Source organism: Microbispora triticiradicis, from assembly GCF_005864065.1.
GTDB lineage: Bacteria > Actinomycetota > Actinomycetes > Streptosporangiales > Streptosporangiaceae > Microbispora > Microbispora triticiradicis.
In genome coordinates this window covers 55975-286660 of sequence record NZ_VANP01000007.1, presented here as the reverse complement: position 1 = coordinate 286660, position 230686 = coordinate 55975, and the positions used below count along the sequence as shown (strand labels likewise).

The window sequence follows — 230686 nt, the reverse complement described above, 5'->3', positions numbered from 1 at the left end:
GTCCTGTGAACGCGGAACCCCCCGAAGCTATGGCAGCTTTTTTACCGCCGTCAAGAGCATGCCGAACGTCGGTCACTCGTCAAGAGCAGACCGGGCGAGCGGCGATGCTGGGGCGCGTGCTGATCCAGGCCCCGGGTGCCGGGTTGCCGAAGCGGCCCAGTGCGTCGATGAACGCCGACATGGGTGCGGGTCGCCTGGCCGGGCATACATATTCACCCAGAAGTGTGATCAACAGTCCCCGGACGCCACCTGTGCCCGCGGCATAGTGGAGACTCACGTCCTCAGCTTCCCCACGGCAACGTCCTCGCCGAACGACGGTTGGGCGGTGGACGTTGCCGTCGGGGTTGCCGTCTGCGACCTCGGATTCTTCGGCGAACCCGAATCCGCCGCTCCACACCCGGGGGCGTCTCCCCTGGGGTGCAGCGGTCTCAGAGTTTGTACAGCCGCTTGAACGGAGCCGTGATCCGTTCCTGCTGCGATCGGAAGTCGACGAACACGGCTACGCCGTCCTCTACACCGATGACCACACCGAGGCCGTACCGATCGTGGGTCACCTGGTCGTTCACGCTGAACCGCTCGAGCGGCGCGGCGGGGGGCGGGGGTTTGAAGGGACTTGTGGACAGGTGACGGCGATGCTCGCCGCTGGCTGGCTTCATCCTCTCCAGTATGTGCCGCCGACGAGACCGCTCGCGACGTATTGCCCTAGTTGCCTGCGCCCCGTTTCAGGCTTCGGCCCTCGCCCGCCGGGCCTCCCGTCTCTCCTCGAAGCGGGCAGCGGCCGCGTCGAGCTGAGCCAGGAAGGCCGACAGCTCCTCGCGAGCCTGCTCCCCTTCGGCGTCGAGCCCTTCGATGTCGAATGCCTTCCAGTGCCGCAGCACCGGGAGCAGGACCTCATCAGAGTGCTGTCGCAGGTCGTAGATACCCGCCATGGCGATCGTCACCGACTTGCGGGGGAAACCCTCCATGCCCTGGCCCGGCATCTGGAACGACGTCACGACATCGGTGACGGCTCGCATGGTCTGCGAAGGGGCCAGCTCGAACGCGGCCGCGAGCAGGTTCCGGTAGAAGAGCATGTGGAGGTTCTCGTCAGCGGCGACTCTCGACAGCAGCCTCTCGCAGACCCCGTCCCCCGATACCCTCCCGGTGTTCCGGTGGGCGATACGGGTGGCCAGCTCCTGGAACGATACGTATGCCAACTGCCGGAGCATGCCGTCGTACTGGGTGGCGAAGCCGTTCTCCATGTGGCTCATCCTGGCCCGCTCCAGGGTGACCGGGTCGACGGCCCGGGTGACGGTGAGGTAGTCACGGATGGCGATCCCGTGCCGCCCCTCCTCCGCCGTCCACCGGTGCACCCACGTGCCCCAGGCGCCGTCCCTGCCGAAAGTGGTGGCGATCTCGTGGTGGTAGCTCGGAAGGTTGTCCTCGGTCAGGAGGTTGACGACGAGAGAGACACGGGCGGCCTCGGAGATCGAGGAGTCCTCCGGCGACCAGGCCTCACCCTCCAGGACACCGTCGAACGTCCGGCCCTCGCTCCATGGAACGTACTCGTGCGGGAACCACTCCCTGGCCACCGCGAGATGCCGATCCAGCTCCCGCCCGACCACGGGTTCGAGCTCCAGGAGAAGCTCCGTCTGTGTGAGCGGACGAGACGTGATCGACATGGACAACCCCCGGACGTAGAGAACTCCGACTAAGTGATCTAGCCGGCGTAAGTACGCTATCCAGGGCGGCGCGTCCCCGCGTCGGATCTCTGCGCTCGACTTCTCAGTCTTGACTATGTAGTGGATGAGGAGTTCCGCTGACGCTGCCGCGGAGGACGCGGCACTCCATCATGCAGCTGTCTGGGTGCCCCGCTGCTGTCGGTGCCGTCTGGCAGACTGCCGCCATGCTTGATCACTTTTCGATTCAGTGCGGAGACCTCGTCAAGAGCGCGGCCTTCTACGACGCCGTTCTGGCGCCGCTCGGCGGCAGACGGATCATGGAGTTCGGTCCGGTCATCGGATACGGCGTCGACCGCCCCACGTTCTGGATCGGCCGGCAGTCGACCGGCGACGGTTTCCGCGAGTCGCACATCGCTTTCACGGCAACCGACCGCCAGTTGGTCGACGCCTTCTTCGCCGCGGCCGTCGGCGCCGGCGCGGAGGTCCTGCACGAGCCGCGAGTCTGGCCGGAGTACCACCCGGACTACTACGGCTCCTTCGTACGCGATCCCGATGGCAACAACGTCGAGGCGGTCTGCCACCAGTCGCGCTGAACCCACCACTTCGTCCGCGCTCCGGAGCACGGGACCTCGTCACGGCGACGCGGTGCCAGGTCATTTCAGGGGCTGTCCGAGATCGACCCCAATGGTCCGCATCTGGGTGAGGAGTCCCTGCCCCGGCTGCTCCATTCCCCGCTGCCCGATCAGCCGGTGGTTCTGGTACTGCTCCCAGTCCAGGAACTCACCCTGATAGGCCACCACCATCGTGTCCGGTTGCGGGAGTCGTTTCTCGACCCCGGTGCCGCCGAGCTTCCAGATGATGCCGCGTTGCCGGTTGTCGGGATCGTCGTAGATGGTCGTGTAGTCGACGAAGGCCACGACGACGCAGAGGGGGAACACGTTCGCGGAGATCAGCCGGACGAGGTCGCGGCCCATCTCTCTGTAGGCGACGTTGCACCCGGTCAGGATCACGGCGGGGCAGTCGGCGAAGCCGCCTTGGTAACCCAGGCCCAGTGCTTGCGCCTGCTTGCGCAGACCGTTCGTGACGGCGTACGACCGCTGCCCCGGAGTCACGACCGAGGCGGAGAACGCCTTGTCCGTGTTGTCATACTTGGTGGTTGGATTGGTGCCGCCGCCCACCCACAGATAGCCCGACTGCCCGTGTCCCTGAATGACGAGCCGGTCGAGCGTCGTCCACGTCTCCTTCAGGTCCGCCATCACCTGGGCTATGTCGTAGATCGAGCCCACCGGATGGATCTCGGTCCAGCGGGAGCGGTACGGGCCTTTCCTGGTCTCCTTGGTCAAGCGGTCGACCGAGGGGCCCGCGCTCTTGTCGAAGACGATGAGCGTCCTGCGTTGTGGCACCTGTGCGCGCATCCGGGCAATGGCGGTGTTGATCGTCATGACCGTCTCCGGCACTTCGACGGGCTTTGCCTGTAGCTTCGCGCGCACCGTCGTCACCACCTCACGCAGCAGACTGAGCGGCATGATCATTCCGTACAGATCATGCAGGACCGACGCCTCTGCCTGCGCGATCGCGGCGTCTACCCGGTTCATACGGTCGTTCAGCTGGGAATCCAACGCATCCCCGGTCGCCACCGATTGGGGGATGAGGGGGATGTCGAGCCACGACACCTGCACCGGGACCGCCGGTGGCGCCTGGCGCGGGGCGGACGCCGTCAGCGCTCTCGTCGCGTTGCGGGTCGCGTCGGGACGGAGGACGCGGGCCTGCGGAGTGATCTCGCTTTCCTCACCCAGCGCCTTCGTCCCCAGTGCTTCCTGCTCCTCGAACGGCATCATCGCGGCCGTGCCGGGTCAGTTCGCCGAGGCCGGCTGGGACACCGGCCCGTTGTCCGGGAGGGAGTTCACCGCCGCGTGATCGATCTGGTTGACGATCTGCGGCCGGACGAACAGCTGCTGGTAGAGCGCGGCGCGCTCGCTGTCGTTGTCCGCGACGATCTTGAGGGCCAGCTCGAGCCGTTCGGCCTCGATCCGGCGCAGTCGGCTGTCGGCCTCGCCGGCACTGTTCTCGACCTGCCGCGCCCGTACGGCCTGGGTCTGCAGCCCGATCGAGTAGTCGTCCAACGCGTTGCCCTCGCCGAGGAAGGCGTCCACGACGATGCCGTCCGTCCGCAGGATATGCCGGCCGGCGGCGACGAGGACCCCGGGGACGGTGTACTCCACACTGTTGGGTCCCGCGTGGGAGGAACTGCAATCGGGGTCGACGAAGAGAGCGGCTGCCGGGTCGTCCTCGGCACCGGAGACCGTCTGGACGAAGTCCGGACGAGCCCGTCCGTCGAGGTCGCGGATCGCCCTCACCTCTCGGTGGATGCCGTCGCGGACTTCGGCGATTCGATCGGGCCGCAGGCAGTCGCCCAGCAGCCGGTCGAGTTCGGTCAGCGGGACCTCGTCGCGAGACTCGGCGTGACCGTTGAAGAAGGCCACACGCACGTCCACGAGGTGCAGCAGCGTGATGAACTCCTGGTTCATCTGGCGGAAGACGAAGTTGAGCGTGCGGCTGACGTTGATGTTCTCCAGCGTTCGCTCGACCGCCTGCTCCTCCCCCTCCTCCAGCTTCACGTCCAGGCTGGTGTCGACCTGCACCTCCCGGCGCGAGGAGGCGCGGGCGACGTTCCGGCTGACCGCGTTGGTGAGGTTCTTGCTGAGCTCCTGCCTGGCACTGTTGGAGCTTCCGGACACCCCGCCGGCGACCTTGGCGCTGGCGCTGCCCCAGCCCCAGTTGGCCTGCCCCTCGGCCTCGGTCTCGACCCGGTATTCGAAACTCCTGCTCGCGTTGTCCTGGTTGGACTGTTCGGAGTTGACGGTGCGGGCGAACTCGCTTTCGGTGTCGCTGTTGCTCGCGTCCAGGATGGACGCGGTCTTCTGCAGACTCTCGGTCGAGCGCTTGTACGTGCTGACGCGGATGGTGGTCTTCTCCCCGGGCAGCAGCGAGAACGTCTTGATCGTGCGTCCAGGGCCGTACCGGGCGGGGAACGAGGTCAGCCGGTAGTACTCCACCAGCACCAGCCCGGGACGGCAGTGCGAGGGGGCGGGCAGGAAGCGGTAGGTGTAGGACCCGGTCTCGGTCCGGCGGATCACCAGGCGGGCGCCGGAAGACAACTGCTGTACCACGGTCGCCTCGTCGAGGTCGGCGACCGTCCGGATCAGGCCGGCGCGGGTGGCCTGGTCCTGGTCGCCCGGCACGTTGGGGAACACCGTGGGGTCGAAGTAGCCGGTGGTCTTGGCGGTCTGCCAGGCGGCGGCGATGCGCTCGTGGGTCAGGGCGATCGGCGGCAGGCGTGTTCCGATGGTCTCGGCACCGGTGTCGGGGTCCTCGTAGCCATGCAGGTAGATCAGCGGGCTGGCGGACGGGAGCCGGTCCCGGTCCCGCTGCGCCAGGAGGGTCGAGGTCGCCGGCTGGCTCTTCAGGCGGAAGCACAGCCTACGCCGGTCGAGAAGCTGCACGACCGGAGCCCCGAGCTCCAGCGGGAGGACCACGTCCGGCACCTCGCGGCTGCCGGTGTAGTTGAAGCGGAAGGTGAGTGAGTTGCCGCGCACCCGTTCGGTCCAGACGGGCTCGTCGGCCTTGGTGCCGGGGTTCGGCTCCCCCTCCCGCAGGACGATGAGGAGCGATCGGGCGTCGGGGTTCCGCGGGTCGGCGAAGTTGTCCGCGAGCGGTACTTCCCGTCCGGCTTCGTCGTAGACGGCGCAGGTGAGCTCCAACCCGTCATCCGAGATCAGAGATATGCCGCAAGTACCCTCCTGACCGTCGACGATGGGGTCCAGCCAGTAGCTGAGCCCGTGATAGGCGAGCCAGGCGTCGGAAGGGACCTCCAGCGGGATGACGTGCTGCCCGCGGTAGCTGGTCGGTTCCGGCAGATCGTGATCCATCAACGCCGCGGATGTGAGCGCTGTACCCACTCGGTTGTCTCCCCTGAACGGAGTCCGTTGACGATGTCAACAATGGGACTGCAAGATCGCGGCCACTGTATCGAAGTGTCGCGTTTCAGGAGGCGATCCGGGAGTTTATCCCCAACATTATCGAAATGCGATCGATTGATCTGTATTAGGTGAGTCTGGGCGTGCTGGGATGCCCGGCCGACGAGCGCAAGTCACGGCGTCGGGCAAGGCGCCTCGGTCGATCCAGATCGATCCGTGTCGACTGTGCAGGTCCATGAGCGAAGCGACACCCAAGGCCAGATCACCTCGACATCACGGTTACGCCGTAGCCCTGGAAGATGGAAAGAATGTCGTAACAGGTTGACCTGTCCGGCTCCTCAAAGGAAGTCGCCGGCCACTCCATAGCGATCTGGAAATTGACTCGGGGCGTTTGGGCTGTTCAAGGGTGGTGGTCAGGGGCAGGGTCGAACTGCCGACCTTCCGCTTTCAGGCGCTACGGTGTGGTGAATCGATTGGGGCCCTTGCTCATCCTGGGACATGCGTAAGGGGATGTCGCTGTGCGGGACCTGTCCAGCGCCCGCACGCCACTGTCGGCCCCAGGCTTGTCGATCATCACACACACCCGGGGAAACGCACCTCTTTCAGGTCTTCCGGGACCAGAGCGGGCAGAGGCTCTGCTTCCCCGGTCTCGATGTCGATCCGGTAGTAGTGGCTGGGCCCGTAGCCGTAAGTACTGATCACGAAGGTGTCGGCACTGGTCCAACACTTGACCTTTTCGAGCCTCGCGGTCGCGGGCAGTCGCATGCTCCGGCGACCTGTGCGCCGACCGTACCGCGTGAAGCGATTCTCGTCAGAGCCGACGCCGATCCACGTCTTCCCGTCGGGCAACGGGCCCACGTGGTCCGAGTCCTCTGTGCTGAACAGGACGGTGCCATTGAGATCGACCGCCCGGACGCCCTCCGAGTCATCAATCAGCAGGGCCCGCCCGCCCGTTAACCAGCCGTTCAGTGTCGACTCCGCCCCGAACCCCGGGACACGCCGCCGCTTGCCGTCCCAGACAAACAGCTTGTCCTCGGAAGCGAACGCGAGGCGGCGACCGTCTGGAGAAAAATACAGTTCGTAGTCCGACGCATCGGCTTTCGATATCGTGCTGATCCTCCCCGACGGAAGGTCATGCACGACGACCTCGCGCTTGCTCCGGCTGTGGTAGGCCAGCCTCCGGCCGTTCGGGCTGATCTCGAGGTCGCTTGGAGTGGCGTCCTCGACAAGCAGCCGTTGGTCCGACTCAGTGATGACGACCCAGTAGCTTCCATCGGTGAGCCCGGTTACCGGCGCATCGACGCGGTAGGCGTACCGGATCGTGGCCTGCATAGGACCGCGCAATGGATTGAGCTCCGAAAAGGCAAGGGCGACGAAGGGAGCGCGGCCTGCGTGCTGTCCGAGCGAAGCATCCAGGGCCGAGCAATAGGCCACCATGAGGACAAAGGCGATAAGGCAGACAATCAAGGCACCGCACCCGGTGCGATTCCGCCCGGGCTCCCGCTCGGCGACCGCAGGAAGATCCTTCGTCATTGCCCGTAGCGTGCCGGCGAGAGCCGTGCCATCGGTGCCCAGAGCACGAAGCCCTTTCTCGCCCGCCCGCCGCACGGCTCTTCTACTTCGCCCACACAAATAGGCGGTCTCCTGCTCGGTCCAGCCGTCATGGTGCAACGCAACCAGGACGGCACGCTCCAGATTGGAGAGTTCCGTCCCCCAGCCCGGATCGGGCCAGGCGCGGAAGGGGCTGAGATAGGACCGATAGAGCGAGAAGAAGGCGTCCTTCGTGCCTTCCCTGTCGCGCAGTGCCTTCTCCGCCATGTGCCGGGCATACGGCGTGCGTCCGCCCAACAGCGACGCCGTACGGCGGACCTGCTCGTACCAGTCCGACATCAACGGACCTTGCCGAAGACGATTGAGTCGGAGTATGGGATGCCAATCGAGATGAGCTCGCCCGTTCTCGCGTCGATGGCTATGTAGTCGTCCCCGTCCTCGATATCCGCGTCTCGTGCGACCAGGGTGTCGGCGCCCGCCCACTGGAATTCGCTGAGTTCAGAGGGCAGGACCCGCACCCGCCGCCCGGTTGCGGTCTCGTACACCGAAGTCGGCTCCCCGAAGTCGATGTACCACCGCAGGTCTGCGGACAAGTCACGGGGGCGCTCCTCCTCCGACCGGAAGCGGGCCGCCGTACCGTCGAAGCGGATGGCGTCGATCGAGACGTCCTGACCGTCGCAGCCCGCGCTGCCCATCAGGCTGTCGCCGGTCAGCCCGTAGGCCCAGCACACCTGGTTGAGTGTCCTCGTCCGGCCCGTCTCGAAGTCCGTGACGAATGTCCGACGGTTCTCCCTGGTGGACACGGCGAAGTGGCGGCTGTCGGCGGAACTGACCACCGAGGTGATTGCGACGATCTCCTCAGGGGTGAGGCGTGGTGTGATCGGGCGGGTGAAGCCGGAGCGGAGATCCTTGGCGAGGTAGCGGAGCTCCCTCACGTCCAAGTAGGCGACGCGGTGTCCGTCCGGGGTGATCTCGATGGGGACAGGGTCGGTGTCGAACATCGACACAGAGCCGGCATGGCTCGCGGCCGTACTGAGTTCGATATCCATGCCGAATGGCACGTGCAGTGTCCACCCCACGCAATCGATCACCATCCCGGCCGCGGGCCCGGACTCGGATAAATCGCTGGGACACGATGTGGGCTCGCCGTACGTGACCGCCTGTATGTTGCGCCCGAACGCCCCCTGACAGGCGGCCAGACCCACGAAGACCGTGGCGATGCCTGTCCATCTACGGATTCGTCTCCACCGCGAGAGCCTCGCCCACGAATGTGCCACAGCAAACAGTGATACACAGACGCGATCACAAACGAATCAATGGCCGACCTCGGACGTCTGCGGACAGGCGTCGACGCCCGGATCTGGCGCTCATCCGCCATCAGGCTTAGGTTCGGGAGCTTGTGGAAGTGCCCAACGGCCTGCTGTGTAGCGTGCGCGAGCGTCCGTCAACGTCCGTGATTGCATCTTGCCGTTGTCACGCAATTAGTCACTTACGCCTGTTCTCAACGCCCTGGCAGAAGACGCTTCGCGCGCCTCTCTTGGTGCTTCGCATCGGGGACGCCTCGCGTCAAAAGCGGCTGAGAACCTCTCGAGCGGGATGTACCGCGCACACTCTCGTTCCGTCCACTCGCCGGCGAGCCCAACCCGTATGGCGAGCTGCCACCGGATCCCGGCCGAGGTGCCCGGCCCGGCGGCCGGGCACCGGTCGTCGGGTCACTTCACGATGATCTGATGGGTGGCCTGGGCCGGGCCGGTCCCGCCGTCCCCCGCATAGCTCGCGAGGTAGCTGTACCTGCCGGCGTTGGCGGGCGTGTCGGTGAACGTGTACGTGCCGTCGGCGTTCACCCTCACCGGCGGGAGCTTGACGGTCTTACCGCTGGTGCCCTTGACGTACAGGGTGCGCTGCACGGTGAGCGTGGACCCCGGAGAGGGCGGCCTGCCGCCCGACGTCAGGACGCCGCTCAGCTCCATGGCCGTGCCGGCGACGCCGGACTGTGGCCCTGTCAGGGTGAGCGTGGCTTCACGCTTGACCGTCACGATGACGGAGGCGCTGCTGCGGCGATGGCCGTCGTCGCCGTCCCAGAACACCCAGTAGATCACCTCGCCCACGTACGGCGGCAGCTCGAAGACGGGCGTGTCCTGGAAGGTGAACGTGCCGTCCTGCCGCGTCGTCACCCCGGTGATCGGCAGTTTCGTCCAGCCGGGCAGGTACTGGATCACCGTGAGCGGCTTGAGCCCGAGCGCCTCGCCGTCGGCGCGGGTGAGCCGCCCCTCGACAGTGATCGGCGAGCCGGCGTACGCGTCCGCGGGGGCCGTCACCGTGAGCTTGGTGGCCGGTAGCGCGACGCCCGTCACCCGCCACAGCAGCAGCCGGTCCGTGGAGCTGCGCAGCAGCGCGAAGACGTCCGTGCCGGAGAACGCGACGCTGTCCGGGAGCAGTTCGGCGTCCGGCTGGTCGGCCGCGAACAGCTCCGCGCCCGTCGCGGCGTCGTAGAGGGTGAGGTCGGTGCTGCCCCACTGGCGTCCGGCTGCGACGTACGCGCCGTCCGAGCCGAGCGCCACGGCGGACGGGTACCCGTCCCAGCCGTCGCCGTAGGTGCCGGTCGCCGCCAGGGTCCTGGTGTCGTACCTGGTGAAGTGACCGGGGGTGTCGGCCGCGCTGATCAGGGTGCCGCCGTCGGAACTCAGGGTGAGGTCGCGCAGGTAGTCGATGCGCCACTCCTCGCCGTCGATTGTGCCGCGCAGCGCGGGGGCGCCGTCGCCGAGGTCGTAGACCAGTATGTCGGCGTGGTGCAGGGCGGTCTGGCCGACCACGAGCGTGTCGCCGGCGGCCGCGAGCACGGGAGGCCGCAGGTGCTCGCCCCCGACCGCCACGGGCGCCGGGGCGCTCGCGCTGAGATCCAGGCCGACGACGCCGCCGGGGCCGTTGTCGCATCCGTGCCCCACCCACAGCCGCTCGCCCAGCAATGCCAGGGTGGACGGGCAAGGGTAGGCCGACAGGTCGATCCGGCGGGTGACGGCGAGGCTCGCGGTGTCGATCTCGGCGACCTCGTTCGAGCCGGTGAGAGCCGCGTACAGGCGGGTGCCGTCCGCGTTCACGGCCAGCTCTTGGACGCCGGGCAGTCCGGTGACGACGCCGCCGGTGAGGTTTCCGTCAGTGTCGGCCACGATGATGCGGTCGCTGGCGGGAACGAACACCCGGCCGCCGCCGACGGCCAGATCGGCAGTGTAGGAGTCAGTGACCCCGAGGTCGGTGGTCGTGCCGGCCGCCGAGGCGGCGGGGGCAGTGACGGTGAGCAGGCCTGTGATCAGGCCGGCGGTGCCGCAGTAAGCGGCTAATCGGCGAACCAGGGACGGGGACACGAGAGCCTCCTGCCGGTATGTGAACGCGTGTTCTAATAACCTCCCATGGGTGCTCCCACGTCAAGATCATCCGGTCGCGCGACACCAAACCGTGATCAAGGGACAGCGCAGCCCCGGCCGCGTCCCTCAATCCCCTCCACGTTTCCGCAGGTCAATCATGGTTCAGGGACACGAGGGACACACGTCGTGTCCTCCCCCGCCTCCTCGATCACCATCGGCTGACTGTGTCCCTTGGTTGCGGGCGCTCGGATGTGGTGCGTCCCACCACCGACGACCGCGAACAATTCACCATGGACGCGCTTCGCGTCGATGACCCTCGTTTTAGTCATCCGTGATTGCGGCGTCTCGATGGAAGGAGCAGGCGAGACCGGCGTCGGCGGGTGCGGGCGGGACTGCGCCGGCGGGCCAGGGGCGGGCGTTCAGGGCCTCGAGGGCCTGGCGGGCCATGGCCAGCTTCTCGTAGACGAACAGGACCGGGTGGCCGGCGGCCAGCGTGACCGCGATGCGCAGGGCGGCCTGCGGTCCTTCGGCGGTGGCGAGGCCGATGCCGGGCCGGGCCCGGCGCATGGCCGCGGTGATCAGGCCGGTCATCTCGCCGGGCCGGCGGCCGCGCTTGTCGGCGTCCTCGTAGACGACGACCCGGCCGAACCACGCGGCGACGGCCTCGGCCGAGCAGGCCACCAGGTCGTCGCGGCGGTCGGCGGGCAGCGTGATCGCGGCCACGGGCTCGCCGCCCCAGACGTCGTTGATCATGCGGCCGGTCGCGTCGAGCGCGGCGGCGTTGTGGCCGTAGTCCAATATCACCGGGCCGCCGCCGGCCAGGTAGACGTGGCCGCGCCCCGGGTTCGACTCGGCCGGCGTGAACGTTCCCAGTGCGCGCCGGATGTCCTTGGCGCTGACCCCGAGCCCGCGGCAGGCCGCCACCGCGGCCAGCGCGTTCGCGATCACGTGCGGGGCGAGCCCGCCGAACGCGCCGGGCAGCTCGGCCACGCTGAGCAGCGCCCGCTCCCGGTCCGCATCGAACTCGACCAGTTCGCCGTTGCGAAGCTCGTAGGCCAGGCCGCCCGCCTGCCGGTGCCGTTCGATGACCGGGTTGCCGTTCACCAGGCTGAAATACCTGATCACGGACGCACGCCTGCGCACCCGTGGCCGGTCGGCGAGCGCGGCGACCATCGGGTCGTCGGCGTTCAGCACCACGGTCCCGCCCTCGCGAACCTCCTCGGCGACCAGCGCCTTCACCTCGACCAGGTCGTCGAGATCCTCCACGCCGTCCGCGCCCAGGTGGTCGGCGGTGATGTTGGTGACCACGGCCACGTCGGCCTGGTCGTAGCCGAGCCCACCGCGGATGATCCCGCCGCGCGCCGTCTCCAGCACCGCGGCCTCGATGCTGGTGTCGTCGAGCACCATGTCCGCGGACCGCGGGCCCGAGGCGTCGGCGTCGTAGACCAGCCGGCCGCCCGAGTAGACCCCGTCCGTGGTGGACATCCCCACCCGCATCCCGGCCTTGCTCAGGATGTGGCCGATCATGCGGACCGTCGTGGTCTTCCCGTTGGTCCCGGTGACCGCGACGACCGGGACCCGAGATGGGGCGCCGGGCGGATACAGGCTGTCGATCACCGCGCCGGCCACGTCCCGCGGCGCCCCCTCGGCCGGGGACAGGTGCATCCGCAGCCCCGGGCACGCGTTGATCTCGATCACGGCCCCGGGCTCAGCCCCGCCGTGACCGGCCCCGCCGCACCGCATCGGTGCCGAGATGTCGGCCAGCCGCACGTCGATGCCGCAGACGTCCAGGCCGACCACGGCGGCGGCCCGGCGGCACATGTCGGCCACGTCCTCGTGCACCAGGTCGGTCACGTCGCGGCTGGTTCCGCCGGTGGACAGGTTCGCGTTCCGGCGCAGGGTCACGAGCCGGCCGCGGGCCGGGACCGACGCCGGGCCCAAGCCCTGGGCCTCCAGGTGCGCGAGCGCGCGCTCGTCCAGTTCGATCTTGGTCAGCTCTCGGGAGTGGCACTCGCCCCGGCGCGGGTCGGCATTCACCACATCGACGAGTCGGGCGATGTCGGAGACACCATCGCCGGTCACCGAGGCCGGCCGCAGCTCGGCCGCGGCCACCACCTGGCCGTCGACCACCAGCACCCGGTAGTCGGTGCCGGGCACGAACTTCTCCACGATCGCGCCCTCGCCGTCGGCCGCCGCCTGGGCGTACGCGGCGGCCGCGGCCGCGGCGGTGGTCACGCCGACGGTCACGTCGGCACCGTGGTTGCCGTGGAGCGGCTTGATCACGACCGGCCCGCCGAGCCGGCCCAGCGCCCCGGCGGCGTCGGCCGCGCTCCAGGCCACCACCCCGTCGGGCACCGGGATGCCCGCGCCGGTCAGCAACTGCTTGGCCAGCATCTTGTCGGCCGCGATGTCCGCACCGATCACCGACGTCCGCTCGGTCAGCGCGGCCCACACCAGCCGGCGATAGCGCCCGTAGCCGAGCCGCAGCATGCTCAGCTGACCGACCCGGCGGACCGGTATCCCCCGGCTGCGGGCCGCGCCCGCGAGCGCGGCCGTACTCACGCCGAGGCGCTCCCGCTCCACGATCCGTGCGATCCTGGCCAGTTCGAGCGGCAGGTCGGGCACGCGTTCGAGAAGAACGTGCTTGACCGTGGTGATGGCCAGTTCCAGCAGCTCGGCCGGCACCGAGGACTGCGCTGGCTCGTCCAGCGGGCACTCGGTCATCACGTCGTAGCGGCCGTCGGCGCCGGCCCACATGGTCCGGCCCAGGTACACGTCGCGGCCCACCAGGCTGGACAGCTCCAGCGTCACGTGCTCGGTGACGTGGCCGAAGTAGGTGCCCCTGGCCATGGCCTCCAGGAAGCCGCCCGGACGCCCGGACGCGCAGTGGTGCTCGGCCAGCCCGGGCAGGGCCGCGGTCAGCCGGCCGGCGAAGCCCGGATACTCGGTGGTCTTCCGGCCGGTCAGCTCCTCGAGCTCAAGCCGCGCGACGGTGACCGGACGGGTGCTGAAGGAGTTGGGTCCGCTCAGGTGACGCAGGTCGTCGAGACGCACGTGACACTCCCCCAAGGGTTGGGCGGATGGGCGGGCCGGCGGTGATCAGTACCGGTCGTGCGCGGGCCCGATGGCGGCCTCTCGGGTCGCGATGTCGAAGACGCACCCGGCGGGCAGCAGGTGCAACCGGACGCCGAACAGGGTGATCGGGTCTTCGTCCCCGGCGGCGTGGATGACCGTGGCGTTCCGCCCGTCAGCCACCGTGGCCACGCCGGTGCCGAGCACCTCGAAGCGGGTGCCGTCGACCAGGATCCCGGTGTTCTCGCCGATGCCGACGCCCAGGCACTCCAGGTCGAGCACCATGGCGCTGAGCAGCCGGGGGAGCCGGCCGCGCTCGCTGAAGTGCGTGTCGATGACGAGCGCCTTCGGGAGCAGGCCGAGTCCGGGGCCGGTGCGGACCGTGGCAACGGACACGCCGGGGCCTTCGCCGCCGAGGATCATCGTGCGGCCCATGGCGGTGGCGCCGGCGCTGGTCCCGGCGATGACCGCGCCGCCTGCACGCAGCCGCTCGCGGAGGATCTCGTTGGCCCGCGAGCCGACCAGGGCGCGCAGCCGCGACTGGTCGCCGCCGGAGAAGAACACACCCGTGGCGTCGTCAAGGAGCTTGGCCGCGTTGTCGCCGTCGGCGTCGGAGCGCCCGCGCAGCCGCAGTTCCCTGGTGTGGTCCACGCCGAGCTTGCGGAAGGCCCGCTCGTAGTCGGCGCGCACCTCCTCGGGCGCCTCGGTGGCCGTAGTGACCAGCACGATCCGGGCCGCCTCGCCGCCAGACAGCTCCACGAACCGCTCGAGCAGGCCAGAACCACGACACTCGGCGCCCCCGATGGCAAGCAGGCGGCCCGCGTCACCAGGTTTGTCCCCTTCGTCCGCGTCCATGCTCCCCCCTCGGCCAGTTGTTACCCTCCGGGGTCGAATATCATCCGAGAGCACCTATCGGCGCATATTGTCCGGTTTGAGAGCGGGGTGCTCGCGTTACTCGGAGCACAGGGCGCCGCGGAGGCGCCCCGGGCCCGGAGCGCTGCCTGGACGACTCCTCGGGCAGTTGCAGCCCACCATGCCCGCGCAACGCTTCGCCGCGATCTCGACGGGTTTACGGCGTGCCGGGTCCTGGAGGCCGATGACGGCGCCGAGGGCTGGTGCCGACGCTGTGGGTGTGCAGGAAGACCCCGGGACACCGTCACGCGGGAGCTGGCGCACGAGCCGCTGGGCAAGCTCGGCCGCACCCTGAGCAAGCGAGCCGCTGACGTACTGGCCTACTTCAACCGGCGACCAGTGATCTTGAGTTGAACATGCCACAGGTGAGGTGCTGGGGCGGAACGGCGTCGGCTGCCCGATCGGGGACAGCGATGCGCGAACGCGGCCGGAGGCCCCGATCTTGTGTCGCCGTTCGCGGTGGGCTTGTTCGCGTACCCGCTCAGATCGGTCAATGGCGCACCCGATAGCGCAGGTGAAGTACCCGGTTGCCCTGAATCACCACGTCAGGGTCCTCCAACAGGTGCTGCGCGTGGACCGACCCGAAGTAGCGCTTGCCGGACCCGAACACGACGGGTACGACGTCCATGCGCACCTCGTCGACCAGGCCCGCGGCGAGCACCTGGCCGCCGACGTCACCGGCGGCGACCTCGACCAAGCGGTCACCCGCGAGCTCCCGCGCCTTGGCCACGGCCGCCTCGACGCCGTCGACGAAGTGAAACGGCGCCTCGGGGTCCCAGCCCTCGGGCATCGGCCGGTGCGACACGACGACCACGTGGTCGACGCCACCCGGCGGCTTGCCGCCCCAGCCGTCCGTCAGGTCGAAGACGTGGCGGCCGACGATCGTGACTGCGATCTGGTCCCAGTACGCCCGGGTGTGGTCGTAGGACGTCTGCGACACCTTCAGCTCGCCGCTCTCGTCCAACGGGACGTCACCGCTGCACAACCAGTCGAACAGCGGCCCGGGCTGGTCATTGTCGTCCGCGACGAAGCCGTCCACCGACACCGAGCTGTACATGACCACCTTGCCCACGGGGGCTCTCCTCTGCTTCGGGGTGCCCCAAGCTAGCGGGTCGTGAGCTGTCGCTCTTGTAAGAAATCAATCGGCCGGCAGCGGCCAGCCGTCCAGCACGTGGCCGGGATGTTCGCGCAGGAACCGCCTCCGGACTTCGACGTACCGGGTCGGCGTGAGCCCGGTGAACGCCCGGAACTCGTGGCCGAAGTGCGCCTGGTCGAAGTAGCCCGCGCCACCGGCGAGGTCACCCCAGTCGATCGGTCCGGCGGGGTCGATCGCGAACACGGTGGCGGCGAAGCGGTAGGTGCGGGCCAGCCGCTTCGGCGTGACGCCGATGAGCTCCTTGAACCGCTGCGTCAGATGAGTGCTGCTGACACCGGCTGCCACACGCAGGTCGCCGATCGCCACCGCCCCGCCGGTCGCCGCGATGACGCTGCTCGTATGGCGGACCAGCCCCAGGCCGGCGGTCTCGCACAGCCGTCGCATCAGCTCCTCCTCGAGCAGCGTCAGCATCTCGTGCGGCCCGCCCGCCGTGGCCAGCCGGTCTCGCAGCTCGGCAACGGCGGGCCGGCCCCAGACCTGCTCCACCGTCACCGGCCGGTCACACAGCTCGGCCGCGGGCATCGGCAGGAACGGCGCCAGCCCCCACGGCTTGACGTGCACGCCCACGGACCGGGTCCGGAGTGGGTAGCCGAACTCCACCGCGCGGGTGGGCATGGTGACCACGCAGCCGTCGGCGTACTCGGCCGTCTCGATGTCGGCGCCGGCGCGGATGCGGAACGGCGCCCCGAGATTGACGATGAGCAACGCCGCCGGCATCGGCGGCAGCGTCAGCCGGGCGTACGGCGGCGCACCCTCCAGGTAGTAGAGGTCGTCGATCAGCCCGTCCAGCGGCGGTCGCGGCACTCTGGACACGTACTCCACGCCCACAGCATCGCCGTCACCGTGTTCGCGATCAACCCCACCGGCATCGCGCGCCGGAATGGTCCAGCCGCGTTGCCGCCGGCATCGAGTCGGCGCCGATCCCGGACGAGCGCCCAGCCTCGGACATTCGCGTGGGGTACGCGCGTTGCGTGAGCGATGGAGGATTCTCGGCCCACGAATTGTCGCCCTGCATGGGGGAGGCGCTGAACCACGCTCTGCTGCGTCACCGTGCCCTGCTACGCGGCTGCGGGTTGATCGCCGCCAATGTCGGAGCGGCGCCCAGGAGAGAGAGCTTGTCGAGAGCAACCTATTTCAGTGCCAATCAGAGAATATGGCACCCGTCTCTTCTACCTATGGGACGGCAACCACCCTTGGACCGAGCACGAATTCCAACATGGTCGCCAAGCTGGATACCGTCTGTCGACCTTCACCTAATTTTCTTCAACGTGGACAGCTCTCGTCTTGAGCAGAACCGGCACCGCCCGCGGCTGTCACGTGGGCAGAAGGCCGTCAACCGAGCACACGCGCGCATCCGGACCCTCGGCGAACGTGCCGTCGCGACCCTGAAAGCGTGCTGCTGTCAAAGCTCCGCTGCTGGCCGCACCACGCTCAAGCGCAGCCACTTCCGTGTCGCCAGTTTCGGCACCTGAAGCCACGTTGCTGTCACTGGAGATCAAAAACGCCCCGGAGCGTGATCGCTCGGGGCGTTTGGGCTGTTCAATGGTGGTGGTCAGGGGCAGGGTCGAACTGCCGACCTTCCGCTTTTCAGGCGGACGCTCGTACCAACTGAGCTACCTGACCTCGGCGGCTGCCGCCGTACGCGGTCCTGACGGGACTTGAACCCGCGACCTCCACCTTGACAGGGTGGCGAGCACTCCAAACTGCTCTACAGGACCTCTATGTTCGGGAGATTTTCGCTCCCGTGTTGTTCGGCTCGCCTAGCTTACCAGCTTCCGGGAGGTCTTCCGACCTTCCGTCTTCCGGTGCGCTCGACGCGCTCCACGTGCCCCCAACGGGATTCGAACCCGTGCCGCCGCCTTGAAAGGGCGGTGTCCTAGGCCGCTAGACGATGGGGGCTCAAGGCTTTCGCCCTGTTCCGTGACGCCTTCCGTCGGAGACCTCTGAAGCATAGGGGACGTTTGCCCCCGATGCCAAAGCGGTTGGCGACGGGGAGCCGCCGCCGCTTGCCGTCGGGGACGGCGCCTGCTGCGACTCCGGGAAAATTGTACGGCCCGGGTCCGGCTCGATACGACGCTGGCACTGGATCCACTGCTCGCCGAGGCCGCCGACGGTGATGTCGTCCCAGGCCTCCAGCCGGTGGCTCTTCTTGTTGAAGTAGAGCACCGAGGCGGTGAGCGGCGTCGGTTCGTCGTGCTCCAGGCCGCGCAGGCCGGCGCCGCCCGTGGAGCCCTGGATCATCAGCCGGGTTCCCGTGGGCATCAGCTGGGTGGACCGCGCGTGGACGTGCCCGGTCAGCACCAGGGGGACGTACCCGGAGAAACCGCGGCCCACGGTGGGGTCGTGGACGGCCACGATGTCGGCGGGGATCCGGTCGGGGGCGGAGGTGGACTTCGACCGCGACCAGTCGCGGGGCGCCAGCTTCAGGGCGTTGGTCCGGCCGAGGTCGAGGAGACTCTCGCTGGAGTCGCCGTCCACCTGGACGGCCTTGTCGGGGGTGAACCTCGGGTCGCCGAGGCCGTAGACGGTCAGCCCGTTGACCGTGACGGCGTTGCCGTCGAGCACGATCGCGTTCTTCTGCTTGGCGACCGCGTCCTGGGTGCTCTTGGAGTCGTGGTTGCCCCGCACGTAGACGTACGGCACCCCGAGCGAGCCGATCTCCTTGACGAACTCGTTCTCCGGCTTGGTGCCGTGGTCGCTGATGTCGCCGGTGTCGACGACGAACTGCACCTTGAACTGGTCCTTCAGCGACTTGATGACGTTCCAGCCGATCGGATTGATGTGCAGGTCGGAGACGTGCAGCACCCTGATCGTGTCCGGGTCGGGGTCGAAGATCGGCAGGTTCGACCCGGCCTCGTACAGCTGGGAGACGTTGGTCACCAGCTTGGCGAGCTGGCCGCGATACTCGGAGAACTTGGTCACGATCGACCGGGCGTCGCCGACCAGGGACGGCACGCCGGTGAGCAGCCCGGTGTACCGGGGCTCGGCGATCGAGCGGGGGTTGAACGTCAGCGCCGACACGCCCCCGAGGACCGCCACCATGACCAGGGAGCCACCCGCGGTCCAGGCCGCCCGGGACAGGCGCCGGAAGACGACCAGGCCCGTGACGAACCCCGCGGCGACGGCGAACAGAGCCGCCCGTACGGCGAGCCGGCGCAGTCCCTCGATCACGTCGGTCTCGATGGTCGTCGGGAGCCGGTCGGCCCACCGGGGGTTCTTGATGATGTCCTCGGCCACGTCGGGGTGGACCGCCTCGATCGTCAGGCCGAGCCGTACCGGGCCGTCGTGGGTGTTGAATTTCAGCGTCCCGAGAGGCCGCACGTCGACGACGGTCTCCCCGCGCAGCGACGGGGAGATGGACATGCCGATGTCGGCGGGGCCGACCGGCGTGTCCACCTTGGCACCGAGCGCCAGCCCGAGCCAGCCGCCGACCACCGCCGCCAGCACGACCGCGAGAACGGCGGCGGTCCGGCTGCCGGCCGCCTTCCGGGCAAAGGCCCTCACCCTAGAGATCTCCATCGTTTTTGTGCATACCCCGCGTCGCCTCGATACGCGTCCTCATCCCGGCCAGAATCAACGCCAGGCCGTGCTCGAAGGCCGCGTCGCTCTGCGGCGCGCCGGTGTCGGCCATCACCGCACGCAGGTGGGGGTACGGCGCGAGCGCCTCGAGCGCCTCCTCGAACTTATCCTGTCCGACCAGGCCTCTCTCCTGGTCGGCCTGCTCCTCCAGCACGAACCCGCCGAGGAAGTTCCCGAGCGTGCCGATCCCCCACATCGCGTCCCTGGGCGTGAATCCGGCCCGCACCAGCGACTCCAGAATCGTCTCGGCGGTGCGCAGGGTCTCGGCGCCGGGGTGGGTGCCCGCGGTGAGGCGGACGGTGTCGCGGTGCGACCTGAAGACGCGGCGCCGGCCGCGGAACCACTCCGCCAGCCACTCCTCCCACGACTCGCCCTCCGCGAGCGGCCGCAGTGAGGGCGCCTCCTGTACGGCGATGGCGTCGGCCATCTCGTCCAGAAGCTCCTGCTTGCTCCGGAAGTGCCAGTAGAGCGCGGGGGCCTGTACGCCCAGCTCGGCGGCCAGCCTGCGCAGGGTCAGCTTCTCCAGCCCCACCTCGTCCAGCAACCGCAGCGCGGTGCTGACGATCGTGCCGCGTTCGAGTGCCACGGTTGACAGCTTAACGACGTTCGATTCATGCTTAACGTTGTTAAATTTAACGGCGTTAAGGAGGCGGCTGTGATCCATGCGGAAGGACTGCGCAAGAGGTACGGGCCCGCCGAGGCGTTGCGGGGCGTCGACCTCGACGTGCCGCGCGGCTCGGTCTGCGGGCTGCTGGGACCCAACGGCGCGGGCAAGACGACCCTCGTGCGCATCCTCACGACCCTGCTGCGCCCGGACGGCGGCTCGGCCCGGGTGGCCGGATGCGACGTGGTCCGGGACGCCGATCGGCTCCGCTACCGCATCGGCCTGGCCGGGCAGCACGCGGCCGTGGACGAGCTGCTCACCGGGCGCGGCAACCTGGAGCTGTTCGGCCGGCTCCGCCACCTGCCCCGCCGTACGGCCCGGAGCAGGGCCGGGGAACTGCTGGAACGCTTCGGCCTGGCCGAGGCGGCGGACCGGCCGGCCGGGACGTACTCCGGCGGCATGCGGCGCCGGCTCGACCTGGCCGCGAGCCTCGTCGTCGAGCCGCCCGTGCTCTTCCTCGACGAGCCGACCACCGGCCTCGACCCCAGGAGCCGGCTGGCCCTGTGGGACCTGCTGCGCGAACTGGCGGACGAGGGCACGACGCTGCTGCTCACGACCCAGTATCTGGACGAGGCCGACCGGCTGGCCGACCGGATCGCGGTCCTCGACGCCGGGCGGGTCGTCGCGTCCGGCTCACCGGCCGCGCTCAAGGCGAGGGTGGGCGGAGACCGGCTGTACGTGGCCTTCCGCGAGGCGGCGGACCTCACGCGCGGGGCCGAGGTGATCCGCGGGACGCTCCCCGGCAGCCCCGGAGCAGGCCCCGGAGCGGGCCCGGGAACAGGTCCCGGAGCGAACCCCTCGGCGGCCTCCTTGGCCGGCTCTTTCGCCGGCTCCGGGAACGGCGCCGGAGTTCGCGCCGCGGGCGACATGGAGATCGACCCCGGCGAGCGGCGGCTCGCCGTACCCGTTCCGGACGGGGCCGCCTCGCTGGTCGCGGTGGCCTCCGCCCTGAACGCCGCCGGCATCGCCGTGGAGGACCTGGGCCTGCGCCGCCCGACGCTCGACGAGGTGTTCCTGCGGCTGACGGGAGCGGACGCGGCATGACCGTCCCCATGGATCCCCCGGCCACCGCTCTCGGACGGCTGCGCTCGGGCCTCACCGACACGCTCGTGCTCGCCGGGCGAAGCTACTCCCGGTTGCGCGCCCAGCCCGCCGAACTCGCGAGCGTGCTGGTCTTCCCGGTCATCATGACCGTCCTGTTCGGGTACGTCTTCGGCAGCGCGATCACGCTGCCCGGCGGGGGCGACTACCGGAACTACCTGATGCCCGGCATCTTCATGCAGGTCATGGCGATGGGCACGGTGTCGGCCGCGACGGCGGTCGCCGAGGACATGGCGCGCGGCGTCATCGACCGCCTCCGCACCCAGCCGATCGCGCGCGGCGCCGTACTGGCCGGGCGCGGGCTCGCCGACCTGTCCCGCGCCATGCTGTCGCTCGCCATGATGGCGGTCACCGGCCTGGTCATCGCCGGATGGCGTCCGCACGGGAACCCGTTCCGGGTGCTGGCCGGGTTCGCGCTGCTCGCCCTGTTCGGGTTCGCGATGATGTGGGTGGGCACGTACCTCGGGCTGTTCGCGAGGAGCGGGGCGCAGGCGGACGGGCTGACCTTCTCCTGGGTGCTTCCGATGACCTTCCTGGCCAACGCGTTCGTGCCGCTGGAGGGGCTGCCGGGCTGGCTGCGGGCCGTCGCGGACTGGAACCCGATGAGCGCGGTCGTCTCGGCCGCCCGCGAGCTGTTCGGCAACCCGGGCTCGGCCGCCGCGTCCTGGCCGCTCCGGCATCCGGTGACGGCCGCCGTCTGCTGGTCGGTGCTGATCATCGCGGTGTTCGCACCGCTCGCCGTACGCCGCTACCGCACGGCCACCGCGCGGTGAAACGATGGGACGGTGATCGACGTCCCGCTGAGAAGGTTCGAGGAACTCGTGGCCGAGGCGCTGGACACCATCCCCGCGGACCTGGCGAAGGTGATGGACAACGTCGTGGTCGTGGTGGTCGACGACCCGCCCGAGCCGGGGCTCCTCGGGCTCTACACCGGCATTCCGCTGACCGAGCGGGGCGACTGGTACTCGGGGGTGCTCCCGGACCGGATCGAGATCTACCGCAACCCGACCCTGGAGATCTGCGAGACCGAGGACGACGTGGTCGAGGAGGTCCGGGTCACCGTCGTCCACGAGATCGCCCACCACTTCGGCATCGACGACGACCGGTTGCACGAACTCGGGTGGTGACCCCAGGCTCCTGGCCTGGGGATGACCTATCGCTTGCAAAAGGCGTGCTCGCCGGGCACTGTAAGTGACATGGCGACCACGCACTGTCAGATTCTCCGGCCGCGGCGAGCACCGGCGGCCGTCGCCGGCGGGGCGATTCCCGCGGAGTGAAATGGCGGCCACCGAACCCGGCAGGCTGTCCGGCCGGCACCGCCGTCCTCCCGCGACCCGCGTCACCTACCGCGAGGTCGCCGCGATCCCCGAGTTCCGGTCCCTGTGGCTCGGTCAGGGCATGTCGCTGCTGGGTGACCAGCTCGCCCAGGTGGCGCTCGCCGTGCTCGTCTACAGCCGTACGGCGTCGCCTCTGGCCACGGCGTCGGTCTACGCGCTGACCTATCTGCCGCCCATCCTGGGCGGTCCCCTGCTGGCCGGGCTCGCCGACCGGTATCCGCGCAGGCGGGTGATGCTCTGGTGCGATCTGCTGCGTGCCCTGACGATGGCCGCGATGGCCGTTCCGGCGACGCCGTTCCCCGTGCTGTGCGCGCTGGTCTTCTGCGTCGTCCTGCTCGGCGCGCCGTTCTCCGCCGCCCGCGCGGCGCTGCTGCCCGAGGTGCTGGAGGGCGACCGGTACGTCGTGGGGTCGGCGCTGCAGAACATGACGAACCAGGCCGTGCAGATGCTCGGGTTCGCCGCCGGGGGCGCCGCGATCGCCGTGCTGGGGCCGTACCGCGCGCTGGCGCTGGACTGCGCGACGTTCCTCGGGTCGGCGCTGGTGATCTTCGCGGGGGTGCGCCGCCGTCCGGCGCCCGAGCGGGAGGACGGCGAGCGGCCGTCCGTGTGGCGGATGACGCGGGCCGGCGCCCGGCTGGTCTTCAGGGAGCGGCGGCTGCGTACGCTCGTGCTGTTCGCCCTGCTGTGCGGGTTCTACGTGCTGCCGGAGGGGATCGCCGCGCCGTACGCCGCGACCCTGGCCGACGGGCGGCTGCCGGTGGCGGTGATCACGGGCCTGCTGATGGCGGCGATGCCGACGGGGACCGTGCTCGGGGCCTTCGTCTTCGGGCGGTTCGTCACGCCGGTGGGCCGGCTGCGGGGGATGGGCTGGCTGGCCATGCTGACCTGCGCGCCGCTCGTGGTGTGCGTCGTACGGCCGCCGCTGGAGGGCGTGCTGGCCCTGTGGGTGCTGTCCGGCGTCGGCGGGGCGTACCAGCTCGCGGCCAATGCGGCCTTCGTGCAGTGCGTGCCGCCGTCCGGGCGGGCCGCCGCGTTCGGGCTGGTGCAGTCGGGGCTGATGGCCGCCCAGGGCACCGGCATCCTCATCGGGGGCGCCGCGGCCCAGCGGCTCGGTCCAGAGCCGGTCGTGACGCTGGCGGGGATCGCCGGGCTGTGCGCCGCGGCGGTGCTCGCCGTGCTCTGGACCGAGTCGCGTACGGAGATCATCGCCAAGGTCCGGGCCGCCGCCTGAGGATCAGGCCTGCGGCGTGCCCTGGCCGCCCTGGTTCTGCGGACCGTCGGTGGACGGCCGGCCGTACGGGTGCTGCTCGTAGCTCCCGGTGCCGGTGTAGGTGGGCTGGGACTGCTTCTGCTGCCAGCCCTGCTGGACGGTGTCCCACTTGGCCTTGGCGTCGTGCCAGACGTGGCCGTCCTTGTTCTTGTTGATCAGGTCCTGGACGATGGAGGTGGGCTTGCCCTCCTCGGGGAGCAGGAGCCACGCGACGGCGTAGACGCCGAAGCCGAGGCCGCCGAAGAAGCTCGCCACGGCGAGGGCGAGGCGCAGGATGTTGGCGTCGATGCCGGTGTACTCGGACACGCCCGAGCACACGCCGGCGACGATCCTGCCGTTTCGAGTGCGGTGGAGCTGCTTGACCGAACCGTTGGTGTTCATCTCGTTCATGCCTCCACAATGCCTTTTGGGGGTGCGAGCGCACATCGGGATTCCCCCTGGCCCTACCCCGAAGCGGCCCCTATAGCCTGACCGTCATGGACGACCTCCTGGACCTCGACGACCAGCTCGACCCCGAGCATCGCCTGATCAGGGACGCTGTCAGGGACGTGGTCTCCGACAAGGTCCTCCCGTACGTCGGCGAGTGGTTCGAGCGGGGCGTCTTCCCCGCCCGCGAACTCGCACCAGCCCTGGGCTCCCTCGGCCTGCTCGGGATGCACCTGGAGGGGTACGGCTGCGCCGGGCTCGACGCGGTCTCGTACGGCGTGGCCTGCCGGGAGCTGGAGGCGGGCGACTCCGGCCTGCGGTCGTTCGTGTCCGTGCAGGGGTCGCTGGCCATGTTCCCCATCTGGAAGTACGGCTCGGAGGAGCAGAAGGAGGAGTGGCTGCCCCGGCTGGCGTCCGGGGAGGCGATCGGCTGCTTCGGCCTCACCGAGCCCGACCACGGCTCCGACCCGGCCGGCATGCGGACCACGGCCAGGCAGGACCCGTCCGGCGACTGGATCCTGAACGGCGCCAAGATGTGGATCACGAACGGCTCGGTCGCCGACGTGGCGGTGGTCTGGGCCCGCACCGACCAGGGCATCCGCGGCTTCGTCGTGCCCACCTCGGCACCCGGGTTCTCCGCCGCCGAGATCCACCGCAAGCTCTCGCTGCGCGCCTCGGTCACGTCCTCGCTGTACTTCGACGACGTACGGCTGCCCGCGTCCGCGGTCCTGCCGGACGTGACGGGCCTGAAGGGCCCGCTCTCGTGCCTCACCGAGGCGAGGTACGGCATCCTGTGGGGCGTCGTCGGCGCGGGCCGGGCCTGCCTGGAGGCGGCCGTGGACTACGCGACCACCCGCGTGCAGTTCGGCAAGCCGATCGGCGGCTTCCAGCTCACCCAGGAGAAACTCGCCTGGATGGCCGTCGCGCTCGGCCAGGCCGGGCTCACCGCCCTCCACCTGGGCCGTCTCAAGGACGCGGGTTCGTTGAAGCCGCACCAGGTGAGCTTCGGCAAGCTGGCCAACGTCAGGGCCGCCCTGGACATCGCCCGCGAGGCGCGTACGGTGCTCGGGGCCAACGGCATCACGCTGGAGTATCCGGTCATCCGGCACATGACGAACCTGGAGTCCGTGCTGACGTACGAGGGCACCCAGGAGGTGCATCTGCTGACGCTGGGCAAGGCGCTCACCGGCCTCGACGCCTTCCGCTGACCCGGCCGCGATCCCTGATGGGGCGATCAGGGACAATGACGTCGCCATGTACGCGGTACTGTCTGTACCCTGCATCTTGGGGAGTGTCCTGCCGGATCACACCGCGACGCGGGAGTCCGAGGGGCATGACCAAGGGGTGCTAGCTCAATGGCAGAGCTGCGGACTTTTAATCCGTCGGTTCAGGGTTCGAGTCCCTGGCGCCCCACCACTCCACACCCCACCTGACCTGGGATTTCTCGGTCAAGGTGTGCCTCGCGGCGAGTAGTTGATCTCGTTTGGTTGCTCGTTGTTCGCTCGCGGGCATGGACCGGGCACACGGTAGATCGTTCAGGCGCCCTTCGTCAGGCCGGACCCCACAGACGATCAACAGAAGACCACAACCGAAGACTCCCCAGTGCCCCAGCGTCAAGTGAGGGCATGCGGATGGCCAGAGATCGTCTCTCCGCACTCTGCCGAGTCGACAGGCATCCAGGACCGGCGGACGAAAACGTCACGACCGTGAGGCCAGGGCGTGAGCTTCCCCTCGTAGCGTGGAGACCGTGCAGCGTGTACTCGTTGTGGGGCAGGCCGGTGTTGCGGAAGGAGTTGTTCGCCGGACCGGCCGCGCAGTCGTACCTGCCCAGGGAGGGGCCGCTGGGGAAGGTGTACTCGGTGTAGGTCTCGGCGGCGGTGTTCGTGCCGGTGCAGTACGGCCAGCCGTAGTTGCCCGCCGCGGTGATCCGGTCGAACTCGACCTGGCCGCTCGGGCCCCGTCTGGAGCTGGTCACGCCCGCGTCCGGGCCGTAGTCGCCCAGGTAGACGACGCCGGTGGCCTTGTCGACGCTCATCCGGAACGGGTTGCGCAGGCCCATCGCGTAGATCTCCGGCCTGGTCCTCGCCGTGCCCGCCGGGAAGAGGTTGCCGCTCGGGATCGTGTACGTGCCGTCCGCCCGGGGCTTGATCCGCAGCAGCTTGCCGCGCAGGTCGTTGGTGTTGCCGGCGGTGCGCTGCGCGTCGTACTGGGGGTTGCGGCCGGTGCGCTCGTCGAGGGGGGCGTACCCGCTCGACTCGAACGGATTGCTGTCGTCGCCGGTCGTGAGGTAGAGGTTGCCCGCCGCGTCGAAGTCGATGTCGCCGCCCACGTGGCAGCACATCCCCCGGTCGTTGGGCACCTCCAGCACGACCTTCTCGCTCGCCAGGTCGAGCGTGTCGTCGGGCTTCAGGGTGAACCTCGACAGGTTCAGATGCCCCTTCCACTGGTCGAACTGCGCCTGGGTGCCGCTGCTCGGCGCGTCGCCGGTCGGAGTGCTGAGCCGGGGCGAGTAGTACAGCCAGACGTACCGGTTCGTCGCGAAGTCGGGATCGACCCCGACGCCCTGCAGACCCTCCTCGTCGTGGGTGTAGACGTTGAGTCTGGCGGCGACCTTCGTGGCGCCGGCGGCGTCGGTGACGCGCAGCGTGCCGTCGCGGGCGGTGTGCAGGACCGAACGGTTCGGCAGGACGGCCAGCGACATGGCCTCGCCGAGCTCCGCGCCGCCGGTGGCCAGGGCGATCTGCTGGTAGTCGGAGGCCGGGATGGTCAGCGCGCTCGCCGGAGGGGCGGTCAGCGCCAGCGCCCCGGGGACGACCAGCGCCGTCACGGTCAGCGCCGTCAGCCACGGATGTCGGGACATGGGAGTGCTCCTTCCTGACGTGAACAGTTCAGTCAGGGCAAGGCGCGCGCCGACGCGCTGTTGCCAGTACCGCTCTCCGGTCCCGGAGGGGTGCCGCCTCCGCCGGGATCCTCACCAGGCCTCCGCTGTCGCCGGCGCTGATTAGTTTTTGGCCCATTTCTGTGAGTTGCCCCCGTCGCAGTTGCGGAGGATGACCGCGGTGCCGTTGCCGGTGGCGTCGTTGTTCAGGTCGAGACAGAGCCCGCTGCCGCTGCCGCTGGTGATGGTGCCGTCGGCGTTGATGTTCCATTGCTGGTTGCTGCCGCCGGAACAGCTCCAGAGCTGCACCCTGGTCCCGTGTGTCGCGCCCGTGGGTTCGTCCAGGCATTTGCCGACGAGCAGCAACTGCCTGCCGGTGCGGGTGAACTGCTGGTTGACGAGGCTGTTGCAGTCCCAGATCTGCAGCAGGGTGCCGTTGGCGCTGGCGCCGTTCGGGCTGTCGATGCACCGGTTGGCGAACTGGCTGCGCAGTCGGATGGTCCCGGGCTGCGGTGTCGTGTCGCCGTCGAAGGTGATGCCCGAGACGTAGGCGTTGATGTTCCAGCTCGCGTCCGGATCGGTTCGGCTGGTGATCGGCTTCCCCTGGACGGTGAAGTTCTTGAAGTGCACGCCGGCGATGTTCACGGACGACGAACGCCCATGCAGGTTGATGACCTTCTTCACGTCCGAGGAGACGTTCGTGAAGTAGGCGTCCCGGATCGTCGAGGTGTTCTTCGCCGTTCTCCATGTCGGCGGACGGTCCTCGTTGAGGTCGATCAGGCTGTCGGTGTTCTCCACTCTGACGTCTTCCCACCTGGCGTTCGAGACGACGGCCGTGTCGTACGCGTCGATCACCATCGCGCGTCCCGCCCTCACCACATCGATGTCACGGAAAACGACGCCGTCCATCGAGGTTCCCTGGGTCTTGGTCCCGATCTTCGCGCAGGCCGAGTTGCTGTAGCAGACGACATGCTCGTGGACGATGTTCCTGGTGTTGATCAAGCTACCGTTGTCGAACTCGTTCTTGGTCGCCATGTTGTCGTCGCCCGTGTAGAGGAAGGCATTGGACAGCAGGCCGTTGGTCGGCTCGTCGAAATCCACCCCGTCGGTGTTGTTCCACGTCGTCGTGGTGGGCCGAACGTTGATCACCTTGTAGTTCTTCAGGGTGACCTTGTCGCTGCGGTAGATGAGCGTGTTCCAGTAGCTGGGGTCCCGGACGATGATGCCGTCGACCAGGATGTCGGAGCTCTGCTCGATTTTCAGCAGGTTCAGGTTGCTGCCCTGCGCCCGCAGGGACTTCCCGTTTCCGTCGATGACACCGCGGCCCAGCAGCTTCGCGTTGTGCACCTGGTACACCCGGACGGTCGCGTGCTGGGTGCCTTCGATGTTCACACCACCGCTGCCGGTGTTGAAGTCTCCCGGCCTGTTCGAGCCGTAGAGGATCGCGCCGGCCGCCAGATACAGGGTCATGTCGCTCTTCATCCAGAGCTCACCGACCTGATACCTGCCGGGCGGGACGTACAGGATGTTCTGGGTCGCTCCGGACGCGGCGTTGATCGCGTTCTGGATCTTGGAGGTGACGAGCGTCGCCCCCGTGTTGTCGACCCCGTAATCGGCCAGGTTCTTGACGTTGGCGTCCCCCAGCTGGGGCGGATTCGACTCGGGCGCGTCGATGAGAATGAACAGCAGTTCCTTGGAGTCGAACTGGACGATCAAGTAGTTGGGGCCGCTGTCGAAAGTGATCGTGTTGCCGCTTCTGGTGACCGCCAGCTTCCGGCTCTTCGGGCTGACGGTGTACGAGCTGAAGCTCTGAGCGACGGTGACCGAGAATGTGGCCGTGCCCGCCTCCGCCATCGAGCAGTGCGCGTAATGCACCTGCATCTCGGGGGCGAACTTGGTCATCTTCTCGACGAACAGCGGCGCGCCGTCCGCCGTCACGGTGTAGAGGGGGCTTGTCGTGGCGCCGGGGAGGGTGGGATCCGCGACGCAGCCGCCGGCTGCCTGACCGGCCGAGCTGCTCCCGGCCGCGCCGGTCGCCGCGGTCGCGCCGTACGCCGGCGCCACCAGGGCGTTCGTCCCGATGCCGCCGCCGAGGGCGAGGAGTAGCGCGATGGCTGCCAACTTCGCGAGTAACTTCGCAAGAGGTGTGATTCTCATGGGGGTCCGTCCTGTCGGAATCCCTTGCGGGGGCGGTACCAGCGGCAGTGATCGTGATGGTGGATACGCGGTGGGATCCCGAATCGCGCCGTGGCTAATCTTCGGTGGTGGGCGGAACAGTGGTGTAACGGGCTGCGGCTACCTGCCCCTATATGTGGGACGGAGACCGGCTGATTCCCGTACGACGAGCTGCATGGGTACGACTCTGCGGGAGCTGCCGGGCCGTTCGCGGTCGTTGAGGAGGTTGATCAGAAGTTCGTCACCGGCCCGGCGCATTGGTCCTTCGGCTGGCTGGCGATGATTATCGGAGGACTCACCATGTCCGCTCGGAGATATGGCGAGCAGGACACCGGCGACGGCGACGCCACCCATGATGGTGGAAGACACGCTACCGGCTTCGACCAGCTCAAGGGCCGGCCGTCCACAGGTCGTGGACCGTCGTCGCCATCGTCCGCGGATGCCTCTGACGTGGGAGGATGCGTGTCCCATTGCGGCTTGCCTCCTTGAGGGATGGCTAGGGAGATGCCGGAGAAAGAAACGCAACTGAAATCGGTTCCAAACATCGGCCGAGGTCCGCACAGTGTCAAGACCCAAAGTTTGAGGACTGTCCGCCAGGCGTTCAGCCATTGCTTGACAGGGAATGGAAATCGGTTCCAGAATCCGGTGTGGCATGCGGCGTGCTGGCGATACCGGAGGAACCGTCGTGACGGATGAACCTGTCGTGACGGTGACCATCAAGGATGTGGCGCGGCTGGCGGGTGTGTCACCCGCCTCGGTGTCCCGGGCGCTGGCTGATCCCGGCCAGGTGCGCCCCGGCACGCGTGAGCGCGTCCATCGGGCCGCGGCGGCCCTGGGCTACCACCCCAACCAGGCCGCGCACGCCCTGACCACGGGCCGGACCCGGATGATCGGGCTCGTGGTGCCCGACATCACCAACCCGATCTTCTCCACCATTTTCCAGGCCGTGCAAGGACGGGCACGGGAAGGCGGCTACTCCGTCCTGCTGGTCGACACCGGGGAAGACCCCGCAACCGAGGTCGACCTCGTGCGCACCCTGGCCAGGCAGGTTGACGGGTTCCTGCTGTGCTCGCCCCGCGCCGCCCAGGAGTACCTGGATCCCTTCCTACGGGCAACCGCGGTGGTCACGATCAACCATAGGGGCAGGCGGGTCCCCTGCGTCACCTCCGACAACGCCGACGGCGCCCGGCAGGTGGCCGAGCATCTCCTGGCCCTCGGCCACCGGCGGCTCGCCTACGTCGCCGGTCCCGCCGCCTCCTCCGACAACCGCGAACGGCTCCGCGGCCTGCGCGCCGCCGTCGCCGCCGCGGGCGCCGAGCTGACCGACTTCACCGCCGTGTCCCCCACCTACGACGGCGGCACCGCCGCGGCCGATCTGGTGCTCGCCACCTCGGCGACCGCTGTGATCGCCTTCAACGACGTCATCGCACTTGGACTGCTCAACCGTTTCACCGCCCGCGGCATAGGCGTTCCCCAGCAGATCAGCCTCGTCGGTTTCGACGACATCCCCTTCGCCGCCATGACCAACCCGCCGCTGACCAGCGTCGCCATCGCCAAGCAGCAGATCGGGCGGACCGCGGTCGACTTCTTGCTGGATCTACTCGACGGACGTCAGCGCCCTGGCGGGTCCCGGCTGATGCTGCCCACCCACCTCATCGTGCGCGGCTCGACCGGCCCATCGGTCCTGACCAGGTAGGAGTAGGTCGTGTTGGCCGTCTGCACGCCGTTGGTCCGGCCGGGCAGCTAGACGCCTGTGGTGCGGCCGAGCCCGTCGTAGGTGTCAATCCCCTGAAAGCGTGGAGACGGTCCTATGCCACAACGGCCCTCAGCAGGGCCGTTGATGCTTGCCTCTTCTCGATCATCTGACGCTCGAATGTGCGGGACTGGGTGGACTCCACTAATTGATCATCGATGCCGGCGGCAGTCTGGTGTGGCGGGCGACGCGCCACCACCCGGCGGACTCGGGATGAAAGTTTCACTAAATCTCATCGGAACGGCTCGACTCGTCAAGGTAAAGCCCAGGTGGCGGGCCGATGGCGACCGGGCTTCCTGAGAGATGTGATCCACGTACTTGACGGCGAGACCTTCATTGATTTGACTCCGCACTATCCCGTTCCCCGTCGAATCGATATCCCGACGCTCACTGATGTTAGCGCTAACACGCTCGCAAGGCCTGCCGCATCGGTGCCGTCCGGTCGTGATTCCTGATCGAGAGAAGAAGGCATGATGCTTTCAGGGTACCTGAGAAGGGCGCTCGCGGCCGGGGCGAGCGCGTTGCTCGCCACCGCCTGCCTGGTCGGCGGTGGTACAGCCCAGGCCGCGACGTCGCAGCCGTGTGACATCTACGCCGCAGGCGGGACGCCGTGTGTGGCGGCGCACAGCACCACCCGCGCCCTGTACGGCAACTACAACGGCCCGCTGTACCAGGTGCGGCGATCCTCGGACAACACCACCCGGGACATCGGGGTGCTGAGCCCGGGCGGGGTGGCCAACGCGGCCGCCCAGGACTCGTTCTGCGCCGGCACGAACTGTGTGATCACGATCATCTATGACCAGTCCGGCCGGAACAACCGGCTCACCCAGGCACCGCCCGGCTACTGGAAGGGTCCGGCCGCGGGCGGGTACGACAACCTCGCCGACGCGAAGGCGGCCCCGATCACCATCGGCGGCCAGAAGGCGTACGGCGTCCGGGTGGAGCCCGGCACCGGCTACCGCAACAACCACACCAACGGTGTGGCGACCGGCGACCAGCCTGAGGGCATCTACGCCGTCGTCGACGGCACGCACTACAACCAGTGGTGCTGCTTCGACTACGGCAACGCGCAGACGGATGGGATCGCCGACTCCCCCGCCATCATGGAGACCGTCTACTTCGGCGCCGACAAGCAGTGGGGCTACGGGGCCGGAGCCGGTCCCTGGATCATGGCCGACCTGGAGTGGGGACTGTTCTCCGGCGTGAACGCGGGCTACAACAACCTCGCCCCCATCAACCACCGTTTCGTCACGGCCATGGTGAAGGGCGAGCCGAATCACTGGGCGATCCGGGGCGGGGATGCGCAGTCGGGCGGCCTGACGAACTATTTCGACGGACGGCGCCCCAACGGCTACAACCCGATGAAGAAGGAAGGCGCCATCCTGCTCGGCATCGGCGGTGACAACAGCGTCTCCGGCCGCGGCACCTTCTTCGAGGGCGTGTTGACCTCCGGCTATCCGAGCGCCGCCACCGAGGACGCTGTACAGGCCAACATCGCCGCCGCCGGGTACGCGCCGGCCGGCGGCACCCCGCAGCAGGGCGTCGAGATCGTGGGCGGCCAGTCCGGCCGGTGCGTGGACGTTCCGAACTCCAGCACCGCCAACGGCACCCAGCTGCAGTTGTGGGACTGCTGGAGCGGCACCAACCAGCGGTTCACCTACACCTCGGGCAAGCAGTTGCAGGTGTACGGCAACAAGTGCCTGGACGCCTACGGGCAGGGCACCGCCAACGGCACCCAGGTGATCATCTGGGACTGCAACGGCCAGGCCAACCAGCAGTGGAACGTCAACTCCAACGGCACCATCACCGGCGTGCAGTCGGGCAAGTGCATGGAGGCGAGCAACTTCGGCACCGCCAACGGCACGAAGGTGCAGCTGTGGTCCTGCACCGGCACGACCAGCCAGAAGTGGACCCTGCGCAGCTGATGTCTGGCCTTCTGGTTCGGCGCATGAGGGCGATCGGATGAAACACCGGTGGGTGGAGGTTTAGACACCCGGGTGGGGCTACGGCTCCCCCTGACCGTGCTTCTGCCCACAAGGCGCGAAACGGTCGTAGCGCTGCCACTGAGGCCCTACAGTACGCCGCCCGACCGACAGTTTCCCCTTCCTCGGCCAGGCGGAGGGCGGAGCAGTGATCACCGGTTGTTGTCGCGGATTTGGTAGACGCGCGAGCGATGCAGGCCCAGGCACTCGGTGATGATCTCGGCCGACAAGCCGCCGGCGAGCATGCTGCGCAGGCGGCGCGGGGTGTCCTCGGCATCCAAGACCACGGCGGTGCCGTGGGCCGTTCAGTTCGCCACCTGAACCTCGGCCTGGACCACGTCGCTGGGAAGGTGCCAGCGGATGGCGAACCACTAACGAATCGACTCGCTGACCGGGAGGAAACCGCCAGAGTGACAGCGGATGGCACGCGTGTTAGAAACCGGGGATTCTAGCAGTGAACGCCATCGCTTCAGCCGAGGGAACCGGAGGCGGCACCCCTCCCGAGACCTCGTCCACCGGCAGCAGCGCGGCGGCGCGCGCCTTTGCCCGACTGCATGTCCCATGTCAGGAAGGAACCCCCCTTATGTCCCGACGTCCGTGGCCGGTGATGCTGGCCACGCTGGCGCTGCTGGCTCCTCTGCCGATGGCGCTCAATGTCCCGGCGGCGAATGCGCTGACGATCCCGGCCTCCGACTACCAGCAGGTCGCCCTCGCGACCGGTGGCGGGGAACTGGGTGAGGCGATGTCGCTGGCGGTGTTGCCGAACCGGTCGGTGCTGCACACCGCTCGTGACGGCACGCTGCGGATCACCGATGTCAACGGCACCACGAAGGTGGCCGCCAAGCTGAACGTCTACACCCACGACGAGGAGGGGTTGCAGGGGGTCGCGGTCGACCCGAACTTCGCGACCAACCGCTACGTCTGGCTGTACTACTCGCCGCGGCTGAGCACCCCGTCCGGCGACGCCCCCTCCAGCGGCTCCCAGTCGCAGTTCGACCAGTGGAAGGGGCATCTGAACCTTTCCCGCTTCACGCTCAAGTCCGACAACACGCTGGACCTGAGCAGTGAGAAGGTCGTGCTGGAGGTGCCGAACGACCGGGGCATGTGCTGCCACGTCGGCGGTGACATCGACTTCGACGCGGCCGGGAACCTCTACCTGACCACGGGCGACGACAGCAACCCGTTCGAGTCGGGCGGGTACTCGCCGCTGGACGAGCGCACGGACCGCAACCCGCAGTACGACGTGCAGCGCACGGCGGCCAACACCAACGACCTGCGGGGCAAGCTGCTGCGGATCAAGCCGCAGCCGGACGGGTCGTACACGATCCCGAGCGGGAACCTGTTCGCGCCGGGGACGGCGAAGACGCGGCCGGAGATCTACGCGATGGGGTTGCGCAACCCGTTCCGGATGAGTGTCGACAAGGCCACCGGGGTGGTCTACCTGGGCGACTACGGACCGGACGCGGGGTCGACCAACTCCAACCGCGGGCCGCAAGGGCAGGTGGAGTTCAACCGCATCACCAGCGCGGGGAACTTCGGGTGGCCGTACTGCACCGGGTCCAACAGCACGAACGAGACCTACAACGAGTGGAACTTCGCCACCAACAGCACCGGCCCCAAGTACAACTGCGCGGGCGGCCCGACCAACAACTCCTTCCGCAACACCGGGCTCACCACGCTCCCGGCGGCCAAGCCGGCCTGGATCCGGTACGGAGGGGACGCCGGTTCACCGCCGGAGTTCGGCGGCGGGTCCGAGTCGCCGATGGGCGGGCCGGTCTACCGGTACGACCCGAACCTCAACTCGTCGGTGAAGTTCCCCCAGGCGCTGGACGGGCGGTTCTTCGCGGGTGAGTACGGCCGCAAGTGGATCAAGGCGATCGAGGTCCGCTCCGACGGCGGGTACGGCGAGATCAGCGCGTTCCCCTGGTCGGGCACGCAGGTGATGGACATGGCCTTCGGCCCGGACGGGGCGCTGTACGTCCTGGACTACGGCACCGGGTCCAACAACCAGGCGCTGTACCGGGTCGAGTACATCGGCAAGGCCAACCGCAACCCGATCGCCAAAGCCAGCGCGGACAAGACCTCCGGCGCGGCGCCGCTGACGGTGAACTTCTCCTCCGCGGGCAGCTCCGACCCCGAGGGCGGCACGCTGAGCTACTCCTGGGCGTTCGGGGACGGGACCACCTCCACGTCGGCCAACCCGGCCAAGACCTACACCACCAACGGCACCTACACCGCGACGCTCACCGTCCGTGACCCGCAGGGGCTGACCGGCACGGCGAGTGTGACCGTGAACGTGGGCAACACCGCGCCGTCGGTGGCCCTCACTTCGCCGGTGGAGGGGCAGTTGTTCTCCTTCGGCGACACGGTGCCCTTCCAGGTCAGCGTGTCCGATCCGGAGGACGGGACGATCGACTGCTCGGAGGTGACGGTCACCTACTTCCTGGGACACGACAGCCACGCCCACCAGATCACCTCCAAGTCGGGGTGTTCCGGGTCGATCGCGGTGCCGGTCGACGGTGAGCACGACTCGGCGGCCAACATCTACGGGGTGCTGCAGGCGTCCTACACCGACAAGGGTGGCCTGACCACCACCGTCGTCCGGACGCTGCAGCCGCGGCACCGCCAGGCCGAGCACTTCGGCGCCCAGCAGGGCGTGCAGACGGCCGACCACACCACCGCCGAGGGCGGCAAGACCGTCGGCTACACCGACGACGGCGACTGGATCTCCTTCACCCCCTACAACGTCTCCAACGCCACGCGCATCACCGCGCGGGTGTCGTCCGGTGGCGTCGGCGGCCGGCTGGAGGTGCGGGCGGGCTCCGCGACCGGCACGCTGCTGGGCACGGTGAACGTGTCGCCCACCGGCGGCTGGGAGACCTTCACCGACGTCTCGGCGAACCTCAGCGGAGCGCCGGCCGGGACCACCACGCTGTATCTGGTGTTCCGCGGGGCGACCGGGCAGGGATACCTGTTCGACCTGGACGCCTTCACCCTCGACACCGGCACCCCCACCTCTCCGTCCGCTTCCCCATCCGCGTCGCCGACCCCGCCCACGGGGACCACCAGCGCGATCAAGGGCGTGCCGTCGGGCCGGTGCCTGGACGTCAAGGACGTGTCGCAGACCAACGGTGCGACGCTGCAGATCTGGGCATGCAGCGGCGGCAGCAACCAGAAGTGGACCTCCACCAGCGCGAGCGAGCTGCGCGTCTACGGCAACAAGTGCCTCGATGTGATCGGCGCCGGCACCGCCGACGGCACCGCGGTCGTCATCTGGGACTGCAACGGCCAGAACAACCAGAAGTGGCGCTTCAACTCCGACGGCACGATCACCGCGGTCGGGGCGAACAAGTGCCTGGACGTGTCCGCCTACGGCACCGCCAATGGCACCAAGGTCCAGATCTGGTCCTGCACCGGCCAGACCAACCAGAAGTGGACCCGCGTCTGAAGCTGTCCCGCAGACCACTCCCCACCATCCGACCGACCACCTGATGCGACGCCCGGCACGGCCCCGCCCTCGACCACGAGACAACGGGAACCGCGCCGGGCGCCGCGACGAAAGGACACCCATGCGGAAAGCCGCGAAGGTCTTACTGAGCGCGTCGGCGGCCGCCGCCGCGCTGGTCGCGAGCGTGTCGCTCCCGACCGCCGTCTACGCCGCCGACCCGGCTTACAAGGTGCTCGTGTTCTCCAAGACGGCCGCGTTCCGGCACGACTCCATCCCCGCCGGCGTCCAGGCTATCCGTGACCTGGGCGCCGCGAACAACTTCACCGTGGACGCCACGGAGGACGCGAACGCGTTCACGTCGGGCAACCTCGCGCAGTACAAGGCCGTGGTCTTCCTCAGCACCACCGGGGACGTCCTCAACGCCACCCAGCAGACCGCTTTCCAGTCGTACGTCGACGGGGGCGGCGGATACGTCGGCGTCCACTCCGCGGCCGACACCGAGTACGACTGGCCCTACTACGGGCAGCTGGTGGGCGCCTGGTTCAACAACCACCCGACGATCCAGCAGGCGACCGTCAGGACCGAGGACAGCACGCATCCGGCGACCGCGGGCCTCGCGGCGGCGTGGTCGCGGACCGACGAGTGGTACAACTACCGCACCAACCCGCGGTCCACGACCCACGTGCTGCAGACCCTTGACGAGACCAGCTACAGCGGCGGGAACATGGGCGACCACCCGATCACCTGGTGCCACCCACAGGCGTCCGGGCGGTCGTTCTACACGGGCATGGGTCACTCGATCCAGTCTTACTCCGAGCAGGGCCTCCGCAATCTGCTGCTCGGCGGCATCAGGTACGCCGCCGGCATGGTGCAGGCCGACTGCGCCCCGCCCGGCAACAGCAACGGCACGACGATCGAGGCCGAGTCCTACACCTCGCAGTCGGGAGTCCAGCAGACCACCCAGAGCACGGCCGGCGGCGGCAAAGCGGTCGGCTTCATCGAGAAGGGCGACTGGACGGGTTACTCCTCGGTGAGCACGGCGGGCGCGACCCGGTTCACCGCGCGCGTCTCCTCGGCCGGCTCGGGCGGCACCATTCAGATCCGCTCCGGCTCGCAGACGGGCACCCTGCTCGGCCAGGTCGCGGTCTCGTCCACCGGAAGCTGGGACACCTTCAGGACCGTGTCCGCGACCCTGAACGGCTCGGGGTCGGGGCCGCTCTTCCTGGCCTTCACCGGAGGATCCGGCTACCTGTTTAACGTGGACTCGTTCTCCCTCACTAAGTCCGGCTCCAGCCCGAGTCCGAGTCCCAGTCCGAGCGCCAGCCCCACGCCCAGCAGCCAAACGGTCGAGGGTGAGGCGTACACCGCGCAGTCGGGCCTGCAGCAGGCGAACCACTCCACCGCCAGCGGCGGCAGGACCGCCGGATACATCAACAACGGCGACTGGGCGGCGTACTCGCAGGTGAACACGCAGGGCGCGAAGACGTTCTCGGCGCGGGTGTCCTCCGGCGGCTCGGGCGGGACGATCCAGATCCGGTCCGGGTCGCAGAACGGGACGGTGCTCGGCCAGGTCGCGGTCTCGTCCACCGGAAGCTGGGACACCTTCACGACCGTCTCGACCGCCCTGACCGGCTCGGCGTCCGGTCCGCTGTACCTCGTCCTCACCGGTAACGGCACCGGCTACCTGTACGACCTCGACACCATCACCGTCACCCGATGACGGCAGCCCGGCGGCGAGACGTCCTCGCCGCCGGGCCGTCTCACGGCCGTCTCCGCTCCGACGGCCCGCCGGCCACCGGAACGGCGCCTGCTGCAGGGCGGGGATGACCGTCGTGGTGTGACGGCTGGGTAGCGCGACCATGGTCAGGTAGCGGGACTTGCGGTCGACCAGCGTCGCGACCTGGCTGTTCTTGGCTCGCATCCACGGCCCGGGCCCAGCTCGATGTCCCCCCGCATGCTCGCGACCGGTTTCGTTTACTCGTACGACCTTCGTGTCAGGTATCTGGGGGCCCGATGGCTAGGGTCAGTTACTGAGGGCCGTGAGCCACGATGGAGCTGTGCGGAGGCAACTCCATGTGGCAGTCCCAGCACGTCACTGTTAGCTCGGACCGCGCGAACGGCTGGCCGGAGACCCCGTTGGCCCCGTCGATCCTGTAGTACCCGCACGTGGGGCATGGGTGCGGCGTGAAGGAGTAACCGCATCTTTCACAGAGCCAATGCTCGGACGCCGCCCTGGCCCAGCTGCGCCTGGACAGTTTCGACGTCCGGGAGGACAACGCGGCCCGGCTGTCGCCGTTCGTCCGCCAGATAAGAACCTGCTGGGTCGCTACTCCTTCTCGCTCCCCGAACTGCCCGGAGGCTGTGCCCTCTGCGCGAGCCCAACACTCGTGGCAAGCAAACACCGGCTCACCCGGTGGCCTGGTGGCGGCCGCGCCAGCGCAGCGTCGCGGCGTAGGCGAGTCCCGCGCCGATGAGGATGGCCAGCAGCAGCGCCTCACCGACGGTGTGGATGAGGTAGCGAGGCAGATTCCTGGCGAGGATCCACCGGGCGTCGACGGCGGAGTAGACCAGCTGGGCAATGCCGATGGCCGCCACCCAGCGCACCCGAGGGGTGGCGGCCGCGGTGAGGTACGCGACCGAGGCCGGCCAGATCCACCCGGCCGGCGACCAGGAAACCAGGTGATAGGCGAAGACCGCGGCAACCGACAGCACCAGCACGACCATCGGCCAGCGGCGCCGGAAGAGCACCAGCGCGCCGAGGACCAGCGCGAAAGGAATCGTGGCCGGCCAGGGGGAGGGCACCCCCGTGGCGAGAGCGGCGGCGACGAACACCACCACGGTGCAAGCGGCAAGCGCGAGATCGACGAGCGTGCCGAAGTGACGAACATAAGCAGGCGCGCGCAGCGGCAGCGAATCGGTCATACGACCACCTCCCGGGGGAATGCCAACGGCAGCCGCCACCCTAGGCACCCGCATCGCAGCGGCAGGATCCCTTTACCAACAGGAGGACAAACCAAGGGCCTTTCCTGCCGAGGCCGGGCGGAGATGAGGATTGCCTTCGACGATCCGCGCGGATCTTCACAGGGCGTCAGACCGGCACCGCACGCACCCACCCGCGGTCGCCGTCCAGGAACACCCAGACATCCTCAAGCCCGCCGCGCGCAGCGACACGGCCAGAAAGTCGTCATCCAGACGCTTACTGAGGAACGTGTGCGTCCAATGCCGGTCACCAACGGTGTACTCCATGGTGGCCAGAAGGAGACCGGGCTCGGGCCTGCCGACCTCCGTCATGCGAACGACATGGCCGTCACCAGCCTCACGTTCGAACGGCTGGACCGTGTCGTACCACTCGGGAGGCTTGCGTTGCAGGATCACGCACCCGCCCTCTGCGACGTGGCTGCGGCAGGTGCGCAGAAACGCCTGGCGGAGCTCGTCATCGGCCGTGTCGACCACGAACGACATCAGCAGAACGACGTCGAACGTCCGGTCGAGGGCCAGCGACTGGATCGTGGAGCAGACCCTCTCGGCGCCCTTCACGTGCGCGAGCATCTCAGGCGATTCGTCGACGGCGACCACAGCATGGCCGAGGGCCAGCAGAGGATGAGTGATCCGTCCCGTGCCCGCGCCGAGCTCCAGAATGGCCGCACCCTCGGGGATCGCCGCGTGGATGAGCTCCGGCTCGCCGCGGGGCGCGAGCAGGGCGTAGTAGTCCACTGCGCAGCCGTCCGGAGTGATCGGCCCTGGGCCGGTGCCGTGATCGAGCTTTCTGGAGGTCATGATCCCCATCATGCGACACGATCAGCGATTGGATTCGCCAAGCGAGGCATTGGACTCGTTCTCCACAACCGCTGCCCTAGCGTCGGCTCCCCACCAAACGTGTCCGAAGTGCTCCGAGTCTCATGGAGGAGCTACTCATCGCCGAGATTCCGGTCGCGGACCTGCGGCATTCGACGCAGATCCGCGACCGGAATCAAGCGAGCCTCTCCGACTCGGCCGCAGCGAGTCAGCTTGAGCGTTCACCGGCCCCGCTGGGCACGCTGGCCAGCCGCCGCCTCCTGGCTGTTCCTGAACCCTTGGCGCTCGGCGGGACGTTGATGAGCGCGGCGGTGGATTCGGCGGCGGCTTTGGCCACCTCGGGGAAGACGGTGGTGTAGGTGTCGCGGGTGAAGGTGGAGGAGACGTGGCCGAGTGTCTCCTGGACGATTTTCAGCTCGACGCCGGCGGCGAGCATCAGGGAGGCGGCGCCGTGCCGGAGGTCGTGCAGCCGAAGCGGCGGCAGGTCCGCCTCGTAGCACATCCAGTAGAACTGGTCGGTGACGTGCTGCGGGTGCAGCGGCCTGCCGTACTCGTCGGTGAAGACGAATCCGCTGTCGGTCCAGTCCTCGCCCGCTTTGAGGCGTTCCTTCGCCTGTCGCCTGCGATGCTCTTTCAGGATCTCGAGTGTTTCGGCGTCGAGGGCGATGACGCGGTCGCTGGCGTCGGTCTTCGGCTTGCCCTGCACCGGGGTCCAGCCGAGCTGGGTGATCTGCCAGTTCACCGCGATCGTCCCGGAGGTGAAGCTCACCTCCGGCCAGCGCAGCCCGACGGCCTCGCCCCGGCGTAGCCCGCGCAACGCGATCAGCCGGTACAGCGCGTACAGGCGGTGGCGGCGCGCGTAGGCCAGGAACGCCGAGGTCTGTTCCGGTGTCCACACCATGACCGGTGACGGCCGGGCCGTGCCGAGGTAGACCTGGATCACGTCCACGCTGCGCCCGGCCCGGCGCTCGTCTTCTGCGGCCCGGTTGGCGGCGTGGTCGGCCCTCCAGCGGGCGACGCGCTCCTCGGTCCACACCAGCCCCTTAGGCTGGCTGGCCGCGGGAAGTTCAACCACGGCGGCAGGATTGAAGTCGATCAGCCGATCCTGCTTGATCGCCACATTCAGCGCATGGCGGAGGGTGGCGCGGATGCGGTGCATCGTCGCGGGTCCGACCGGCCGCCGGTACTTCACCTTCGCCCGCTCCTGCGGGTTCCCACTCGCGTAGGCGCTGGTGATGACATCGTTGAACTCCTCGATCGCGTCGAACATGCCGCTGACGTCGGAGACCCGCAGCCGGTCCAGGCGGATGTCGCCGAGGTAGGGGACGACGTAGAGCCGGATGTGCGTCTCGTACGACCGCCGGGTGGTCGGATCGATCTTCTTCTTCCGCTTGAGGAACTCGGCCATCCACTCGGCGACCGTGACCACCCGGTCGAGGTCCTGGTGGGTGCGGACCTTGCGTCTCACCTCCTCGATCGACGGCAGCGCCCGGGTGTCCTTCAGGACCGACAGCATCAGCTTGCAGATCTTCCGCCGAGTGTGCGGGTCGGCGTCCAGGGCAAGCAGGCCGCGGGCGTGGTCGAGTTCGGCCTCGGCATCCTCCAGGGTCGCGAACCCCTGACGCCGCAGCGGGCTACGCCGTCGCCCGTCGGCGTGCGGGGGCAGCTCAAGCTGGTAGGCCCACGTGCCGTGGGTGGAACTCCACCGCTCGCCCCCGCCGCCGGAGCGGCGCAGCTTCGGGCACTTCTTCCCGAGTTGCTTGCCCGTGGCCGCGTCGCGGCAGCCGCAGGTTTTGTAGGTGGTGCCGTTCGCCACGTTGGTCACCCTTCCTCAGTGTCGGGACGGCGTGTGCCGTCGTCGTGGTAGCCGAGCAACGCCCACACCTCCCGCGTCGGCACCAGATAGCTACGTCCGATGCGCAGCACCCGGCAGGGGAACTCGCCGTTCTTGGCCAACTGGTAGGCCTTGGTCCGTCCAAACCCCAGCAGCCGCCCCGCGGTGACCACATCGATCACCGCCGGGAGGTCTCCCAGGTCAGCCGCCCGCATCGGGGACGTCATCGCCCGCCCCCGCACGGGCGCGGGCAGGCCGCCGAAGCGGCGTGGCGTGGTGTCGTTGCCGTGGCCCGGCCGACCCGCCGCCCCCTGCCCCGCCGCCGCTGTACGCGGACGTCGTTGGCCGTGGGGAGACCGGTCGGCCGTGGCCGCCGGTATCGACGCCCACCTCGGCGGTGTGTGTCAAGCAATATCCGCTGGTCACAAGCCCCGCGTCGCCGGACCGGTCCCGTTCTCACCGGTGCCCCCGATCGTCAGACCGCCCGGGGTCGGCGGACTCAGTGAGCGGCTTGTGGAAGATCAGTAGGTCCTCGTGAGCGAGCGCATGGATCGGCACCCCGCGCTCCCAGGCCTTGCGTGCCTCGTGAAGCTGGAAGAACGACGCCCGATTGATCACACGGCCGTCGTCGATCCCGCACAGCAGACACACGATCCGATCGGTGAAGACCAGCCCGATCTGCTCAGCCACCCGGAGAACCCGGCCGGGCAGATCGACCAGCTCGCCCCGCACCCGGTACGGCCTCACGGTGATCGCGACCACGCCACCCGGTCGGAGAAGGGTCGTGGCAGCGGCCAGGATCTGAGCGAAGCCCTCCAGCAGGACCGGCAGGCGCTGATGGGCGAGATTGGCCCGGTCGCAGGAGTAGTGGTGGTTCCACTTGCGGATCCCCGGCTCCCCAGTGTCACGGGTGGAACGAATATGCCCATGCGTGTAGGACCCGTACGGCGGGGAGGTGAGCATCAGCGCCGCCGTACCCGCCAGACCGGGCAGGAGGCGGGAGGCGTTCCGGGAGTCGCCGATCACAACCTGGGCCGCTCCGGGGGCACCGTTCCATCGGGCATGAGCGACATTCTCGGCCGCGCGCTTGGCCCACTGCCCCTCGTACTCGATGCCGGCCGCGTGCCGGCCCTGGTGGATCGCCTCTACCAAGGTGGTGCCGATCCCGCACATCGGATCGACCACCAGCTCACCCGGCTCGGTGTAGGTGGCGATCACCTGGGCGGCGATGGCGGGCAGCATCTTGCCCGGATGCTTCATCGACTCGGGCAGGTAGCGGTCTCGCCGCTGAGTCCGTGAGGGCTGCTGCCCCGTCACCCACACCGATCCGACCGGCTCACGCATCACGAGTGCTCCTCTCCACCCGGGCAGGAGCCGGCGGACGCCGAAGATCTGAGGGGTTTGCTGAAGATCAGCACATCCGCGTGCGCCCGTAGCGCCATGGGCACATGCGGCGAGACAGCCTGCGTTCTCCTGGCGGCGATGTGCGCCGGGAGCAGGGACAAGACGATCTGGCGTCGCCGGATCGGGCCGTGTACCGCGACGATGTGCTGCAGGTAAACCAGCCCCGCCCGCTGCGCCTCCCCGATAAGGCCAGGCATCGGGTCGCGCGGGCGCCCCTCGATCAGGTGCATACCGGTGACGACCACCAGGTGGCCGCCGGGGGCCAACAGAGCAGCAGACTCGATCAGCGGGCTCTCGCCGGGAGACCCGTCGATCGAGGTCGTGTTCGGCTCCGCCTCGCAGGTCCGCCGGACGACGACAAGGGCTGCTTCACCGCGCCGGTAGGCCAGCGCCGTGTAGGCGGCCTCTGCTCGGGCGACCCGCACCTCGACCTTGTGCCGGTCGGCTATGTCGCGGCCGGAGATCGCCCGCGTCCAGATGACACCCGCCACAGCGTGGTCGACGACCACGGCCGAGACTCGGCGGCCGAAGACCACCGCGTTGACCACCACCATGTGATCGGCGGGGTGAACGTCGACGACCAGATCGCCGGCTCGACTGCAGGTGGTGATGAGTTGGCGAGCCAGCCGCCCGGTGATCGGCATGCAGCAGCCATTAGCGCAGGCGGCGGGCGACTGGCCCTCCGGAGCGGTCAGCCAAACGCTGAGCGGCAGATGCCGTACCGGCGAGAAGCGCTCCGAGGAGCTGCCGGACGATTCCGTACTGGAGTGCGGGGCTGTTGTCACGATGGCGTGGCCCGGTCACCCCGGCCACCTGATCCCTGTCGCTTAACCAAATACCTGCCGCCCGAGCCGCGTTGGGACAGCCCCAGGTGAAGGCGCCCACCGGGTGGAGCCTGGTCGGCGTCAGGACATCAAGGCGAGGCCGAGAAGGGCGCGACGGTACGGGTAATACGGGGGCTTGCCCGTACCGTCGCGCTGGGCCTGCCGCGCGTCAGACCGCGCGCGAGCAGGCCATATGCGGCCCTGCTATGGGGGAAAGCAGAGACCGCGACCGCGCCGCCGTAGCTGGGGGTGCACAGGACGGCGCGGAGCTTCACCGGGTCGTCTCATGAGGCGTCTGCCGGATCGGTGGCAGTCGTCAATCAGGAGGAACGCTCAGCGGACCATCCCAACCATGACCACCGGCTGTCATCAGCTGGTAGTAGCGTCCACGCTTGAGACGGCATGCGCCGTCGCCGGGCTGCCGCCAATCCGAAACCAGACCACGTTCCCAACCTCGTCGTCGTGGTGGAACCCCCAGGCGTCTGCCATCGCGTTCACCATCCACAGGCCCCGGCCTCCGGCATCCTCCTCCGACAGATCCCGGACGACGGGGACGCTCGTCGCGGAGCCGTCATCGATCACCTCACAGTGGGCGATGCCGCCGCCGGTGGCCAGAACCACGGTGACGAGGCCATCCGGGTTACGCCCCGAGTCCGAATGGACAATGGAGTTGGTGATCAGCTCGCTGAGTAACAGCACGGCATCGTCGGCGAGTTCCTCTGCCACCTCTGCAGCCAGCAGACGCCTCGCCCAAGCGCGGGCGTCACCAACGGACGCTGCCCGGCCGGGCAACTGTATCCACCCCAAAAGGCGCAGTTCCCTCGCGATCGCAACCTGATCGCGGAAACGGGCCTCGTGGAGTTCCTGACGCCCAATCACGCGATCACCGCCGGCAGGATTCGCTCAGCTGAACTCGCATCAAGTGCCCACACACATTCATCGCGCCGCCAGAATCGCGACCACCAGGGATTCCAAATGAATGCCCAGCCATGCGCGCGACGAATTACCCGAATGCGAACAGGTCGCCTAACGCCCCACGCGATGTCCAGCAGCGGGGGCTCACCGCGGGCCATCATCACGGAGGTAGCGATCCCGAGATGCCGCAAGTCCCATGCCAGGCGAACCAGGTGAATGAATTGCTGCTCCCGCTCGTTGGTTTCCATATCGGACCTCTCCAATGCCATCGCGGCTCAAGACCAGAGACGTCGAACCACCTGCTCATCGGGCCACCATGTGATCACCAGCCCGCCTTCCGAGTATGCAGTTGCCACCAGTCCTGACACAGGATCGGCGTACGCCTAGAGTGCCCGCACCTAGCGGGAATTCGAAGCCGGAATTGCATACCAGCGAAAACCAGATGATGACATCAGCGGTCTAGGCTGGTTGGTTAGCGGCATGACCGCTACATTATGAGGCGGCTCCACCGCTCCTTGGAGGGATGAAATGACCCACGAGCCGACCCCCGACTCCACGGGTCCACGGGCGCGTTTCGGTGCCGAGATGCGGCGTCTACGAGAGGCGGCCCAACTGTCACAAGCCGCAGTGGCCTCGCGGCTGGGCTGCACGCAAACCCAGGTGAGCCGCCTGGAGATGGCGAAGCGAACGCCGTCGAAATCGGACGCGAAGAAGCTGGACCAAATCTTTGGACTGAGCGATAGGCAATACTTTGTTAGCCTGTACCGCCGGATCGCCTCGCACCCGGGAGGACCCGGCTGGTTCCTGGGCTGGGTAGAAGAGATCGAGCCTTCAGCAGCGGTGCTTCGCTCCTGGGATCCTCTTCTCATCCCAGGCCTGCTGCAGACGGAGCCCTACGCGCGAGAGCTGTTCCGCCGGGAACCCCGAATCGCCGATGACGAGGTTGAAGCACGCGTCCATGCCCGTTTGCAGCGCCGGCAGATCCTCGACAGAGATGACCCACCCATGGTCTTGGTCCTCTTCGATGCCAGCGTGCTACGGCGTCAGGTGGGCGACCGCGAGGTGATGCGCGACCAACTCAGCTACCTCCTTGAGGTCGCCACCCATCCCGCCATATCCATCCAGGTCGTCGACCCCCGGTGTCTTCCCGGTCTGGCGGGCGCTTTCATGATCGCAGAGCTGCCGAACGGGGAGCCGGAGACGATTCATGCGGACTCCCCCGCAGAGGGGCAGGTCTCATCGGATCCGAACCTCGTGACCTCCATCCGAAACCGGTATGAAGCGATACGGCTGTGGGCCTATCCTGAGCACGAGTCACTCAGAATGATCGAGGAAGTGAAGCAAGAATGGACCTGAGCGCCGCCGTCTGGCGGAAGTCGTCGCGCTCTTCAGGGAACGGCGGGCAGTGCGTGGAAGTCGCTGCCAATCTACCTGGTGTGATTGCGGTCCGCGACAGCAAGAACCCAAGTGGCCCTAAACTGCTCTTTACTCCCGAAGAATGGGAAGCCTTCATCAGCGGTGTCAAAGACGGAGAGTTCGACCAGGCTTGATGGGCAATTTCTGCTCACGAAGTACGACAGCCACGCTATGCCTCTTCAGGGAAGAGCCCTTCAACCTCGCCCGGCAACAATTGACTGCAGCTCTGTCACGGGCTTCGAAAGGCGCAACATGAGCCGTTTCACGAGAACGGCAGCCTCGCGCGTCCAGTCCACCTTGAGCTGAAGGACGGACCTGAGGCGCGGTGTCTCGGGCGCAGGCGACGGCCTCGAGACCCGTGATGTCACTGACGTCGTTCTATTCGAAGAATTCCGGGGAAAGCCAGAACGAATTCAACATAGTCCCACTCAGGCCGAGATGAACGTCATCGGCAATCTCCACCAATTCCTCTGGTAGTTGCCGATCCCGCACTACTCGAACCAAGCCGGAACTCTCGTCGAACAGCACCTCCCAGTCTGATCGCGCGATCGATACAGAGATACCTTCCTCAAGTGGCGGGTCGTCCAGCTCCACTTTCACTCTGCCACTCGCGGATCTCGGCAGTTTCAAATCTGCCCGCCGCCACGACTCCTTCGGTAGATAACCCCACACGTAGAGGGCGAAACCGGTGTCCACTGCAACCTCCAACTGAAGGGTGTCAGCAACGAGACTCGTACTCCCTCCCTCACCCACCAACCCAGCCAGGTCGTCCAAGTTACGCAGTTGGAAGGTGAACCCTCGGTCCGACTCGGAGTAGCGGAGCGTGCCCGCTAGCGGGTTCGCCGCTTCAGCTGTAAATTTGTGCGCCATTTCTACCTGACGAAGTTGAAGTGGAGGATCGTATTAGTGTTGGTGTCAACCACCAATTCCCACGTACCCGAGCGCCCATTGAGGGCACCTGGAGTATCCCATCTAACCGCCCCGGCAACTCCTCCCGGGTCCAGCCTCGGCGTGCTTCCTTCCATGATTTCACGAACCACTAGGGTGGAATTCATGTATGGCCGCGCCGACCTACCCTTCTTGGTGATGTCATCGAAGTGCTTCGCCACCGTCTGAGTCATTTTCAGGTCGTCTGCACTGATTTTAGATGCCAGCACAACTGGATCACACGGACCAGAATTGTGTACCAATACCGGCGTCTCACCCGCGAGCACATAGTACGTGTGCAGGTCGTTGACGGTGACGTCGTGTGTGCGTTGCTGGCCCTGCTGGTCGCGAACCTGGGTCACGGCCGCACTGGCGCCGTTCGGGGTGCGTAGTTCGTCGCCGACCCGGAGGTCACCGGCGTTCTTCCACCGCTGCTCGTCCGCAAGCCAGAACGAGTGGTTGTCAGTGGCCGTGACGGTGGCGGGTCCTTGGTCGGTGGTGATGGTGAGCCGGGTGAAGTCTTTGTCGTCTTCGGTGGTGAAGGTATTGGTCACTGGCTGCGTGGCGGTGATGCGCTGTACCTGTGGGTCACTGGCGGCGACCCGGTCTCCGATACGTATGTTCTCGATGGCCCGGGTGCTGCCGTCCGCGAGCAGCACTTTGGTGCCGGACGGGAAGCTGTGCGGCTTGGCGCAGGTCGCAGCGTCCCGTTCCGACTTCGCCTGATTTGCGAGCTTCTCCGCTTCGACTTTGGCCAGCGCGCGGGCGTCGATCAGGGTGTTGGCGCGGAGTGGAATGGAGTAGCGGACGGTGCAGCCGCAAGCCTGGGCCTGGGCCTCGGCCTGCGCCTTGATATGGGCCGCGACCGTGGAGTAGAGCGGCCCGGCCCCTGGGTTGGAGCACGTCAGAGTGCCCGAGACGTTGGTGCCTCTAACTGGGAAGGTGCGCTGTGGGCTGGTGCACTGGCCAGCGGACTTGCCGTCGATGGAGAAGGTCGCGCTCATCACGGCGGTGACCTCGCCCTGGGTGACGCGTTCCTTCCGGGCGATGGAGGAGACGTTGCCGGTGAAGTTCTGGGTGGCGGTGCAGCCTGACGAGCCGCAGTTCATTTCGCCCGCGCCGTCGAGGGTGAAGGTGATGCCGTGGTCGGTCGCGTCCTTGAGCTGGTTGGCGTACTCCACGAGGGTGTCGAACATCTTGTCGACGGCGTCGCCGAGGATCGGGGTCAGGTCCATTCCCTCGCCGTCGCCGGACGCCAGCGGACCGGTGGTCACCCTGCTGGGAGTCGTCGGCGCCTCCCCCTTCTCAAGCTGGTCCCTCATGGCGGAGAGCTCTTCGAGAGCGTCGTATGCCTGCAGCCGCAGCACCTGGTGCGGCTTCTCCTTCGTCACTAGGAGGCGACCGGCCGAGGTATCGATGCCGAGCGCGGGCGTTCCGTTCACGCTCAGCGGCTGCTGCCCAGACGTGCTCGACGTCTTCGACTTGTTGGCTGGCTGCGGTGACTTCTCCAGGTCGACCAGGGCCTTTTTCAGCACGGCCGCCAGCTTCGACGGGGGGATGGTGCGGGCCAGCGCCTCGTCCACGAGCTCGGAGCCGTCGTCCAGCCCCACCATCCACTCGCTGGGCGGCGCCTTCTCGCCCGCCGCCACGTCCTCCCTCGGGGCGGGGTCGACCTGCCACCGCATGAACGTCTTGCCGCCGATGCGTAGCACGTCCTGGCCGTAGTCGTTCCGCCGCCCGGAGTACGTGGTGCCGAACTGGCTGCCGCTGGCGGTGACGGTGATCTCGTTCTCGGTGATGCCGAAAGCCGAGGTGTCCTTGTAGCGCAGGCCAGGGGCAACGGCAAGGGCGTCAACGGCTTCCCGGAACGGCTGGAGGTTTCGCTGAGCAACCTTCGCCTGGTCAGAGTCGGAGAACGAGGACGTCAGCGACAAGAGCCCGGCTACCAGCGTCACGACGACGAAACCGGCCACGCCGACGAGCACCGCTCGTTGGCGTCCGGTCAGAACCTGGATCCGCGCTATCCAGGGACCGCTGGCGGGCGGGCCGGCAGGCACTGGAGGCTGGGTGAGGGCCGCGGGCGTGGTCGTCCCGTCCGGGCTGGCGGCGGACGTCGGCGAGGGATTCGGCAGGGGTGGCGGGGCAGCGAGGGATGGTGGCGTGTCGGAGATTGAGGGGGCTTCCGGTGCCGGCGGCGCGCTCGGCTCGTCTGCCGCGGGGCCGCGCGTGAGTGGCTGTTCGCCGCTGGGGTTCGGTTCCGTCATGACTCCCTCTCCTTGTCCATGACGCGTCTTCACGTGAGCTGAAGATGGACCGCCGTGACGGCCGGATCCGGGGGTGCTGGCCTCAACTGCCTGGGTGGGTCAGGAGAACGCGGAACTAGTATTGGTGAGTTGCGCCTCTGTTGACCAAGGTTTGTGGAATCTGTTGCATCGCAGTGGCGAGTGATGCCAGTAGCGGCCGGGTTGCCGACATCGACCGCGCTATCGGCACCGCGCTGGCGTGTCCCTGGGCGCCGTCCAGAAGATCCTCAAGAGGGAGGCCGACCCGGACCGGCGCCCTGGCTCGGGTCGCCTCGTCCGTGCGGGCCTTCGTGCAGGTGCGCACCCCCACGCCGCTCCCCCACGGCAAGGCCCGACCACCAGACGATGCCCTCACGATCATGCTGACTGAGGCGGGCCAGCACCGGGTGATCGTGGACGCCGTACGAGTGGTCAAGAAGGTTCGGGCAGCCCTTCTCCGGCCAGTGATGACGAGAACTTGACCGGTCCCGATGTGCTGGAGCCATCGCCGCAGGTCAAACAGTTTCGGCACACCTTTTGGGCACCCCTCTCGGAGGGGTGCCGGGTCTTCTAGTCGCTCTTTTCGCAGCTCAGAGTGTGTTCCGGACGTCGAAGAATCCTTTTGCTGATCATCGCGCTGTCCGGTGTCCGTACTGATCTTGTCCCGTTCCTGACCAGGCCCGGTGGCAGATCAGCGGTGTCCGAACCGATCGTCATTCGGGGGCCGCAATGCCATCCACCGACACCATCGCCACCAACACCACCCCCGGCGACCTCCAAGTCTCCGGTACCGAGCCACCCTCTTTCAAAACCACACCGCGCACCGCCGCCACCTCCCACCTCCCGCTGGACGTCGCGGAGAACGCCTTCCGTCTGCTCATGCAGGGTCCGGAGCCGCTGTCGGTCGACGGCAGCAGGGTCTGCGCCGACCTTCTGCGGCGAACGATCCCGCTGGACGAACTGCGGGCGATCCTGCTGCACCCCTCCTGCGGGCGTAAGACACGTGATGAGGTCTGGCGGCACCTCATCACCCAGTCCCGCACCCACCACGGCGGGTGGACTATCGCCGTCGTCGCACTCGCCCTACCGATGCTGCGCCGCCTGGTCAGAACACTGTCCGAGACCGTCACCGCGGACCGGGAAGACCTGGAAGCCGAAGTGCTCGCCTGCTACCTGGACGCCCTGGACAGGGTGAACCTGGCCTGGACGCACCCGCTGCTGCGGCTGTTTCGGCTCACCCGGTTCGCCGTCCTCCGCGCCTACGCCGTCAAGCCGCCCGAGCTGCTGACCGATCCCGACCCGGCCCACGACGAGAGCCTCGTCTACCCCGCCGGCCACCCTGACCTGCTCCTGGCGGAGGCGGTCCGGCAGCAGATCATTACGGCGGAGGCGGCCGAGCTGATCGGGCTTACCCGGCTGGAGAACCTTCCACTGTCGGTCTACTGCCGCCACCGCGGCCTGCTCTACTGCGCGGTGCTCAAGCGCCGCCAGCGGGCCGAGGCCCGGCTGGCCAAGGCCCTCATCGACGGGCAACTGTCCCTGCCCTCGCTCTGATCGATTTCCGGCGGCCATGTCCCAACCGGGGCAGGAAGCCAAGTCTTTCCACAGGTGCAAGGGAAGTACGGGCGCATCTTCCGAGCTCGCCGGGCCGCACTCCGGCCACCGGTCCCTGTCACCCACCGGCATCGGAACTTCCAGCCCTTCGAAGGAGGACGCCCACCAGGCCACGGCAGGCCGGCGGCGCCCGTACTTCCCGGCACCTACCTCCAGGCATCAGCAGCAATAACTCAGGAGGCAGCAGTGGCATCCCACCGCACCAAGCGCCGCCATACCATGGGGGCCGTCGCCGCCGTGGCGAGCGGTATGGCGCTAGGCCTGCTCATCGAGACGGGCATCGCGTGGGCCATCAGCGACACCGGTATCGCCTCCGGCGTTCTGGCCGCGCTGTCGTCGCTGAACGAGGTCATCGACAACCTGCGCAACGTCATCGTCGGCCTGCTCGTCGCCCTCGCCACGTTGTTTTTGACGATCGGGGGTGTCCGCTACATCCTCGCTGGTGGCGACCCGAGCGAGGTCGAGGCAGCCAAAAGGACCCTGCGCTACGCCGGGATCGGGTACGGCATCGCGACCCTGGCGCCGCTGCTGGTCAGCATCCTCAAGGGCATCGTGGGAGCCTGACCGTGAACCGCCGCAGCTCTCACGGACCGGGCCTTGCCAAATGCGGCGCCCGCATCCGTCGCCTTGCCTCTCTCGTCCTGTCCACCGCCTCGCTCGCGCTGCTCATGGCGAGCCCCGTATCCGCCGCTCATGCGACGCCGACCCCGGCACCGACGACAGCCTCGGCTCCGGCACAGACTCCTTCACCGCAGGTGAGCTGGATCGCTCCTACGTCAGCACCTGCCCAGCCCATCGGGGAGGACGAGTGCGGCTGGATGGATGTCAGCTGCAAGGTAGGCAAGGCCGTCAACGGCTGGTTCACCAATCTGGTCCGCGATGCGATCAATCCGGCCTTCGCGATGGTCGGACGGACCCTGCTGTCGTCTCCGCCGCCATCGCTACTGTCCCGCGTCCAGGAGCTGAACGGCCAGGTTCTGGTGGTCGCCAACGCCCTGCTGGTGCTGTTCGTCCTGGCAGGCGGAGCGATCGTCATGGCCTACGGCAGCGTGCAGACCAGTACGACGATGAAGGAGCTCGTACCGCGCCTGGTGTTGGCGACGATTCTGACCAACAGCTCGCTGACGATCAGCGAGTACGCCATCCGATTCGCGAACGGCCTGGTCGACGGGTTGGTCGGGACCGGCGTGGATGCCGACAGGGCCGGTGACCTGCTGGCGGGTAAGGTCGCGGCGCTTATCACCGACTCCTCTGATACCGCGCTTTATCTGGTGCTGATCTCTGGGATCTCGGTACTGATGGCGCTGATCTTGGTCTTTGTCGCGATCATTCGCATCACCCTGCTGCTGTTCCTGGTCATCGCCGCGCCGCTCGCGCTGCTGTGTCATGGCCTTCCGCAGACTGAGGGGATCGCCAGGCTGTGGTGGCGGGCGCTGAGCGGCGTGCTACTGATGCAGGTCCTCCAGGCCCTGGTGCTGCTGCTGGCGTTCAAGGTCCAGCTCACCCATTCTCGCGAGATCTTCGCGGCCCAGAACATGGGGTCCGCGGGACAGCCGTCGCCCGGCGACGCCTTGGACGTGTTGATCCTGATCGGCCTGCTTTACGTGTTGATCAAGATCCCGGGGTGGGTCGCCCGGAGTATCTGGCAGCAGGCCAAACCGCAGCTGCTGATGCGGATGGTCAAGGCTGTGGTCGTTTACAAGACCCTGGGCGCGCTCGGCGGCGTGTTCCGTGGAGCCCGCACGCGCCCCTCCCCTGGACCGACTGTCACCGCCCACCGGCACGGCACGGGTTCACGGAACGTACGGTCCCGCCCGACAGCGCGGCCCGCCTCTCCCGCCGGTTCACCTCCTACCGCCTCGGGAGGCAAACCCATGAGCTCGCCCACGCGCCCCAGCCCATCCGGCTCCGCGTCGGGAAGTCCTCGATCTCCGCAGCAGCTCGCCTTGCCGCTCGGGATCACCCCAGCGTCCTCGCGTAGGCAACGTCAGGGGCAGCAGCTGGCGTTGCCGTTCCCAGTGACCCGCGTCCCGCGCCCACCCACACCCGCCGCCGCACCGCCACCGGTGAAGGCGACGTGGATCAGGCCCAAGCCTCCGTACGTGCAGGACCGGCTGCCCGGCATGCCGGTTCGACCCGCGCGGCCCCGCCAACTCCGTCTACGGCTCGACCCTCCGCCGCGCCGGATGCCGAAACGAGGTGAGAAGTGAACGACTCCGAGCCGCTGATTGTCCGCATCCCGGCGGATGTCGCTCGCCCAGACAAGATTGCCTACGGGTTCACGGCGCGGCAGTTGGTCATCCTCTCTGTCACCGGCGGTATCGCCTCTTCCATCTATTACGTCTTCCGGCAGGTGGTGCCGGTCGTGGTCATCGCCGCCGTGGCGCTGCCGCTGGTGGCGCTGGGGGCGGCGCTCGCGCTCGGCCGCCGTGACGGCCTCACCCTCGACCGGTTCGCCCTCGCCGCCGTGCTGTTCCTACGCTCGCCCAAGAAGGTAGTGGCCGCGCCCGATGGCGTCGTGCCACCGCCGAGGTGGTGCCGGCTGTGTGGAAAGCTTCCCGCCCCGCTGTGCCTGCCCGTACGTGCGGTCCGCAGCGACGGAGCGCTGGAGCTGGCGGACGGCGGAACCGCGGCGCTGGTGGAGACCTCCACGCTGTCCTTCCACCTGCGCACCGCTGATGAGCAGGCGTCGCTCGTCGGAGCGTTCGGACGGTGGCTGAACTCCCTCGACGCCTCCGTGCAGATCCTTGTCCGCGCCCGTCCCGTCGATCTGGCCGGCGTCGTGTACGCAATCGAGGAGCAGGCGGGGCGCCTGCAGCATCCGGCGCTGGCTCGTGCCGCCGCCGAGCACGCCGGTTTCCTCGGTCGGCTCAACGCCTCCCGGGATCTTCTGGCCCGGCAGGTGCTCGTTGTCGTCCGCGACCCGCATCCGCCTCGCGGGCGGCGCGCGACCGTACGGGACGCCTCGGCCGCGGTGGTGCTGCGCCACGCCGCCGAGACCCAACGCGCCCTTGCCGCCCTCGGCGTCACCACCGCCGTCCTGGACGCGGACGCGGCAAGCCGCGTCCTGATCGAGTGCCTGGACCCCGGCGGCTGGCATCCGTCAGGGACCGCACTTGTCGACGAGCTGATCACCGGTCTGGAGGTCCAGTGAAACTCCGCCGTACCACTGAGAAAAGGAGCGCGTTCGTTCACCCGAACGCGCTGGGGATCGGAGCACGCACACTCACGTTCCCTGACGGGGCCACCTGTGCTTTCTTCGCCGTCACCGGGTATCCGCGCGAGGTCGGCGCGGGCTGGCTGGAACCACTGCTGACCTACCCCGGCCGCCTGGACGTCTGTCTGCACATCGAGCCGATCCCGCAAGCGGTCGCCGCGATGCGGCTGCGCCGCCAGCTCGCCCGGCTCGAGTCGTCCAGCCAGGCCGACACCCAGCAGGGACGGCTGCAGGACTTCGACACCGAGGCCGCAGCCGACGACGCCACCGAACTGGCCGCAAGTCTTGCCCGAGGGCATGGCCGCCTGTTCAAAGTCGGCCTGTACCTCACCGTCCACGCCGCAAGCCAGGAGGACCTGACCGCGGAGGTGGAGCGGGTCCGCACGCTGGCGGCCTCGCTCCTGCTGGATGCTCAGCCCACCACCTTCCGCGCCCTTCAGGGCTGGGCGAGCTGCCTGCCATTCGCCACCGACGCTATTGGGCTGACGCGCAGCTTCGACACCACCGCGTTGGCGGCGGCGTTCCCGTTCACCTCGCCCGACCTGCCCGTCCCCACCTCCACAAGTGCGGTGCTGTACGGCCTGAGCGCCTCCAGCTCCGGCGTCGTCCTGTGGGACCGCTTCGCTCAGGACAACCACAACTCCGTCACCCTGGCGCAGTCCGGCGCCGGTAAGAGCTTCTTCACCAAACTCGAGACGCTACGGCTCCTCTATCAAGGGGTCGAGGTCGCCGTCGTGGACCCCGAGGACGAGTACGCCCGGCTCGCCCACGCCGTCGGCGGCACCTACCTGCGGCTCGGTGCGACCGGCGTGCGATGGAATCCCCTTGACCTCCCCGCCAGCCACGGCCCCCGTGATGACGTGCTCGCCCGGCGAGCACTGTTCCTGCAAACCCTCATCGCCACGATGCTCGGCCAAGCCTCACTCGGCCCGCACATCCGCGCCACGCTGGACACGGCGGTCCTCACCACCTACGCCGAGGCAGGTATCACCCGCGACCCGGCCACCTGGTCGAGGCCCGCCCCGCTGCTGGGTGACCTCGTCACCACCCTCACCGGTCATCCACAGGGTGAGGACATCGCTGTGCAGCTCGCGCCGTACGTCACCGGCTCCTACCGCGAACTGTTCGATGGGCCGACCACCACCCACCCCTCCGGCCACCTCATCGTCTTCTCCCTGCGCGACCTGCCCGAGGAGATGAAAGCGGTCGGCACCCTGCTGGCCCTCGACGCGATCTGGCGGCGCGTGGCCAACCCCCGTGACCGGCGCAAGCGGCTCGTCGTCGTAGACGAGGCGTGGCTACTTATGCGCGAGGACGCGGGCGCACGGTTCCTGTTCCGGATGGCCAAGGCAGCCCGCAAGCACTGGGCAGGCCTGGCAGTGGTCACTCAGGACGCCGCCGACCTGCTCGGCTCCGAACTGGGCCAGGCCATCGTCGCCAACGCCGCCGGCCAGATCCTGCTCCGCCAAGCACCGCAGGCGATCGGAGCGATCGGAGCGACATTCGGCCTGTCGGAGGGCGAGCGACAGTTCCTGCTCACCGCGGAACGCGGCGAGGCCCTTCTCGTGGCCGGGCCGGCCAGCCGGATCGCGTTCCAGGTGATCGCCTCCCCCATCGAGGCGGAGCTGATCACCACCGATCCGGCCGAACTCGCCGAGCTGGCCCGCCGCGAGTCTCGCGACGGCCCCACGCCCACGCCGTTCACATCCACGTTCGTCCAGGACGAAGACGAGGAGGACGGTGATCCGCTATGAGTGCGTGTCTCCTGTGTGATCTCGACGACCGCGATGTGCAGGCTGTTTTGGACTTCTTCCGCGAGTTGCCCGCCCGGCTCCCGGAATTCTTCCTGACCTATGGCTGGAAGGTCGCGCTCGTCGTCGCCGTGGCACTTTCGGCGCTCGCGATGATGCGCGGTGCGCTCGCGCGGGTGCGGCATGCCTGGCTGAAGCCCGGTGCCCGCCTGATCGAGATCTCCTCTCCGCCTGAGTGCGACCCGAAGGCCGCACTCGTGTTCTGGAGTCAGCTCATCGGCCTGCTGCGCCCTGCCTGGAAGCGCGCCCTCCACGGCCAGCCGCATCTGGCGTGGGAGTACCTCGCCGACGAGGCCGGGATCCGCATCAGGATGTGGGTACCCGGCGTCGTCCCACCAGGCTTGGTGGAGAAGGCCATCCAGGCGGCGTGGCCCGGCGCCACCGTCACCACCCGTCCGTCAGAGCCGTCCCTGTTCTCCGGCTTCCAAGTAGCAGGCGGGCATCTCGTGCTGGGCAGTGCCGAACACTTCCCACTCAAGACCGACCATGCCAGCGACCCGATCCGTCCTCTGCTCACCGCCGTGAGCGGCCTACGCTCCGGCGAACAGGCCATCGTCCAGATCCTGGCCCGACCCGCCACCGGCCGCCGGCTGCGCAGAGCCCACCGCGCGGCGGCAGCGCTCCGAGGCGCACCCACCAGCAGTCCTATCGGTCAGGTCCTGGACGAGCTCGCGCCGATGTCGGGCCACGCCCGCCCCGGCGAGCTGACCCGCATGTTTCCCGAGCGGGCCGAGCAGGTGCGCGCCATCCTCACCAAATCCGGTCAGTCGCGTTACCAGATCGCGTTGCGCTACGCCGTTACATCGATCGCGATGGACGAGGTGACGCGCGAGCGGCTGCGTGGGCAGGCGCACACGCTGGCCGGCGTCTTCGCGGTGTTCACCTCAGGCCACCAGTACCTGCGCAGGCGCCGCCTACCGCGACCGGCTTCAGTGCTCGCGCTGCGGCGGATGGACGGCGGCTATCTGCTGTCGGTCAGCGAGCTGGCCGCGCTCGCGCACCTGCCATGGGACGCCGACGCGCCCGGCATCACCCGCGCCTCGGCCCGTCCCATCGCCCCGTCACCGGCCGTACCGCGCGGCGGGGCCCCCGGTACGGTGCGGATGCTGGGCGACGCCGACAGCGGCCCAGCGCGGCCCGTAGCCCTCACGGTGGCCGATGCCCGCCATCACGTTCACGTCCTCGGCGCGACCGGTGTCGGCAAATCCACCCTGCTGGCCAGCATGATCCTCTCCGACGCCGAGGCCGGGCGTGGAGCGCTGGTCATCGACCCCAAAGGCGACCTCATCACCGACGTACTCGCCCGGCTACCTGGCTCCGCAGTCGGCCGTACGGTCGTCTTCGACCCGCAAGACCCGGCCCGGCCTCCGGCGATCAATGTGCTCGCCGGACCCGACCCGGCGTTCGCGGTCGACTCGATTGTCACGATCTTCCACCGCTGCTTCTCCTCCGCGTGGGGGCCGCGGGTGGATGATCTGCTCCGCTCCACCTGCCTCACCCTCACCAAAGTGCTCGGTCCCCGCGCCACCCTGGCCGACGTTCCCCGGCTACTGACCGATTCCGCCTACCGGACGCGCGTCACCGCGCGACTGGACGATGAGCTACTGCGGGGGTTCTGGGACTCCTACCAGGCGCTTACCCCCGCCGGGCAGGCCAGCGTGATCGGGCCGGTCATGAACAAGCTGCGTGCTGTCCTGCTGCGGCCGTTCATCCGGCGCGCACTGACCAGTCCAGCCACAACCGTTCCCATCGGGCAGCTCCTTGACCGCGGCGGGTTGATCCTCGCGCGCCTCCCGAAGGGCATCCTCGGCGACGACGCCGCGCGCCTGTTCGGGTCGATCCTGCTCGCCCACACCTGGCAGGCCGCCACCCGCCGCGCCACGCTCACCGAGACCGACCGCCGTGACGCGGCCCTGTACATCGACGAGTGCCACAACTTCCTGAACCTGCCGGGCCACATCAACGACGTCCTCGCCGAGGCCCGCGGTTACCGCCTCTCGCTGGTGCTGGCGCACCAGCATCTGGACCAGCTCCCCGCAGACCTACGCGAAGCCCTGTCCGCCGACGCACGCAACAAGATCTACTTCTCCGTTTCGCCCAAGGACGCCGGCGAGCTCAAAACCCACACCGCTCCGCTCGTCACCCCGTACGACCTCGCCCACCTCGGCGCGTTCCAGGCGGTCGCCCGGCTGGTCGCCACCGGCCAGCAGACCCCGGCCTTCACCCTGCGCACGCGCCCCTTGCCGCCCGTTGTTCCCGGCCGCGAGGCAGCGATCCGGCAAGCCTCCCGCGACCGGTTCACCACCCCCGCCAACCCCACTGGGACAGCAGCCGCCGGCAGGGCGAGCGAGCAACATGCCCGGCGGAAGGCACGACGAAGCGGACGTGACCGAGACCCACGCGCCGACTGACCGCAGCCACACTGCGACAGCTTCGGTCATGCAGCACCGACCACGTGGGCCGAACCATCGCGTACGTGACCGCCCGTACGAGATCACGAGGAGGAACGTGATGCCAGCACACCGCGCCCAGCTCGGGCAATCCCGCCTCGAATCCGGCGCCCTCGCCGAGCTGGCCGCCCGCCTCACCGAACGCGACTACCAGATCCTCGGCTGCGTCCACGAGCACCGCGTACTCACTACCCACCAGATCCAGAAGATCTTCTTCACGCTGCCCCAGCCGACCCGCCGCCGCCTCAGCATCCTGCACCGGCTCGGCGCCCTCACCCGATTCCGGCCCTGGACCCCGTACGGCGCAGGATCAGCCCCCTCGCACTGGGTCCTTGGCCGGGCCGGTGCCGCCGCCCTGGCCGCGAACCGGAACATCACCGTGGCCGAGCTCGGCTACCGCTACGACACCGCGACAGCGATCTGCCTGTCCTCCCGGCTGGCCCATCAGGTCGGGGTGAACGACTTCTTCGCCGACCTGCACGCCTACGCCCGCCGCTCGCAAGGCCAGGCGACGGTGCGGAAATGGTGGCCCGAACGTCGCTGCGTCGAACTGTGGGGAGACCTCGCCCGCCCCGACGCATACGGCCGATGGACCGAGAACGGCCGGGAGCTGGACTTCTTCCTGGAACACGACACCGGCACCGAACCACTGACCAAGGTGGCCGCCAAGCTCAACGACTACGCCAACCTGGCCGAGGCCACCGGCATCACCACACCCGTCCTGATCTGGCTGCCCGGGACCGCCCGCGAGGCCCACCTCCGCCAGCGGCTCGATCGCGTGGAGGTACCGGTCGCCACCGCCACGCACACCAGCCTCGGCGACGGCCCGGCCGGACCCATCTGGCTCCCCGCTGGTGCCACCGTCAACAGGCTCCGGCTCGCCGAGCTCGCCGATGCCTGGCCCGAGATGCTCCTTGGCTCGACCGCGGACGGCCCCGAAGGAGAGGAGAGATGAATGCCGCCGCGGCCGGCGCCGGCGTACTCCTGCTCTTCGTCATCGCCTTCACGGCAGCAGCCACCGGCATGTTCACCAGCTCCGGCGGAGACACCACCTGCGTCCTCGCCGCGTCCGCCGATATCCGGGCCGGGGCTGTCGCGGAGCTGGATGAGGAACAGCGCGGAAACGCCGCCCTCATCATCCAGACCGCCTTGCAGCTCGGACTTCCAGCCCGTGCCGCCGTCATCGCCGTCGCCACTGCCCTCCAGGAATCCGGGCTGCGCAACCTCCCCCATGGGCACCTGGACTCCCTCGGACTGTTCCAGCAGCGCCCCTCCCAAGGCTGGGGCGCCCCAGAGCAGATCCTCGACCCGATCTACGCCACCCGCACCTTCTACAAGCGGCTCGTCGCCGTACGCGGATGGGAACAGCTCCCGCTCACCAAGGCTGCCCAGGCCGTCCAACGATCCGCTACTCCCAACGCCTACGCGCGATGGGAAGCCCTCGCCCAGCAGGTGGTCGACGCGTTCACCGGCTTCTGCGTGCCCGTCATCCCCGGCGAGCAGGTTGCCGCCGTCATCGCCTACGCATACGCCCAGCTCGGCAAGCCGTACCAGTGGGGGGCCGAAGGCCCGGCCGCCTTCGACTGCTCCGGCCTCACGATGCGCGCCCTGCAGGCCGCCGGAATCACCATCCCCCGCGTCGCCGCAGACCAGTGGCGACATGGCCCGCGCATCCCCGCCGGACAGGAACAGCCCGGAGACCTGGCCTTCTTCCGGATGGAGCAGGATGGCCCCGGCCACGTCGGCATCGTCATCGGGAACGGGCAGATGATCCACGCCCCCAACAGCCGCGAGGTCGTCAAGATCGCACCGTACAAGCGGGCGGACCTCGTCGGCTTCACCCGGCCAATCGCCCCTAAAGATCATTAGAGGAGCAGGCCGTTTCGAGTACGCGGTACCCGCGTCGCGGGCGGCAAGACTGGCCAGCAGCCTGCTTGCCTTCCCGTTCCGGGGGCAAGAACGCCGTCGACTCAGACGCCCACCAGAGTCCACTCAATCAGCTCGTTCAGCGGCAGCCGGATCGCCGAGAAATCCACTCCTTGAAGTTCTCCGTCATACTGCCTCGGCTAGGCAACTCGCGACGATCAGCATTCCGTCTACGGCCCTGCGGTCTTGGTCATCGACGGTAACACCGGTCGGCGCAGCGTCCAGTCGTTCAAGTACGGCGGCTACGAACGAGGCCGAGCCCCATCCACTCTCGAGGTCCAGCCGCAGGTATGTTTCGAGCGAGGGCACTGCCTTCCCTCCCAGACCATGCAGGGCGACGGTCGCCAGAGGCGGTGCTGTCAGCGTCCCCAACGAGGTCTCCAGGCTTCTCAGCAGCGCAGCCTCCAGGCGCTGGGTCCGGCCGGACGCGAGCCACGCGCCCATGACGCGCGGCCGCCATTGCGAGGCCAGCAGCTCAGCGACTTCGTCGTCGGTCGTCCCTCGCGCCACTTCGCGCAGGGTGTCGAACGGGACGTCGCGGCTCAGCGCATTCAGGCCCATCATCTTCAAGTAGAACGGTAAAACGCACCGCTGCTCCAGATCCGTTAATCCCGACACACCCGTAGGCTTTCACAGGCGTACGCTCTTCGCTCACTTGGACCTTCGCCCAACCACGATAGGCCCCACGAGCATCGGGCGGCCGAGCATGTCCGGGGTGAGCGGCACCCCGGTGACCTTCGCCGCCAGGGCGAAGCCCCTTGGTACGGCGGTGTAGTAATTGCCCTCCCAGGCGGCGTCCCACGCGGCATCGTCCTCTGGCTTGTCCAGCCCCATGCCCAACTCGCGCATGAAGCCGTTGAGTCGGTCAGGGTCGGAGCCGTAGCGCTCGTACGGGTACCGCAGCCGGTAGCTGGTGACGATCGTGCTGTCGATTGCGTACTCGAAGCTGTGCTCGGCGGCGTAGTCGTGCCGGGTGACCGCCAGCACCTCGCAGCCCCGCGACAACTCGGTCACCACCACGTGATCTGTGGCCATCCAGCCGTCGGGCTCGATGGCCACGCACCACTCGCCGTCCTGGAAGGCGCCCACGTAGCCGCCGCCATACCCGCCCTCCGTCTCCGCGATGAACTCGTAGGCCTTTTCGCCGAGTCCGCCGAAGTCCGACTCATGGCCGGAGTCCTGGCCACGGCTGAAGCGGCGCACCACCTCCGCCGGGTCGAGCCCGCGGAAGAAGGCCACACTGAAGATCACGCCCAGTGCACCGCCACCCTCGTTCTCGGACACGTTGAGCCACTGGAACGGGGCTAAAGGGTCGGTTGTCGTCATGCGGACCATGGTGGCAAGCCGCACCGACGATCAGCCGAGATCGGCCCGCCAATTAAGCCACGCGCCTCGCGGGGAGCGTCGTACCTTGAACGCCACGTACGAGCCCGTAGCCTGAAGTGCCAATACGGAAAGATGAACCCGCGACTGGCTCCCCAGGACCAGTTCGACACGCGCCCACACGGCGGTATCGCTTCGGTACCCTCCGAGAAGATCTCGGTTCGCTCGTGATCGAAGGAGGCCCGGGGGCATGCAGGTACAGGAGCCCACCACTGCGCATCTGAGCGTGTCCCTTCCCCTGATGCTGGACGGCCCTTTCGAGATCACCGTTGAGCACTCGGTGGTCGGGATCGTGGTCACCGAACGCGCCACCCTGACCCGCCTGGGTCCCGAGTGGGACGTGCCTGGTGTCTACCTACTCCTCGACCGCCCCGACCTCCCGGGCCGGTGGGGAGCCTACGTGGGCAAGGCTGCCTCCCGAGGACTGCGCAGCCGCCTCCGCGAACACCTCAAGGCCCGAGATCACTGGTACCGGGCCATCCTCATACGCCGCGACTCGAAGAAGACGCTGAACAGCGCCGAGGCCGGCTGGCTGGAAGGCCACCTCTATGACCTGCTGCACGACTCGGGCCAGGTCCAGCTGCACAACGGCAACCGGCCCCAGGACGACAGCATCTCGATCGAGGAGCAGCTCAGCCTGCGCACCTACATTCCCCCGGTTCTGCAAACACTGCACGTCCTCGGCCACAGGCTCACCGCCGCCCCTACCGTCGCCGGGCGGCGAGTCTTCGACTTGCGAAAGGGCAAGCGAGTAAAGACGATCAGCGAGGCTGGCCGCCCCGTCGTCGCGACCTCGAGCCCGAGCGCGACGACGCCGAAGGGGCGGAAGCCTGCGAAGACCAGGAGCGACATCGAGTTGATCGACTTGGTTCGAGAGGGTCTGGTACCTCCCGGGACCGTTCTCGTCCCCGCGTCACGGGCGCACACAGACACCGCCGTGGTCAATCCCGACGGCACCGTCCAGTTCCGTGGTACCCGACGCGAGAAGGTGTCCAACCCCGCGAGGGAACTGGCGGGGTACGAGGTGAACGGCTGGACCTTCTGGCGGGTCGAGACACCCGAAGGAAAGGTGTCCCTCGATGCGCTCCGTAACCGACTTCAACAGCAGCGCACCGCCTCCGCGCCCCCACCACCTCGATGATGCCTGTTCCAGATGGCCGTCGGCCTCCGGTGGTGCAGGAGATACGCCCCGGCCGCACATGTCTGCGCGACCGGGGCACACCACCTGCACCGCCGGACAGCTACGCCCAGCCGTAGCACCTGCTCCCGCCGTGAATCCGGCAGGCGTACTCCTCCTCCTTGCTCAACAGGATCACGGGCAGCTCGGCGACCCCTTCCCGCAATGCGCGGGCGATACGGTGCCAGCCGTCGATGACCAACGGACCGCCCCGGGGTGAGGCCGGTACGGCGATCAGCGGCTCGCCCAGGTCCACCAGCTCGGCGTGCACCTGGTCGATGTCAATCAGGGCGAGCAGCCCAGCCCAGTGACGCGGCCGCAGGTGCCCACCCGGGTGACGGCTAGCCGCGTACTTCTTGGCGGCGGACACGTCCCAGGTCCACCCCATCAGACGGAAGGTCTCGACCTCGGTCATCATGACGCTGCTCGGCCCCCCTCGGTGGCCGACAGGAAGCGGTGGCCCGCCTCCAGGCCGGTGACGGACAGGGCATGCTCGAACAGGTCGGCGGCCGTGGCCGCCGACTCCGCCACGCGGGGAATCGGTACGGCCCGGGCCAGGGTGCTCTCCACGTAGCGGGTGGTCCATGCTCGGACGAGGCCGAGGGCCTCCTCTACCTCCACGTCGTACTTGTCGGTCTGCATGAGCACCATGTCCCACCACGCGTGATGGGCCTGGGCGTAGGTCACTTCCTGCAGGACCGTGGACGTCAGCCGGTAACGCCTGTCGAGCTGGCCGGTCAGCTCGGCCGCAGCCGCTTCGTACTTGGCCCGGCTGGTGCGCTCGTTGCGTCGTATGAGTGCTTCCAGCGTTTCCATGATTGATCGCTCCTTGGTGCGGGTGATGGAGCCGGATCTCCCCCCGGCCGCCGGATGGGATGGAGTCAGCGGAACCGGGCGGTGGGAGCCTTGTCGCCGCCGTAGATCCGGCAGGCGTACTCCTCCTGCTCGGTCAGGATGATCACCGGTAGCTCGGTGACCTGCTCGCGCAGGGCGCGGGCGATCCGGTGCCAGCCGTCGATGATGAGGGGCCCGGCGTTCGGGATAGGGACCGCGATGAGCGGGGCCGAAAGGTCCACCTCGCTGATGTGGTCCTCGTTGATCCAGATCGCGGACAGGAAGCCTGCCCATGCGCGGGGAGACAGCCGCCCCTCGGGTGTCCGGCCTTCGGCGTACGCCTTGGCGGCGGTGACGTTCCAGGCCCAGGCCAGGAAGCGGAACGCCTCGGTGTCGTCCCGGCTCGCGTCGGCGCGGGTGGTGGTCATGGTGAACGGTTCCTTTCTGCGAGGTGCTTCAGGCAGCCGGCCGAGAAGAAGCCGGTCAGAGTTGAGGTAGGCCGGTTGGCCTCATCGGCCGTTCTGGTGCTGGCTTGGCTCAGCGGTAGCCGTCTCGGCGTCCGCCCGGCTGGCAAGGAGTTCGCCCGAGGCGGCCAGGAAGTGGCGGGCGGCGGCCCGGGAGGTGTGCGCGAGCGCGTGGTCGAACAGCGTGCCCGGCCGCGCGGCGGCTGGTTCGCCGGTCAGGTGGTGCCGCGCCCACGCGCGAACTCGCCGCACGGCGTGCACGACGTCGACACTGTTCTCGCTGATCTGAGCCGGGACCTGTTCCCACCAGGTGCGCAGGGCGTGAGAGTAGACCACGCTGTAGAGCGGCTCGGAGGTGAGCTGGTGACCGCGCTGGATCTGACAGACCAACGCGGCGGATGCCGCATAGTCGGCGTGCCGAGCGTGAGCGACGACCTCAGCAACCCGGGCCGCCAGCCTCTCGGCTTCGCCGCCGTCCGGTGCCTCCGGCCCGGCGAACGTGTCCGCGAAGCTCGGGGCGGTGGCCGTGGTGGGAGCGCCTGGAAGCGTGGAGCGCTCGGGTGGCGGAGGCCCGCTGAGCTCCTGCAGTGGGCCGAGCTGCCATCCTCCGGCGGGTTCGCCCGCTGCGTCGCCGGTGGCGGACTCGGTACCGACGTTCATCGTGGGCCATGTCCTTTCTGGAGACTGGTTTGCAGGGGCGTTCACGCCCGGACCTCTCCACCGGCCGAGCCGGTGGCGGGGACCGAGCGGCCTGCGGCGGTGGGGCCGGTGAGTGCCTCGGCGAGATGCCGGGTGGAGTCCAGGAACTGCCGGGCGGCCTGACGGCGGGCCTGGGCCATGGCCTGGGTGAACAATTCGCCGTACGAGAGCTGGCTGGCGCTGATCAGGTACGCTTCGGCGGCCCGGCGGCTCTCCATGATCGCGGTCACGGTGTCGACCGCCTCATCGGCGTCGATCTGGTTCATGACCTGCTGCCACCAGTCTCGAAGGTGTTGCGCGACGGCGGCTCGGGACAAGTCCTCGGCCGTAACGCACTCCCCCGTCTCCCATGCCGACGCGAAGCGGCTGGCGGCTTCGTCCAGAGTGCGGGTGGCGTCGATGAGGTAGTCGATAGCGATCTGCTCGAACGGGCCCACAGTTTCTCCTTCGATCGGTGATCCGAGGGGCGGAAAGGCCCCTTGCTGTGGTTGCGCGGGCTGGTCCCGAACCGATGTGCGGTTTCCAGGGATGGGTCCGGTACGGCCCCGCGCCGAGCCGTACCGGACGAGCAAGGGGGAGGGTGGGAATGCCGAACGCCCGATCAGGCAGCGAGCATCTGGAACGCCCGCGTCTTGATCTTCGAGTGGGCGTGGTCGTCCAACAGCGCACGCTCGGCCCGCACGATCTCGGCCTCGCGGCGGCCGATGACCGGGCTGCAGTGATCCAGACGCTCGGTGACCGCGTTGTAGGCCGCCCAGCGGGTTCCCCGGATCGGCTCGTTCGTCGGCGCGTCCGTGAACAACAGCTCCAGCTGGCGCATCGCCAGCTCGTAGTTGCGGCGGGTAACGGGTTTCGCGTCTGTGGGCATCGGGTGAAGTGCGGCGGCGAACTGCCGGAACTCCTTCAGGTCCATCGGCGTCGCGAGCAGCCTCTCGGCCTCGGCGGCGAATGCCTCGCCGTGCCGCCACGTCAGCTTCAGCGCCTCACGTGCCTCGGCGATACGGCCCGCGATATGGCCGGTGTGGCGGACCTTGAACATCGAGGCGTGGTTTCGCAGCGCGGCGCGTTCGGTGTTCGCACACACCACTCGGACAGGGGTGGCGACCGTGGTGAACGCACCCCAGCCGTCATGCCGGGAGAACGCCGCCAGATACAGGTCGACCCGGTCGAATCCGCCGACCATCAGCGGCTCGGGCAGGCGCATCGTGACGAACACGCGCCGTCCGCCGTTCAGCGAGCCGCCCGTGTCGAAGATCGCTCCAGACTCGTCGACCAGGGTCTGCAGGAACTCGGCGACCTCCTCGTTTTGGACGACCTTGTAGTCCTTTCCGACCATGCCGAGCCGTTCCGGCTCACCCGTGACCGGGTTGGTACGGACGACCAGGAAGTCCTCCTCTGCGGTCACGGACCGCCCGGTGTCCGGATCGGTGACCGTGCCGACCGGCACCTTGCGGACGTTCCAGGCGGCGAGCTGGGCGCGGGCCAGGAGCTCCTCGGCCGTCATCGGGCCGGGCGCGGTGTAGCCAAGCCGGTGCCAGCCGGGCTTGATCCCAGCGGCGAATCCGGCGGACCCGTCGGCGAAGATCTCGATCTCGTGGGCCATGACAGTGCCTCCTTGGCGTTGGGTGAAACCGAACGAACAGATGAGTAGGCGGGCGATCAGAGAGGGCGGACGGCCTGTCCCGGACGCGTTGGGACGTCTGGCCACGGATGCCAAACGGGGCAGGTGAGCGACGGCACCGTGGCCACGTCGCGGCCGATGCGAGGGCCATACCGGCCGTCCACCCAGGTACCGGGGCTGTTGCTGTGGGGTGGGCCGCCTCGGGGAGGCCCACCCCGGGCCGCCATCAGTCGCCGGGGGCGGGGTTGACGGCGAGGGCGTAGCGGCGGGGGCGCTCGCAGGTCAGCTCGGCCTGACCGAGACCGACCAGGCGGTCCAGGGCGTTGGCGACCGCGCCGGACGAGCTCTCCAATACCCGGCCGATCTCGTACGGGGTGAAGTCCTTCCCCGGGTGGTCGAGCAGGTGGGACAGCACCCTGTCACGCAGATGACCGGGACGAGCCCCACCCGCGCCCGTAGTGCCGCCGGTGCTCACACGTCCGCCCGTTCCCCTGCCGGAGGGGTTGGTGCCGGTCAACACGGCGCGGGCGTCGCGGTGTGCCTGCGGAGCCTTGGCCATGGCCATCTCCAACCGGCCCAACGCCGTGACCGCGTCCCCGTCGTCGTCGAACGCCCCGACTGCTCCGGTGATCAGGTCGGCCAGCTCCAGCAGGGCCGTCCGCGCCCATGCCCAGGCCGGGTCCTCGGCCTCGGCCGTCTCCTCGGAACCGTCGGCCGGAACGTCCGTGTCCGTGTCGGTCGCGTCAGCGCGTGAGTCAAGGGCTTCGTCCAGGGCGTGACCCACGTCGCCGCTGTCCGGGACGGGGTCGTCACCGGCCACGTCGGCCGAGACCACGCCCTCCGGGTCAGCCTGGTCGAACTGGCCATCGGTTGCGGGAACCGCCGCAGCGGTGGCCTCCTCCTCGTCCGCACCGTCCCCGTCGTCCTCGGACATGTCCATCACGGCGGGAACGTTCGGGTCGTCCGGGTCATCCGGGCCGGGCACCTCAGCGGGCGAGTCAGAGGCCTCGTCCGGGGCGTTCCCCTCCGAGACGGTCGTGTCCTCGGCGGGGTACCACAGGTCGGGGGTACGGCCCCGCCCGTCGTGTCCGCCGGGGACACGGCTCGCGCGGCCCTCGGCCTCGAACTGATTGAGGATCTTTCCCGCCGTCACTCGGCTGATTCCGGCCGCACCCGCGATCAGGGCAACCGACGTACCGGGGCTGGCGGCCAGCGCGGCCCACACGGCCTCCTCACGGGTGTTCAGCGCAGTGCCGGTGTGGATGTCCGGGGCACTGTCGTCCGTGTCGCGAGCGGCGGAAATTGCGTTCGCGTCCATGCCGTACGCGTTTTCCGTGACGGTGATAGCGACCATTGATAAGGCTCCTTTCCAGCCGTGTACCGGCCCGCTGTTTGGCCGGTTCGGATTTCGTGGAGCTCGACCATCGCTCGCATCGGCGCGCGTTGCAAGCGTGTCGCGGAACATTTTTCAGCGGCCCCCGTTTCGGAGAGAATCACCTAACAAGGAGCTCCTCCACCTGCTGGTATCCGCCTTGCCGAGGTGCGGCTTCAAACCCGAATGCAGACAGGTCGTCCCGTTGAGGCGAATTCACCGAAGACTACGGATGCACTACCTAATCTTTCAGCCGAGGCCGAAAGAGTCATGAAGTAGCTGCCGAATCGACTTGACTGGACCGGCCCCGTCGAGCATCCATAGATTCGCATCACTAAATAGCCGCCGCGCGTATTCAGCGGTGCGACAGGGACCGAAGGGGGCGCACGCATGGAATGGGCCGCGATCACGGTGGACGCGGCGCACGTACGCGGACTGGACGCCTACGGCCACGGATGGGCGCTGATGTGGAGCGGTGACGATGTCCTGGTCATGCGTACCGAAGCGGGCGCTGACAACCGCCCGCTAGAGATCATCGCCTACGAGGGCAAGCGCATGGCGAGAGGATTGCCAAGCTCGCTGGGGCCGCCTGTACCGCCCCCAACACCGGCCCGCTTCCCGCAGGTCCCTCGGGGGCACGTGCGGAGGCCGTACCCATCGCGTCCAAGGCAAACCACCCCGGCCCCGGCGGAGACGATCCCCGTCCTGGCCGACGCAGGCAAAGCTGGGGCTGCAAGCGCACAGACGGGCGAGCTGGCGGGGCATCACCCATGGGCCTCGGCCGGCGGTCCGGCCGCCGGCCTGACCAAGGCCAGCCCGGTACAGAGGGAAAGCGACGTACGGCGGGAACCACCGCGGATTAAGATGACCCGCATCCGTACGGCGCCGCACATATTGGTCTGTCGCCTGTAGGGCGAGTCTGGCGACGCAACGCATCGTCCGGGACCCGGGTTCACCGGTGCGAACACCGGCTCGGCGTCGATGCGGTCCAAGCGGCTACAGCGAACGCAACGCCAGCGGCAACATGGGGCACACCAGCGAACATCCCGGGGATGAAACGACCCGCGTAGCGAAATCCGCTGGTGCCCCAGGCCGCCTCCCGTCCGCCGCTACCAGAGCGCAAAGGTCGAGTGCCTTGGCGGCCTCGCGCACGAAACGGTCGTCAGGGATTTCCGCGCCCGGAGAGCCGGGGCAGCGGGGTTAGGTCTCCGCCGCGCCCTGTGCCCGAGCCCGCGCCATCGAGCGTGCCGCTACAGCACGCTGCGATCGCTCCATGACATCGACGCCCACCTTCACCCCGGATGTCAAGCACTCGCCCGGCCACGGCGACGGCGTCCGGGCTGCCGAGCCCGCCGCGTCGTCACTGGTGGAACCTCTGTATGGGCCCACACACCCGCCGCCGTGGGCGAACATGTCATGTCCCCTGGCAGGACATCGTCGGCCGTCATTGGCCACGTCGTGGCCAGCGCGGGGACGACAGGGGGGTCAGCGGGCGCAGGCGGCAATCCGGCGCGCAGCCCCTTGGGGGTGTCGGCGGTGACCATGATGGTCTTCCCCCGGACTGCGACCCACACCTTGTGGATAACGAGGAAGCCCCAGTTCGGGAACTCCCTCCGCAACTCCTGCAGCCCGCGACGAATTGCCTCCTCACCATCCGGCACTGGTCCTGTGCCCGAGTCCGGCCGCTGGGTCCGCGTGCTCCAGGTCATCATGCGGTCCGTGCGCTCGCGCCGCAGTTCAAGGCGAGTTGCGCCCAGACCGCGTGCCCGGTGGTCGCATCTCCTCGTACCCCGGCTTGTGTGGCGAGTTGTCGTACTCCACGCAGGCCGTGCCCGTGCTCGCCGATGTCCTGCCCCGGCTTCCGTGCTTGGACGGCAGGGGTTCCTTCGCCGCCGAGGTCATAGACGGTGATACGAGCCATGTGCAGGCCGCGCAGCACCTCCACCATGAAGAGCCCGCCCAACAGGCCCGAGCGTGAGTGCAACAGGGCATTGGCGGCCAGCTCTGCCGTGATCCACTCGGCATCGTCGGCCCGGGAGGTGTCCTCCAGCAGCAGGCGCACCATCTTCCGGGCAGCCGTGACCTGGTCCTCACGCCCGTGGAATCGCCTGCGCCACAGCATCGGCCCGCCAAGTCCACTCCACCATCGGCGGACCAGTGCAGGGCCGAGCGGCAGGCCAGGGAATCCGTCCCGTCCGCCGTCGTCCAGCACAGTCGCGTCCGCGTTCTCGCGTCCAGTCATCGTCAGGGCACCTCCATGTCGTCCCGGCCGTTCCCGTGAAGGGGCCCACACCATGAACCGACTCCGCGCCCGAATCGAACCCCACGGCCGTCCCGTCGCCCGCCACGCCGAAGTGCGCGTTGACCTGCGCCAACACACCGCCATAGAGCTAGGCGATCACACCCCGGCAGATGGATCACCCACATCGACTGGAGATCTCGCAGGAAGGCGCCCTACGGTCCACCCGATCGGCCAGCGAACATCACCAGACGGGGAGTAATCATGTCCGGGAAGGGCTACCAGACCCTGCTCGAGTGCCGCCGCCGCGGCTTCCACCTGCGCGGACACGGCTTCACTGTCGACCAGATCGCCGTCGTGCTCTCCTTCGACCACGATGTCGCACCGCTACGCCTCTACCGCGACGCCGTCGGTCTCACCGCCGCCCAGGTCGTCGCCACGTTCAATGCCCTGGAGCGCACGGGGACGGCTCCGCTACGCGAGAGCAGGCTGTACGAATACGAGAGCTGGCCCGAGTCCGGCCGCCGCCCACCAGCACATGTGCTGCGGCTGCTCGCGCAGATTTACGGCACCCGCCCCGCCCAACTCCTCACCCCCGAGACCCGGGCCACCTACAGCAGACAAGACCGAGTACTCCTCGGCGCGTAGCCTCGATCCCTCAAGAAGAGAAGCAGCACCCATTGCCGCGCCGAGGGAGGTCCTGGCCCGGCTTCTGGTCAGGACCTCCGTCATTACTCGCCGCTACCCGGCGAGCCCCCGGTAGATCTGCCTCGCCTGACGGCTCGGCTCGGCGTCGACCTCCCGCAGTCGCTCGGTGAGCTGCTGAAAGGTCGCGCGTACGGCCGGCAGCCGTCCCAGCTCACCATGAATGGTCATGATCCGGCACCACAGGACCTCACTGTAGGGATCGATCCGGTCCACAGCGAGAGTCAGCAGATCCAGTGCGTGATCCGGGTCGGTCTTGTGCTCCAGCTCGGCCAGCCGCATCACCGCGTTCGTCGCCTTCCGGGCCGCGGCCTGCCGGAGCGGCAGGCACCAGAGATCATCTCGCTCAGCGAGTAGCGGCCCTTCATGGATGGCGACCATCTGCCTGAGCGCCTGCACCCGGGTGTCCTCCTCCAGCGCTGTGTTCGCCACCAGACGCGCCTGCTCGAACCGCCACAGGTCGATGTCGAAGAAGGCCGAGGCAAGGTGCCGGCACTGGCCAGTCTTGATCACGAACTTCACTCCGGTAGACAGCCCGGTCGCACTGCGCAGCGCCGCGTTGATGTCACGGACCCCGGTCTCCAGGTGCTGTGACCCGTGTTCGCCCTGCTCAGGCCACAGGTGTTCGATAACGAGATCCTGTCGCACGCCGTCCTTCGTGGTAGCCAGCAGCGCGAACAGATTCCGACCCTCCGCGCGGGTGAAGCGCACCGTCCGATCCGCTGCCTGTAGGCGAGTCCTTCCGAACAGCCGTCCGGAGACAAGCGCAGACGGTGGAATCCTGAGCTGTAGTCCCGAGGTGGTGGCAGCCTGCGTCGAGACAACCTCTCCGGCTGGCGTCTCCCCCGCCTTCCCGAGGTCGGCATCGACGGTGGCATCGCCGTGCCCGGCCGCTTCTATTGCAGAATCCGGAGTGGCAGCCGCCGATTCCACCGGCTCAGCGGGTGCCTTGCTCTCACTGCTGGGATCAGCGTCGGGAATCACTGGAACCGGAAGCGACGCTCCGGGTACTCCCGCGACAGCGCCTCCTGTCAGGACGCGGGACCGCTGGATGAGGGCCGCACTGATCGTCATCACGAAGACGCCGAACAACACGGCGGAAGCGGCGTGAGCCCACCCGGCGGCGGCGCTCGTCCCACCGGACCTATCCAGGTGAACCGTCAACCCCGAGGGCCGCCCCACGGAAGCATGTTCTCCGTGTGAAGGCGCTGGCCGCGTGTATGGCGTGGACGGCGCGGGGGCCGGCGAGGAGGTGGACGTTCGCTGGTGCCGACCCCGAGCAGGAGAGGACGCCCGCGAGGACTTACTTGCCTGCTTCTTTCTCGGCTCGGCGGCCTTGTCTGTAGCAGGTTTTGCAGTGATAAGCGAGTGACGGACATGCCCCTGCGGATTGTGGCGGGGCTGCGGATCGGGGCGTGGCCTGGGCCGAGTATCCCTCGGTCCGCGCGCTCCCTTGGCGCTCTGCCCTTTCGGCTCCATCGCCGTAGGTCTTTGCGCAGGCGCATTTGGGGTCTCGGCTATCGACTGCCGCCTGGCCTTCTCCAGTAGGCCCCAATAGTCAGGGATGCGCCCTTTCGCGAGTTCTTCTTTGATCAGAGCGCACCACTTGTCAGCATCGTAGTACTTCTGCACCTCAGCGGATATTGAGGCATTGCACCACGGCTCCCGGGAAGATGGCACGGCCGACCCGGCCAAGCAGCCCAGTATCGCAGTCCAGCCAGCCACGCCGATCCCGATTGCCAGCGACAGGCGCTCAGCTTTCCACTCGGACGAAGTAACTTTCCATAGGACCACTCGTCACCCCCGAAAAACGGGCTTCGCCATATGTGACGCTCACTGTCGATCTACCCGGCCGAGACGACGAGCAAGAATTTTCGAAGATCAAAACTCCTTAATGAATAGCAATAACGAGCGCCGACGCGCGGCCAGCCACAGGCCTATCCGAGCAGGTCGCACATCACCATTATGGAACCTATTATTCGTGGGCGATCACATATCAGGCACGCTTGAATCATAGGCGGTACTACTTCTCAATTAGGACAGCCGATCTCGAAACCATTGACAGATAGAGATGCGGACGTGGGACTCATTTAAGAGTCCGAGGTGAGTGGTGCTGCCTGGTACCCGCTCGCCGTCAGCTAGCCCATGCGCTCGGCGTCTACGAGGCAAGAGTTGAGGTTGCGCGCGATCACCGCGCCGCTCCGTGACAAGGCGACCGACAGCTCCACCATCAGCCACTCTGGGAAACGCCGGGAGCCGAGTCCGCTCGCCTGCAGTAATTGCGTGAGCGCGGCCTTCTGGTCGGCCTTGAGTATGGCCGCGCATCCGGGATGGTCGAGTACGTCTCGGGCGGCGTAGCCGTCGTCGGTCGCCACCGCGCGGATGATGAGCGTGGTGGCAACGGCACGGCCGTCGGCGGTGTCGACTCCCCCAGCGGCGTCGACCACCGATAGACCGAGCCGGGTCCGGAACACCACCAGGCCGGGGGCCGTGTGGTCGAGGCGTCGGTAGCAGGTGAGCATCTCCGCTGCCGTACGGTCGTCGCCGGGCCGGCAGAGGGCGGCCAGGCAGGCGGTGACAGCGGCTTCCCAGGGCTCCCCCGCCGGGGTGCCGTCGAGCAGCGCCTGGGTGGTGGCGGTGTCGCCCGCCAAGGCGTGGGCGATGACGGCGACCTGTCGGCCGTCGAGCATCCGGTGGCCGACGCCGTTGCGAGCGCGGAGGTGGGCGAGGGCCTCGTTCCAGCGGCCTGCCCCGGTGAGGGCGCGGGTGCCGTCAGCGAGGTGAACCGTCCAAAGCCACTGGAGGACGTCCCGGTGATCCGCCACGGTCTGGGTGAGGATGGAGAAGGGGACGTGGAGCTCGTCGACGGTGGTGTCCGTGCGCGCTTGCGCAGCCTCGTACAAGCCGTCCAGGAGAGCGAAGGCGTGGGCGCCGTCGCCGGCGCGGATGTGCAGCCGGGCGAGGTTCACGAGGGGTTCGACGGCGTGCCGGGCCGCCCGCCCGGTGAGGGGGCAGGCGGTCAGGTACAGGGTGGCGTGCTGGTGACACCAGGTGCGGGCCAGGTCGGGCAGGCCGAGATCGCTGGCCAGGAGGGCGGCCTGGTTGAACACTGTCGACGCCGTCGACGTGTCGCTGTCGCGTTCGGCGGTGCGGGCCAGCTCGCACAGGTTGCCCACCCGGGCGTCGAGCGGGGCGCAGGCCGGGCGGGGCCGGGCGACGAGGGGGAACCGCGCGAATGCCTGGGTGGGCTCCATCAACTGTTACTCCCAGGTGACGAGGATCGGGTGGGTGGGCCGGGACAGGACGAACCGCCCGGTGCCGGGGTCAGCGGAGGGCGGGGTGTCGGGCAGCTCGAACCGCACGGCGCGGTCGCGGTAGTCCTGGTTCCACGTGCGGATCTCGTTCGCGACGTGCTCGGCGAGTTCGGCGCCACTGGGGCCGTGGCCGACGACGCCGACCTCATACAGGGGCACGTCGGCGCTGTCACGTTCGGCGGTACAGCGGGAGATGAGGTAAGCAAGGCTGTTGCCGCTGGTGGTCGCCATGGAGCCCCAGGGGAACATCGGGGTCACGGTGCCACGGGTAGTGGCCTCCGAGCCGACGTGCATCCGCATGAGCGGGTTGTCCAGGCGGAGGCACAGCCACAGGTCCAGCAGCTCGTACGAGACCGTGGCCGGGATCGTAACCTCGGTCCAGGTCTCGACGCGGTTGGTGTCGAGCACGCCGGCGAGCTCGGTGGGGTCGGCGGCCTGGTCCTTGTGGACCTGCAAGGTGACGTCCCGCTCGGCGGTGATGGCGACGGTGCGGCGGGCGTCGTCGCCGATGCCGCGCAGCGGCATGAACGTGGCGAGCTGGTGGTCGACGCTGTGCCAGCCGTTCTCGTCTCGTTCGAACACGATTGCACGGGAGGCGACGCCGCGTAGACGTAGCGGGACCACGAGTCGGCCTTCAGGAGTGAGCTGGTCCAGCCACGCGGCCGGGACCTCCCACGCGCCCACTGTGGCGATGAACCGGTCGAACGGGGCGTTCTCGGGGTGGCCGAGCGCGCCGTCGGCGAGGACGACGGTGACGTTCCCGATGCCCGCGGCGGCCAGGTGGTCGCGGGCGCCGGTCACGAGGTCGTCGTCCACGTCGATCGTTGTCACGTGCCCCTGGGGGCCGACGATCGTGGCTATGAGGGCGGCGTTGTAGCCGGTGCCCGCCCCGGCTTCGAGTATTCGCTGACCCGGCTCAGCGTTGAGTTGTTCGAGCATCATGCCGACGATCGTCGGCTGAGACGCGGCGCTGAGTGACACACCCGCGCCGTCGTGCTTGGTGTAGATCGGGTCGTCGCCGTACGCGGCGTCGAGGGAGGCGCTCGGGACGAACAGGTGCCTCGGCACGGTGCGGAACGCGGCCTCGACGGAGGGGGTGCGTACCGTGCCGGCGGCTACAAGGCGGTCGGTCAGGGCGTCGCGGAGTTCTTCCGGGGTGACGTCCGGCTGATCATCGATGAGTGTCATAGGTGGGACCTTAGCCTTTGGGAATAGGTTCTGAGCTGGGAAAATGCGGTCTGCTGCGGGGGTGAACACGGTGTGGACGGCCAGGGCAGCGATAGCCGACTGGTCCGTTACCGGGAGGCCCGCGCGGTTGGCGTGAAAGATCACATGGTGGGCGAGGATCGCGCGGAGGCCCCGCTGGAGCCGCCCTTGGTGAGCGAGGCTGGCCAGGGATTGCCCGGCTTCCTCGAACGCGTCCAGCCACCCGGTAGGGAGGGCGGGCAGGGAACGGGCATCGGCTGTCAGCAGGCGGTGCATTACCGCCTGCAGGCCGATTTCCCGCTCCGGTGGCCAAGCGGGTTTGGCCGGGTCGATGGGGCGGTGCTCAGCAACCTGTGCCCACACGTCCCCCGCCTCGTACCAGTCGAGTCCGGCGGCGCGCATCAGCGCGGCGCACAGCAGGATGCTGGTCTCCCGCTGGCGGGCGGCCGGGCCGGGCTCGGCGGCGCGGGACAGCACATGGCAGCTGTCACGGTGGAACAGCTCGTGCGCGACGTCCATGCTCTGCGGGCCGCCGAACGCGAGCGTCTCGGGTTCGTAGATGCCGGGCTCCCAGCCGGTGATGCGGCCGTCAGCGGCGAGCGTGTCCAGCAGGTTCGCCACCACTTGCGGGCCACCCCGGTACCGCAGTCGCCACACGCCGTTCTTCCGGATGTACCACCAGGCGTGCAGGTGGCCATCGCCCTGGGCGGCGGCGAGGGGAGGAAGCAGGTCGGCGGCCGCCACCTGGAACTCCGAAGTGGGGTCGGAGAAGTGGATGTTGCACTGAAGCCATGGCATGCGGGTCTCCGTCCTTTCAGCTGATGAGCAGGCAGGTGTCCCACCCGGTGACGGGCCCGGACGGGGACGCCGTGGCGGCGAATGTCAGAGCGATCCCGGCGGTGCCTTCGAGAAACTCGGGGCCCGCCAGAGTGAGGAGCTGGCCGGCGGTGTCCTTCGCGTCGGTGCCGGGCGGGTGCATGACCTCCAGCAGGCGTAGTGCGGCCGCGCGGAGCTGTACGCCCGGGTCGGGTGCGGCGTCGGCCGCCGCGCGAAGAGCAAGGTGAGCGAATCCGGCCCGGCCGTGGCACAGCGAGTCGTCGGTGGCCGCCAGCAGGTGCATGGGGTCGGTGACGGCGCGCAGGAGGGCGTTTTCGGCGTGGCGGCGGCGGGTGCTGTCCCCTGTGGCGAGCGCGGCGAGCTGTTGAGCGCGGGCCAGGCCGACGGTTCCATAGCACCAGGACGGGCGGCGGACCGGCGTTGCCATGAGCTGCCCGGCGTGCAGCTGGGGGCGAGTGACCCAGTACGGCCAGCCGTTGTGGGTGCGCCATTGGTCCAGCCAGGTGAGGATGCGGGCGATGGCGTCGTGGTGGCCGGTCACGGTGACACCGTGAAGAGCGGCGAGCGCAAGCAGGGCCAGGGGGCCTCCCACACCATGCGCCATTCCGTGGTTGGCGTGGCCGCCCGGGAGGGCGGGGTCGGAGCGGCCGGACGGACCGACCTGCGCCCACCAGCCAGGCAGCGTTTCCCCGTCCACGGTGATGGGCTCGGTGAGACGCACCAAGTACTCCAGGACGGCGGTCAGGGCCGCGCCGCCGGGGTCGCGGCGCAGCAGGTAGGCGCCGATCCCGGACAGGCCGCGGATCACGTCGAACTCCGACAAGGTCGGCAGGGTGTCGGCGTCGATGCGGGCGTGTCCCGCGCGGGCGCGGGACAGCGCGTCGGCGGTGATCTGCCGGTTCAGGGCGTCCAGCGCCCGCCGGTACGCGCCGGGCTGGTGGTCGGCGGCGCACGCCACCACGTGTGCGACGGCGGGTGCGCCGTAGTACAGGTGGCTGTCGGGGCCGCCGGTGACGGTCGCCCAGGTTGCCGCGCACAGCCAGGCGTGGACGCGGTCCCAGGGTGCGGCGCCGTGAGCGGCGAGCTCGACATGCAGCAGGGCGACACCGGGTGCGCCGTGGGCGAGCGACTGCGGCCACCACGACTCGCCGGCCCGCAGGCCAGAGTCCTCGGGGCGGGCGAGGCGGTCGGCCACGTGCACGGCTACCTCCAGCGGGTCCGTTGTCATGGGTGGCCGCCCTTTGTGATGCGAACGGTCCAGGCCAGGGCCGCGGAGCGAGCCAGGTACATGCACTCGGCCTCGTCGGCCGGGTCGATGCGGCAGACACGGATGTAGTTGACGTGTAGGAGGCTGACCAGCACGTTGTCGGGGTCCACTCCCTGCGTATGGGGGCCGGGCAGGTGGGTGCGGTAGTCGGCCACTGCGATGGCGCGGTCGGCCCACGCGGCGGCGATCGCGTCCCCGCCGGGTGCGCCGCGCAGGCCCGCCCAGTTGTCGCCGGGGTTCGCGATCCGTACCGCCTCGGTGAATACCGGGCGGGACACCTTCCCGGGCGCGGCCGGAGCGACGTGCTCGATCAGCCACCGCATGCCCGCCTCCGTGGAGCCCGTCCACGCGGCGGCGATCGCTACCGCATGGGCGGCTGCAAGCGCCTGCCGGTCGGGGCGGGCGGGCTGGCGAAGCTGCGCCAGCACGGCGCGGGAGTCGGCCGTGAAAACGTGTTCGGCGGCGGTCATAGCGGGGCCGTCACCCCACCGGCCGATCTCCGGGTAGGAGGTGCAGTACCGCAACTCCCGCAGCAGGCCGATGCGGTGCAGGTCGTCCGCCCAGTCGCTGACCGTGCCGGCCACTGCCCCGAACGCCTCCCGCGCCGGGAGCGTGATGCGGAGCCGCAGGTGCGGGCCGGGGTCGCGGTAGCGGACGAACCACCATGATGGGTTCCCGAGTCGGCGTAGCAGGGTGGGCAGGTACTCGGCCAGGATCACGTCCTGCCGTTGCACGGCGCCGTACAGGCTGGCCATCAGCACCGTCGACGCGGCCGGGGCGTCGCCGTGACCGCGTGGCAGGGTGCGGGCGCGGGACGGCGTAGGCATGCGCGGCCATTCCGGGGTGCCGGTGGCGGCTAGGGGAATGATGACCTCGTGTGCGCGTCCGCCGCACCAGGCGGTGTCTTCTGGGGTGGGAGCCTCCGCGAGGATGGCGTCTCGGTCGCGGTTCAGGTGGGTGCGGAGCAGCACCCGGTGCCCGGAGTGATCGAGGTCCAGGGGGAGCCGCTGGTCGCCGTGCACCAGGTGGACCAGGCGCGGCACCCGGAGGCGCTGCCGTAACCCGGCCCACGCGTCATCCCACGTCGACCACTCCTCCCGTGGGGCAGGCAGGTCGGCCGCGTCCAGACGCCACCGGGCCGGGGACAAGATGATGCGGCCGTACCGGATCCGAGGTAAGTACGGCAGATGAGCAGCAGCTCCCCACGAAAACGTCGTGACTTGCGCGTACGGGGCGCGGGACAGTTCGGACAGCAGGCGGGCGAGTGGCGGAGTGGGCGTTCCCAGCGCTAACGCGTGCATGGCCGTGGCGTGGACGCGGATCCCGGGAGCAGGGGCGGTCAGCACCAGGCGGCGGCCGTCGCAGGCCACAGCCAGGTCGTCGGGGGTAAGGACATTCCAGCCGGGCGCGCGGTGTTCGGCGAGGCTGATGACGGTGGGAAGGACCTGTGCAGAGCGGGCGACATGCGCCGTGGCGGGGTCCAGCGGCGGGAACGACACCTGGACGCACACGGTGCCTGGGCCGCCTGAGGGCATATCGGCCAGCGCGGCCGTCAGCCTCGCCGAGTCACCAGAGTCGAGCACCGGCAAGAACCGCCCGATCAGGGTCCCTGCGCTGCGGGACACCGTGACCACCTCTACACGGACCCGGCCCTCGCGGAACGCCTCCACGCTCGTTGCGTACACGCGGACGCCCAGCTCCAGATGTGGCGGAACCCGTGGTACTTGGGGGCCAAGTTCCAGGGCAGCGATCATGGCGTCGGTCACTGTGATCTCGCCGGCGCCGTCGAGTGCGGCCCGCTGAGCCAAGGCCAGAAGCATCTGGTCGCGGTGAGACATCGGGGAGCGCGGCTCCTCCGTGCCGGTACCGGGATAGCCCTCGGGCCAGCCGATGCCGCTGTCGGCCACTACATCGGCCAAGGGCACGGAGGAGCCGATGCCGAAGTGGTCGAAGAACCGCTCGTGGTAGGCCCGCCAGGCGGGTGTGCCGTACGGGTAGGCGCTCAACCTGCTTAGGACCAGCGCGGCTCGCTCCACTTCGGCGACCACCTCCCGGGGAAGGACCAGGTCAGCGTCAAGTCGCAAGTCCACCGCCACCGGGTGCCGGCGGGAGGGGGCGATGGCCCGCATCTGGGCGGCTGCTTCTTCTCGCAGCATGAGGGACTGCGCCAGCGGTGCCTGGTTGTGGGCGTGCAGCAGATCATGAATCTCACGTAGACCGCCCACCAGGGCGGCTGCCGCAGGAATGGTCTGTGCGTCGGCTGTGTCCAGCTCCTGCAGGAGGTAGTCCAGCGCATCCGGCACGGTCGACGGGGCGTGCAGGCTCGTCACCAACGCCCGTCGGGCGACGAGCTCATTCAGCATCCCGGTCACGGTCGCCGGGTTCGTGGTCGGAAAGTCTGGAGCGATCTTCGCTACGAGGTCTTCAAGTCGGATCGGCGCCCGGGCGGCGTCCAAGGCGACGGCGACCGCCGTGGTGTACCGCAGCGACACTTCCACCGCCCCGCCGCCCCGATCGGGGTTCGGCTGGTAAGGCACGATGAGCCGGTCCCCACGCACCAGCACCGCGCTGTTCGTGACCACCGGCAGCCGTAGCAGCAACTCATGGCATATCTCCAGCTGATGAATGACGGCGGCCAGCCAGTCAGCCCCGGCGCGGGCGATCGCCTGGTGCCTGCTGCCCCATCTCAGCCCCGCTGTTTCCCCGGCTGCTGCCATCGCGGCCGGGGCGACCCCGGCGATCAGACCGAGCGGCGTGGCCCGGCCGGTCATCCTCAGCAGGTAGCGGGCCACCGACAGCACGCACCTGCGTGCCTTATCCGGTGATGGGTTCGACGCCGCGAGCAGAGCACGAACCTGCTCGGCGAGCGAAGGGGCGGCATGGTCGAGCGCGTCGGCGACCACCGGCAGCGACCACACCTGATCCAACCAGTCGCACCACTCGCGCAGCCGCTCGGGAGCGCGGCCGGTCAGGTCCGGCCACGGGGGCAGGCCGAGGTCAGTGTGAGCGGCAGCCCGGACGAGCGCGACACCGCTGGCCCGGAAGCAGGGGGTATCGGGCACACGCACCTCCGAAAGAAGGGAGCCGGCGCCCCGCGGGAGAGACGCCGGCCGGATCGACTCGTGCGGGTCAGCGGGAACCGGTCGTGCACGCCTTGGGGCAGGTGGTGCCGCAGCCATCGTCGGTGACAGAGATCAGGCTGCCGGCGTCGGCGGCCTCGACCACGCTGACGTCGAGGTCGAACGGGCCGCGCCGTGCGGCCGCCCCCAGGGCGGGGGAGCCGGAGGGGTGGCCCTGAACCGGGCCGAGGTTGCTGGACATCCGTATCCTCCTCGAAGGATTCACTCCCCGGGCCGCGCCGGTCCGGGGTCGTGCTCGTGGCCAGGCTCCCGAAATAGGAGCCAGCCACCGCCGTCCCGTCGGTTACGCCGCGGACGGAGCCATCGCGGGGCGGCCAGCGCCCCGCGAATGAACTCGCCGTCGTGGACTCCGCTGGTGCGAACATCAGGGACGGGCCGTCGCTGTCGTGGCTGTCCCGCGTGCTCACGTTGCCGTCGTCCAGCAGCCCTCCGCCTCACCCTTCCTGGCGACGAAGTTCCCGCACGACGAGTTCGATGCCATGAAATTCCCAGCGACCAGCAACGCGGAATGGCCAGGACAGGGCCGATGGGAACTGGCTGGGGGCCACTATCCGGTCTCGGCGAGCGTCATGATGCCGCCTGCTTGGGTTACGGCTCGGCCGAGCCGTCGGTAAGGGCCCGAAAGATGTCATCCACGGCGGGCTGGCCTCCTTCAAAGCCGGCAAGGAGATCGAATAATGCGGCAGCATCAGTCGCCAGCTCTGGAGGAAGGCCAGCCTCTCGGAGTTCCTGCGCGGCATCCCGCAGCTCATCACCCCAGCGCCAACTTCGGCCGGCCACGCTGGAGAAGCGTTCAGGATCGGAGGCGGGGTGGGGCCAACGTCGCGCCTCTGCAGCCAACTGGGCTGACAGTCCATGTCGGTCGGCCAGCGCGTGCCCAAGGAGTGCCAACGCCCGACTGGCCTTCTGAACGACACTCTGGGCCAGTTTCAGCGCCGACGCCTTCCCCAACTCGGCGCCCAGCTTGGTGACGTGCAGCGCAGCAGTACTCATGAAGAGCTCGGTGGCGATATCAACGCATGGCGGCGGACCGGAGAGGTACAGCCGGGTCGGTTGAGTGACCGACTGTGTCGGGGGTGGTCCCATGATGCTGGCGTCGACGACTTGCCCACCTGCCGCACGTACGCGCTCGGCGATTGCATGGCAAAGCGCGGGCCGGATCGCGTTGGCTTCGATCAGCAGCCCGCGGAATCCAGCCGCCAGCAGCTGGTCGGCCACCTCCTGGGCGGCGCTCGGTGCAACCACCGACAATGCGATGTCCGCTTCTGCGGCTAGCTGTGGCATCGAGATCGATATGAGTCCCGCTCTCTCCGCTCGCCGCCGGGTTTCCTCCGATCGCCCTTCCAGGCCACACAGCACGCGATGGCCAGCACCTTTGAGCACGCGGGCCATCCCGGCCCCCATCGCCCCTGGGTGGAGGACGGCGATCGTACGGGGAGCGGTCACTCGTCGAGCGGCAGCGCCGCGATGTCGCTGGGCAGCGACGGCGGGGCGATAGCGCCGATGTCCGCGATACGCGCGAGCACTTGCCCCGCCAGGGCGCTGCGCCCACCGCATTCCGATTCAACCAGCTTCCCGAAACCGTTCATGCGACGCACAACGCTCTCGACATACCGCGTCTGAAGCGTTTCCACTACCGCGCCGACCTGCTGCTCGGCTCCCTCGGGGTGGCCGCTCCCCCACCGAGCGGAGGCTAGATCAAGACGTGCATGGCACAACTCGCCTGGACGTGGCGATACGGCGTTCGTCTCGGTGTAGAGATGAACTGACTCCATTGCGGACGCTTCGGCGTCAGGTAGCCGTTGCGGGTTGCCGGTCAGGAGGTAGGTGTTGGCCCGCCAGTAGAGCTCTTTAGCACGCGGGAAATCAGCCATCCCGCCAGGGCCATCGAGTGGGTTGCCGGTCTCGGTGACTCGGTCGCGGGCTCGCTCAACACGAGCCAACGCGCGGCCAGACTCTTGGTCGCGTCCCTGCAAGGCCAGTGCTCGGGCGTAAATCGCCTCGATCCGTACCGTTGCGGTGCCTGCTTCCGCTGGCCGCTCGAGCGCCGACTCTGCATATGCGATCGCCTCGTCAGGACGATCGTCCCAGAACGCAACCAGCGCCTGCAGACCTCGAACCCAGACCTGCACCCCGTTGTGATCGCACAGGTCACCAAGATGTAGCGCGGCACGGGTCTGAGTGAAGGCAGGAGCGACGGCCCCCAAGTCAAAGCTGGCATTCGCCAGAATGGCACACGACCAGGCCGTAACCAGGTAGAGATCCCTGGCATAGGAAGGGCGACGGGACTGCTGGGCCAAAGCGAAGGATCGGTCTCGTAGCGCGCGTGCCGCTAAAAGCGACTCAAGGGGTGAACGTGAAGGGTAGAGAGTGGCGAGCTGTCGTAGCTCGTTGGTGATCTCTTCTACGGTAAATGATCCAAAAGGGGTGGTATCCATTTGCTCACCCAGTCGGGCCGATTCCCTCGCTGACAGGATCACCATATCCCCCACATCTGGGGACAAAACACGCACAGGCGACTTGGCCATATGGCGTTCTTGCCTGGAGGCTGCCGCGGCGGCTGTCATCATCTGCACGGGAACCTCAAATAGGTCGGCGAGGTAGCTCCGCCAGTAGGGGCCCGGGATCCGGTGTCGCCGCTCCCAGCGCGATATCTGATCTTGCGTGGCAGCAGAGTTGCCCGACCTGTCGCATAACAGACTCGCGAGTTTGACCTGGCTCCAGCCCCGTTCCTCGCGTAGACGAGCGACCAGGCGCCCGATTGGTTCTACCTCCGAACCGCTCGCCCGACCAGGCGACTGACGGTCCCTCGGGTACGGAAGTTCGCCTCTACGCATCAGCACGTCCAAAGGGAGGGGCCGTTGGCCGAATTCCGTGATCCCGGCGAAGGATATCGTTGGGAGGTCGGCCGCGCAGGGAGTACCACGCTCCGCGTGTATTCACCCTGTAGGCCACCCCGGCGTGTGCATGCCGGGCGTGCCTGAAATCGGGCGACCAGTAGGAACACCACGGCCTTAGGGCCGCCGCCCTTTGACGAGCAAGGACACCCCCGACTGATGGCAGTGACGCAGCAGGAGATCGAGAACCGGTTGTGGGATGCCGCCGACGAGCTGCGCGTGGCGATGCCCGAAGCGCAATACTCCTCCGTCATCTTCCCGCTGATGTTCTGGAAGTACCTATCGGACACCTGGGAGCACCAGCACGAGGAGTTCCTGGCCGACAACGAGGGCCTGGACGGCCTGTCCGCCGAGGAAGCGCACGAGATCGAGTACCGCGACTATCAGTCGTTCGAGATCCCGTTCCTCTACCCCGGTACCGTCCAGCAGCGTCGAGCCTCCTGGTCATCCATCCTCGCTACCATCACCCAGCCGGGCCTCGGCAAGCGCGTCCGCGCTTCCCTACAAGCCATCGAGACGGCCAACCCCGACAAGTTCTCCCGCCTGTTCGGGTCCATGACCTGGACCGCCGAAGAGGTGCTGCCGGGAGAGGTGCTGGCGGCGGTCATGCAGGCGATGGACCGCACCCCGAAGATGCACGAGGGCAACATGTCCCACGACGTGCTCGGTGGGGCGTACGAGTACCTACTGAAGCGGTTCTCCGACGGGTCCGGTACCCGAGCCGGCCAGTTCTTCACCCCGCGCGAGGTCGTCGAGCTGATCGTCGAGGTCCTAGAACCCAAAGGCTTCGAGTCGGTGTACGACCCGACATGCGGGTCAGGCGGCATGCTCATCGCCTCCGCGAACCTCCTGAAGGCCCGCGGCGGGCGTGGCTACACGCTCAGCCTGTATGGGCAGGAGGCGGTGCCGGACATGGCTGGTGTGGCCCGTATGAACCTCTTCATGCACAACCTCACTCAGTTCCAGGTCGAGGTCGGTGACACCCTGAAAGACCCGCGCTTCAAGAAGCCGGACGGGTCCATCGCGCAGTTCGATGTGATCGTCGCCAACCCGCCCTACAGCCAAAAGTGGAAGCCCTGGACCAATGACCCGCGCGCCATCGGAGGGGTGGCGCCGAGGTCGTCGGCGGACTGGGCGTTCGTGCAGCACATGATCGCCAGCATGGGCCCGAAGAAGGGCCGTGCTGGCGTCGTTCTACCCCATGGCGTCCTCTTTCGCGGCGGCCAAGAGGCAGCCATCCGAAAGCGCGTCCTGGAAGATGACCTGCTCGAAGCTGTGATCGGCTTGCCAGCGAACCTCTTTTATTCGACCACGATCCCGACCTGCATCCTTGTGTTTCGCGCCCCCGGCACCAAGGCCGCCGAACGCAAGGACGGGGTGCTGTTTATCGACGCCTCCAAGCGGTTCGCTAAGGCCAAGAATCGCAACATCTTCACCGACGCCGACATCGCCGACGTCGTGACCGCCTACCGCTCGAGCTTCGACGCCAGCAACCCGGTGGGCCCTGACGGAGAAGGTGGGCTCTCGGCGCGATTCGTGCCCACCACGGAGATCGTGGCGAATGGGTACGACCTCAACATCGGACGGTACATCAAACAGGCCGCCGTCGAGCAGGAAGACCTCGACACCCTCATCGCCGCCTACAACATCGCCCGCGCCGAGCGCCAGAGGACCGAACAGCGCATGCTCGCCGTCCTCGCCGCCGCAGGGATCGAGGGCTTCGATGACTGACGGCTATCCGCTTCGTCCGCTCGGAGAGGTGATACGCCTCGACATCCAGCGCACACCGATGATGCCTGCAACCACCTACCGTCTGGCCGGGGTCCTGAACGCAGGACAGGGGCTTGTCGCTAAAGGCGAACTCGACGGCGGAGACACAGAGTACGCGTCAATGAACGTGCTGCGCGTCGACCAGGTCGTGATGCGAAAGCTGACCGCGTGGGAAGGCCCGATCACCGTAGTACCTGCCGAGTTCGACGGATTCGTCGTCAGCAGCGAGTTCCCGACATTCACGCTTGGCCCAGAACTGGTGCCCGACTGGATGAGGCACGTCTGCCGCTCACCGCGACTGTGGGCAGAAATGAAGAACCGGGTGAGCGGGACAGTTCAACGGCGTAAGCGCCTCAACCCCGAGCATCTCTTGCAGATTAAACTGCCGATCCCACCCCGCGAGGTACAAGCGGGGATCGTCGAGATACTCGACGCGGTCGACGATCAGATCACCGCACTCGAGGCTGAGGTCGAGGCTGTCGTCAAAGTCCGTACGGGCCTGGTCGGAAGGTCTGCCGATACCGGTCAGGTGCCCCTCGGAAGCCTGGGGGTTGTGTCGCAGGGGAAGGGGCTTCCGAAGGAGTTCCAGGGCAAGCGAACGGGCGAAGTTTCTTGGTACAAGATTGCTGACATGACCGGCCCGGGGAACGAGTTCGGCTACACCGTTGCTGATACGCGGCTTACGCCCTCGGAAGTGGCTGAGATTGGCGGCGTTGTGGTAGAGGCTGGCGCGGTGACATTTCCGAGGGTGGGGGCGGCAGTTCTCACCGAGAAGAAGCGGATCGTGGACACCCCCGGAGCGCTGGATGAGAACCACCTCGTGATCACGCCCGGGAAAGGGACGAACTCGGAGTACCTGCTGGCGGTCATGGAAAGCTTCGCGCTCTCGAGCCTGGTCCGCCCGGGCGCCGTCCCCTCGTTGAATATGGGCCTGATCCGTTCGACGAAGGTGCCTTGGAGCTGGAGGGAAAACCAGTCCCTCGGGACTGCGCTAGGCGCGCTCCGAGCCGAATCTCGTGTGCTGGCGGCTGAGGCCGCCCGTCTCCGTGAAGTCCGGGCGGCGCTGCTGGCGGGGATGCTGGATCGCAGCATCGACATCGAGTCCGCCGAGTTGGAGGGCTGAGTCGTGGCGAAGGGCATTCGGGAGCGTGAGTTCCAGAACCTGATGATCCAGTGGTCCCTCCCCATGGGATGGGCCTTTACAGCGGGCAGGTCACTGCCGCGTGAGACGACGCAGACGATCGTCGCCGGCCAACTGCGGGATGCCATCGTCCGGCTGAACCCCGATGTGATCGAGGGGTTCGACGTGGACGCGCTGGTCGAGGAAATCATCGCCACAGTCAACGCCGTTGAAGGCGGGCTGGTCCGGGCCAACGAGCAGGTGCTGCGCCTGCTGCGCGGGCGCAAAGAGTTCCGGGACGCCGACGGCGTGTGGCACGCCCTAAAGGTCATCGACCTCGAGCACCCGAACGCCAACACGCTAGTCGTGTCGGACGAGGTGACCATCACCGTCCCCGGCAAGACCTCCCGCCGGTTCGACCTCGTGTACTGGGTCAACGGCCTGCCCCTGGTGGTGGTCGAGGTGAAGTCCCCGACCACGAAGTCCAGTTGGGCGGACGCCGCCCGCGAAATCAACGACGTGTACGTCACCGAGTACCCGTGGTTCTTCACCCCCAACGTCTTCGCGGTCGCCTCAGACGGGCTGAAACTGCGGTTCGGCGCCGCTGGCGCACCTACATACCTGTGGCAGCCGTTCCGGTCCACCGCCGACGATGAGAACCTGTCCGGTCAGGCCGACGTGCAGCGTTCCGTCGAGCTGTTACTCAACCCGGCGACTGTTCTGGACATGCTCGCCAACTTTGCCCTGTTCGACACCTCCGGGGGTGGGGTGGACAAGAAGTACCTGCCTCGCTACCCGCAAATGGAGGCCGCCCACCTGATCCACGAGCGAGTCCTAGCTGGTGGTCAGAAGGGTCTGATCTGGCACCACCAAGGGAGCGGGAAGACGCTACTGATGGTGTTCGCCGCCTCGCTGCTGCTGGCCGACACCCGTACCGAGTCGCCTACGATCATCCTGCTCTCGGACCGGACCCAGCTCGTCCGGCAGACCTCCGGGGTGTTCACCTCCGCGCTGGGAGACGCCTACTTTCATCAGCCCGCCACCAGCCAGGAGTTACGTTCCCTGCTGGCCGACGACGTGCGTGGCGTCATCTCCACGACCGTGCACAAGTTCGCCGACGCCGGCAAGAACCTGTCGACCCGGCGCAACATCATCGTGTTGGTCGACGAGGCACACCGCACCCAGTCCGACAGGTCGGAGTCCCTGGCCGGGCAGATGCGTGGAGCGTTGCCGCACGCGAAGTTCTTCGGCATGACCGGCACCCCCGTCAGCAACCTCGCCACTGACACCTTCGCCCTCTTCGGCGAGGAGACCGACCCAGACAGGGTGCTGCACCGGTACTCGGTCTCCCGGTCTCTGCTGGACGGGGCGACCGTCCCGATCATGCTGGACCCGCACCCTGTCGCCTTCGAGATAAACGACCAGGCATTGCAGGCTGAGTTCGACCAGTTCGCCGACAACTTCGACCTTGACGATCCCGACCGTGAGTCCCTGTCCCGCAAGTTCGGGCGTCTCACCTCCGTGTTCACCAACCCCGACCGCATCCACGCGGTTTGTCAGGACATCGTGGACCACTACTTGGCCGGCGCCTACCGCAACGGTCTCAAGGCCCAGGTCGTCGCTTACAACCGTGAGCTGGCCGTGGCGTACACAGACAAGATCAACGAGCTACTGGCCGGCTTCGGGGCGTCACAGGTGCTCGCCGAAGTCGGCAAGCATGACCGGATCACCGCCGAGGTGAACATCTCCATTTCGGACTCCAAGGACGAAGACCGCGCCATGCGGCCGTTCCAGCTCTCGGAGGCCGAGGAGGAGGAGCAGAAGCGGCGGTTCCTCACCCCGGACGACCCATTGTGCTTCCTGGTGGTGACCGCGAAGCTGATGACGGGGTTCGACGCCCCCAACGAGGGCGTCCTCTACCTGGACAAGCCGCTGAAGGCTCACACCCTGTTCCAGACGATCACCCGCCCGAACCGTACCTGGGTGTCCCCGACCGGGTTCGTGAAGACCTCCGGCGTGGTCGTGGACTACATCGGCCTGGCCGAAGAGGTTCAGCGGGCCGTCGTCGACCCCACCTCACCGAGGGCCGGCAAGGGTGGCGGGTTCGTCACCGACCTGTCGGAGTTGGTCGCCGAGTTCCGCGCCACCTTCGCCCGCATCGAAGACCTTCTCGTGGACGTGGACGGCCTGGACCTCACGGTCCACGGGTACGAGTCCGTACGAGCTATCAACGTCTTCCTGGACGCCAACCCTGGCGCCGCCGAGGTGTTCAGCAAGGACTACCGGCTCCTGGCCCGCCTGTACCCGCTCATCAACACCGACAAGCGGGTCGACAAATACCGGGACGGCTTCGGGCTCTTCGGGTCCGTGTACACGACGCTGTTCAAGAGGTCCTCCGACGAGGAGAGGAAGGATCGGCTAAGCGAGCTGGGGCCGATGGTCCTGAAGATCATCAATGCCCACGTCCACTCCTTCTCTGTGGTCGCCTCCCAGGAGGAAGCCCTTGTCCTGGACGCCCAGGGCATCGCCATCCTCAAGGAACTGCTGGCCCTTGTCCGCCCCAAGCCCGGCAAAGACGACGGCGAGGACAAGACGCCGCCGTCCGCGGCGGAGATCCTGGACCACATCAAGGCCTCCCTCGACAAGGGCGTTGAACCGGGGTCCGCGAAGTACACCGCCCTCGCAGAACGGATCAAGCTGCTGCGGGACCGCATCATCCAAAACGCCCAGGACGCCTTGGAGTTCTTGTCCGAAGCACTGCGGATCGCCCGCGCCATCGTGGACGCCGAAAAACACCCCAACGAAGCCGTCGTGCTGGACGACGACCACGTGGGTGTCCTGTCGCGGATCATCCACGACCACGCACCGTCCGGATTCTCAGTCATGGAGAGGAACCTGGCCGAGGAGATCGACCAGGTGGTCACCCGCACCCTCGCCGGCTCCTGGGACAACGCCGACGCTCGCAACCGGGGCGTCCGTCGCGCCACCGCCGCGGTCTTCCGCCGGTACACGTTGAAGCCGGTAGGAGAGCCCTATGACTCCACCGTCGCCTACATCGAAGCCCACTACCTAGTCGACTGACGAACCGAGGCCCGGCAACCTGTAGCGACTGTCGGCCCCGTCGCGCTGCTCGCGCCCTGATCTACCCCCTGGGCCACGCCTGCTGGCGATCCAGTACTCCGCGCAGCTTTCTGATCAGCTCGTCTCAGCTGCAGGTTAGTGCGGAGGTAGAGGCGCGAGAGCAAGAGCTTGACGCCGGGGCCGGGCGAGAGTGGGCAGGCAGTTTTGTCGGGGGCGATTGTTACAGTCCGCGCTATGAGCCTCATGCACCGCCGTGCCGCCCTCGCGCCAGGCGCGCCGCCACCAGTCCACCGACCTCTGCGTGACCCGCAACGTCCGGGCTACCGCCGCGTTCGTGACCCCCTGCTCGAACATCTCGGCCGCTCGCAGCCGTGCCTCCTCGAACGCCCCTGCTCCTGGGGGGTGAAGCCGCCGCCTTGCACATACCGCACACCCTGGTCATACAGATCAGATCAGCCCTCGTCAGCTCACCGACAAGACCCATTTAAGTTCCGTTAAGGCCGCGAACGGTGGTGTAGGCCCAGGACATCGATATTCACGAACAGCGGATCAGTCGAGAACGGCTGATGCGCGAGCTGGACATCACGGGAGCGCGCTCCCGTCGTGAGTGTCCGTGGACGACCGTGCCCGGCGACGGCCAGCAGCCAGCTGACGCTGCTGCAGCACGACTTCGCTGCGTCGGATTTGTATGCCGCGAAGTACCAGCGCGCTGTGGCAGCTCAGCTTACGACACGACAACCCACCCGCATGGCGTGACCTGCAGGAACACCTCACACATCAAGATCTACAGCTGCCGTGTCAGGTAATGGTCGGTCGCGGTATAACGTGTGTGCCGCCCGGGTTGCCTCTTCGATCGGGCTGTAGCCGGGTCGATCTTCCGCAAACAGGTCGCGAACCAGAAGCGTGTACCGCCCGGGGCTCTGCTCACGGATGAGTCCTTCGGCGACGAGGTCTCCCACCGCGGCGTCCAGAGGTAGTGCGTTGATCTTCTCAGCGATTAGATCGTCGACGATCGCGTTTATTCCCGAGCGGAGGTCGTCAAGCGTAAACTCAGGGTAGTCGAAGGCTGCAGCCGTACGCAGCAGCACTTGGGCTTCGAGGTCGAGACGGGACAGCAGCCATGCCCGCCCGGCCGAGAGCCACTTGTCGCTGTCGCGCACTCTGTTCACCCGGGGCAGGTCGAGTGTTACGTGGCGGGCACGACCCGGCAACGGATCTAGGAGCAGCTCGCAGAGCAGCAGTCGGAGCAGCTCAGGCCGACCCATGGTCGTGTGAAGCAACGCATCCACGACGACGCCGTCGGTGGTTACCCCGAGAAACCGTAGCAGCCCGCTCACCTGCTGGTGCTTCCAGGGGCCGCTCGCGCGATACCAGGTGACCACATCACTCATCGGCAATCGGGCGCAGACGCCGTACAGAAAGGAGGTCAACCGCGTCGCGGGGTCCTGCGCGACTAGGCGCAGCAGGAACGGGACGTCGATCATCGCCACGTCCGCAGGCGGGCTCGCGTTAGCGCTCTGCGCCACCCAAACGGCCGGTCGTTGTCCCCTACATGGCGGTGAGCCGTCGGCCGACACATCAAGACCGTCGCCGAGCAGTTCCGGAGGGAGGCCAGGAACGGTGGGGATTTCCAGGTAGTCCCTTTCCGGTGTCCCGAGGAATCGGCACAGCGTCCCCGTGAATCCGTCCCCCGCTTCGCGCAACCAGGACAGCAGTTCCCAGGCCGCCGTATCATCCGTCGCCGGGCGCAGTTCAGCAAAGCCGGGCGGCGCATCCCGCGTATCAAAATACCAGCTCAGCACCCGCTCGAGACTCGTGTCCCGATAGGGCCAGACGGCCCCGACGGGCACGGGAGTCTCAATCGTGCGATCACCAGGACCGGCCGTGACCAGCGCCTCCGCTGCCGCGAACTCGCGTGCCTCCACGCACGACCGGATCGCATTCCGCCACGGTCCAACTTCTTCGGGCATGAGGTCCGTCGGCGGCTCCGCTTCCAGCAGCGCCTTCCCGCGCCTGGCCTCGATAGCCTCCACCTCGCGCTCGAACGACGCCAGCGCGGCGGCAGCATTGGCCGCACGCATCTGCGTTTCCAGACGTAGGTTGTCGATGTCGATCATCACGCTGCCGCCGGCCCGGTGGGCCCGGCGCCGCAACTCCTCAGCGGAACGGCAATTGCGGGTGATGGCGGCGGAACGGGCTGCTGTGAGCTGGTCTGAGATGTCCCGCAGTACGGCAGTGGGCAAGTTCACATTGTCACGTAGGTCCTCTGCGGCGGAGTACTCCCCCGACTCGATTAGGCGGCGCGCCGACTCGTGGACGGTGACGGGATCGGCCAGATCGGCCAGCAGGGGCCCGACTAGATCACCCTCCTCCCATGTCATTGCGGCGGTAAGCCGGGGATATCGCCATAGACCGGCCGTGTCGCTCGGCTCGGCGAGGAGCCCGAAATACCGGTCGAGAACGCTCAGAGCGGCCGTGACCAGCGGCCCGTACGGCTCTCCACCCAGCTCGGGCCGCATCTGGCGGTATGCCGTGGCGAGCTGTTCAGTGACGAGGATGAGCTCGGGAGGGAATGGAGACGCAGTCCGGTCCGCTCGCGCCCGTGCGAGCTCGACGACCCGCCGCGCCGCGCGCACAAGCTCGGTCAGCCTGGGCAGGTAGGCGCTACGTGGGCCGCCATACAGGAGATCGGCCTGCGGCGCGGACTCTTTCCACACGTGGTCCACCATCTTCTCCACGGTCCGGCTCTCCCCGCGGTCCGGGAACTCTTTAAGGGCCTCGGTCAGCGCGGGCAGATCACGCTTGACGGTGGCGGCGCTGATCCGGCCGAACACTCCACTCACCTTGAACAGCGCGGCGTGCACCTTCGACGCGATTGGGTGATTGGAGATCGCAGGCCGTTGGCGGGTGACGGTGAGGTCCAGTTCCGTCCACGCATTCGATAGATCCATGTGGTCACGGCCGGCCGTCGCGGCCCGAATCAGTTCAGCTGGATTAGCGCCGTAGGTGCGCACATGGTGGTCGTGCACGAGGGTCGCCAGGCGTTCCCACGGGCCGTCGGCAGGTGACAGGGAAGTGAGCAGCTCGGCGGCCTGGTCGGAGCCCCGGGTCAGGGTCCTGGCCACCGCCACGGCCAGCACCGCCGTCCGCTCGACTTCGCCCAACATGACCGCCGCCTCAGCCAAGGCACGGTCGTCATCGGCTTCCAGGGACCGGCCGAGCGCAGCCAGCTCACGGGGGATTTGAGGTGGGTCAGTGTCGAGGATCCCGGCCTCGGCGAAAAGGCCGTGATCCCAAAGGTCTTGGACGAGCGCACGCCGTACACCATGGTGCCCGGCGTTGTGGGACAGGCAGAATGCGGCGGCGGCCTGCCACTCCGGACCAGCGGGCAAGTGATCCAGGACCGGCCATGGGTTGGGCATGGCGTCAAGTTCTGATCGGACGGCCGCGCCGAGGCCCAGCACCGGGATTCGGTTGAGGATGCGTTGAGCGCACTGGAGCGGTCCGGTGTCGACGACGCTGGCGCGGGCGAGCGACACGCCGCTGACCCGCTTGGTGACCTCGGACGGCTCGCCCGCCGCCTTGGCGATGCCATCGGCTACGGCGGCGCCCGTCAGCCGCAAACTCAGCTCCGACCGCTGCTGGTGACGGCCACCGATCGTGCCGTACCCCGCGTATGACAGGAAGTTGAAGCTCCCTACGACCGCCTCGTCGTCCCACACCAGGACCTTGCAGTGGCTGTCGGCGGGTGACAGGTGCAGACCCGGGTTCGTGCCCTCCAGAGCCAGGAGACGGCTGGCGGCCGCTCCACTCCTCAGGTTGAAGCCGATCGTGACCTGTACGCCACGCTTGAGGCAGTCGACGAGCGCCGCTTCAAGACGACCGTCCAGGACCTCATCCCTGATCTTCTCCGACGTGATCACCAGTCGCCGCCGGGCCTCGCGCAGCGCGCGCCACAGCAATTCACGGTGTGCGCCGTCCTCCACCAGCCGCGCGTACGGACGCTTGCCCGCGTCCGCCTCGGCGGCGAGCCGGTCGGCGCATGCGATCCAGGCCATCCGCCAGGCCGCCAAGGCCGCGGCATACCGGGGATCGTCGCCGTCGGGTGGGCGCTCGGGCAGCGCAGGCGGTTGCGGCGGCTCTAAGGCTGGGCCAGGGAAACGGTCGGCCTGGTGCAGGACCATCCGGCTGAGCGGCCCTTCGGGAACCGCGGCGCGCACCCAGCCCAGCAGATCACGTACGGCTTCACTCGCGCCACCTTCCGGGTTCGAGATCAGCAGCCCGACCTCGCGGCGTGGACCGCCGGCGCTCAGGAAGTTCCGGCTGGTGACCAGGGCCTTCCTATCGTCGCAAACGATGGCCTTGACGTGGGTACGCGCGGAGATCCGTGACCGGATGACCGGGGTCCTGATGCTCTGCCGTACCAGGCTGTCGAGGGCGTTGTCGACCGGGTCGTCGAGTTTCTCACCGTGCTTGATGCCCCAGACCACGACAACCTGGACATTCCGCGCAACAGCGGCCCTCAGTTGGGGCTCTACCCTGCTCCAGGCGGCTTCCTTGATCCACGGGCAGACGAGGACAATCTGCCGTTCCGCCTCCTCGATGAGGGACGCCATGGCCTCCTCGTGAGCGTCAGCGCCAGCGATCACCTGGTGTTCCACCTCGCGCGTCCGACGGTGGCCGATCATCTCAACGATCTGGGCGGCGTCCTCTGTGAGGTCGTCGTGGCGGTCGCGCCGTTGCGTGCCCGGCACCTCAGCCAGGCCGCGGGCTTTCTCAGCGATCCGGGCGAGCGCTTCCTCCAGCGGTGGGTCGCCGAGCCGGGTGGTCGCCACGGTACGCAGCTGCGTCGCGAACGCCTCCCGGCGGAACTCCTCGGCCAACTCGGTCAGCCGCGCGGACGCCAACTCGCGACGGGCAGCCGGGAACCGCCGGTCGACCACGGTGACGATCAGTGCCCCCGTCAGGTCGTTGATCTCCGGCCGCACGTCCAGGGCGTACCAGCGGCGCCCGGTGGCCGTACGGGTGTCCTGGGGGAGCGTACGAATCGACAGGACCCGCCGCCCGGGGCGCTCCTCGACCCGCAAAGCAGGTTCACTCGAGCGGTTCCGGCCGGTACGGCTCAGCGCCAGGTTCACGGCGGACAGCAGCGCGGGTTGTGCCACGGCCTCCAGGCGGGTGTCGGTCGCGGCGTGCCGTACGGCCAGCCTCCCGTCCTGCGGTTGCCACGCTCCATCGGTGGCGGGCATGACGTGGCCGGTCAGCCTCTCCACCATGAGATCGACGGTGCGCTCCTCCGAGTCGAGGCTCTGCAATGTGTGCAGCTGCCCATCCTGGAGCCGTCTACGGGTGTCCTCGCTGAGCTCCAGCGTGCCGAGGGCGAAGTCGATCGTCACATGGCCATGTCGCCAAAGATCGTGTACCAGGTCGAGCGCAACCCGCTCGCCCAACCCCAGCACCGTGGACAGCTCCTTAATCTGGGCCGCCTCGTGCGTCGTGCCGGTGAGCGCGTGGATTACCCGCAGCGCGGTGGCCTCGACGGGGGACAGCGTGCTGCCGTAGCCCATCCGAACCCGGACCTGGCCGACGTCGCAGGGGATGTAGATGGTCAGGCTGGCAGTCATTCGCCGATCACCTCGGTGGCTGGGACTACGGTCCCGTAGAGCTGGACCGCGGTGCAGAGGCGTCCCCAGAAGCGTTCGTCATCGTCCAGGGACGTGTCGGCGTCGACTCGGGAGAAGTGGTGAAAGTCACCGACGATGACGAGTAGTTTGCGTGCCCGGGACATCATCACGTTGATCAAGTTGCGCTGCGCGAGATGACCGAGGCTGGCCCAGGTCTGTTCCGCATGGCCGCGTTGGCGGTCTCGGACCAGCGACGTGATCACGATGTCGGCCTCCCGCCCCTGGAACGAGTGGATCGTGTAGAGGTAATCCCGCAGCGCGCCGTACTGGCGAAGTTGGTCGAGTTGCTGCCGGTAGGGGGTGAGCACGGCTAGCGGTTCCCCGCTAAACCCGTTCTGGTAAGGCTCCGGCCTCGGATTGCATAGGTCGACCAGCGCCCCGACCACGCGCGCCTCGCCAGGGTTCCTCCAGCGCGGTTCGTCGGCGCAGTCCGCCACGTCATGGGTGTCTATCCACACCACGGACGCCCCTGCCAGCGCTTGGGGCTTGCGTAGAGGGCTGGCAGCGACCTCGCGGCCGCTGGTGAGTGTCCCCGGCGGCAGTCCGTCGGGCAGGCGCGCAGCGTTCGGCTCGGGATAGAAGACCCGGCTGACGATCTCGGCGATCGGCGGACGCATTCGGAACTGTGTTGTCAGCCGCCGCAGCGGCAGCCGCGTGCGGGCCTCGTCCGTCAGGTTCGGATCGTCCAGCGGGCGGAACAGCCGCCGGAAGGTGTCGAAGACGTCAAGGTAGTCCTCCCGGCGGTGGAACAGGTCGGCGATCTCCGGGTTGGGGTCCGCGCGACAGCTGTCTAGGAAGCGCTCGAAGTCGGCCCGGCGGTGCGCGCCCAGTTGCTTGTGGTCACCGATGAGCGTCCAGCGTGTGCCGCGCGACAGCGGCATGGAGAGCTCGGTTGGCCATGCCTTAGCGGCCTCCTCGACGATCACCCAGTCGAAGCGGCTGCGGGTTCCACTGGGGGTGACCGCCTGTGCCGTGGCGGTGGCACAGGTGGCGAAGACCAGATTGGCCGCGCGTTCGAGGCGGTCCCCGAGTTCGAGGTGAACGTTGTCACCGGTGCCGGGATCGAGCAAATGCGCCCACTCCTCTAGGACCAGACGCAGGGAGTCGCTGCCGACCCGGTCGCGGAGCACCTGGCCTACCCGGGCCCGGATCCGCCCGGCCTGCCGAACGGCAAGCTCAGAGCGGGTCCAGGGCTGGACCGTCGGGGTGGGCGGGGTGCCGCTGTAGGATGTGATCCGCAGCGCGACTCCGGGCCACTCATCGGCGGGCTTGCCATCAGGGCCGAGCTCGCCGACCCGTTCGAGGATCCGCTGGGCCAGGTTGTCCAGGGCGTATCCCGACTGGGCTGAGACGAGGACCCGGGCCGTGGGCTCGGCCTCCAGATAGCCGGCGACCGCCTCCGCAACGACCGTCGTCTTACCGGTGCCGGGTGGGCCCTGGATGGCGTACAGAGGCTGACAGGCCAGCATCGAACGGACGGTCTCCTGGCTGTTCTCGCCCTCCAGCTCTGCGCCAGCCTGCTCCCAGCGCTGTTGGGGGGTGCGGATCGACCGCGGGTTGCGCAGCTGGGACAGTAGCCCGCGTGCCTCAAGCAGGTCCCAGCGCGCGTCAGCCTGGCGGTTCAGTGCGCTTTGGGTGCCCTGATCGCTGTACGGCCTCAACCAGCCCTTCGCAGGAAGCGCTCGGCCACCATGCCCCGGGCGCCGACGAAGGATCACCCGGTCCTCGCCCTCTTTGTGGCTCACCTGCCAGACCGATCGTTCTGCCAGCCAGCGGGGTCGACCGTTCTCGTCCTCGCCAACCTCGACGAGCGCGTAGCCATGGTCCTCCTCCTCAAGGTTGCCGAAGAAGTCGCCGAAGGCGGGCCGCAGCCAGGGGGAGTCGGCCAGTTTGGTGAGTAGCGCGTCGCGCAGCACGTACTGTCGGTCTGTTTCGCGCTCCCACTCGACCTTGACCTCGTCGCCCAGTGCGCCGACGCGGGTGAAGGGGTAGGTACGCGCCCGAAGCTCGGCGCCTTGAAAGGTGAGCAGCCAGTCGAGGGCTCGGCCGTACTCCAGGTCCCTGCCTGACTCGGGTGTCGGCGGAGTGAGCTGGTCCACCAATTCCTTCCAGGAGGGGCGGCCAGCAAGTTGCGCGTCCATGCTCCGGGCGTCGATGGTCATTGCGACCGTCTCGATCCCCGGAACCTCGACACGTAGGGGATCGCGGGCCAGCTCATCGATCATGCGCTCGACCCGTGGGCTGGTGCGCTCCACGACGTACTTGATGATGAGCGCCTCTTCTAACGGTGGGCTCTGCCCGGCCCAGGTCCTGCGCCAGAAGTACTGGCAGAACCAGGCGATCCGCCGGCCGAGCAGTACGAACCGCGCCTCGCGGCGCTCGGCGGCGGACCCGCCCCTGACGAAGGGCTCGGCGCCGTGGGGGGAGAGCACCAGCCTAGCGTTCTGAAGGTCCTCGACGATGAAGGCAGCCAGTTCCTCGCGCCCCGGTTCAGTGGTCGCGCTCTGTGAGATCCAATCCCGGGCGAGGAGGGTCTCGTCGGACTGGCGGGGCATGTGCACGACCAGGAAGGGCCGCTCCCGCCGTGTCGAATCGAGTGACACCCGCAGCGCGTCGCTGTCCTGGCGCAGCCGGGTGGCGACCTCTGCGGCGGTCGGCCGAGCCGAGGGCCGTACGTCCAGCATCGCCGTGAGCACGTCCGTCAGGCGCGTGGGCAGCGTGGAAGAACAAGCCAACGCCTGACGCATAGCCTTGCCCAGCGCCTCATGAGCGGCGCGCACGGATGCGTGGTCTGCCCAGTCGATCGGAACATCGGGCAGGTCATCGGGGTTGCAGAACCATTCCCAGACAATCGCCGCCAGTCCATACACATCGGCGGTGGCGGTGTCCCGCAGTCCTTCGGCGTGGTCGTCGGGAAACAGGAACTGGACGCGCTCAGGCGGCAGGCAAGCTAACTGCCGCCGGTCCGGCTCGACACCGAGGAACAGTTCGCGCAGTTCATCCCGCCGTGTTCCGGAGTCCAGACTAGACCGCAGAAGGTTGCCGATGAGTGCGCTCATCTCGAATCGGGCGATCCACAGCCGAGGCGTGTCGGCGTCGATGTCGGCGTAGATGGCAGCCGACATCAGGTTTCGGTGGGTTACGCCCAGGTCGTGCAGTTCGGCGAGCGCGTCAGCAAGCAACACAAACTGGCTCAGCGCCACCAAGGGTCGCGCACGCATGGCCTCGCTCGCGCCGGGATCCTCCAAGGTGTAGTCGGAGCCACGGGTCGCCACAAAGGCGATCCCCTGGACAGAGGTCCCCACTGCGGCCGTGGTGGCGGCGTCCTCGTAACCGCCCTCCAGGATCTCCGCGAGCCCTGGCAGCGCGGAAACGCCGAGCCGCAGCAGCACCCTGATCTCCTGCTCCCAGAGCATGCCGCCTATGTCTGCGAGGCCGACATAGACGTGGATGTCCACTGGCATTTGTTCACGATCGACTAGCCGATAGCGGTAGAGCCTTCCCGGAATGAGGGCGCTGCCAGTCAGGTGTCCATTGGGCCCGTCGGGAGGGGTGTAGGGGCCGTAATGGGCAGTGGTGGCGGCGCAGCAAAAGTGGTGAACAAGCTTGTCCACATCGCTGTCATTCGGCATGCCCAGCCCCATTCCTCGCTCCTTGACCATCATGTGCTTGCGCTTATCGGCACGGTCCAAGAATCTGGCGAAGAGTGAGCAATTCGTTACACAGCGCGGCCAATCCGGACATATCGTCCCAGGACCGCCTACGGGGGAATCGTACGCCTGCCGATCCCTTGAAAGCATGGGGACGGTCCCATGCGGCCCTCATCCCAGAGGCCTAGCAGGGACGTCACCGGCTGCGCCCGGGAGGGGACAGCCTGCTGCCCTGGCTGCTGGAATCTCCGGCAATGTCCACCGCAACGTGGCCCGTGCCGCCTCGCTGGAAGGACATCCGGGCGGAGCATGTCGAGCGGGCCGGCGGAGAGGAAGCGGTCGAAGCCGGTAAGCGGGAGCTTCTGGCCGAGGTCCAGGGGCATCGACTGGCGGAGATCCGCCGCAGCCGCGGCCTCACCCAGCAGCAGGTAGCCGAGCGCATGGGGGTTACCAAGGGGCGCATCTCTCAGATCGAGCAGGGCAAGATCTCCGGCCAGGACATCCTGGCCCGCTACGCGGCCGCCCTCGGAGGCCGCCTCCACCAGTCGATCTACTTCGATGACGGTGACATCGCCGCAATCGCTTGACCAACTCGATCAGAACGTCATGCTGGGCGCGGTAGCCGACTTCGGCGACCACCCCTCGCGGGGTGCGTGAGCAACCAAACGATGGTCAAGCGATCCCTGTTTGCTCGCTGGTTGCTCGCCTGTCCCCGATACAGCATGAAACGCGGTGTCATCACCCGGCAGAGCGACAGGGAGCATGGCGGATGAAACGGCGCGAAACGGCACCGTACGACACCGCGCGACAGTGATCAAGGGCGCTTTTAATCCGTCGGTTCAGGGTTCGAGTCCCTGGCGCCCCACCACCTCTGAACTGGGTGTTCACCTCAACCGGAGATCACTCGATCATGGCCTGGGACACGGATGGGTCATCCAGCCGCATCGCCCCCTGAGCACCTTCCGAGCGGTCCCGCGCGCTGCCGACAGCACCAGCCGCGCCGTCGCCCCGGCCGCCCGATGATGCAGCTCCGGCAGCACCGAGGTGTAGGTATCGGCGGTCAACACGATGCCGGCGTGGCCGACTTGGTCCTGAACCACCGGCAGATCCACGTGCGCGGCCAGCGCCAGCGTGACCGCACCATGCCGCAGGTCGTGCAACCGCACCGGCGGCAGCCCGCTCCTGCGCACCAGCCTATGGAACCGGTAGCTCAGGTAGTCCGGCGCCACCGCAGCGCCGTCCGGACGAGTGAAGGAAGACGTGTTCCCTATCGTCCCAGGCCTCCCCGCGACGGATCTTCTCCGCCCGCCGGTCGCGTTCATGACGGCGTAGCAACCGCACCGTCTGCGGATCCAGCGCGACCGTGCGCCTGCTGGCCGCGCTCTTCGGCGGGAACGGGACCAACTTCCCGCCGACGTGCACCAACTGCTCGACCACGTTGAGTTCGGCCGTCTCCAGGCTGAGATCCACCCAGCGCAGGCCGGCCAGTTCGCCCCGGCGAAGCCCGCGTGCCGCGGCCACCGCCCGCTCCGTTCGGTGCACCCGCACCGTTTGTAGACCACTGGATGGCTCTCACGCATCGCCATCACCTTCCTCCCAGAGAGAGGAACGACGATCCGTCGAGCGCCGAGCGTTGATCCGCCCTCCGGTGCGGGCGCCGGTCAGGTCGCGCACCGAGCTCGACGTACGCGACGAGGTCGACGGAGTATTGACCCGCTGTGCCGGCAATCGATCGTGGTGAATGGTTGATCGAAGGGTAGGGAGCCTACGCGGCGGGATTCGTGGGGAGTATCTGATGGGCAGATCAATTCTGAGCGAGCGGCTGGAGCGCGCAAGTCCAGGGAGGGACACCAGTTCTCACAAACGGTGGTGGAATCTCGCCATGGTGCTGGCCGCCGCGGTTGCGGGCCAGGTGCTTGTCCGCCGGCTGCTGCGACGCGTGCGTTCTATCTCCGGTGACCTCGCCGAGATCAACGTCAGCGATGAACGCGCCCAAATCGCTCGGCAGCATGGCCCGCAGGAGGTGACGCAGCTGGTCGACAACATCAACGTGAGCTTGGACATGCTGGACCGTGAGCGGGAGTTCACCTCCAACATCGCCCACGAGATCCGCTCCCCGTTGGCCGGGATACGCGTCACGGTGGAAGAAGCGACTACTCGTCCCGGCGAAGCCGACTACCCCCGCGTGCTGGAGGCGGTACTACGTGGAGTGGATCGACTGGATGCGCTGGCTACCGCACTTCTTATGATCGCCCGTTCCCGCGCCGCCCAAGCCGACTGGGAACGGATCGACCTGTGCGAACTGGTCAGGCAGGAGGTCGCGGACCGGAACGACCCCATCTCGATCGAAGTCATCTGCACTCCCGGTGTCGAGGTCACAGCCATGCGCACGCGGATCTGCCAGATCATCACCAATCTGCTGGACAACGCTCAGCACCACGCCACCCACCAGGTGCAGGTCCACGTCGGCCGCAGCGACGGCAGTGCCCGGCTGGCGGTGTCCGACGATGGCCCCGGCGTGCCGGAGAAGGACAGGGAACGCATCTTCGACCGGATGTACCAGCTCAAAGCCATTTCCCAGCGGGGCGGCCCCGGCACCGGCCTCGGCTTGACCATCACCCGGGATATAGCGAAAGCCCACTACGGAGCCGTCTGGGTCGAGCCCTCCCCGCTCGGCGGCGCCTGCTTCATCCTCCAATTGCCCATCGCCGCCCCCTGAACCACCACGGGCGTACAGGGCAATGGCGTCCAAACTGGAAACTGTTCTGATTTATCGACCTCGGACCGAACGTCTGATGTCACGGCTACACGAGAGGTTGAGACTCAGCCTGAAAATCGTTGGCCGCTGAAACCATGAGCGGTCACAGGCAGGCGGCGTGCCGGCCAGCGCGCCGGGCAGTCTCGGCCAGTTCGTTCAGGGGCCGCCGTCCAGGCGGGACAGCGGCGGGCAGGGTAGAGATCGCGAGCCCAGTCGCCTCCGGCGGCGGCCCGATAAGGGTGAGGGATGCGACGTCGCGCCCGGCGACGAACCTCACCCGCCAGTGAGGCCGCTCCGGCGAGTGGCCTAATCCACATAGAATTCCGGACGCGACAACGGTCCCCGACCCACGCACCCGCTCCTGCGTGTCTCTGAAAATAGGGGACATTTTACTTCCGGAACGGTGCCATTCCAGAAAACCAGGAGGTAGCGTTTAGGAACCGAGGATTTTTCGTGCGTTGGCACTCAGGTCGGCGTCGCCCGCGGCGATATATCAGGACGCGGTTCTTTCGAGGACCAAGACAGGCCAGGCGATCATGACACCGACGCTGCTCTCTCGTTTCACGCCGCCCAGCGCCCCAGCCGGCACAGCCCCCGTCATCGGCTCTGAGGTTCGACTACGGTTGGCTCCCGTCCCTGGCCCGCGGAGCACCGTGGACGGGGCGTGGTGGCCGCATTCCCGTGACGCCACGGTGGAACTACCGGGTCTCATCGCCGCCGTCGACCAGCGACTGGGCCTGACGACGCTGCGCGTCGGCGTGCACGTCGACGCATGGGACCACATCCCCCACCGTGTCCAGGCCGGCGGACGCCAGGTCAAAGTGGGCTGGTTCCACAGTGCCGATCCTCGCCTCGTCACCCTGACATTCGCGGACGCCGAGCCTGTCATCCTGCTGGTCGTCCCGCCATACACCGCGGACGGTCCTGCGGGGGCGGCGCTCATGCTCGCCAGTCAGGGCAGGTTCGGCCCGCTCCCGGTCGACCTCCTCACCACCGCAGCCCACCACGCCATCGGTACACGGGATGCGGACGGGGAGAACGAGGGGGTGCACATCACTACGCTGCCGGCGGACCTGCTCCACGGGTGCCGACACCGCCGATCGGACGCCCACCTGCCAAGCCTGCCGCCAGAGGCCCCGTCTCGTAGCCAGCCGGAGCATTCCGTCTCCATCCGCGACCCCGCGCCACTTGGCAGAGCCGACCGGTCGGCCCCGACGACCATCCGGCTGTCCGGTGAAATCGACATTGTCACCAGTCCCGGCCTGCGCGAGGATCTGCTCGACGTCCTGCGTTACAGCAGAAGCCTGCTCATTCTCGACCTTTCGGGTGTGGCGGCATGCGACGCCTGCGGGTTGGGAGTCCTGGTCGGCATCCAGCGCCGCGCCAAGACGATGGGGATCACTCTCTCCCTGACCGCAGCCCGCCCGTACATGTATCGGTTGCTGCATGTAACCGGCCTGGACCGCACCATACCGATGCTGACGTAGCCGAAGGCCCGGACCCACGACGCAGGCGGCAAGCCCCGCCATAGGAGAGGCGGGGCCGCGAACGAGCCCAGCCGGGGTGGGCCCGGAAGACGAAGGAAGCGTCGTCGTAGCCGCACAGGTGCCCTACGCGAGGGTTCAGAAGCTGCTGATCCGTGTCCTCGCGTAGGGAGCGAAGCGGGCTGCCACCACGTGCCTGAAGTTGACCACGTAGGTGAATGTGCCCGGCTCTCCCTCATGAGAGACCTGAAGGGACACGACGGCGCCCTGCTCCATCCAGCTGACGAGTCTCTCGGCTGCGGGCATCGTGCCGTGCACGCGGAGAATCAGTTCCTTTTCCTTGCCAACACTCAGCAAGTGGAGCAGCCCGGTGGGAGCGTCCGTGGTCATACGCTGCTCCTCATCGAAGGATTGACCGGGTCCACGTGGGTATCCCCGCAGAGCCCCCCGCGTAGCATGCGCGTCGCCGCTTCTGCGGGCCACCTCTTCCCGTAGCCGTGCTGTCACGGGCCTGCCGCCTACCACTCCGTTACCGGTCCTGGGTCGCTTGCTGTGCCCCTCGTGGCTCCGGCCTGCGGGTGCCGGAGGCGGGCACCGGGTACATGTCCGCACGGATGGCCCGTCCGTCGACTGGATCCTCGACTGCCTCGGGAAGGCTCCGTGATCCTTACACGCGCGTCCGCGTCCCCTGCGACTCTCCTGTGCCGGCTGGCGACAGCCGCGCACTGGCTGACGTCACCGCTGCTTCCCGAGGACTACCTCGCGTTGATCAATCCCCTCTGGGCGGAAGGGGAGTTGTGCGGCCGGGTCGAGGCGGTTCGTGCGGAAACGGCCGATGTGGTGACCCTGGTGATCCGCCCGGGGCGAGGCTGGGTCACTCACCGTCCCGGTCAGTGGGTGCGGATCGGCGTCGATATCGGCGGGCGGCGACACTGGCGCACCTTCTCCCTGTCGTCGGCCCCGGGTAGGTCCGGTGGTTGCGTCACCGTCACGGTCAAGGCCGTGCGCGGCGGACTCGTCTCCGACCACCTCGTGCGGAGCACGGCGCCCGGGGCGGTGCTCAGGCTGGGCCGGCCCGATGGGACGTTCGTCCTCCCGGAGCCACCGCCCCCTCGCCTGCTGTTCGTGACCGCCGGGAGCGGAATCACCCCCGTGATGGCCATGCTGGACAGCCTCCTGGACGGTGTTCCGGCCGTGACGGGGCCGGACGTCGTGCTGGTCCATTCGGCGCCGGCACCCGGCGACGTCATCTTCGGCGGGCGGCTCCGGAGCCTGGCCGAACGGTGTCCGCGGCTACGACTGCGCGAACGGCACACGCGCTCTCAGGGACGGCTGCGGCCCGCAGAGCTGGCCCGGCTCTGCCCGGACTGGACCGAGCGGTCCGTCTGGGCGTGCGGGCCACCGGCGATGCTCGACGACATCACGGCGTACTGGACCGGGCCCGCGGACGGCCTCCATGTCGAGCGCTTCAGTCTGGTGCCGGCAGCGGCAGCGGGTTCGGGGGGACACGTCCGCTTCACCAGGAGCGGCCGAGAAGCCGAGGCCGACGGCGAGACGCCGTTGCTGGCCGTCGGCGAGAACGCGGGGGTGCTCATGCCGAGCGGCTGTCGCATGGGCATCTGCTACGGATGCGTCGCGCGCCTTCGCTCCGGTCAGGTACGTGACGTACGGACCGGCCAGGTGCACGGAGACGCAGGGGAGATGATCCAGCCCTGCGTGTCGGTGGCGGCCGGGCCGGTCGAGATCGAGCTGTGAAAGGAACAGACATGTCTGCCACATTCGATCCGGCCTCTGTCGACGCCGAAAGGTTCGGCCGCGAGCTGGACAAGATCCGCGACGAGGTGCTCGCGAGCCTCGGTGATCGGGACGCGGCTTACATCCGGGGTCTCATCGCCGTCCAGCGCAAGCTGGAGCTGGGCGGCAGGGCGCTGCTGTTCGCCTCCTGGTTGCCTCCCGCATGGATCGCCGGAACGGCGGCACTGGCGGTCGCGAAGATCCTGGAGAACATGGAGATCGGTCACAACGTCCTGCACGGGCAGTGGGACTGGATGCGGGACCCGAAGATCCATTCGACCACGTGGGAGTGGGACACCGCCTCCCCCGCCGGCCAGTGGAAACACTCGCACAACTTCGTCCACCACACCTGGACGAACGTGCTCGGCAAGGATCGCGACATCGGCTATTCGGTGGTGCGAATCAGCCCCGAGCAGCGGTGGCATCCGATCTATCTCGCCCAGCCGCTGTACAACGCGCTGCTGGCGCTCTTCTTCGAGTACGGCATAGCGATCTACGATCTGGAGCTGGAGCGCATCCCGTCGGGACGAAAGGATCCGAAGGAGGCGCTGGCCCAGCTTCGCGTCGTGGCGGCCAAGATACGGCGCCAGATCATCAAGGATTACGTCGCGTTCCCGCTGCTCGCCGGCCCGGCCTTCCTGCCCGTCCTGCTCGGCAACCTGACCGCGAACATGGCACGCAACGTGTGGGCGCACACCATCATCTTCTGCGGCCACTTCCCTGAGGGCGCCGAGGTCTTCACCGAGGACCGGCTCGAGAACGAGACCCGCGGCGAGTGGTACGTACGCCAACTGCTCGGTTCGTGCAACATCGACGGCGGACGCCTCTTCCACATCATGAGCGGCAACCTCAGCCACCAGATCGAGCATCACCTGTTCCCCGACCTGCCCAGCAACCGGTACGGCGAGATCGCGCCGCGGGTCCACGCGCTGTGCGAGCGGTTCGGCCTCCCCTACGTGTCCGGCTCACTGGTCCGGCAGGCCGGCTCGGTCTGGAAGCGTGTCCTGCGGATGGCCCTGCCGGGGCCGGGCCGGCCTTCGGCGGCCGAACCGTCGGCGAGTGCGCTCAAGGCCGCGGCATGAGCACGGGCGGGTCAACCTGTGGCATGAGAGAGCCCCGGGCTCGGCGAGAGTCCGGGGCCGCATGGCCGTCGGATACCGGGAACAAGCCGTAGGCCGGGCGCGTACACGATCAGGCGCCGGCGCCGCCCGCGGGAAGGCGTAACGCGAGAAGAGCGACGTCGTCGGTGGTCCCGTGGGGTATGCGTCGCACGATCTCGTCACACACGTCCTCCAGCGGGAGGTGAGCTATGGCCGCGGCCTGCGCCCGCAGCCGGGCCAGTCCGGTGGCCAGGTCGCTGCCGGGACTTTCGACGAGGCCGTCGGTATAGAGCACGAGGGTGCTCCCAGCGGGCATCGGCTCGACGGCGTCGCGCCTGGTTGACTCGATGCCCAGGCGGAGCCCGAGCAGCAGATCCTGCCCTTGTTCCAGATAACGGGCATACCCGTCAGGGGTGACCAGCAGGGGCGGCGGATGCCCGGCGTTGCTCCAGCGCAACCGCCAGGGACCATCTTCGGAGCCTTCCACACGTGCCAAGATCATCGTCGCCATGGGCACGTCCGTGACGGCGGACATCGCCTGGTCCACCCGGTTGACGACCAGGCTGGGCGACACGCAGCGGTCCCACGCCAGCGTGCGCACCATGCTGCGCAGCTGGGCCATCTCAGCGGCGGCCCTGATGTCGTGGCCGACCACGTCACCGATGACCAGGGCGGTGACGCCGTCGGGCAGCAGGAAGGCGTCGTACCAATCGCCCCCGACCTGAGACCCCACCGAGGCCGGAAGGTAGCGTGCGGCCATCTCAAGGTGGCCCACCTGCGGCAGCGGAGCCAACAGGTGACGTTGCATCATTTCGGCCACCTCGCGTTGCCGGCCGAACAGGCGCGCGTTGCCCACCGCCAACCCCGCGCGACGTCCGATGTCGGTGACCAGCGTCACATCGGTGGCGTCGAAGGGGCGGGCCGGGTCGGTACGCGCCACGGTGAGAGCTCCCAGCACCTGCCGCTGGGTGCGTAGCGGCGTGATGATCGCCGACACCGCTCCCCGCGCCGCGAACAGCTCACGCTGTGCGGCGGCCATGCCGGAGTCAGGTTTGCGGGCTATGTCACCCGGCCCCAGCAAGACGGTCTCACCTCGATCCAGCACCCGCGCCAGCAGGGAACCGGGAGGCTCGGGCAGCGGGGACCCCGCCGCCTGATCAGCAGGAGGGATCACCACCACCCGCTCCACCTCGTCGTGCTCGACACGCAGATCCACCATCGCCCAGTCGGCCAACCGGGGGACGATCAGCCTGCCCAGCCGTTGCAGGGCCTCGTCTACTTCCAGCGTCTGGGTCAGCACGGACGTGATCTCGGTAAGCAGCGTCAGGCGGGCGTTGAAGTCCTCCAACATGGCAAGATGGCCGGCCTGCTGACGAGAGAGGTTCAGCCGCTCCGTGATGTCGGTGAAGACGACGATCACCCCGAGTACCTGCCCGCCCTCCTGCACTATCGGAGCGGCCGACAAGGAGACCGGCAGCAGGCCGCCGTCACCCCGCAGGAAGATCGACTCGTCGCCACGCGCCGGACGACCGTGCTCCAGCACTCCCATCAGCCGACAGGGGGAGCGAGGAGTCAGCCCGTCGTCAGCACCCCTGTGCAGCAGATCGTGGGCATCGGCGCCCAGCATCTCCGCCACGGGACGGCCCAGCAACGCCCCGGCCTGCAGGTTCGCCATAGTGATAAGGCCAGCAAGATCAGTCAGATAGATGCCCGCCCCCGCGCTGTCGAAGGCCGCCTGCAGCAACCTCTGGTCGGGCAGCCCGGCATGGCCATGCGCGCTGGGCAGATGCCGCCTCATCGCCGCCCTGCCTCCCTCCGGTCATCGCTGCCTACGCCCTACCCGCCGATACGCCGAGCACGCTGGGCAACCGGCGGCCATATCGAGCCAGCCGGCTCCCCTGAAGAAGCCTGAGAATCCCATCTCGACGAGGCGTGGGCAATAGTCGTCGAGGAGGCCGTCCCATAGTGGGTCATCCCGGCGAAACGCCGCGCTGAGCGCCTGCACCACGCTTTCGAAGCGACCTACGCTCCGACTGTAATGACGGCACCAGTGTCGGCGAGTGCGCAGAGTCGTCGACGAATTCAGTGGTCAGGACGCATGGTTGCTCGGTGGTCGCTCGCGTGTACGGGATACGGCGTGACACACGGCGTCATCGTCCGACATTCGCCGGGAGGCAAAGGCGGACAGAACGGCATGATGCGGCACTCGATGACATTAGGCGACGCCCATCAAGGACGCTTTTAATCCGTCGGTTCAGGGTTCGAGTCCCTGGCGCCCCACGCTCGGCCAGCGCGTCCCGCATCCGGCGCGCCGCCTTGCTCTCCCGCGCCGACATCGCCTGATCGAACAACTGCACAACCTCATCCAGCACCTCGGTCGCCGACTGCGCCACCAGCGTCAGCAGGATCGGATACCGGCGCTCCGGCTCGCGCCGCTGCAACGCCTGTGCCGTCAACCGGCGGCCCACCATCGCCAGGAACCAGCGCCGCTCCGCCGGCAGCACCGACAGATCCAGGGTGTGCGCGTCCATCCCGCGCAGGAACTCCAGCTTCGCGATCTCGGCCTTCACCGCGGCGGGCGAGGCCTCCACCGGCCCCTTGCCCAGCCACCGCAGCCGGCTCATCCCGATCGCCGGATCGGTCACCAGCAGCCCGTCCAGGCCGACTCGGCGCTCGTCGGTGAACTCGTGCGCCAGCCGGTCGAACGTCTCCTGCCGCGCGACCTCGCGGGCGTGCGCGACCCGCTCCACCACCGTCACCAGCCCCGGCCGGATCACCTTCGCCGAGATCAGGTACTCACACGCCAGCCGGAATAGCAGCGTCGGCGAGTCGTGCTCCATCGCCAGCAGGAATCAGGTCCACTGCGGCGTCGGTGCCAATCTCACGGACCCGCGCTGTCTCGGACGTACCGGCCCGCGGCGGGCCAGGACCACGCATCGGCAGCTTAGGGCCTAGATTCTTTCAAACCGTAGACGGCGCAGGCTGGCCAGGCTGAGGATCGGTGTTCAGTCTGGCCACAGGTCAGATGAAGGCAGCTTGTTGCCCATCCCGCCATGGCGCAGCATGTCCAGATCTCGCTGCTGTTGGCCCCGGCGACCATCCCCGCCACGATGGCGGGGACCTCGACCGGGGCGTTCACCCCGTCCGGGTTGTGGGTCACGAGGTATTCGCCCACCAACGCGGCCAGACCGCAGCGCTCGGCCAGTCGCAGCCCGGGGCCAGCCCGGAGGCACCTCTTCCGTTGTTCACGCATTCACTTCAGACGCCAGCCCGTGGACCCAGCCTCCGCGAGCGCGCGGTTCCGAGCCAGTCGAGCCGGCGGGCGACCTCCCGGGCGGTGTCGATGACGGCGTTGACGTACGGGGACGGGTCGCCTGAGCGCCACAGGAGCGACCAAGGGTAGTGGTGGTTTGGTTCGATCAGTGGCCGCCAGACGGTGCCTGGACGGTTGGATGTGCGGGCGGAGGAGGGGACGCAGAGCACGCAGCGGTGCTCGAGGACGAGATCTTCGGCTGCGTGGTTGCTCTCGACGGTTCCCTTGTAGACGGTGGGCTCGAATCCGGCTGAGCGGCACAGTTCACGGACGAACTGGTTGAACTCCGGCGTTTGGGCCTCCTCTCCGAGCAGGAGGAGCTCCTCGGCCAGGGAGGCGACGGGCACGCCGTCCAGCGCGGCGAAGCGGTGGGTATCAGGAAGCAGCACGCCCAGCGGATCGAGCCGGATGAGCTCGGAGGCCACGTCGGGGGGAAGCTGGGAGGAGAGGCCGATCCCGATCTCCAGGCGGCCATCGGCAAGTTTCCGGTACTGCTCGGGAGTGCTCGCCTCGACCTGGTGGATCGTCAGCTCCGGATGGCGCCGCTGTACGGCTCGCAGGATCTGGGGCATGGAGTCGTAGCCCGCGTCGATGATGCCCACCCGGAGTGCGGGCGGAGAACCGACGGCGTTCCGGGCCGCGTGTGCCGCCCTACCCACATGGTCGAGGATCTGCCGGGCCTCGATGAGGAAGGCGGTGCCGGCCGGGGTCAGTTCGACGTGGTGGGTGCTGCGATTCAGCAACCGCACACCCAGCTCGCGTTCGAGGCGTTGCACCTGCTGGCTCAGCGCGGACTGCACGATGTGCTCACGAAGCGCCGCCCGGCCGAAGTGCAGCTCCTCGGCCAGAGTCACGAAGTAGCGGAGCTGACGTAGCTCCATGGGCCATCCCCTCCGGCCTGCGGCGTCGACGCGGACCCGCGTTCTTCCACCTTAGGTCCTCGCGCAGGCGGCCGCCCCGCTGCGAACCGGACGATCGACCCGAGGACGATCACCACGGCCACCGCTTACCAGGAGTTCCGTGCCACCACGGCACTGCCCTCAGGGTCCGGCGGATGTGCGAGCTTCCTCGGACAGGCCCGTGCGGCGACGGCGCTCGATACGGCCTGAATCGGGCCAGCGCACGTCGGTGACCCAGCCCAGACGCTCGAAGACCCGGATCAGCCCGGCGGCAGGGTCGATCTGGTGCCGGTCCAGACCGTGCACGGCACAGGTGGGCTCGCTGTGGTGGCCGTTGTGCCAGCTCTCCCCGAACGACAGCACCGCCAGCGGCCACAGGTTGGTCGAGCGGTCATGACGGCGAGTGGCGAAAGGCCTGCTGCCGACCACGTGGCAGAGGGAGTTGACGCTCCAGGTGACGTGCTGCAGGAGGGCGATGCGAACAAGCCCGGCCCACAGGAACGCGGTCAGCCCGCCGTACAGACTGCCGCTGATCGCCCAGCCGGCCAGGAACGGCAGCCCCAGCGACAAGGCGCACAGGGCGGGAAACGCACGCGCGACCCTCACCATCGCCGGATCGGCGAGCAGGTCGGGCGCGTAGCGCGAGGCCGGCGTGGGATCGTCGGCGAACAGCCAGCCCAGATGGGCGTGAGCAAGCCCACGGAACTGGCCATACAGGCTGGCGCCGTACCGGTAAGGAGAGTGCGGATCGCCGGGACGGTCGGTGAAGGCGTGATGGCGTCGGTGGACCGCCACCCAGTCGATGACGTTGCCTTGGAAGCTCATCGACCCGGCGACCGCCAAAGCGACCCGAAGCCACGGGCGGGCGGTGAAGGACCCGTGGGTCAGCAGTCGGTGGAATCCAACGGTCACCCCGAACCCCGTCACCACATAGAGCGCCGCGGCCAGCAGCAGGTCGGTGATCGCCACTCCATGCCCCCACGCCAGCCACAGCCCGGCCACCAACGCGACGAAGGGCAGCACCACGATGGTCGCGGTCAGGCCTATCTGTACTCTGCCCGCCGGAACCTGCTCGGCGGCCCCCGGAAACGCTGACGTGCCGTCGTAGTCATCCCGGCGTTTCAGGATTTGTTCGGATGTAGTCATGAGCCTCTTTCCTCTAGCCCCGCAGGGCACGTCCGTGCACGTAACACCATCGCCAGGGCGGCTCCGAAACCAACGCGGCAACTACCGGATGGTCGGTCTCCTCGTAGTGCGCCCGGGCGTGACCGCCGGGCGAATCATCGGAGCAGGCGACCCACCCGCACGTCGTGCACGACAGCAGTTGAGACCAGGTCAGCCCCGAGGGCAGTTACGGCTGGCATTCGGGAACCCCATGCTGGACGCCCGGGAGCATGTCGAGATGCTCGCAGTGCGGCGCCTGTCCGTTCGGACCGCCGTGGGCGCGGGCCTCGACGCTTCTCACGTTCAGAGTCACCCCCCACAGAGTGACAGCGACGCGAGGTACTCCAGACTGGCCTACCTCCAGTCAACCGTGGCGGCCGGAGCGGCGGAAACGTCCAATCCGAGTAAGAGCCATCTCCGGCTGAGATAGCCCGCGGGAGGCGCCGTCGAGACTGCCTTCGACGGGCTCTCGGGCGATTGAGGTCCGTGATCTGCACAGACGATGAGCCTTGCGTACATCGCGTCTATCCGTTCGCCGGCGTATGTAATTGACTTGAAGTGTTTCGGGTCCCCCTCCAGGCGTGTACTGAAGCTGCTGAGGCCTCGTGACCGACTCCGGCAGAGCATGTGTTCTCGGGCGACGGAGATCGTGGTACCGACCGATCACGCACTCGGCCGTGGACATCGGCCGGTCGACGCGAGCCGTGGCCCGCCTTTCCGCCCATCAGAGTGCCGGTTCGACAGGTTGCACCCCACCTACTTGGCGGCATGGCCGCCCCTCTCGCCGTGGCCGAAGGAGTCGGGATGAACATCACTGGCACAGCAGGCGCACCGGACCCCACCGTCAGCGAACGCATCGGCAAGCCGATCAACGGTCCCATCACGGCTTCCAACGGCCGCCTCCGGATCAGTACATCCCTCGATCCGCCAGGACTGAGAATCGAGGGTGATCTCGACCGGGCCACCCTGCCCGCCCTGGCCGAAGCACTGGCCTCTCTGGCAGACGGCGGCAGCCCAGTCGTTGATCTGAGCGGTCTGGTGTTCGTGGACATCGGCGGCCTGCGCGCCCTGGTGATGGCTGCCGCGAGGCTGGAGGACGCCCACGTTCTGACGTTGTGCTCCGTGTCTCCACACGTACGGCGTCTGCTCGACCTCACCGGCTGGAGCGACGCACCCCGCCTGAGACTGGGCGATGGTCCATCAGATGCACCAGGCCACCGGCATGACCTCGGTGCAGTTAGGTAAGTATGAACTTCAACGAGGACATCCCCGCAGTCCCTTCTGGGAGGCAGTCGTGACGCGGGAACGCCAGTTGACCGACGCGTTCGCCGAGTTGACGGACACCCTGGTCGGAGACTTCGACGTCGTCGACATGTTGCACCAGCTCACCATGCGCTGTGTGCGGCTGTTGGATGTCGATGCGGCCGGGCTGCTGCTGGCCGACCGACAAGGTCGGCTGCGTCCGATGGCCGCCTCCACCGAGCAGGCGCGCATGCTGAAACTCCTCCAACTCCAAGACGTCGACGGCCCCGGCCTGGACTGTTACCGCACCGGCGGGCCGGTGACATGTGCCGATCTGGTCGCCGAGGGAGGGCGCTGGCCTCATTTCGCCGCAGCGGCTCAGCTCGCCGGCTTCGTCGCGGTCCAGGCACTGCCGATGCGCCACCGCGACAGGATCATCGGCGCGCTCACCCTGCTGCGGACGGCAGCCGGCAGGCTGACCACTGATGAGCTGCACATCGGGCAGGCACTGGCGAATGTGGCCACCATCAGCATCCTGCACCATCGCGGGCTGGAGCAGCACGAGGCAGCCGAAGAGCAGCTACAGACCGCGCTGAACAGTCGCACGCTCATCGAGCAGGCCACCGGGGTGCTGGCCGAGCGCCACCACAGCGACATGGGCGACGCCTTCGACTCCCTGTGCGTATACGCGCGCACCCGCAACCTGCGCCTGTCCGAGGCGGCGGATGCCGTCATCCACGGCGAGCACTTCGCTCAACCTCCGGCCGACGATCACAGCCGATGACGAGGCTTGCTGGGATCGGCCTCGTCCGGCCGGAGGCCCGGCGGAGTCGACGGGTCACCGAGCACGCCGGCAACCACGTTTCTCCAGCCTGGGCACCCCGGAGGCCGCTCTGGGGTGGTCCGAATCCCCACGGACCGCGGCCCATCTCACAGTCAAGCCCCGGGCGCCTCAACAGGGAAACCGGCAACGCCAGATGAGCCGATCACCCCTGCTGATGGCGACACCCGGTCAGCGTGGGTGGCCGAGCGTTCCTGCTCAGGCCCGGACTCCGGCCTCCGGTGCCCCCGCGTATGCGCCGACTGCCCGCACTCACCGGCTGGGACGGCACGCCCGTCCTGCACCTGGACGACGCGGTCAGCGCCCACCAGGCCTGCCGCAAACCCCTGCGTCCAGGGGAAAAGAGTAGACTCGATGTCACCGGAGACATTTCGAATGTCGGCAGTCGCGTCGGCACCGTCTGCGGCGCTTCACAGACGCAGCCCCGCCAGGGCTGAGGCAGGTCGGCCGATCATGACGCTGACGCATACTACTTCGCCGCCGGCAGTTCCCACCGCTCGTGTTCCGTCGGAGCAGCCGGCTGACGCACCTGCCGTACGGCTCAGCCTGGAACCCAGCTCTCGTCGCACGCGTGCTGTGGACGGGGAATGGTGGCCCCGGTCAACGGACGCGGCGGCCGAACTCCCGGGTCTCATCGCGGCCGTCGACCGCCGGCTGGGGAAGATGACACTCCGGGTCGGACTGCACGTCGACGCGTGGAGCAACATTCCGCACCGTATTCCGGTCGCCGGCCGGGCCGTGAAGGTCGGATGGTTCCAATCCATGGACCGCGGGCTGGTCACCCTGACCATCAACGGCCACGAGGGAATATCGTTGCGGGTGAAACCGCCGGAGGCCGCATACGCGTCGGCCCCCAGGGACCCGAACGGTGCGCCTCCCGTGGAGGACCGGACTCCCGCGCCCGGCGCCTGGGCGGGACAAGGGGCAGAGCAGGACGTCTGGGAGGACGAAGGCGGCCACTTCGGGCGATCTGGCTGCCCGTGATCTGGCCCGGCATCGCGTCCGGCGCTCTACCCGCCTTCGCGATTGGCGATCAGCACAGCTGTTGGTAGGGCCTCTTGGCACCGTTGGGGCCCGGAAGGGCGGCGAGGGGAAGCCGGAGCGTGAAGCGCGCGCCGCCGATGGGAGAGTCTCCGGCATGAAGGGTCCCGTCGTGAGCCTGAGCGATTTCACGGGCGATCGACAACCCGAGGCCGGTGCCGCTACGGTCTCGGCGACGGCCCGCGTTCAGCCGGGTGTATCGTTCGAAGACCCGTTCGAGGTCGCTCTCGGCGATCCCTTCGCCGTCATCGGAGACCACCAGTTCCGCGGTGCGCCCGTTACGGCTGACCTCGACCCGTACGACCCGTTCGGCGTGCCGTTGGGCGTTGTCCAGCAGATTTGTGAGTACCCGGCCGATCTGGATGTCGACGATCTTGACGTAGACCCCGGGAACGAGCCGCAACTGGACCGGAATACGGTCCGCCCGCCGGGAGACTTCCGCCTTGACCAACTGCGCCAGGTCGACCGGCGCCCGCCCGTACGGCACGGCGCCCTCCACTCGGGACAGCAGGTGCAGATCGCTGATGATCGCCTCCAGCCGGTCGACGACGCACAGCGCACGTTGGAGCGTCTCGTGCAGATGAACATCGTCTGGATGTGACTGAGCCTGCTCAAGCTCTGCGCGCAGCCCGGCGATGGGGTTACGCAACTCGTGCGACGTGTCGGAGGCGAACCTCCGCTGTTGCCGCAGTTCCTTGTTGAGCTGTTCCAGCGTGCGGATCACGGCCCGGGTGGTCCGGGCGATCTCGTCTTCACCGAGGGAATCGGAAACCTCCACATCAGTGCCTGCGACATGTGCGGGGAGGTCAAGACCGTCGATGCAGTCGGACAGAGCCTTAACGTGTCTCGTGTCCATGTCAGTTCTTCCTTCCGCACGCCCAGCGGTCGAGGGTGTGTCGGTATCGCTGGCGTGCCTGCCGAATCCCCGTGGACCTCGGAGAGTGGTGTACACGCCGAAGCCGGCCGGGAATCCTTCCCGGGACTTGACCGGGGATGTCGACAGTGGGATGTCTCGAGGGCGTCAGCGAAGGCCTCATAGCGTCCATGCGCGGCAGGCCGGCGTGCCCTCTGAATGACAGCGGCGCTCTTCTTTTCCGGGGTACCGGCACGGGGCGTTCTTGAGCCCGACCCCGCCGAGGCGGTAGTCAGGGAAAAGCCGCGGCGACCCGCGGTGCGACGCATGTACAACAATCTAGGGAGACGGCAGACGCTCCGCCACCCGCACATGGTCCGGACGGCACCCCCCAAATGGGCCGGATCGCGGGCCTCAGCAAGGTTTCCGCAGTCCCGGCAGGATCCCCGTCCGAGTCGCCACGACAACCGCCTCGAGCTGACTGTGCGCGCTCAGCTTCATCATGACGTTCTTGACGTGGCCTCGAGCGGTGTGGAGACTCACGACGAGCCGCCCGGCGATCGCACGGGGATCGAGCCCTTCCCCCATCAGCCCCAGGACTTCCAGCTCGCGCGCGGTGAGCCCCGCCCAGTTCTCGCGCCCGACGTGCGGCGATGCGCTGGAATCCTGGAGGAGCGCTCTGAGCGTGTCGCCCTCCACCATGAGGATGTTCCTGTCCACCGAGGCGCGGATCACTTTGAGAATGTCCGGAAATTTACTGTCCTTTGCGAGGAATCCGGAAGCTCCTACCGCCGCGGCGGCCGCGAACAGGTCGGGGCTGGCATCGCCTGTGAGGATGAGGACGCGGACATGCGGGTGAGAGGCTTTGATCCGCCTCGTGCCCTCGATTCCGTCGACGTCGGGCAGATGAATGTCCATGAGCACGACTTCGGGGCTCCGTACCGTCACGAGCGAGACGGCGTCTTCGACCGTCCCGACGGCGCCCACGCAATGCAGATCGGGCTGGGCGTCGATCGCGATCTCGAGAGCGCCGGCGAGCGCCTGCTGATCCTCGACCACGAGAACTCGGATCACCGGAGGCTCCTGCCCGCCGTGACCTTGACCACTGCTCGGCTCATGGCTGCTCATCTCGTGAGCGGTTTTCGCCGCCGTGCGCCGGCCGGCCGGACCCGCTCCGCCCGTCCCCCGGTTGAGGCGTGACTCTGAACGGAGAGGATGGATCGGAGCCGGCTGATGAGGGCGCGTCCGCCTCGCCGAAAGTAGGCCGAAGACCCTGGGGCCTGCCCCTGTGAACTCATCATGACGCTACCCGCGGTGCATCGTGACGCACAAGTCAGATCGAACCGGATCGTCGCTCCACGCGAGGGCCGGCGGCGCCTGATGCGTGCGCCAAGCCGGCGGACACCCATCCGCTTCGTGTGCCGTCTCCTCTTTCGATGCTGGTCCCTGCCTGTCTGCGGGGTACGAACAGCGGTAGACCGCAAGGCCCCGTCCGGAGCCCTGCGAACGTTGGAGACGGTTCCTGACGTGACCACCTACTCATTCAGGCTGTACGTGGCTGGGAACACGGAGCGGTCCCATGCCGCGGAGGTGAACCTGCGGTTCCTGTGCGACGCTCACCTCTCCGGCATGTACGAGGTCGAGGTCATCGACGCCGTCGAACGGCCCGAACTCGCCGAGGAGGGACGGATCCTGGCCACCCCCACCGTGGTCAGGCTCGCGCCGCCACCGCAGCGGCGGGTGATCGGGGATCTGTCCGATCATGGCCGCGCCGCCATCGCTCTGGGCCTCCCAGCCGCGGACGCATCGCCCTCGGAGGGGCAGTGACGATGACTGGTAGCAACGCGATCGCGCGGATCCCCACGGGGATCAACGGCTTCGACCACGTGACCCTGGGCGGGTTGCCCGCGGGCCGATCCACGCTGGTGAGCGGCACGACCGGCAGCGGTAAGACGTTGTTCGCCGTCGAGTTCCTCTCCCGCGGAATCATGCGCTTCCACGAGCCTGGGGTGTTTGTCACCTTCGAGGAGACAGTCACCGACATCCGCCGTAACTCGGCCTCGCTGGGCTTCCCCATCCAGTCGTGGGAGGACGAAGGGAAGTGGGCCTTCGTCGAAGCATCGGCGAGCATCGGGGAGGACGCCCCCGCCGTCGGCGCCTACGACTTCGGTGCCCTGGTGGCGCGCATCGAACACGCGGTCCGCCAGACCGGGGCTCGCCGTGTCGCGCTCGACTCGCTCAACGCGATCTTCACCCGGTTCTCCGACATCAGCGTCGTTCGCCACGAACTGTTCCGGGTCGCCTCCGCCCTCAAGGCGCTCGGAGTCACCTCGGTGCTCACCGCGGAACGCCCCGAGGAGTACGACGGTGTGACCCGCTACGGGGTCGAGCCTTTCGTGCTCGACAATGTCATCATCCTGCGCAACGTACTCCGGCAGGGTCGGCGAAGCCGGACGGTTGAGATCGTCAAGTTCCGCGGCGCCACGCACCGCACGGGGGAATGGCTGTTCACCATCGATCCGCGGGACGGGATCGTGGTGGTCCCCCTCGCGTTCCTCACGCCGTCCGACCACGCGTCGCTCGCCCGCGTCTCGTCAGGCATCCCCGAGTTGGACGAGATGTGCGGCGGCGGCTTCTACCGGGACGCCATCGTCCTGATGACCGGGCCCACCGGCACGGGCAAGACACTGGCGAGTCTGCGTTTCGCGGCCGCCGCCGTCGAGGCGGGTGAGCGCTGCCTGCTCTGCACCTTCGACGGGACCCGCGGGCAGCTCTTCCGCACCGCCGCGAGCTGGGGTCTGGACCTCAAGGCCATGCAGGCGTCGGGCCTGGCCCGGGTCATGTCCAGCTACGCGGAGGTGACCTCTCCGGAAGACCTCTTTCTGCAGCTCAGGCGCGCTGTTGAGGAGTTCGCGCCGGCCCGGCTCGTCATCGACACGGTGTCCGCTCTCGAACGCGTGGTCGCGCCGCGGACTCTGCTCGACTTCATCATCGCGCTGGGGGCGGTCCTCCGGCAGAGCGAGATCACCACTCTTCTCACGCGGACACCTTCGGGACGGCTCATCTCGGCAGACGCGCCGGCGATCGCCTCCGACATCGCGGGCCTTTCCGACGTCTGGATCCAGCTCCGATATGTCGAAGGCCCCGCCGAGATCCAGCGTGCCATCGCCGTGCTCCAGGCCCGCGGCTCCGCCCATGACCACAGGATCCGCCAGTTCAGGATCGATGACACCGGCATGCACATCGGTGAACCTCTGCGAGGCGTCCCCCACGTCTTCACAGGAGCGACCGATCCCGGGACCGCGTGGGGGTCGCCCGAGTCCGAAGCGACAGAGGGTCCGTCGGGGTGAGTGCCGGCGGCGGGTCCTCGCCTGGCGGAAGCCGCACGGGTGGCTCCGGGTCAGGGCGGCCCAACGACGTCGAATTCCGGGACGATATCAGCCAGGTCATCGTTTCGGCCTCGGCGGACGGCATCGTCGCCGTCGACAAAGAAGGAGTCATCAGGCTCTGCAATCCCGCTGCCGCGGAGCTCTTCGCCCGCTCGGCGGCGGAGCTGATCGGCACCCCGTTCGGCTTCCCCATCGCCGCGGGTGCGGCGACCGAGATCGACTTGATGCTGCCCGCCGGAGGCAAACGGGTCGTCGAGATGCGGGTCACCGCCACAACCCTGGAAGGTGAGCCCCTGTACGTCGCCGCACTCCGCGACGTCACGCGGAGCAGGCACCTCGAGCGAGAGCTGGAGGCGGCCCTGGAACGTCAGAACATCGCGGTCGCTGTCGCGGCCCATGAACTCCACAGTCCCCTGGCCACCATCAGCGTGCTGGTGGACGTGCTACGCGACCGCCTGGTCGCGCTCGCCGAGGAGCGAAGAACCGAGATCATCGAGCGCATCGCCGATCGGACGGCCCGCCTCCAAGGGCTCGTCCGAAAACTCCTCACCGCGTCGACCATCGAAGCGAAGGGCGCGTCCGCCCGCTTGGAACGCGTCCCCGTGCTTCAAGTCCTCCTCGAACGGCTCGGCGAGCTGGACAAACGATCACAGGAGGTGCGCATGTCCTGCAGCCCTGATCTGGAGGCCCTGGTCGATCGCACAGAGTTCTCCGCGATGGTGGACAACTATCTGGAGAACGCATTCGCCTACGGACGTCCGCCCGTGGACGTGTCCGTGACCGGGCAGCCGGGATGGATCCTCCTCCGGGTGTGCGACCGTGGGCCAGGCGTGCCGGAGGCTTTCGTGCCCCGGTTGTTCGAGCGCTTCAGCCGTGAGCGGGAGGCTGAGCGCGAGACAGAGGGGACAGGCTTGGGACTGTGGATAGTCCGAAGCTTCGCCCGGGGCAACGGCGGCGACGCCTGGTACGAGCCCCGCGAGGACGATGGCGCCTGTTTCTGCCTCCGCCTGCGCCGAGCGCCTTCACCCGGCACGCCGGACCGGAGCGGGGAGTAGCCGCGGAGGCGCCGGTCGCGACGTCCGGCCCCGCGTATCACCCGCTGACACGCCGCCACCGGCGCGGATCAGGCCGCCGCTTCGAGCCTCCTCGCCGGAGAGGCGGGCGCGAGCCGTCGCGCGGGTCCCGGAAACGCGAGCCGCAGGACGCGCTTCCACACCGAGCCCGCCTGGCGGGTCAGCGAGCCGGACATGTACGGCAGGCCGAACCGCTCACACAGCGCGCGAACCCTCGGCGCGATCTCCGCGTAGCGATTGCTGGGCATGTCCGGAAACAGGTGGTGCTCGATCTGGTGGCTCAGATTGCCGCTCATTATGTGGAACAGGCGGCCACCGTCGATGTTGCACGAGCCGAGAAGCTGCCGGACGTACCACTCGCCGTGGGTCTCGCCCTCGAGCCGGTCCTCGGTGAAGACTTCCGCGCCCTCCGCGAAGTGGCCGCAGAAGATGATGGTGTGCCCCCACACGTTGCGCGCGATGTTCGCGGTCAGATTGCCGAACAGGACCGGGATGAAGGCCGGACCGGCGAGCAGCGGGAACGCGACGTAGTCCTTGACAACCTGGCGCCGAATCTTGCCCGCGACGGCACGAAGCTGGGTCAGGGCCTCTTTGAGGTCCTTCTTCCCTGACGGGATGCGCTCGAGTTCCAGGTCGTATATCGCGATGCCGTACTCGAAGAAGAGCGCCAGCAGCGCGTTGTACAGCGGCTGGGCGAGGTAGATCGGATGCCATCGCTGCTCCGGGGTGATCCGCATCGCGGAGTAGCCGATGTCCCGATCCTTGCCCAGCACGTTCGTCCAGGTGTGGTGGACGAAGTTGTGGGAGTGCTTCCACTGATCGGCCGGGGAAGCGAAGTCCCACTCCCAGGTCGTTGAGTGGATCTTCGGATCGCCCATCCAGTCCCACTGCCCGTGGAGGACATTGTGGCCGATCTCCATGTTTTCGAGGATCTTCGCTGCGGCGAGAGCGGTGGTCCCGGCCATCCAGGCGGGCGGCAGCCAAGAGGCGAAGAGCAATGCCCGGCCGCAGAGTTCCAGCTTGCGCTGGGTCGCGATCAGGCCGCGAATGTACCTGGCATCCCGCTCGCTCAGGCTCGCGAGCACCTCATCGCGGATTTTGTCCAGCTCCCGACCGAACTCTTCGACCTCGGCAGGGGTGAGATGAGATGTGGCAGGCATGCGCGTTCCTCTCATAGCTCAACGGTGACGGGACCCGCGGCGAACGGTTCGAGACGCGGCCGCGATCGGCCGGCGGTCGCCGACGTGCGCGAGCCGGGCCTGCGGGGCGAGGACGTCGCGTGCGAACGGTGGCACATGGAACGCACGTCCTGCCGCCCCTCCCAGTCGGTTCACCCACCTCTCGTGGTACCCGTCATCGGGGGTGAGCACGTCGTACGAGACTGCAAGAGCGATTCAGGAGGTGTTCCAGATGCGCCATGCCTGCTCACCGCGCCGCCTGGGCCACGCGCGGCAGGGCGTGATTCGTCAGACACGACCTGGCTGGGCCGCGCAGCCGCCTCACGACCCGCTCGCCGGTGATTTATCGAGGTAAACGGTTGATATGGGGGTAGGGAGCCTATGCGGCGGGATGGTTCGTGGGGAGTGTCCGATGGGCAGATCATGCCTGAGCGATCGCCTGGAACGCGCAGGTCCAGGGAGGGACACCGATTCTCGTAAGCGTTGGTGGAATCTCGTCATGGTGCTGGCCACCGCGGCCGCGGGCCGGGTGCTGGTCCGCCGGCTGCTGCGACGCGTGCGTGCTATCTCCGGCGACCTCGCCGACATCAACCTCAGCGATGAACACGCCCAGATCGCTCAGCAGCATGACCCGCAGGAGGTGACGCAGCTGGTCGACAACATCAATGCGAGTCTGGACATGCTGGACAGAGAGCGGCAGTTCTCCTCCAACATCGCCCACGAGATCCGCTCCCCGTTGGCCGGGATACGCGTCACGGTGGAAGAAGCGATCACCCGTCCCGGCGAAGCCGACTATCCCCGCGTGCTGGAGGCGGTACTACGTGGAGTGGACCGGCTGGAGGCGCTGGCTTCCGCACTTCTCCTGATCGCCCGTTCCAGCGCCTCTCAAACCGACTGGGGACGGTTCGACCTGTGCGAACTGGTCAGGCAGGAGGTCGCCGACCGGAACGACCCCATTTCGATCGAAGTCATCTGCACCCCCGATGTCGAGATCACAGCCATGCGCACGCGGATCTGCCAGGTCATCACCAATCTGCTGGACAACGCACAGCACCACGCCACCCAGCGGGTGCAGGTCCGCGTCGGCCGCAGCGACGGCGATGCGCGACTGACGGTGTCCGACGATGGCCCCGGCGTGCCGGAGAAGGACAGGGAACGCATCTTCGACCGGATGTACCAGCTCGAAACCGTTTCCCAGCGGGGCGGGCCCGGCCTCGGCCTCGGCCTGGCCATCACCCACGAGATAGCGAGAGCCCACCACGGAACCGTCTGGGTCGAGCCCTCCCCGCTCGGCGGCGCCTGCTTCACGCTCCAATTGCCCGCCTCCGCCCCCTGAGCCACCAACTGTTCTCGTTGGCCGCACACGGAATTTCGGACGCGGCAGTGTTTCCCTACGCGTTCCCTGACGCGAACTTCGCGCCTGTGCGTCTCTGAAAATCGAGGACACTTCACTTCCGGGACGGCGCCATTCCAGAAAACCAGGGTAGAGTTCAAGCACCGAGGACTTTTCGTGCGTTGGCACTCAGGTCGGCGTCGCCCGCGGCGATATACCGTGACGCGGTTCTTTCGAGGACCAAGACAGGCCAGGCGATCATGACACCGACGCTGCTCTCTCGTTCCACGCCCGGCGCCCGAGCCGACACAGACACACGGGACGCGGACGGAGAGAACGAGAGAGTGCACATCAGTACGCTGCCGGCGGACCTGCTCGAGGGGTGCCGACACCACCGATCGGACGCCCACCTGCCAGGCCTGCCGCCGGAGACCCCGTCTCGTCGCCGACCGGAGCATGGCGTCTCCATCCGTGACCTCGCGCCACTTGACGGAGCCGACCCGTCGGTTCCGACGACCATCCGGCTGTCCGGCGAGATCGACATCTTCACCAGTCCCGACCTGCGCGAGGACCTGTTGGACGTCCTGCGCTACAGCAGAAGCGTGCTCATTCTCGACCTGTCGGGCGTGGCGGCATGCGACGCCTGCGGGCTGGGAGTCCTGGTCGGCATCCAGCGCCGCGCCAAGACGATGGGGATCACCCTTTCCCTCACCGCGGCCCGCCCGTACCTGTCGCGGTTACTGCGTGCGACCGGCCTGAACGGCACCATCCCGATGCCGGCGTAGCCGAAGGCCCGGAGCCGCGACGCCGGCGGCGAGCCCCGCCGTGGGAGAGGCGGGGCCGGAGCCGCGACTCAGAAGCTGCTGATCCGCGTCCTCGCGTAGGGAGCGCAGCGGGCCGCCACCACATGCCTGAAGTTGACCACGTAGGTGAACGTGTCCGGCTCACCCTCATGGGAGACCTGAAGGGACACGACGGCGCCCTGCTCCATCCAGCTGACGAGTCTCTCGGCCGTGGGCATCGTGCCGTGCACGCGAAGGATCAGTTCCTTCTCCTTGCCGACGCTCAGTAAGTAGAGCAGCCCGGTGGGGGCGTCGATGGTCATACCCTCTCCTCACGGTAAGGACGGGACCGGCCCACGTGGATATCCCCGCTAGGTCCCCGCCCGGCGTCCGCGTCACCGCTTCGCCGGCTCCGCGAACCTCTTCCCACAGCCCTGCCGCCGCGGGCCCGACCGCCTACCGGTCTGTTACCGGTCCTGAACCGCTCCCTGTCCCATCATGGCCCCCGCCTGCCGCTGCCGGACGCGGGCACCGGGTACACGTCATACGGATGGCCGTTCGTGGCCTGAGCCCTCGATCTCGATGGCTGCCGATTCCTCGGAAGGCTCTGCATGTGATCCTTACGCGTGCGTCCGCGTCCCCTGGGGCACTCCTTCGCCGGCTGGCGACAGCCGCGCACTGGCTGACCTCGCCACTGCTTCCCGAGGACTATCTCGGGTTGATCAATCCGCTCTGGGCGGAAGGGGAGTTGTGCGGCCGGGTCGAGGCGGTTCATACGGAAACCGCCGATGCGGTGACACTGGTGATCCGTCCGGGGCGAGGCTGGGTCACGCACCGGCCTGGTCAGTGGGTGCGGATCGGCGTCGATGTCGACGGGCGGCGACGCTGGCGCACCTTCTCCCTGTCGTCGGCCCCGGGTAGGTCCGGCGGTTGCGTCACCATCACGGTCAAGGCCGCGCGCGGCGGGCTCGTCTCCGACTACCTGGTGCGGAGCACGGAGCCCGGGACGGTGCTCAGGCTGGGCCGGCCCGAGGGGACCTTCGTCCTCCCGGAGCCACCGCCCCCACGTCTGCTGTTCGTGACCGCCGGGAGCGGCATCACCCCCGTGATGGCCATGCTGGACAACCTGCTCGACGGTGTTCCGGCTGTGACGGGGCCGGAGATCGTGCTGGTCCATTCGGCGCCGGCACCTGGCGACGTCATCTTCGGCGGGCGGCTGCGGGGCTTGGCCGCACGGTGTCCGCGGCTGCACCTGCACGAACGGCACACGCGTTCTGACGGACGGCTGCGGCCCGCGGATCTGGCCCGGCTCTGCCCGGACTGGACGGATCGGTCCGTCTGGGCGTGCGGACCGCCTCAGATGCTCGACGACATCGCGGCGTACTGGACCGGGCCCGCGGACGGGCTCCATGTCGAGCGCTTCAGTCTGGTGCCGGCGGCAGCGGGTTCGGGAGGGCGCGTCCGCTTCACCAGGAGCGGCAGAGAAGCCGAGGCCGACGGCGAGACGCCGTTGCTGGCCGTCGGCGAGCGCGCGGGGGTGCTCATGCCCAGCGGCTGCCGCATGGGCATCTGCTACGGATGCGTCGCGCGCCTTCGCTCCGGCCGGGTACGCGACGTACGGACCGGCCAGGTGCACGGAGACGCGGGCGACATGATCCAGACCTGCGTGTCGGTGGCGGTCGACCTGGTCGAGATCGAGCTGTGAAAGGAACGGCCACGTCAGTTCCATTCCGCCTCGATCCACACCGGAGGGTTCGGCCGGTCAGGCGCCGGCGCCGCACGCCGGAAGGCGTAACGCGAGAAGAGCGACGTCGTCGGTGGTCCCGTGGGGTATGCGTCGCACGATCTCGTCGCACACGTCCTCCAGCGGGAGGTGAGCTATGGCCGCGGCCTGCGCCCGCAGCCGGGCCAGTCCGGTGGCCAGGTCGCTGCCGGGACTTTCGACGAGGCCGTCGGTGTAGAGCAGGAGGGTGCTCCCAGCGGGCATCGGCTCGACGGCGTCGCGCCTGGTCGACTCGATACCCAGGCGGAGCCCGAGCAGCAGATCCCGCCCTTGTTCGAGGTAGCGGGCATGCCCGTCAGGGGTGACCAGCAGAGGCGGCGGATGCCCGGCGTTGCTCCAGCGCAACCGCCAGGGACCATCTTCGGAGCCTTCCACACGCGCCAGGATCATCGTCGCCATGGGCACGTCCGTGACGGCGGACATCGCCTGATCCACCCGGCTGACGACCAGGCTGGGCGACACGCAGCGGTCCCACGCCAGCGTGCGCACCATGCTGCGCAGCTGGGCCATCTCAGCGGCGGCCGTTATGTCGTGGCCGACCACGTCACCGATGACCAGGGCGGCGACGCCGTCGGGCAGCAGGAAGGCGTCGTACCAGTCACCCCCGACCTGAGACCCCACCGGGGCCGGAAGGTAGCGGGCGGCCATCTCAAGGTGGCCGACCTGCGGCAGCGGAGCCAGCAGGTGACGTTGCATCATTTCGGCCACCTCGCGTTGCCGGCCGAACAGGCGCGCGTTGCCCACCGCCAACCCCGCGCGACGTCCGATGTCGGTGACCAGCGTCACATCGGTGGCGTCGAAGGGGTGGACCGGGTCGGTGCGCGCCACGGTGAGAGCCCCCAGCACCCGCCGCTGGGTGCGTAGCGGCGTGATGATCGCCGACACCGCTCCCCGGGCTGCGAACAGCTCCCGCTCTGCGGCGGCCATGCCGGAGTCAGGTTTGCGGGCTATGTCGCCCGGCCCCAGCAAGACGGTCTCACCTCGATCCAGCACCCGCGCCAGCAGGGAACCGGGAGGCTCGGGCAGCGGGAACCCCGCCGCCTGATCAGCAGGAGGGATCACCACCACCCGCTCCACCTTGTCGTGCTCGACACGCAGATCCACCATCGCCCAGTCGGCCAACCGCGGGACGATCAGCCTGCCCAGCCGTCGCAAGGCCTCGTCCACATCCAGCGTCTGGGTCAGCACGGAGGTGATCTCGGTGACCAGCGTCAGGCGGGCGTTGAAGTCCTCCAACATTGCCAGTTGGCCGGCCTGCCGACGAGAGAGGTTCAGCCGCTCGGTGATGTCGGTGAAGACGACGATCACTCCGAGTACCTGCCCGCCCTGCACTATCGGAGCGGCCGACAAGGCGACCGGCAGCAGGCTGCCATCACCCCGTAGGAAAGTCGACTCTTCGCCACGCGCCGGACGACCGTGCTCCAGCACCCCCATCAGCCGACAGGTGGAATGAGGAGTCAGCCCATCGTCAGCGCCCCTGTGCAGCAGGTCGTGGGCATCGGCGCCCAGCATCTCCGCTACTGGACGGCCCAGCAACGCCCCGGCCTGCCGGTTCGCCATAGTGATAAGTCCAGCAAGATCAGTCAGATAGATACCCGCCCCCGCGCTGTCGAAGGCCGCCTGCAGCAACCTCTGGTCGGGCAGCCCGGCATGCCCATTCGTGCTGGGCAGACGCCGCCTCATCGCCGCCCTGCCTTCCTCCGGTCATCGCTGCCTACGCCCTACCCGCCGACACGCCGAGCACGCGGGGCAACCCGCGGCCATGTCGAGCCAGCCGGCTCCCCTGAAGAAGCCTGAGAATCCCATCTCGACGAGGCGTGGGCAATACTCGTCGAGGAGGCTGGCCCATAGTGGGTCATCCCGGCGAAACGCCGCGCTGAGCGCCTGCACCACGCTTTCGACGTGGCCTACGCGCCGACTGTAATGACGGCACCAGTGTCGGCGAGTGCGCAGGGTCGTCGACGAATTCAATGGTCAATGACGCATGGTTGCTCGGTGGTCGCTCGCGTGTACGGGTACGGCGCGGCACCCAGCGAGATCAGGCGGCAGGCTCCCGGGGACAACAGCGGACGAAATGGTAGAAGTGAACGCCTCGGGTACCGCTTGGTGCTGCCGCCCCACATGACCCTCGCGCAGAAGCTTGAGTGGGAGGGCGGTGTCGGCGCGTTGATCGGGCCCGAAGTCCTGAAGGGGTCCCGGTAACAATGGAGCAGAATCCAACGAACCTGCCCCTGGCCAGGGGGTACTTGGGTTTGCTGGCCAGGGGTACTGAAGTTTGGAGGGTGCCTGACAATCTCTGCTGCTGCGGTTCGTACTGGTTTCGGTGCGTTCGTGGAGGTGGGTGGGGGCGCTCGCTTGTTTCCATGCTCAGGCCGAGGGTCAGCTCGCGGGCTTGAGGCCCGGGCAGCCCGCGTCGATCCGGCCCGTCTCGAAGTACTTCACCACCTCGGCGGCGCACTCAGGCACCTTAGTGGTCGAGACGTGCACGTCGTCGGCCACCTTGTAGACGGTGCCACCGATGACGCGGCGGGTTTGCAGCGCCCAGTCGTAGACGGACATGTACTCGTACAGGTGCGCGGCCAGCACGAGCGATCCGCCGTTCCGCTTCAGCGTGGCCTGCCGCACCGGCAGCGGCCAGCCGGAACACAGCGCGGTCGTGCCCCAGGAGCGGCCGGTCGCCGGAAGGCGCTTCTGGAGCCGCTGGTAGTCATGCCAGGCGGTGTCGAAACTCGGTCGGCTGCTGTCCTCGTTGCACGTGACCGCCCAGTTCATGGTCATGTTCGTCATTTCGGGTGTGCCAGGCAGAGGTGCTCTCATCTGGGCGCCGAGCAGCTCCTTGACGGTGGGCGGGGCGGTAGTGGCCTTCGCCGTCCGCAGCTCGGAGAGGGCCTTGCCCGCGCGTGCCCACTCAGTCGAGTTGCGCCCGGCCAGGTTGGCGACGGCCGAGCCATCGATCGGCTGCGGCAGTTCGGTATAGGTCTTGGGGTTCTTGTCGTACGTGGTGACGAGCTTCACCACCTGCTCACGCACCTGCGTGGCGGTGGTGCCCAAACCGTAGATCGCCCCACGGCGTGCCAGCCAGGTGGCCATGCGGCCGAAGTTGCGCTCGACCGCCGCCGCGCTCTCCTCGATGTGCCTGTCGAAACGGGTCCACGGCGGCGCTGGGCTGTCCAGGAAGACCCGTCCGGTGTGCATGGGGAACAGGCTCCGGTACGCAGCGCCCAGATAGGTGCCCCAGGAGAAACCGAGCAGGTTGAGCGTGCGGTCGCCCAGTGCGGTCCGCACCTGGTCCAGGTCCCTGGCCACGGTGTCGGTGGTGAGCTGCCGGAGGAAGTCCGGGTCGGAGTTCGCGCACTTCAGGTTGGCCGCGACTTGGGCGTCGTAGATCTTCCTGGCCGACTCCTTGGTCAGCGGGCCCGGCTTGTCCGGGCCTCTCGGGCCGGGCTCGCAGACGACCTTGGTGCTGTACCCGACCCCGCGGGGGTCGAAGCCGATGATGTCGTACCGCTCGTTCAGCTCGGCCATCTCATCGTTTCTGAGCGCGGCCCGCAGGATCGGGTCCAGATATCCACTGCCGCCCGGCCCTCCCGGCAGGATGGCGACAGTGCCCAGCCGGTGGTCCTCGTCCGTGGCGGCCAGCCGGGTCACAGCAATGTCGATCTTCGGCCCACCGGGGTTGTCGTGGTTCAGCGGCGCGCTGACCGTCCCGCACTCCAGGCGTTTCATCAGGGTACGGAAGTTCGCGACGTGATCCTGCGTCACGCCCAGGCTCCGGATCACCTCGTCGGAGTAGGTGGGGCAGGACTTCCACGACACGCTTGGGCTGGAGACGGTGGTGGCGCCCGCCGCGGGAGGCTGCGCCCCCAGCGCCGTCAGGGCCAGCGTCAGTGCCGCCAACGATGTTCGGTTCGTCATGCGGACTATCCCTAACGCTGCGGGTGTTCAAAAGGCGTAAGGCCCAGCGCCACCCCGACGCCGTTCAACACTGCCAAGCCATGGTCAATGCACTGAGGACAGCGACCTCGTTCAGGATGGCAGCCGCTTTGCCAGCCCTTCCAGAACGGATCTTTGTGCTCTGGGGCACGTCAGTACCCCTTCCGGCGCGTCGCGGTGCGGAACCGTGCCGTAGGACGTGCGGGGTTCGCCGGCGGTGTGAGATATCCCTCTCCAAGCATCGTGGCGCTGGTGGCCTGGGGAGGTGACCATGTGGTGATGACCTCCTCGCCCCGCCCGCCGCGCGTCGGCGGCCGACCGGATCCGACAGGCGGGACTACCGCGCTCGGCGGAGAGCCCGCCCGCGGGTACCTGCTGGACAACGCGCGCGCCGAGGCGGGCGAGCGATTCGTCTGGCTGGCCGAGCTGTTCGACGGTGTGACGCGGGGGCACTTCGATCGATTGGGGGTCGGGGCCGGCTCGCGCTGCTGGGAGGTGGGGGCCGGTGGCCGCAGCGTCCCGGAGGCGCTCGCGGCGGCCGTCGGTCCGACCGGGCACGTGCTGGCCACGGACATCGACCCGTCGTGGCTGGAGGCAGGCGACGGGTACGAGGTGCGCCGGCACGACGTCGCGGCTGATCCGCCCCCGGAGCCGGGGACGTTCGATCTGGTGCACGCCCGGCTCGTGCTGGTCCACGTACCCGACCGGGCTCGGGCGTTGGCCAACATGGCGGCGGCGCTGCGGCCCGGCGGCTGGCTGCTGGTCGAGGACGCCGACACCGCTCTGCAGCCACTGGCATGCCTGGACGACAGCGGCCCGGCGCAGCGGCGGGCCAATCGGCTGCGCGACGCGGTCCGGGAGCTGCTGACGCGCCGCGGCGCGGACCTGCGTTACGGCCGGACACTGCCTCGGGCATTGCGTGAGGCCGGCTTGGTGGATGTCGCCGCGGCGGGCTCTTTCCCGGTCGGCGGGCCGGCCTGCGACCGGCTGGAGGCGGCGACCATCCGGCACGTGCGCGGCGAGCTGCTCACGGCCGGTCTGGCCGACGACGCCGAGATCGACGCGCACTTGGCCGCCATCCACGCGGGCGAACTCGACCTGACACTCGCGCCGCTGATCTCAGCCTGGGGACGCCGTCCAGCCGAGCACCCGCCGGCACTCGGTTAGGTGCGGATCCAGCGTTGTCCGACCTGCCCACAGCGCTGTTCAAGGAGGTTTTCGGGGGCGAGCCTCAACTTTCGACGGCCTCTGCGATCTGCAGTGCGACCTGGGCGGGCGTCAGGTGCGTGGTGTCGACGACCTCGGCCTCGCCGTGTAGCCACGTGCGGGCCGCCTCCGCGTAGGGCTCGAGGTATCTGAGACGGAAGGGGGAAGGGCCGAGAAGAGTGTCCCCCACGATGCGCCTGCGGAGGGTGTCTTGGTCGGCGTGCAGGACGAAGTGGCGTACCGGGATGGCATGTCGGGTGAGGCCCGTGCTGATCTCGCGCCAGTACTGCTCGACCAGGACAGTCATGGGCATCACCAGAGTGCCACCGGTGTAGTCGAGCACGAGGCGGGCGGTCTCGACCACGAGTGGCCGCCACGGCGGCCAGTGCTGGAAGTTGTCGGTCGCCGGCAGCCCCGGCGTGATGTCCATGAGTGTCTCGCCTACCTTCTCGGCGTCGAACACCCGTGAATCCGGGATCAGTCGCTGCACGAGTGCAGCGGTCGTCGACTTGCCTGCGCCGTGGGTGCCGTTGAGCCATACGATCACGGAGCCCGATGCTACGTAGCGCTGCGCCGGGCCGTGGGAACGGACGCCGAGAAACAGGTCCTGGTGCCGTGGCGGATGGCGTAACCCACCTGCGGTGTCCACCAGTGCGAGCCGTTCTGAGAGCCAGGGCGCAGCGACAGCCAACCGGCTTGTCGGCGAAGCTCCCCAGCCAGTTGCCCACCGACCGCGGCTCGTTCGCTTCGCCCCTACTGCTGGCAATCTGCCACCACCCGGTACTACCGTCGCGACGAGCGGTTGCAAATCACAAGCGGAAGGGGCCGCCGTGCTGAGGCAGGTCGCGGATGGTGTGCTGGTCCACGAGAGCGAGTTCCTCCAGAGCAACGCCGTTGTCGTGCAAGGCCGCACCGGGGTGTTGCTCATCGACCCCGGGGTGCAGGACCACGAACTGGCCTGCCTCGCGAACGACCTGTCCCATTCGGGCCGGACCGTTGTGGCAGGCTTCTCGACGCATCCTCACTGGGATCACCTGCTCTGGCACGCCCAGTTCGGCGCGGCCCCTCGCTACGGCACGGCCCGCTGCGCGGCCGCCGTCCGGGATCAGCTGTCCGACCCGGATGCGAAGGCCCGCATCACCGCCCACCTGCTCCCGACGGGCATCGCCGAGCGGGTGCCCCTGGACCTGCTCGGCCAGATCACCGCCCTGCCCGCCGGGACGGCGCGGATTCCATGGGACGGCCCTCAGGTCCGGATCATCGAGCATCAAGCGCACGCACCGGGCCATGCGGCGCTGTTCGTCGAAGAACGCGGGGTTCTCGTCGCCGGTGACATGCTCTCTGATGTCCTGATTCCGATGCTCGACTTCGACGACACCGCCGACCCGATCGAGGACTACCTCGCTGCGCTGCGGCTGCTCGATGGCGTGGCTGGCGACGTCGACGTCCTCGTCCCCGGCCACGGTTCGGTCAGCGATGAGGTACACGCACGGATCGACCAGGATCGGGCGTACGTGTACGCCTTGCGTGACGCCCATGTTCCCGGCGACCCTCGGGTCGGGCCGTCGGCCAAGCCCGGCTGGGAGTGGGTGAGCGATGTGCACGACGGGCAAGCCGGGCGTCTCGCCAGAAGAAACGAGCGCGACGGGACGCCCGGCTAGCCGTACCGGCTACCAGGCGGTCGCGCCGCCGTCGGCCGCGTAGTTGGCGCCCGTTATGTACGCCGCCCGGTCGGAGGCGAGGAAGGCCGCCAGCTCGACGATCTCCTCCGGCCGGGCGAAGCGCTTGAGGAGCGTCTTGCGGGTTATCGCGTCCCTGGCGGCCTGGTCGTCGCCGAGATCGCGGTCGCTGGCCGGGGTGAGGACCGGCCCGGGGCTGATCGCCACCGCGCGGATCCCGTGGCGCGCGCCTTCGAGCGCGAACTGCCGGGTCATGCCGATGACCCCGGCGTTCGCCGCGCTGTGCGCGACCATCGGGGGGACCTCGCCGGCGATCGTGCCGGCCATGGACGCGACGTTGATGATGACGCCGCCGCCCCGCCGGACCAGGTGAGGCCAGGCGAACTTCGACACGAAGAAAGGAATGTCGAGTTCACCGGCGATGGTCACCCGCCAGTCCTCGACCGAGAAACCGGGCATCGGCCCGAAGCGGGGCATGGCCGCGTTGTTGTAGACGACGTCGAGCCCGCCATAGGCCGCCACGGCGTCGTCGACCAGCCGCCGCGCCTGTTCCGGGTCGGTGAGGTCGACGGGCGCGACGCCCGTCATGTCGCCTCCGGCGCGACGGACGAGTTCCACCGTCTCGTCGTTGGCGTCGACCTGGATGTCGCACCCGACGACCTTCGCGCCTTCTCGCGCGAAGACCAGCGACGCGGCCCGGCCCTGACCTCCGGCGGTGCCGGTGATCAGCACCACCTTGCCGTCAAGCGTTCCCATGGGTTCCTCCTGATCCCTGTGTCGCGCACGAGCTCAGCGGGCACGCAGCGGCGCGAGCGCCGTGCTCCATGCCACGACCTGGTCCAACATCGCGGTGAGCGACTGAAGCTGGAACTCGTTGGGTGTGAACACGCTGAAATCCTTGAAGTCGGTGAAGAGCGACAGCGCCACCTGGGCCCGTACGTCGGCCATCTGGAGCTCACCGGCGATCAGGCGCAGGTGTTCCACCGCACGGGTGCCGCCGACCGAGCCGTAGCTGACGAAACCGACGGCCTTGTTGTTCCACTCGCCGTACAGGAAATCGATGGCGTTCTTCAGCGCACCCGACGTCGAGTGGTTGTATTCCGGCGTCACCATGACGAACCCGTCGAACGAGGCGATCTTGCCGGCCCACGCGATCGTGTGCGGCTGCGTGTACTGGCCCAGCGACGGCGGCAGCGCCTCGTCGAGGTGCGGGAGTTTGTAGTCGAGCAGGTCGACGAGCTCGAACTCCGCGTCGGTCCGCTGCGCGGCGACCTGGTGCACCCAGCGGGCGACGGCCTCCCCGTTGCGTCCGGGGCGGGTGCTGCCGAGGATGATCCCGATTCTGGTCATGACGATCTCCACTTCCAGCGAGAAATACTTGCTTCGCGAAGGAAGAGTATGAGTACTTCGTTCGTGAAGCAAGTAGGATGTGACCATGACTACATCGCGGCCGGTGCGGCCGCTGAACGCCGACGAGGAGGCGTTGGTCCGCGCGCTCCCCCGCCTGATCTACGCGCTGCCCCGCGCCATCGACGCCGACATGGTGCGCGAACAGCAGTTGCCGCTCATCGAGTGGATCGCCCTGATGCGGTTGTCGGAGTCGCCGCAGCGGCGGATGAGGATGGGCGAGCTCGCGGTCGCCTGCGAGCTCTCCCTGAGCGGGATGACCCGCATCGTCACCGTCCTGGAGCGGCAGGGCCTGGTCGAACGGGTCAGGTGCGACGACGACGCCCGCGGATTCAACGCCGTCCTCACCGACGCCGGCCTCGCCCGCCTGGAACAGGCGTGGCCGAGCAACCTGGCCAGCGTGCGCCGGCACTTTCTCGACCACCTAGAAGGCGTCGATCTCGCGCGCCTCGCCAGCGCGATCCAGAACGTCGCGGGTAACGCCTGACGCGAAGATCGGGCCGCGCCACGTGAGCACCGCACCTGCGCACGCCGCGCCGTCATGGGCCGCTCCCGGGTTGCGGTACGGGACCGTTCACCCGGCAGAACCGCTCAGTTCGCCGTGTACGCCCTGGCCTGGATGCCGTAGAGATCGGCGTAGCGCCCGCCGAGCGCGAGGAGTTCGGCGTGCGTGCCGGCCTCCATGATCCGGCCTGCGCCGAAGACCAGGATCTGGTCAGCCCCGGCGATCGTGGAGAACCGGTGCGAGACGATCACGGTGACGGCTCCCGTCCGCGCGGCCAGCTCCCGCGCGCGGACCATGTACCGCTCCAGGATGGCGCCCTCGCTCGGCGCGTCCAGCGAGGCGGTGGGCTCGTCGAGGACGAACAGCAGAGGGCCTTGACGCATCGACGCGCGCGCGAGCGCGGTCTTCTGCCATTGGCCCCCGGAGAGCTCGACACCTCCGAAGAGCCGGCCGAGCTGCGTGTCCATCCCGTTCGGCAGGCGCCTGACGAGCCCGTCCGCGTCCGCGGCCGCAACGGCGTCGGCGAGGCGTCCGGCGGTATCGGCGTGGGGCAGGTCACCCAGCCCGACCGTCTCGGCGAACCGGATGCGGAACCTCCCGAAGTCCTGGAAGGCCGCGCTGCACCGCGACCGCCACGCCTCGGTGTCCAGGTCGGACAGATCGGTGCCGTCGACCCGGATCGTGCCGGCGTCCGGGGTGTAGAACTTGGTGAGCAGCTTCACCAGCGACGTCTTGCCGGAGCCGAACTCGCCGACGATCGCCACCACCGAACCGGCCGCGAGGTGGAAGCTCACGTCGTCCAGCACCGGGCGGGCCGTGCCCGGGTAGGTGAAGGTCACGCCCTCGAAGGCGATGCCGTCGCGCAGAACGGCGGGCGCCGGCAGCCGCTGCCCGGTCTGGCGGTGCCGCGCGACGTAGTCGCGCAGCCACAGGTACGGCTCGACGTAGGTGCCGGCGTTGAGCGCGACGCCGGCCCGGACCAGCGCCGACTGGACCGAGTCGCGCAGGGCCACCGCGACGGTGAGGGTGAGCACCACGTCGCCCGCGCTCGCCTGACCGGTCGCGGCGAGACGCAGGACGAGGACGAGTCCGGCGGCGAAGCAGAGGCTGAACATGAGCCAGCCGCCCAGTCGCCATCCGGCCGAACGCAGCCGTGCCGCCGTACGACGGACCAACGCCTCGTCCCACGCGGCTCGCTGCCGCCGGGCGAGCTCTCCGCCGACGCCGGCCACCCAGATCTCCTTGCTCGTGGCGGCCTGCGTGGCCAGCGTGAAGAGGTGCCGCTGCAGCCGGAACGACTCGGCGGTATCGGTCTCCGCCCGGGCCACGCCACGCTGACCGTGCTGGTCGAGCGCCAGCGCGACCCCTGCCGCGACGAGCAGCGGCAGCAGGACAGGGCTGACCGTACCGAGCAGCAGCATGAGAAGGAGCAGGCGCAGCCCGGCGAACACGACGTCGATCACGCTCCACAGCCCGTGCGTGAGCTTCCACGACGCGTGGTCGAGCACGGTCACCCGGTCGAGGAAGTCGCTGTGCTCCAGGTGCTCGAGCGTCTCCACCGACGCCAGGAAGCGCTGGATCCTCGGTTCCAGGTGCAGCTGCGCCACGGAATCCGCGACGATCACGGACAGGTGGGTCTCCAGGCTCGGGCCGAGCACCGTCGCCGCGGCCGCGAGGGCGGCGCAGCCGGCCATGGCCATGGCCTCCGTCGAGTGCCCGGCGAGAGCCTGGTCGATGACCGCGCGGGTGGACAGCGCCAGCGCGGCGGTGGTGCACGCCGAGACGAGTTTGAGGCCCAGCAGCATGACGACCTGCGGTCGGTCGGCTCGCCACGAGAGGGCGAACAGCTCACCCCACAGCCGTACGGAACTCCATCGGCGCGAGCTCACGAGATCTCACCGTCCTCGGCGCAGTCGTTGTAGCCCTGCCGGAATCGCTCCGCCTGGATGTTGAACAGGTTCGCGTAGACCCCGTCGGCCGCCATCAACTGCGCGTGGCTGCCGGACTCGGTGACCCGTCCGCGGTCTATCAGCACGATCCGGTCCGCCTGCCGCACCGTGGAGAGGCGGTGCGAGATGAGCACCACGGCGGCGTCACCCCGGTACGTGGCCAACCGGTCGAAGACCTCGAACTCGGTCTGCACGTCGAGGTGGGCGGTCGGCTCGTCCAGAACCAGTACGCGCGCTCCCGTACGCATGGCGTAGAGGGCGCGGGCGAGCCCCACCTGCTGCCACTGCCCGCCTGACAGGTCCACTCCGCCCCGGCGGGTCCGGGCGAGCGGGGTGTCCCACCCGAGGGGGAGGCGGTCCACCACCGCGTCCAGCCCCGCGGCCAGGCCGGCGGCCTCCACGGCGTGGCGGTCCGGCGGGACACGCGCACTGCCCAATGCCACGTTGTCCGCGACCGACAGGTGGTAGCGGACGAAGTCCTGGAAGACGACCGACAGATGTCGCCGCCACCTGTCGAGGCCGATGTCGCGGATGTCGGCGCCGTCATAGGTGATCCGGCCGCCGGTCGGCTCGTAGAGGCCGGCCAGGAGTTTGACGAGCGTCGACTTCCCGGCGCCGTTGAGGCCGACCACCGCGAGCAGCTCCCCCGGCCGGATCTCCAGGTCCAGCCTGTCGATGACGGCGCGGTCGCTGCCGGGATAGGTGAAGCTGACCTCCTCGAACCGCACCGTGCGATCCTGCGGCTCCGTGCCCACCCGCTGCGCCGTGCCCACCCGCTGCGCCGTCCGCCCCGGCCCGGCCGAAGTGGCCGAAGCGTACGAAGCATCTGCAGCGTCGGAAGCCTCCGGGGGTACGGAGGCCGGCGGCACGTCAAGCGCCTCGCGCAGGCGGTCGGAGGCGTTGAGCGCGCTGACGGCGCCGAGCACGTCCCGCGGGTCACCCCAGAAGGTGCGGTAGATCACCGCACTCGCCGATATCGCCGCGGTGCCGGCCGCCAGCGACACACGCCCGGCCGCGGCCAGGTACGCCGCCGAGACCATCGCGGCCGCCAGCGGACCGACGACCATCGGCGCCAGCAGCCAGTGCCTGGTCAGCGACGCGCGCTGATGAGCCCAGACCGGCGCGTACTGCTCGCGCGTGTGGTGCAGCTGGCGCCGCACGACATGCTCTCCGAGGCCGAAGATGCGCACTTCCTTCGCCGGCCCGGCGTCGAGGTTCGCGTCACTCCACACCCGGCGGCGGTGGTACTCGGTCTGACCACCCCGCCACAGCACGAACCATCGGTCGATGTCACGGCTGCTCAGCCACTGCACCGCGATCGCCGGAAGCACGAGCAGCGGGACGAGCCACCACGCGCAGACGGCGAGCACGACGGACGTACTGGCCAGCGTGAGGGCGCGGCCGACCATGACCACGAGCGCGACGGCACCCGCGCCTGGGGTCCGTTCCGTCCAGTTGCGCGGATCGGCGCGGGCCAGTTCGACGTGGCCCTGCACGGACGGCCGTTCCAGCGCGGCGATGGTGCGGCCGGTCGAGACGCGGCGGCTCAACTCGGACCGGTAGGCACCGTCCAGCCGAAACGCCACGAGGTAGTGCAGCGGCTCCTTCGCGGAGTCGATCAGGTTGCCGACGAGCATGACCCCGACCAGCGCCGCGGCCGGGAGCGTCAGTGCGCCGAGGCCGCCGGCGCCCTCGCCCAGGGCCGCCACGAGGCGGCCGACCAGAAGCCCGAGAGCCGCGGCGGCCGCCGCGGGCGACAGGCTCTCGACGATCGTGACCATCACGAGGCCCCCGACCGGCAACGGGCCGGCGGCTCGCAGCATCTTCAGCAGACGCAGGCGTACCAGCACCTGCTGCCGCGCGGACACCCATGTCACAGGCATGTCAATCAATCCTCTCGGCGACACCGCGGGCCACGACCGAGATCCCCGACAGGGTGACTAGCCGGCCAGCTCCTCGCGGATCACTTCGACGAACGCGTCCACGTCGGCCTCGGTCGTGTCGAACGCGGTCATCCAGCGCGCCTCACCCGGGAGGCGGCCCGAGTCGTAGAAACGCACCCTCTTACGGATGCGCTCCGCCGCCTCCCGGGGGAGGACGGCGAACACGGCGTTGGTCTGCGTCGGCTGGCTGAAGCGGAGTCCGCTCATCTCCCCGGCGGCCAGGCGCTCCTCCAGCGCCGCCCGTAGCCGCGCCGCCATCTCGTTGGCCCGGCCCGCCAGGCGCAGGTGCAGATCTCCGTCGAGCAGCGCGATGAACTGCGCGCTGACGAAACGCATCTTCGAGGCCAGCTGCATGTGCTGTTTGCGCAGGTGAGCGAGCCCGCTCACGGCCCCCGGCCTGAGCACGACGACCGCCTCGCCGAAGAGCATGCCGTTCTTGGTGCCCCCGAAGCTGAGGACATCGACCCCCGCATCCGTGGTGAAATCCCGCAACGGGACACCCAGGGCGGCCGCCGCATTGGATACGCGCGCACCGTCCATGTGCACGGTCATGCCCTTGGCATGGGCGTGGTCGGCGATCTCCCGGATCTCCTCGACGCTGTACAGCGTGCCCAGTTCGGTGCTCTGAGCGATGCTCACGGCCAGGGGCTGCGCACGGTGTTCGTTGCCCCAGCCCCACGCCTCGCGGTCGATCGCCTCGACGGTGAGCTTTCCGCCGGGCGCGTCGACGGTCAGCAGCTTGAACCCGCCGACCCGTTCCGGCGCCCCGCTCTCGCTGTTGTGCAGGTGTGCGCTGTCCGCGGCGATGACGGCTCCCCATCGGGGAAGCATGCCGGTCAGAGCCGTGATGTTCGCGCCCGTGCCGTTGAAGACCGGGAAGACCTCGGCCTGCTCGCCGAAATGCGCACGCATCACCTCGATCAGATGCGCGGTGTAGACGTCCTTGCCGTAGGCCCTCTGGTGGCCTCCGTTCGCCTCCACGACGGCGGCGATCACCTCGGGGGGCACGCCCGCGCAGTTGTCGCTGGCGAATCCGCGGTCGTTCTCGTCGTGACGTCTCATGCGCGGACGGTGCCGGTGCGCGCGGCCTCGGACATGTACGCCATGACGGCCCGCGCGCACTCCAGCGACTCGGCACGGCCGGTGTCGACCTCCACGTCGTAGACGACGCCCTCGTGTACGACCTCGGCCTGAGACACCGCCATCCCGATCACCCGGTCTCCGCGTGCGATCTCCCTTTCCGCCGCGATCTCCGGGGCGCAGCGCACGCCGACCCACAGCACGTCGAGGCCTTCGAGGTACCGCCGGGTGCGCTCCTGGGAGACACCGCCCCCGAGGAACACCTCGTCGAGGATGATCCGTGCCCCGGCTTTCGCCATCGCGGCGATGCCGCGCATCCAGGCGTCCTGCAGCCGCATGAACTCGTCGCCGACGTTCACCTCGCCGTTGGGCCCGAAGGTCAGTCCGGACTCCGACTCCAGCATCGAAGGCGGCAGCCGCTCGATCAGGTCGTCGACGCCGAAACTGATCCACGGGTCCGGCAGGATCTCCTTGAGGCGGCGCACCATCGTGGATTTACCCGCGCTGGATCCACCGTTGAGCACGATGACCTGGGTCGTCACTGGATGGGTTCGCCTTCCAAGAGAATGCGCTCCATCTTTCGTATGTGCGGGCGGTAATCGGATACAGCATAGTGCTGGGCGCGAAGATTGTCCCAGATCGCTACGTCTCCTGCCTCCCACTGGACGCGGCACTGGAATTCCGGGCGCCAAGCCAGCAGGTGCACCATGTCGAGAATGCGCCGGCTCTCCTGCTCCTCCAGGCCCTCGATGCGGATCGCGGAGGATTTGTTGGAGAACAGCACCTTCTCCCCCGAAGACGGATCCGTGAACACGAGCGGGTGCGTCTGCGGTGGATATTTCTGGCGTATCCGGCCGCGTGTCTCGTCGTCGGCGAAGGCGGAGGAATAGATCCGCATCCAGTCGTGGACCACCCGCAACTCGTCCAGTTCCGCTCGCAGCTCGTCGGACAACGATCGGTAGGCCGCGCCCATGTCCGCCCAGCAGGTGTCGCCACCCCACGGCGGGATCTGCACCGCCCGCAGGATCAGGCGGCCCGGAGGCACCCTGCGCCAGTACAGGTCGCTGTGCCAGACGTTGAGATTCCCCGTGTGCTTCTCGTCGTGGTAGATGCCGGTGATCTCCGGATATTCGTGATAGGGCTGAAACGGTGAGATCCCATGGACCACCGGATCGTCCTCGGAGATGAACGGGTGCGCCTCCGGCCGGCCGATCCGCCTGGCCACTTTCGCGAAGGCGTGCCGGTCGAGGTGCTGCTGCTTGAAAACCACGACCTTGTGCCGCCGGAGCAGCTCGTCCACGAAGGCGCCGAGTTCCGGATCGGCCGGATCCAGCCGGTACCCGTCGACGGCGACGCCCAGATAGGTTCCCAACCGCCTGGTGTTCATGTCAGTCTCCCGTCACGCTGACCGAGTAGGTCGCGGCGATCTTCTTCATGTCGTTCTCCACCGCCGCGGCCGACTCGCCGAGTACGACGAACCTGCCGGCGGTGTTCCACACGTCCGAGGACCCGTCGAGCACGTCGCCCACCGCGGGGACGGCGGACCACGCCACCGAGCCGGGCAGATCGCCGAGCCCGCGGACCTCGACGACCCGGCATCTCCGGGCCTCGTCCAGCGGCACGAACATCCATCCGGACGCCGGCAGACCGGAGTGGCGGTGCATCTCCGCCGGTCCCGCCAGCTCCGACGGCCCGCCGGTGCACGCCAGCACGGCTTCCCGGGGCAGGTCGACGCCGTAGCTGGTGCGGTGGTGGACCGGGACGCCGGCGCCGCCGAACCGGTTGCCGATCTCCAGGAACACGATCTCGTCGTCGGGGGTGTGGAACAGCTCCAGATGGAAGACGCTGTCGGTGAGCCCGAGGGTCCGGAGCACCGTCTCGGCGAACGCGAACATCCGCGTCGCCAGCGCCCGGTCGTCCAGCACCACCGAGATCATCGGCTTGCGCTCGTGCTGGAACGCGAAGGCGGTGGTGACGTACCTGGACGGGCACAACCAGCGGACCACGCCATCGCGGACGACGCCGTCGAGGTGGAACACCGAGCCCTCGACGAACTCCTCGGCCTCGTACCGCTCGCCGATGCCGCCGGCCTCGGCGAGCGCGAGCAGTTCCCCGCCTCCCTCGAGGATCCGTACGCCGAGGCTCGCGGCCTGGCTTCGCGGCTTCACCACGATCCGGCCGGGCACCTGGCGGGCGAAGCGCGCGAGGTCCTCGCGGGGGGTGTCCGGACCGAGTGGCAGGAAGCGCGGCACCCGCACCCCGGCCTGGGCCAGCACCCGCTTCATCCCCACCTTGTCCCGGCACAGCCGCGCGGTCCGCGGGCTCGTGCCGCCGACGCCGAGGTGCTCGCGCAGGCGCGCCGCGGGCAGCGTGGTGTGTTCGTAGAGCCCGATGACGCCGGCGGGCGGGCCGAACTCGCCGGCCAGTTCGCGGGCGAGTTCGCAGATGCGGCCGGAGGCGCGATCGTACGCGTCCAGGTCCCGGGAGTCCAGGTCCAGCGGTGCGATCCGCGCGAACCGGCCCGCCACCTCCGCGGGGAGGCGGGCCGCGCTCCCCCTCGACATCACCGCCGTCACGGTGTGGAGGTCGAAGTCCACCGCGTGCGCCTCGGCGGCGTGGAACCCGACGCAGATGACGTGTCCTCCGGTGGTCATGACCGCAACCTGAGCGACTCGCGCAGGTAGAGGTGCTTGGCCGTGCCACCGAGCGCGTTGACGTAGTCGACGAGTTTGCCGCTATCGACCATCGCGGGGTGGCTCTCGTCGTAGTCCACGCACATCACCGCGCCCAGCCAAGGCTCCTGGCCCATGGCGTACACGTAGACCCTGGACGCCCCCAGCGCGTCGACTATCGCCGCCGCCTGTTCGAAGTTGCTGCCCCGCAACCGCCGCCCCGCGTCGATCCTGCGTTCCAGCCGCTCGGGGAACAGCGGCCCGTAGAGCCAGCTGACCGGGGCGCCGACGCTCTCCATCCCGATGAACACCGTGTCGACCTTGCCCACCGCCGCGGCGACCTGCGGATAGAGCTGTGGCGAGATGTTGGTGGAGTCCGCGGCGAACAGGACCCGGCTGCCGTCGAGGTCCAGCAGCCAGCCGGACTTGGTGCGGATCCTGATGTCGCCGTGCTCGCCGAGGAACGGCAGAGCGGTGATCGTCCCACCGGGCGTCTCCAGCGTTTCGAGGTCGTCCAGCTCGACGACGTCGTGGAAACCCAGCACGCGGAGTATTCGCCGCAGGTCCGGGTCGACGAGGCTCGAATGGGAGGATTTCGCGATGACCACCCGGCCCACCCGGTTCCTGATCCTCAGCAGGGTCTCGAGCAGCATGTGGTCCTGGTGGTTGTGCGTGATCAGCACGTGGTCGATGTGCTCGGGCAGGTCGTCGAAGGTGAACCGGCCCGGCGCGCCCCCCGAGTAGCCGCCGTAGCTGATCACTGGGTCGACCAGGAACGAGACACCGCGGTGACGGACGTACACGCACGCGTGGCCGACGTACTCGATGACGTCGCCGGTCGGACGGACCGGCGGCTCCCCGTCCTGCTCGAAGAACGTGCGGAAGACCTCGGCGCGCTCGCCTGCCAGGCCGAGCCCGGCGACGACCCGGTCCAGTTCCTCGGCGGTGAGCCCGCCCCGGAACACCGCGTCGAGCAGCTCGGAGTCCAGCGGGACGGTGACCAGCACCTGCTCCGGGCCGTACTCCAGCACGGGGGTCGTCAGCGCGAACTCGCGGGTGTCCTGGTGGACGACGGAGAACCTGACCTGCTGGTAGCCGCTGTCGAAGTAGCGGGACGAATACAGGAGAGGTTCGATGAACCGGTAGTCCGGGGTGCGGTTGTCCCGTCCGTAGAACATCTCCACACGGCCGGCCAGCGGCTCCGGCAACCGCTGGTAGGCGTCCTCCATCGAGGCACCGGTCTGCGCGGGGAGGATCGTCTTCTCGAATTCGTCGATGGCGGCGGCGAGTTCCGTCAGCGGCGCGTACCGCTCGGCCGCGGCGTCGTACCACCGCTTGATCGCCTCGTACGAGCCGTCCCGTTCGTGGACGAACGGACCGCCTCGGAAGCGGGCCTGCTTCAGCGCCGTCCGGTGTGCCTGCGGGTTGGCCAGGTACGACTCCACCAGCGGCCGGTAGTGGTTCTGCCAGTACTTGGCGAGCGTGTGCGGCGGCAGCAGGTACGACCAGGCGTACCACCCGGCGACCGCGGGCTCCGCGATCACGTTCCCCTTCAAGGACAGCGTCATGTCAGTCTCCGCGCTCGCAGATGTAGTACTGGAACAGGTAGTCGTCGGCCCGCGCGACGGTCTGTGTCACCCGTAGCCCGGCATCCGCCAGGTCGGCGGCGTCCACCAGAAGAGGACTGTGGCCGAGCAGGACCATCAGCCCGCCCGGCCGCAGGGTGCGGACCAGTCCCGGCAGGATCTCCCGGGCCCGGGCGGTGGAGACGACCTCGGAGTTGAGGAATCGGCTGAACAGGATGTCCACGCTGGCGGGGGCGACCACGGGCCGCATCGCGTCCTCGTGGAACACGCGCTCGATGTGCTTGCCGGCGAAGTCGACCATCTGCCTGCTCAGATCCTGGCCGACGGTGCGGATGCGGGCCGGGTTCAGGGCCGCGAAGTCGCGCAGGAACCGGCCGGTGGAGCACGCCGGGTCGTAGGCGAGGACGTCCGCGTCCAGACAGGCGAACCGCGACTCGAAGACCTCCCTGGTGTACCGCCGGATGTGCTGCTCGCCCAGAGCGAGAAACGCGGCGCGTTCGTCGCTGACCAGCCAGCCGTCCGGCGGGCTGGTCTTCTCGCGGCCCGGATCTCGCTGCTTGCCGAACGGATGCACGATTTCGGTCAGCGGGGTGATCAGGTCGAACGCGGTCCGGCGCGCGGCGACGTCGAGCGGCCGGAAGACGACCCGCGCGTCCTCGTCGGACACCCGCACGGAGTCGACCAGCCCGACCACGTTGAACCAGTAGATCCGGCTGCAGAACACGCCCGGCATGTTCGCGTCGACGACGTAATCGGAGATGGTCTTGTAGCCCGCATACCATCCGCGGCCTTCGAGCCGGAAAAGGAAAAGCCGCTCAGGATATCCGGTCAATTTCTCCCGCAGCTGGCAGCCGCCGGGGCCCTGCCATCGGGAGAAATCACCCCGCATCAGGTCGGCTCTGGCGCCGAGCTCGCGGTCGACGAAGGCCGGGTCCAACGGCTCACCCGGCTTCCAGCTCAGGTCGCGGTCCATCAGTCAATCCCTTGGGAATAGTGGAAATCGTCAGACGGTGGGCCGGTCCGCGGTCCACGCCTTTCCCGTGCGCGGCCGGGACGATGTCCGGCCGTCGAAGGCCACCGGCTCAGATACGCACGATCTGGCCGGGGCGCACCGGCGTGGGCCCGGCCGCGTACGCGACACTTAGCCACTCGGGCAACTGCTCCGTGTCCAGGAACTCCAGCGTCGCGGCCTTGGTGATGGAGCCGGCGAAATGCAGGTGCGCCGCGCCGCTCGGCACTTCGAGACGGGCGAGCAGCTCGTCGCGTTCCCTCTGGTAGGCGTCGCTCTCGACCCCCCGCTCCGCGAAATCGTGCACGTCACGCATCACTTCGCTGTAGACCACGTCGGGGATCACCGGTCCGAAGCACTCGAACATCGCCGCGTCGTGGTCGATGCCGACCATCTCCCGTTCGAGGAGGCTCACCAGAGTCCAGTGGTACTGGTCGCTCCAGCTGAACTGCTCGTGGTACCGGTAACCGTGCGCCTGCAGGTGCACGAGCAGCTCGAACTGGTCCGTCGGGGCCTTCGCGTACTTGACGCACAGGTCGTGGATGTCCCCGGCGGGTCCGATGAGTCCGCCCGTGTTGATGTACGGATACCGGCCGGCCGGCGGGCCCGGGTGCAGCGCCATGCCGACCGGGCCCAGCGGCCAGCTGTTCAGTTCGCCGCTGAAGACGACGGGCTGGTTGTACCGCTCGTAGCCGGCTTCGAGGTGCCGCCGGCCGCGTATGAAAAGGGCGTCGTACGCGTCCGTGACGACGACGAGTTCGTCGCGGGCTGCGACGCGGAGGAGCTGTTCGGCCAGCATCCGCCGCTTGTCGGCGAATTGGTACGCCGACTGTTCGGGGTGCAGGACGACGAGTTCGAGGTCGACCGCCTCGCAGGACGGATTGAGAAGGCGGACGAGAAATGGATGATTTAAATCGGTTGCTATAGTGATTATCTTCATGATCCAGTCAACATCCTATTCGTCTTGACTGCCAATCGGGCAATTACCTACAACGGGCGGCTCGCCGCGGTGGGATCCCCGACGATCCGCACCACTTCACGGGCGGCGTCGACGCATGTGGATATCTTTCCGGAGAACACGGAGGTCACCCGCTCGTTGATTCTGTGGACCAGCGTCGGTCTGGCGTCGGTGTCCTCGACGTGCGGGAGCACCGCCCGGATCGTGAACAGCGATCCCATGTGATCGGCCTCCTCGATTCCGACGAGGAACTCGGACGCGCCGGCCACGAAGAGCGGGAAGTTGGTCGGCGACGGGTTGCGCCGCAGCCCGTTGTCGACCAGGCCGATCAACGGCTCGGGTACCAGCGGCAGCAGACCGACCGTCGAAGCGTGGATGGCGTGCGCGACGTTGCCGAAGAGGAACGTGTCGGTGCCCGCGATGGGGTCGATGCACATGAACGGCCCGTCGAGGATGATCAGGCTGGTGTCCCGGTACTCAGGCGGCAGCTTGACCACCGGCTTCTCGCAGACCTCGAACTTGTACTGCATGGCACGGCCGGGGATCGTGGTCTCGATGTGGTTGAGCGCGGCGTACGTCGCCAGCACCACATGGTCGAAATCCTCCAGGTCGGGCAGCTCGACCGGAGCTCTCAGACGCACCTCGACCAGGCTCCGCCTGAGTTTGCGCCAGCACAGCCCCCTGAGCCGTTCGACGTCGATGCCGGACTCCTCGACGCGCAGGGAGATCTCGACGGATTCGCGGCGCAGGAAGGGAGGGTACTGCTCGTAGTACTCCAGGCCCATGTGGTCCAGGAAGCCCAGGAACGTCTCCGCGTCGACCAGGCTCTTCTCCCGCGCGATCGCCACGTACCGCCGGCACGACGACACGACGCTCTCCGGGAACTCGGCGGCGAAGGACCCGACTCCGTCCAGCACCGAGCGCGCCGTGTCGATGCTGCGCGGATAGTGGTAGCCGCGATGCAGGCGCCGCTGATTGGTGCTGCTGGCACCCAGCAGCAGGTCGCTGTTGCGTTCGAACAACACGACGTCGTAGCCTGCGCGGTCAAGATGGAGAGCCGACGTGACGCCGAAGATGCCACCACCGACGACCGCGACTCGTGCACCGGCCTGCACCGTCCACCTCCTGGGCTGATCCTCGTGAATGCGCGGTTGTGCAACGCCCGCTCCCGCTCCTGCCGTCGATCGACCGTCCGCGGCGGTCGGCGGCGCCGCGGACTCCGTGCCTTCGCCTGAAAACGGACGCGCCTGACGACGGACGCGCCTGACGACGACGCGCTTATGGGTGGACGCGCCTATCGATGGACGCGCCTCGCGCTCGACTCCGCCTCGTGGACCGCGTCCGCCACCGCCGCCTGCTCGGCGGCCGTGATGCCGGGAAACATGGGCAGGGACAGACACTCCCGGGCCAGTGCCTCGGTGACGGCCAGCCGCCGGCTGTGGTCCGCCGGCGCATAGGGGCGCATCGGCGGCAGCAGGTGGACGGGAGTCGGATAGTGCACCGCCGTGGCGATTCCCCGAGCCCCCAGCGCCGCACGCATCCTCGTGCGATCGGCGCCGGAGACGACGTAGAGGTGGTACGCGTGCTCGACGCCGGTGGCCTCGGTGGGCAGATCCAGGTGCGACCGCGCCAGGAGCCGGCCGTACCGGGCTGCCGCCTCGCGCCGTGCCCGGATGCACCCGTCCAGGTGGCGGAGCCTCACCCGCAGCACAGCGGCCTGTACCGCGTCGAGGCGCCAGTTGTACCCCACGCGCACGTGGTCGTCCCGGTCGGCGCGCCGGCCGTGGTCGCGCAGCTCCCTTATCCGGTCGGCGATGTCGGCACGGTCGGTGGTCACCGCGCCCGCGTCGCCCACCGCCCCGAGGTTCTTGGACGGGTAGAAGCTGAACGTCGTGGCGTCGGCCAGGGATCCGACCCGCCGGCCGTGGTACGACGCGCCATGCGCCTGGGCCGCGTCGCAGATGACGGTCAACCCGTGCCGCCGGGCCACCTCCGTGATCGGGCCGATGTCCGACGGATGGCCGTACAGGTCCACGGCCACGATGGCCCGGGTCCGGGAGGTGACGGCGGGCTCCACCGCGTCGACGCGCATGGTCCGGTGCCGGGGATCGATGTCGACGAAAACGGGCACGGCGCCGACGTGGACGATGGCGGCGGTGGTCGCCATGAAGGTGGCGGACACCGTGATGACCTCGTCACCGGGTCCGACCCCGAACGCGAGCAACGCCGCCTGCAACGCGGTCGTACCCGAACTGACGCCGACGCAGTGACCGGCGCCGCAGTATCGCGCGAACTCCCGCTCGAAGGCCGCGACCTCGGGGCCCGAGATGTACCTGCCGTCTTCCAGCACCTCGCGCACGCGGGACCAGACCTCGTCCCGTGGCATCGACCGAGCCAGATCGTTGAACGGAACCTTCATCTGACGCCCGCCACCCCCGGTCCCCCTGGTACCACGATCGTCAGCAGCGCCCGCGGCGGAACGCGCACGGAGATCCCGGACTCGGCCGGGCGAGCCGTGTGCGTCCTGTCCAGCGAGTGGGCGGAATCGGTGAGGTAGGCGGCAGCGCCCGCCCACGACGCGTACGGGCCGGCTGAGACGTCCACGTCGAAGGGCTCGTGACCGTCGTTGAGCAGCTCGACGACGCGGGACGAGTCGGGGTTCTCGAAGGCGGACACCTTGACGGCGCCATCGCTGACGTGGGCGGAGACCCGCCTGGCGCCCGGACGGATGAACCTGCTGAACGCGGCCACCGCCCCCAGCCGCTTGGAGACGTGGAACCGCTCCCCGTCGATGCGGATCAACGCGCGGGTGTCGGCGTCCGGTGACGCTCCGAACCAGTAGATGTAGGCGCTGACGTCGGCCATCGTCAGGCAGTCGTGGATGTTCCGCGCGACGGCGATGCCGTCGGTCGGGTCGCCGCTGTCCCACCGCGCGTTCCAGCCGTCGCCCAGGACGTCCGGGGACCACTCGGTCATCCAGTTCGGCCGCCGCGTCGGCAACGGGCTGCGCGCCATGCGTTCGTGCTCGTTGGCCCGGCTGCCGTACTGATGGGCGCCATGGATGGCCACGCTGGCGGCGGCCAGCGGGTCGGCCTCGATCGCGGCGGTGAACTCCGCCTGGAAGTTCCAGCCGAGCGAGTCGCAGCAGACGACGTTGAGCGGCAGCCCCTGGCCCTCGACAGCACGACCCACGACCTTGGCGAGGTCGACCATCTGCTCCGTGTTCAGCTGCATGGTGGCGTACGGCCTGGCGATCTCCGGTTCGTTGGCGAAGCCGAGGTCGGTGATCCGGATCCCCTCGCCGGCATAGAACCGGACATACTGCAGGAGATACTCGGCGTAGCCTTCGCGCCAGTCGTCGCCCGCCGGCAGGACCCCCGGCAGGCCACGCAGGGTGCCGCCGTCGGCGTCCGAACCGTTGTCCTTCATGTATCCCGGGGCGCTCCACGCGGAGGCGTAGAACCGGCTGACTCCGTACGCCTGCGCCTGCTTGGCGAGCCACACCTGCCCGCTGTCGTCGCCGTCCCAGACGTACCGCGGCGGCGCCGCCGGACCGCCTGGATCCGCGGGCTGGATGGACCTGTGGTTGGGATAGACGCCGTCCGCGGAGGAACCGATGCCCAGCCGCAGAATGCTGAGGCCGGCCCCGGTCGCCGGGCTGAGGAGCAGGTCGAGCACTTCCTGACGGGAGGATGCCGGCAAATCCCGGATTACGGCGGCTCGCTGGAAAGCCTGGCAGAAACCGAAGCCGTGGATCTCCTGATGCTTTGTACCGAAATCTACCCTCGCCTCGAGGGACAATTCATCACCTCCGTCTTCCACAGCCCCGGCCGGGAATCGGCGTCTCACAGGCTGAAGAAGATCATCGAGTTGTAGTCTTCCCAGTGCAACGAATTGATGCCGAGGCTCTCCCGAAGCGCCGTCAATCCGGCGAAACCCACATCCGGCAGTGCGCGTGCCGCGGTGAAGCACGGAATCCCCTGTTCCGCCAGCCAGCGGCACAGCACGATGCTCTCCTCGCCCCAGCCCCACTCGTCGGGCCACTTGACGATGTCGTGCACGCTCACCTGGGCCCGCGGAAACCGCGGCAGAATCTCCGCCAGATACCATTCCGCGAACTGCGCGGAATGATCCGAATCAAGAAACAGATAGTCGGCCGACTCGGGCAACGCCGCCGTCGACTCGCGAACGTCCCCCTGGTGGAAGTGCCAGCGATCCGCCGCGAGATCCGCCGGGACGTTCCGGACGCTGTCGTCGACCAGATCGTAGGAGTGCAACCGGCCCGTCCCGTTGTCGGCGAGCGCCCGCAGTATCCACGAGGTCGACCAGCCGCTGCCGCTGGAGATCTCGACGACGTTCTCCGGGCGCGACTGCCGGATGCGCAGGTAAGTCAGCTCCGCCTCGATGTCGCAGACCTGCGGATCCAAACCCTTGGACACCCAATTCGCGTACAGCGGCCGCTGATGCTCTCTGGCCTCTTTCAAATCACGCTCGAAGCGGTGGTAAAGGTCCCGGCTGCGCTCCAGTTCACCATCCGGAAAAGAGACCTTCGCCCATATCTCCTGCTGGTACTCACGGGTGATGTTATGCACGGTCTGCCCCCAATATGAAGATCGAACGGGAAATACGCGACATGGACGGCACCCTGGATCGAACAGCGGCAGGAACCTTCACCGGTCCAGGTGAACGCATATCCGATCAAAATGTCAATCCGGCGGTGCGCCATGGCGGCGAAGTCGGAGCATCGGAATTCGCCGGGCTTGTTTGGTCCGGCCATGCGATTGATACTGGTCCCGATATGCGGCGGGCACGGCCACGAGCGGAACCGCCGCCGGCCGGACTCCTGGACAGGAGGTGGCCGGCGTCGGGTCACCCTGGACGCGTTCCACGCCCGGCGCGGCCATGCCCGCCGCCTCGGGCAGGGCGTTCAACTGGCAACAGCTTTCGGTTGAACGCCGAAAGTTTCGGACTCTCAGGCGCCTGGCGCGCTCGACTCCAACTGCTCCGCGAACTGCATCCAGGAGTCGGCGACCTGGCGTGCGTAATCGGCGACGGCGTGTGCGCAGTGCTTGGGCACCGCCTCGACCTTGTCCTCCCACTCGAGAATGCCGATTCCGAGGCTGGACAACCGGCGCAGCAGGACGCGGCCGGAATCGGTGTACCGAAGAGAGGGGTCTTTCATCAGCATCTTCAGGATGTCCGACGCCTCATGAGCCGCACGCCTGCCCTGGGCCCGGCGCCGCGCCGGCGACGACGTGCCACGGGACACGTCCTGCGCCGCCGCCTCCTCCTGGACCGGCGAGCCGGCCGGTGGCTCCTCGCACTCGCCGCCCAGGGCGGCCGGCGCGGGGTCCTCTCCGCTCATGATGCGTCTGCGCACGTCGAACGCGGTGCCAACGGAGATTCCCGCCTCTTTCGCCACCCGCCTGATCGAGGCGTCCGGATCCGCGCGCAGGATCTCGCCGGCCAGGATGCGTCCCTCGGTCCCGTCGAGTGGTCTCAGTCTGCCGTCCCGTCCGATCCTGCCCCGCGTTTCGGGGATCCGGTCCGCGAGACGTGCCCGGATCGCGGACACCGTCTTGGTGGCTATGCCGGTCGCCCGCGCGATGGCGCGGTCCGACCACTGCGGATGGGAGCAGACGATGCGTTCGGCAGCGGCTTGACGGTCGGCCCGGGTGAGCGGCAGACCGTGCCTGATGTTCGCCGCCACCGCCAGGACGAACAGGTCGTGGCCCTCCCCGTCCTCGACGAACCGCACTTCGATGGTCTCGGAGCCCCGCAGCACGGCCGCCTGGATCCGGTGCATACCGTCGATCACCCGCATGCTCGGCCGGTGGACGATGATCGGGGGGAGTTCAGCCTCGGATTCAGCGAGCATACGCGTGTGTTCGGCGCTTTCTCCGGCTAATCTGGGTGAATCGGCCGGGAGAAGCGCGGAGATGGGAACCACGAAGGTCGAACAAGCGTCGGAAAGAAGATTCCGGGCCAAGGCGCTCTGTTTCTGCTGGGCTTCCTGTTTTTTAGTGACCACGAGCAGATATACCCCCGTGCAAGACGTGATACTGTCTTTGCAAGCACGCATGAGCAATGTGGAGATTTCCCATATTGATCATGCCGCGTCGAAAGCGTAATAAGATCGTTGACCATCCGTCAAGTGACCTGTTTGACGAAGGGGAGAGCGGTTTCATCGCCTCCCGCCGCCACCGTGCGTACGAGAGGCCGCCGGTCGGGCCCTGCGGGCGTCCACAAAGCTTCCCGGTCCTCCGCCGGAGAATTACGCTGGCCTCACGGCCGCGCGGCGCTGCCAGGCCATGCGGGCCGGAGACACGATCGGACGCGTCCTCCTCGTCTCGTCAGTCCGCAGGGCGGGCGCCGTGGTCGACCAGTGCCCAGCGATCACTGATGACCTGGGCGGAGGACGCGGCGGTGAGAGCGCCGAGTTCGGGTTTGAACAAGGGCAGGGCGTCCATCGCCGGCTCCCAGGTGGCGAGCGCCTCGTCCTGCGGAACCTCGATGCGCACCCCCCGTTCGAGGTCGCGCAGGGTTCGCAGAACCAGCCGGATGCCGAGCGGGGCGAGCAGTTCGCGCCACAGGTACTGCGCATCGACGCCCGGCGGCACCAGAACGTGCTCCTGAGCCGCGATGGGGCCGGCATCCGTCCGTTCCGTGAGGTGGTAGACCGTGCCACCGCTCACCCGGTCGCCGTCCCGTATGGTCCACCTGATCGCATCCCTGCCTCTGTGCAGCGGCAGGAGGCTCGGGTGGTACCCGAGACTGGCCACCCTCGCCCGGGCCCGGGTCGCCCGCCCGATGAACGCGTGCGAATGCGCGGCGAGAACGACGTCCGTGTGCTCCGGAATCTGATGCGCACGGAGCAACGCGGCCGGGACCCACGGAACACGTCGGGGACACGCCCAGGAGCGCAGCCTGTCCCAGGCCAGGGGGTTGTCCTCGTCCCCGTGGCGCGCCTTCAGGGGCGGCGAGGAGACACCGACGATCTGATGCCGATCGGCCTGAAGCGCCTCCGCCATCGCGGTGGCGAACCCTCCCTGCCCGGATAGGAAGATATTCACGACTCCACCTCCTGCATGACCTGTCACCGAAGAGCTAGGGATGCCGATCGCTTCCTGACGCACATCCGATTCCCGCTTGGACCCGCGCGACGACGTCCTCCAGTACGCCGGATCCGAGAAACCCCTCTTTGTACTGGACCCGAGCCAGACCATGGCCCCGGGTGCGGTCCACGTAGAATTTCAGGTCGTCATACGTGCGCGCGCTTCTTGTGGGCACCCACTGCCATTCCGTACCCTCCGGACGGAAAAGCGTGGTGTCCGACACGATGACGCGTGGGACCCTGCGCCGCTTGAGTTCCGCGTTGAATCCGGTCAGCTCGCTGGCGTCGAAGCGGCCGGAACTCTCCAGAACCTGTCGCCGGCGGCGCAGGCCGGGCGGTCCGTCGCTCTCCAGTGCGGCCACGTCGACGACGAGCGGTTTGATCTCCACGAACGGCCCTGGCGCGGCGCGGAACGTCTTGTGCGTGTACGGATAGTGGAGCACCACCTGGCTTCCGGCCCACGGCGCCAGCGCCCGGGCGACCGACGCCAGGACCTCGTCGAAGGTCAGGCCGTCCCGGATCGCGAATTGGCGGGTCCGCGCCCTGGCGATCAGTGGAATCCCGCGGATCCCGGGTGTCGCCACCTCGCCCAGCGCCTTCTCGACGGCATCGAGGTCGGCGCGCGGCAGGTCGTCGAAGCGCCGGTGGTATTCCGGCGTCTGCGAGAAGCCTCCGGAGGACATCGCGGTCCGGCGGCCGAAGTAACCGCGAATCCCGGCGAAGAGCTCCGCCGCGTCCCGTGCGTCGGTGGAGAGATGATTCAGCTTGCAGAAGAGCAGGGACTTTCCGCCCTCGACGAGCTGGAGCCAGACACGCAGCACCTCGTTGAGGGCCAGCGGATGCGCATTGTGATAGGACGTCGCAGCTTCCGCGATCAGGTCCGGATCGTCCGGCAAAGGGTGCCGGCCGACCTCGAACCCTGTCGTCACCGATTCCTCGGGGATATCCAGTGCATACGCGAGGGCGCGGGTGACACCCGTTTGCCTGATCATGGCGAGGAATTCAAACCGCAGCGCCATGGGATCGCCCCGGACATCACCCAGGTAAGCCGCGCGATGATTGATATCGCATTCGAGGTTCAACTGAGAGGAAAATCGGTGAATCTCCCGAAGGGTGGGAGGCGCACCGCCGCGCAGGGCGTATTCCACTGGCCTTCCCTCATTCTCCAGCCGGACAACTTCACGTGACACTAGGCAGCCGGTTTCGGAGCTGTCAACGCACGCGGGATCCCCGTCGTTCAGCTCTTACGCGTATCGGCCGATCCTGCTACGTTTTCAACACCGCCATGCGAACAATGTTGGAGGCCGGCCCACCCGCGCTTCCGCCTCCACTTCACCCCGACCGGCTCCTCCTGGCTGAACCTGGTCACCGCCCTTCTGCACGTGAAGTGACCAAATTCCTGTGGTCCTGCCGAAAGGCCGAGGCCCGAATACGCATCGATTCAACGGCGACGGCCGGCCCAGGTTGCGGCTCGAACAGGGAGCTTCCGAGGCCACTCAATCTCTCGGATCACCGGACACACATGTGAAAGGCTTGCCAAGTAGATGTTGCGCATGTCTGAGATCATCGAGCAAGCGCTGTGCCGCCATCCTGGCCTTCCTGCTCTGACCAGCGGGAACGTGACCTACGACTACACGGATCTGCACCTGCTGTCCCAGCGCGTCATCGCCCGGTTGAGCCGCAGCGCCCGGCCGGGACAGCGGGCCGTCATCGTGGGAGACCACAGCCTCGCCAGCGTCGTCTGGGCGATCGCCACATTGAGATCCGGGCTGATATACACACCGGTTCATGCTCTTTCCCCCGTCGACCGGCTCAGCCAGGAGATCCGCTGCGCCAAGCCGGCCGTCGTCGTGTGCTTCGACGAGGAGCTCGCCGGCACCCTGCGCCGGCTGACCGACGCCGAGGTGATCGTCGCGGGTCCGCTGGAGCGGATCGCGGCCGACGCGCCTGTGGCGCCCACGCTTGAGGACACCCGGGAACCGGTCGCCTACTCGATCTTCACCTCGGGCTCGACCGGAGAACCGAAACTGGTCGACGTCGGCCACCGCGGGCTCGAACCGCTCTGCCGGGCCCAGACCGCGGCGTTCGGCCTGCGCCCCGGTCTGCGGGTCCTCCAGTTCTCCTCTCTCGCGTTCGACGCCTCGATCTCGGAACTGGTGGCCACGCTCTACGCGGGGGCCACGATCGTCGTCCCCGACCGTACGGATCGCTCCTGGCTGGGCGCGGTGAACGAGTGTCTGCTCGCGCGCCAGTGCGACCTCGCCACGCTGCCCCCTTCGGTGTACGCCAGACTGGCCCCGGAGGCCGTCCGCACGCTCTCCACCGTCGTCTTCGCCGGCGAGGCGCTGACCGAACCGGAGTGCGAAAGAGCGCTCAAGCACGCCAGGGTGTTGAACGCCTACGGCCCCACCGAGGGAACCGTGTGCTTCTCCATCGCCGAAGTGATCGAACACGTCGGTGACATCGGTACCCCGATCGAGGGGTACGGCCTGCGGATCTTCGACGCGGAGACCGGGCGGTACGCCGATTCCGGCACGGGCGAGCTCGTCATTGTCGGCCCAGGCGTGGCCCTCGGCTACCACGGGGACGGCGAAGCGACGGCGAGCCGGTTCCGCACCATCGACGACGCTCCCGCGTACCACACCGGAGACCTCGTCTCCTACGCGAACGGGCGGCTCTCCTACATCGGCCGTACCGACGACCAGATCAAACGTCTGGGTCACCGGGTCAACCTGACCGGCCTTGAGACCCGTTTCTCCCAGGGACTCGGCTTCCGTGTCGCGGTACTCGTCGCGGGCGGGCGCCTCGTCCTCGCCCATGTCGACGGACCCGGCGAAGCGGAGATCATGGCGCGTCTGCGCCGGCTCGCGCCCATGTGGGAGCTCCCCGATCTCGTCGTGCGGCTTGACGCCATGCCTCTGACGGTGGGTGGAAAGGCCGACAAGAACGCCATAGCCTGCTTGATCGGTGACGAGCACGGCCGGAGGCTCTCCCCCGACGTGGTCACCGAACCGGATGTGACCGACTTCGATCGGGTCCGAGGGATCGCCGAAGAGCTGCTCGGACAGGCACTCGATCCCGACGCGTCCGTCTACGACGCGGGGGGCGGGTCTCTGACGCTCGTCTCCCTTCAGGTGCGGCTTGGCGAGTACTACGGCGAGGAGGTCGTTCAGACGGCGTTGGAAGCGCTTGACTACGACTTCACCGTCAACGGTTTCGTCGCGGCGCTCAACGGAGGCCGGGACCCGGGGAGCGGCACCGTCGCGTCCGTGGTGCGTGCCGCCGAGAAGGAGCTCGACGCCTGGCACGTGGCGTTGGTCACGCGCCGGGCCGGAGCGGAAGGCGATCGGCGACGCGTACTGATCACCGGCGCGTCCGGTTTCGTGGGCGGACGTGTGCTCGACCGCGCGCTCGATGTCTTCGACCACGTCTACGTCGCCACCACCGGCGTTCCGGAAGCGCTGCCGGCGGTACACGCCAAGCGGTGGGGGCGCGGAAGCGAGGACTACCGGACCGTCGACGTCGTCACGTTCGAGGAGCTCGGAAGAGCGGCGGAGAACGGAGAACTCGACTTCGGCGCGGTCATCCACTGCGGATACGAGGTCAACCACCTCCTTCCGCTGGAACGGCAGGTCGCGACGAACGTCGCCGCGACGAAGCAGGTGGCCCTCGCGGCGTCCTCCGCGGGGGCCGGCAAGTTCGCGTTCCTCTCCGCCGCTTCGAGCGGAGCGCTGTTCGACCCCGTGACCGTGGAGCGCGTCGCGGCGGTCCCCGAGCCGTATTCGCAGTCGAAGCTGCTGTGCGAGATGTATCTGGACGAGCTGACCAGGGCAGGTTGCGCGGTCGACGTGCACCGGATGTCGCTGGTGTACGGCCACGGCCCCCAGGAAGGGGGCTTCCTCGCCAACGACAAGTATTTCCAGCTGCTCCGGCACTCGCGGAAGATCGGCGCGTTGCCCCGGCTCGTCGGCGGCCTGCCGGTCTGCGATGTCCGGACCGTGGTCGACAGGGTCGTCACCGGCCTCGCGCACCCGGAACCGACGAAACAGATCATCGTCGATGACATCTACGACCTTGAGCGACTGGCCCACGCGATCGGCATCGGCGCCGCCGACGTGCTGGAGTTCGATCAGTGGTGCGAGGCCGTGAGCGCCGCCGGCGTGTCGGACCCACGGTGGCTCGCCGCGATCCGCGCGGCCGGACCGAATCTCGGCCCGATCGACGGGCCGCACACCCTTGCGAAGGGATCCCTCCTCGAAGAACTGATGCGCGTGCACGGGAACGGAGAGCACGTGCTCATCCGAGACTGAGCCTCCGGGGGTTCACCTCAGCAGGGCCACGGCACGGCTGGGGTCGGACCGCTCGGGCACGATGACGGTCCGCCGCCGCTCGGCGGCGGCCAGGTCCACGCGTCGCACGGCTCGTCGATCGCCCAGGTACGCGAGCGCGGTCAGCCGCCGCCCATGCCGAGCGCGGTCAGCAGCACCAGGACCACGGTGACCACTGCCAGCAGGCCGTGTCCGGCCACGATCACGACCGGGAAGTGCCGCTCGGCCGGTCCCGCCGTACCGGTGGCGCCGGGCCCGCCGGCCACCGCCGTACGGGAGCGGTAGGCGGGGATCCACCGGGCGAACATCGCGAAGCCGAGCAGCGCGACCGGCACCAGCAGGACCAGCGCGACCCACGCCAGAGCGTCGATGCCGGCGAGCAGGTACACGATCCACACCACCAGCCCGGCGGCGGCCAGCGCGAAGTGACCGAAGATCAGCCCTGGTGAGAAGCGGCTGGTACGCCGGCCGCCTCTGGCGATCCAGACGCCCAGCATCACGAAGCCGCCCACTGCGGTGAGCAGCCAGGTGACGAGTGCCGCGACAGCCATGATGAGTTCTCCTCCTGTGATGGTGGATGAGGGTCAGCGCCGGAAACCGCCGGCCTGGGTGACCTCGTCGGCCACCCGTACGCCGTAGCGGTAGGCGAGCTTGCCGCCCAGGTAGCCGGAGATCGCGAGCAGCGCCAGGCCGCCCGCCGAGAGCAGCAGCGGGCCGAGCTCGACCGGGCCCGCCGCCTCGCCGGCCCGGCGCCAGAGGAAACCGGCGGCGTACGCGGCGGTGATCACGAGGTTCAGGCCCATGTGGAGCAGACCCGTGCGAAACGCCGGCGTGCCGGCCGGGATGGCGAACAGGTCGAGGAAGCCGACCGACGCCGCGGCCAGCGCGCCGAGCACGCCGATGGCGATCAGCCACTTCGAGCCCTCGGCGAGGAAGCCCGGATCGGGCGCGAACCTGGAGGCGAGGTCGAAGACCATGCTCGCCACCCAGGCCCCGATGGGCACCGTGACCAGCATCGGATGGAACGGATGACCGTACGGCCCGGCCAGGACCGCGCTGACCGGTCGTTTCGCCTCGTGCAGTGCTCCACCGGCCATCGTCGACCTCCGCATGCGTCCGCTAGTTACGCCAACAAATGTTGGTCTTATTCGCTCCGGTGGTCAAGGGACTCCGCGAACTGAAGGGCTTGAGATTTTCCGACCGCAGTCGCGGGCGTTATTGTGACCGGGTGACGACCGATCCCGCGATCACTGCGGTGGCCGCGCTCGACGACGTGCTGCGCCGGGGCATGTACGCCTACATCCGCAGGGCGCGCCGCCCGGTGACCCGTGACGAGGCCGCCGCCTCGGTCGGGATCTCCCGCAAGCTGGCCGCCTTCCACCTGGACAAACTGGTGGGCGCCGGGCTGCTGCGCGCCCGTTACGAGCCGGTGGGCGGCATCCGCAAGGTCGGCCGCACGCCGAAGGTCTACGAGCCGGCCGAGACCGACATCCAGGTCACCATCCCCGAACGGCGGCACGAGGTGCTGGCCGGCATCCTCATGGATGCCGTCCTCGCGGAGGGCGAAGGTGAGAGCGCCCGTCAGTCGGCGGTCCGGGTGGCCGGCCGGCGCGGCGAAGAGCTCGGCGCCTCGGAACGCGCCCGGGCCAAGCCCGGCCGGCTCGGCGCGGAACGCGCCCTCACGCTGCTCGAAGGCCTGCTGTCGCGGCACGGCTTCGAGCCCAGCCGGGAGTCCGCCACCTGCGTACGGCTGCGCAACTGCCCGTTCCATCCGCTCGCGGCGCGGGCCCCCGAACTGGTCTGCGGGATCAACCACGCCTTCCTCGACGGCGTGCTCACCGGCCTGGAGGCCTCGAAGGTGCAGGCCGTCCTGGTGCCCCGGCCGGGAGAGTGCTGCGTCGAACTGCGCTCCTCCCCCCAGAGCGACCGGCCTTGACCGGCGCGATCGCCGTCCGCACCGCTGACCGAGCCGGTGCCCCCACTCCTTCTCCAGAGCCGGCTTGACACCGATCGGTTTATTCTCAGGCCGGGCGGCGGGAAGCGGGCGACCGCGAAGCCGTGCGGTAGAGGTGCCGGGCTGTACACCGGCTGTGTGCCCGGCCAGGGCGATCAGGGGGAACCACGGAGAATGCTGATCAGAGAGGCCCACACGTCCGACTGGCCTGCCATTTGGCCCTTCTTCCACCGCATCGTGGCCGCGGGGGAAACCTTCACTTATCCCGTGGATTTGGGGAGGGAAGAGGGGCGCGACTGGTGGCTGTTGCCCGAGCCGAACCGCACGGTGGTCGCCGTGGACGACTCCGGCACGATTCTGGGCACGGCCAAGATGAACCGCAACCACATGGGCAACGCCGGACACGTCGCCAGTGCCAGTTTCATGGTCGACCCGGCCCACGAGGGGCGGGGAGTGGGCCGTGCGCTCGGCGAGTACGCGGTGGGGTGGGCGCGGGCGGCCGGCTTCCGGGCCATGCAGTTCAACGCGGTCGTGGAGACCAACCTGCGCGCGGTGGGACTGTACCGTTCGCTCGGATTCGAGGTGCTGGGCACCTTGCCGGAGGGTTTCCGCCACCCCGTGCGCGGCTACGTGGGTCTGCACATCATGCACCGCGCCCTGTGAGTCCGCCTCCGTCACGACGCCGCAGGTCTTGACCGGGCCTCGGAACGTCCCTGTGGAGCGGGTCAGGCCGAGAGGGCGGTGGCGCGGCCGAGGAACAGGTCGCGCTCGCGTGCGTTCCGGGTCAGTTCGGCGGCGCGGCGGAACTCGGCGGCCGCCTCCTCGGACCGGCCGAGCCTGGCCAGCAAGTCCCCGCGTACGGCGGGCAGGTGCGCGTACCCGCGCAGGGCGTGCTCGTCCCTGAGGCCGTCGGCGATCTCCAGCCCGCGCGCGGGCCCGTACGCCATGCCGACCGCGACCGCCCGGTTCAGCTCGACGACGGGCGACGGGGTGAGGTGGGCCAGCAGCCGGTAGAGGGCGGCGATGCGTTCCCAGTCGGTGGCCCGCGGGGTGAGCGCGCGGGCGTGGCACGCCGCGATGGCCGCCTGCAGCCCGTACGGCCCGAGCGTGCCCAGTTCCTCGGCGCGGCGCAGCGCCTCCAGCCCGCGGCGCACCAGGAGCCGGTCCCAGCGGCCGCGGTCCTGGTCGAGCAGGAGGACGGGCGCGCCGTCGGGGGCGGTTCTGGCCGGGATGCGCGACGCCTGGAGCTCCATGAGCGCGAGCAGGCCGTGCACCTCGGGTTCGGCGGGCATCAGGCCGGCCAGGACACGCCCGAGGCGCATGGCCTCCTGGCACAGCGACGGGCGGATCCAGTCGTCGCCGGAGGTCGCGGCGTACCCCTCGTTGAAGATCAGGTAGACGACCTCCAGGAGGGAGGCCAGCCGCACCGGGAGCTCCGCGGGCGGCGGCAGCTCGATCGGGATCTTCTTGTCGGCGAGCGTGCGCTTCGCACGGGAGATGCGCTGTCCGACCGTGGGCTCGGGCACGAGGAAGGCGCGGGCGATCTCGGCGGTGGACAGGCCGCCGAGCAGGCGGAGGGTGAGCGCGAGCCGGCCTTCGGCGGGAAGCGCGGGATGGCAGGCGGTGAAGATCAGGCGGAGCAGGTCGTCGCCGATGTGGTCGTCGAGGGCGTCGTCGAGCTCGGCTTCCGCCGACTCCTGGCGGAGCTCCATGTCCCGGCCGATCTCCCGCAGCTTGCGCTGGTAGATGTCGCGACGGCGGAACCGGTCGAGGGCCCGGTGCTTCGCGGTGAGCGTCAGCCAGGCCCCCGGATTGTCGGGCACGCCCTTACGGGGCCACTCTTCGAGCGCGGCCACCAGCGCGTCCTGCGCCAGCTCCTCGGCCAGCCCGATGTCGTTCACCATGCGGGCCAGGGCGGCGATGACGCGGGCGGACTCGATCCGCCACACCGCCTCCACCGCCCGGTGCGGATCAGGTGACGTCATGCGTCCTGCATACCGCATCCGGCCGCGGAGCGACGTCCGCGGCCGGGTACGGAGACAGGTGCGGGGACAGGGACGGTTCAGGCGGGTGCGGCGAAGTCCTCGGGCCCGAACAGCCGCAGCACGTCGGCCTCGCCCTCCCATCCCGGCCACAGGTCGCGGTGCAGCCTGAGGAAGCGGGTGGCCCATTCCACCGCCTCCTCCTTGCTCCGCACCTCGTACAGCGCGTAGCTGATCAGCTCCTTGGCCTCGGCGAACGGCCCGTCGCTGACGATCAGCCGGCCGCCGGCGACCTCGACTCTCGCCCCTTCGGCGCTGCCCGCCAGGCCGCTGGTGTCGAGCAGGGTCCCGGCCTCGGTGGCCTCCTGGCCGAGCTTGACGATGGCCTCCATGAGGTCGGCCGGCGGCGGCCCCTCGGGCTGGGCGGCGACCTTGAGGGTGACCAGGTATCGCATGGTGAACTGCCTTTCTCCAGAAGATTGAGGGTGGAAGGTCAGGCGGCTTCGCGGGACAGGTCCAGCGACACCAGCGACAGCCAGGCCCAGACCGCCACGATGCCGGCGACGAACATCAGGTTCGTCCAGGCGGCGCCGCCGCCGGCCGCGATGCCGGCGAACGAGCCGAGGAACAGGGTGCCCGTGACACGGGAGTGCAGGGCGCTGCCGCCGCGACCCTCACGGGCCTGCCGCGAGGCGACGACGTGGCAGGCCGCCGCCATGCACAGGAACCCGACGCCCCCGACCGCCATGTGCAGGGTCCCCGAGAGGGTGACGGCTCCCGGCCCCTCCGGGGTGCCGGCGGGGAAGCCCATGGCGGGGTCGGCGGGGAAGATCGCCGCGCCGATCATGCTCGCGCCGAAGACGCCGACCAGGATCGGCGCCCACCGGGCTGCCCGTCCGGGCGCCAGGGCGTGGCGCAGGCCGACGGCGGCGGCGATCGTGGCCAGGCCGGTGAGGACGAACTTGGCCGTCTGGATCCAGCCGAGATCGCCGTTGGCGAGGTAGCTCCACGGATGGCGGGCCAGGTCGAATCCCTCCCGGGTGAGCGCCTGGGCCATGGCGACGGTCACGTACGAAGGACCGGCGACGACGCCGCAGCCGAGGAGCAGGCGCTGGGCGGAGACCGGTCGGGAGAAGGCGATCTGGGTCATGGCGGTCGTCACCTCGTGTCGGCGGGGCCGGCCCGTCCGGCCCTCTGGATACGCTGCGAACGAGCGGGGCCGGTTTCGACACGCGTCCGGAGGATTTTTCAAGATTTTTCCTGACCCGCGCTCACGGCACGGATCGGGCCTCCTTCGCGGCCCTTCCGGCATCCCTGGATCGGGCCGTTCTCGCGGCCCTTCAGGCGGCGCTGTCCCGCGTTCCGGCCGGGACGTCACACTTGCCACCCGCCGGTCCTCTCAGGAGTCATGACCGTTCCCGTACGCGTACAGTGGGCGAGCCGTCGTCCGGCGGCTCGTCGCCACGAATGAGCCTTCGATGCCGACCGCCTACGTCGTCACCGCTCTGGTGACCATCGCCTTCAACACGTTCTCCGGGGTCGCGGCCATGACCCGGCTCGCGCCGATCATGCGTACCCTCGGCCCCGCACTCGCCCGAGCCGGCGTGCCGGAGTCGTGGCTGGTCTGGCCGATCGGCGCGCTCAAGGCCCTGGGCGCGCTGGGACTCGCGCTCGGGCTGCTCGGCGTGCCGCTCGTCGGCACGGCCGCCGCCGCGGGCCTCGTCCTCTACTTCGTCTGCGCCCTCTACATCCATCTGCGCGTCCGCGACTTCTCCCCCCAGTTCTTCCTGGCGGTCGTGTTCCTCGTCCTGGCGGTCGCCACACTGGCGCTCGATCCCGCCCTCGTGCTGCACCTGTCCCGGCGAGGAGTCGCATGATGGGCGAAACCCCCGCGGCCGAGGCGTTCGCCGGCCACCGCGAGTTGCTGTTCTCCATCGTCTACAACATGCTCGGCACGGTCGGCGACACCGAGGACGTGCTCCAGGAGACCTGGCTGGCGTGGGCGGCACGGGACGTGACCGGCATCGCCAACCCCCGGGCGTACCTGGTGCGGGTCGCGGTCAACCAGGCCCTCGCCCACCAGAGCGCGTTGCGCCGGCGCAAGGAGACCTACCTGGGCCCGTGGCTGCCGGAACCGCTGGTCACCGGTCCCAACGCCGCCGAGCCCGCCGTACGCGGGGAGTCGGTGTCGATCGCGCTGCTGGTGGTTGTGACCGAGCGCTTCGTCGCGACGGCGTTCGGCGGTGACCTGCCCGCGCTGATGGAGATGCTCGCGCCCGACGTCGTCCTGTGGCCCGACGGCGGAGGCAGGTCGGCGGTGGGCGGGCCGCGGCCGGTCCGCGGCCGCGACAAGGTCGCCCGGGTGGTCGTGGCCAACGCGCGCGGCGGCGTGGACGTCCGGTATCACCAGGTCGACGGCGACCCCTCGGTGGTGGTCTTCGCCGAGGACGCGCCCCTCGCGGTGATGGTGCTCGATCTCGAAGCCGGCGGGGAGCAGGTGCGCGACATCTACGTGGTCAGCAACCCCGACAAGCTCGGATCCGTCCCCGGCCAGGCCGCCGAGGGAGGCTCGGAACCCCCCTCGCGACGCTCCTGACGGTTCTCCAGCACCAGGAATCACTCGTTTGGAGATGAGCCACGACAGCCACTTCGGGCTCTCGATAGAGTTGGAACTCTGCTCGCCCCTCCACGAAAGGCCAGAGATCACCAGTGGCTGATTCGTTCGTTCACCTGCATGTTCACACCGAGTACTCCATGCTGGACGGAGCGGCGAAGATCGGCAAGCTGGCCCAGCGGGCGGCAGAGCTGGGCATGCCCGCGATCGCGATGAGCGACCACGGCAACATGTTCGGCGCCTACGAGTTCCAGTCGAAGATGAAGTCGGCCGGGGTCAAGCCGATCATCGGCATCGAGGGGTACGTCAGCCCCGAATCCCGCCACTACAAGCAGCCGGTGTTCTGGGGAGAGCCCCACCAGCGCAAGTCCGACGAGCGCACCGGCCTCGGCGGTGACGTGTCGGCCAGCGGCACCTATCTGCACAAGACGATGTGGGCGGTCAACGCCCAGGGTCTGCGGAACCTGTTCAGGATCTCGTCGCTGGCCTCCCTCGAAGGCCACATGAAGAAGTACCCCCGCATGGACGACGACCTGTTCGAGCAGTACCACGAGGGGATCGTCGCCACCACGGGCTGCCCGTCCGGCGCGGTGCAGACGCGGCTCCGGCTCGGGCAGTACGACAAGGCGCTGGAACACGCCGCCAAGTACCAGGAGATCTTCGGGCGGGACAACTACTTCCTGGAGATCATGGACCACGGGGGGATCCCGATCGAGACGGGGGTCCGCGAGGACCTGCTGCGGATCGGCAAGACCCTCGGCATCCCGCCCCTGGTCACCAACGACTCCCACTACGTCACCGAGGACCAGTCCAAGGCCCACGACGCGCTGCTCTGCGTCGGCACGAACTCCCTGCTCAGCGATCCCAGCCGGTTCCGCTTCTCCGGCAACGGCTACTACGTGCGCACCGCCGAGGAGATGTGGGCGCTCGACCCCGGCTCCGATCTGTGGGCCGAGGGCTGCAAGAACACGTTGCTGATCGCCGAGCGGGTCGAGCCGTACGACGAGGTGTTCGCCCACCGCGACCTCGCGGCCAAGTTCCCGGTCCCCGAAGGGGAGACCGAGATGAGCTGGCTGCGCAAGGAGGCGCACAGCGGCGCGGTGCGACGCTACGGCGACCCGGTGCCGGCCGAGGTGCTGGAGCGCATCGAGTACGAGCTCGGCGTCATCGAGGGCATGGGCTTTCCCGGCTACTTCCTCGTCGTCGCGGACATCTGCCGCTACGCCCGGGAGAGCGGCATCTGGCTCGGCCCGGGCCGAGGATCGGCCACCGGGTCGATGGTGGCCTACGTCACCGGGATCACCGAGCTCGACCCCATCGAGCACTCCCTGCTGTTCGAGCGGTTCCTGAACCCCGAACGCATCTCCATGCCCGACGTCGACCTCGACTTCGACGAGCGTAGGCGCGGTGACATGATCCGTTATGTCACGGAGAAGTATGGCGAGGACAACGTCTCGCTGATCATCACGTACATGACGATCAAATCGAAGGCGGCGGTCAAGGACGCGGCCCGCGTCCTGGGTTACCCCTTCCCGGTGGGCGAGAAGATCACCAAGGCGTTCCCGCCGGCCGTCATGGGCAAGGAGATCCCGCTCACCGGCATCTTCGACGAGAAGCACCCCCGGTTCGCCGAGGCGACCGAGCTGCGGAAGCTCTACGAGGAAGACTCCGACGTCAAGCAGGTCATCGACACCGCGCTCGGCCTCGAAGGACTGACCCGGGGCACCGGCGTCCACGCGGCGGGCGTCATCCTGTCGTCGCAGCCGCTGATCGACGTCATGCCGATCTTCATGCGCCCCGACGACGGCGCCCGCATCACCGGCTTCGACGGGCCCAGCTCCGAGTCCATGGGCGCCCTGAAGATGGACTTCCTGGGCCTGCGGAACCTGACCGTCATCGGCGACGCGGTGCAGAACGTGAAGGACAACCGCGGCCTCGACCTGGACATGCTCAGCCTCGCGCTGGACGACAAGAAGACCTACGAGCTGCTGGCGCGCGGCGACACGCTCGGCGTGTTCCAGCTCGACAGCTCGATGATGCGGGACCTCACCAAGCTGATCGCCCCGACCCGGTTCGAGGACATCTCGTCCATCCTGGCCCTGGGCCGCCCCGGCCCGATGGGGGCGAACGCGCACGTCAACTACGCGCTGCGCAAGGCCGGGCAGCAGGAGATCACCCCGATCCACCCCTCGCTCAAGGAAGTGCTCGACCCGATCCTCGGCACCACCTACCACCTGGTGGTCTACCAGGAGCAGGTCATGGCCATCGCCCAGCAGCTGGCCGGCTACACCCTCGGTGGCGCCGACATCCTGCGCCGGGCGATGGGCAAGAAGAAGAAGGAGGAGATGGACAAGCAATGGGCCACCTTCTCCTCCGGCATGGTCGCCAAGGGCTACACCGAGGAAGCGGCGAAGGCCGTCTGGGACGTGCTGGAGCCGTTCAGCTCCTACGGCTTCAACAAGTCCCACACCGCCGGCTACGGACTCGTCTCCTACTGGACGGCCTACCTCAAGGCCAACTACCCGGCCGAGTACATGGCCGCCCTGCTGACCTCGGTCGGCACGAACAAGGACCGCATGGCGCTCTACCTGGCCGAGTGCCGCCGGATGAAGCTCAAGGTCCTGCCGCCCGACGTCAACGAGTCGGGCCTGCGCTTCTCCGCCGTCGGGGAGGACGTCCGCTTCGGACTGGGCGCGATCCAGAACGTCGGGGAGAACGCCATCAAGGGCATCATCTCCGCGCGCCGCGAGAAGGGCGCCTACACCGACTTCAACGACTTCCTGACCAAGGTCCCCCAGGTCGTCTGCAACAAGCGCACCATTGAATCCCTGATCAAAGCCGGAGCGTTCGACGGCCTCGGGCACACCCGCCAGGGGCTGATCCAGATCCACGACCAGGCCGTGGACGCCGTGATCGACGTCAAGCGCAAGGAGGCCCTCGGCCAGGACTCGCTGTTCGGCGCGTTCGACGACGACAGCGGGGCGGGCAGCGTCTTCCACATCTCCGTTCCCGAAGGGGAATGGGACAAGAAGACGAAGCTGTCCTTCGAACGGGAGATGCTCGGCCTCTACGTCTCCGATCACCCGCTCAACGGCGCCGAACGCATCCTCGAACGCAACCGGGACCTGACCATCGCCCAGGTGCTGGACGGCCAGGCCGGGGCGGGGAACGTCCGCATCGCCGGCATCATCTCCGGCGTCGACAAGAAGGTCACCAAGAAGGGCGACGTCTGGGCCATCCTCAAGATCGAGGACCACGACGGCTCCATCGAGGTGCCCTGCTTCCCGCAGACCTACCAGCTGTACGGCACCAACCTCGCCCCCGACCTGGTCGTCGCCGTCACCGGCCGGATCCGCTCACGCGGCGACGGCGACGAGGCGACCATCTCCTTCAACGCCACCGACATCACGTTCCTCGACATCTCCGGCATCCAGGACGACGGCCGCGAACCCATCGTGATCGCCCTCCGTGAGGAGCGCGTCAACAGGGAGCTCGTCCACGAGCTCAAGCGGATCCTGACCGTCCACCCCGGCGAGACCCCCGTCCGGCTGCGCGTGGAGCGGCTCAACCGGAAGATCAACGTCGTGGAGCTGCCCGACTACGCGGTGAACATCAGCAACGGCGCGTTCGCCGGAGACATCAAGGTCCTCCTGGGGGCGAACGCGCTCGTCGTGCCCTGACCGGAATTTCCCGTACGGTCCCCCGGCCGTATGCTGTCCGGCTTGTGAAGGGTGGACTGCTGGTCGCGGGGACCACGTCGGATGCCGGGAAGAGCGTGGTCACCGCCGGGATCTGCCGGTGGCTGGCCCGGCGGGGCGTGCGGGTCGCGCCGTTCAAGGCGCAGAACATGTCGCTCAACTCCTACGTGACCGCCGACGGCGCGGAGATCGGGCGGGCGCAGGCCGTGCAGGCGGCCGCCTGCGGGCTGGAGCCGACGGCCGACATGAACCCGATCCTGCTCAAGCCGGGCAGCGATCGGCGTAGCCAGGTCGTCGTACGCGGCCGGGCCGTCGCCGACGTCGACGCCATGGAGTACGGGACCCGGCGGGACGAGCTGCGGGCCGTCGCCGTCGAGTCGTACCGGCGGCTGGCCCGCGAGTTCGACGTGGTGGTCTGTGAAGGCGCGGGCTCTCCGGCCGAGATCAACCTCCGGGCCGGGGACATCGCTAACATGGGCCTGGCCCGGGCGACCGGGCTGCCGGTGGTCGTGGTCGGGGACATCGACCGCGGCGGGGTCTTCGCGCACATGTACGGCACGGTCGCGCTGCTGGACGCCGCCGACCAGGCGCACATCGCCGGCTTCATCGTGAACAAGTTCCGGGGCGCGCGAGAGCTGCTCGCGCCCGGACTTGACATGATCGAGGGGCTGACCGGGCGCCGCGTCTACGGCGTGCTGCCCTGGCTCGACGGGCTCTGGATGGACGTCGAGGACTCCCTGTCGCTCGACACCCGGCCGCGGGGCGCGGCGGCGGCCGGTGGGGCGCTGCGGGTGGCGGTCGTACGGTATCCGCGGATCTCGAACTTCACCGACGTGGACGCGCTGGCCGCCGAGCCGGGGGTCGTGGTGACGTTCGCCACGTCCCCGGCCGAGTGCGCGGAGGCCGACCTGCTGGTCCTGCCCGGTTCGCGGGCCACCGTGAGCGACCTCGCCTGGTTGCGGGAGACCGGGATCGCCGATGTCGTGGCCGGGAGAACGGGACCGGTGCTCGGCGTCTGCGGGGGCTACCAGATGCTCGCCCGTACCATCACCGACCAGGTCGAGTCGGGCGCCGGCACGGTCGCCGGGCTGGGACTGCTCCCGGCCGACGTCGTGTTCGCCGCCGAGAAGACGCTCGGGCGGCCGAGCGGCGAGGCGTACGGGCATCCCGTGGAGGCGTACGAGATCCACCACGGGATCGTGACGCGCTACGCGGGCGAGGAGTTCCTCGACGGCTGCCGGGTGGGGAACGTGTGGGGCACCACCTGGCACGGAGCGCTGGAGAACGACGGGTTCCGGCGGGCGTTCCTCGGTGAGGTGGCGCGGGCGGCGGGACGCGAGTTCCACGCCGGCCCCGGCGTCTCCTTCGCGGCGCTGCGGGAGGCACGGCTGGACGCGCTCGGAGACCTCGTCGAGCGGAACGTCGACACCGCCGCGTTGCTCGCGCTCATCGCGGGCGGGCCGCCCTCAGGACTCCGGGTCCTACCGCCCGGCGCGGCCTGAGGTTGTTGACGCTGATTGTCCGGAACGGGTAGCGTCCGGAAGGTTTCGCGGTGACCAAGGGAAATCCGGTGAGATGCCGGTGCGGTCGCGCCACTGTATCCGGGGCATGGACCCCGGGAGCCAGGTCGCTTGGCCACCGTGACCTCGTCTGCCGGGACGCGTCATCCCTGAGGAGGCCCTTGTGAGCGACCTTCGCCCCGTCTCGAACCAGCCGCGCGGCTGAGCCGTGCTGTTCATCCGTCAGGCGGGTACGCCAGGTGCCCGGCGCGCCTGCTTCCCCATGCCCGAGGAACCCGATCCGTCGGGACTCGCCCAGGCCACGGCACAGGCCGCCGTGCTGGGCGTGCCCGGCGACGCGCTCGTCTTCGCCGCGCCGTGGCCCGCCGCCGTGGCGACCGCCCGGGCCGCGTCGGGCCGGGAACCCGTCGTGGCCGGCGCGCTCGCCGAGGCCGATTACGGGGCCTGGGCGGGCCGGCCGTTCGCGGAGGTGGCCGCGGCGGACCCCGCGGGGCTCGGCGCGTGGCTGACCGACCCGCGGGCGGTCCCCCATGGCGGGGAGAGCCTTGCCGGCATGGGCGAACGGGTGGCCGCGTGGATGGAGTCGCTCCGCGCGGACGCCGCCCGTGTGGTCGCCGTCTGCGACGCCGGGCCCATCCGGGCCGCGCTCGCGCACGCGCTCGGCCTTACCGCGACACGGGCCGCGGCCTTCGACGTCGCGCCGTTGTCCCACACCGGACTGGCCGCCGGGAACGGCGGCTGGCGGATCACGTACGTCAACCGGAAGGCCGCACCGTGAACCCTGCCTATCCCTTCAGCGCGGTCGTCGGGCTCGACGACCTGAAGCTGGCGCTGGTGCTGAACGCGGTCTCGCCCCGGGCCGGCGGCGTCCTGGTACGCGGGGAGAAGGGCACCGCGAAGTCCACCATCGTCCGCGCGCTGGCCGCGCAGTTGCCCCCGGTCGCCGTGGTGGCGGGGTGCCGGTTCCACTGTGATCCGGCGGCGCCCGATCCGGGGTGTCCCGACGGGCCGCACGAGCCGGACGCCGCGTGGGTCCGGCGGCCGGCGTCGCTGGTGGAGCTTCCGGTGGGAGCCTCGGAGGATCGGCTGGCCGGGTCGCTGGACCTGGAGCGAGCGCTGACCGAAGGGGTCAAGGCCTTCGAACCCGGGCTGCTCGCGGCCGCCCATCGGGGCGTTCTGTACGTGGACGAGGTGAACCTCCTGCACGACCATCTGGTGGACCTGCTGCTCGACGCGGCGGCGCTCGGGGTCTGCTACGTGGAGCGCGAGACCGTCTCGGTACGGCATGCCGCGCGGTTCCTGCTCGTCGGAACCATGAATCCGGAGGAAGGGGAGCTCCGCCCGCAGCTGCTCGACCGGTTCGGGCTGACCGTCGAGGTGCGGGCGACCCGGGAGCCCGGCGAACGGGCGGAGGTCGTCCGGCGGCGGTTCGCGTTCGACGCCGATCCCGAGGGCTTCGCGGCACGATGGGCTCCGGAGGAGGCCGCGCTCGCCGAGCGGATCGCGCGGGCCCGGGCCGCCCTTCCGGCGGTACGGCTGCCCGACGCTCGGCTACGGCAGATCACGGCCGTCTGCGCGGGTTTCGAGGTGGACGGTCTGCGGGCCGATCTCGTCACCGCTCATGCCGCTGTGGCGCACGCCGCCTGGCAGGGGCGGGACGTGGTGACCCGGGAGGACGTCCGGGTGGCGGCCCGGCTGGCGTTGCCGCACCGCCGTCGCCGCGATCCGTTCGACGCGCCCGGCCTGGACGAACGGCTTCTCGACGACCTGCTGGACCAGACCGAGCCCGACGGCCCCGACGACCCCGACGACCCGGATGACCGTGAGGGGCCCGGGCGGCCGGAAGGCCCTGACGGCCCCGGCGGCCCTCCAGCCGATGGTTCACAGTCCGATGGTTCGCAGCCCGGCGGCCCCGCCGCCCCGTCTCACGAAATTTCGGGAGAAGGTGGTGGTGGTCCCGCGTCCGACGCTTCTCCCGGTGACGGGGAACCCGCCTCTCGGTCCGGAGACGCGGCCCCTCACGACTCCGCCCCGGAAGACGTGGCGGCGGTCGGGGCCCCGTTCCGCGTACCCGTCCTCAGGGTCTCCGGAGTGGGCGAGGGCGCGGCGGGCCGGCGGTCCAGCGGCCGGGGACGCCATGGCCGCGCGATCGGCGCACGCCTCCCCGGCGGCGCCGGTCCCCGCGCGATCGATCTCCCCTCCACCCTCCTGGCGGCCGCCCCCCATCAGGTCCTCCGGGGCAGACGTGGTCCCGGCCTGATCCTCAGGCGGGACGACCTCCGCGAGCCCGTCCGCGAGGGCCGCGAAGGCAACCTCGTGCTGTTCGTCGTCGACGCCAGCGGCTCGATGGGGGCGCGCAGGCGGATGACGGCTGTCAAGACGGCCGTGCTGAGCCTGCTGCTGGACGCCTACCAGCGCAGGGACAAGGTGGGCCTGGTCGTCTTCCGCGGCCGGGGCGCGACCGTGGCGCTCCCCCCGACCTCCTCGGTGGAGGCGGGCGCGGCCCGGCTCCGCGCGCTCCCGACGGGGGGACGCACCCCCCTGGCCGAGGGACTCGCGACGGCGGCGGAGGTGCTCCGCGTGGAACGGATGCGTGACCCGGACCGCCGCCCCCTCCTCGTCGTCGTGACGGACGGCCGCGCGACCTCCGGCGGGGACGTGACCCGCGCGGCCACCGCGCTCGCGGGGGTGACCTCGGTCGTCGTCGACTGCGAGAGCGGGCCGGTCCGCCTGGGCCTGGCGGGCACGCTGGCCCTCCGGCTGGGCGCACGGGTGCTCCCGCTGGAGTCGCTGGGCGATCTCGTGTCCAAGCGAAGGAAGGCGGGCTGAGATGCCGCAGGGGAAGCCGGAGAACGTCCCGGACGACGGGTTGACCACCCGGCAGCGCCGGACGAGGCCGCTGCTCATGGTGCACACGGGGCCGGGCAAGGGGAAGTCGACGGCCGCGTTCGGGATGGCGTTGCGCGCCTGGAACCAGGGGTGGCCGATCGGGGTGTTCCAGTTCGTGAAGTCGGCCAGATGGCGGGTCGGCGAGGAGCGCGCGCTGACCGTGCTGGGCGCGAGCGGCGAGGGCGGCACCGTCGCCTGGCACAAGATGGGCGAGGGCTGGTCGTGGATCCAGCGGCCGGGCACCGAGGCCGACCACGCCGCCGACGCCCGCGAGGGCTGGGAGCAGATCAAACGCGACCTCGCGGCCGAGACGTACCGGTTCTACGTGCTGGACGAGTTCACCTATCCGCTCAAGTGGGGGTGGATCGACCTCGACGACGTGATCTCGGCGCTGGCCGGACGCCCGGGGGCCCAGCACGTCGTCATCACCGGACGCGACGCGCCCGCCCGGCTGGTGGAGGCCGCGGACCTCGTGACGGAGATGGGCAAGGTCCGCCATCCCATGGACGCCGGGCAGAAGGGCCAGAAGGGCATCGAGTGGTGACCGGCGTCCCGCGACTGGTGGTCGCGGCCCCGGCCTCGGGGAGCGGCAAGACGACCGTGGCCACGGGCCTGATGGCGGCGCTCGCGGCGCGCGGACTGCGCGTCGCGCCGTTCAAGGTGGGGCCCGACTACATCGACCCGGGCTACCACACGCTCGCCTCCGGGCGGCCCGGGCGCAACCTCGACCCGTGGCTGACCGGCGAGGAGCGGGTGACGCCGCTGTTCCTGCACGGCTCCGCGGGCTGCGACATCGCGGTCGTCGAGGGCGTGATGGGGCTGTTCGACGGGCGCGGCGACGGTGACTTCGCCTCGACCGCGCACGTGGCGCGGCTGCTGGGCGCGCCCGTGGTGCTCGTCGTGGACGCGGGCAGGCAGAGCAGGTCGGTGGCGGCGCTGGTGCATGGCTTCGCGACGTTCGACTCGCGGGTGCGGGTGGCGGGCGTGGTGCTGAACCGCCTCGGGTCGGCGCGGCACGAGGAGCTGTGCCGGGCGGCGCTGGAGGAGACCGGGGTTCCGGTGCTGGGGGCGGTCCACCGTGACGACGACGTGGTGACGCCGTCCCGCCATCTCGGGCTGGTCCCGGCGGCCGAGCGGCTGCCCGCCGCCGTGACGGCGGTGGACCGGCTCGGCGCGCTCGTGGCGGGCTCGTGCGACCTGGACGGTCTCGTACGGCTCGCCGGGACCGCGGCGCCGCTGACCGGCGAGCCGTGGGACCCGTCGGACGGCCGGGAGCCCGGGGCGCGGCGGGTGGTGGCGGTCGCGGGCGGCGCCGCGTTCACGTTTGGGTACGCCGAGCACGCCGAGATGCTCACCGCCGCCGGAGCGCAGGTCGCGGTGTTCGACCCGGTACGCGACGAGTCCCTGCCCGAGGGCGCCTCCGCGCTGGTCGTGGGGGGCGGCTTCCCCGAGATGTACGCGGCCGAGCTGTCGGCCAACGAGCCCCTGCGCGCCGAGGTCGCCGCGTTCCCGGGCGCGGTGGCGGCCGAGTGCGCGGGGCTGCTCTACCTGTGCGAGGAGCTGGACGGCCGCCCGATGTGCGGCCGGGTGCCGGGCGTCGCGCAGATGACCAACCGGCTGACGCTGGGCTACCGCGACGCGGTGGCCGTGCGCGACACGCTGCTGACCCGGCAGGGCGAGCGGTTCAGGGGCCACGAGTTCCACCGGACCACGGTCACCGGCGGCGGGCAGCCGGTCTTCCGGTGGCGTGGCGGTGCCGACGGGGCCGGCGACGCCCGGCTCACCGCGTCGTACCTGCACCTGCACTGGGCGGGTGCCCCACAACTCGCCCGGCGGCTGCTCGCCTACGCCGAGCCCTCCTCAAGGTCGCCCTCGATCGCGAGATAGGCGTCGCGCAGCCCGGCGAGCACCTCCGGGTCCGGGTGCTCCCACATGCGCCGCTCTGCGGCCTCCAGCAGGCGCTGCGCGATGCCGTGCAGCGCCCACGGGTTCGACTTGGCCATGAAGTCGCGGTTGACCGGGTCGAGCACGTACGTCGAGGCGAGCGTGTCGTACATCCAGTCGGCGACGACGCCGGTCGTGGCGTCGTAGCCGAACAGGTAGTCCACGGTCGCGGCCAGCTCGAACGCGCCCTTGTAGCCGTGGCGGCGCATGGCGGCGAGCCAGTTGGGGTTGACGACCCGGGCGCGGAAAATCCGCGCGGTCTCCTCCGACAGGGTCCGGGTGCGGACGGCGTCGGGGCGGGTGCTGTCGCCCACGTAGGCGGCGGGCGCGCGGCCCGTCAGCGCGCGCACGGTCGCGATCATGCCGCCGTGGTACTGGAAGTAGTCGTCGGAGTCGGCGATGTCGTGTTCGCGGGTGTCCACGTTCTTGGCGGCGACGGCGATGCGGCGGTAGGCGTTCTCCATGTCCTCGCGGGCGGGCTCTCCGTCGAGGTCGCGGCCGTAGGCGTAGCCGCCCCAGACGGCGTACACCTCGGCGAGGTCGGCGTCGTCACGCCAGTTGCCGCTGTCGATGAGCGGCAGCAGGCCCGCGCCGTACGCGCCGGGACGCGACCCGAACACGCGCAGCGTCGCACGCCTGGCGTCCCCGTGCGCGGCCCGGTCGGCTTCCACGTGGGCGCGCACGTAGTTGTCCTCGGGGCTCTCGCCGAGCCCGGCGACGAGCCGGACGGCGTCGTCGAGCATGGCCACCACGTGCGGGAACGCGTCCCGGAAGAACCCGCTGATGCGCACCGTCACGTCCACGCGCGGGCGGCCCAGCTCGTCCAGGGGCACCGGTTCGAGCGTGGTGACGCGCCGCGACGCCTCGTCCCAGACGGGCCGCACGCCGAGCAGGGCGAGCACCTCGGCGATGTCGTCGCCGGCGGTGCGCATGGCGCTGGTCCCCCACACCGACAGCCCGACCGAGCGCGGCCACTCGCCGGTCTCCGCGCGGTAGCGGGCGAGCAGCGAGTCGGCCATGGCCTGCCCGGTCTCCCAGGCAAGGCGGCTCGGCACGGCACGCGGGTCGACGGAGTAGAAGTTGCGGCCGGTCGGCAGCACGTTGATCAGCCCGCGCAGCGGCGACCCGGACGGCCCGGCGGGGACGTAGCCTCCGGCGAGCGCGTGCAGCACGTGGTCGAGCTCGTCGGTGGTGCGCGCGAGCCTCGGCACCACCTCGGTCGCCGCGAACGTCAGCACCCGCCCGACCTCCGGATCGGCCGTCACCCCGGCGACCGCGGCCGGGTCCCAGCCGAGCCGCTCCATGGCGGTGACGAGGGCGCGGGCCTCGGCCTCGACGCGGTCCACGGACGCGGTCGCGGCGCTGCCGTCCTCGGTCAGGCCGAGCGCCTCGCGCAGGCCGGGCAGGGTCTCGCGGCCGGCCCACATCTGGCGGGCGCGCAGCATGGCCAGCACCAGGTTCACCCGGGCCTCGCCGGCCGGGGCCGCGCCGAGGACGTGCAGGCCGTCGCGGATCTGCGCGTCCTTGACCTCGCACAGCCAGCCGTCCACGTGCAGGATGAACTCGTCGAACTCCGCGTCGTGCGGGCGCTCGGACAGGCCGAGGTCATGGTCGAGGCGGGCGGCCTGGATGAGGGTCCAGATCTGGGCACGGATCGCGGGCAGCTTCGCCGGGTCCATGGCCGCGATCGTCGCGTGCTCGTCGAGCAGCTGCTCAAGGCGGGCGATGTCGCCGTACGTCTCGGCCCTCGCCATAGGCGGCACCAGGTGGTCCACGAGAACCGCGTGCGCGCGGCGCTTGGCCTGGGTGCCCTCGCCGGGGTCGTTCACCAGGAACGGATAGACCAGCGGCAGGTCGCCGATCGCCGCGTCGGTGCCGCAGGAGGCCGACATGCCGGCCGACTTGCCGGGCAGCCACTCCAGGTTGCCGTGCTTGCCGACGTGGACCATGGCGTGCGCGCCGAATTCGGCCGACAACCACCGGTAGGCCGCCAGGTAGTGGTGGCTCGGCGGCAGGTCGGGGTCGTGGTAGATCGCGATCGGGTTCTCCCCGAAGCCGCGTGGAGGCTGGACCATCACCACGACGTTGCCCGACCGCAAAGCGGCGAGCACGATGTCGCCCTCGTGGACGAACAGCTCGCCGGGCGGCGCGCCCCAGTGGCGTTCCATGTCGGCGCGCAGGCCGGCGGGGAGGGTCTCGTACCAGGCGCGGTAGGCGGCGGCGGGGATGCGCACCGGGTTGGCGGCGAGCTGTTCCTCGGTGAGCCAGTCCTGGTCCTGGCCGCCCGCGGCGATCAGGGCGTGGATCAGCGCGTCGCCGTCCTGCTCGGCCTGGCCCGGGAAGCCGCCGCCGAGGTCGTAGCCCTCCTCGGCCAGCCGGGCCAGCAGCCTGACCGTGCTGGCCGGGGTGTCCAGGCCGACGGCGTTGCCGACCCGGGAGTTCTTCGTCGGGTACGCCGACAGCATCACGACGAGCCTCTTGTCCGCCGGGGGCACGTGGCGCAGCAGTCCGTGGCGTACGGCGATGCCCGCGACCCGGGCGGCGCGTTCGGGGTCGGCGACGTAGACGGTCAGGCCGTCGTCGTCGATCTCCTTGAACGAGAACGGCACCGTGATGATCCGCCCGTCGAACTCGGGGATCGCGACCTGCGAGGCGGCGTCCAGCGGGGACAGCCCGTCGTCGTTGTCCTCCCACTCGGCGCGGCTCGTCGTCAGGCACAGGCCCTGCAGGATCGGCACGTCGAGTGCGGCGAGCGCGCCGACGTCCCAGGCCGCGTCGTCGCCGCCGGCCGACGCCGTCGCGGGCCGTGCCCCGCCCGCCGCGAGCACGGTCACCACCAGGGCGTCCGCGCCGCCCAGCACGTCGAGCAGATCCGGCTCCGCGGTGCGCAGCGAGGAGCAGAAGACCGGCAGCGCCCGTCCGCCCGCGTCCTCGATCGCGTCGCAGAGGGCGGCGACGAAGCCCGTGTTGCCCGCCATGTGGTGCGCCCGGTAGTAGAGCACCCCGATCACCGGCCCGTCGCCGGGCCGGCCCTCGCGTTCGAGGACACCCCAGCTCGGTGTGGGCGCCGGGCCCGCGAAGCCGCGCCCGGTCAGCAGGACCGTGTCCGACAGGAACGCGTGCAGCTCGGCCAGGTTGGCGGGCCCTCCGTACGCGAGGTAGGCGTGGGCCTCGGCGCAGACGCCGCCGCTCACCGTGGACAGCTCCATCAGTTCGGCGTCCGGGGCCTGCTCGCCGCCGAGGACGACCACCGGGCACGGCCCCGCGAGCAGCGCGTCCAGCCCGTCCTCCCAGGCACGCCGGCCGCCGAGCAGCCGGACGACCACGAGGCCGGCGCCCTCGACCAGCGCGGGCAGGTCGTCCACGGTCAGCCGCGCCGGGTTGCCCAGCCGGTACGCGGCCCCGCTCGCGCGGGCGCTCAACAGGTCGGTGTCCGACGTGGACAACAGGACGACGACGGGCTGCGCGGCGGACGCGTCTGTGCGCACGGCAAGGTCCTCCCTCGGGGTCCTCGCCCCGGGTCGTGGCGGCGCGACGGCAGGAGTCTCCTGGCTCCCGGATCGACGCTCACCCCGGCCTTCCCGTCTTCCGACAGTGGCCGTGTGGTGGGGTTCGCTCCCCGGTCACAGTGGCGGGACCGCGCCGGATTCACACCGGCTTCCTCCGCTTGCCATCGCTCACCGCAGACCCTACGTGACGGAGGTCGTGTCAGAAAACTGGCGTTAGCATCCTGTTCGTGGTCATGGGTGGCTTTTCTGGGCGCGCCGCCCAGGACGCGTGTCCCGGCGCGCTCCAGGTGCACGCGGCGGCGGACGGGGCGCTGGCCCGCGTCCGCGTGCCCGGCGGCGGGCTGGCCGCCGGCGCCCTGCGCGAACTGGCCGCCTGCGCCCGCGAACTGGGCGCCGGGGTCGTCGAACTGACGTCACGGGCCAACGTGCAGGTGCGCGGGCTGGCCGACCCACCGGCGTTCGCCGCGCGGATGGCCGCCGCCGGACTGCTGCCGTCCGCGACCCACGAGCGCGTGCGCAACATCGTCGCCTCGCCGCTCAGCGGCCGTTCGGCGACGGCCGTCCTGGACGTGCGGCCCCTGGTGGCGGACCTCGACGCGGCCCTGTGCGGCCGTGCCGCCCTGGCTCATCTGCCCGGCCGGTTCCTGTTCGCGCTCGACGACGGCACGGGCGACGTCCTCGGGCTCGGGGCGGACGTGACCCTCGCCGCGCACCCCGACTCTCAGCCCGTCTCTCAGCCCGGCGGCGGCCTGACCCTGCTGCTCGCGGGGGAGCCGGTCGGGTCGGTGACCGCCGGTGACGCCGTCTCCGTCGCGCTCGCCGCGGCCGAGGAGTTCCAGGAGGTGCGCGGCGACGCCTGGCGGGTGGCCGAACTCCCCGGCGGACCCGCGACGATCGCCGCCCGCCTCCCCGGGCGGCTCGCTGTCCTGCCCCCGGTGCCGGTGACGCCCGCCACGCCGCGCAGGGGCGGCCCGTCCGCGCAGGTGGACGGCCGGGTGGCGCTCGACGTGATCGTCCCCCTCGGCAGGCTGACCGCCGGCCAGGCCGGCCTGCTCGCCGATCTGGCCGCCGGTGAGGTGCGGCTGACACCGTGGCGTACGGTCGTGCTGCCCGACCTCGCGCCCGAGGCGGTCGGGCCGGTGACCGAGGCGCTCGCCGGAGCGGGGCTGGTGATCGACCCCGCCTCGCCGTACGCCAGACTGTCGGCCTGCACCGGGCGGCCCGGCTGCGCGAAGGCGCTGGCCGACGTCCAGGCGGACGCGGTGCGCTGGGCGGAGTCCGGCGTGCCCGAACCTCCGGGTCTCCGGCGGCCGGGTGCCGAACCGCTCGATGCCGGCCTGATCCACTGGGCGGGCTGCGAACGCCGCTGCGGCCGCCCGAGGGGGCGGGTCACCGACGTGGTCGCCACGACCGGCGGCTACGACGTCCGCCGTTGACCGTCCGTCCAGCCGTCCATCCACCGTTCCGTCCACTCCACCAGTCCGTCCATCCACCGTCCGCCATCCACGAACAGAGGTGTCCGTGCCCGAGCACGACTACGTCCGCGACGGAGCGGAGATCTACCGGCGGTCGTTCGCGACCATCAGGGCCGAGGCCGACCTGTCGGGGCTGCCCGCCGACGTCGCCCGGGTCGCGGTCCGCATGATCCACGCGTGCGGCATGACCGACCTCGTGAGCGACCTCGGCTACTCCCCCGGCGTGGTCGAGAAGGCGCGTACCGCGCTGCTGGCGGGTGCGCCCGTGCTGTGCGACGCGCGGATGGTCGCCTCCGGCATCACCAGGAAGCGCCTGCCCGCCGGCAACGAGGTCGTCTGCACGCTCGGCGATCCCCGCGTGCCCGCCCTCGCGGAGCGGCTCGGCACCACCCGCAGCGCCGCCGCGCTCGACCTGTGGCTCGACCGCCTCGACGGCGCGGTCGTGGCCGTCGGCAACGCCCCGACCGCGCTGTTCCGGCTGCTCGAACTGGTCGCCGGAGGCGCGGGACGGCCCGCCGCCGTGCTGGGCGTGCCGGTCGGGTTCATCGGCGCGGCCGAGTCCAAGCGCGCCCTCGCGGCGTCCGGCCTGGAGTTTCTGGTTGTCCACGGCCGCCGGGGCGGCAGTGCCATGACGGCGGCGGCGGTCAACGCCATCGCCTGCGAGCAGGAGTGACGAGACGTGACAGGAACGCTCTACGGCGTCGGCCTCGGCCCCGGCGACCCCGAACTGATGACCGTGAAGGCCGCCCGCCTGATCGGCGAGGCCGACGTGATCGCCTACCACGCGGCGCGGCACGGCCGCAGCATCGCCCGGTCGATCGCGGCCCACCACATGCGCGACGGGCAGATCGAGGAGCTCCTGCAGTATCCGCTGACGACGGAGACGACCGACCACCCCGGTGGCTACCAGGGCGCGCTGGACGACTTCTACGCCGGCTGCGCCGACCGTCTCGCCGCGCACCTGGACGCCGGGCGCGACGTCGTCGTGCTGTGCGAGGGAGACCCCCTCTTCTACGGGTCGTACATGCACATGCACAAGCGCCTCGCGCACCGCTACCCGGCCGAGGTCGTCCCCGGGGTCACCTCGATCGCGGGGGCGTCCGCCGTGCTGGGCCGCCCGCTGGTCGAACGCGACGAGACGCTGACGGTCCTGCCCGGGACGCTGCCCGCCGGCGTGCTAACCGAGAAACTGCGCGACACGGACTCGGCGGCGGTGCTCAAGCTGGGCCGCACGTTCGAGAAGGTGCGCGACGCGCTGGCCGAGGCGGGCCGCCTCGACGAGGCCTGGTACGTCGAACGCGCCACCACCGACGCCCAGCGCGTGGCCCCGCTCAAGGACGTCGACCCGGGGCAGGTGCCGTACTTCTCGCTGGCGCTGATCCCCAGCCCGGCGCAGCTCACGTTCGTGCCGGAGACCGCCGGACGCACCGGTCCCGGCGAGGTCGCGGTCGTCGGCCTCGGTCCCGCCGGGCGGCCCTGGTTGACCCCGGAGGCCCAGGAGGTCCTCGCCGAAGCCACCGACCTGGTCGGATACGGCCCCTACGTCGACCGGGTCGCGCCCAACCCCCGCCAGACCCGGCACCGTACCGACAACCGCGTCGAGGCCGAACGCGCCCGTCACGCGCTCGACCTGGCCCTCGCCGGGGCGCGGGTCGCGGTCGTGTCGTCGGGCGACCCGGGCGTGTTCGCGATGGCCAGCGCGGTGCTGGAGGCCGCCGCCGACCCGCGTTACGCGGACGTCCCGGTGCGGGTGGTGCCCGGTCTGACCGCCGCGCAGGCCGTGGCCGGCCGGGCGGGCGCGCCACTCGGCCACGACTACTGCGTGCTGTCGCTGTCGGACCAGCTCAAGCCGTGGGAGGTGGTCGCCGGGCGGATCTCCGCCGCCGCCCGCGCCGACCTCGTCCTCGCGATCTACAACCCGGCGTCGAAGACCCGCACCTGGCAGGTCGCCGCGGCCCGCGACCTGCTGCTCGAACACCGCGATCCGGGCACGCCCGTGGTGGTGGGCCGCGACGTCGGCGGCGAGCGGGAGTCGGTCCTGATCACCACTCTGGGCGAGCTCGACCCGGCCGCGATCGACATGCGCTGCCTGCTGATCGTCGGCTCGTCCACCACCCGCGTCGTCGAGCGCGGGGACGGGGCGGTCGTCTTCACCCCGCGCCGCTATCCCGCGTGATCGCGTACCCAGGTGACGGCGTCGGCGACGTCCGTCACCCGGGTGACGCCGCCGGGCGTCGCGGGCCGGTCCACCATGACGACCGGCAGCCCCGCCTCGCGCGCCGCGACCAGCTTGGCGCGGGTCTGCTCCCCGCCGCTGTCCTTGGTGACCAGCACGTCGAGCCGGTGCTCGCCGATCAGGGCGCGCTCTCCCGCCACCGTGTACGGCCCCCGGGCGAGGATCACGTGGACGTTCGGGGGAACGGGCGGCTCCGGCGGGTCGACCGACCTCGCCAGGAACCACAGCCCGGTCAGCGGCGCGAACACCGGCAGGCTGCGGCGGCCCGTCGTCAGGAACACACGGCTCCCGAGACCGGGCAGCGCGTCCGCCGCCGCCCGGAGCGACGGCACCCGCAGCCAGACGTCCTCCGGGCCCTCCGACCAGCCGGGACGCCGCAACCCGAGCAGCGGCGTCCCGGTCGCCGCGCACGCGTGCGCCGCCGACTCGCTCATCCGCTGGGCGAACGGATGCGTGGCGTCCACCACGACCCGCGGACCGTGCTCGGCGATCCACCGGGCGAGCCCGTCCGGGCCGCCGAAGCCGCCCGACCTGACCTCGCCCACCGGCAGCCGGGGATCGGCGACCCGGCCGGCCAGCGATGACACCACCCGCAGGCCCGGCAGCGGCGCCAGCTCGGCGGCCAGCGCCCGGGCCTCGGCCGTGCCGCCGAGGATCAGGACGAGCACGCGCGGTCCCGCGCGGCCGAGTAGAGGTGGCTGTCGGGGAACTCGTGCGCCGTCAGCGCCCGCCCCACCACGATCACGGCGGTCCGCCTGATCCCCGCCGCGACCACCTGGTCGGCGATGTCGCCCAGGGTGCCCCTGATGATCTCCTCGTCGTCCCGGCTGGCCCGGGCGACCACCGCCACCGGGCAGTCCGCGCCGTACGCGGGCAGCAGGTCGGCCACGACGGCGGCGATCCGCTGCACGGCCAGGTGCAGCACCATCGTGGCGCGGCTCGCCGACAGCGTCGCGAGTTCCTCGCCGGGCGGCATCGGGGTGGCGCGCGCCGACGTCCTGGTCAGGATGATCGTCTGGCTCACCCCCGGAACCGTCAGCTCCCGCCCCAGCGCCGCGGCGGCGGCCGCGAAGGCGGGCACCCCCGGGATCACCTCGTACGGCACGCCGTGCGCGTCGAGCCTGCGCATCTGCTCGGCGACCGCGCTGAAGACCGACGGGTCGCCGGAGTGCAGCCGCGCCACGTCGAGCCCCGCCTCGTGCGCCGCCGTCATCTCGGCGACGATCTCGTCGAGAGTGAGGTTCGCGGTGTCCACGAGCCGCGCGTCCGGCGGGCAGTCGGCGAGCAGGTCGCGCGGCACGAGCGACCCGGCGTACAGGCAGACCGGGGCCGCCTGAAGGGCCCGCAGCCCACGCACCGTGATGAGGTCGGCCGCGCCGGGCCCCGCACCGATGAATCGAACCGTCACTGCTCGCGCTCCTTCCGCGCCGTCCAGATGGTCACCGGCATCAGGGGACGCCACCCGGTGAAGCCGCCCACCGGCGAGGCGCGCTGCACCGACAACCGAACGAGGTCCCCGCCGAGCCGCGCGTGCCACCCCGCGAGGACCGCCTCCGACTCCACGGTGACGGCGTTCGCGACCAGCCTGCCGCCCGGGGCGAGGGCGTCCCAGCAGGTCTCGACCACACCGGCCCCCGTCACGCCGCCGCCGACGAAGACGGCCGCCGGGGCGGGCAGCCCGCCGAGCGCGCCCGGGGCGGCTCCGGTGACGACCCGCAGGCGCGGCACGCCCAGCGCGTCCGCGTTGTGCCTGACGCGGTCCGCGCGGACGGGGTCGCGCTCGACGGCGACGGCCCGGCACGACGGATGCGCGCGCAGCCACTCGACGGCCACGCTCCCGGAGCCCGCCCCCACGTCCCAGAGCAGCTCGCCCGGCAGGGGCGCCAGCTTGGCCAGGGTGACCGCCCGCACCTCCTGCTTGGTGAGTTGCCCGTCCGACTCGTACACCTCGTCCGGCAGCCCAGGCACCCGCCCCAGCGGCACCGCCGACGGGACGTCTGTGCAGCTCACCGCCACGACGTTCAGCGCGGGCGGCGTCTCACCGGCCGGCCAGTCCGCGGCCGTGCCGTCGCGGCGGGACTCGGTCGCCGCGCCGAGATCGCCGAAGACGGTCACGCGGCTCGCGCCGTACCCCCGCTCGGTCAGCAGGGCGGCGACCAGTGCGGGCGTGTCCGCGCCCGCGCTGAGGACGAGGACGCGGCGGCCCGGCGCGAGCGCGGCGGTCAGCGCGGCCAGCGGCCGTCCGACCAGGCTGACGGTCTCGACCTCCTCGGCGGCCCAGCCGAGCCGCGCGCAGGCCAGGGTGGCCGACGACACGTGCGGCAGCACCCGCAGCCGGTCCGGCCCGAGCAGCCGGGCGAGCGTCGCGCCGACGCCGAAGAACATGGGGTCGCCGCTGGCGAGCACCGCGACCGCCCGTCCCGCGTGCGCGTCGAGCAGCCCCGGCAGCCCCGCGACCAGCGGCGACGGGTACGGCACCCGCTCGGAGGCCACCGACGCGGGCAGCAGGGCGAGCTGCCTGGCCGACCCGACCACGACGTCCGCGGCGACCAGCTCGGCGCGCGCCGCGTCGGCGAGACCGGCCCAGCCGTCCGCGCCGATCCCGACGACCGACACCGGCGTCATCGGGCGGGCTTCCTGAGCAGGTAGGTGTCCATGACCCAGCCGTGCGCCTCGCGCGCCTCCGCCCTGAGCCGCCGGATCTCGCCGGCGACCTCGCGCACCGGCCCGGCGACGAGGATCTCGTCCTCGGTCCCGACGTACGCGCCCCAGTAGACGTCGGCGTCGGCGGCCTCCGGCAGGTCCGCGAACGCGCAGCCCGCGTCGAGCATCACCACGATGTCGCCGGCGGCCTCGACGTCGGCGGGCAGGCGGCGGCCGGTCGTGATGTGCAGCGGCCTGGCGACCCTGGTCAGGCTGACGCGGTGCCGCGCGGCCAGCGCCGACACGCTGCTGATCCCCGGGATCACTTCATAGTCGAACGGCTCTCCGCCCCTGGCCAGGACGTCCTCGACGATCGCGATCGTGCTGTCGTACAGGGCGGGGTCGCCCCAGACGAGGAACGCACCGACGCCGTCCTCCGGCACCTCCTCGGCGATGAGCCGGGCGTAGACGTCGGCCCGGCGGGCCCGCCAGTCGGCCACCGCCTCCACGTACGCGCCGCTCGTCCGGTCGCGCTCCGGGTCGCGCGCCTCGACCGTCCGGTACGGCTCCCGCGCGTGGGCCGCGATCAGCTCGCGCCGCAGCCGCACCAGGCCGTCCTTCACGGCTCCCTTGTCGAGCAGGAAGAACACGTCGGTCTCCGCGATGGCCGCGGCGGCCTGGAAGGTCAGGTGGGCGGGGTCCCCGGCGCCGATGCCGATGATCAGGACTCGCTTCATAGGTCACGAGTATGGACCCCGGCTTGACGTACTTATGCGGACGGTGCACGCTCAAGGCGACAAAAGAAGACAGAGGCGACGGTGCGCAGGAACCTGGTGTGAATCCAGGACGGTCCCGCCACTGTGACCGGGGAGTGTCTCCCGCTCGTCACCACGGCCGCGACGGCTGGAAGGTTCGGGCGACACGATGACCCGGGAGTCAGGACACTGACCCGTTGTCCTCCATCACCGGGGCGAGCGACCCCGTGAGGAGAATCACATGGCTCAGCCGGCCGTCCCCGTCTCCCGGCCCCTGCCGGTCACCATCCCCGTGCGTGAGATCCTGCCCTGGGCGGTCTTCGCCGCCGTGGCCGGGCTCATCCTGCTCTACTTCGTCGGCGCGGAGCAGGGCGCCACCCACCTCATCAGCGGGCACACCGTGCACGAGTTCGTGCACGACGGCCGGCACCTCCTCGGCTTCCCCTGCCACTGAGGCCCGCCCGATGCCCACCATGCGTTCCCTGCTGGTGCGCGGCATGCTCGTCGGCCTCGCCGCCGCGCTGCTCGCGTACGTCGTCGCCTGGTTCGCCGGAGAACCCCAGGTCGCCGCCGCCATCTCCATCGAGGAGGCCAAGGCGGCGGCCGCCGGAGAGGCCACCGAACCGGAACTCGTCAGCCGGACCGTCCAGGAGACCGCCGGCCTGCTGACCGCCCTGCTCGTCTACGGCGCCGCCCTCGGCGGCTTCTACTCCATCGCGTACGCCTTCGCCCACGGTCGCCTCGGCGCTCTCGGCGCCCGCGCCACGGCGCTCACCGTCGCCGCCGCCGGCTTCGTCGTCGTGTACGTGACCCCCATCCTGAAGTACCCGGCCAGTCCCCCGGCCGTCGGCAACCCCGATTCGATCGGCCGCCGGACCGCGCTGTACTTCGCGATGATCCTCGTCGCCCTCCTGGCGGCGGCGGTCGCCGCGTACGCGGGCCGTTCCCTGTCGTCCCGCCTGGGCACCTGGAACGCCGCCCTGTCGGGCGTCGTCGTCTACGCCGTCCTCGTCGGTGTCTCGTACGCCGTGATGCCTCCGATCGACGAGGTTCCCGACGACTTCTCCGCCGACACGCTGTGGTGGTTCAGAGTGGCGTCGTTCGGCATCCAGTTCGTCCTGTGGGGAGCCATCGGCCTCCTGTTCGGCGGCCTGACCGAACGCTCCCTGCGCCAGGGAACCCCCCGGGAGGCCGGGCTCCGGCCCGCCGCGACGCGCTGAACCGGGTCGGGACCACCCGCTCCGCGTGAAGCCGGTGTGTCACAGGTGGAGCGCGTCGGGGGCGTCGTCCTCGACGAGGAAGCCCCCGGACTGGTGGTGCCAGAGCCGGGCGTAGGAGCCCTGGGCCTGGAGCAGCTCGCCGTGGGTGCCCTGCTCGACGACGCGTCCCCGGTCGAGCACGACCAGGCGGTCCATGCGGACGACGGTGCTGAGCCGGTGCGCCACCACGAGTGCCGTACGGTCCTGCATCAGGCGCCACAGGGCCTCCTGGATGAGGATCTCGCTCTCGGAGTCCAGGGCACTGGTCGCCTCGTCCAGCAGCAGGACGGGGGCGTCGCGCAGAATGGCGCGCGCGAGCGCGATGCGCTGCCGCTGGCCGCCGGAGAGCTTGACGCCGCGCTCGCCGATCAGGGTGTCGAAGCCGTGCGGCAGGGACTCGACGAACTCCGTGACGTGGGCCGCCCGCGCGGCCCGGCGGATCTCGGCGTCGGTCGCGCCCGGCCGGGCGAACGCGAGGTTTTCCCGTACGGACCGGTGGAACATGGCGGGTTCCTGCGGAACGTAGGCGATGAGGCCCCGCAGGTCGGCCTGCCTCAACCGGGCGATGTCCTGACCGCCGATCAGGATCCTGCCTCCGTCCACGTCCATGAGACGCAGCAGCAACCGGGTGAGGGTGCTCTTGCCGCCACCGGACCGCCCGACCAGCCCGATCTTGGTGCCGCCGGGGATGTCCAGGTTCAGGCCGTCGAACAGCGGCGCGCCGCCGGCGTACCCGAATCTCACCCGCTCGAAGCGGACGCTCGCGTCGGCCGGGCGCAGGGGCTGCGGGTCGGCCGGGTCCACCACGGTCGGCGGCGTGAGGAGCAGCTCGGTGAACTGGGCGGCTTCGGTGAGCGTGCTCTCCATACGCCGGTACACCTGGTTGAACTCGAACATGATGTTGATCGCGTTCGTGTAGTAGGTGAACGTCACGACGATGGCCTCCACACCGAGGCCGCCGCGGAGCGCCGCGGCGAGGAGCAGGCCCGTGGCACTGGTGAGCACCGACAACGGGGCGACGACCATGTCCACCCTGAGGTTGTTGTAGTCCCAGGACCGGATGGACAGCCGGCGCTGCTCGGCGATCCTGGCCCTGTGCTCGACGGCCTCGCGCTTCTCGGCGGCGAACGCGCGGACCGTCTCCATGTTGGCCAGCACGTCGGCGACGTGACCCGACACCAGCACCTTGGCCGCCTCACGCGCGTCGACCAGGGCCTGCCGATGGCGGATGAGCGGAGCGACGAGAACACCGGTGACGACGATGAGGCCCACGAGGACGAGCACCAGCAGCGGGTCGTACCGCCACAGCACCACCGAGGCGAAGGCCAGGGGCACCAGCTTCGCCATGATCGAGAACGTGAGGGTGTCCATGAACTCCTCGAACCTGGAGGAGAATCCGAGCACCCTCTTGGTCAGCGAACCGGCGAAGTTGTCGTGGAAGAACGCGACGTCCTTGGCCAGCAGCTCGTCCATGCCCAGCACGCCGAGCCGCTCGATGCCCCGGCCGTCGGCGCGGTTCAGGAAGTGCATCCCCGCCCGCCAGAACGCCTCACCCGTCAGAAGCAACGCGGCGAAGCCGAGCACGTAGGGCAGCAGCGCGTCGAAGGAGCCGTCCCGGCCGCCGGAGAGGTGCCCCACAAGGCCCGCCACCGCCAGCGGCGCCAGATAGAACAGGCAGATGTTCCCGATCGCCGGCAGCACCAGCGCGGGAGCCGCGATCGGCCACTGCCGCTTCAGCTCGCCGCAGTAGTACCGCAATGCCAGCAAAAGCGCCGATCTCCGCGCGGATTTATCATTTTCGGCCTCGTCCACCGTCCCGAGCACAGCCATCAGCCCTCCCGAATGCCGATATCGCCCTGGCCATGCTCCCGCAGCCCGTACGGGAGGAGCGAACGATTTTTCGCCGCCCGGCAATTAGGAGCGAGGGGTAAACCTCACGCAGACGACCGAAATATTCACGAAGGGAGTAATCAGCTGCGACCTTTCCTTACGGCGGCCGGGAGGCGTGCGCGGACGACACGAGATCAGCCACGGCCACCACCGGCGGGCGGCACGCCGCCGTCGCGCCCTGCGTACGGCAGGGCCAGGCGAACTGTCCGGTCGAGTACTACTGGAAGAACGCGCTCGGCATGAGGCTGGGCAGCGGGTCGGTCTCGGTCGTCACCTCGCCCTCGCTGTGGGGTGGGCAGATCGCGCCGGGCAGCACCTTCACCGTCAGCCTGACCCACCGGACGGCCCAGTGGCCGCTGCTGGTCACCAGGTACACGACCATGTGGGACCTGTCGTCGCTGCTGGCAGGCGCCCGGAACAGCGGAGAGCCGCCCCCGGTGGTGCAAGGGGCGGCTCGGTCTTCCGGCTTCCGGATCCGCTGTGGCCGGTTCTGCCTTGGTCTGACTTACCGGTATCCGGCCTTACCGGTATCCGGCGGCGACGATGTTCGCCTGCACCGCGTCCTCGGTGGCGTTCGTCGGGTATCCGGAGGTCATCACGCCCTCGTAGAAGGTGCCGGCGGCGCCGTGGCTGTTGTCACCCCCGATGCCGAGGATGATGGCCCCTTCCTTCTTCATCGGGTTGTAGCCCGAGACGTTGGGACGCTTGCCGTCGTAGAAGGTGCCCAGGACGCCCGACTGCGCGTTGCCGCCGCGGATGGCCCAGTGGTTCGGCTCGCCCTTGATGATGGCGGTCAGGTAGCGGTGGCTGATGGTGGGGTCGCCCGCGTTGTACTTCTGGTTGACGCCGGAGAACAGGCCGTTCTCCAGGTCGGCCATGATCCACGGGCCGTTGCCGGCGCCGTAGCCCCAGACCTTGATGTTGCCGAAGTAGATGGCCTCCATCGTGCCGTTGCCGTTGTCACGGCTGTTGGTCTCGGCGTTGCCGTAGTCGAAGCAGCAGCCGCCGTTGTAGTGGGTGCCGTCGAAGATGGCGTACATGCCCTCCGGCTGGTCGCCCTTGGCGACGCCGTTGGTGTTGTTGTTGCGGTAACCCACACCGGGATCCACGTAGACGCCGTACGCCTTGCTGCCGTAGACCGTGGTCGGCGCCTTGGTCGCGGTCGCGAGGTTGTCGTACCCGCCGGGAGCCGGGCCCGAGAAGCCGCCGGGAGGCGCCTGGGTGAGGCGGTTGTTGCGGCCCGACTGGTCGTAGATGATCGTGATGAGGCAGGTCGTGTTCGCGCAGAACGAGTCCTGCGCGGCGGCGTTCGCGGCGCCGCCCGCACTCAGCACGCCGATGTCCCGGGTGGTGTTGTCCGAGGAGCGGCGCACCTGGTAGAGCGGGCCGTTGTAACTGCCGTACAGGGCGCGGGTCGTGCTGTGCGCCGCGACGCAGGGCGTGCCTCCGGCGGCGTAGATGTCACACGGCCGAGTGCCACCCGGCGGCGGCGAGGGGGTGGACGAGGGCGTCCGCGAAGGAGACGCCGAAGGGGACGCCGAGGGCGAGCCGCCGGGTGACGGGGAGGTGACGCCGCCGGTGCAGGTCACGCCGTTGAGGGCGAAGCTCGCCGGCTTCGGGTTCGAGCCGCTGAAGCTTCCGTTGAACCCGAACTCGGTGCTCCCGCCGCTGGGGATGGCGCCGTTGTACGAGACGTTGGTGACCGTGACCTGGGAGCCCGACTGGGTGTAGCTGCCGTTCCACAGCTGGGTGATGGTCTGCCCGGCGGGGAACGCCCAGGTCAGGCTCCAGCCGTCGATCGGGTCGCCGAGATTGTTAACGTTAACACTCGCGTTGAAGCCGCCCGGCCATTCGCTGGCCACCGTGTAGGTGACCTGGCATCCGGCCGCGGCCGCCGAGGCCGCGTGGGTCCCCGCCATACCGGCGCCGGCCACCAGAAGGGCGGCGACGGCGGCTGAGAGTTTCAGGCGCCGACGTAATGAGCTGACGTTTCGCACAGATGTTTCCCATTCTCCGAGATGCGCGTTCTCCGCGGCGTCATTGCCGCGGACGATCAACCCACCTGTTGGGAGTCAGTCCATATCCGATTTTTTGTTAGCGCTAACATTTTTCGGCCGATCACGGATGCGGCTCCGTTCGTGGTGGTGGTGTGCTGCTGAGCCAATCCCGGCGCGGGGCATCAGTCAATCAGGCGGAACCCGGCCGCGCCCTCCATGCGGCCGCCGACCCTTTTGAAGTGGAACGATGAACCGCGGTGAAGACCGGCGGTTCACATCCACGCTGAAAGTTTCAGTCCTCCGACCATTCACGGGCTTAGAAGTGCCTTGAGTCAAAAAGGTCAGAACAATGATGACCGGTTATCGGACCTTTCGCAACCGCCGGGTTGCAGTCGATCGCGATACAGGGTCGCGAGCACGGCCGGCCGCCACTGGCGGAATCGAGATCGGGCCTGACCCTCCGAACCGGAGCGAAGTGTCAGGGCCGAGCGAGGAACTCCGCCGTCGTCGTCGTGAACCGGTGGGCGTCGTCGAGCCAGGGGAAGTGTCCCGCTCCCCGCTGCACGACGAACTCGGCGTGCGGGAACAGCGCCGCGAACTCGGCGACGACGTCCGGCGGCGTGTTCAGGTCGACCTCTCCGGCGAGCAGCAGCACCGGCGCGGTGAACCCGCCCAGCGCGGCGCGGGTGGCCGGTGGGTCGAACGCGCCCGGGGCGCCGAATGCCGCCGCGGCCTCCTCGTTCCGCCCGCCCTCCTGGGCCGCCTGATGGTCCCGGGCGGCGGCGTCCCAGCGTCCGTAGAAGAAGGGGTCGATGCGCTTCCAGTCGTCGTCGGCGGCGTCACCGGCGACGATCGCCTCGAGAGCCGCGAACGCGGCAGCGAACCACGGCTCGTCCCGGCGCAGCCGGGCGGTGGCGAGGCGCGACTCCCCCGTGGCCTCGATGCCGACCGCCCTGGTGCTCGGAGTGATCAGGGCGAGCCTGCGTACCCGGCCGGGGTGCCGGGCGGCGTACAGCGTCGCGAGGTTCGCGCCGGCGCAGTGCGCGAGCAGGTCGATCCGGTCGAGGCCGAGATGTTCGCGCAGCGCCTCGACGTCGCCGACGAGCCGGTCGCAGCGGTAGGAGGACACGTCCTCGGGTATCGCGGACCGGCCGGCGCCCCGGGGATCGAGCATGAGCAGCCGCCGGTGCGCCGGCAGGCCGCCGAGGTCACCGAGGTAGTCCGCGCTCTGCATCGGGCCGCCGGGCAGGCAGATCACGGGATCGCCCGCTCCGGACACGTGACAGGCCAAGGTCGTTCCGTCATGGGCGGAGTACGTCTGCAGCATGCCCGGAAGCCTGTCAGCGGCGTTTCGGCGCGGGCAACGGATTAACCGCCGGCGGGTGCGCGACCCCGCATCCCGGCACGAGCCCTCCCGGGGACGCCGCGTACGCGGTCACGGCCGGCGGTTCTCGCCCGGGGTGACGACGTCGGCGCCTCGCCGCCCCAGCAGTTCGGTGAGCCGCTCGGCGTTGCGCTGGGCGTTGTCGGCGCAGCAGTTGTTGTGCAGCACGTGCGTGGTCACCGCCTGGCCGGCCAGACCCGCGATCCGGTCCGCCCAGCTCCGGAGTTCCTCCTCCGAGTAGAGGTAGCCGAACCGCTCCTCGATGACGCGGCTCGTCCACTTGTCCGAGTGACCGTGCAGGCGGACGACGGCGAGGTCGGAGGTGGCCGCGAGCACGGGCGGGATCGACGACGGATGCCCCTGTGGCATGTCCACCCCGACGTACGGCAGGTCGTTGTCCGCCAGGAAGCCGAGGGTCTCGTCCTGGGCGGCGGGGTCCATCCACGCCCTGTTGCGGAACTCGACGCACACCCGCATCGGCAGGCAGCGGTCCCGGCATTCCAGGATGTAGCGCCGGTTGGCGCTGCCGGGCGGGAACCACTGGGGGAACTGGAACAGCACCGCGCCCAGCTTGCCCGCCTCGTGCAACGGCTCCAGCGCGGAGAGGAAGCGCCGCCACACCTCCTCGACGGCCTCGGTGGGAAGGTCACGCGCGTAGAGCGTGCCCTTGGGCTCCCCCAGCGCGGCCCGCAGGTCCTTGTACAGCGCCGAGGGCCGGGTCGGATGCCCGGTGAGCAGCGAGAACGCCTTGACGTTGAAGGTGAAGTCCTTCGGCGTGCGGTCCCGCCACAGCTCGGCCGTACGCCGGGCCGGCGGGTTGTAGTAGGTGGCGTCCACCTCGACCAGGGGGAACCGGCCGGCGTAGTAACCGAGCCGGGTCTCGGGGGTGGACGCCTCGGGGGGATACCAGCCGGACGCGAGCAGCGACTTGTCCGTCCAGGAGGCCGTACCGATCAGGATCTTGCCCATCCCCCGACCGTAGGCCCCCGCGCGCCGTCGTGGGCGCCGCTCCGGCCGGACAGGCGTCTGCCGAGGCGCTGGCCCGGGACCTCCACGAGGCGATAAGTCACGTGGCCGAGCGCCACCGTGGCGAGGAAGAACAGCGGCAGGTTCGGCGCGATCCGCAGCAGCAGCGGGTGCAGCAGGTAGAGGGAGAAGCTGATCACCCCGAGGTGGGTGAGCCACCGGGGGAACGCCCGGCCCCGCAGTGCGAAGGCGGCCAGGAAACAGGCCGCCGCGAGCACGATCGCCACCGTGTGCGTGGGGTCGTCCTCGGCGATCACCGCGCAGGCCAGGACGGCCGACAGGACCGCCGCGGCCGTACGCCACCGGATGGCCCCGCGCTCGGCCCGGTACACCGCCGTCCCGGCGAACATCATCGCCGCGATGACCAGCCCCTGCCCGGCACCGCCCCGGCTGCCCAGCACGACCAGCGCCAGACCGAGGAGGCCCCCGATCACCGCAGCCGCCCTGCGGAGGACGCCGTACGGGCCCGCGGACGCCACGACGGCCAGCACGACGGCGACGGCGAGGACCAGAGCGGCGGCGCCCGCGCGGCCGTTGATCGTCGCGCGCGGCAGCAGCAGGCCGAGGGGCACCGCCGCGAGCGCCAGGACGACGGCGATCGGCGCCGGCCGGTGCGCCTGCCGTACGGCGAACAGCCCGGCGACCATCAGATAGAACGCCATCTCGTAGGAGAGCGTCCACATCACGCCGATCACGGCGGGCAGGCCGAGCAGTTCCTGCAGCATCGTGAGGTTGCCGAGGGCGACGAGCGCGAGCGGACGCCGGTTCAGATCGGGTGACGGCACGAACGCGCCGGCGTACGCGAGGAGCAGCGCGAGGGCGAGCGCGGCGAGCAGCAGGGGCAGCAGCCGGAAGGCCCGGCCGATCCAGAAGGCCCGCAGGTCACCGCGCCGTTCCAGGGATGCCGGGATGATGTATCCGCTGACCAGGAAGAAAGCGAAGACGCCCCAGGTGCCGACGTCGACCTTCCCGTCCACTCCCGCCCAGAACTCCGGGACGAAGGTCCAGGCACCGTGGTGCAGGGCCACGCCCAGCGCGGCGACCCCGCGCAGCGCGTCCAGCCAGGCCAGCCGGGAGGGATTCGCCGCCATTCAGGTGACTTTATCCCGCCTTGCTCACGCTGAAGTCGTCGAACGAGACGGTGACCACGCCGCCTCCGGCCTCGGGGACGCGAGCGAGGACCCCCGCCTGGCTGTGCGGGCCCGGCGGCAGCGGATGGGCGTCCTCGGCGTCGAGAACGCGGGTGCCGTCGATCCAGAACGTCAGGCGTGAGCCCCGGCAGGAGGCCTGGAGGCGCACCGCGCGCCCGGCGCTCGGCGGGGCCGCCTTCACCGGCGGCACGACGTCGAGGCTCGCGCCCTCGGACCGCCGCACGACGCGGGCGGTGCCGTCCAGGCCGAGCAGGAACGCGTAGCCGCTGGGAACGTCCTCGTCCCATCGGCACACGAGCCCGAGGCCACCCTGCCCGGAGTCCTCCCGCGGTTCGGCCGTCACGCCGACCAGCACGTCGCGTCCGGCCGCCGCGTCGGTCTTGGCGGGCACGGGCGACAGCGCGACGTTGTGGGGATCGGTGCTGTCGGCGCGGACCGTGTAGACGCCGCGCTCGATCTCGTAGCCGCGCGTCGTGCGCTGGTCGCCCGCCGCGTCGGGGTCGAAGGTGTAGCCGTCCCAGTTGCCCCGATCGCCGAAGTCGTCGCCGTAGAGCAGGCTCCCGCCCCGGGGACCCGCCTCGCCGCCGCGGGACGCGTACAGGAGGACCCCGCCCGCGACGAGCACGGCCGTCACCCCCGCCGCGAGGCCGAGGAGCCACCGCCGCCGCGACGGCGGGTTCCCGGTGTCCGCCGGGATCCCGGCGCCGCCGGAGACGACCGTACGGGCCGGATCGGCCGCTGCCGTGGTGAACGGTGCCGTGGTGGCGGGTGCCGAGGTGAACGGTGCCGTGCTGAAAGGTGATGTGGTGGCAGGTGCCGTGGCGGCCGGTGCCGTGGCCCCCGTGGCGGCGTCGTCGCCGGTGAGGGCGCGCAGCAGGGCGGAGGCGGCGGGCCGGGCGGCGGGATCCTTCGCCAGGCACGCCTCCAGCAGCGGGCGGAGGTCGGCGGGCACGCCGGACAGGTCGGGCTCGCGGGCCGAGATGGCCATCAGGACGGCCGGAACGGTCGGCCCGGCGAAGGGCAGGCGCCCGGTCGCGGCGTACGCGATCGTCACGGCCCAGCTGAAGACGTCGGAGGCGGGACCGGGCCGCTGCCCGGCGAGCTGCTCGGGGGCGATGAAGGCGGGCGTGCCCGCCATGCCGCCGCCGGTGACGGTGTGGTCGGCGGCGCTCGCGATGCCGAAGTCGATGACCACGGGCCCCTCCGGGCCGAGGATCACGTTGCCGGGCTTGAAGTCGCGGTGCACGATCCCGGCCCGGTGGATCGCGGCGAGGGACGTCAGCGTGGCGACGGCGAGGCGGTGCAGCCCGCTGCCCGTACGCGGGCCGTCCTCGGCGACCGCCGTCGCCAGCGAGGGCCCGGGGATGTACTCGGTGACGATGTACGGCCGCCCGTGGTGGGACCCGGCGTCGAGCACGCGGGCCGTGCAGAAGAGGGCGAGCCCGCGGGCCGTCTCCGCCTCCCGGAGGAAGCGGCGGCGGCTCGTGGCGTCCGCGGCCTCCCTGGCGTGCAGCAGCTTGATCGCGACCTGGCCGCCCGAGGCGTCCCGCGCGAGGTAGACCGCGCCCTGGCCGCCCTCGCCGAGCACGCCGACGAGGCGGTGGTCGCCGATCCGCTCGGGATCACCGGGGTCGAGAGGGCGTCGCGGCACGGCGGGACCCGTCACGACCGGCGGTCGCAGGTGGTCCGTTCCGGCCGTTCCCGCATTCGTCCCGCTCCCTCGCGATGCCGTCGATATGTCGATGGAACAGGCCGGATCCTGTCATATCCTGAGGTGACCCGGCAGCGAAATCACACCCCCGGCGTACGGACGGCAGGGGATGTGCCTGTGCCGCGACGGGTCCCGCAGGTCACGGGCGAGCCGGACGGGGGCGGACCTCGCAGTCCGGCAGGCCCGCCAGCACGGCGGCGAGTTGCCGGGCGTTGGTCTGCGCGTAGTCGCGGTAGCAGTTGTTCATCAGCACGTGCGTCGTGGTCGCCTCCGCGCCCAGGTCGCGCAGCCTCGGCGCCCACCGCCGCAACTCCTCCGGCGAGTAGTGATAGCCGAAGCGCTCATGGATGTCGTGGCTGGTCCACCTGTCGCTGTGCCCGTGGAAGCGCACGACCTCCAGGTCGGAGGTGGCCGCGACGACCGGCGGGACCGAGTCCGGGTAGCCCTGCGGCATGTCCACGCACACGTACGGCAGCCCGTACGACCGGAGGAAGTCGAGGGTCTCGGCCCGGTTCTCCTCGCTCATCCAGGTGTGGTTGCGGAACTCCACGGAGATCCGCAGCGGTTCGCAGCGCCGCCTGCACTCCAGGATGTAGTGCTTGTTCGCCCGGCCGATCGGGAACCACCGGGGGAACTGGAAGAGCACCGCCCCGAGCTTGCCCGCCTCCAGCAGCGGCAGCAGGGCAGCGCGGAACCGTTCCCAGACCTGCTCGACGATCCGGGGATCGAGGTCGCGGGCGTACAGGTTCTTGCCGGCGCCGCCCGGCCGCAGGTCCTTCGGCAGCGCGCCCGGCCGGGTCGGATGCCGCGTGAGCAGGGAGAACGCCTTGACGTCGAAGACGAACCCCGGGGGCGTGCGCTCGGCCCACAGCCGTACGGTGGCCTCGGCGGGCGGCGCGTAGTAGGTCGAGTCGACCTCCACCAGCGGAAACTCGCCCGCGTAGTGGCGCAGGCGCTCCTCGGGTGTGGTGACGCCGGGCGGGTACCACCCGGACTCCAGCAGCGTCTTGTCCGTCCACGACGCCGTGCCGACCAGGATCTCTCCCATATCTCACGATAAGCCAGGAGAGGTGTGTCGGTTGTGACGCATGAAGCGTGCGTGGGTCTATGATGTTCAAAAATAAAGCGGCCCCGGCGTGCGGTGGTCGCCGGCCGAAGCTCACCGGAGGTGGCCGATGCTGTCGACCTGGGCCCTGGAGACGTTCGGGCCGCGCGCCGAGCAGATCCGCCGCGGCGTGGCCGAGGCGCTGGCGGTCGCCCTGGAGAACGCCCGGGACGCCCAGCAGACGGCGCGGACCCGGCATCTGCATCCGTTCGGCTTCACGCTGATGTCGCGCAAGTTCGAGGCGCTCGCCCGCGCGTTCGCGGACATGGCGGACGTCGATATCGTCAAGCCGCAGGGCTCCCAGCACGAGCTCGTCGTCCTCGGCGGCAACCTGCTCTTCCCCTTCCGCTACGCGAAGGACCGGTCGGTCAGCGTCGTCAACGCCCGGATCGGCGACGGCAGGCCGTCCGGGCTGGTCCAGGCGTTGTTCACCCGGTTCGGCCCGCGGCCCTGGACCGAGCAGCTGACGCTGGGCGGCGCCGAGACCGGCATGCCCGAACCGGTCATCCCGGCCGCCCGGGCGCTGACGCAGCTGCCCGAGGGCACCCGCCTGGTGCTCATCGCGTACGCGTGCAACGCCGGGGCCGGGCTGCTCGACGCGTGGTGGGGCGAGGCCGAGCTGCTCGACCGCACCGGCAACCTGCGCTGGCACCACTACGAGGCGATCCCGCTCGCCGGAGCCGCCCTCACGGGAACCCTGCCCGCACCAGCCCTGCCGATCGAGACCCTGCCGATCGAGACCCTGCCGGCCGAGGCGTCCGTCTTCTCCGGGGGCGCGATGCCCGCTCCCGAGATGAACCCCCGGTCGCCGTACGAGCGCGCGGCGGCCCTGCCGCCGGTCAGCGAGGCGCCGGCGGAGGCGCCGGACGTCGCCGATGAAGGACGATAGGCGACTCCGGCTGGTCGGAAGTCCGGTCGAGGGACAGGCCCGAAGGATGGCCGAGGGGCCGACCGAGGGATCGACCGAGGGACCGGACGTGCGGCCGGGCGGGGAGCCGGGCGATGACGCGGCCTCCCGGGAACCCAGCCCGCAGGCGGTGGCGGACGCCTTCGACGGGACCCGGCTCACGCAGGCCCGACGGCTCGCCGCGCTGACCAAGAAAGAGGTCGCCGAGCGCGTCGGCGTGTCGCCCGCCGCGGTCGGCCAGTACGAGGCCGGGGTCACCCGGCCGCGGCCCGACCTGGTCCCGCTCCTCGCCGAGGTGCTCGCGGTCCCCTCGGCGTTCTTCCTGCCGGGCCGCCCGCACGGCAAGCTCGACGGCTCGATGGCGCACTTCCGCAGCCTGCGCTCCACCCGGGCCTACCAGCGGGCCAAGGCCGTCGCCTTCGTCGAGCAGGTCTGGGAGCTGACGTACGCGCTGGAGAAGCGGGTGCGGCTCCCCTTCGTCGACCTGCCGGGCTTCGCCGGGGGCGAGGTCGACTCCGGCACCGCCCTGCCCCGCGATCCCGTGGGCGCTGCCCGCGCGCTGCGGGCCCACTGGGGCCTCGGCGCCGGACCGGTCAGTCACCTGGTGCGGCACATGGAGTCGCGGGGGATCGTCGTCGTCTTCCCCCGGGCCGACGAGGACGCGGTCACGGTCGACGCCTTCTCCACCTCCAGCCTGCCCCGGCCCATCGTCGTCCTGACGCCCAACCGCTTCGACGACGTCTACCGGCACCGCTTCACCGCAGCCCACGAACTGGGCCACCTGGTCCTGCACGGCGACGCGGCGGCCGGGGACAGTCAGCAGGAACGCGAGGCCGACTCCTTCGCCGCCGAGTTCCTCACGCCGCGCGACAGCGTCGGGCCGAGCCTGCCCGCCCGCGCCGACCTGCGGCGGCTGGCCGAGTTGCGCCGCGTCTGGGGCGTGTCGGTCGACTCGCTGCTGTACCGGTGCCGGGAGGTCGGCCTGCTGTCCGACTCGGCGGCCGGGCGGGCCTGGCAGCGGCTCGCCGCGCTGCGCGACCAGCCCGGCTTCGCGGCGGAGCCGGTGTCGGGCTATCCCGGCGAGCAGCCCGTGCTGCTCGCCCGGGCCTTCGAGATGGCGGCGGCCGAGACCCGGCTGACCGTGCCCGCGCTGGCGCGGGAGCTCGCCTGGCCGCCGGCGCGGGTGCGTGAGCTCATCGGCCTCCCCGGTCACCGTCCGGAGCTGAAACTGGTCTTCTGACCAGGGGCGACCGCTCCGCCGGCCGCCGCAACGACGCCGCCCCGAGAGCGCCGAGCAGCGCCGTCGCGGCGAGGACCAGCATGGTCTCCCGGAAACCCGTGAGCGCGGATCCGGTGGCCGCGCCACGGGTGGTGAGGAGCGTCACCAGCAGCGCGATCCCGAACGATCCGGCCAGCCGCTGCACGACGCTGAACAGCGTGTTCGCGTCCGGGACGCGCACGGGCGGCAGCCCGCCCAGCAGCGAGACGACCAGGGGCTGGCTCGTGAACCCGATCGCCAGGCCGCGCCCGCACAGCAGGAGCGTGGTCAGCCAGACGGGTGTGCCGGCCGACAGCAGCGCCATGAGACCGGTCGTGACCGCGAGGAACAGCATGCCGGCCACGACCGCGAACCGCACCGAGAAGCGCTCGGCCATCCTGGTGCCCGCGGCGGCCGACACTCCCATCGCCAGCCCCTGCGGCAGGAGCGCGAGCCCGGTGACGAGGCCGCTGTGGTGCTGGATCGTCTGGAGATAGAGCGGCGCGAGGAACAGCACGGCGAACAGCACGACGCTCGACACCGCGCACAGGGCGAGCGTGAGCGCCCGTACGGGGTCCCGGGCGAGGTCGAGCGCCAGGGCGGCCTGCGGCCGGTGGCGCGCCCACAGCACGTAGGCGGCCAGGAGCGCCAGGCCGGCCGGCCAGGAGGGGGTGGCCCACCCGTGCGCCGCCGCCCGTTCCACTCCGTAGGTGGTCAGGCCGAGCCCGGCCGCCAGCAGGACCAGCCCGGGCAGGTCCGGCCGTACGGCGCGGTCGCCCCTCGTGCCGAGGCCGGCCCGGCGGGCCGCCAGCGCGCCGGGCAGGGCGAGCAGCCCGACCGGCAGGTTGACCAGGAAGATGGAGCGCCAGCCGTACGCGCCGATCAGCAGGCCACCCAGGGAGACGCCCAGCGCGGGCGCGGCGAAGAACGCGAGTCCGGCGGCGAGCGGCACCTTGCCGCCCGCCCCCTCGGCGGCGCCTCCCCTGCCGATCAGCAGACCGATCGCCAGCGGAATGAGGGGCGCCCCGGCGAGGCCCTGCACGACCCGGAAGCAGATCAGCATGCCGGCGTCGGCGCTGAGCGCGCACGCGGCGGAGGAGACCGTGAACAGGGTCAGGCTCCCGGCATAGGTCGGCACCAGGCCGAAGCGCCTGGCCAGGTACGACGTGGCGGCCAGGCCGATCGCCAGGGCGAGCAGGTAGCCGCTCACCGCCCACTGGACGACCTCCAGCGGGCGGCCCAGCTCGCGGACGAGATCCGGCACCGCGAGGTTGACCACCGACGAGTCGATCATCGAGAGCACCGGCCCCGCGACGAGGCCGGCCGACATGAGGCGGGAGGGCGTCGCGCCCGCGGCGTCCGTCACCCCGTCTCCTCCAGCACCGCCTCCAGCTCGGTCAGCCAGAGCAGTTCCAGCCGGAGCCGTTCGACGGTGAAGGCGAGGACGCGCTCACCCCAGGGCGCGTGCCCGGCGGCGGCGGCCAGTTCCTCCTGCAGGGCCAGCTCGTGCTCGACGCGCTCCCGCCTGACCTCGACGATCCTGCGCCGGTCGGCGGCGGGCAGCAGGTCGAACAGCCCGACCCTGACCTGGAACTCCTCGTCCTTCGTCAGCACTTGGGGATCGGCCGTGCGCAGCAGCGCCAGCAGACGTTCACGCCCCTTGCCGGTGATCCGGTAGACGGTCCGCTGCGGACGGCCGGGCGCCACCTCCTCGGCGATCTTCTCGATCTCCCCGCGCTGCTCGAAGCGGCGCAGCGCGGGATAGAGCGTGTTGTTGTTGAGAAGACCGCCCGTCAGGCGCTCCATGTACTTCTTGATCTCGTAGCCGTGCTTCGGCGCGGTGAGCAGGCCGCGCAGGATCATTATGTCGGAGTACACCCGTCCAACATAACCTAGGTTAGGTTAACCCACCACTCCTTGCGTGCCGGGCAGCGGGTCATGCCACGGCCTGGCTCTGCACGACCTGGTCCTTCAGCGGGGCGAGGGCGCCGGCGATGGCGCCGATCGTCTCCCCGTCCACCCCGCACGACTCCAGTGCGCCGGCCAGGTGGACGACCACCTGGTCGAACTCCTCGGCGGTGATGCCGAGCCCGGCGTGCGCCACGTCCATCGACTTGCCCCGGTACTCCTGCGGCCCGCCGAGCGCCGCGGCGACGAAGCTGCGCTGGTGCGCCTTCAGCTTGTCCATGTCGACGTCCGCGAAGTATCCCCGCAGCATCGGATCGGCGACGACCCGCTGGTAGAACTCGTCGACCACGGCCGAGACCGCGGCCGACCCGCCGATCTGATCGAAGATGGACGGCATACCGATTCCTCCCGCGTCTGTGTGACCTCCTCGCAGAGGATCGACACGGAAGGTTACAGCGCGATTACCAACCGGAAATACGTGCGTAGCGGCCCGCTCACGCCGTCGACACGTTCGACCCGGAACGGTGCCCGCACCCCCGAGTGCGGGCACCGTCCGGAAGAGCCGGTGCCGTCCGGAAGGGTCAGTGCCCTCCCGCGCTCCGCAGCGCGTCACGGATCGCGGCGTAGGCGGGCTTCGGCTGGAGGTTCTCGTCGTACGGCAGCGCCGCGCCCTCGCCCTGGAAGACGGCGGGGATCCAGGAGTACTTGTCGGTGTAGTCCCAGACGGTGATGCCGACGCAGCGGCGGACGGCGAGGCAGGCCTTGGTGACCCTGGCGTACCAGTCGGCCTGGGTGGCGAGCTTGGTCGCGTCGGCCGGCAGGTACATGCGGATGTCCAGCTCGGTGACGGCCACGTCCAGGCCGAGGTCCGCGAAGCGCCGCAGGTTCTGCTGGAGCGTCTCCGGATAGCCGTACTGCAGCGCGAGGTGTCCCTGGAAGCCGACGCCGTCGATCGGCACGTGCTGGGCCTTGAGCGACTTCACGAGGTTGTAGTAGGCGTCGCTCTTCGGCCCGATCGCCTCGATGTTGTAGTCGTTCAGGTAGAGCTTCGCGTGCGGGTCGGCCTGGTGCGCCCAGCGCAGCGCGTCGGCGATGTACCCGGGACCGAGCGTCCGGTAGAAGATCGTGTCGCGGTAGGTGCCGTCCTCGTTGAACGCCTCGTTGACGACGTCCCACGAGTAGACCTTGCCCTTGTAGTAGCGGGCCACGGTCGTGATGTGCTTCTTGAGGATCGCCCGGAGCTGGTCGGCGGTGAAGGTGCCGTTGTTCAGCCAGTCGGGCAGCTGGTTGTGCCAGACCAGGGTGTGCGCCCGGAACGACATGTGGTGCCTGCGGGCGAAGTCGAGCACCTGGTCACCCTGGGTGAAGTCGAACACGCCCTGCTGCGGCTCGGTGGCGTACCACTTCAGCGCGTTGCCCGCCGTCGTGGAGTTGAACTCGCTGCCGAGGATGCCGAGGTACGCCGTGTCGGAGAACTCGGGGTTGTCGGTCGCCGAGCCGAAGTAGCGGTGGGTGTCCGCGGCCAGCCGGCCCAGCGTCTTGTCGCCGTGCCGGTCGGGTGCGGCGGAGGCCGGCGTCGCCGCGATCGCGGTGACGAGCCCGGCGGCGGCCAGTGCGGCGGCGAGTCTGTGCGACATGAGGAAGGTCCTCCGGTGGGGGTACGTGGCCGGACGTCCAGATCCACGAGCGAGGCCGTCCGAAACGTTTCGGAATGTTTCCCTAACTTTCTGGTGACGTACCCTACGAATCCTTCACTCGCCGGTCAATACGAAGTGACAAATCCCGGTTCGAACAGCGAGAATGACGATGGACGACTTGACAGACGTCCGAAAGTTTCAGCTCCGCGCCCTTTTCAGGGGTAAGGGTGCGGAAAGGGAAGGGGAGGGCCGGGTCGTCCCGGCCCTCCCCTTCGTACGATGCGGTCAGGGTTCCAGGCTCTCCGGGATGGAGTCGGAGCGGCCCGCCGGGTGCTCGGTGCGGCCCCGGGCGTCGTAGATCTTCACCCAGTGGACGCCGGGCAGCCGCTTGAGCGTGGGCGTGATCTCGTCGGCGACGGTGAACGCCGACCCGCCGCTGCCGACGGCGCCGGTGAGCCGTACGTGGGCGACCCCGCCGCGGACGACCACGGACCGGAAGCCGGTGGCCCCCGAGGCGACGAAGCGCAGCCCGGCGGCGTACTCCGCCCGGGTCGGCCCGGCGAACAGCCGCTGGAGCGCGCCGCGCGCGGTGGCGGGCGCCACCACCGGCCGCCGCACCACCCTGGTGTACGGCTCCCGCCCCGCGTGGTAGCGGCGGGAATCGAGGAAGTGGACGCCGACCGGCACGGTGCGGTGCGGCGTCCTGATGTCCACGACCACCCGGCTCGGACGGGTGAGCGTGTAGACGCGGTAGGGGGCCTTACGCGCCAGGCCGATGCCGAACGAGAGCACCGCCTCGAAGTCGCCCGCTCTGACGACCTGGAGAACCCCGGGCAGCGCGAAGGTCTCACGGGCGGGACCGTGGGTGGAGGCGCCGCTCCCGTCGTGGCCGATCGCGCGCTCGAAGCGCAGGGCGAGGATCGCGTCGCCGGCCACCGGGATGGTGGCGCCCGATCCGTCGGCGATCAGCCGGGACACGTAGCCGGCGCTCCGCCGTGCCGGGAGCGGGCCGCGGAACTCGAAGACGACCCGGTCCAGGCCGGGGTGGTGCGAGGCGCGCACGCCGACCAGGGTCGCGACGGGCGCGGCGGCCCGTAGCGCGGAGGCCGGGGCCGCGGAGACTGGCACGGAGGCCGGCGCGGCGGCCGCCGGGACCGCCGGCAGGACCGCCAGTGTGAGCGCGCTCACCAGCGACGTGGCCGAGGCCGCGAGCGAGCGCATGGGAGGCAGAAACATGAGGGCTCCTCTGCCGGGTTCCTTTCGCGGGAGTGGGGGACCCGCACGGGCCGGACCGTTCCAACGGCCCGGCTCCTAACTGGAGTATCTCCATATCGCCACGGCCTTCGGCGTGACAGACGTGTCACTTTCGGCCGCACTTTTCTACCCGGTCGACGAGAAGGCGGGCGCCGGTCCTGCGTACGCGGAAAAGGGAGCGCCGCCGGAGGGACGTCTCTCCGGCGGCGCTCCTTATTCGGGGGGTGTCAGGCGTGGTGGTGTCGTCAGGCGTTGGTGCAGGCGGTGCCGTTCAGCGTGAAGCCGGTCGGGTTGCCGTTCGAGCCGCTCCAGGTGCCCTGGAAGCCGAACGAGATGCTGCCGCCCGCGCCGACCGAGCCGTTGTACGACAGGTTCTTCGCGGTGACCGAGGACCCGTTCTGGGTCACGGTGGCGTTCCAGCCACTGGTGATCTTCTGGCCGTTCGGGAAGTTGAAGCCCACGGTCCAGTTGTTCACCGCGCTGGAGGGGGTGACGGTGACGTCGGCGGTGAAGCCGCCCTGCCACTCGTTCTTCGTGTACTTCACCTTGCAGCCGCCGCCGTTGCCCGGGTTGCTCGGCGACGTCGTCGGCGTGGAGCTCGGGACGGAGCCGCCGATGCTGTAGGAGAAGTTGTTGACGGCGAGGCCGGCGCCGCCCACCCAGGGCTCGAATCCGGCCTGGACGCTGGTGAGGTACCACGACCGCTGGCCGTAGCCCCGGTTCACGGTGTCGTCGTAGAAGTTGCGCACCGCGAAGCTGATCGAGTTCGTCGGCGAGGTCCGCACGTAGGAGATGACGTTCCAGCCGATGTTGCCGAACCAGACGTCCCAGGTGGCGCCGGCGATGTTGGCGGTGCCGACGCGGGATCCGACGGGCTGCACCGACCCGGTGTGGTTGAGCCACACCATGATCTCGGCGCCGGTGTTCTGGCCGTCCCGGCGGGGCGTGGGGTCGAACCAGATGTCGTATGCCGCGTCGTAGATCCCGGAGCCCGGGTAGCTCATGCTGACGCTGGTCTGCACCGTGTTGAACTGGCTGTTGCTCGCCTGGAGAGGCAGGCCGCTGTTCGTGGAGCAGTTGGCGTAGTGGCAGCCGGCGTAGATGGCCGGATAGGCGGCCGGGGTGCCGCCCGTGTTGTTGTGCTGCGCCTGCGTCACCGTGAAGCCGTTGTTCGTGACGTTGATGCACTGCGTGGCGCTGCTGCCCCACACGTTGTTGATGACGACGTACTTCCCGTTCTGGACGGTCGTACTGCCGTACTTGTCGCAGATCACCGTGTCTGCGTGCGCCGCCTGACCGACGACGAGCGACGCGGCGACGGAGCCGAGCATGGCGAGGCTCGCCGTGATCATTCGCATCTTCATGACCCGGACCATAGACACTTGACCATGGACCGCAACATGAGTTGATTTGGTCGACAAACTGGACGAAACCGCAACCAGCCACAACGCTGTGACGGTAGGTGAAACTTTCACCTACACATCTGCCACTTTGTCCGTCAATGCACCACACGCGTACGGCGGCCCGAGGCGAGGCGCAGCCGCACCAGCGTCGGGAGACGGCGCAGCCCGAGGGTGGTGCGCAGGCCGGGGACCGCCTCCTCGTGCAGCCGGGTGACCAGCGCCCCGAGGTCGGCCGGTGCGACGGCGGAGACCCCGAGATCGAGGTGCGGGTCGTCGGAGGGGCCGCGCAGCACGGCGTGCGCCCTGCGCACGTCCGGGTACGCGCTGACCTGCTCGGCCAGGGCCGCGCTCGCCGGGTAGGCGTCGACCTCCGTCACGCCGGAGGCGCCCGACTCCAGTCGCAGCCGCCTCGGCCGGTCGACCCGGAGCAGCGCGAGCAGCCAGGCCAGCCCGACGAGCGCGAGCACCACACCGGCCGCCGCCACCACCGGCCAGAACCAGGGGGTGGTCGCCGCGAAGGACGTGGTCCCCGCGTCGAGCACGGGCCGCCGCGCGGCGTCGCCGCCGAAGGCCCCGAGCGCCCGCGCCAGCGCCAGGCCGCCCGCGGTCAGCAGGACCAGCCCGAACAGCGTGAGACCCGTCCTGTTGCCCTTGGAGGGCTTCGTCGTCACTGCCCCGCCTCCTTCATTCGTCCCCTTCTGATTCCCGCGATGGTTCCGGCGGTGGTTCCGGCGGCCTACGCGGGGCCGTGGACCCGGATCCGCAGGGACACCGGGTGAGCGGGGGCGAGCCGGGCGATCTCCCGCTCCGCCGCCACGCGGACGCGCTCCCGGAGGACGGCGGTGTCACGCAGGTCGGTCCGGACGGACACGTCCGCGTGCCATCCGCGCACCCGTGCGCCCGCCGCCCGCACGCCGTCCACGCGGCCGGCCGCGCCGCTGAGCACCCGCGCGAGCGCGCGGCGCGGCACACCGACCACCAGGTCGGGGTCGGCCGTACGCAGCGCGACCAGCCGTCCCCGCCCGGGCACGGCCGCGATCAGCACCAGCACCAGCCCGATCAGGGCCAGCGCGGCGGCCACCGCGAGCGCCCGGTCGTCGTTCCACGCCGTGGTCCTCGCCCACCCGGCCAGCCGCTCGTACGGCACGAGCCTGACGGGACGCCCGAGCAACGCGGAGATCACCTGGACGGCGGTCAGCACGCCGATCGCGAGCAATGCGAGCGCGGCGACCGCGGCGGGCAGACGCCGGCCGGGCCGGAAGGCCCGTTCGGCTCCCGCGCCGTCGAACCCCCGCACCGGCACGAAGAGCGGGGTCTTCTCAGACCGGCCTCCGCCTTCGTTCATCCCCACTCCTCTGCTCGGGCACGAGCCCGACGACCTCGATGTCCACGTTCTCCACGGTGACGCCGGTGAGCTCGCGGACGCGCCGCCGGACCCGCTCGCGGATCTCGCCGGCCACCCGCGGCACCGGCGACGGGTAGCGGATGGTGACGTCGCAGCGGACCGCCGCGACCATCCCGCTCAGGGACGCCGTCACATGCGGCGGCTCCGTCACGTGCTCCTCCTCGCCCACCACCTGCTCGACGATCTTCGTGAGCACGCGCTCCGAGATGGTCGTCGTGCCCCGCTCGGCCGGGAGGCTCACTGCCGTCTCGGGTGCATCTGAGGCATGCGCACGCCGCCTTCGAGCACCATGCCGACGAAGAACCCGACGATGCCGAGGACCAGGACGATGAGGAATGCGTTGAGGCCGCCGAAGGCCCCGACCACCCCCAGCACCGTGCCGAACAGCAGCCCCGCGAGGGCCCAGACCGGATACCCTTCCATGATCATTCCTTCCCTCCGTCGGATGTGGCCAGGTCGGCGATCGCGACGTCCATCCTGCGGCCCGCCGCGAGGTCGCCGATCGCGTCCCGGATCAGTTCGGCGACCTCCGGGAGCGGCCTGCCGTACCGGGCGACGACGTGAACCTCGATCACGTCGTCCCGTACGGCGACGCCCGGGACGAGGTCGCCGGGGAGATAGGTCGCCACCGCGCCGAACGGCCCCCTGGACAGGCCGGCGACGTCGGGGCAGGACAGCACGCGTTCGGCGATCCGCCGGGCCGGCGCCGTGGGTCCGGCGGCCTCCCGGCTCGCGACCGCGTCACCCGGACCGGCGTTCACTGGACCCGCGGTTCCCCGTCGGCCGGCGCCGACGACTCCTGCCGAGGGAGATGGACGTCGTCGACGGCGACGTTCACCTCGGTCACCTCCAGCCCGCACATGCGCTCCACAGCGCGGATCACGTTGCCACGCACCGCCTGCGCGAGGTCGGGGATCGCGACGCCGTACTCGACGACGAGATGGATGTCGACGGCCGCCTGTCGCTCTCCCACCTCGACCGCCACTCCTCTGGTGACGGCGTCCTCCGCGCCGAGCACGCCCTTGATGGCCCCGAACGCACGGGCCCCGGCGGAGCCGAACTCGTGGACGCCTTCGATCTCACGGGCGGCCATCCCGGCGATCTTGGCGACCACCTCGTCCGCGATCGTGGTGCGCCCGCGCTCGGTCATCAGGCTGGTGCCGCCCTGGCCTCCGTGTGGTCGGACGGGTGCCTGCTCCGCGGTCGCGGACGACGTTCTGGTTTCAGTCATGTGGCTCCCCCGCTTCGCACGCGCGGCAGATCGGGCCGCTCCCCGCCCATTCATGGCCGTAATACCCGGTTTGCACACAGTAATCGTGCGAGGTGAGGCGAGGTTACGTCATCGGAAAGTCTCGAACACACCAAAACCACGGAGCCGGTCCCAGCTCCGGGCAGGGCCGGGGCCCATGCCCTAAGAGAGGGGTTATGGCATCCCAATTCTGTCCGCTATGTCCCCAATTGAGTTTTTATGTCACCTTATAGGGCATTCATAGTGTTCGATCGGATCGCAACGCCACACGGCGAGACGGGCGACACGACCGGCATCGGCGCTCCGGGCCGGCCAGTAGGAGGCGCGATCATGAAAGACGGACTGAAGGTGGCGCTGGCCGTCATCGCGGGTTACTACCTGGGGCGGCATCACAAACTGCGCCTCGCGCTGGTGCTCGCGCTGGCCATCCTCGCCGCCCGCCTGCGCGGAGAGGGAGCCGCCGGCGCCCTCCTGGAGCAGGTCCCCAAGATCCTCGGCGGGGCCGCCCCCGATCTCAGCAAGATCACCGAACGGGTCCGCGGCGACGTGCTGGACATCGGCAAGGCCGCGGCCAGGCGCGCCACCAGCCGGCAGATCGACACGCTGAGCGACAAGCTGCACGAACGCGCGGAGGCGCTCCGGCAGCCCCGGGGGCGCGGCCGGGCCGCGACGGAAGAGGAAGAGGAGCGCCCTGAGGAGCCTCGCCGCAGGCCGGGGCGCGGGCGGGCGCGCCGGGCCGAGCCCGAGCCCGAGCCCGAAGAGGCCTACGAGGAGGAAGAGGAGTACGAGGAGGAGCCGTACGAGGAAGAGGAAGAGGAGCCCGAGCCCGAGCCTGAGGAGCGGCCCAGGCCCCGAGCCCGGTCTGCCCGGCCCGTGACACGGACCCGGAGGTGAGCCCATGACCGAGGAGACACGGGAACGGGCACGGGAATCGGAAGAGACCGCGCTCCCCACCCAGCGCCTGGGCCAGGAGGTTCAGAACCTGCTGACGGCCGCGGCGGAACGCGCGCTGTCCGGCGTGGCCGGGAGGGTCGACCGGCTGGCCGGCCGCCTCACCGATTACGTGGAGCACGGCGGTTCCGGCCTGCTCGGCGCGGTCACCGGCAGGCAGGCGAACGGCGGTCCGGGGGTGATCGGCAGGCTGACCGGCGGGCAGGGCGGCAAGGGAATGTTGCGATCGCTCGCCGACCGGCTCGGCGCGACGGGTGGAGGCGGCCTGCTCGGCACCCTCTCCGAGGCGCTGACCGAGGGCGGCGGTGGCGGTGGCAGCCACCCCGTACGCGCCGCCCTGTTCGCCTACGGCAAGGAGAAGATCAAGGGCCTGTTCGGCGGCGGAGGCAAGGGCAAGGGCGGCAAGGGCAAGAAGCTGAAGCTCACCAACATCGTCGAGTCGCTCGACGTCGGCGCGCCCATCCGCGTGGTCTACAACCAGTGGACGCAGTTCGAGGACTGGCCGGGCTTCATGAAGAAGGTCGAGACGGTCGAGCAGAAGTCCGACGAGAAGCTCGCCTGGAAGGCCCAGGTCTGGTGGTCGCACCGCACGTGGGAGTCGACCATCGTCGAGCAGGTCCCGGACAGCAGGATCGTCTGGCGGTCGCAGGGACCCAAGGGCTGGCCGGACGGCTCGGTCACCTTCCACGAGGTCACACCCGAGATGACCCGGGTCCTGCTGGTGATCGAGTACAACCCGCAGGGCCTGTTCGAGCGCATCGGCAACCTGTGGCGGGCCCAGGGCCGCCGGGTCCGGCTGGAGTTCAAGCACTTCAGGCGGCACGTCATGACCAACACCCTGCTGCACGCCGACGAACTCGAGGGCTGGCGGGGCGAGATCCGCGACAGCAAGGTCGTCAAGGACCACGAGACGGCCCTCCGCGAGGAGCGCGAGCAGGAGGAGGGCGAGGAGGCCCGCGAGGAGGCTCCCGAAGCGGCTGGCGAGGCGGCGGAGGAGGCCCCCGAAGAAGGCGCGGAAGAGGCGGCGGAAGAGGGCGCCGAGGAGGAGCCGGAAGAAGAGGCCCCCGAGGAGCTCGAAGAGGAGGAGGAGCCGTACGAGGAGGAAGGCGAGGAGGAGCCCGAGGAACCCGAAGAGGCCGAGGAGGAGCGCGAACGCGCACCGGCCCGCGCCGAGGCGGGCGGAAGGGCCAGGGCCCGGGTGGTCGCACGGAGGCGCGCGCCGGAGCGGGCACCGGAGGAACGGGAGGAACGGGAACCCGAGGAACGGCGCACCGCCACCCGGACACGCGGCGCCCGGACCGCCGAACCCGAGCGACGTGGCGCCCGGACACCCCCCGCACGGCGGCGTGCGGAGGGCGCCGGGACGGCCGAGCGCGGCGAAGGCGAGCAGACGCGCGGGGGCGAGGAGGCCGGCGAGCCCGAGCAGCCGGCGCGGCGCCCGGTCCGGCGCCGCCGGCCCCCCGAGTGAGCGACGCGGGAGAGTCACGCGGGTGAGTGACACGCGCGGGACACCGTGACCACGGCAGGACCCAAGGAAAGGAGGGAACGCCCATGACGATAGCCGTTCCACCATCGGGTGGCGGCGGGTTGCCGGGCCGGTCGTCGGGATCCGGCCTGGCGGACGTCATCGACACGATCCTGGACAAGGGCCTCGTGATCGACGCCTACGTGCGAGTGTCGCTGGTCGGGATCGAGATCCTGACGATCGACGTGCGGGTCGTGGTCGCGAGCGTCGACACCTATCTCCGCTTCGCGGAGGCGGTCAACCGGCTCGACATCGCGTCACAGCAGAAGGGACTGCCCGACCTCCTGTCGGAGGCGCCGCGGAGCATCGCCCGCGGCAAGTCCAAGGGCATCACGCAGGGCGTGCTGGAGGCGGCCGGGGAGAAGCTGCAGGACCTCATGGCGAGCCGCGGGGAGGAACCCGCTCCGCATGCCCGCCGCCGGCGACGGGAGGAGGACTGAGATGTCCCGCTCCATCAGGGAACCCGGAGCAAGCGACCACGCCGAGACCCGTCCGGACGTCGCGTGCTACGTCTACGGCATCCTCCCCGAGGACGTCGAGATCAGCGAGGACGCCATCGGAATCGGCGATCCCCCGGCCAAGGTCGGGATCATCCGGCACGGCGAGATCGCCGCGCTGGTCAGCGACGTCGCCGTGGACCGCCCGCTCGGCCGGGCGCACGACCTCGTTGCCCACGAGCAACTCCTCGACGCCGCCGCCGCCGAGGTCCCCGTGCTCCCCCTGCGGTTCGGCGCCGTGATGACGACACCGGAGGCGGTCGTGGAGGAACTGCTGGGCCCGCACCACGACTCGTTCGCGGCGGCGCTCAAGCAGATCGAGGGCCGCGCGCAGTTCGTCCTCAAGGCGCGGTACGCCGAGCAGCCGGTGCTGATCGAGGTGCTGTCGGAGAACGCCGAGGCCAGACAGCTGCGTGACCGGATCAGGCAGCTGCCGGAAGAGGTGACGCGGAGCGAACGGATGCGGCTCGGCGAGCTGATCACGCACATCATCGCCGCCAAGCGGGAGGCCGACACACAGGCGGTCGTCGAGCGGTTCGAACCCGTCACCGCCGCAGCGGTCGTACGGGAGCCCAGTCACGAACGCGACGCCGCGCACGTGGCGTTCCTCGTGGAGAACGACCGCTGGAACGACTTCGAGCGGGCCGTCGAGGAGTTGCGTGCCGACTGGGGCGCCCGGGTCGAGGTCCGCCTGCTCGGGCCGATGGCGCCGTACGACTTCGTCGTCAGCTGATTCGTCACCATCCGAAGGGAGGCCGCCGTGGGACTGATCAGTCTGCTGTTCACCTGGCCGCTCGCCCCTGTGCACGGAGTCATCCGGCTGGGCGAGCTGATCCAGCAGCAGGTCGAGCACGAGCTGAAGGACCCGGCGGCGGTGCGGCGGCGGCTGGAGGCCGTCGAGGAGGCCAGGCGCTCGGGACAGATCTCCGAAGAGGAGGAGGCCCAGGCCGTGGAGGAGATCCTGCGCCTCATGAGCGGGACGCGGAGAGGGTGACGTCCCGTGCCTCCGCGGCGCAGAGACCGCTTCGACGAGGACGCCGGCGAGGAGGAGCCGCGCCGGCGGCGCCCGTTGAACGCGGCCTCGGCCGGTCGGCTCGGCCTGCGGTACATCGCCGATCTGACGGCCAAGGACACCGAGGGGATCACGCTGGTGGAACCCCTGGAGGACGGCTGGGTGGTCGACGTCGAGGTCGTCGAGGACCGCAGGATCCCGTCCTCCAGCGACATGCTGTCGACCTACGAGGTGCAGGTCGACGACGACGGCGACCTCCTGTCCTACCGCCGCACCCGGACCTACCGGCGCGGCACGGGTGCGTTCGGCGGTGGCGCATGACCGATCCCCGCTCGCGTCCCGTGCTGCGGGAGTCGTACGCGCCGCCGTCCCCCATGTCGAGGGAGTCGGCCAACCTGGGCGACATCCTGGAACGGGTGCTCGACCGGGGCATCGTCATCGCGGGCGACATCCGGGTGAACCTGCTGGACATCGAGCTGCTGACGATCAAGCTGCGGCTGGTCATCGCCTCGGTGGACACCGCCCGGGAGATCGGCATCGACTGGTGGGAACGCGACCCGTGGCTCAGCGGCAAGGACCGGGAACTGGTCGAGGAGAACCGCCGCCTCCGCGAACGCCTCACCGCGGTCGAGGAGCGCCTGCTCGCCTGGGAGGACCGGGTGGAGCTGGAACCGGGCGAGAGCCGGTACGAGCGCCCCGGCGACCAGGCGGACGCCGCGTCCGCCGGAACCCCCAGTGGACCCGGGACTCACAGTGGACCCGGAACGCGCAGGGCACCCGGAACCGCTGCGGGCGCCGCCCGCCGGCCCGCGCGCCCGCGCGACACGGAGCGCGACCGTGACTGACCACGCTCCCGCCGGCACGACCCGGCCGCCACCGCCCAGCCCGGCCGACGCGCCGCGCTCCGGCAGCGGGTCCAGGCCCGGACAGGGCGTCTACCTGTACGCGGTGACGCCCGGCGAGGCGCCGTACGCGGACGAACCGCACGGCGGTCTCCCCGGCGGCACACGCGGTGACCTGCGGGGGGTCGGGGGCGGTGCGGTGCGGCCGATCGCCCGGGGCGGTCTCGTGGCCTGTGTCAGCGACGTGCCGCTCGACCAGTTCGGCGAGGAGCCGCTGCGGCGGCACCTGGAGGATCTCGACTGGGTCGAGGGGGTCGCCCGCGCCCATCACGCGGTCGTCGAGACCCTGGCCGCGGCCGAACCGACCGCTCCCGTGCGCCTCGTGACCGTCTACACCGGCGACGACCAGGTGCGCGACCTGCTCGACCGGCGGCACGACGACTTCGCCGAGATCCTCGCCCGCGTGGCGGGCCGCCGGGAGTGGGGCGTCAAGGCGTACCTGCGCCGCGAGACGGCCCGGCCCGCGGCCACTCCCTCGGAGGAGCGGTCCGCACCGTCTCCGGCCCGCGCCCCGGCCGAACCCGAGGGAGGCGGTCCCGGCGCGGCGTACCTCCGCCGCCGCAAGGAGAGCCTGCGGGGCCGGGAGGACCTGTGGCGCGCGGCCGCCGAACGGGCCGAAGAGCTGCACGCCGCGCTGGGGCGGCTCGCCGTGGCGAGCCGCCGCCACCGGCCGCAGGATCCCCGGCTGTCCGGAAGGAGCGAGTCGATGCTGCTGAACGGCGCCTATCTCGTGGACCCGGCACGCGAGGAGGAGTTCGCCGCCGTGGTCGCCGCCCACAGCGACAGGTTCCTGGACGCCGAGATCACCGGCCCGTGGGCGCCGTACTCCTTCACCATGATCGACCTTGGGCCGGATCAGGACGGTGGCGTCCGGTGACCCCGGACGGCCTGCCGCAGTTCGCGCCGGAGCGGTCGCCGGGCCGGGTTCTCGCCGCCGAGGGCCGCCTGCCGCCCGAGCGGGTGGCGCTCGTCGACATCCTCGACCGGCTCCTCGCCGGCGGCGTCGTGATCACCGGTGACATCGTGCTGTCGATCGCCGACATCGACCTCGTCCGCATCTCCCTGCGGGCGCTGCTCGGCTCCGTACGCGGCACCGAGCCCTTCGATCCACTCGGTCAGCCGTACGCGGAGCGGGAGGCCGGCCGCCTTGGGACGGAGAGACGGGAGGGAGAAGATGACCGCTACGGGTGGTGAGGCGGGGGAGAGCCCGTGGGACGCCTTCGCCGACAGCCCGGCGAACGGCCCGGCGCAGAGCTCGTCCCAGGGCCCGTCGATCGGCCCGGCAGACAGTCCAGCACGGAGTCCGTCGCGAGGCCTGTCGGACGATCCGGCGGACGCCGCGGGCCCGTGGCGGATCGGCGCCGTGCCCGGGACGGCCGCCGGGGAGTGGAGCCGGAACCCGCGTGCCGGGCCGGACACCTGGCGCCTCAACACCGACCCCGAGGCGGTGCGGCGTGACCTGAGCCGGCTCGTCCTGACGCTCGTCGAGCTGATCCGCCAGCTCGTGGAACGGCAGTGCGTGCGGCGGATGGACCAGGGCGACCTGTCCGACGAGCAGATCGAGACGCTGGGCCTGACCCTGATGCGCCTGGAGGAGGCGATGACCGAGCTGTGCGAGCGGTTCGGCCTGTCCCTCTCCGACCTCAACCTCGATCTCGGTCCCCTCGGCACGCTGCTGCCCACGGACACCCCGTGAGCATCCGTACGTGTATGACCAGGTCGAAGGGGTACGCGGACGAGACCGGGGGTCGGAGGGAGCCGTCATGAGGATCGTCGGCCGGGACGAGGTCAGGGCCCTGCTGGAGTCGCCGTCGCCCGACGCGACGCTGGTGCTGGTCGGCGGACGGTGCGAGATCGTGCCCGAGGCGCGGGCCGAGGGCCTGGTGATCGTCAGCAGTCGCGACCTGCGCATCCAGACGGGGGACGGCCCGGTCGACGACCGGCGGGTCGACGAGCTGGCCGACAGCCTCGACACGCTGGCCCGCGAACTGGGGGGCTGACGGCCCGCCGGGGCGACCGGCATGCCCGGGGGGAGCACCTGGGGAAACACGTGGGCGGAACGCACGTGGGGGGAAGCACGTGGGGGAATACGTTGGGGAGTGGTTTGACGCGTCCGCATACGGGCGGGCGATCGCGGACATCTACGACGAAACGGCGCAGCGGCTGCCCGTCGAGCCCGTGATCGAGACGATCTCCCGGCTGGCCGGGCGAGGTCCGGTGCTGGAGTTCGGCATCGGCACCGGCAGGCTGGCGCTCCCCCTCGCCGCCCGGGGCATCCCCGTGGCGGGCGTCGACGGCTCCCCCGAGATGGTGAAGATCCTGCGGGCCAAGCCCGGTGGCGACCACGTCCCGGTGACCGTGGGCGATTTCTCCGAGGCACGGGTCGAGGGCGTCTTCTCGCTCGTCCTGCTGGCCGTCAACACCGTCTTCGCGCTGCCCTCCCAGGACGCGCAGGTGCGGTGCTTCCGCAACGCGGCGGCCCATCTGCGGCCCGGCGGCCGGTTCGTGGTCGAGGCGTGGGTGCCCGACCCGGCGGCGTTCCGCGACCGGACGTCGCTGCGCCTGCTGTCGGTCGCCGAGGAGGAGGTGGTCGTCGAGGCCGCCCGCCTCTGCCCGGCCGAGCAGCTCATGCACACCACGAAGCTGCGGATGACCGCCGACGGCCTGCGGCTGCTGCCGGCCAACCACCGCTACGCCTGGCCGTGCGAACTGGATCTCATGGCCCGGCTGGCCGGGATGGAGCGCGAGCGGCGCTGGGCCGACTGGTCGGGCACGCCGTTCACCGACGACAGCCGCGCCCACGTGTCCGTCTACCGCGTCCTGGAGGGCTGAATGCTCCTGCCCGCGCCACGAGGCCCGATCACCGACCGACTCCGCGGCGAACTGGCCCGCCCGCCCCACCTGTTCGACCCGCCGCCCGACGAGGCGTGCGGCGACGAGGAGGACCTCCACCTCGCGCTGTTCGTGTGTTACGAGCTGCACTACCAGGGCTTCGACGGCGTCGACGACCGCTGGGAGTGGCACCCGTCGGTGCTGGCGCTGCGGGAACGCCTGGAGAGGTGCTTCGAGGCCGAGCTGGCCCGGCTCGTGCCCCGCCCGCCCGCACCCGCGCCGGAGGAGGTGCCCCGGGCCCTGGCGGCCCTGGTCGCCGCCGACCAGGGTCCCTCGCTCTCGGCGTACCTGCGGACCCGGGCCGATCTCGGCCGGTTCGCCGAGTTCGTCGTCCACCGGTCCGTCTACCAGCTCAAGGAGGCCGACCCGCACACGTGGGGCATCCCGCGGCTGCTCGGCCGGTCGAAGGCGGCGCTGGTCGAGATCCAGGCCGACGAGTACGGCGGGGGCGTCCCGGAGCGCATGCACGCCGAAATGTTCCGCGCGACCATGCGGGCGCTCGGGCTCGACGACTCCTACGGCGCCTACCTGGACAGCGTTCCCGGCGCGACGCTCGCGGTCAGCAACGTCATGTCGCTGTTCGGGTTGCACCGCCGCCACCGGGGCGCGCTCCTCGGGCACCTCGCGGCGTTCGAGATGACGTCGTCGACCCCGAACCGCCGCTACAGCCAGGGCCTGCGGCGGCTGGGCGGCGACGCCGCGGCGCGCCGCTATTTCGAGGAGCACGTGCAGGCCGACGCCGTGCACGAGCAGATCGCCGCGCACGACATGTGCGGCGCGTTCGCCGCCGAGCATCCCGGCCTGACCGGGGACATCCTGTACGGCGCCGCCTGCGCGCTCGCCCTTGACCGGATCTTCGCCGAGCGTCTGCTGGGCCGGTGGCGGGCCGGGCGATCCTCTCTCCTGCGGCCGCTCGCGAGCCTGCCCCAGGCGCCGCCCGGAAGGCCGCCGCAGGACCTCCTCGGAAGCCCGCTCGGGACCCCGCTGCGGAGCCCGCCCCCGCAGCGGCTCGCACAGTCACAGGCCGAGCGCCCGGCGCCGCGGCCGCCCGAGCCCGAGGCCGAATCCGAGCCGGTACCGGCGCCCCCGATCGACTACGTGCTGCCGCTCCGCTGGCAGGACGACAGCGACCTGGCGGAACTGACCGGCTATCTCCGCCGGTTGTCCCGGCACGCGCGGATCGTCGTCGTCGACGGCTCGCCGTCGCCGTTGTTCGAACGGCACGCCCGGCTGTGGCGGGAGTTCGCCGAACACCTGCGGCCCGACGAGGACGTCGACGTGGCCAACGGCAAGGTGGCGGGAGTGCTCACCGGCATGCGCAGGGCCCGGAACGAGCACGTGATCATCGCCGACGACGACGTGCGCTACGAGATCACCGCGCTCGGCCGGGTCAGCGCCCTGCTGAAGAACGCCGACCTGGTCCGCCCGCAGAACCACTTCCACCCGCTCCCCTGGCACGCCCGCTGGGACAGCGCCCGCACCCTGCTCAACCGCGGCCTCGGCGCCGACTATCCCGGGACCTTCGGCGTACGCCGTTCGTTCTTCGCCCGGATGGGCGGCTACGACGGGGACGTGCTGTTCGAGAATCTGGAGCTCATCCGGACCGTCCGGGCCCACGGCGGCCGGGAGGCGTGCCCGCTCGACCTGTACGTCCGGCGCCTGCCGCCCGGCACCCGGCGGTTCTGGTCACAGCGCGTCCGGCAGGCGTACGACGACCTCGCGCAGCCCGCGCGGATGGCGGTATTCCTGGCCGTGCTGCCCGCCGTGGGCGCGGCGTTGTGGCGACGGCGCCCGGCACTGGTGGCGGCGGGTGCGGCGGCGGTCGCCGGCCTGGCGGAGATCGGACGCCGCCGAGCCGGGGGCCGCCGCGTCTTCCCCGCCACGACCCCCCTGTTCGCTCCGGTGTGGGTGCTCGAACGTGCCACCTGCAGCTGGGCGGCGCTCACGGCCAGGGTCCTGTTCGGCGGCGTCCCCTACGCCGGGCGGCGCCTGCGGGTCGCCGCGCACTCGACCAGGCGGCTGCGCCGCCGGGCGACCGGGCCGGGTGGTCCACACGCGTCCCCGTGAAGACTGAGACGCACGGCGGATCGGGCATCCCGCCCGTATCAGACAAGACGCGCTCATCCTTCGCGCGATGCGATGCGGAGCAGGCACCAGTCAGGCGGGCGGGGCGTGGAGGTCCACGCTCTACGCCGGCCGATCGCGGCCGCTCACCCTTCGCGCGATGCGATGCGATGCGATGCGAGGCAGGCGGGCCGGTCAGGCGGGCGGGTCGGGTTCACTCGACGCGCGGAACCCGACCGCCTTGTGCGAGCCGTCGCAGAACGGCTTGGCCGAGGAACGGCCGCAGCGGCACAACGCCACCGTCGCCCTGCCCGGATCGATGCGCCGCCCGTCCTGCGTGGTGAGCGTGAACGGCCCGCGAACCAGCAGCGGGCCGTCCTCGCACGGCGTCACCGTGACCACCGCCGCCGTGACCTGCTCGTCTGCCCGATGCTCCATAGAGGCAGCGTGCCCGGCACGGCGACGGCGTAACACACGGGCGCTCCCGGTCCGGTCAGTCGGCTCGCGCGCACACCACCGAAGGGCTGAAGGCCCAGCACCCGGACCGTTCGTCGACCGAACCGGCCTGGACGAACGCGTGCGCCCCGTCGAACGCGGCCCGGGGGGCGGTGAACACGCCGGGCACGCCGGAGGGACTGGCAACCGAGTTCTTCCCACCCGGCGGGGCGAACGCCCACTGCGGCATCGCCGGGCTGTCCGCCTGTCCGCCCGGTGCGGCCCCCAGGGGGAACCCGGACGTACGGCTCCGCCAGGGAGCCAGGCTCCAGCAGCCGGCGGCGTGGCCGTGACCACACCCGTCCTCCCGCGAGTGGGAGGCGAGCGGCGGCAGCGGCAGGTAGCCGGGGATCGCCAACGGCGCCTGCGGCTGTCGCGCGCCGCCCGCCTGCGGCGGCACCGCCGCGGACCCGCCCACCGGCAGCGGAATCGTTCCCGTCGGAGTGTCCGGGGGCAGCGCCGGTTCGGCCGTGGGAAGCGCCGGCGAGGCGGTGGTCACGCTCGGCTTTGGCAGCGGTTGTGACCCCTTGGGCGGCTTCGCCGGCTTGCTCTCGGACTTGCCGCCGGCCTTCGGAGGGTGCGCCGCCTTGGGCGGCTTGGCCGGCTTGCCTTTGGATTTGTCGTCGGACTTGTCGTCAGATTTCGACTTCTCGTCGGACTTGTCCTTCGGCTTGTCCTTGTCCTTGTCCTTGTCCTTCGGCGCGTCCTTGTCCTTCGGCGCCGGCGTGGGCGACGCCTCCGCACTCGGTGTGGTGCTCGGCGTGGCGCTCGGTGCCGTGCTCGCTCCGGAGGACGGGGCGGGCGTAGCACTCACGGTGGTGTCCGGAGCCGGAGTCGCCGTCGCGGTCGTCTCGGTGTGCGGAGCCGCGGTGTCCTGACCGGTCGGAACGGGCGACGCCGTCGCCGTGGGAGCGCCGCTCGCGGTGGGCGCGGGCTGCCCGGATCCGGACGGCGAGGGCGAGGGCGCCGCAGGCCCAGGTGAGGACGCCGCACCGGGGTCCGGCTGGGACTTGTGCCGGCCGGTCGCCTCGGGCGCCGGCCGCTTCCGATGGGTGGTGCCGGTAGCCCCGGAATCACCCCTGCGCCCGTGCTCCTTCCGGCTGGTGCCGCTTCCACCCGCCGAACGCCCCGAGGAACCGTGCCCGCCGGAAGCACTGTGTCCGCCCGAGGCACTGTGTCCACCGGAAGAGCTGTGCCCGCCGGAAGAGCTGTGCCCGCCGGACGCGCGGTGGTCGGACGGACGGTCCCCGCCGGATCCGCCGTGCGTGGAAGCGCGGTCGGCGCGCGAGCCGCCGGCCGTACGACCCCCGGCGGGGTCTCCGCCGGACCCACGGCCCGACGTGTGCGCGGAAGTGTCGGCGGCCTCACGCGTGCCGTCGTCGGACCGGTCCGACGGCCGGTCGGAGCCACCGGAGGAATGGCTGGACGCGCCGTCCCCACCGGACGAGCCGGAGGAGACGCGGGAGCCTCCGGAACCGGAGTCGCTCCCGGAGTCCGCGTTGCGTGCCATCCGAGCCCGCGGGTGTGCGGGCTCGGCTTCGCGACCGGCGCGGGGGGCGGAATCGGCCCGCGGCGCCGCCTCACGCGAACCGCCGTCCGATCCACTTGCGGACGCCCGCTGACGCGAACCGTCGCCCACATCGGCCGCGGAGGCTGCGCGGGCACCGGACGCGCCGTCGTCGTTCCGGTCGGCGGAGTCGTCCGCCTGTCCGGCGTCGGCGAGGTCGAGAGGGACGGATCCGTCCGACGAGGAGCCGTGGCCGGGTTCCGCCACGGCTGTCCAGGGTTGCGCGGCGACGGCGCCGGCCGTGGCGGAGACCGCGGCCAGGAGCAGGCCGGAGACCAGTTTGGCGCGTCGAGGAGAAATTCGGGGGGGCATGAGGCTCAACCTCGATCTAGGGGGTGGGCCGGGGATCGACGAGGGACTTCCAGCCCGCCGCGGCGAACTCGGGCGTCCCCGGGAGAGCTGCTGCGGGCACGGACGGAGGCGTGGGGTCGGGGATGTTCACCCAGTCGCCCTTGTTCGTGCCACGCATGTCGGGCGCCCACGCCATGAGCAGGCTCATCGCGTACGGGCTGGAGTAGACGGGGCCGTTGCCGCCGGCGCCCGTGGTCGCCGTCACCTTGACCAGGACCGACACCTGCACCTGGTCGTCGGAGCGGACATTCCACTGCACGCCGATCGTCTGGGTTCGCAGGGCCGCCCCTGCGGGGAGGTCGCCCTCGACGGGAAGGCCGAGGGTCTCGCGCCACCCGCGTACGGCCTCGCGCGCGCCGTCGCGCGCCGCCTTCTGCTGGTCCGGCGGCGCGTACAGCGCGGCGGCCTGCTCGGCCTGGCCGACGTCGAGCGTCCAGGCGGCCTCCAGGGCGGCCGCCGCGGCGGACGCCGCGCCGAGCTCGGTCCGGGGGAAGCCGACCGGATAGCCTCCGTCGCCCTCGTGATCGCTGGGCATCGCCAGGGCGACGGCCGGGGCGACCGCCCGGACCGGCGGAGCGGGCGGTTCGGAGTCCCGGGTCTGCAGCACGATCACCGCCACGGCGACGACGGTGACGACCCCCGCGATCACGACGATCAGATGCCGGGGGTCCCACCGTCGCGGTGGTCCGAGATCCCAGTCGAGCTCCGGCTCGGGGAAGATCTGTCCCACTAGTGACCCCGGTCCGGCCGCTGCCCGAACGCCTGCCCCGCCGCGGCGGCCAGCCGCAGGTACGCGCCGCGGGTGGTGGGCCGCAGCCGGGTCAGGTCGACCTCCGCGCCCTCCTTGAGGTGCGGGTCGAACGGCACCCGCACCACCGTGCGGCACCGGCCGGAGAAGTGGCGTTCGAGGAGGTCCACGTCGACGTGCGACTTGGGTTCGACCGCGTTCAGCACCACGATGGCGTTCTTGACCAGGTGCCCGTGGCCGTGGGCGGTGAGCCAGTCGAGGGTCGCCGCCGCCGAGCTCGCTCCGTCCACCGCCACCATGGTGACCAGCACGATCTGGTCGGCGAGCTCCAGCGTCGCCCCCATCGCGCCGTGCAGGAGCCCGGTGCCGCAGTCGGTGATGCAGATCGAGTAGTAGCGCTCGATCAGGTTGGCGACCGTGCGGTAGTCCTCCGCGTTGAACGCCTCGCTCACCGCCGGGTCGGTGTCGGAGGCGAGGACCTCCAGGCGGGCGGACGACTGGGAGGTGAACGCGCGGGCGTCGGCGTACCGGACGATGTGCGGCGCCTCGGCCAGCAGTGTCCTTATCGTCGCCGCGGTCTCCGACTTGACCTTGATGCCGAGCGTGCCCCGGTCCGGGTTGGCGTCGATCGCGATCACCCGGTCGCCGCGCAGGGAGGCGAGCGTGTTGCCCAGCGCCGCCGTCGTCGTGGTCTTCCCCACGCCGCCCTTGAGACTCATCACCGCGATCCGGTGGTGCCCGCTGGCCACGGGAGTCTGCGCCTGCGCGATCAGCGTGCGGCGCTCCAGCTCCGCCGCCGACTCCGACGGGTTGATCTTCCCGCCCGAGAGCTGGTAGACGAGCCGCCGCCAGCCGCCGGTGGGTTCGACACGGCGGTTGATCAGCAGGTGTTCGGCCGTGAGGGGCACGCTGTCCGGAAACTGCTCGGCGGATGTCGGCGCCGAGGTGCGGATCTCGGTCATGGTCGGGTCCTTTCACCGAGGACGAGGGGGAACGGGCAGGCGGTCAGCAGATGCTCCATCGCACGTGTCAACAGGTGCTCCATCGCACTGTGGCGGTGCGTTCGCCCTTCGGCCCGTGCAGAACGAGCGGCGTCGTCGTCGGCGCGGGGACCCCGCACCAGTAGCGGACTCGCTGCGCGCGAAGGGTGAGCACGGCGGTGTGCCGGGGCTTGAGCGTTCCACTGGACGGCACGACCGACAGGCCGGGAGCCGTTATCCGCCATTTCACCGATTTACCGGCGGTCGTCGAGAGAGAGATCGTGCCTCTGCCGAAGGCGTCGAGCGTGATGACGTTCGGCGCCTGGATGCCCCACGCACCCATCAGCACGGCGGCCGGGGAGGCCGGGGTGTCCGCGGGCGCGTGCTGCCCACCCGCCTGCGAGGCGTCCCCGGGCGAGGCGGTCGCGGTCGCCTCCGGCCCGCCGGAGGCTCCGCCCGTCGCGCCATTGGTGGTGCCGTCGTTCGTGGTGCCGTCGGTTTCCGTACCGTCCGTTCCCGCCGCCCCGTCCGTCGAGGCGCCGGCGCCACCCGCGCCCGTCCCGGCAGCCGGTGTGTCCACCGGGATACTCGCGGGGGCACTCGCCGTCCCCGCGCCGAGCGGGGCGCCCGCTCCGGCCACGCCGGGACCGGCCGTCGTCTGCGTGATCCCCGCGCTCCTGGGCTGTGGAGCCGGGGCGAAGAGGTTGATCCCGGCCACCGTTCCGGCCGCTCCCGCGACCATGACGATGATGATCCGTACGGCGGTCGCGCGCAGCAGCGTGACGACCCGCGCCAGCATCGCGACGATCCTGATCTGGACGCCGGGCGACGGGCGCGCGGAGCGCTCCAGGTCTTCCGCCGGAGCCGGGTCCAGGGCCCGATCCAGAGCCGGGACGAGGGCCTCGGTCTCGGGCGTGTTGGCGTGTGCCTCCCTGGCCCTGATCTGCGAAAGCAGGGCGTCGTACAAGGGGGTGTCCTGGCCCGGGGGTGTGCCGGGCCCACCCCGCGAGCCCGGCGGCGCGGTGGTTCCGGGAGGAGCGGCGTGCTCGGACGTCCCGGACCGTGAACCGCGCGGCTGGCCCGGCGGCCGTCCCGCACCCGGGGGCCGGGATGGCCGTGACGTGCCTAGGGGCCGCACGAGGCTCGGCTGTGTGTCCTCCTGCGAGAAGGGCCGCACCGGTCGCTCCGGCGACGCTTCGGCACCCCGCTCCGGCCGGGAGTCACTCCGGGAGCCGGGCTTCGGGTCACGCCGCGAGCCGGGCTTGGGGTCATGCTTCGGGTCACGCCGGGAGCCGGGCTTCAGGTCGCCCTGGGAGCCGGGCTTCGGGTGCTGGGAGCCGCGCTTCGGGTCGGGCCGGGAGTCACGGCCGCGCTCCGACTCGCCGTCCGGGGTGACCGGGGACGCCGGGGCCCGCGGCGGAACCGTCCGGGACGCCGCGGGGGCGACGGGGGCGGGGGCCGTCCCCACCGGCGCGGTGAGCGGCAGCCCGAAGGACAAGGGAGGACGGCGCGCCGACGAAGGCGCCTCGCCGGACGCGGGCCGGTCCGGCGCCGAGTCGTCGGGCCCGGGCTGGTCGGGTACGTCCTGGCCGGGCGCCGGCCGAGCCGGCGCGGGCCGGGCGGGCAGGGCGGGGACGGGCGACCTCCGGACGGGCACGACCGGGGCGGAGGCGATCGGGGCCGGCGTGATCGGGGCCGGCGTGATCGGGGCCGGTGTGATCGGGGCCGGTGTGATCGGTGCGGGGGCGGGGCGGTTCAGGGCGTCGAGGAGCCGCTGCCGTGTCTCGGAGGTGAGGTCGGCCATCGGCGGACGGGAGAGCACCTGCGGCACGGTGTATCGGATGTTGATGGGCCGTTTGCAGACCACACAGGTCACGATGTGCGTGAGCAGAGCCGTACGGGCGGCGCCGAAGTCGGCCGCCTCACTGTTCTCGTCCGGGAAGACGGCGGCGGCCAGAGGGCCGAGCTCCGGGCAGATGGGACGGCCCCTGGCCAGCCCGTCCAGCCCGCTCACCAGGATCTCCACCACGTCCTGGGTGCGCGCGACGAGCCGGCCGGCCTCCTTCGAGGGCAGGGCGAGCACGTGCACGAGATCGCGTAACCCGAGTTCGTGGCGGTAGAGCAGGCGCAGCGTCTCGGCGCCCAGAGGGTCCGCCAGCCGCCACGCGCGCCTCACCGCGCGGAGGTCCGGTCCTCCCGAGCCCGCACCCGGCAGGAACCCCCGCCCCGGTCCGGTGGCGCACTCCCTGCGCAGCGCGGACAGCAGCCAGGCGCGGTCTGTCACGTTCCCGGGCCGCTCGCGGGCGGCGCACGACCGCAACGCGGCGGTCACCGCCGTGAGCGTGGCGGAGGACTCAAGGTGGTAGGACGCGTAGTCCACGAGGTGGGCGCCGTGCTCGTCCACCCATGCCATCCCCCGGCCGGGGTCGAGCGTCACATCCCCGGCGGGCGGGCTCATGCGCACCGGTTCAGGTGGAGGACGGCGACTGCGTCATGTTCGGCCAGAGCATCACCGCGGCCAAGGCGCCCCACTTGCGCGGCGGGAAAATCCGATGCATACCGATACATAGAACGAGATCTTAGACTGACTCGGATGTGTTGGGAAGGAAAAGAACCCGAGAAATCCTCAGTTGAGGATAAGCCGCAAATAACACTGATATGGCCATCCGAAAGGGGCCCAGAAGAGACGCCCGTTATCAACTCCCGGCTTGTCTGGAGAGGTCGTGACACGTCTCCCCTTCCCCTCAGCAAGAACCGGATGACCTGCACGTACCTTCCCATTCTGCACGCGCGTACGCACGTGCCGGGACGGGTTTCCGCCGCCGCCCGCCATCCGTCATCCGATCGCCACATCCGATGTGAATAACCTTCATATTTCCGGGGAATAACCTGCCTTTCATGCTTTCTCGGTATTACGGCGCTTGCCCACAGTGACTCCACCCGGCACCGCCCGCCCCGGTCGTCCGGAACAGCCCCCCGAAGGCCATGGAAACGCGATCTCCGCGATTTCCCGGCGCAAGGCCGCCCGGCGCGCGTCAATCTAGGTTGACAGCCGCATCGCGTCAGCCTACGTTGACGCCATGCTTGATCGGCTGCTGCTCGGCTGCGGGCTGGTCGTGGGCCCCCTCTTCACCGTCGCGTACCTCGTGGAAGGCGCCACGCGCGCCGACTACAGGTCGCTACGCCATCCCGTCAGCTCCCTCGCCATAGGCGATCGCGGATGGACCCAGACCACCAATTTCTTCGTCGGAGGCCTGCTCTGCCTGGCCTTCGCCGTCGGCCTCTGGCGTGCCGGCCCCTCGCACTGGGGCGCGCTGCTGGTCGGCGTGTGGGCGATCGGCCTGCTCTGTGCGGGGTTCTTCCGTACGGATCCGGTGAGCGGCTTTCCTCCGGGAACTCCCGATCTCCCCCAGCCCAACACCCGGCAGGGAGTCCTCCACGATCTCTTCTCCCTGGCCGGGTTCGTGGCCCTGGCCGCGGCCTGCTTCGTGTTCGCCTGGTCGGGCACGCGTGGGTGGGCGATCTATTCGGTCGCGAGCGGTGTGCTCTTCGCGGCGACGATGGTGCTGGCGAGCGCCGCCTTCGCCCAGAAGGAGAGCCTGGTCGATCTTGGCGGACTGATCCAGCGCGTCTCGGTCACCATCGGCTGGGCCTGGCTCGCGGTTCTCGCCGTACGCACGCCGGCCGGCTGATCGTCGCGATCTCAGCGATCTCCGCCTCCGCGGTTTCCGCCGGCGCGCCGCAACCACCGGTGCCGGGAACCACGAAGAGAGGAGCGTGGAGGCCGTCGTCGTGCTGTTCAACCGGGATCTGCGGGTCCACGACCACCCCGCGCTGGCGGAAGCCTGCGCGTCTGCCAGGCACGTCGTGCCGCTGTTCGTGCTCGACCCCGCGATCGAGGCCCGGCACCGCCGCGACTTCCTCCACGCCTGCCTGCACGACCTGCGGTCGTCTCTCCGGACGCTCGGCGGGAACCTCGTCGTACGCCACGGCGACCCGGTCGCCCAGGCCGTACGGCTGGCCCAGGAGACGGGAGCGTCGGCGATCTGGGCGAGTGAGGACGTCAGTTCGCTGGCCCGGCGGCGGGAACGGCGCCTGGCGGCGGAGTGCGAGACCCACCGGCTGGAGTTCCGGCTCTTCCCCGGAGTGACCGTGGTGCCCCCCGGTGCGCTCACCCCGGGCTCATCCGGGTCGAACCACTATCGGGTGTTCTCGCCGTACTGGCGAGCCTGGTCAGGCACGGCCCACAGGCCGGTGCTCGGCGCACCCCACCGGCTGCGCCTGCCGCCGGGCGTCGAACCCGGAGAGCTGCCCGCGCTGCCCCCCGAGCCGTACGGGATCGTGCGGGGCGGGGAGAGCGAGGGACGGCGGCGGCTCGACCACTGGGTGCGCCACGGGCTGGCCTCCTACGCGGCGGACCGCGACCGGATGGCGGGCCGCACCTCGATGCTCAGCGCCTATCTCCACTTCGGCTGCGTGTCGCCCTCTGAGGTCGTCGAGCGCGCGTGCGAGCGGCCGGGCGGCGAGGAGTACGTCCGGCAGTTGTGCTGGCGCGACTTCCACTACCAGGTCGTCAACGACTTCCCGGAGATGGGCCGGCGCGACTACCGCGACAGGGACGTGGAGTGGCGGCGCGACGAGGACGCGGAGGCGGCCTGGCGGGAGGGCGTGACGGGCGTCCCGATCGTCGACGCAGGGATGCGGCAGCTGCGCGCCGAGGGGTGGATGCACAACCGGGTGCGGCTCATCACCGGTTCCTACCTCACCAAACGGCTCGGGATCGACTGGCGTGCGGGCCTGGCGCACTTCGGCGAGTGGCTCGTGGACGGCGACATGGCGAACAACTCCGGCAACTGGCAGTGGGTGGCGGGGACGGGCAACGACACCCGGCCCTACCGCACGCTCAACCCCCTGCGGCAGGCGAAGAAGTTCGACCCCGAGGGCGAGTACGTGCGGCGGTACGTCCCCGAGCTGGCGTCCCTTCCGGACGACCTGGTCCAGGAGCCGTGGAAGGTCCGCGGCGGCGTGCCGGGCTACCCCGCCTCTCCCCTGGGCGGCGAGCTCACGGCCTGACCGGCGGCGGCTCAGAAGACCAGGACGAGCTTGCCGGTGGTGTGACCGGACTCGATCAGCCGGTGCGCCCGCTCCGCCTCCTCGACCGGAACGGCCTCCTGGATCCGCACCCGCAGCTCACCCTTCTCCCACAGGGCGACGAGCCCGGCGAGCCGCGCCGCGGAGCGCTCGGTGCTCAGCCGCTGGACGCCGAACCGGTCGGCGGCCGGCTGGTAGGCGATCGTGCCCACGCGTGCGCGGTCGGCCACGAGCTCCACCGAGACCTCCAGGGCCTCCACGGTCCCGGCCGCATCGAGCGCGGCGTCCACCCCGCCCGGGGCCGCGGCGCGCACCCTCCCGGCCAGCCCGTCTCCGTACGCCACCGGGATCACGCCGAGCTCCCGCAGGTAGGCGTGGTTGCGCTCGCTCGCGGTGCCGACCACCGTCGCCCCGGCCGCCCTGGCGAGCTGCACGGCGAACGTGCCGACCCCGCCGGCCGCCGCGTGCACGAGCAGGGTGTCGCCCGCGCCGACGCGCAGCCGCTCCAGCGCGGTGGCGGCGGTCTGCCCCGACGCCGACAGGACGCCGGCCTCCGGCCACGGCATGGCGGCCGGCTTCGCCGCCACCTGGTCCGCGGGGACGACGACGTGCTCGGCGTACGACGCGAGCATGGCCCAGCCGACCACCTCGTCACCGGCGGCCACGCCGCCGACGCCCTCGCCGACGGCGTCGACCACGCCCGCGAACTCGTTGCCCAGCCGCTGCGGGAAGGCCGCGGGGATGTAGGAGCGGGCCTGCCCGCCGCGGAACAGCGCGTCGAAGGGCTGCACTCCGGCCGCCCGCACGTGGACCCTGATCTCCCCCGGTCCCGGCTCGCCCGGCTCCACGTCCGCAACGCGCAGCACCTCGGGGCCGCCGTAGGCGGAGAACACGACCGTCCTGCTCATGAACGTCTCCTCGTCATGGCCGCGAGCTGCCCGACGACCCACTCGCGGTACTCCTTCGACAGCGGATCGGCGCCGACGATCCCCTCGACCACCCGCGGCAGCGCGATGGGCGCGAAGGTCAGGGCGTAGGCGACCAGCAGGACGAACTCGGCGTCCAGCTCATCGGTGATCTCCCCCTCCTCCTGCCGCCCGCGGGTCCGCTCGACGGCCTCGCGCAGCCGGGCGCGCTGCGCCGCCGCCCACTCGTCGTCGCTCTCCCCGGCCGGACCGTCGCCCGTGCCAGCCGGGCTGTCGCCGAGGGCCTGCCAGATCATCAGTCGCGACCAGTCCGGGTTGTCCAGGGTCGCGGTGAGATGGGCCGCCACGCTCTCGGCGTACGTCGCGCCGGGCGGCGTCACGCTCTCCTGGGCGCGCGCCCACCTGCGGCGCAGCTCTTCGACGAGCCCCTGCTTGCCGCCGAAGTAGTACGAGATGAGCTGCTGGTTGACCCCGGCCCGCTCCGCTATGGAGGCCGTGCGGGCCCCCGCGTACCCCTTCGCGCCGAACTCCTCGACCGCCGCCCGCAGGATGCGCTCCCGGGTCCGCTCGGCCGCCTGCCCGCGCTCCTGAGGTGCGCGCCGTGCTGAAGACATGCGCCTCACCCTAACCATTCAATCGGTTGAGTGACAACTGTCAATCAAACAAATGATTAAATGGCGGCATGAGCTTCACAGAGCGCGAGATCGAGTACCTTCACGGTCAGCGGATCGGCCGGCTGGCCACGCTCCAGCCGGACGGGACGCTCCAGGTGAGCCCGGTCGGGTTCCGCTACAACCCCGGACTCCGGACCATCGACATCGCCGGGCGCGACATGGCGGCGAGCCGCAAGTTCCGCAACGTCCTGGCCAACGGCAGGGTCGCGTTCGTCGTGGACGACGTCCCGTCCGTCGACCCCTGGCGGGTGCGCTGCCTGGAGATACGCGGATACGGCGAGGCCCTGGCCGAGCCGGCCGACTCGGCGGCGCCCCTCCCCGGCCCGATCATCCGCGTCCACCCGCGGCGCGTCATCAGCTTCGGCGTCGACCCCGGCAACCCGGCGTCCGGCGCTCGCGACGTCCCCTCACACTGACCGGCGGTGGACGTCGTCCACGCGCTCGGTGAACCCCCGGCGGTCGAGGTGCTCCAGCAGGGGCACGGCCACCCGGCGGCTGGTGCCGAGCGCGCTTCTGGCCTGGCTGACCGTGAACGGCTGCGGCAGCCGGGCCAGCACCGCCGCCGCCCGGGCGTCGGCGCCCGGCGCGAGGACCACCCCGTCGGCCACCCGCAGCAGCGCCCCGGCGCGTACGGCGGCGGCGATCTCGCGCGGCCCCAGGCCCAGCTCGGCCAGCCGCCCGGCCTCCGGCGCCTGGAAGGGCGTCGAGGAGAGGCCGGCCAGCAGGGTCCGCACCGCCCCGGCGACGGGAGCCGGTAACCCCGCCTCCCCGGCCGCCGTCCGGCCGGTCGTGATCCGGCCGTCCGCCACGGTCAGCGGGGGCCGTACGAGGGCCGTCACTAGCCTGCGGTCGGGCAGGTCCAGCTCGTGGCGGGCGGCCTCCAGCGGCATCGCGGGCTCCAGCGGATGCGCGTCCGCGTGGCGCCGCACGACCTCGGGCAGCCGGGCGAGCAGATTGGCCCAGTGGCCGGGATCGGCGTGCCAGTCCCCGGTCACCGGCCGGCCCGGCGGCGGGCTGCCCATCGCGACCAGTTCTCTCTCGCGCAGCAGCAGATGCGTACGCAGGAGGGACGCGGCGTCGGCGGAGGCCTCCGCGAGCGCCTTCGCCCGCTCCCGGGCCGCGCCCCGCCGCCGTAGCTCCGGCGGCCGTACGTCGAGGACCGTCGCCCGCGCCAGCACGCGAAGCTCGCCCTGTCCGCGGCCGGGGTCGCGCAGCAGCAGCGTGTCGCCCACGTGCAGCGGAAGCGGCCGGGCCAGGCGCAGCCGCGCCGCCTCCGGGCCGAGCGGCCGGACCTCGCACGGCACCGACGCGGAACCGATGTGAGCGGTGAGCCGGCCCGGCAGCGGTCCTCGCGCCCCCTCGGCCATCGTCACACGCACGTCGGCCAGGCCGGTCGCCGTCCAGGCGCCGGGCGTGACGAGCGCGTGCCCGCGTTCCCCGGCGACCCGCCCGCGCAGGTTGAGCGCCACCCTCGCCACCCCGGAGACCGACTCGGCCTGCTCCTTCAGCGACTCCAGACCGCGCACCCGCACCGGCTCGCCGTCCAGCTCCAGCTCGTCGCCGACCTCCACGCGACCGGCGGGCAGCGTGCCGGTCACGACGGTGCCGCTGCCGCGCACGCTGAACGCGCGGTCGATCCACAGCCGCACCGGCGCCTCCGGATCGGGCGCGGGCAGCGCCGCCACCAGCCGGTCGAGGGCGGCGCGCAGCGCGTCCAGGCCCTCGCCGGTGCGCCCGCTCACCGCCAGCGTCTCCACCGCTCCACCCGCCGGTCCCGTGCGCAGACCGGCCTCGGTGAGACGGCCGCCCGCGTCCTTCGCCGCCGGACCGGGGTCGGCGAGGTCCGCGCGGGTCACGACGAGCAGGCCGTGCCGTACGCCGAGGGTGCGCAGCGCGACCAGGTGCTCCTCCGACTGGGGCATCCACCCCTCGTCGGCGGCGACGACGAACATCACGGCGGGCACCGGGCCGACCCCGGCGAGCATCGTGCCGAGGAACCTCTCGTGGCCGGGCACGTCGACGAACGCGACCCGCTCTCCCGAGGGCAGCGACGTCCAGGCGTACCCGAGCTCGATCGTGAGCCCGCGCCGCCGCTCCTCGGCCAGACGGTCGGGCTCCATTCCGGTCAGCGCCCGCACCAGCGTCGACTTCCCGTGGTCGACGTGCCCCGCCGTGGCCAGGACGTGCATTCACCCCTCCTTCGTCAGGCGGGCGGCGGCCGCGCCCGGGCCGCCGGGTCGTCCTCGCATCAGCGCGCCGCCCTGAGCACGGCCTCGACCACCTCGGCGTCCCGTTCCGGCGGCACGGCGCGCGGGTCGAGCAGCAGCCGCCCCCCTTCGACCCGCCCCACCACCGGAGGCTCGCCCTGCCGCAGCGGCACGGCGAGCCGTTCCGGCAGGCTCATCGCCACGCTCGGCAGCCGCACTCCGGGAGCGCCGCCTCCGCCCACGGTCGCCTCGGCCGGCACCACGTCGGCGTCCACGCCCGCCTGGCACACCGCCTTCGCCAGCGCCTCGGCCCGCTCGCGCAGCACGAGGGGATCGGCGTGAAGGGCCTGCCGTACGGGTGTCCCGGGCCCGCGCAGCGTCGCCTCCAGCGCGGCCAGCGTCAGCTTGTCCACCCGCAGCGCGCGGGCGAGCGGATGCCGCCTGAGCCGTTCGACGAGGTCGCGGCGGCCGAGCAGCAGGCCCGCCTGCGGGCCGCCGAGCAGCTTGTCGCCGCTCGCCGTGACCAGGTCGGCGCCGGCCCGCAGCACGCTCGCCGCGTCGGGCTCCTCGGGCAGCAGCGGATCGCGTTCCAGCAGGCCGGAGCCGATGTCGACGACCACCGGCACGCCCAGCCCGGTCAGCTCCTGCACCTCCACGGAGCCGGTGAAGCCCTCGACCCGGAAGTTCGACGGGTGGACCTTGAGCACGAACCCGGTCTGCGGGCCGACCGCCTCCCGGTAGTCGGCCAGGCCGGTGCGATTGGTCGTGCCCACCTCACGCAGCCGCGCGCCGGTGGAGACGAGCAGGTCGGGGATGCGGAAGCCGTCGCCGATCTCCACCAGCTCACCGCGGCTGATCACGATCTCCCGTCCGGCGGCGAGCGCGGTCGCGGCCAGGACCAGGGCCGCGGCGTTGTTGTTGACGACGTGCACGTGCTCGGCGTCGGGCACGGCACGGGCGAGCGCCTCGGCCGCGCCGCGTCCCCGGCGGGCCCGCGCTCCGGTGACGAGGTCGAACTCGACGTCGGTCGCCCCCGCCGCCACCGTCACCGCCTCGACCGCCGCGGCCGACAGCGGAGCCCGGCCCAGATTCGTGTGGAGCAGCACGCCCGTCATGTTGAGGACCGGGCGAAGGCTCGTCGCGTGCCTCGGCAGCGCCGCCAGCGCCGCCCCGGCGACGTCCTCCGGCTCGATCTCGCCCTGCCGCACCCGCTGCTGCGCCCGTACGACCGCGTCCTTGACCACCTGACGGCCGAGCCGACCGGCCGCCTCGGCCAGCCGGGGGTCCGCCAGCACGGTGTCCGTACGCGGCACCCGCCTCCGTGGATCCACACTTCAACCTACTGCTCCCGCCGGCACGGGCTCGCCGGAACCCCCGGTCCCGCTCTTCTCCCCGTACGGGCGGTAACGGCGGAGTCGTCGTCCGCGAGATCCTGGTGACCGACTCGGGAGGGAGGCCCATGGGCA

197 protein-coding genes, 4 tRNA genes, 1 pseudogene and 3 riboswitches (1 of these 205 cut by a window edge) are annotated in these 230686 nt (G+C 69.7%); of the genes and pseudogenes, 79 read left to right on the top strand and 123 right to left on the bottom strand.

Translation table 11 applies throughout. From position 1 onward, the window contains the following. Window positions 1–428: 428 nt before the first annotated feature. Together FED44_RS20325 and FED44_RS20320 are read right to left on the bottom strand one after the other, a co-directional pair. Window positions 429–656, bottom strand: coding sequence for a hypothetical protein (locus tag FED44_RS20325; protein ID WP_111699146.1), 228 nt, complete (start codon window positions 654–656; stop codon window positions 429–431). Window positions 657–722: 66 nt separating this feature from the next. Continuing rightward, on the bottom strand, window positions 723–1661 hold the full coding sequence (locus FED44_RS20320; RefSeq protein ID WP_138461684.1) for an acyl-ACP desaturase: 939 nt from the start codon (window positions 1659–1661) through the stop codon (window positions 723–725). A gap of 224 nt (window positions 1662–1885) precedes the next feature. On the opposite strand from FED44_RS20320, the gene FED44_RS20315 reads away from it, so the two are divergent. After that, on the top strand, window positions 1886–2254 hold the full coding sequence (locus tag FED44_RS20315) for a VOC family protein (RefSeq protein WP_138461683.1): 369 nt from the start codon (window positions 1886–1888) through the stop codon (window positions 2252–2254). 60 nt (window positions 2255–2314) lie between these two features. On the opposite strand, the gene FED44_RS20310 is transcribed toward FED44_RS20315, so the two are convergent. From FED44_RS20310 to FED44_RS20265, 9 genes are all read right to left on the bottom strand, one after another. Continuing rightward, window positions 2315–3496 (bottom strand): hypothetical protein, encoded by a 1182-nt coding sequence (locus FED44_RS20310; protein WP_138461682.1) that lies wholly within the window; start codon window positions 3494–3496, stop codon window positions 2315–2317. Between the two features lie 18 nt (window positions 3497–3514). Further along, entirely contained in the window at window positions 3515–5620 is a 2106-nt protein-coding gene (locus FED44_RS20305; protein ID WP_138461681.1) for a hypothetical protein, read from the bottom strand. Window positions 5621–6211: 591 nt separating this feature from the next. Continuing rightward, the gene (locus tag FED44_RS20300; protein ID WP_138461680.1) at window positions 6212–7528 is read right to left on the bottom strand and encodes a TolB-like translocation protein; all 1317 of its coding nucleotides are present in this window, start codon (window positions 7526–7528) and stop codon (window positions 6212–6214) included. Continuing rightward, window positions 7528–8394: a hypothetical protein gene (locus FED44_RS20295; protein WP_111699134.1), complete on the bottom strand. Its 867-nt coding sequence runs from the start codon at window positions 8392–8394 to the stop codon at window positions 7528–7530. The genes FED44_RS20300 and FED44_RS20295 overlap by 1 nt, the downstream gene beginning before the upstream one ends. A gap of 507 nt (window positions 8395–8901) precedes the next feature. After that, a complete protein-coding gene (locus FED44_RS20290; RefSeq protein ID WP_138461679.1) occupies window positions 8902–10551 on the bottom strand; it encodes a YncE family protein in 1650 nt (549 codons plus the stop codon). A gap of 321 nt (window positions 10552–10872) precedes the next feature. After that, entirely contained in the window at window positions 10873–13605 is a 2733-nt protein-coding gene (cphA, locus tag FED44_RS20285) for a cyanophycin synthetase (protein ID WP_167521541.1), read from the bottom strand. A 45-nt stretch (window positions 13606–13650) separates the two neighbouring features. Further along, window positions 13651–14478: a cyanophycinase gene (locus tag FED44_RS20280; protein ID WP_138461677.1), complete on the bottom strand. Its 828-nt coding sequence runs from the start codon at window positions 14476–14478 to the stop codon at window positions 13651–13653. Window positions 14479–15025: 547 nt separating this feature from the next. After that, the gene (locus FED44_RS20270) at window positions 15026–15607 is read right to left on the bottom strand and encodes a dihydrofolate reductase family protein (RefSeq protein ID WP_138461675.1); all 582 of its coding nucleotides are present in this window, start codon (window positions 15605–15607) and stop codon (window positions 15026–15028) included. 66 nt (window positions 15608–15673) lie between these two features. Further along, the gene (locus FED44_RS20265) at window positions 15674–16513 is read right to left on the bottom strand and encodes a helix-turn-helix domain-containing protein (protein WP_208759083.1); all 840 of its coding nucleotides are present in this window, start codon (window positions 16511–16513) and stop codon (window positions 15674–15676) included. A 464-nt stretch (window positions 16514–16977) separates the two neighbouring features. Here FED44_RS20265 and FED44_RS37485 point away from each other — a divergent pair. Then, window positions 16978–17129: pseudogene (locus tag FED44_RS37485) on the top strand (IS5/IS1182 family transposase); the annotation flags it as partial. Window positions 17130–17237: 108 nt separating this feature from the next. On the opposite strand, the gene FED44_RS20255 reads toward FED44_RS37485, so the two are convergent. The 5 genes from FED44_RS20255 to FED44_RS20235 all read right to left on the bottom strand — a co-directional run bounded on the left by FED44_RS20255 (window position 17238) and on the right by FED44_RS20235 (window position 19856). Beyond that, a tRNA-Phe gene (locus FED44_RS20255) sits at window positions 17238–17314 on the bottom strand. Window positions 17315–17334: 20 nt separating this feature from the next. Next, a tRNA-Asp gene (locus tag FED44_RS20250) sits at window positions 17335–17409 on the bottom strand. Between the two features lie 108 nt (window positions 17410–17517). Beyond that, window positions 17518–17590: transfer RNA gene (locus FED44_RS20245), tRNA-Glu, on the bottom strand. Beyond that, window positions 17591–19195: a metallophosphoesterase family protein gene (locus FED44_RS20240; protein WP_244302099.1), complete on the bottom strand. Its 1605-nt coding sequence runs from the start codon at window positions 19193–19195 to the stop codon at window positions 17591–17593. It lies immediately after the preceding tRNA gene. Between the two features lies 1 nt (window position 19196). Further along, window positions 19197–19856 (bottom strand): TetR/AcrR family transcriptional regulator C-terminal domain-containing protein, encoded by a 660-nt coding sequence (locus FED44_RS20235; protein WP_244302098.1) that lies wholly within the window; start codon window positions 19854–19856, stop codon window positions 19197–19199. A gap of 27 nt (window positions 19857–19883) precedes the next feature. Between FED44_RS20235 and FED44_RS20230 the strand changes: the two genes are divergently transcribed. The 4 genes from FED44_RS20230 (at window position 19884) to FED44_RS20215 (ending at window position 23603) form a co-directional block, all read left to right on the top strand. After that, window positions 19884–20978: an ATP-binding cassette domain-containing protein gene (locus tag FED44_RS20230; protein WP_138461673.1), complete on the top strand. Its 1095-nt coding sequence runs from the start codon at window positions 19884–19886 to the stop codon at window positions 20976–20978. Next, entirely contained in the window at window positions 20975–21808 is an 834-nt protein-coding gene (locus FED44_RS20225; RefSeq protein WP_244302097.1) for an ABC transporter permease, read from the top strand. The genes FED44_RS20230 and FED44_RS20225 overlap by 4 nt, the downstream gene beginning before the upstream one ends. Before the next feature lie 12 nt (window positions 21809–21820). Continuing rightward, a complete protein-coding gene (locus tag FED44_RS20220; RefSeq protein ID WP_111699118.1) occupies window positions 21821–22162 on the top strand; it encodes a metallopeptidase family protein in 342 nt (113 codons plus the stop codon). 151 nt (window positions 22163–22313) lie between these two features. Next, a complete protein-coding gene (locus FED44_RS20215; RefSeq protein ID WP_138461672.1) occupies window positions 22314–23603 on the top strand; it encodes an MFS transporter in 1290 nt (429 codons plus the stop codon). Window positions 23604–23606: 3 nt separating this feature from the next. On the opposite strand, the gene FED44_RS20210 is transcribed toward FED44_RS20215, so the two are convergent. After that, the gene (locus FED44_RS20210) at window positions 23607–24032 is read right to left on the bottom strand and encodes a PspC domain-containing protein (protein ID WP_111699114.1); all 426 of its coding nucleotides are present in this window, start codon (window positions 24030–24032) and stop codon (window positions 23607–23609) included. A gap of 86 nt (window positions 24033–24118) precedes the next feature. Here FED44_RS20210 and FED44_RS20205 point away from each other — a divergent pair, with 86 nt between their 5' ends. After that, the gene (locus tag FED44_RS20205) at window positions 24119–25276 is read left to right on the top strand and encodes an acyl-CoA dehydrogenase family protein (RefSeq protein ID WP_111699112.1); all 1158 of its coding nucleotides are present in this window, start codon (window positions 24119–24121) and stop codon (window positions 25274–25276) included. 133 nt (window positions 25277–25409) lie between these two features. Then, window positions 25410–25484, top strand: a tRNA-Lys gene (locus tag FED44_RS20200). 133 nt (window positions 25485–25617) lie between these two features. Here the strand turns inward: FED44_RS20200 and FED44_RS20195 are convergent. Both FED44_RS20195 and FED44_RS20190 read right to left on the bottom strand, forming a co-directional pair. Then, window positions 25618–26928 (bottom strand): PQQ-dependent sugar dehydrogenase, encoded by a 1311-nt coding sequence (locus FED44_RS20195; RefSeq protein WP_208759082.1) that lies wholly within the window; start codon window positions 26926–26928, stop codon window positions 25618–25620. Between the two features lie 141 nt (window positions 26929–27069). Beyond that, window positions 27070–29103 carry a ricin-type beta-trefoil lectin domain protein gene (locus FED44_RS20190; RefSeq protein WP_111699110.1) on the bottom strand — a complete coding sequence of 678 codons (2034 nt, stop codon included), beginning with the start codon at window positions 29101–29103 and terminating at the stop codon, window positions 27070–27072. Between the two features lie 703 nt (window positions 29104–29806). Between FED44_RS20190 and FED44_RS20185 the strand changes: the two genes are divergently transcribed. Further along, entirely contained in the window at window positions 29807–30817 is a 1011-nt protein-coding gene (locus FED44_RS20185) for a LacI family DNA-binding transcriptional regulator (RefSeq protein ID WP_208759081.1), read from the top strand. A 527-nt stretch (window positions 30818–31344) separates the two neighbouring features. Continuing rightward, complete coding sequence (locus FED44_RS37480; RefSeq protein ID WP_111699106.1) at window positions 31345–32799, top strand: arabinofuranosidase catalytic domain-containing protein; 1455 nt, start codon at window positions 31345–31347, stop codon at window positions 32797–32799. Between the two features lie 209 nt (window positions 32800–33008). On the opposite strand, the gene FED44_RS38140 is transcribed toward FED44_RS37480, so the two are convergent. Next, window positions 33009–33137 carry a hypothetical protein gene (locus tag FED44_RS38140; protein ID WP_263641862.1) on the bottom strand — a complete coding sequence of 43 codons (129 nt, stop codon included), beginning with the start codon at window positions 33135–33137 and terminating at the stop codon, window positions 33009–33011. 302 nt (window positions 33138–33439) lie between these two features. Between FED44_RS38140 and FED44_RS20175 the strand changes: the two genes are divergently transcribed. Together FED44_RS20175 and FED44_RS20170 are read left to right on the top strand one after the other, a co-directional pair. Next, window positions 33440–36304, top strand: a complete 2865-nt coding sequence (locus tag FED44_RS20175; protein WP_138461671.1) for a PQQ-dependent sugar dehydrogenase — start codon at window positions 33440–33442, stop codon at window positions 36302–36304. A gap of 121 nt (window positions 36305–36425) precedes the next feature. Further along, window positions 36426–38024, top strand: coding sequence for a ThuA domain-containing protein (locus FED44_RS20170; RefSeq protein WP_138461670.1), 1599 nt, complete (start codon window positions 36426–36428; stop codon window positions 38022–38024). Window positions 38025–38710: 686 nt separating this feature from the next. On the opposite strand, the gene FED44_RS20165 is transcribed toward FED44_RS20170, so the two are convergent. The 8 genes from FED44_RS20165 to FED44_RS20130 all read right to left on the bottom strand — a co-directional run bounded on the left by FED44_RS20165 (window position 38711) and on the right by FED44_RS20130 (window position 45324). Beyond that, window positions 38711–39226, bottom strand: coding sequence for a hypothetical protein (locus tag FED44_RS20165; protein WP_138461669.1), 516 nt, complete (start codon window positions 39224–39226; stop codon window positions 38711–38713). A gap of 156 nt (window positions 39227–39382) precedes the next feature. Next, window positions 39383–40081, bottom strand: a complete 699-nt coding sequence (locus tag FED44_RS20160) for a class I SAM-dependent methyltransferase (RefSeq protein WP_208759080.1) — start codon at window positions 40079–40081, stop codon at window positions 39383–39385. 226 nt (window positions 40082–40307) lie between these two features. Then, window positions 40308–41924 (bottom strand): tyrosine-type recombinase/integrase, encoded by a 1617-nt coding sequence (locus FED44_RS20155; RefSeq protein WP_138461668.1) that lies wholly within the window; start codon window positions 41922–41924, stop codon window positions 40308–40310. Then, window positions 41921–42148 carry a helix-turn-helix domain-containing protein gene (locus FED44_RS20150; protein WP_208759079.1) on the bottom strand — a complete coding sequence of 76 codons (228 nt, stop codon included), beginning with the start codon at window positions 42146–42148 and terminating at the stop codon, window positions 41921–41923. Before FED44_RS20150 ends, FED44_RS20155 begins: the two co-directional genes overlap by 4 nt. 241 nt (window positions 42149–42389) lie before the next feature. Then, window positions 42390–43277 (bottom strand): TRM11 family SAM-dependent methyltransferase, encoded by an 888-nt coding sequence (locus tag FED44_RS20145; protein WP_138461666.1) that lies wholly within the window; start codon window positions 43275–43277, stop codon window positions 42390–42392. Further along, window positions 43277–43981, bottom strand: a complete 705-nt coding sequence (locus FED44_RS20140) for a hypothetical protein (protein WP_138461665.1) — start codon at window positions 43979–43981, stop codon at window positions 43277–43279. Before FED44_RS20140 ends, FED44_RS20145 begins: the two co-directional genes overlap by 1 nt. Window positions 43982–44530: 549 nt before the next feature. After that, window positions 44531–45040, bottom strand: coding sequence for an ATP-binding protein (locus FED44_RS20135; RefSeq protein WP_138461664.1), 510 nt, complete (start codon window positions 45038–45040; stop codon window positions 44531–44533). Next, window positions 45037–45324: a hypothetical protein gene (locus FED44_RS20130; RefSeq protein WP_138461663.1), complete on the bottom strand. Its 288-nt coding sequence runs from the start codon at window positions 45322–45324 to the stop codon at window positions 45037–45039. The genes FED44_RS20135 and FED44_RS20130 overlap by 4 nt, the downstream gene beginning before the upstream one ends. Window positions 45325–45604: 280 nt before the next feature. Between FED44_RS20130 and FED44_RS20125 the strand changes: the two genes are divergently transcribed. After that, complete coding sequence (locus FED44_RS20125; protein ID WP_138461662.1) at window positions 45605–46432, top strand: helix-turn-helix domain-containing protein; 828 nt, start codon at window positions 45605–45607, stop codon at window positions 46430–46432. After that, a complete protein-coding gene (locus FED44_RS20120; protein ID WP_138461661.1) occupies window positions 46423–46626 on the top strand; it encodes a DUF397 domain-containing protein in 204 nt (67 codons plus the stop codon). Before FED44_RS20125 ends, FED44_RS20120 begins: the two co-directional genes overlap by 10 nt. 244 nt (window positions 46627–46870) lie before the next feature. Here the strand turns inward: FED44_RS20120 and FED44_RS20115 are convergent, their stop codons facing one another. Beyond that, entirely contained in the window at window positions 46871–47188 is a 318-nt protein-coding gene (locus FED44_RS20115) for a hypothetical protein (RefSeq protein WP_138461660.1), read from the bottom strand. 176 nt (window positions 47189–47364) lie between these two features. Then, entirely contained in the window at window positions 47365–49683 is a 2319-nt protein-coding gene (locus FED44_RS20110) for a Hint domain-containing protein (protein ID WP_138461659.1), read from the bottom strand. Between the two features lie 747 nt (window positions 49684–50430). Between FED44_RS20110 and FED44_RS20105 the strand changes: the two genes are divergently transcribed. The 8 genes from FED44_RS20105 to FED44_RS37475 all read left to right on the top strand — a co-directional run bounded on the left by FED44_RS20105 (window position 50431) and on the right by FED44_RS37475 (window position 60662). Next, the gene (locus tag FED44_RS20105; protein ID WP_138461658.1) at window positions 50431–51255 is read left to right on the top strand and encodes a hypothetical protein; all 825 of its coding nucleotides are present in this window, start codon (window positions 50431–50433) and stop codon (window positions 51253–51255) included. Window positions 51256–51501: 246 nt separating this feature from the next. Then, window positions 51502–51879, top strand: a complete 378-nt coding sequence (locus FED44_RS20100) for a pilin (protein WP_225311837.1) — start codon at window positions 51502–51504, stop codon at window positions 51877–51879. A 2-nt stretch (window positions 51880–51881) separates the two neighbouring features. Beyond that, window positions 51882–53525, top strand: a complete 1644-nt coding sequence (locus FED44_RS20095) for a TrbL/VirB6 family protein (RefSeq protein WP_138461657.1) — start codon at window positions 51882–51884, stop codon at window positions 53523–53525. Further along, complete coding sequence (locus FED44_RS20090) at window positions 53522–54469, top strand: PrgI family protein (protein WP_138461656.1); 948 nt, start codon at window positions 53522–53524, stop codon at window positions 54467–54469. Before FED44_RS20095 ends, FED44_RS20090 begins: the two co-directional genes overlap by 4 nt. Then, complete coding sequence (locus tag FED44_RS20085; protein WP_138461655.1) at window positions 54466–56286, top strand: VirB4 family type IV secretion system protein; 1821 nt, start codon at window positions 54466–54468, stop codon at window positions 56284–56286. Before FED44_RS20090 ends, FED44_RS20085 begins: the two co-directional genes overlap by 4 nt. Continuing rightward, window positions 56283–58754 (top strand): type IV secretory system conjugative DNA transfer family protein, encoded by a 2472-nt coding sequence (locus FED44_RS20080; protein WP_138461654.1) that lies wholly within the window; start codon window positions 56283–56285, stop codon window positions 58752–58754. Before FED44_RS20085 ends, FED44_RS20080 begins: the two co-directional genes overlap by 4 nt. A 100-nt stretch (window positions 58755–58854) precedes the next feature. Beyond that, the gene (locus tag FED44_RS20075) at window positions 58855–59748 is read left to right on the top strand and encodes a replication-relaxation family protein (protein WP_167521540.1); all 894 of its coding nucleotides are present in this window, start codon (window positions 58855–58857) and stop codon (window positions 59746–59748) included. Then, complete coding sequence (locus FED44_RS37475; protein WP_138461652.1) at window positions 59745–60662, top strand: C40 family peptidase; 918 nt, start codon at window positions 59745–59747, stop codon at window positions 60660–60662. Before FED44_RS20075 ends, FED44_RS37475 begins: the two co-directional genes overlap by 4 nt. A 183-nt stretch (window positions 60663–60845) precedes the next feature. Here FED44_RS37475 and FED44_RS20065 read toward each other — a convergent pair whose 3' ends face one another. Then, window positions 60846–61337, bottom strand: a complete 492-nt coding sequence (locus tag FED44_RS20065) for a DUF6000 family protein (RefSeq protein WP_138461651.1) — start codon at window positions 61335–61337, stop codon at window positions 60846–60848. Window positions 61338–61370: 33 nt separating this feature from the next. Beyond that, window positions 61371–62045: a DUF6461 domain-containing protein gene (locus tag FED44_RS20060; RefSeq protein ID WP_138461650.1), complete on the bottom strand. Its 675-nt coding sequence runs from the start codon at window positions 62043–62045 to the stop codon at window positions 61371–61373. 247 nt (window positions 62046–62292) lie between these two features. On the opposite strand from FED44_RS20060, the gene FED44_RS20055 reads away from it, so the two are divergent. After that, entirely contained in the window at window positions 62293–63243 is a 951-nt protein-coding gene (locus FED44_RS20055) for a restriction system modified-DNA reader domain-containing protein (protein WP_138461649.1), read from the top strand. A 100-nt stretch (window positions 63244–63343) separates the two neighbouring features. Here FED44_RS20055 and FED44_RS20050 read toward each other — a convergent pair whose 3' ends face one another. The 8 genes from FED44_RS20050 to FED44_RS20015 all read right to left on the bottom strand — a co-directional run bounded on the left by FED44_RS20050 (window position 63344) and on the right by FED44_RS20015 (window position 70511). Then, a complete protein-coding gene (locus tag FED44_RS20050; RefSeq protein ID WP_138461648.1) occupies window positions 63344–63694 on the bottom strand; it encodes a hypothetical protein in 351 nt (116 codons plus the stop codon). Continuing rightward, complete coding sequence (locus FED44_RS20045; protein WP_138461647.1) at window positions 63694–64095, bottom strand: hypothetical protein; 402 nt, start codon at window positions 64093–64095, stop codon at window positions 63694–63696. The genes FED44_RS20050 and FED44_RS20045 overlap by 1 nt, the downstream gene beginning before the upstream one ends. A 65-nt stretch (window positions 64096–64160) precedes the next feature. Further along, window positions 64161–64541, bottom strand: coding sequence for a hypothetical protein (locus tag FED44_RS20040; protein ID WP_138461646.1), 381 nt, complete (start codon window positions 64539–64541; stop codon window positions 64161–64163). A gap of 81 nt (window positions 64542–64622) precedes the next feature. Next, window positions 64623–65237, bottom strand: coding sequence for a hypothetical protein (locus FED44_RS20035; RefSeq protein WP_138461645.1), 615 nt, complete (start codon window positions 65235–65237; stop codon window positions 64623–64625). Between the two features lie 41 nt (window positions 65238–65278). Further along, on the bottom strand, window positions 65279–65713 hold the full coding sequence (locus tag FED44_RS20030) for a hypothetical protein (protein WP_138461644.1): 435 nt from the start codon (window positions 65711–65713) through the stop codon (window positions 65279–65281). A gap of 164 nt (window positions 65714–65877) precedes the next feature. Next, complete coding sequence (locus FED44_RS20025) at window positions 65878–66879, bottom strand: DUF932 domain-containing protein (RefSeq protein ID WP_138461643.1); 1002 nt, start codon at window positions 66877–66879, stop codon at window positions 65878–65880. 244 nt (window positions 66880–67123) lie between these two features. After that, window positions 67124–68251, bottom strand: coding sequence for a MarR family transcriptional regulator (locus FED44_RS20020; protein ID WP_138461642.1), 1128 nt, complete (start codon window positions 68249–68251; stop codon window positions 67124–67126). A 1726-nt stretch (window positions 68252–69977) separates the two neighbouring features. Next, window positions 69978–70511, bottom strand: coding sequence for an ATP-binding protein (locus tag FED44_RS20015; RefSeq protein ID WP_133305908.1), 534 nt, complete (start codon window positions 70509–70511; stop codon window positions 69978–69980). 261 nt (window positions 70512–70772) lie between these two features. Here FED44_RS20015 and FED44_RS20010 point away from each other — a divergent pair, with 261 nt between their 5' ends. Then, complete coding sequence (locus FED44_RS20010) at window positions 70773–71156, top strand: hypothetical protein (RefSeq protein ID WP_138461641.1); 384 nt, start codon at window positions 70773–70775, stop codon at window positions 71154–71156. Window positions 71157–71249: 93 nt separating this feature from the next. Here the strand turns inward: FED44_RS20010 and FED44_RS35890 are convergent, their stop codons facing one another. The 8 genes from FED44_RS35890 to FED44_RS19970 form a co-directional block, all read right to left on the bottom strand. Beyond that, window positions 71250–71924: an AfsR/SARP family transcriptional regulator gene (locus FED44_RS35890; RefSeq protein ID WP_167521539.1), complete on the bottom strand. Its 675-nt coding sequence runs from the start codon at window positions 71922–71924 to the stop codon at window positions 71250–71252. 1427 nt (window positions 71925–73351) lie between these two features. Beyond that, window positions 73352–74467 carry a hypothetical protein gene (locus tag FED44_RS20000; protein WP_138461639.1) on the bottom strand — a complete coding sequence of 372 codons (1116 nt, stop codon included), beginning with the start codon at window positions 74465–74467 and terminating at the stop codon, window positions 73352–73354. A 6-nt stretch (window positions 74468–74473) separates the two neighbouring features. Beyond that, on the bottom strand, window positions 74474–76531 hold the full coding sequence (fxlM, locus tag FED44_RS19995; protein ID WP_138461638.1) for a methyltransferase, FxLD system: 2058 nt from the start codon (window positions 76529–76531) through the stop codon (window positions 74474–74476). A gap of 16 nt (window positions 76532–76547) precedes the next feature. Continuing rightward, on the bottom strand, window positions 76548–77798 hold the full coding sequence (locus tag FED44_RS19990) for a lanthionine synthetase C family protein (RefSeq protein ID WP_138461637.1): 1251 nt from the start codon (window positions 77796–77798) through the stop codon (window positions 76548–76550). Then, window positions 77795–80899 carry a lantibiotic dehydratase gene (locus FED44_RS19985; RefSeq protein WP_208759078.1) on the bottom strand — a complete coding sequence of 1035 codons (3105 nt, stop codon included), beginning with the start codon at window positions 80897–80899 and terminating at the stop codon, window positions 77795–77797. The genes FED44_RS19990 and FED44_RS19985 overlap by 4 nt, the downstream gene beginning before the upstream one ends. Before the next feature lie 67 nt (window positions 80900–80966). Continuing rightward, on the bottom strand, window positions 80967–81158 hold the full coding sequence (locus FED44_RS19980; protein WP_111699036.1) for an FxLD family lanthipeptide: 192 nt from the start codon (window positions 81156–81158) through the stop codon (window positions 80967–80969). 407 nt (window positions 81159–81565) lie between these two features. Next, window positions 81566–82534 carry an NAD(P)-dependent oxidoreductase gene (locus FED44_RS19975; RefSeq protein WP_138461635.1) on the bottom strand — a complete coding sequence of 323 codons (969 nt, stop codon included), beginning with the start codon at window positions 82532–82534 and terminating at the stop codon, window positions 81566–81568. Continuing rightward, a complete protein-coding gene (locus tag FED44_RS19970) occupies window positions 82420–83460 on the bottom strand; it encodes a hypothetical protein (RefSeq protein WP_244302094.1) in 1041 nt (346 codons plus the stop codon). The genes FED44_RS19975 and FED44_RS19970 overlap by 115 nt, the downstream gene beginning before the upstream one ends. A gap of 573 nt (window positions 83461–84033) precedes the next feature. On the opposite strand from FED44_RS19970, the gene FED44_RS19965 reads away from it, so the two are divergent. From FED44_RS19965 to FED44_RS19955, 3 genes are read left to right on the top strand one after another with little or no spacing between them, the layout of a single operon-like run. Beyond that, window positions 84034–85605 (top strand): type I restriction-modification system subunit M, encoded by a 1572-nt coding sequence (locus tag FED44_RS19965; RefSeq protein ID WP_111699030.1) that lies wholly within the window; start codon window positions 84034–84036, stop codon window positions 85603–85605. Next, window positions 85598–86767 carry a restriction endonuclease subunit S gene (locus FED44_RS19960; RefSeq protein ID WP_208759077.1) on the top strand — a complete coding sequence of 390 codons (1170 nt, stop codon included), beginning with the start codon at window positions 85598–85600 and terminating at the stop codon, window positions 86765–86767. Before FED44_RS19965 ends, FED44_RS19960 begins: the two co-directional genes overlap by 8 nt. 3 nt (window positions 86768–86770) lie before the next feature. After that, entirely contained in the window at window positions 86771–89845 is a 3075-nt protein-coding gene (locus tag FED44_RS19955; protein WP_138461633.1) for a type I restriction endonuclease subunit R, read from the top strand. 135 nt (window positions 89846–89980) lie between these two features. Here FED44_RS19955 and FED44_RS38510 read toward each other — a convergent pair whose 3' ends face one another. The 3 genes from FED44_RS38510 to FED44_RS19940 form a co-directional block, all read right to left on the bottom strand. Beyond that, entirely contained in the window at window positions 89981–90214 is a 234-nt protein-coding gene (locus FED44_RS38510; RefSeq protein ID WP_396700016.1) for a helix-turn-helix domain-containing protein, read from the bottom strand. Window positions 90215–90615: 401 nt separating this feature from the next. Next, window positions 90616–95469 carry a phospholipase D-like domain-containing protein gene (locus FED44_RS19945; protein ID WP_138461632.1) on the bottom strand — a complete coding sequence of 1618 codons (4854 nt, stop codon included), beginning with the start codon at window positions 95467–95469 and terminating at the stop codon, window positions 90616–90618. After that, a complete protein-coding gene (locus FED44_RS19940) occupies window positions 95466–99173 on the bottom strand; it encodes an AAA domain-containing protein (protein ID WP_165900524.1) in 3708 nt (1235 codons plus the stop codon). Before FED44_RS19940 ends, FED44_RS19945 begins: the two co-directional genes overlap by 4 nt. A 260-nt stretch (window positions 99174–99433) precedes the next feature. On the opposite strand from FED44_RS19940, the gene FED44_RS19935 reads away from it, so the two are divergent. Further along, window positions 99434–99766: a helix-turn-helix domain-containing protein gene (locus tag FED44_RS19935; protein WP_111699019.1), complete on the top strand. Its 333-nt coding sequence runs from the start codon at window positions 99434–99436 to the stop codon at window positions 99764–99766. A gap of 321 nt (window positions 99767–100087) precedes the next feature. On the opposite strand, the gene FED44_RS35885 is transcribed toward FED44_RS19935, so the two are convergent. Together FED44_RS35885 and FED44_RS35880 are read right to left on the bottom strand one after the other, a co-directional pair. Beyond that, window positions 100088–100345, bottom strand: a complete 258-nt coding sequence (locus FED44_RS35885) for a site-specific integrase (protein ID WP_244302092.1) — start codon at window positions 100343–100345, stop codon at window positions 100088–100090. 28 nt (window positions 100346–100373) lie between these two features. After that, window positions 100374–100700, bottom strand: coding sequence for a site-specific integrase (locus FED44_RS35880; RefSeq protein WP_167521536.1), 327 nt, complete (start codon window positions 100698–100700; stop codon window positions 100374–100376). 361 nt (window positions 100701–101061) lie between these two features. Here FED44_RS35880 and FED44_RS19925 point away from each other — a divergent pair, with 361 nt between their 5' ends. Together FED44_RS19925 and FED44_RS19920 are read left to right on the top strand one after the other, a co-directional pair. Further along, the gene (locus FED44_RS19925; RefSeq protein ID WP_167521535.1) at window positions 101062–101898 is read left to right on the top strand and encodes a sensor histidine kinase; all 837 of its coding nucleotides are present in this window, start codon (window positions 101062–101064) and stop codon (window positions 101896–101898) included. Window positions 101899–102473: 575 nt separating this feature from the next. Continuing rightward, the gene (locus tag FED44_RS19920) at window positions 102474–103424 is read left to right on the top strand and encodes an STAS domain-containing protein (protein WP_262367388.1); all 951 of its coding nucleotides are present in this window, start codon (window positions 102474–102476) and stop codon (window positions 103422–103424) included. A 135-nt stretch (window positions 103425–103559) separates the two neighbouring features. On the opposite strand, the gene FED44_RS19915 is transcribed toward FED44_RS19920, so the two are convergent. Continuing rightward, window positions 103560–103811, bottom strand: coding sequence for a hypothetical protein (locus FED44_RS19915; protein ID WP_138461629.1), 252 nt, complete (start codon window positions 103809–103811; stop codon window positions 103560–103562). 270 nt (window positions 103812–104081) lie between these two features. Between FED44_RS19915 and FED44_RS19910 the strand changes: the two genes are divergently transcribed. Then, window positions 104082–105176: a ferredoxin reductase gene (locus FED44_RS19910; RefSeq protein ID WP_244302090.1), complete on the top strand. Its 1095-nt coding sequence runs from the start codon at window positions 104082–104084 to the stop codon at window positions 105174–105176. Between the two features lie 11 nt (window positions 105177–105187). After that, window positions 105188–106297, top strand: coding sequence for a fatty acid desaturase family protein (locus FED44_RS19905; RefSeq protein WP_138461628.1), 1110 nt, complete (start codon window positions 105188–105190; stop codon window positions 106295–106297). A gap of 109 nt (window positions 106298–106406) precedes the next feature. Here the strand turns inward: FED44_RS19905 and FED44_RS19900 are convergent, their stop codons facing one another. The 5 genes from FED44_RS19900 to FED44_RS38505 all read right to left on the bottom strand — a co-directional run bounded on the left by FED44_RS19900 (window position 106407) and on the right by FED44_RS38505 (window position 111848). Then, window positions 106407–108113 (bottom strand): SpoIIE family protein phosphatase, encoded by a 1707-nt coding sequence (locus FED44_RS19900; RefSeq protein ID WP_138461627.1) that lies wholly within the window; start codon window positions 108111–108113, stop codon window positions 106407–106409. Window positions 108114–108465: 352 nt separating this feature from the next. Then, a complete protein-coding gene (locus FED44_RS19895; RefSeq protein WP_208759076.1) occupies window positions 108466–109155 on the bottom strand; it encodes a DUF4158 domain-containing protein in 690 nt (229 codons plus the stop codon). Window positions 109156–109573: 418 nt separating this feature from the next. Beyond that, window positions 109574–110509, bottom strand: coding sequence for a LysR family transcriptional regulator (locus FED44_RS19890; protein WP_138461626.1), 936 nt, complete (start codon window positions 110507–110509; stop codon window positions 109574–109576). A gap of 159 nt (window positions 110510–110668) precedes the next feature. Continuing rightward, window positions 110669–111673, bottom strand: coding sequence for an acyl-CoA desaturase (locus FED44_RS19885; RefSeq protein WP_138461625.1), 1005 nt, complete (start codon window positions 111671–111673; stop codon window positions 110669–110671). Between the two features lie 13 nt (window positions 111674–111686). Next, a complete protein-coding gene (locus tag FED44_RS38505) occupies window positions 111687–111848 on the bottom strand; it encodes a UBP-type zinc finger domain-containing protein (RefSeq protein ID WP_416348914.1) in 162 nt (53 codons plus the stop codon). 647 nt (window positions 111849–112495) lie between these two features. Here FED44_RS38505 and FED44_RS19875 point away from each other — a divergent pair. From FED44_RS19875 to FED44_RS38500, 3 genes are all read left to right on the top strand, one after another. Beyond that, complete coding sequence (locus tag FED44_RS19875; protein WP_165900522.1) at window positions 112496–112936, top strand: STAS domain-containing protein; 441 nt, start codon at window positions 112496–112498, stop codon at window positions 112934–112936. 49 nt (window positions 112937–112985) lie between these two features. Beyond that, entirely contained in the window at window positions 112986–113717 is a 732-nt protein-coding gene (locus FED44_RS19870; RefSeq protein ID WP_208759099.1) for a GAF and ANTAR domain-containing protein, read from the top strand. 411 nt (window positions 113718–114128) lie between these two features. Then, window positions 114129–114758, top strand: coding sequence for a DUF5994 family protein (locus FED44_RS38500; RefSeq protein WP_416360971.1), 630 nt, complete (start codon window positions 114129–114131; stop codon window positions 114756–114758). A 49-nt stretch (window positions 114759–114807) separates the two neighbouring features. Here the strand turns inward: FED44_RS38500 and FED44_RS19865 are convergent, their stop codons facing one another. Next, window positions 114808–115671 carry a sensor histidine kinase gene (locus tag FED44_RS19865; RefSeq protein ID WP_138461623.1) on the bottom strand — a complete coding sequence of 288 codons (864 nt, stop codon included), beginning with the start codon at window positions 115669–115671 and terminating at the stop codon, window positions 114808–114810. Between the two features lie 411 nt (window positions 115672–116082). Then, entirely contained in the window at window positions 116083–116742 is a 660-nt protein-coding gene (locus tag FED44_RS19860; protein ID WP_165900521.1) for a response regulator transcription factor, read from the bottom strand. Between the two features lie 453 nt (window positions 116743–117195). Here FED44_RS19860 and FED44_RS19855 point away from each other — a divergent pair, with 453 nt between their 5' ends. Genes FED44_RS19855 through FED44_RS19845 form a run of 3 tightly spaced genes read left to right on the top strand, consistent with a single transcriptional unit; the run spans window position 117196 to window position 120112 of the window. Continuing rightward, window positions 117196–117495 carry a circadian clock KaiB family protein gene (locus FED44_RS19855; protein ID WP_208759075.1) on the top strand — a complete coding sequence of 100 codons (300 nt, stop codon included), beginning with the start codon at window positions 117196–117198 and terminating at the stop codon, window positions 117493–117495. 2 nt (window positions 117496–117497) lie between these two features. Next, a complete protein-coding gene (kaiC, locus tag FED44_RS19850) occupies window positions 117498–119018 on the top strand; it encodes a circadian clock protein KaiC (RefSeq protein ID WP_138461622.1) in 1521 nt (506 codons plus the stop codon). Beyond that, on the top strand, window positions 119015–120112 hold the full coding sequence (locus FED44_RS19845) for a sensor histidine kinase (protein WP_167521534.1): 1098 nt from the start codon (window positions 119015–119017) through the stop codon (window positions 120110–120112). The genes kaiC and FED44_RS19845 overlap by 4 nt, the downstream gene beginning before the upstream one ends. A 68-nt stretch (window positions 120113–120180) precedes the next feature. On the opposite strand, the gene FED44_RS19840 is transcribed toward FED44_RS19845, so the two are convergent. Continuing rightward, window positions 120181–121290: a fatty acid desaturase family protein gene (locus tag FED44_RS19840; RefSeq protein ID WP_111698997.1), complete on the bottom strand. Its 1110-nt coding sequence runs from the start codon at window positions 121288–121290 to the stop codon at window positions 120181–120183. A gap of 517 nt (window positions 121291–121807) precedes the next feature. Between FED44_RS19840 and FED44_RS19835 the strand changes: the two genes are divergently transcribed. Then, window positions 121808–122644 (top strand): sensor histidine kinase, encoded by an 837-nt coding sequence (locus tag FED44_RS19835; RefSeq protein ID WP_167521533.1) that lies wholly within the window; start codon window positions 121808–121810, stop codon window positions 122642–122644. Window positions 122645–122985: 341 nt separating this feature from the next. Then, on the top strand, window positions 122986–123426 hold the full coding sequence (locus tag FED44_RS19830) for an STAS domain-containing protein (protein ID WP_244302089.1): 441 nt from the start codon (window positions 122986–122988) through the stop codon (window positions 123424–123426). A 68-nt stretch (window positions 123427–123494) separates the two neighbouring features. On the opposite strand, the gene FED44_RS19825 is transcribed toward FED44_RS19830, so the two are convergent. Further along, window positions 123495–123746, bottom strand: a complete 252-nt coding sequence (locus FED44_RS19825) for a hypothetical protein (RefSeq protein ID WP_111698991.1) — start codon at window positions 123744–123746, stop codon at window positions 123495–123497. 470 nt (window positions 123747–124216) lie between these two features. Here FED44_RS19825 and FED44_RS19820 point away from each other — a divergent pair, with 470 nt between their 5' ends. Beyond that, window positions 124217–125128: a ferredoxin reductase gene (locus tag FED44_RS19820; RefSeq protein WP_244302087.1), complete on the top strand. Its 912-nt coding sequence runs from the start codon at window positions 124217–124219 to the stop codon at window positions 125126–125128. Between the two features lie 57 nt (window positions 125129–125185). Here the strand turns inward: FED44_RS19820 and FED44_RS19815 are convergent, their stop codons facing one another. Together FED44_RS19815 and FED44_RS19810 are read right to left on the bottom strand one after the other, a co-directional pair. Continuing rightward, window positions 125186–126889 (bottom strand): SpoIIE family protein phosphatase, encoded by a 1704-nt coding sequence (locus tag FED44_RS19815; RefSeq protein ID WP_138461617.1) that lies wholly within the window; start codon window positions 126887–126889, stop codon window positions 125186–125188. A 696-nt stretch (window positions 126890–127585) separates the two neighbouring features. Next, complete coding sequence (locus FED44_RS19810) at window positions 127586–129121, bottom strand: alpha/beta fold hydrolase (RefSeq protein WP_138461616.1); 1536 nt, start codon at window positions 129119–129121, stop codon at window positions 127586–127588. Window positions 129122–129391: 270 nt separating this feature from the next. Here FED44_RS19810 and FED44_RS19805 point away from each other — a divergent pair, with 270 nt between their 5' ends. Next, window positions 129392–130306 carry a methyltransferase domain-containing protein gene (locus FED44_RS19805; RefSeq protein WP_208759074.1) on the top strand — a complete coding sequence of 305 codons (915 nt, stop codon included), beginning with the start codon at window positions 129392–129394 and terminating at the stop codon, window positions 130304–130306. 64 nt (window positions 130307–130370) lie between these two features. Here the strand turns inward: FED44_RS19805 and FED44_RS19800 are convergent, their stop codons facing one another. After that, on the bottom strand, window positions 130371–130892 hold the full coding sequence (locus FED44_RS19800) for an AAA family ATPase (RefSeq protein WP_138461615.1): 522 nt from the start codon (window positions 130890–130892) through the stop codon (window positions 130371–130373). Between the two features lie 283 nt (window positions 130893–131175). Here FED44_RS19800 and FED44_RS19795 point away from each other — a divergent pair, with 283 nt between their 5' ends. Then, entirely contained in the window at window positions 131176–132006 is an 831-nt protein-coding gene (locus tag FED44_RS19795) for an MBL fold metallo-hydrolase (protein WP_138461614.1), read from the top strand. 9 nt (window positions 132007–132015) lie between these two features. On the opposite strand, the gene FED44_RS19790 is transcribed toward FED44_RS19795, so the two are convergent. Together FED44_RS19790 and FED44_RS19785 are read right to left on the bottom strand one after the other, a co-directional pair. Then, entirely contained in the window at window positions 132016–132780 is a 765-nt protein-coding gene (locus FED44_RS19790) for an SDR family NAD(P)-dependent oxidoreductase (protein ID WP_138461613.1), read from the bottom strand. A 33-nt stretch (window positions 132781–132813) separates the two neighbouring features. Then, on the bottom strand, window positions 132814–133374 hold the full coding sequence (locus FED44_RS19785) for an NADPH-dependent FMN reductase (protein WP_111699237.1): 561 nt from the start codon (window positions 133372–133374) through the stop codon (window positions 132814–132816). A gap of 85 nt (window positions 133375–133459) precedes the next feature. Here FED44_RS19785 and FED44_RS19780 point away from each other — a divergent pair, with 85 nt between their 5' ends. After that, the gene (locus tag FED44_RS19780; protein ID WP_111699235.1) at window positions 133460–133918 is read left to right on the top strand and encodes a MarR family winged helix-turn-helix transcriptional regulator; all 459 of its coding nucleotides are present in this window, start codon (window positions 133460–133462) and stop codon (window positions 133916–133918) included. A gap of 104 nt (window positions 133919–134022) precedes the next feature. Here the strand turns inward: FED44_RS19780 and FED44_RS19775 are convergent, their stop codons facing one another. The 16 genes from FED44_RS19775 to FED44_RS19700 form a co-directional block, all read right to left on the bottom strand. Next, window positions 134023–135825 carry an ATP-binding cassette domain-containing protein gene (locus tag FED44_RS19775; RefSeq protein ID WP_244302085.1) on the bottom strand — a complete coding sequence of 601 codons (1803 nt, stop codon included), beginning with the start codon at window positions 135823–135825 and terminating at the stop codon, window positions 134023–134025. Next, the gene (locus FED44_RS19770; protein WP_138461612.1) at window positions 135822–137768 is read right to left on the bottom strand and encodes an ABC transporter ATP-binding protein; all 1947 of its coding nucleotides are present in this window, start codon (window positions 137766–137768) and stop codon (window positions 135822–135824) included. The genes FED44_RS19775 and FED44_RS19770 overlap by 4 nt, the downstream gene beginning before the upstream one ends. A gap of 57 nt (window positions 137769–137825) precedes the next feature. Beyond that, the gene (locus FED44_RS19765; RefSeq protein WP_138461611.1) at window positions 137826–138890 is read right to left on the bottom strand and encodes a threonine aldolase family protein; all 1065 of its coding nucleotides are present in this window, start codon (window positions 138888–138890) and stop codon (window positions 137826–137828) included. Then, complete coding sequence (gene cpt / locus FED44_RS19760) at window positions 138887–139450, bottom strand: chloramphenicol phosphotransferase CPT (protein ID WP_138461610.1); 564 nt, start codon at window positions 139448–139450, stop codon at window positions 138887–138889. Before cpt ends, FED44_RS19765 begins: the two co-directional genes overlap by 4 nt. Further along, on the bottom strand, window positions 139447–140295 hold the full coding sequence (locus FED44_RS19755) for a TauD/TfdA dioxygenase family protein (protein ID WP_111698971.1): 849 nt from the start codon (window positions 140293–140295) through the stop codon (window positions 139447–139449). The genes cpt and FED44_RS19755 overlap by 4 nt, the downstream gene beginning before the upstream one ends. A 1-nt stretch (window position 140296) precedes the next feature. Then, window positions 140297–141562: an ATP-grasp domain-containing protein gene (locus FED44_RS19750; RefSeq protein WP_111698969.1), complete on the bottom strand. Its 1266-nt coding sequence runs from the start codon at window positions 141560–141562 to the stop codon at window positions 140297–140299. Then, window positions 141559–143148, bottom strand: a complete 1590-nt coding sequence (locus FED44_RS19745; protein ID WP_138461609.1) for an MBL fold metallo-hydrolase — start codon at window positions 143146–143148, stop codon at window positions 141559–141561. Before FED44_RS19745 ends, FED44_RS19750 begins: the two co-directional genes overlap by 4 nt. A 1-nt stretch (window position 143149) precedes the next feature. Next, complete coding sequence (locus FED44_RS19740; protein WP_138461608.1) at window positions 143150–144139, bottom strand: class I SAM-dependent methyltransferase; 990 nt, start codon at window positions 144137–144139, stop codon at window positions 143150–143152. A gap of 109 nt (window positions 144140–144248) precedes the next feature. After that, window positions 144249–145115, bottom strand: coding sequence for a glycosyltransferase domain-containing protein (locus FED44_RS19735; protein ID WP_138461607.1), 867 nt, complete (start codon window positions 145113–145115; stop codon window positions 144249–144251). A gap of 47 nt (window positions 145116–145162) precedes the next feature. Continuing rightward, window positions 145163–146248 carry an FAD-dependent oxidoreductase gene (locus tag FED44_RS19730; protein ID WP_167521532.1) on the bottom strand — a complete coding sequence of 362 codons (1086 nt, stop codon included), beginning with the start codon at window positions 146246–146248 and terminating at the stop codon, window positions 145163–145165. Between the two features lie 179 nt (window positions 146249–146427). Further along, complete coding sequence (locus FED44_RS19725; RefSeq protein ID WP_208759073.1) at window positions 146428–147519, bottom strand: DegT/DnrJ/EryC1/StrS family aminotransferase; 1092 nt, start codon at window positions 147517–147519, stop codon at window positions 146428–146430. Between the two features lie 29 nt (window positions 147520–147548). Next, window positions 147549–148955 (bottom strand): glycoside hydrolase family 30 protein, encoded by a 1407-nt coding sequence (locus FED44_RS19720; RefSeq protein ID WP_464515801.1) that lies wholly within the window; start codon window positions 148953–148955, stop codon window positions 147549–147551. A 23-nt stretch (window positions 148956–148978) separates the two neighbouring features. After that, on the bottom strand, window positions 148979–149725 hold the full coding sequence (locus tag FED44_RS19715) for a class I SAM-dependent methyltransferase (protein WP_167521530.1): 747 nt from the start codon (window positions 149723–149725) through the stop codon (window positions 148979–148981). Window positions 149726–150105: 380 nt separating this feature from the next. Then, window positions 150106–151164: a ParB N-terminal domain-containing protein gene (locus FED44_RS19710; RefSeq protein ID WP_208759072.1), complete on the bottom strand. Its 1059-nt coding sequence runs from the start codon at window positions 151162–151164 to the stop codon at window positions 150106–150108. A 322-nt stretch (window positions 151165–151486) separates the two neighbouring features. Continuing rightward, window positions 151487–152206: a formyltransferase family protein gene (locus tag FED44_RS19705; protein ID WP_208759071.1), complete on the bottom strand. Its 720-nt coding sequence runs from the start codon at window positions 152204–152206 to the stop codon at window positions 151487–151489. A 34-nt stretch (window positions 152207–152240) separates the two neighbouring features. Further along, window positions 152241–153395, bottom strand: coding sequence for a hypothetical protein (locus tag FED44_RS19700; protein ID WP_138461601.1), 1155 nt, complete (start codon window positions 153393–153395; stop codon window positions 152241–152243). 405 nt (window positions 153396–153800) lie between these two features. Between FED44_RS19700 and FED44_RS19695 the strand changes: the two genes are divergently transcribed. Beyond that, complete coding sequence (locus FED44_RS19695) at window positions 153801–156557, top strand: AMP-binding protein (protein WP_167521529.1); 2757 nt, start codon at window positions 153801–153803, stop codon at window positions 156555–156557. A gap of 140 nt (window positions 156558–156697) precedes the next feature. Here the strand turns inward: FED44_RS19695 and FED44_RS19690 are convergent, their stop codons facing one another. Continuing rightward, window positions 156698–157126 carry a hypothetical protein gene (locus tag FED44_RS19690; protein WP_138461599.1) on the bottom strand — a complete coding sequence of 143 codons (429 nt, stop codon included), beginning with the start codon at window positions 157124–157126 and terminating at the stop codon, window positions 156698–156700. 33 nt (window positions 157127–157159) lie between these two features. Continuing rightward, complete coding sequence (locus FED44_RS19685) at window positions 157160–157672, bottom strand: DUF2231 domain-containing protein (protein ID WP_138461598.1); 513 nt, start codon at window positions 157670–157672, stop codon at window positions 157160–157162. 131 nt (window positions 157673–157803) lie between these two features. On the opposite strand from FED44_RS19685, the gene FED44_RS19680 reads away from it, so the two are divergent. Together FED44_RS19680 and FED44_RS19675 are read left to right on the top strand one after the other, a co-directional pair. Beyond that, entirely contained in the window at window positions 157804–158511 is a 708-nt protein-coding gene (locus FED44_RS19680; RefSeq protein ID WP_138461597.1) for a helix-turn-helix transcriptional regulator, read from the top strand. Window positions 158512–158703: 192 nt separating this feature from the next. After that, window positions 158704–159192, top strand: coding sequence for a GNAT family N-acetyltransferase (locus FED44_RS19675; RefSeq protein ID WP_138461596.1), 489 nt, complete (start codon window positions 158704–158706; stop codon window positions 159190–159192). 62 nt (window positions 159193–159254) lie between these two features. On the opposite strand, the gene FED44_RS19670 is transcribed toward FED44_RS19675, so the two are convergent. The 3 genes from FED44_RS19670 to FED44_RS19660 all read right to left on the bottom strand — a co-directional run bounded on the left by FED44_RS19670 (window position 159255) and on the right by FED44_RS19660 (window position 161661). After that, window positions 159255–160514, bottom strand: coding sequence for an RNA polymerase sigma factor (locus FED44_RS19670; protein WP_138461595.1), 1260 nt, complete (start codon window positions 160512–160514; stop codon window positions 159255–159257). Between the two features lie 77 nt (window positions 160515–160591). Beyond that, entirely contained in the window at window positions 160592–160966 is a 375-nt protein-coding gene (locus FED44_RS19665; protein ID WP_111698938.1) for a YciI family protein, read from the bottom strand. 38 nt (window positions 160967–161004) lie between these two features. Then, window positions 161005–161661 carry a DUF998 domain-containing protein gene (locus FED44_RS19660; protein ID WP_138461594.1) on the bottom strand — a complete coding sequence of 219 codons (657 nt, stop codon included), beginning with the start codon at window positions 161659–161661 and terminating at the stop codon, window positions 161005–161007. 328 nt (window positions 161662–161989) lie between these two features. On the opposite strand from FED44_RS19660, the gene FED44_RS19655 reads away from it, so the two are divergent. The 8 genes from FED44_RS19655 (at window position 161990) to FED44_RS19620 (ending at window position 173119) form a co-directional block, all read left to right on the top strand. Further along, window positions 161990–162388 (top strand): DoxX family protein, encoded by a 399-nt coding sequence (locus tag FED44_RS19655; RefSeq protein ID WP_138461593.1) that lies wholly within the window; start codon window positions 161990–161992, stop codon window positions 162386–162388. Continuing rightward, the gene (locus FED44_RS19650) at window positions 162388–163107 is read left to right on the top strand and encodes a sigma factor (protein ID WP_244302082.1); all 720 of its coding nucleotides are present in this window, start codon (window positions 162388–162390) and stop codon (window positions 163105–163107) included. The genes FED44_RS19655 and FED44_RS19650 overlap by 1 nt, the downstream gene beginning before the upstream one ends. A 113-nt stretch (window positions 163108–163220) precedes the next feature. Further along, the gene (gene dnaE, locus FED44_RS19645; RefSeq protein ID WP_111698933.1) at window positions 163221–166805 is read left to right on the top strand and encodes a DNA polymerase III subunit alpha; all 3585 of its coding nucleotides are present in this window, start codon (window positions 163221–163223) and stop codon (window positions 166803–166805) included. 44 nt (window positions 166806–166849) lie between these two features. Beyond that, window positions 166850–168325 (top strand): cobyric acid synthase, encoded by a 1476-nt coding sequence (locus FED44_RS19640; RefSeq protein WP_138461591.1) that lies wholly within the window; start codon window positions 166850–166852, stop codon window positions 168323–168325. Between the two features lie 32 nt (window positions 168326–168357). Next, window positions 168358–168505, top strand: a riboswitch (adenosylcobalamin (AdoCbl) riboswitch). Window positions 168506–168605: 100 nt separating this feature from the next. Next, window positions 168606–169121, top strand: coding sequence for a histidine phosphatase family protein (locus tag FED44_RS19635; RefSeq protein WP_138461590.1), 516 nt, complete (start codon window positions 168606–168608; stop codon window positions 169119–169121). Then, window positions 169118–171172, top strand: coding sequence for a VWA domain-containing protein (locus tag FED44_RS19630; protein ID WP_138461589.1), 2055 nt, complete (start codon window positions 169118–169120; stop codon window positions 171170–171172). Before FED44_RS19635 ends, FED44_RS19630 begins: the two co-directional genes overlap by 4 nt. A 1-nt stretch (window position 171173) precedes the next feature. Continuing rightward, a complete protein-coding gene (cobO, locus tag FED44_RS19625) occupies window positions 171174–171776 on the top strand; it encodes a cob(I)yrinic acid a,c-diamide adenosyltransferase (RefSeq protein WP_138461588.1) in 603 nt (200 codons plus the stop codon). 14 nt (window positions 171777–171790) lie between these two features. Further along, window positions 171791–173119, top strand: a complete 1329-nt coding sequence (locus FED44_RS19620; RefSeq protein WP_138461752.1) for a cobyrinate a,c-diamide synthase — start codon at window positions 171791–171793, stop codon at window positions 173117–173119. Here the strand turns inward: FED44_RS19620 and cobN are convergent. Next, a complete protein-coding gene (gene cobN / locus FED44_RS19615; RefSeq protein ID WP_138461587.1) occupies window positions 173077–176664 on the bottom strand; it encodes a cobaltochelatase subunit CobN in 3588 nt (1195 codons plus the stop codon). The two genes, FED44_RS19620 and cobN, sit on opposite strands and share 43 nt — an antisense overlap. A gap of 53 nt (window positions 176665–176717) precedes the next feature. Further along, window positions 176718–176840, bottom strand: a riboswitch (cobalamin riboswitch). A gap of 78 nt (window positions 176841–176918) precedes the next feature. On the opposite strand from cobN, the gene cobG reads away from it, so the two are divergent. The 3 genes from cobG to FED44_RS19600 all read left to right on the top strand — a co-directional run bounded on the left by cobG (window position 176919) and on the right by FED44_RS19600 (window position 180336). After that, a complete protein-coding gene (cobG, locus tag FED44_RS19610; protein WP_138461586.1) occupies window positions 176919–178121 on the top strand; it encodes a precorrin-3B synthase in 1203 nt (400 codons plus the stop codon). 79 nt (window positions 178122–178200) lie between these two features. Beyond that, entirely contained in the window at window positions 178201–178833 is a 633-nt protein-coding gene (locus FED44_RS19605; RefSeq protein WP_167521528.1) for a precorrin-8X methylmutase, read from the top strand. A gap of 6 nt (window positions 178834–178839) precedes the next feature. After that, window positions 178840–180336, top strand: a complete 1497-nt coding sequence (locus FED44_RS19600; RefSeq protein WP_138461585.1) for a precorrin-2 C(20)-methyltransferase — start codon at window positions 178840–178842, stop codon at window positions 180334–180336. On the opposite strand, the gene FED44_RS19595 is transcribed toward FED44_RS19600, so the two are convergent. Genes FED44_RS19595 through cobF form a run of 4 tightly spaced genes read right to left on the bottom strand, consistent with a single transcriptional unit; the run spans window position 180324 to window position 183776 of the window. Beyond that, window positions 180324–181064 (bottom strand): cobalt-precorrin-6A reductase, encoded by a 741-nt coding sequence (locus FED44_RS19595; protein ID WP_111698203.1) that lies wholly within the window; start codon window positions 181062–181064, stop codon window positions 180324–180326. The two genes, FED44_RS19600 and FED44_RS19595, sit on opposite strands and share 13 nt — an antisense overlap. Then, window positions 181052–181804, bottom strand: a complete 753-nt coding sequence (gene cobM, locus FED44_RS19590) for a precorrin-4 C(11)-methyltransferase (protein WP_138461584.1) — start codon at window positions 181802–181804, stop codon at window positions 181052–181054. The genes FED44_RS19595 and cobM overlap by 13 nt, the downstream gene beginning before the upstream one ends. Then, complete coding sequence (gene cbiE / locus FED44_RS19585; protein ID WP_111698207.1) at window positions 181801–183021, bottom strand: precorrin-6y C5,15-methyltransferase (decarboxylating) subunit CbiE; 1221 nt, start codon at window positions 183019–183021, stop codon at window positions 181801–181803. Before cbiE ends, cobM begins: the two co-directional genes overlap by 4 nt. Beyond that, a complete protein-coding gene (cobF, locus tag FED44_RS19580) occupies window positions 183018–183776 on the bottom strand; it encodes a precorrin-6A synthase (deacetylating) (protein ID WP_138461583.1) in 759 nt (252 codons plus the stop codon). The genes cbiE and cobF overlap by 4 nt, the downstream gene beginning before the upstream one ends. Before the next feature lie 28 nt (window positions 183777–183804). Further along, window positions 183805–184006, top strand: a riboswitch (cobalamin riboswitch). A 29-nt stretch (window positions 184007–184035) separates the two neighbouring features. Between cobF and FED44_RS19575 the strand changes: the two genes are divergently transcribed. Together FED44_RS19575 and FED44_RS19570 are read left to right on the top strand one after the other, a co-directional pair. Beyond that, entirely contained in the window at window positions 184036–184248 is a 213-nt protein-coding gene (locus tag FED44_RS19575) for a CbtB domain-containing protein (RefSeq protein WP_111698211.1), read from the top strand. Between the two features lie 10 nt (window positions 184249–184258). Next, complete coding sequence (locus FED44_RS19570) at window positions 184259–185014, top strand: CbtA family protein (protein WP_138461582.1); 756 nt, start codon at window positions 184259–184261, stop codon at window positions 185012–185014. A 39-nt stretch (window positions 185015–185053) separates the two neighbouring features. Here FED44_RS19570 and FED44_RS19565 read toward each other — a convergent pair whose 3' ends face one another. The 8 genes from FED44_RS19565 to FED44_RS19535 all read right to left on the bottom strand — a co-directional run bounded on the left by FED44_RS19565 (window position 185054) and on the right by FED44_RS19535 (window position 195260). Beyond that, on the bottom strand, window positions 185054–186883 hold the full coding sequence (locus FED44_RS19565; protein ID WP_138461581.1) for an ABC transporter ATP-binding protein: 1830 nt from the start codon (window positions 186881–186883) through the stop codon (window positions 185054–185056). A 277-nt stretch (window positions 186884–187160) separates the two neighbouring features. Then, window positions 187161–187325: a hypothetical protein gene (locus FED44_RS35875; protein ID WP_165900489.1), complete on the bottom strand. Its 165-nt coding sequence runs from the start codon at window positions 187323–187325 to the stop codon at window positions 187161–187163. Window positions 187326–187464: 139 nt separating this feature from the next. Next, window positions 187465–188862, bottom strand: coding sequence for an arabinofuranosidase catalytic domain-containing protein (locus tag FED44_RS19560; RefSeq protein WP_208759069.1), 1398 nt, complete (start codon window positions 188860–188862; stop codon window positions 187465–187467). 556 nt (window positions 188863–189418) lie between these two features. Then, window positions 189419–190267 (bottom strand): alpha/beta fold hydrolase, encoded by an 849-nt coding sequence (locus FED44_RS19555; RefSeq protein ID WP_244302081.1) that lies wholly within the window; start codon window positions 190265–190267, stop codon window positions 189419–189421. 108 nt (window positions 190268–190375) lie between these two features. Then, window positions 190376–191293, bottom strand: coding sequence for a DUF72 domain-containing protein (locus tag FED44_RS19550; RefSeq protein WP_111698220.1), 918 nt, complete (start codon window positions 191291–191293; stop codon window positions 190376–190378). Further along, the gene (locus tag FED44_RS19545) at window positions 191278–192441 is read right to left on the bottom strand and encodes an acyltransferase family protein (RefSeq protein WP_138461579.1); all 1164 of its coding nucleotides are present in this window, start codon (window positions 192439–192441) and stop codon (window positions 191278–191280) included. The genes FED44_RS19550 and FED44_RS19545 overlap by 16 nt, the downstream gene beginning before the upstream one ends. A 10-nt stretch (window positions 192442–192451) precedes the next feature. Then, complete coding sequence (locus tag FED44_RS19540) at window positions 192452–194152, bottom strand: serine/threonine-protein kinase (protein WP_138461578.1); 1701 nt, start codon at window positions 194150–194152, stop codon at window positions 192452–192454. A gap of 199 nt (window positions 194153–194351) precedes the next feature. After that, window positions 194352–195260 carry a DUF72 domain-containing protein gene (locus tag FED44_RS19535; RefSeq protein WP_138461576.1) on the bottom strand — a complete coding sequence of 303 codons (909 nt, stop codon included), beginning with the start codon at window positions 195258–195260 and terminating at the stop codon, window positions 194352–194354. A 127-nt stretch (window positions 195261–195387) separates the two neighbouring features. On the opposite strand from FED44_RS19535, the gene FED44_RS19530 reads away from it, so the two are divergent. Both FED44_RS19530 and FED44_RS19525 read left to right on the top strand, forming a co-directional pair. Next, window positions 195388–196206, top strand: a complete 819-nt coding sequence (locus tag FED44_RS19530) for a hypothetical protein (protein ID WP_138461574.1) — start codon at window positions 195388–195390, stop codon at window positions 196204–196206. A gap of 46 nt (window positions 196207–196252) precedes the next feature. Next, on the top strand, window positions 196253–197464 hold the full coding sequence (locus FED44_RS19525) for a helix-turn-helix domain-containing protein (RefSeq protein ID WP_187405985.1): 1212 nt from the start codon (window positions 196253–196255) through the stop codon (window positions 197462–197464). Here the strand turns inward: FED44_RS19525 and FED44_RS19520 are convergent. The 12 genes from FED44_RS19520 to FED44_RS19465 form a co-directional block, all read right to left on the bottom strand. Continuing rightward, window positions 197418–198848, bottom strand: coding sequence for a DHA2 family efflux MFS transporter permease subunit (locus FED44_RS19520; RefSeq protein ID WP_138461572.1), 1431 nt, complete (start codon window positions 198846–198848; stop codon window positions 197418–197420). The genes FED44_RS19525 and FED44_RS19520 overlap by 47 nt on opposite strands. Further along, on the bottom strand, window positions 198845–199360 hold the full coding sequence (locus FED44_RS19515; protein WP_138461570.1) for a PadR family transcriptional regulator: 516 nt from the start codon (window positions 199358–199360) through the stop codon (window positions 198845–198847). Before FED44_RS19515 ends, FED44_RS19520 begins: the two co-directional genes overlap by 4 nt. 58 nt (window positions 199361–199418) lie before the next feature. Next, on the bottom strand, window positions 199419–199787 hold the full coding sequence (locus FED44_RS19510) for a group I truncated hemoglobin (RefSeq protein WP_138461568.1): 369 nt from the start codon (window positions 199785–199787) through the stop codon (window positions 199419–199421). A gap of 184 nt (window positions 199788–199971) precedes the next feature. Further along, window positions 199972–201027 carry an endo-1,4-beta-xylanase gene (locus tag FED44_RS19505; RefSeq protein WP_138461566.1) on the bottom strand — a complete coding sequence of 352 codons (1056 nt, stop codon included), beginning with the start codon at window positions 201025–201027 and terminating at the stop codon, window positions 199972–199974. A gap of 285 nt (window positions 201028–201312) precedes the next feature. Beyond that, window positions 201313–202263, bottom strand: a complete 951-nt coding sequence (locus tag FED44_RS19500) for a GerMN domain-containing protein (RefSeq protein ID WP_138461564.1) — start codon at window positions 202261–202263, stop codon at window positions 201313–201315. A gap of 263 nt (window positions 202264–202526) precedes the next feature. Then, on the bottom strand, window positions 202527–203645 hold the full coding sequence (locus FED44_RS19495) for a glycoside hydrolase family 12 protein (RefSeq protein ID WP_208759068.1): 1119 nt from the start codon (window positions 203643–203645) through the stop codon (window positions 202527–202529). Between the two features lie 134 nt (window positions 203646–203779). Then, window positions 203780–204355 carry an Asp23/Gls24 family envelope stress response protein gene (locus FED44_RS19490; protein ID WP_138461562.1) on the bottom strand — a complete coding sequence of 192 codons (576 nt, stop codon included), beginning with the start codon at window positions 204353–204355 and terminating at the stop codon, window positions 203780–203782. 65 nt (window positions 204356–204420) lie between these two features. Beyond that, entirely contained in the window at window positions 204421–205029 is a 609-nt protein-coding gene (locus tag FED44_RS35870) for a DUF6286 domain-containing protein (protein WP_167521527.1), read from the bottom strand. After that, entirely contained in the window at window positions 205004–205330 is a 327-nt protein-coding gene (locus tag FED44_RS19480) for an Asp23/Gls24 family envelope stress response protein (protein WP_117410210.1), read from the bottom strand. Before FED44_RS19480 ends, FED44_RS35870 begins: the two co-directional genes overlap by 26 nt. Then, the gene (locus FED44_RS19475) at window positions 205327–205512 is read right to left on the bottom strand and encodes a hypothetical protein (protein ID WP_117410211.1); all 186 of its coding nucleotides are present in this window, start codon (window positions 205510–205512) and stop codon (window positions 205327–205329) included. Before FED44_RS19475 ends, FED44_RS19480 begins: the two co-directional genes overlap by 4 nt. 2 nt (window positions 205513–205514) lie before the next feature. After that, window positions 205515–205850 (bottom strand): Asp23/Gls24 family envelope stress response protein, encoded by a 336-nt coding sequence (locus FED44_RS36505; protein WP_187405986.1) that lies wholly within the window; start codon window positions 205848–205850, stop codon window positions 205515–205517. After that, window positions 205847–206320 (bottom strand): Asp23/Gls24 family envelope stress response protein, encoded by a 474-nt coding sequence (locus FED44_RS19465; RefSeq protein ID WP_117410212.1) that lies wholly within the window; start codon window positions 206318–206320, stop codon window positions 205847–205849. The genes FED44_RS36505 and FED44_RS19465 overlap by 4 nt, the downstream gene beginning before the upstream one ends. Window positions 206321–206668: 348 nt before the next feature. On the opposite strand from FED44_RS19465, the gene FED44_RS19460 reads away from it, so the two are divergent. The 13 genes from FED44_RS19460 (at window position 206669) to FED44_RS37460 (ending at window position 216184) form a co-directional block, all read left to right on the top strand. After that, on the top strand, window positions 206669–207232 hold the full coding sequence (locus FED44_RS19460) for a hypothetical protein (RefSeq protein ID WP_138461559.1): 564 nt from the start codon (window positions 206669–206671) through the stop codon (window positions 207230–207232). Between the two features lie 4 nt (window positions 207233–207236). Beyond that, window positions 207237–208757 carry an SRPBCC family protein gene (locus FED44_RS19455; protein WP_138461557.1) on the top strand — a complete coding sequence of 507 codons (1521 nt, stop codon included), beginning with the start codon at window positions 207237–207239 and terminating at the stop codon, window positions 208755–208757. Between the two features lie 83 nt (window positions 208758–208840). Next, a complete protein-coding gene (gene gvpJ / locus FED44_RS19450) occupies window positions 208841–209254 on the top strand; it encodes a gas vesicle protein GvpJ (protein ID WP_117409909.1) in 414 nt (137 codons plus the stop codon). 1 nt (window position 209255) lies between these two features. Further along, a complete protein-coding gene (locus FED44_RS19445) occupies window positions 209256–210044 on the top strand; it encodes a GvpL/GvpF family gas vesicle protein (RefSeq protein WP_138461556.1) in 789 nt (262 codons plus the stop codon). 27 nt (window positions 210045–210071) lie between these two features. After that, the gene (locus FED44_RS19440; RefSeq protein WP_117409907.1) at window positions 210072–210305 is read left to right on the top strand and encodes a gas vesicle protein GvpG; all 234 of its coding nucleotides are present in this window, start codon (window positions 210072–210074) and stop codon (window positions 210303–210305) included. A 6-nt stretch (window positions 210306–210311) separates the two neighbouring features. Then, a complete protein-coding gene (gene gvpO / locus FED44_RS19435; RefSeq protein WP_138461554.1) occupies window positions 210312–210644 on the top strand; it encodes a gas vesicle protein GvpO in 333 nt (110 codons plus the stop codon). Then, window positions 210641–211168 carry a gas vesicle protein gene (locus tag FED44_RS37470; protein ID WP_244302079.1) on the top strand — a complete coding sequence of 176 codons (528 nt, stop codon included), beginning with the start codon at window positions 210641–210643 and terminating at the stop codon, window positions 211166–211168. The genes gvpO and FED44_RS37470 overlap by 4 nt, the downstream gene beginning before the upstream one ends. Further along, a complete protein-coding gene (locus FED44_RS19425; protein ID WP_244302078.1) occupies window positions 211161–212102 on the top strand; it encodes a GvpL/GvpF family gas vesicle protein in 942 nt (313 codons plus the stop codon). The genes FED44_RS37470 and FED44_RS19425 overlap by 8 nt, the downstream gene beginning before the upstream one ends. Further along, entirely contained in the window at window positions 212099–212419 is a 321-nt protein-coding gene (locus tag FED44_RS19420; protein ID WP_244302076.1) for a gas vesicle protein, read from the top strand. Before FED44_RS19425 ends, FED44_RS19420 begins: the two co-directional genes overlap by 4 nt. Further along, window positions 212400–212921: a gas vesicle protein K gene (locus tag FED44_RS37465; protein WP_244302075.1), complete on the top strand. Its 522-nt coding sequence runs from the start codon at window positions 212400–212402 to the stop codon at window positions 212919–212921. The genes FED44_RS19420 and FED44_RS37465 overlap by 20 nt, the downstream gene beginning before the upstream one ends. Before the next feature lie 67 nt (window positions 212922–212988). Further along, window positions 212989–213225 carry a hypothetical protein gene (locus FED44_RS19410; RefSeq protein ID WP_117409905.1) on the top strand — a complete coding sequence of 79 codons (237 nt, stop codon included), beginning with the start codon at window positions 212989–212991 and terminating at the stop codon, window positions 213223–213225. Between the two features lie 79 nt (window positions 213226–213304). Continuing rightward, window positions 213305–214057, top strand: coding sequence for a class I SAM-dependent DNA methyltransferase (locus FED44_RS19405; RefSeq protein ID WP_117409904.1), 753 nt, complete (start codon window positions 213305–213307; stop codon window positions 214055–214057). Continuing rightward, window positions 214058–216184 carry an iron-containing redox enzyme family protein gene (locus FED44_RS37460; RefSeq protein ID WP_244302073.1) on the top strand — a complete coding sequence of 709 codons (2127 nt, stop codon included), beginning with the start codon at window positions 214058–214060 and terminating at the stop codon, window positions 216182–216184. It abuts the gene before it with no gap. A gap of 192 nt (window positions 216185–216376) precedes the next feature. Here the strand turns inward: FED44_RS37460 and FED44_RS19390 are convergent, their stop codons facing one another. The 5 genes from FED44_RS19390 to FED44_RS19365 all read right to left on the bottom strand — a co-directional run bounded on the left by FED44_RS19390 (window position 216377) and on the right by FED44_RS19365 (window position 222780). After that, a complete protein-coding gene (locus FED44_RS19390; RefSeq protein WP_138461552.1) occupies window positions 216377–216619 on the bottom strand; it encodes a CDGSH iron-sulfur domain-containing protein in 243 nt (80 codons plus the stop codon). A 55-nt stretch (window positions 216620–216674) separates the two neighbouring features. Beyond that, window positions 216675–217490: a hypothetical protein gene (locus FED44_RS35865; protein ID WP_167521526.1), complete on the bottom strand. Its 816-nt coding sequence runs from the start codon at window positions 217488–217490 to the stop codon at window positions 216675–216677. Window positions 217491–218571: 1081 nt separating this feature from the next. Further along, entirely contained in the window at window positions 218572–219324 is a 753-nt protein-coding gene (locus tag FED44_RS19375; RefSeq protein ID WP_117409900.1) for a hypothetical protein, read from the bottom strand. Then, window positions 219324–220304: a MinD/ParA family ATP-binding protein gene (locus tag FED44_RS19370; RefSeq protein ID WP_117409899.1), complete on the bottom strand. Its 981-nt coding sequence runs from the start codon at window positions 220302–220304 to the stop codon at window positions 219324–219326. Before FED44_RS19370 ends, FED44_RS19375 begins: the two co-directional genes overlap by 1 nt. A gap of 67 nt (window positions 220305–220371) precedes the next feature. Continuing rightward, the gene (locus FED44_RS19365; RefSeq protein ID WP_138461548.1) at window positions 220372–222780 is read right to left on the bottom strand and encodes a hypothetical protein; all 2409 of its coding nucleotides are present in this window, start codon (window positions 222778–222780) and stop codon (window positions 220372–220374) included. Window positions 222781–223402: 622 nt separating this feature from the next. Between FED44_RS19365 and FED44_RS19360 the strand changes: the two genes are divergently transcribed. Both FED44_RS19360 and FED44_RS19355 read left to right on the top strand, forming a co-directional pair. Next, a complete protein-coding gene (locus FED44_RS19360; RefSeq protein ID WP_138461547.1) occupies window positions 223403–224014 on the top strand; it encodes a DUF998 domain-containing protein in 612 nt (203 codons plus the stop codon). Between the two features lie 85 nt (window positions 224015–224099). After that, entirely contained in the window at window positions 224100–225395 is a 1296-nt protein-coding gene (locus FED44_RS19355; RefSeq protein WP_138461545.1) for a cryptochrome/photolyase family protein, read from the top strand. A gap of 11 nt (window positions 225396–225406) precedes the next feature. On the opposite strand, the gene FED44_RS19350 is transcribed toward FED44_RS19355, so the two are convergent. Both FED44_RS19350 and FED44_RS19345 read right to left on the bottom strand, forming a co-directional pair. Beyond that, the gene (locus FED44_RS19350; protein WP_138461544.1) at window positions 225407–226321 is read right to left on the bottom strand and encodes an NADP-dependent oxidoreductase; all 915 of its coding nucleotides are present in this window, start codon (window positions 226319–226321) and stop codon (window positions 225407–225409) included. Next, window positions 226318–226953 (bottom strand): TetR/AcrR family transcriptional regulator, encoded by a 636-nt coding sequence (locus tag FED44_RS19345; RefSeq protein ID WP_244302072.1) that lies wholly within the window; start codon window positions 226951–226953, stop codon window positions 226318–226320. Before FED44_RS19345 ends, FED44_RS19350 begins: the two co-directional genes overlap by 4 nt. 68 nt (window positions 226954–227021) lie before the next feature. On the opposite strand from FED44_RS19345, the gene FED44_RS19340 reads away from it, so the two are divergent. After that, window positions 227022–227429: a PPOX class F420-dependent oxidoreductase gene (locus FED44_RS19340; protein WP_138461541.1), complete on the top strand. Its 408-nt coding sequence runs from the start codon at window positions 227022–227024 to the stop codon at window positions 227427–227429. On the opposite strand, the gene FED44_RS19335 is transcribed toward FED44_RS19340, so the two are convergent. Beyond that, window positions 227421–229202 (bottom strand): selenocysteine-specific translation elongation factor, encoded by a 1782-nt coding sequence (locus FED44_RS19335; protein ID WP_138461540.1) that lies wholly within the window; start codon window positions 229200–229202, stop codon window positions 227421–227423. The two genes, FED44_RS19340 and FED44_RS19335, sit on opposite strands and share 9 nt — an antisense overlap. A 59-nt stretch (window positions 229203–229261) precedes the next feature. After that, on the bottom strand, window positions 229262–230551 hold the full coding sequence (selA, locus tag FED44_RS19330; protein WP_138461538.1) for an L-seryl-tRNA(Sec) selenium transferase: 1290 nt from the start codon (window positions 230549–230551) through the stop codon (window positions 229262–229264). A gap of 134 nt (window positions 230552–230685) precedes the next feature. Here selA and FED44_RS19325 point away from each other — a divergent pair, with 134 nt between their 5' ends. Then, window position 230686 carries a 1-nt sliver of an IclR family transcriptional regulator gene (locus FED44_RS19325; RefSeq protein WP_167521525.1) on the top strand. Its footprint extends 773 nt past the window's final position, so a 1-nt sliver of its 774-nt coding sequence is all that appears in the window; its start codon straddles the right edge of the window (only 1 of its three bases is visible, at window position 230686); the stop codon falls past the right edge of the window.

Bases quoted from the DNA above. Each gene is read 5' to 3' on its own strand.
- FED44_RS19945 (WP_138461632.1), bottom strand. From the start codon at position 95,469: ATGACTGCCAGCCTGACCATCTACATCCCCTGCGACGTCGGCCAGGTC.
- FED44_RS20055 (WP_138461649.1), top strand. From the start codon at position 62,293: ATGCAGGTACAGGAGCCCACCACTGCGCATCTGAGCGTGTCCCTTCCC.
- FED44_RS37465 (WP_244302075.1), top strand. From the start codon at position 212,400: ATGACCGCTACGGGTGGTGAGGCGGGGGAGAGCCCGTGGGACGCCTTC.
- FED44_RS20175 (WP_138461671.1), top strand. From the start codon at position 33,440: ATGTCCCGACGTCCGTGGCCGGTGATGCTGGCCACGCTGGCGCTGCTG.
- FED44_RS19495 (WP_208759068.1), bottom strand. From the start codon at position 203,645: ATGAAGATGCGAATGATCACGGCGAGCCTCGCCATGCTCGGCTCCGTC.
- FED44_RS38500 (WP_416360971.1), top strand. From the start codon at position 114,129: ATGTCACCGGAGACATTTCGAATGTCGGCAGTCGCGTCGGCACCGTCT.
- FED44_RS20310 (WP_138461682.1), bottom strand. From the start codon at position 3,496: ATGCCGTTCGAGGAGCAGGAAGCACTGGGGACGAAGGCGCTGGGTGAG.
- FED44_RS19905 (WP_138461628.1), top strand. From the start codon at position 105,188: ATGTCTGCCACATTCGATCCGGCCTCTGTCGACGCCGAAAGGTTCGGC.
- FED44_RS20120 (WP_138461661.1), top strand. From the start codon at position 46,423: ATGGACCTGAGCGCCGCCGTCTGGCGGAAGTCGTCGCGCTCTTCAGGG.
- FED44_RS19665 (WP_111698938.1), bottom strand. From the start codon at position 160,966: ATGCGATACCTGGTCACCCTCAAGGTCGCCGCCCAGCCCGAGGGGCCG.
- FED44_RS19960 (WP_208759077.1), top strand. From the start codon at position 85,598: ATGACTGACGGCTATCCGCTTCGTCCGCTCGGAGAGGTGATACGCCTC.
- FED44_RS20035 (WP_138461645.1), bottom strand. From the start codon at position 65,237: ATGAACGTCGGTACCGAGTCCGCCACCGGCGACGCAGCGGGCGAACCC.
- gvpJ (WP_117409909.1), top strand. From the start codon at position 208,841: ATGACGATAGCCGTTCCACCATCGGGTGGCGGCGGGTTGCCGGGCCGG.
- FED44_RS19530 (WP_138461574.1), top strand. From the start codon at position 195,388: ATGCTGTCGACCTGGGCCCTGGAGACGTTCGGGCCGCGCGCCGAGCAG.
- FED44_RS19505 (WP_138461566.1), bottom strand. From the start codon at position 201,027: ATGTCGCACAGACTCGCCGCCGCACTGGCCGCCGCCGGGCTCGTCACC.
- FED44_RS20230 (WP_138461673.1), top strand. From the start codon at position 19,884: ATGCTTAACGTTGTTAAATTTAACGGCGTTAAGGAGGCGGCTGTGATC.
- FED44_RS19735 (WP_138461607.1), bottom strand. From the start codon at position 145,115: ATGAAGATAATCACTATAGCAACCGATTTAAATCATCCATTTCTCGTC.
- FED44_RS19975 (WP_138461635.1), bottom strand. From the start codon at position 82,534: ATGCGGTGGGCGCAGCGCCCTGGCGGGGCAAGTGCTCGCGCGTATCGC.
- FED44_RS20125 (WP_138461662.1), top strand. From the start codon at position 45,605: ATGACCCACGAGCCGACCCCCGACTCCACGGGTCCACGGGCGCGTTTC.
- FED44_RS19940 (WP_165900524.1), bottom strand. From the start codon at position 99,173: ATGGGGCTGGGCATGCCGAATGACAGCGATGTGGACAAGCTTGTTCAC.
- FED44_RS20050 (WP_138461648.1), bottom strand. From the start codon at position 63,694: ATGACCGAGGTCGAGACCTTCCGTCTGATGGGGTGGACCTGGGACGTG.
- FED44_RS19990 (WP_138461637.1), bottom strand. From the start codon at position 77,798: ATGACAACGGACCCGCTGGAGGTAGCCGTGCACGTGGCCGACCGCCTC.
- FED44_RS19465 (WP_117410212.1), bottom strand. From the start codon at position 206,320: ATGACTGAAACCAGAACGTCGTCCGCGACCGCGGAGCAGGCACCCGTC.
- FED44_RS19745 (WP_138461609.1), bottom strand. From the start codon at position 143,148: ATGACGCTGTCCTTGAAGGGGAACGTGATCGCGGAGCCCGCGGTCGCC.
- FED44_RS19510 (WP_138461568.1), bottom strand. From the start codon at position 199,787: ATGCCGTCCATCTTCGATCAGATCGGCGGGTCGGCCGCGGTCTCGGCC.
- FED44_RS19835 (WP_167521533.1), top strand. From the start codon at position 121,808: ATGGTGCTGGCCACCGCGGCCGCGGGCCGGGTGCTGGTCCGCCGGCTG.
- FED44_RS19790 (WP_138461613.1), bottom strand. From the start codon at position 132,780: ATGGGAACGCTTGACGGCAAGGTGGTGCTGATCACCGGCACCGCCGGA.
- FED44_RS20010 (WP_138461641.1), top strand. From the start codon at position 70,773: ATGTCCGGGAAGGGCTACCAGACCCTGCTCGAGTGCCGCCGCCGCGGC.
- FED44_RS19890 (WP_138461626.1), bottom strand. From the start codon at position 110,509: ATGGAGCTACGTCAGCTCCGCTACTTCGTGACTCTGGCCGAGGAGCTG.
- FED44_RS19840 (WP_111698997.1), bottom strand. From the start codon at position 121,290: ATGCCTGCCACATCTCATCTCACCCCTGCCGAGGTCGAAGAGTTCGGT.
- FED44_RS20280 (WP_138461677.1), bottom strand. From the start codon at position 14,478: ATGGACGCGGACGAAGGGGACAAACCTGGTGACGCGGGCCGCCTGCTT.
- FED44_RS20020 (WP_138461642.1), bottom strand. From the start codon at position 68,251: ATGGTCGCTATCACCGTCACGGAAAACGCGTACGGCATGGACGCGAAC.
- FED44_RS19785 (WP_111699237.1), bottom strand. From the start codon at position 133,374: ATGACCAGAATCGGGATCATCCTCGGCAGCACCCGCCCCGGACGCAAC.
- FED44_RS20000 (WP_138461639.1), bottom strand. From the start codon at position 74,467: ATGGAGCCCACCCAGGCATTCGCGCGGTTCCCCCTCGTCGCCCGGCCC.
- FED44_RS37460 (WP_244302073.1), top strand. From the start codon at position 214,058: ATGCTCCTGCCCGCGCCACGAGGCCCGATCACCGACCGACTCCGCGGC.
- FED44_RS20150 (WP_208759079.1), bottom strand. From the start codon at position 42,148: ATGCGGGCGGCTGACCTGGGAGACCTCCCGGCGGTGATCGATGTGGTC.
- FED44_RS20225 (WP_244302097.1), top strand. From the start codon at position 20,975: ATGACCGTCCCCATGGATCCCCCGGCCACCGCTCTCGGACGGCTGCGC.
- FED44_RS19410 (WP_117409905.1), top strand. From the start codon at position 212,989: ATGAGGATCGTCGGCCGGGACGAGGTCAGGGCCCTGCTGGAGTCGCCG.
- fxlM (WP_138461638.1), bottom strand. From the start codon at position 76,531: ATGCCATGGCTTCAGTGCAACATCCACTTCTCCGACCCCACTTCGGAG.
- FED44_RS20190 (WP_111699110.1), bottom strand. From the start codon at position 29,103: ATGAGAATCACACCTCTTGCGAAGTTACTCGCGAAGTTGGCAGCCATC.
- FED44_RS20320 (WP_138461684.1), bottom strand. From the start codon at position 1,661: ATGTCGATCACGTCTCGTCCGCTCACACAGACGGAGCTTCTCCTGGAG.
- FED44_RS19460 (WP_138461559.1), top strand. From the start codon at position 206,669: ATGAAAGACGGACTGAAGGTGGCGCTGGCCGTCATCGCGGGTTACTAC.
- FED44_RS19560 (WP_208759069.1), bottom strand. From the start codon at position 188,862: ATGGCGGGGACCCACGCGGCCTCGGCGGCCGCGGCCGGATGCCAGGTC.
- FED44_RS19895 (WP_208759076.1), bottom strand. From the start codon at position 109,155: ATGGAGCACGACTCGCCGACGCTGCTATTCCGGCTGGCGTGTGAGTAC.
- FED44_RS19970 (WP_244302094.1), bottom strand. From the start codon at position 83,460: ATGGTGATCCTGTCAGCGAGGGAATCGGCCCGACTGGGTGAGCAAATG.
- cobG (WP_138461586.1), top strand. From the start codon at position 176,919: ATGGGTGGCTTTTCTGGGCGCGCCGCCCAGGACGCGTGTCCCGGCGCG.
- FED44_RS19635 (WP_138461590.1), top strand. From the start codon at position 168,606: ATGCCCGAGGAACCCGATCCGTCGGGACTCGCCCAGGCCACGGCACAG.
- FED44_RS20040 (WP_138461646.1), bottom strand. From the start codon at position 64,541: ATGACCACCACCCGCGCCGACGCGAGCCGGGACGACACCGAGGCGTTC.
- FED44_RS19750 (WP_111698969.1), bottom strand. From the start codon at position 141,562: ATGACCACCGGAGGACACGTCATCTGCGTCGGGTTCCACGCCGCCGAG.
- FED44_RS19740 (WP_138461608.1), bottom strand. From the start codon at position 144,139: ATGGACCGCGACCTGAGCTGGAAGCCGGGTGAGCCGTTGGACCCGGCC.
- cobF (WP_138461583.1), bottom strand. From the start codon at position 183,776: ATGAAGCGAGTCCTGATCATCGGCATCGGCGCCGGGGACCCCGCCCAC.
- FED44_RS19370 (WP_117409899.1), bottom strand. From the start codon at position 220,304: ATGACCGAGATCCGCACCTCGGCGCCGACATCCGCCGAGCAGTTTCCG.
- FED44_RS20300 (WP_138461680.1), bottom strand. From the start codon at position 7,528: ATGTCGGACTGGTACGAGCAGGTCCGCCGTACGGCGTCGCTGTTGGGC.
- FED44_RS37470 (WP_244302079.1), top strand. From the start codon at position 210,641: ATGACCGATCCCCGCTCGCGTCCCGTGCTGCGGGAGTCGTACGCGCCG.
- FED44_RS19670 (WP_138461595.1), bottom strand. From the start codon at position 160,514: ATGACGTCACCTGATCCGCACCGGGCGGTGGAGGCGGTGTGGCGGATC.
- FED44_RS20205 (WP_111699112.1), top strand. From the start codon at position 24,119: ATGGACGACCTCCTGGACCTCGACGACCAGCTCGACCCCGAGCATCGC.
- FED44_RS19935 (WP_111699019.1), top strand. From the start codon at position 99,434: ATGTCCACCGCAACGTGGCCCGTGCCGCCTCGCTGGAAGGACATCCGG.
- FED44_RS19915 (WP_138461629.1), bottom strand. From the start codon at position 103,811: ATGACCACGGACGCTCCCACCGGGCTGCTCCACTTGCTGAGTGTTGGC.
- FED44_RS19920 (WP_262367388.1), top strand. From the start codon at position 102,474: ATGACACCGACGCTGCTCTCTCGTTTCACGCCGCCCAGCGCCCCAGCC.
- FED44_RS19815 (WP_138461617.1), bottom strand. From the start codon at position 126,889: ATGAGGCGGCGTCTGCCCAGCACGAATGGGCATGCCGGGCTGCCCGAC.
- FED44_RS19685 (WP_138461598.1), bottom strand. From the start codon at position 157,672: ATGGCCGGTGGAGCACTGCACGAGGCGAAACGACCGGTCAGCGCGGTC.
- FED44_RS20165 (WP_138461669.1), bottom strand. From the start codon at position 39,226: ATGACCGATTCGCTGCCGCTGCGCGCGCCTGCTTATGTTCGTCACTTC.
- FED44_RS19825 (WP_111698991.1), bottom strand. From the start codon at position 123,746: ATGACCATCGACGCCCCCACCGGGCTGCTCTACTTACTGAGCGTCGGC.
- FED44_RS19650 (WP_244302082.1), top strand. From the start codon at position 162,388: ATGGGCGAAACCCCCGCGGCCGAGGCGTTCGCCGGCCACCGCGAGTTG.
- FED44_RS19725 (WP_208759073.1), bottom strand. From the start codon at position 147,519: ATGCCACGGGACGAGGTCTGGTCCCGCGTGCGCGAGGTGCTGGAAGAC.
- FED44_RS20045 (WP_138461647.1), bottom strand. From the start codon at position 64,095: ATGGAAACGCTGGAAGCACTCATACGACGCAACGAGCGCACCAGCCGG.
- FED44_RS19765 (WP_138461611.1), bottom strand. From the start codon at position 138,890: ATGAGACGTCACGACGAGAACGACCGCGGATTCGCCAGCGACAACTGC.
- FED44_RS35875 (WP_165900489.1), bottom strand. From the start codon at position 187,325: ATGGTCGTGTACCTGGTGACCAGCAGCGGCCACTGGGCCGTCCGGTGG.
- FED44_RS19675 (WP_138461596.1), top strand. From the start codon at position 158,704: ATGCTGATCAGAGAGGCCCACACGTCCGACTGGCCTGCCATTTGGCCC.
- FED44_RS19445 (WP_138461556.1), top strand. From the start codon at position 209,256: ATGTCCCGCTCCATCAGGGAACCCGGAGCAAGCGACCACGCCGAGACC.
- FED44_RS37475 (WP_138461652.1), top strand. From the start codon at position 59,745: ATGAATGCCGCCGCGGCCGGCGCCGGCGTACTCCTGCTCTTCGTCATC.
- FED44_RS20145 (WP_138461666.1), bottom strand. From the start codon at position 43,277: ATGCGTGAGCCGGTCGGATCGGTGTGGGTGACGGGGCAGCAGCCCTCA.
- cobO (WP_138461588.1), top strand. From the start codon at position 171,174: ATGCCGCAGGGGAAGCCGGAGAACGTCCCGGACGACGGGTTGACCACC.
- FED44_RS20110 (WP_138461659.1), bottom strand. From the start codon at position 49,683: ATGACGGAACCGAACCCCAGCGGCGAACAGCCACTCACGCGCGGCCCC.
- FED44_RS19770 (WP_138461612.1), bottom strand. From the start codon at position 137,768: ATGCCTGTGACATGGGTGTCCGCGCGGCAGCAGGTGCTGGTACGCCTG.
- FED44_RS35870 (WP_167521527.1), bottom strand. From the start codon at position 205,029: ATGAACGAAGGCGGAGGCCGGTCTGAGAAGACCCCGCTCTTCGTGCCG.
- FED44_RS19690 (WP_138461599.1), bottom strand. From the start codon at position 157,126: ATGGCTGTCGCGGCACTCGTCACCTGGCTGCTCACCGCAGTGGGCGGC.
- FED44_RS20025 (WP_138461643.1), bottom strand. From the start codon at position 66,879: ATGGCCCACGAGATCGAGATCTTCGCCGACGGGTCCGCCGGATTCGCC.
- FED44_RS19810 (WP_138461616.1), bottom strand. From the start codon at position 129,121: ATGACGAACCGAACATCGTTGGCGGCACTGACGCTGGCCCTGACGGCG.
- FED44_RS20080 (WP_138461654.1), top strand. From the start codon at position 56,283: ATGAGTGCGTGTCTCCTGTGTGATCTCGACGACCGCGATGTGCAGGCT.
- FED44_RS20105 (WP_138461658.1), top strand. From the start codon at position 50,431: ATGCCATCCACCGACACCATCGCCACCAACACCACCCCCGGCGACCTC.
- FED44_RS19695 (WP_167521529.1), top strand. From the start codon at position 153,801: ATGTCTGAGATCATCGAGCAAGCGCTGTGCCGCCATCCTGGCCTTCCT.
- FED44_RS20075 (WP_167521540.1), top strand. From the start codon at position 58,855: ATGCCAGCACACCGCGCCCAGCTCGGGCAATCCCGCCTCGAATCCGGC.
- FED44_RS19545 (WP_138461579.1), bottom strand. From the start codon at position 192,441: ATGGCGGCGAATCCCTCCCGGCTGGCCTGGCTGGACGCGCTGCGCGGG.
- FED44_RS19555 (WP_244302081.1), bottom strand. From the start codon at position 190,267: ATGCTGCAGACGTACTCCGCCCATGACGGAACGACCTTGGCCTGTCAC.
- FED44_RS19900 (WP_138461627.1), bottom strand. From the start codon at position 108,113: ATGAGGCGGCATCTGCCCAGCGCGCATGGCCATGCCGGGCTGCCCGAC.
- FED44_RS19875 (WP_165900522.1), top strand. From the start codon at position 112,496: ATGAACATCACTGGCACAGCAGGCGCACCGGACCCCACCGTCAGCGAA.
- FED44_RS19550 (WP_111698220.1), bottom strand. From the start codon at position 191,293: ATGGGCAAGATCCTGATCGGTACGGCCTCCTGGACGGACAAGTCGCTG.
- FED44_RS19350 (WP_138461544.1), bottom strand. From the start codon at position 226,321: ATGAGCAGGACGGTCGTGTTCTCCGCCTACGGCGGCCCCGAGGTGCTG.
- FED44_RS20195 (WP_208759082.1), bottom strand. From the start codon at position 26,928: ATGTCCCGACATCCGTGGCTGACGGCGCTGACCGTGACGGCGCTGGTC.
- kaiC (WP_138461622.1), top strand. From the start codon at position 117,498: ATGACTGGTAGCAACGCGATCGCGCGGATCCCCACGGGGATCAACGGC.
- FED44_RS19575 (WP_111698211.1), top strand. From the start codon at position 184,036: ATGGCTCAGCCGGCCGTCCCCGTCTCCCGGCCCCTGCCGGTCACCATC.
- FED44_RS19535 (WP_138461576.1), bottom strand. From the start codon at position 195,260: ATGGGAGAGATCCTGGTCGGCACGGCGTCGTGGACGGACAAGACGCTG.
- FED44_RS20160 (WP_208759080.1), bottom strand. From the start codon at position 40,081: ATGACCTCCAGAAAGCTCGATCACGGCACCGGCCCAGGGCCGATCACT.
- FED44_RS19340 (WP_138461541.1), top strand. From the start codon at position 227,022: ATGAGCTTCACAGAGCGCGAGATCGAGTACCTTCACGGTCAGCGGATC.
- FED44_RS19360 (WP_138461547.1), top strand. From the start codon at position 223,403: ATGCTTGATCGGCTGCTGCTCGGCTGCGGGCTGGTCGTGGGCCCCCTC.
- FED44_RS19525 (WP_187405985.1), top strand. From the start codon at position 196,253: ATGGCCGAGGGGCCGACCGAGGGATCGACCGAGGGACCGGACGTGCGG.
- FED44_RS19570 (WP_138461582.1), top strand. From the start codon at position 184,259: ATGCCCACCATGCGTTCCCTGCTGGTGCGCGGCATGCTCGTCGGCCTC.
- FED44_RS37480 (WP_111699106.1), top strand. From the start codon at position 31,345: ATGATGCTTTCAGGGTACCTGAGAAGGGCGCTCGCGGCCGGGGCGAGC.
- FED44_RS19865 (WP_138461623.1), bottom strand. From the start codon at position 115,671: ATGGACACGAGACACGTTAAGGCTCTGTCCGACTGCATCGACGGTCTT.
- FED44_RS19780 (WP_111699235.1), top strand. From the start codon at position 133,460: ATGACTACATCGCGGCCGGTGCGGCCGCTGAACGCCGACGAGGAGGCG.
- FED44_RS19345 (WP_244302072.1), bottom strand. From the start codon at position 226,953: ATGTCTTCAGCACGGCGCGCACCTCAGGAGCGCGGGCAGGCGGCCGAG.
- FED44_RS20315 (WP_138461683.1), top strand. From the start codon at position 1,886: ATGCTTGATCACTTTTCGATTCAGTGCGGAGACCTCGTCAAGAGCGCG.
- FED44_RS19500 (WP_138461564.1), bottom strand. From the start codon at position 202,263: ATGTTTCTGCCTCCCATGCGCTCGCTCGCGGCCTCGGCCACGTCGCTG.
- FED44_RS19335 (WP_138461540.1), bottom strand. From the start codon at position 229,202: ATGCACGTCCTGGCCACGGCGGGGCACGTCGACCACGGGAAGTCGACG.
- FED44_RS19980 (WP_111699036.1), bottom strand. From the start codon at position 81,158: ATGTCCAGCAACCTCGGCCCGGTTCAGGGCCACCCCTCCGGCTCCCCC.
- FED44_RS20325 (WP_111699146.1), bottom strand. From the start codon at position 656: ATGAAGCCAGCCAGCGGCGAGCATCGCCGTCACCTGTCCACAAGTCCC.
- FED44_RS20015 (WP_133305908.1), bottom strand. From the start codon at position 70,511: ATGACTGGACGCGAGAACGCGGACGCGACTGTGCTGGACGACGGCGGA.
- FED44_RS19660 (WP_138461594.1), bottom strand. From the start codon at position 161,661: ATGACCCAGATCGCCTTCTCCCGACCGGTCTCCGCCCAGCGCCTGCTC.
- FED44_RS19755 (WP_111698971.1), bottom strand. From the start codon at position 140,295: ATGAACACCAGGCGGTTGGGAACCTATCTGGGCGTCGCCGTCGACGGG.
- FED44_RS20060 (WP_138461650.1), bottom strand. From the start codon at position 62,045: ATGACGACAACCGACCCTTTAGCCCCGTTCCAGTGGCTCAACGTGTCC.
- FED44_RS19390 (WP_138461552.1), bottom strand. From the start codon at position 216,619: ATGGAGCATCGGGCAGACGAGCAGGTCACGGCGGCGGTGGTCACGGTG.
- FED44_RS19365 (WP_138461548.1), bottom strand. From the start codon at position 222,780: ATGAGCCCGCCCGCCGGGGATGTGACGCTCGACCCCGGCCGGGGGATG.
- cbiE (WP_111698207.1), bottom strand. From the start codon at position 183,021: ATGACGCCGGTGTCGGTCGTCGGGATCGGCGCGGACGGCTGGGCCGGT.
- FED44_RS19885 (WP_138461625.1), bottom strand. From the start codon at position 111,673: ATGACTACATCCGAACAAATCCTGAAACGCCGGGATGACTACGACGGC.
- FED44_RS20140 (WP_138461665.1), bottom strand. From the start codon at position 43,981: ATGCCGATCACCGGGCGGCTGGCTCGCCAACTCATCACCACCTGCAGT.
- FED44_RS19965 (WP_111699030.1), top strand. From the start codon at position 84,034: ATGGCAGTGACGCAGCAGGAGATCGAGAACCGGTTGTGGGATGCCGCC.
- FED44_RS20130 (WP_138461663.1), bottom strand. From the start codon at position 45,324: ATGGAAACCAACGAGCGGGAGCAGCAATTCATTCACCTGGTTCGCCTG.
- FED44_RS20210 (WP_111699114.1), bottom strand. From the start codon at position 24,032: ATGAACGAGATGAACACCAACGGTTCGGTCAAGCAGCTCCACCGCACT.
- FED44_RS19475 (WP_117410211.1), bottom strand. From the start codon at position 205,512: ATGGAAGGGTATCCGGTCTGGGCCCTCGCGGGGCTGCTGTTCGGCACG.
- FED44_RS19455 (WP_138461557.1), top strand. From the start codon at position 207,237: ATGACCGAGGAGACACGGGAACGGGCACGGGAATCGGAAGAGACCGCG.
- FED44_RS19925 (WP_167521535.1), top strand. From the start codon at position 101,062: ATGGTGCTGGCCGCCGCGGTTGCGGGCCAGGTGCTTGTCCGCCGGCTG.
- FED44_RS20215 (WP_138461672.1), top strand. From the start codon at position 22,314: ATGGCGGCCACCGAACCCGGCAGGCTGTCCGGCCGGCACCGCCGTCCT.
- FED44_RS19565 (WP_138461581.1), bottom strand. From the start codon at position 186,883: ATGGCTGTGCTCGGGACGGTGGACGAGGCCGAAAATGATAAATCCGCG.
- FED44_RS19655 (WP_138461593.1), top strand. From the start codon at position 161,990: ATGCCGACCGCCTACGTCGTCACCGCTCTGGTGACCATCGCCTTCAAC.
- FED44_RS20170 (WP_138461670.1), top strand. From the start codon at position 36,426: ATGCGGAAAGCCGCGAAGGTCTTACTGAGCGCGTCGGCGGCCGCCGCC.